The organism is Acinetobacter sp. CIP 102129, from assembly GCF_000368305.1.
Classification (GTDB): Bacteria; Pseudomonadota; Gammaproteobacteria; order Pseudomonadales; family Moraxellaceae; genus Acinetobacter; species Acinetobacter parvus.
On sequence record NZ_KB849340.1, the window covers coordinates 295,146 to 468,579 of the forward strand.

Below are 173,434 nucleotides of genomic sequence, written 5' to 3' on the forward strand. Positions count from 1 at the left end.
AGCCCCCTGTCTTTATTCCTACACGTGAGTTGCTTACTTTATGCCCTTGGTTCATTTCCCTATATGAGCATACCTATGTTGAATTTGAAGAAACATGGCGAGATACCTGTTCATTACTAAATGCGCCTACGGTTAAAGGAGCAAGAGAAAAACGCATTGCTGAGTTATTAAAGCCACTTGAAGAGGCCATGGGTGGCAAGGTATTTGTAGACAGTAAAAGCGGACGATTCTATCTAAGTATTGTGGGTGAGGGAAATTTGGAAATGCCCTTAATTGCAGAAGGACTACGTAAACTGGCAATGTTAGCACGTCTCATCAGTACAGGCACTTTACTTGAACAGGGCTATTTATTTTGGGATGAACCTGAAACCAATTTAAACCCCAAATTAATTAAATTGATTGCCAAGGTTTTACTACATTTATGTCAAAACGGCATTCAGATATTTATGGCAACTCATTCTTTATTTTTATTAAGGGAAATTGAAATTTTGAGCATAGAAAAGCAATTTGCCCCGATTCCTAAAAAATATTTTGCTTTACGTCCCACTGATCAAGGTGTTTATCTTGAACAAGGTGAAAGCATAGATGCCTTGCAAACACTGACATTATTAGATGAGGAACTCACTCAATCTGATCGTTTTATGCAAGTAGGCTAGTCGATGAAAAATAAAATTATAGAGGGGCAGCTCACCTTTTCTTTTACTGAACCGAATGCGACCAAGTATGATGAATGGTCATTTTATCGCAATCAGTTCAATGCGGTATGTGGTGGTACAAAAGCGGTTGATTTGCTGTATTTAGAACAGCAAAACTTTTGGTTGATTGAAATCAAGGACTATCGGCAACATACACGTACTAAAACGATTGATTTAGCCGATGAGATTGCTTTAAAAGTCCGAGATACATTGGCAGGGTTGGTTGCTGCTCAAGTCAATGCCAATGAGCAAATTGAACGGGATTTTGCGAAAAAGGCACTTAAAAAGAAAAGAATTCGAGTTGTATTGCATTTAGAGCAGCCTATACATACTTCGAGACTGTTTCCCCGAGCAATCAATCCTGCTGATGTCAAACTTAAATTGAGACAAAAAGTCAGGGCAATAGATACTCATCCATTGGTGGTTGATCAGAAAAATAAGATGCTATGGTCAGTAACTTAACTGATCGTTTTTAATGTTAGTATAGGTTAACCCTTGTTATTTGGGCATGTATGAGATTTTACATTCTCTATTCCGATAAACGGCTAATAAAAATTTTGGACTTTTTTAAGCTTTTTTATGTGATTTGTTTCGCTCATTTTTACAACAATTCGAAAATAATCAAGATTAGCATTCTTAAGCTTGAAAGATAAAAAGCGAAAGATGACATTTTTTGTCAATTTATTTCCTTGTGTGTCATTATTGCTTTATATGTGAGCAATCAAAAAATTGTTTAAGTCTCTGTTTTTTTGAGTTAAAATTGGCTAAGCTAAGGATTGGCATAGAACATGCTAAATACAAAGTAGCTCGAAAGGCTTATAAAAATTTATACATTGGAGAAATGTTATGAAATCAATGCAAAAGGGTTTTACACTCATCGAACTCATGATCGTTGTAGCGATCATTGGTATTTTGGCTGCAATTGCGATTCCTGCATATCAGGATTATATTGCAAAATCACAAGCTGCTGCTGGTTTAGCTGAAATTTCTCCGGGTAAAACACAATTTGAAGTGTTAATGAATGAAGGGAAACAAGCTACTATCGGTACAAGTGCAGCTGCAATCGGTTTGGCTTCAAGTGATCGTTGTACAGTTTCGGTTGCTTCAAATGCCGACGGTTCAGGTAGTATTACATGTGCCCTTAAGGGTTCTCCGAAAGTGAATACATCTAATATTGTTTTAAATCGTTCTACTGAAGGTGTATGGTCTTGTTCAAGTACATTAGCTGCTAAATATAAACCAGGTTCTTGCTCATAATAGCTGAGTTTAGTACTAAAAAACGCATCTTTCATAGATGCGTTTTTTATTTATATTTTTCAAATAGAAGATAAAATCAAGAACAGCCATTTGGTCGGTATTTAGCAGCAATACCTGTCGTACCACAGTTATAAACTCCATCACTAGAGCGGCTGATATAAATCTCCGCCCCTGTACTGAGTCCGACCGTATTCTTTAAAGTACATACAATGGCTTTGGCTGCCGTACCTGTATTGTCAGGATTATTTGCACTTATAGAGCAAATCGATGTTTCATTGTTTAAGCTAATGTCCGCAGGAGAGAGGATAGTTGAATATTGATGATTGACAAAAATCTCATAAGAAGATTTTCCCGAAGAAATTTCATGAAAAGCTGCCGTAATACGACTTTTTAAAACATAATCTTGATAAGCAGGAAGTGCAATCGCAGCCAAAATACCGATGATTGCTACAACAATCATCAATTCAATAAGGGTAAAACCTTTTTGCATGGCAAACTCCATACTATTTTGTCATAATAAATGTTTAAGCAAAATTTATGCCAAATATAATTTATTATTAAACATATACTTATGGCTGTAGTGGGATTTTTTCCTGCAAAAAAAGATAAAAAATGACAAAAAATGCCAATCCTATCACAATATTGTCTTAGTATTCTGTAGGTGCTTTGCCCATTTTCTCGATGTCATAAGGAATAAGGTGCGAGGCGCGCCCAGCATCCCAAAAGCGAGGTGCGCCATGCCAGTCTGCACTCATACAGTCCTTACAGAACAAATCTTTATAGTGCACACTGAGCAAGGCAATACTGATGACAACAATAAGTATTTTAATCGATGGGCTGATTGTTTTATAGTGATAAGTCGTTTGTGCTGTAGGTAGCTGTGCCATCGCCCAAGCCAAAGGGAATAATGCCAAAATTTGACTTACAGGATAAACCAAAACACCTGAAAACAGAGCATTAACCGCAAGCGCAACGACCGCCGCCAAAATAAATGGCGATATATTGCATCTATATTTAAATACAGTATAAACCAGAGGACAAAGTAATAGAAAAACTAAAACACCTGCTAGTCCCCATTCGCTGAACCATTGAATCAAGATATTATGTGGATGTGCGGAGATATAATCTGGTGGATAAAGGGAGAAATGATTACCACCAATCCCCCAAATGGGTTGTTCTGACCAAAGCTTGATAGCTTTTTCCCATAATTCTGTCCGCCCAGATGTTCCAGAGCGTATCAACTTTGAGCCGCTTGCTATTTGATATTTTTTAAACAAGAAAAAAATGGTACTAGCAGCGATTATTGTGCCAAATGGTAAAATCAATTTTTTCCATGAAACACAGCGAAATATTATAATAAAAGCAAGCCCAATACTTAAAGCAAATAATGCAGCCCTTGCGCCATGAAATAGAAAAGACAATAAATAAATCGTTGAAACAATAAAAACAAGACTATGGATAGTCCAAGATTTCCACTTATTTTGTTCTGGACAAACAGCTAACCATGCCGGGCGTGCCCACAGTAATAACAAACATGGTAATAGAGCATCGTCTAACATACGGATATTAGTAAAAGACTGTGTCCATGTGCCAGGGCGACCATGCCATATATCAAATAAAGCAATAGGCAAAAAAATCAAGCTCAGCATAGGAAGTACAGCTAACCATGCCGCGATTTGTGCTGCCCAATCAGGATGCTTTTTTAATATAATTGCTTGAGCATATACAGTCACGGCTAATAAAAAATAAAATGTAGTATCTGCAAGTGCCCGCTGTGAATATTGAGCAAAATAACAACTCACTGCTATAAGTATAACAATAATAAATAAAGTATTTTTTAGCCAAAAACTGGTCTTGCTGTTAAACAAGTCAAGGACATTATTTTTAGAAAAAATTAAAAATGCACTAAAGCTAAGTAAGATAAAAATCTCATAGATTCGCCAAGCATCATAAGGTGCCTGTACCCAATAAGCACTTAAGCTTGAAAAAGCAATAAATGAAAAAATAGGTAAACTTACTAGTAAAAAGAGCTCAATATAGTCTGTTGCTGTTAGTTTATTTTGCATTGTAGAGGCTAAAAATGTAAAACTGACAAGATAACAGAAATTTAACTTTTCTTATAGATAAGAGTAATTGGAAGTGAATTTGTAAAAATAAGTTTGTGTTATGATCGCGACTAAATAGTGTATTTTAGAGATAAAGTATGTCCAAACGCCTCAAATTTTTTCTTAGTCATTTCGCTATCTCTTGCATTATTGCATTAGCTGTAATGCTGCTTGTCTTTTTTGTCTGGTATCCCTCACCGCTAGCCACTGCCGTCGGGGTGACGCATATTTTTTTAATGTTACTAGCGATTGATGTCATTATTGGACCTGTGCTTGGATTTATTGTCTATAAAGAAGGCAAAAAGACCTTAAAAATGGATTTGAGTATTATTATCACCTTGCAGCTGTGCGCATTAGTTTATGGCATATACAGTATTGAACAGGGGAGACCAGTATGGATTGCTTATTATGTAAATGGATTTGAATTGATTCGCAAAAATGAAATGCTTGAGGATGGTATTCAAAAAGCATTACCCCCATATCAGCATCCTTCATGGTTTCAACCTCAGTATGTAGGGGTGGAGTTTGCTAAAGATTCTAAAACTCGTAATGATGATATGTTTACAGAGGTGATGAGTGGGATTTCGTTAGCACAAAAACCAGAACGTTATGTACCGTTGGATAAAGTAAAAAAACAGATTCAACAACATGCACAAAATTTGGATGCGTTAAACCAGTTTAACGATAAAGCTTCGGTGGAAAAGACATTATCTAAGTATCCCCAAGCAACTGCGTTTATTCCTTTAAAAGCCAATGCCGTTGACATGACCGTTCTCATAAACAAAGAAAAAGGTGAAGTTGTAAAGATTGTTGATTTGAGACCTTGGAATTAACAGAAACACCAAGCTATAAAACCAGTTTTATTGAGCTTCAATGTATAATGCAGTGAAGCTCTTTTTTATATTTAACTATGCAAATTTTGTGTCTATTACTTGCAGCGCTGCTGCTTAGTTTTGCCTGGCTATCGCCATTTCACACCTATCCCTGGGTGACATTTTCCAGCGAGTTGGCGACTTTCGCTGCTGTACTAGCATTACTTACACTCTTTCTCAATCGAAATATTCAAATTCCCAAGCTGCAACTTTATATATTGCCAGTTGTTATTGTTCCATTATTGCAGTGGAGCTTTGGTTTAGTATTTGATTTTAGTATTGCCTTATTGAGTACAGTATATCTACTGGGTTTCTGGTTCATGGTAGTGATGGGGTATAACCTATCATTACAAACAGATGCTCGTGAACAGTTGATGCAAAGGACCTGTTGGCTATTACTTATTATCGCGAGTGTTACCAGTCTGATGGCGATGGTGCAATGGTTGGGGCTTGAATCAAGTTTATATGGCATTATGCAGCTTAAAGGCAATCGTCCCTATGCCAATTTTGGTCAGCCTAACAATATGGCGACTTTTTTAGTGATGGGGTTAATGGGCGCTTTATATTTATATGAAAAACATAAAGCTTCTGTATGGTTGCTTGCTTCTGCAAGTTTAGTCATCCTGTTTGCTATCGCATTGAGCCAGTCTAGAACTTCATGGGTAGTGTGTTTATTTATTTTCATCTATTGGATTTACAAACAGTTTAAGCAAACTCCACGTTTGAATATTTTAAAATTATCGTTATGGTGTTGCACTTTTTTCGTCATTGCAGCGTGGGGGGTGCCTGCCTTTACCCATGCAATTGAAAGTTCTACAGGAACGGCGGTCATTGAGGCTGATAGCATTGTAGAGCGAGCAAGTTCGGGCTATCTGCGTTTCGAAATCTGGACTCAAATGCTTTTGGCATTAAAAGAACAGCCGTGGTTTGGTTATGGCTGGAATCAAACCAGTGTTGCGCAGATGACGGTTTTCCCCCTGCATCCGTCACATGAATGGGTCACCAGTGGGCACAATGTGTTACTGGATATTCTCGTCTGGAATGGCATTCCTTTAGGATTTTTGATTATTGTGTATATGGCTGTATGGTTGTTGTGGCTCAATAAAAATACCAAAGACACCACTTCAATTATCGCGATGCTGATGGTGAGTGCTATCCTGATCCATGCAATGCTTGAATTTCCACAGCGTTATGCCTATTTCCTATTACCCATGGGCTTTCTGTTGGGATTGATTCAGGCCCAAACGCCTAACCTAAAAGGGATCACGCTTCATAAAAATGTGATTCGTGGTTGCTGGGTGATTTCGCTGGTTTTGCTATTCATGATCTGGAGGGACTATAAAGTTTATCAGGAAAACAGCCAATTGCTATTCAAGGGACAGCAACCTAGAGCAGAAATTATGGGGAGTTCACGTATTTTATTACTTAGCCAATTCCAGCAACGTCTGGTTTGGATTGCACTAAAACCAACCGTGTCTATGTCAGATCAGGATTTAATGCAGTGGAGTGATATGGTTAAGAACAAGGCAACACCTTATAACCTGAAAAAATATGCCCAGTTATTGGTTTACAACCAGAAAATGGCTGAAGCAGAGCAGCAACTTTTTATATTGCAACAATTGTATGGAGAGAATATAAGGTTGGCTGATATTGTTGAATTAAATCATAGTTTAAAATAACAGCCTCTACCTAAGTTTAGTTTTAGGCTGAAAGCAAAGATTATTTCGGCTTCAGCCTGAAACTGACTGTTTAAATCTGGCTTTGGATATAGTTTTCAATACCGACATTTTTAATGAGGTCGAGTTGGGTATCGAGCCAATCCCAATATTCTTCTTCTTTTTCTAATATTTCCTGTACCAAGTCACGGGTCACATAGTCCTGTTGAGCTTCTGCAAGTTCAACCGCCTGTTTAATTGCGGCTATATTTTCCTTAACCTTGCGAATGTCACAATTCAGAACTTCTTCTGTGTGCTGTCCGATATAAAGTTTGCCTAAGTGTTGCAGATTAGGTAAACCTTCAAGAAACAAGATGCGTTCAATAATCTTGTCCGCATGCTTCATTTGGCGAATGGACTCTTTATATTCGGCTGAACCCAATTGCGAGATTCCCCAATCATTAAACATGCGGGAATGTAAAAAATACTGGTTGATTGCAGTTAAATGGTGATAAAGCACCTGATTCAGTTGATTAATGACTTCACGATTGCCTTTCATTGCCCTTGCTCCAAAAACACCCATGCCTTTATTGAGGCAATTTATATGATTTTAATCAACAAATAATGATCTGGCGAGTGCTTTATAGAACAGCAAATGAAAATCACAATCAAAAACGTCCTGATATTATTATGATTTTTATCCGAATAGCCGTAAAACCTCGGGGTTTAGCCCGAGGATATAAGGCTGCAATCCGCTAGTCCCCCTTGTGGGGATTGGCTAGGATTGCTAAAAACATTTGAATCTAGTAATCCATGTGCTATGATAATTACGTTGTATATTTTTAGTCAGCAGACTGATACAACACGAAAAAAAACAGTTTTCCCCATTGTAATCCGTGCACTCTTTGCAATCCGAAAGGTAGGACTACATTGGAATAAGAAGCAGAGAACTATAGTATCTGTTTCGTGGCAGGACATTGCCATCTAGCAGTAGGAATCCCCGTCCTTTAGGTCGGGGAGGATGTCAAGCAGCAACAGAAATACGTGCGGCAATTTCAGCAAGCTCATCACTGATGATGTTGCGAGCTTCTGGAGCACAGCGACCACAGCAGGTGCCTAAGTCGAGTAAATCACGAATTTCACGATAGCTTTCAGCGCCATTTGCAACGGCATCCTTGATATCTTGGTCTGTGATTCCACGGCATAAACAGACATACATGGGAGTGATCCACAAATATTAATGCGATAATTGATATTATTGATAATTGTTATCGTTTGTCAATGAATTTCATTCTGGAAGTGGGATTATTATCATTGGGAATTTGAATAAAAAAATACCACCTGATCGGTAGTATTCTTTCTTTATTTTATCTATTTGATAAATATCGCATTTAATTCTGTGTTGGAATAATAACAATACCATCCATTTCGACTAATGCACCTTTAGGTAGGCTTGCCACACCAAGTGCAGCACGTGCTGGATAGGGTTGAGCAAAGTATTCACCCATGATCTGGTTTACAAGTTGAAAGTGGGAAAGATCTGTCAGGAAAATATTCAGTTTGGCAATGTCTGCCAGACTTCCGCCCGCAGCAGCGCAGACCGCTTTAAGGTTGTCAAATACTCGGCGAATCTGGGCTTCAATCCCTTCTACAAGTTCCATACTGTACGGGTCTAAACCAATCTGTCCTGAAAGGTAGAGCGTATTGCCAACCAGAATTGCCTGAGAATATGTTCCAATAGCAGCAGGGGCGTGTTCAGTATGAATAACTTGACGTAGCATTAAGCTCTCCTATGTCATTTTTTCTATCTTGTAACCCTGTGACTTTAACACAAAAGTATAGGTGCGAAACTGCTGAATACTGTGTAGTCGTTATTGTTTTTAAATTTTTATTTTGGCAAATCAGCTTCAATATTTCTCTAGTATATGTTTGCCTGGAAATACTTTAGCCGACTTTGGCAACATCAGCCTGAACAATAGGCATATTTAGGCGTTCAATACGTGGAAAGCCAAAATGCATGCGTAGATCACGAATGATTTGGGCAATCTGTTTACGGTTGCTGACCACAATATTTACGTAGGTTTTTTGATCATGGGAATCGACTGTTTCCACCCCGATTTTGGCTTTACGACATTGGTAGATCAACTCTGAAATCTGTTCATCATTCATGATCATATGGATGCAGAGATAGGCACTGAAACGTACATCATCCACCTCTTCAGACTGCCAATGCAGCGGCATGATATTTTCTGGATGCAGTTGTTGTTCATGCAGTAAATTACGACAGCGCGAGCGATGTACAATCAAGCCACGTCGAGATAAATGTCCCTGAATCGGGTCACCCAACACGGGATTGCAACAGTGTGCATATTTTACGTCAACCCCTTCGGTACCCAGAATCAGGCGGTCAGAGGCCTCATGGTGCTGTGAATGGTAATCCTGTGCAAACAGATGGTTTGCAACCAACTGTGGCAATAGATCGCCCACCGCAATCTGTTCAAACAAGGTGTCTTTATTACCCAAATGCCGCCATTCCAAAATATTAATCCAGTCAGTTTGGGAAAGGTCGTCAATTGAGCGATGGAATAGTTTTAACGCACGATTGAGTGCCTGTTGACCAACCAGACGCTGTTCGTCAATATCCTGTTCCCTCAGCATGTTTTGCAAGGCACGCCGTGCTTTCTGGGTATTAATGAAGCTCAGCCAGTCAGGGTTTGGGGTTGCCAGTACATCGGTAATGATTTCGATGACCTGACCACTATGCAGGGGAGTGGAGAGGGGGCGAATTTCACCATCAACCTTAGCACCTACCGCATGGTTACCCAGAAACAGGCTAGCAGAATAGGCAAAGTCCACCACAGTCGCACCTTGAGGCAGTTCATGCAATTGCCCATGTGGCGTGTATACCCAGATTTTTTCCTGATGCAGATAATCCAGCAAATCGCTAAATGTGGTTTTGGCACAGTCACTATCAATCAGGGTATTCAGATTCTGCATGGAGGCCTGAATGGCTGAACGACAAGCCTGAGGCGCATTTTCCCCCAGTACCACGCCAAAGCGGGCAGCCTTACGCATCAGTTCCGTCTGGATGGTCAATGAAAGGATGGTTTTTTCACCTTTCAGTTTGATCATTAAGGACTGGTTGCCACCAGGTAAAGGGCGGCGAATATGGTCTTCATATTGTAGAACTTGAAAGTTGTCTTTAAGCGCATCTACCAGACGGTCACAGTCTGCAATGCTTTGTAAAATAATTTCAAAGGCGTGGCTATGACTAAGTTCGTTTAGGTCAATCTCATTTTTTACAAAGTGGCGTAACAGTTCAATATTGTTGTTTTTCTTTTTAATACGACCTTTGATGTCATGGTTTTTTAACAAATTAGTTAATTTCTGTTCCCATACCGCCTGATATTCACAGCGTTTAGGCTTGGTTTCCAGCAATGCGGTTTGCACATCATTAAACATGTCCAGATCAAGATTTTGATAACACAGATGTTCCAGGTTGTCCGCCATTTCATTCATACCGACAAGGCGGGCCATAGGTACAAAAATATCAAAGGTTTCCTGTGCAATGCGTGCGCGCTTATCTGGGCGCAACGCACCCAATGTGGTCATATTATGATAACGGTCGGCGAGTTTAATAATAATGACACGTGGGTCCTGTAAGGTGGCCTGCAGAATTTTTCGAAAAGAGGCTGCCTTGTTATATTCCTTGTCACTGGAATGGCTGAGCTTGGTCACACCATCAACTAGTTCCGCAACCACAGTCCCAAACTTCTGGCCAATTTCTTCTTTGGAGAATTCCGTGTCTTCAATCACATCATGTAACAAGGCTGCCATGAGCGTATCCGCATCAAGACGCATATGTGCCAGAATACAGCTGACAGCAATCGGATGCAGAACGTAGGGTTCTCCACTTTTACGGGTGATGCCACTATGCGCTAAATCGGCAAAATCACAGGCAGCAAGCACGTGTTGAACATCACTATCCTTAAGATAGGCATCAATAATCACTTTAAGTTGTTGCTTGGCTTGGCTGACCTCTTCGCCTGGCATAAAACACCTTTTTTGATATGAATTAGAATAAAATGACACTAGTCTCTAATGAAAAGCATATTACTAAACTTGTCAATTTGTTCATTATAAAAACTCGTAAATTTTTCCAATGAAGCATATTGCTTTTATCAATATATAAAGCAGTTTTTTTCCAAAACAAAAAAGCCCAGTGTATTCACAGTGGGCTTTATGCAAAGCAAATTCGCTTTAGAAAGTGAAGCCTTCTAAATTTAATGAATTTGTAGACAATACCATATCAAGGTTTGAAGTCTGATAGTCCTGGTCGCGTTGTTTTAGAATCTCTTTAGTGACATGACCTACTGCAATTTCACGTAATGCAACCACGGTTGGTTTGTCATTATCCCATTCTACAGTTGGTTCAATACCTTGACGTGCCAATTGACGTGCACGTTTACTCGCCACCAGTACCAACTCGAAGCGGTTATCTACATGGTCTAAACAATCTTCAACGGTTACACGTGCCATAAGTTGTCTCGTCTGAACATCACAATTTAAAAGACTGAGTAGTATAAAAGGCTTTTATGCAAGACTCAAGCCATTCCCGATTAAAGTCAGTCGCGATTAAGCGTAATCAAGTTTGCGATGAGTTGTTGGTGGCGAGCGCTTTGCTGTGTGGTGACCAAGCGGTTGGCTGTGATGATCGCCTCCAAATCATGAACGGCCTTGTTAAAATCGTCATTAATAATCACGTAATCAAAATTGGCAAAATGACGCATATCTTCCACTGCACAGCTTAGACGATGTTCAATCACATCCACTGAGTCTGTACCACGGTTGGAAAGACGTTGTCTTAAATCGTACTGGGTTGGAGGGAGGATAAAAATTTGTTTTGATTCAGGAAAAAGCCGACGTACCTGTTCAGCACCCTGCCAGTCAATTTCCAGTAAAACATCGTGGCCTTGTTGTAATTGTTCTTTTACCTTAGCCTGAGACGTACCATAATAATTTCCGAATACTTCGGCGAACTCAATAAAACCGCCCTGTTCAACTTGGGCCAAAAATGTTTCAGTATCAGTAAAATGATAGTGAACACCGTCAAGCTCACCAGGACGTTGACTTCGTGTGGTGTGTGAGACAGAAACATGCAAGTTGCTGACACGATCGAGTAGGGCTTTAACCAAGGAGGTTTTGCCTGTTCCTGAGGCCGCAGAAACGACAAACAATAGACCCGACATGATATTTTTCCTGATATGATAAAATATCTTGGCTATTGTAGTGTAGCGTGCCATGAAACGAAATAGTTTGGCGTAAATATTCAGATGATGAGAGGGGATGTTATGGAAATTGTACTCGCCAATCCACGAGGTTTTTGTGCTGGTGTTGACCGTGCGATTGCCATCGTCAATCGTGCATTGGAATGTTTTAATCCACCCATTTATGTACGCCATGAAGTGGTGCACAACAAGTTTGTGGTGGATGACCTACGTCAGCGTGGTGCTGTTTTTGTAGATGAGCTTGATCAAGTTCCTGATGATTCAATTGTCATCTTTAGTGCACATGGTGTTTCCAAGGCTGTACAGCAGGAGGCGGATCGCCGTGGCTTAAAAGTGTTTGATGCAACCTGCCCACTTGTCACCAAGGTTCATATTGAAGTAACCAAGTACGCGCGTGAGGGCACCGAAGCCATTCTGATCGGGCATGAGGGGCACCCTGAAGTTGAAGGGACTATGGGGCAATATGATAAATCTGGTGGTGGAAAGATTTATCTGGTTGAAGATGAACAGGATGTTGAGGCCTTAATGGTGAGACATCCTGAAAAAGTGGCATTTGTGACCCAAACCACCCTGTCGATTGATGATACAGCCAAAGTAATTGATGCCCTAAGAACCAAGTTTCCAAAGATTCAGGGACCACGTAAAGATGATATCTGTTATGCAACACAGAATCGTCAGGATGCGGTACGTGACCTGGCGGAGAAATGTGATGTCGTATTGGTCGTGGGTTCGCCAAACTCATCCAATTCAAATCGTTTGCGTGAACTGGCTGAACGTATGGGTAAATCAGCTTATTTGGTCGATAATGCAGATGAACTTGAAAAAGATTGGTTTAAGCCAGACAGTAAAATTGGTGTGACAGCTGGTGCATCCGCACCTGAAATTCTCATCAAGCAGGTTATTCAGCGGTTACAGGATTGGGGTGCGACCCCTCCACAAGAGCTTCAAGGGCGAGAGGAAAATATTACGTTTAGTCTACCTAAAGAGTTACGGATACAAGTGACTCAGGCCTAATTTGTATAGAAAAATGTGAACTCAAAACGGATGGACGACACTCCATCCGTTTTTTTATGATGCTTATCTGCTTTGTATTGGTTCTGTAAAAAATAAATTTAATATAGAGTAAGGAATTTTAAAAGAGTTGGGTGCAGGGCGATGGGAACAAGTCGGGGATTCACCTTAATTGAATTGTTGGTGACGATTGCTGTATTGGCAATTATTGCAACCATGGCTGCGCCGTCGTTCGGAAATCTAATTTCTGAGCAAAAGTTAAATAGTTCGGCGCGAGAATTGGTGATGTCAATCAATCAGGCAAAATCACAAGCAGCGTTAAAGAAAACAACGGTAGCTTTATGTCTAAATAGAACAAATACAGACAATGATTTTACTAAAGGTGAGTGCGCGACGGCAATGATACCTGAGTATACAGCAACCAATCCAGGTCCTCCTGTGGTGTCTGCCTTAACAGCGGCTCAGAAGCAGGAAGTATTAAAAAGTCGTGTGATTTCAGTGCAAATTGACCCTGCGGTTGTGGTTGAGTCAACCAGTGCAACAGCGGTTTTGTTTAGTGATATTGGTAGTGCAGATTCTGCGTCAACTTTTGGTTTTTGCAAGTCAGGAAAGCAAAGAGCTGTTTCGGTCACAAGATTAGGAATTATCAGCCAAACTTCGGGGACATGCTAATGAAATTTAATCAATATCAACAAGGTGTGGGCTTGGTGGAGGTGTTGGTGGCACTTTTACTATTGGCTGTTGGTGTTTTGGGTTATAGCATCTTGCAAATTCGTGCTGTGGATGCCTCTAGTGAGGCCTTGTCGCGTTCGCAAGGGATGTTAATTGCACGCACGTTGGCTGAGAATATGCGGGCCAATCCAGCGGCGCAAACAAACTACCCAGCCGCAGTCCGTGGTTATACTAATATTACTGCTGCACCTACAGCACCCTCTCCATCATGTTCAAACAATTTATGTACACCAGCTCAAATGGCGCAGTTCGATGCATTTATGGCTGCTCGAGCTGCTTTTGATATTGGAATGAATATTACGATGACGAGTTGTCCGGGTGTTGGTTCGGCGCCGATTCAGCGGCAATGTATATATGCTGCTTGGGGAAATACGACTTTGAGTGCGACGAGTACAACAGCTGATGTAAGTAATTGCATGAATACATCGGGTGTTTATATTAATGGATCGAATTGTTTAATGATGGAGGCATATTAATGAAAACTCCATTTAAAAAGCATAAGGTTGGTTTTGGCTCGCAAGCGGGCTTTACGCTCATTGAATTAATGGTGGCTTTGGCACTGGGTTTATTGATTAGTGCTGCAGCAATACAACTTTTTCTTGGTGGGTTGTTAACATCTCGAATGCAGCAAGCAAATGCAGAGCTGCAAAATAGTGGTGTATTTGGTTTGGATTATGTGGCGCGAGATTTGCGCTTAGCCAATTATATTAATACTGATTTTCCCATATTAAACGAACAAACACCTTGGGGTGGCGTGGTGCTTACGGCAAGAACTGCAACAGTGACCAATGCAAATATTCCAATTCCTACTGGTGCACCTTTTATTGCGCCGGGCTTGTTGAGTCATAGTGTTGGTACAGGGGAGTCGGTGAGTTCAACTGCAAATGAATGGCAAGGTCTGTCGAATGTGAGTGTGGCAAGTGATCAGCTCACTATACAATTCGTTGCACCAAATGCAATGGTGAACTGTGAAGGTGCGAATGTTCAAGCGGGCGATTATGTGATTCAGCGCTATTTCGTACGCCGTGCTGTAGCAACTGCAACCACTGGTACAGATTACGGTTTAGCGTGCGATGCTAACACCCCAAATGCCACAGCTGTAGCAGAACCGACAACAATTGCTGGGTTTGGTGGAGCGGGTGAGTTGATTATGCCTCGGGTTGATCATTTTACCGTGCAATTGGGTGTGAGAAATGAAGCAGGTAATATGGCTTATTACACGATTAATCAATACCGCACAGCTGCCGCTGCTGCTCGTGCGGCGCTACCTCCTGCCGATCCTCCGCGTATTGTTTCGGTAAAAATGGCAGTGTTAGTGCGTTCTACCGACAACACACGCAATAACGATATAGATTTAACCCGAAGTATTAATATTCTGAATCAAAATGTCACATTAACAGACACGACTAATCGATTTGCACGACGTGTGTATAGCACGGCAGTGACGTTTAGAAATGGTTTGGGAGAAATGTAATGAGAGTTCAATCTACACTCCAACGCCAACAACGCGGTGCGACGCTTATTGTTGTTTTAATTATGTTATTGGTGATTACCATTGTTGGTGTTTTGGCTATTCGAGTGGCAATGACATCGCTAAATATTGCAACCAATAGTCAAATTGGCCAGTTGTTACTTCAAACTGGAGATACACCTACTAATATTTTGCTAAATCATAGCAGTTATAAAAACTTAACTTCGGTGATGAGTGTGGTGGGTAAGGCAATTAGTGATCAAAAAGACCCACTTGCTCAAGGCCGAGAATATGTTTTTTGTTATAAACCAACTGCTGCTTTGCAAGTGAACAGTGTTTTAGATATGACCGTACTTATTCCGCCAACAGCTATAGCTGCAGATGACACGAAAGCTACTGTGGACACTACTGAAACTAACCGTAGTGGCTTTTGTGATTTGGAACAAGACTTTGGTAGTGCGCGCGAAGCTGTAGTCACTCAAGTGGCTATTAAGTATATTGTAGGGCCAAATACGGATGCCGCACCAGGTTCGGACTTAGACCGTGGTACAGATGCGAGCGGCGGTTCCAATGTGCAACAAGGTAAGGTAGATGGTCGTGTGCGGGTAACCGCTACTGCGATTTTACCAAATTATTCGAGTGCCGATTTGGCAGATGTGCAACGTGAGTGTATTGGCAATGGAAGTGCGGCGGGATATATCAATGACAACGCTGATGCTGGGTTGCGCACTAAAAAAACTATGGCAGATTGTTTGACAGAATATGGCATACCTGTGAATACGCAAATTCAAGAAATTGATTTGAAAACGCGTTTTGTTCAGGTTAGTGCACCAACATAATTGGGGAGAATTAGGATGAAAAACCAAAGACCACAAAGTCCCAAAATAAATACTCACCAATATAAGTATGGTGCGTCATTTGCTTGGGCATTTACAGGAACATTGCTAGTTGCATCATCTGTCGCACAAGCGAGCGATATGCAGATTTATGCAGTGCCTACAGCGGGTAAAAAAACCATTGTGATGATGTTGGATACATCGGGTTCGATGGGGGGTACAGATACTGGGCAAACGGGTACTCGTTTAACTCGTTTAAAAGCGGGTATGAATGCTTTTTTAGATAGTAACGATGCTACTTTGTCGAATGTTAGTGTTGGTTTGGGGCATTACTCTTTGGGAGATAGGCGAGGGAAAATTTTAGTCCCTGCTGCACCATTGGGGGTTGTCGGCTCCGCACAACGTAGCACTTTAAGAACTGCGGTCGATGGGCTGACTGCAAGTGGTTATACTCCAACAGCACATGCTTATGCCGAAGCTGCGGCGTATTTAATGGGGACAACTACACGAAGTGAGGCGATAATAAAAAAAGATTTATATAAAAGAGTAACAACACAAGAGTTTGTGCGTTATGAATGTCAAAATAGTACACGACCTCATTTAAATCCAGACAATAATACTTGTTATCAGTACAATACGGGTTTTGGAGGAGGAAATCAAAGTGCCTCGGATGCTTATAGTTGTCCACCTGTGGGTGCCCCTGCATTCAGAAATATAGGCACGAGTTCTGGTACGAATAGGAAAAGATGCTATATAGATGGTCAAGTTAATGACAATAACCCATCGAGTAATTATCGTGCAGCAAATGTCTCTAAAGTTTGTACAAATAGTTCTTATCCGTATTTAAATGCATCGAACGATCTATGTTATCAATATCAGGGCTTTTCAGGAAATACAGCAACGCCTACGACAATCACGCAACCTATTGATACTTATTATCAATGTGTGAGTTGGCGAACTACAGATTTTCCTAATGGCGTTCAATATTGTGGGTCTGGAACTAATAGCCAACGTACCAGTACAAATGCAACTTACTGGACGAATTTAGGCTCGGTAGAGCCATCTGATTTTGCGGGCGACGGTACGGATACACAATCTGGCGTTATTTATTCTTATAGAAATGAAATTCAATTAGGTGCGAATGCCGATAGTGGTTTTGCTGATTCGGTTGCAAGTTCTAAGTCAGGTACAAACTATATTTCGCCATTGCCAGCAGCTGCGGATCGTGTAAGTTGCGATGGACAGGGTGTTTATATTTTGTCGGATGGTGAAGCAAATAGATCTTCTACCGCTCGTTCTACAGCTATTATGTCTGCTGCGCTTGGTAGCTCTGGCTCTGGCTTTAGTTGTCCTTCATCAGGGGGGCTAACTAATCTTGCGCCCGATGGGGAGTCTGCATGGCACTGTATGGGGGAGTTTGCTAAGAAACTATTTGATAGAACCACCAACCCTGCAGGAGTATCGATTCAAACCGCCTTTGTCGGTTTTGGTAATGACTTTAATGCTATGGCGCAGCCGCATGTACAACAAGCTTGTAAACTAAGCTCGCGTACCCAAGCGGACCGTAACGGTAATGACACTTGTTCACCTGGGCAACCAACTACGCATGCTCTAGCCAGTCCTGGTTATGGTAATGGTGGCTTCTTTACTACCCAAAGTGCACAAGGTGTAACAGCCAGTGTTATTGCTTTTATTAACAACTTAGGTGCAGCACCACTTGCGCCTTTAACGACAGGTGCAATTTCTGTACCTTCAGATGCCTTGAGCCCATCAGGTTTTCAGCCTTATGGTTATTTACGTGCTTTAGAGCCAGACCCACAAGGTGGTAAGTTGGTTTGGGCAGGTAACTTAAAACGCTATAAAGTATTGACCTCTGGTGCAAATGCTGGTGCATTTGGTGCAGCGGATGGCAGTACCCTAGTTTATAATACCGATGGTTCATTTAGAGCAGGTACCAAAGACCTGTGGAATAGTATCGCGGTGTATAACAATAGAAGTTATAACGACGGCGGTATTATTGGTTTAGGTGGTGCGTATTCTCGCTTACCAATGCCAATTAGCGGTCAGACCGAAAATTTAACTGTTAATCCTCCGCAATATGAGTTTGCAGCAGCGCCAGATGCACTGCGTAAACTCTATACAGATGTATCAGCAACTGGTGGTGCAACTTTAGCGGGTGCAAGCAATGGTGCAAACTTGTTGCGTATACCTGAAGGTCCTTTACCAACTACAGGTGTGCCAGCTTATGTGCTAGGTAAGTTTGGTAACCAAACCACTTTGCAAGACATGCCATTGTTGGCTAAGCAGAAATTATTGAACTATTTGGGTTATAGCGTACCTTTAAATTCAGCAGCAACAGCATTACCATCAACACTTGCGCTTTCGCCAGCACCACACGTGGCAATGGGTGGTAGTATTCATTCTTTCCCAGTGCAGTTGACTTATTCGGGTACTTTAGATGCTTCGGGTAATTTAACCAGCACCCGTAGTCAATCTATTTTATACGGTACGATGGAAGGCGGCTTGCATATTGTCGACAGCGAAACTGGTAAAGAGCAAATGGTGTTTGTACCAGCTGAATTGCTTCGTAATAGTGTTGCATCTAAAGCCTTAGTAAAAGGTGAGGCTGATATTAACGCGCCTCAAGCAGGTTTAGATGGTGCATGGGTTGCTGACTCTCTATATATTGCGCAAAAATCAAGTTCACCAAGCACCGACAGTGTGGTTAAAGCACGAAAAATGAATGTATATGGTGGCTTGCGTATGGGTGGCGAGAGCTATTATGGTTTAGATGTGCTTGACCCAGATACACCTAAATTCTTGTTTAGAGTGGGTCGAGATCAATCGGACTTTAGTCGTATGGGACAGTCTTGGTCTAAACCTGTGCTTGCCAACATTCGTTATAACAATGTTATTAAACGTGTGATGATTGTGGGCGGTGGCTATGACCAATGCTATGAAAACCCTCGTTTCAGCTTGGGTGCTACAGTTGCAAATACCGATTTCCCAGATGCGACCTGTAACAATAAATCCGAAGCGCAAGGTAATGCAGTATATGTAGTCGATGCTGATACCGGGGCGCGTTTGTGGTGGGCAAGTAGTACAGGAGCAAGCACAAATAACGCCAACATGACTCACAGTATTGTAAGTCGAATCAGTACGATTGACCGTGATGGTGATGGTTTGGTCGATCATCTGTACTTTGGTGATTTAGGCGGTCAAGTATTCCGTGCAGATTTAAACAACATTAGTGGTACAACCGCGGCGAACTTTGGTAAACGTGTTGTTCGCTTAGCAAATTTGGCAACAGATACTAATGGAACAGAACTTACGGATGGTAAAAACCCACGTTTTTATGAAGCCCCGACAGTGACAATCCATGATCAAGGTGCTACTACCTTTATGTTGATTGGTTTGGCATCGGGTAACCGTAGTACGCCATTAGATGTTACTCCTACAATAGGTCGTGATGGTATGTTGCCAAAGACCGCATTGAATGATCGTCTAGTCAATAATGTATATGGTGTGATTGATCGCGATTTCATTCGACGTGACTTGATTACGGGTACGCCAACCTTATCGACTCAAAACGTGGATTTGCAAACCATGCAAATAAATCCACAACTCTTAGCTGGTAACGTTCCTGATGTCTTTATTGGCACATCTCCCACCAAAAATGGTTGGTATCGTTCACTGTCTAGTAATAGTCTGGGAGTAGAGCGTACAGCAAATGGTTTCCGTGTTGCGGGTGGTATGAAAGCGTTCGAGGAACCGATTGCTTTAACAGGTAACTTGATTGTTCCGGTTTATGACCCACAAGGTACGGGTATTGCGCCACAAAACCCATGTTTGCCACGTGTAGTCGGGGAAACCAACCGTCAGCGTTATTGCCTACCATTTGGGGCATGTCTAACCACAACAGGTACTGTCAATACCACAGCAGATGCTGATACTGGTTTCCAAACTAAAACTATAGGCTGTCCAGATGGTGTGACCGAATGTAATGATAAAACACTAGGTAGCGGGATTGTAGGTATTACACCGGCACCAATCGAAGATTCTACCGCTGGATCATGTCCTGACTTTACTATCGCTGGGAATGAGAAAGGGGCTGGAAAATGGAAATGTGTTCCGACCATTAATCCAACTCGATGGTACGAAAGATGGAAAAAATAATTAAGCACTATACGTGCACAGTTTCTCCAACGGCTTGTAAAAGTCGTTTGGGGAAACCCCAGCTAGGTTTTACCTTAATTGAGCTGATGGTTGTGGTTGCGATTATTGCAATTATTGCGGCAATTGCATTTCCGAGTTATCAAGCATATACAAGGCGGTCGAGCGAGTCTTTGGCACAGCAAGAAATGCAAAAAATTGCTGAGCAATTAGAACGTCATAAAGCCAAAAATTTCACCTATAGAGATTTTGATCCGAACTTTATATATGACGTATCTGGTGCGATGACATCAGTGACGTTACCGAGAGGAGCTACTGGTTCTGCAATTAAATATACACTGACTATTCGGGATGCGGAAGATTCAACAAAGCTACTTACCGATACTGGAATACGAGCGCGTGGTTGGGCAATGAGAGCAACAGCTGCAGATGCAAGAAGCTATAATTTATTAATGACGAGTACGGGGTTACGTTGTAAAAATAAAACATCAGCTAACATTCAATTTAATACAACAACGAAAATGTGGGAATGTGGAGTGGGAGGCGAAAATTGGTAATATTAAATCAACGAGGCCTTACGCTTATAGAATTAATGATTGTCGTTGCGATTATCGGTATCTTAGCTGCTATTGCTTATCCAGCCTATGGGCAATATAAAGTCAGAGTTAATCGTGCAGATGCTCAAAAAGAAATGATGACTATTGCTCACCATTTAACAACTTATAAAATGGCGAATCAAACATTTGCTGGCCGTACTGCCATGAATATCTATGGTGCAACAACCATTCCTAGAACGAATCCTTTGTATGATATCGTACTAACCGATGTGGATGGTACAGCGTTAACTGGTACAGGTGCAAAAGTACGCACATGGTTGTTGGTGGCGACGCCAAGAGCTAGCACTGCACAAGCGGGAAATGGCGTTATTTGCCTAAATGATCAAGGTCAAAAATTTTGGGCAAAGGGTGCTACGGCGTGTACCTTGAATGCGACATCCAAATGGGACGATTGATAATTTAACTATTGAAAACAAAACCAAAGAGCATCATTAGATGCTCTTTTTACTTTTAGGTCTTATAAATTCAAAACTGCGGATAAATCAAAAAATAGACTTTCCATCAAAACAAAAATAACGTAGAATATCGCCCTCTATGAAAGGGGTTTGAAGTGTTGCCGATGGTCGGTGCAGGGATAATCCGTAAAAATTATAAGGTTGTTCTCATGGTTGTTATTCGTTTAGCGCGCGGTGGTGCAAAAAAACGTCCATTCTATCAAATCGTTGTGACTGATAGCCGCAATGCCCGTGATGGTCGTTTCATCGAACGTATTGGTTTCTTTAACCCAACTGCACAAGGTCAGGCGGAAAAAGTTCGTTTAGATGCTGACCGTTTTGCACACTGGATTTCACAAGGTGCTCAACCTTCTGAGCGTGTTGCTTCTTTAGCTGCTCAAGCTAAAAAAGCTGCGACTACTGCATAAGTATTGTAGTAGGTAGCCCATGACACCAACACAGAATGTACCCGAAGATCGTATTCAGATTGGACAGTTACGTTCAGCTTATGGACTAAATGGGTGGCTCTGGGTTTACTCCAATACTGAACCCATGAGCAATATATTTGACTACCTCCCTTGGTACATTGAGACCAAGGCAGGTTGGCAAACCATAGATGTAAAACGTTGGAAACCACATGGCAAAGGTCTGGTTGTTTCGCTAAAGGGTGTGAGTGATCGTACTGGTGCGGAAAACCTGGTAGGCGCCAATATCTGGATTGCCAAATCACAGCTTCCAAAAGCAGATGTAGACGAGTACTACTGGTCTGATCTTAAAGGCTTAACCGTGTTAGGTCTTGATGATGATGAACAAGAAGTGAATCTCGGTCAAATCTTTGAGCTTTTTGAAACCGGTGCCAACGATGTCATGGTAGTCAAAGCAACTGCTGACAGTGTTGATGCTGAAGAACGAATGATTCCGTGGCATAAAGATGTGGTACAGCGTGTTGATCTTGAAGCTGGTCGCATTTACGTCAATTGGGGCGTAGATTACTAACTCTTTAGAGGATGGTAGCGCAGCAGGAAAATAAAGGAGTCTGCGGTGTTTTTTGCAGTCATCACATTGTTTCCTGAAATGTTTGAAGCGATTACGGCATATGGCATTAGCGGAAGAGCTACAAAAAAAGATATTGTGCAAGTCACTTGCATAAATCCAAGAGATTTTGCAGAGGGTAACTACAAACGGGTGGACGAACGTCCTTTCGGTGGTGGTCCTGGTATGGTGATGATGGCAGAGCCGTTGGCAAAAGCAATTATCCATGCTAAACAACTTGCAACACAAGCAGGCTGTGTTCATGCCCCAGTGGTGTATATGTCACCGCAAGGTAAAACTTTAAATGAACAGGCAGTACAACAATTCGTTGATTATGATGGTTTGATTGTATTGTGTGGGCGTTATGAAGGGGTCGATGAACGTTTAATCCAGCATTATGTTGATCAAGAATGGTCAATTGGGGATTACGTTTTATCGGGTGGTGAACTTCCTGCCATGGTATTGCTGGACAGCATTATTCGTCGATTGCCAAATGTCATGTCTGACGAGCAATCTGCGATCCAAGATTCTTTTGTAGATGGTCTGCTTGATTGTCCACAATATACCAAGCCAGACCATTTCGAGGGGTTAGATGTGCCTGAGGTACTTAAATCAGGACATCATGCCAATATCGAAAAATGGCGTTTTTTGCAGCGTTATCAGCGTACTTTGGACCGTCGACCAGAGTTGGTGGAAAAATTCGAGTTGAGCAAGCAGCAAAAAAAATGGCTACAAAATTCGCAGGATTAAACCTATATCGGTTGATTCTTGCACCAGACGAGAAGCTTCGCTTCGAGTTCTACTTAAACCTGGTTTAAGTTAAAAATAGGCTCTTTAAGGCAATTTTGTCTTAAAGGGAAAGTTAAACGGGAGATATGCGCCTTAGCCTCTATTCCCAGCGGTGTAAGAGACCTCTTCTCTCCCGCACATATTGGAGATTCCACAATGAGTGGTAAACATCCTTTAGTTCAAGCTGTTGAAAATGCACAGTTAAAAACTGATATCCCTGCTTTTGCTCCTGGTGACACTGTTATCGTTCAAGTAAAAGTAAAAGAGGGTGACCGTGAGCGTCTTCAGGCGTTTGAAGGTGTTGTAATCGCGAAGAAAAATCGTGGTTTGAACTCTGCTTTCACAGTTCGTAAAATTTCTAGCGGTGTTGGTGTTGAGCGTGTTTTCCAAACTCACTCTCCAATCGTTGCTAAAATCGAAGTGAAACGTCGTGGTGACGTTCGTCGTGCTAAACTTTACTACCTACGCGAGTTGTCTGGTAAAGCTGCACGTATTCGTGAAAAGTTACCAGCTCGTAAACAAGGTTAATTTTAACTTTGTTGTAAAGCAAAAAAATGCGCCTTTGGCGCATTTTTTTATGTCTGCTCTATAGTCCTTGTAATTTTAGTCGATTGGCATGTTGACGATAAATATCAATTGGATCAGGTGCAAACAGTGATTTCAAACCTAAAACCTGATTGACTTCATCAGCATGGTTCCAAGGCAGGTTGTCCCGCACCGTCTTACCAAACTTGGCACTGCAACGGCTGACCATACCATCATTGTCACCCTTGATGTCAACAATCAGGCTCGTTCCTGTAAACAATGGATCAAGTGGATCAAGGATGTTGGTCAGTGCCTGTGTGCCAGAGAATGAATACATATAAATGCCTTTATCCTGATAAGTGCCCTCACCACAGGCTGTGGTTGGTACACCCATTGGGAATCGAGTGTTAAATGCCGTTGAGCCCTCAACCGAGATGCTGCGTCCTGCCGCCATCGCGTTATGTGGATAGCTTTTAGCATCAAGTCCTTGTGCCCAGGTGATTGCACCAGAGAAAAAGTTGACAATAGCCGCGCCAGCAGTACCTAATCCCGTGCCATCTACTTTCATGATCAGGCTGGCGACAGGCGAGCCTTTATGGGTACCACTGACACTGGTGAGTGACGCCACTTTACTCGGCATGACGCCTGCAACATAGCGAATGGTTGGGCCGCCCTGACTGTGACCAATCAGGTTGACCTTTTGCTGTCCTGTAATGGCAAGGATTTCCTCAACCTGCTGTACTAGCTGTTCACCACGAATTTCATTTGAGTTAAAAGGTGAAAGTCGTGTTGCCCAGACATTTGCACCATTACGAGCAAGATCAGGTAGGATTTGATGCCAATAATCAACGCCTAAAGGATCACTTCCAACGCGTGAGAAACCTGCCACCCCATGTACAAAAACAATGGGATACTTGGTTTTGGCATAGCTGGAGAGCACAAATCTTTCCTTGACTTGGGTGGCGTTGGAAGCGTAGCTGGCTGATGCACTGATTGCCATAATGGATACGGCAAGATAGCGAATAAGTTTTTGCATGATATTACTCTCAATTTTTGTTTTTCATATGGGTCTTCATGTTCTTGCGAACTGACATTGCATCCGTGCTAAATCGCATTATTTCAATGTCTTGTATTGGGTGTTGCTAGTTGCTAAAGGGTAAGGGGCCTCCTTGGTCATAAACCGTTTCAAATGTTTGTAGACGTTGCTGTTCCTGTGCGGACTGGAACTGTTGCTGTTTGAGCTGTTGAATGGCCTGATCTTTGGCCGATGCACTCATATTGCTGTCCACAATGGTCTTGCGCTCATCCAGATAGGACTGTACGCGTTGTTTCCAGTCTGAGCGTTGCTGGTCCAGTTGTTCCAGACGTTGGGTGGCAGCCTCGCCAACCAGGTTGACCCGCATATCCCGCAATTCCTGTGCTGAACCATTTCTGGCCTTGATCTGTTCAGTTAAGGAACGTAAATCTTCCAGTTTGGACAAATCCTTGAGGTTTTCCTGCCAATCTTGGGGAAGTTGGTCAAAGCGCTGTTGTAGCTGCTTGGCCTTGTTGACAGCATCCAGGTTTTTATTTTCTAAAATGCGCATACGGTCAAGCGTGTATTGCTGGTAGATGTCCTCTGTACCAAACAGGCCCTCAATTTCAACTTGAGAAAAGAAGCGCTGCTTTAGGTCATGCATTGCATCGAAGATTGCCTGAAAATAGCCATAACTTTCCTGAGCAGGCTGATTCATCTGCAATTTGCTCAGTTGTTCCCGATAGCTCAAATAACGTGACCATAATTCCTGAATCTGCTGCTGCTCCGATGCCTGAAAACCTTTGGCAACATAGCGCTGAAAACTCTGGCGGATTTCATCAATATTTCGTTCGCCATATTGGGAAATGAAATATTCAAAGCAGTCTCGGGTCAGCGCATTCACAACTAATTTTTGCGATGCATTAAACTGTAGTTTGCAGTTGATTTCAGTATCCATTTGGCTTGTGCTGTTAAAAGCTGCGTCACTTGCATGTGCTTGGCCTGAATTATCTGAATGGTCTGCTGAATTAAAGGTGTTGCTGGATTGACCAGTTGATTCGAGCTGTGGCTGCTGATCTTGAGGGTATAACCAGTACACAACACTCAGCATTGAAACTGAAATGATCAAGAAGCTACATAATAAGAATATTTTTTTTCTAATTTTATTCATTCAGCATAATCCATTTGCTTTAAATTTCAAAAACGAAAATAAATTTATCATATTTGTTGCTTTTTTAAGCACGTAATTTTTAAAAATCCGATGAATAGTTTTGATAAGATACCGCTTTATAGTTTGACCTTTCATTTATGAAAAAAAGTTCTTATCGCCATCTGAGTGGTGTTTTCTTATTAAATAAGCCCTTAGGTTTAAGTTCCAATTCCGCACTTCAAAAAGTCCGCCGTCTTTTTAATGCGCAAAAGGCAGGACATACAGGAGCCCTGGACCCGCTTGCAACAGGCCTGTTACCGATCTGTTTGGGTGAGGCGACCAAGTTTTCACATTATTTGCTGGATTCAACCAAGCGTTATCAAACCACGGTGAAGCTGGGGCAAACCACCACCACAGGCGATGCTGAGGGTGAGATTCTCCAGCAGAGAGAGACGCCTGCATTAACGGCGGAAAGAATTGAACAGGTATTGGCACAATTTCGTGGTGACATTCAGCAAGTGCCACCGATGTATTCAGCCCTGAAACGTGATGGTCGCCCTTTGTATGAGTTAGCGCGTCAGGGGATTGAAATTGAACGTGAAGCGCGTCCAGTCACGATTTATGAATTAACCCTGATCGATTTTACTGAAGACAGTTTGACTCTGGACGTGACCTGTTCCAAGGGAACCTATATCCGTGTTTTGGGGGAGGATATTGGTGAAGCTTTGGGCTGCGGTGGACATTTAACAAAATTACATCGTACTCAAACAGGGCATTTTGAGATTAATCCAGACTATAGCATTGAATATCTGGAAAGCCTGACTCTGGAACAGCGTGATGCATTATTACTACCTGTTTATGCACCTGTTGAGCATTTTCCCAAAGTACAGTTACCCGAGGGCCGTGAAAAGTATTTTTGCAACGGTCAGGAAAGCAATATTGAGCATGAGGCGGCGGCTGAGGTGCTGGTATTTGATGGCGAACGCTGTCTGGGTCTGGCGGAAATCACCGATAAAAAACGCCTTGTACCAAAACGCCTGTTGAATTTATCCATTGGATCGTAAAACCTCGGGGTTTAGCCCGAGGATATAAGCGACTGGCGTAAGCCATACGACATGAAATGTCGTTTTAAATACTTTTGCTATAATCACTATTAAGAAAAATACGGTTAAAATAATTGTATGAAGACACTCAAATTACGCATAAAAGACAAACATTGCAAGGTGCTAAATCAAATGGCATCTGAGGTGAATTTTGTTTGGAATTACGTGAATGATTTGTGTTTTAAGCATCTACAACGAAAACAACAATTCTTTTCAGCATACGACATTGCCAAATACACAAAAGGCACATCGAAAGAATGTAACTTGCACAGCCAAACGATTCAGGCAGTCACAGAAGAATTAGTGACAAGACGCAAGCAATTCAAAAAAGCAAAACTGAAATGGCGAGTCAGCAATAAAAAATCAGCTAGGCGTTCATTGGGCTGGATACCGTTCAAGAAAGTAGCAATCAAATATGCTGATGGATATGTTCAATACGGCAAGCATCAATTCAAACTATGGGACAGCTACGGACTAAGCAAATACAATGTTAAAACAGGCTCGTTTGTAGAGGATAGTCGTGGGCGTTGGTATGTCTGTCTTGTAGTTGATTCAATTAAAACAGAGAAAACCAGCGCTAAAACCTCAATTGGTATAGATTTGGGATTAAAAGACTTAGCTACTTGTTCAGATGGTATAAAGCTCAAAGCTTCTAAAATCTATCGACAATACGAACAAAAACTTGGCATAGCTCAACGTGCGAGAAATAAAAAGCGCGTCAAAGCGATTCACGCCAAGATTAAAAATATACGTCAAAACATGTTGCATCAATTCAGTCATAAACTGGTGAATGACCATGCAGCAATCTTCATTGGCAATGTGAATGCCAAAGCACTAGCACGGACTAAATTAGCTAAGTCTGTATTAGATGCCAGTTGGACAACACTAAGAACCATGCTCAAGTATAAATGCGAGAACGCAGGGGTATGTTATGAAGAAGTCAATGAATCGTATACCACCCAAACGTGTTCGTGCTGTGGCTCACGCTGTAGTAGTCCGAAAGGTAGGACAGGTCTTGGAATAAGAGAATGGCAGTGCATGGAGTGCGGTACGCTCCATGATCGGGATGTAAATTCCGCACTGAATATTCTTGCGCTCGGACATGAGCGTCTAGCAGTAGGAATCCCCGTCCTTTAGGTCGGGGAGGATGTCAAATATCCCCTTAATGTTTAATGATGTGGGGCTGGACATTACACGGCATGCACTGGCTGAGCACCATGAAATGGATGAACTGGTGGAGAAACTTGAGGAAACCGACATGAGTAATCCAGGCTGGCTTGCCATCGCCAAACAGCTCAGTGAAAAAGTCCATCATCATTTAAAAGAGGAAGAACACAAGTTTTTCCAGCAGGCGGGAAAAATCCTGGAAGATGCCGAAAAAGAAATTTTGGCCAAAAAATATCTTGCTGAATACCACAAATACAAAACCGTAGAAGCTTAATATTTCAATGAGGGAGAGAGAACAGCGTCATCATGCTGATGCTGCTGTTTTCTCCCCACGTAAGGTGACGCCAATAGAGGCAATCATAATACAGCTCAATGCCACCCATTGAATCAGGCTAATCTGTTCATGCAGTAAAAACAGTCCTGCCAATGCTGCCAGTGCGGGTGCAAGACTGGACAAGGTGCCATAACTGAGTTTGCTCAATTGTTTCAGTGCCATCAAATCCAGCGCATAGGGAATGGCGGTTGCCAATAATGCAATGAGCAGTGCCTTGCCCCAGTATTGGGTATCCAGCAAAGCGGGTGCATTATTCCACAAACCAAAAGGCAGTAAAGTGAGGGCGGATAGGCCAATGGCAATGGTCAGCGCATGCATGCCAATATTTTGCTGAACCACACGGTGCCCGAAATAGATGTACAGGGCCCAAAAGAAACCAGCCCCGAGTGCGCATGCCGCGCCGAGATAGGAAAAGTTTTGGGCATTGGCATCATGCCACGGCACCATCAGGGCAATCCCTAAAATCGCAAAAGCCACCCAGATATAATCGCTACGCTGTTTAATGGAAAGCAGGGCCAGACCCAAGGGTCCAATAAATTCCAGCCCCACAGCAATTCCCTGTGGCAATTTTCCTAAAGAACTGTAGAACAGGATGTTCATACAGCCTAAAGACGCACTGTAAAGTAACAAGTCTCGCCATTTGAGCTGTTTAAGTCTGGATAAAATCCTCCATGAACGGAACATGACCGCAACCAGAACCGTGGCGAAACAGAGCCTTAAAATCGTGACGGTCAATGGATCAAGGGTTGCAATCAACTGTTTGGCAAATGAGGCACTGATCTGGTAGGCCACCATGGATAAAACCATGTACAGCACGGCAAGCAATTGGAGATTTTTCATAGGGCCTCTTTTTGCTGACGGGCATGCTGGGTGGTCACGGTGCAGCCAATGGATGCAATGATAATGGTCATCAAGGCCAGCCATTGATTCCACAGTAATGTTTCACCCAGAAAAATAAATCCAGACAAGGCTGCCACAGCAGGTTCCAGACTCATTAGGGTTCCAAAGCTGAGAGGTGTTAAATTGCGCAGCGCGATCATCTCTAATGAAAATGGTAGGGCACTGGCTAAAATTGCCAGTCCAATAAAATAATATAAATTTGGCAGTTCAAACACATGCCCGATTGCACCAGAGAAAGCCGCGAAAGGCAGCAAGCATAACATGCCAATACTCATCCCCAAACAAACGGTATGATTGCCAGAAATGCCAGAGGGCTTTTGCCCTGCAATGATATAAAATGCCCAGCATGCACCTGCACAGACCGCAAACAATACACCGATTAAATCTAGATGTTGTTGTGCTTGTTGTAGAGGAAATAGCAATATCAAGCCTAGAATGGCACAGCCCACCCAGAGAAAATCATAGCGCTGTCGTGCATGAAATAGTGCAACACTTAAAGGGCCGATAAACTCAAAGGCAACCGCTAAGCCCAAAGGTAAACGCTCTAGTGATAAATAAAACAAGGCATTCATTCCAGCAAGGGCCATGCCGTAGCTGAGGATTGCTTTCCAGCGTACATTGCTGAAATTGATCTTCCAGATTTTAAAGATGACAGCCAAAATCATTGCGCCCATAAAAAAGCCACAGCTTAAACTGTGGCCTTTCCTGAATTGTCCTGATTAGAACAATACACGTACGCGGATCGTACCTTCAACTTGGCTTAAGGTATCAAGTGCTTCCTGAGACGCAGATGCATCTACATCCATCACGAGGTAACCAATGTCACCTTTGGTCATTAAAGACTGACCTGAGATGTTGATGCCTTGTTCAGCAAACAGGGTGTTGATTTTGGACAATACACCTGGAATGTTCTTGTGAATGTGCAGTAAACGATGTTGGCCTTCAGTCAATGGCAATGCGATTTCTGGGAAGTTCACCGCTGATAGGGTCATACCCTTATCTGAGTAGGCAACGAATTTCTCAGCAACTTCTAAACCGATGTTGGCCTGCGCTTCCATGGTCGAACCACCTACGTGAGGGGTTAAAATCACATTGTCCAAGCCACGAAGTGGTGAAACAAATTCTTCGCCGTTTGCTTTAGGCTCTTTCGGGAACACGTCAACCGCCGCACCCGCAATGTGGCCTGATTTAATCGCATCAGCCAAATCTTCGATGATGACACAGGTGCCACGTGCCGCATTGATGAAGATCGAACCCTCTTTCATCTGTGCAAACTGTTCTTTCTTGAAGAAGTTACGTGTAGATGGCACATCTGGAACGTGTAGGGAAACCACATCAGCAGTTGCCAAAAGCTCATCTAAAGAACCCACTTGACGTGCATTACCCAACGGTAACTTGGTCACGGCATCAAAATAGATGACTTTCATACCCAGACTTTCTGCCAATACAGAAAGTTGTGAACCAATTGAACCGTAACCAACGATACCTAAAGTCTTACCGCGTGTTTCAAACGAACCGACCGCAGACTTGTTCCAGCCACCTGCATGTGTATCTTTTGATTTTTCAGGTACACGGCGAAGTAATAAAATGGCTTCAGCAAGAACCAGTTCCGCTACTGAACGCGTGTTTGAATACGGTGCGTTGAACACAGGAATACCACGCGACATTGCCGCTTTTAAGTCAACCTGATTGGTCCCAATACAGAAACAACCCACCGCAATCAATTTATTTGCTGCTTCAAAGATTTCTTCAGTCAATTGAGTACGCGAACGAATACCAATAAAGTGAGCGTCCTTGACCGCTTCTTTCAAAGCTTCGCCTTCAAGTGCAGTTTTGTGGTAGTCGATGTTGGTATAACCCGCTGCATTTAAGGTATCGATGGCATTTTGATGCACACCTTCCAATAAAAGAAAACGGATTTTGTCTTTAGGTAGAGAAAGATGTTGGCTCATTACGGCTCCGCTACAAAGGCCAAAATTTAGTTGCCGTATCATAGCATAGAGCGTGCAGTTATAGATATTTGCTTTAAAATTACCACAGCAGAATTGCTGATAATTTTTCAGCTTTACAGGAATTTTATGGCTGATACACATTTTGTTGTGATGGTATCGTGATCCTGAGCTTTATCCCTTGCCTGCTTCAATGTAAAATGCAGTAATTGATGGTCAAACCTCAACAAGACAGGGGTTGTGCCGTCCTGTGGCGTTTCTATATTCTGGATGTTGCTGTAATCTTGTGAATGTTTTTAAAAACATGAGGTTACTACCCAGAAATCCGATATTTATTTCTTGCTAGGCCCGTAAACGATGAATGCTTCAGTTGATTTAACACCTGAGTTATTGACCCAAATAACGGCAATTGTGGGTGAAAACCGTATTAAAACCGATGCCGATAGTCTGCAAAACTGGGGGCGGGACCATACTAAACATTTTGATCCGAACCCATCAGTCATCGTTTTTCCGTCAAGCACGGAGCAGGTTCAGGCCATTGTGAAACTTGCCAACCAGTTCAATGTAGCAATTACACCATCAGGTGGCCGTACAGGACTTTCAGCAGGTGCGGTGGCAACCAATGGCGAGATCGTGATCAGCTTTGACAAGATGAATCAAATCTTGGAATTTTTGCCAGCAGATCGTATGGTTCGGGTTCAAGCGGGTGTTGTGACTGAACAATTGCAAAACTATGCCGAACAACAAGGCATGTATTACCCAGTTGATTTTGCATCTACAGGTTCCAGTCAAATTGGTGGAAATATCGGAACTAATGCAGGCGGTATTAAAGTCATCAAATACGGTATGACACGTAACTGGGTGCTTGGCTTAACGGTTGTGACGGGTAAAGGCGATATTTTACGTTTAAACAAAGGCATGATTAAAAATGCGACGGGTTATGCGTTGCAGCATTTGTTTATCGGTGGTGAAGGCACATTAGGTTTGGTGACTGAGGCTGAGATTAAACTTGAGCGTAAGCCACAAAACTTACAAGTCATGGTATTGGGTACGCCTGACTTTGAAGCGGTAATGCCTGTATTACATGCTTTCCAAAAAGAAATCGACTTAACTGCATTCGAGTTTTTTGGTGAAGTGGCAATGCAAAAAGTGTTGGATCGTGGTCATGTACAACGTCCATTTGAAACAACTTGCCCATTCTATGTATTACTCGAATTTGAAGCGCCGTATGAGCCGATTATGGACAAAGCAATGCAGATTTTTGAGCATTGTATGGAACAAGGTTGGGTGATTGATGGCGTAATGAGCCAAAGCTTAGAACAAGCTCAAAGCTTATGGCGTTTACGTGAAGATATTTCGGAATCGATTGCGCCGTATATTCCTTATAAGAATGATATTTCAGTGTTGATTACGCATGTGCCCGCGTTTATCTCAGAAATTGATGCGATCGTTGCGGATAATTATCCAGACTTTGAAATCTGCTGGTTTGGTCATATTGGTGACGGTAACCTGCACTTAAATATTTTAAAACCTGAAAATCTGACCAAAGATGAATTCTTTGCCAAGTGTCAGGTGGTGAATAAATATGTATTTGAGACCGTGAAAAAATATGATGGTTCTATTTCTGCCGAACATGGTGTCGGAATGACCAAGAAACCATATTTAGAATATTCACGTTCACCTGAAGAAATTGAATATATGAAAGCATTGAAATTGGCATTTGACCCGAATGGGATTATGAATCCTGGGAAATTATTTGATCTTTAATGCTTGATTAGATAAAAGAATTTCTGCTAAAAGCGTATCGAAAGATGCGCTTTTTTGTTATACCTAGAACTTAATAAGTAACCGAACTTTAATATTACAACGACTTTTAATGAAAATATCTCATATAGTCAAATCATTATAGAACTAATACAACTCAATCGATGAATTATTTCGATTTTTTTTCGAATCCTGTATGGATAATAAAGTAGTTTGACTATATTTTATTATTTTCTATTTTAAATATTCTTGCTATTAAGAATAGCCATGCTTTAACTGAAAGTCAGGAAAAAGTACAAGCTCATTATTATCAGTAGAGGGGTAATACCCCCATTTTTAATTGAATTAATGGGTAGAAAATCTAAAGCCCTTGTTATTGTTTAAAAATAGGTGGACAACCATTTACTGACATATGAGGTCGTTCATGATTATAAAAGTACTGCCAGTCAGTTGTATAGTCCTGCACCTCGCTCAGATCTCGAAATAAATATTGATTTAGACATTCATAACGTACTGTACGATTAAATCGCTCAACATATGCATTTTGCTGTGGATGGCCTGGTTGGGTAAATACATGCTCAATACCATGCTGATCACACCACTTTTCCACCAGCCTGGCATTTGGTAAATCACCACATCCGCCCATAAATATTTTTTAATTTCGGCCTGAATGTCATATTCGCTGTCGGTACGGGTGACCTGTACGGTATGGCCCAGCGTTGTTAAATGGCTTTCAGAAAACTGGGTGAGGGTGTCATTCAATTCGCCATTGGAATGTTCAAATTGTTTGGCACCGTTAATAATTAGAATATTGCTCATGGGATACTCAAAAATAGATTGCTAAAACTTGAATGCATTTTAGGGAATCTATTCATGAGTGAAAATGCGTAAATTAGCAAAATACTATTGATCAAAAATCAATAATTAGCTGCTGTGCTTTCTTGCCTTATACACTTTACGAATCATCCAAATGGCAAATATGAGCAGATAAAATGCCCAGAATTGAATCAGCCAGAGTAGGGTTTCTTTAAAATAAGCTAAACCGACTTTGAATGATTCTGCAATTCGTGTCATTAATGGATCACTGTCCAATGTAGCGATGCGATGGATATTTAAATCATGGCGTTTACGGACTTTCGGCTGTTGATAGAACTCAAGCCGAATGGTGCTATAAGCCAGGCGGTCTTTGACTTCCAAATCGGTCAATTGTTGCAGTTGGTTGTTGACCGCATTGGATGGGCTGTTACTTTGGTTTGCGGTATTGAGCTTTTCTTCGAGTCGCTTTAATTCATAGCGTTTTGCTTCATAGCTTTGGCTGTTAAAGTTCAGCATAAGCGGCAGAAGAGTATTCAGAAAAGTTGTGACTTGGTCATTGGGGAGGCGTACGGTGAGCTGTACGGTTGGCGTGATCTTTTCATAAATGTCGACAGTGCCATCAATACGGTTACGCTGGGAACTGTCACTGACCTGATAATTGACCTGTTTTTCTTCGATGTAGCCATTGTATTGCAATAACTGTTGTTCCAGGGTTGATGTGGTTTTTAACACATCTTGCACTTCAAATTGCAGTTGGGCACTTTTGACCAGTTGACGGCTTTGCTCTAGGGCGCTTTGCTGGGTACTGACCAGTTGTTCTGGGTTTTTGGCGGCGTTGGTGTGAATTGCTTTGCTATCTAAGGCTGCGCTTTCTGTGGCAACCGCGGCATCGCTTGCCGCACTTTCTTCTTTTTTGGAGCAGCCAGCCAAAGTGCTGCCCACGAGTAAAATAATCGTTAAATTTCTGGCTAAATCTGCCATATCATGACGCCCAATCTATTGTGATATTGATGTTATAAAATCAGTTTTTTTAATACTTTATGCCATTATCAATTATCTAATCATGACAACAAATCTTTTGCAAGCCATAACATTTTATTGCTTGGCAAATAAGTTTTGCATAGTAGCATAAATGAATCGGGAAAATTGGAATGATACAAAATGCATAAAATCTGGTTGATAATGGGATGCAGCCTGTTTCTAGCGGCATGTAATCCACCTATTGCGCAATCGCAGCAACAGGCGGCGGTGCAAAAAAGTACCGCAATGCATGTGGTTTTATTGGATCAGCCAAACCTGTTTCATGATGAAACCAACTTGAAAATAGACCAGCAGTTTAACAGTGCAGAGAATCCAACCGATGCACAGGTGACGGTTGAACAGGTCCAGCAGGATGATTCAGTGATTGCGGTACGAACTGAATACCAGTTGAAACGTGATCAGGCGGTCTGGAAGATCGTGAACAAGAAACAAAGTTATCAATGTGCCAGGGGAGACAATGCCGATAAATTCCAGTTTGCGCTTTGTCCATGATTGATCTGTGAGCTGTGGTGTAGCCTAAAAGATAGACAAAACTGTGGATAACTTTTCGGTTATTCACATATCTAAACAATCATTGGGATTGTACAAATTGCGGTCATTTTGAAAAAATGCTAAAGTTGCGTCTGGCAATTTGGCCAAAAGGTAAAAAAATTTACCAGCCTCACGTAAATAAATCATTTTTCTTATATACGCCCAGTGAATACGCTGTTTTCACATTTATCACATGCTTTCTCACAGCATGAGATCAAAATTTAAATTTCAACCATAAAGTCTTGTGGTGATGATTCCATTTCCATTTATGGGAAATGGAGCGAACCCGAGTTGGTTATTTTTGTGAATAGAACATGACAACAAATCATCAGAACATGACGTTAAACCGTATAATCGCGGGCAACATTATCCTGATCAAGGTCATTGACCGCTTTCCCTTGGGTAAAACCATCTTGATGGGTTTGCTAATTATGCTGCTAGGAACACTGTTTCTGGTGGTTGATTGGCATCTGGTTTACCCAGCCACGGGCGGTACTGAAACAGATTATGCTAGAACGTCAAGCTGAGGGAATTCATTAATAAAAAAAGCTGGGAAATTATTCCAGCTTTTAAATTTCTGTTTAAAACATCAACACAACTGTGGATATCTTTTAGGATACCCACAGTATTTAAATATCCTTACTTAATTACACCACAGGCAACCCGATCTCCGCCACCGCCCAAAGGCTTAGGTGAATCTGAATAGTTGTCTCCACCCGCATGAATCATGATCGCACGACCCTGAATATCGGCAAGTTTCAGGCGTGGCGCAAGCACAGGCGTTGTTGCAAAACCCTTGTCATTCACGGTTAGGGCAGGTAGGTCACCTAGATGTCCATCCAGCGGTGTACCATGATGGGCAACTTTCTCTGGATTGAGATGTCCACCCGCAGCGAGGGCGGCTCCCATTTTACCGTCTTTCTTAACAGCTTCGCATGAGGCATTTTCATGGATATGGAAACCATGCTCACCTGGGGAAAGCTTTCCAAGTGCAGGGGTGATGAGCAGGCCTTTCGGTGTTTGCTGGAAAGACACGGTGCCAATGGAGGCACCCACACCATTGGCATCCACTTGATGAACCGTGATCAGCTGTTTTTGGTCTGATGATGTAGGCTGTGTCTGGATTTTATCTGCGTTGTTATCCAGATTAACCGATGAACAGGCGGCGATACTTAGGCCGAGGCAACCCAGGAGGGAAAACTTTTGAATTATTGAAGTCATTGCGAGGCATCCTTAATTGATTATCTTTATCAATTAAATTCAAGCAAAGTTTGAGGGAACTCGCAAGCTTCTTTAATTATTTGATAACAAAAAGGTTAAATCAACTTACTTGGTTTCAGATGGAGTCTCAAGTGTGGCAACGGGTTCTTCCACATTCTCATGCAGCCATTCACGCCAAATCGCCAACAGGATTGCCAGAATGACTGGACCGATAAACAGGCCAACCAGACCAAAGCTTGCGATTCCACCCAGTACACCGAACATGATCAACAGGAATGGAATCTGGGTTGCGCCTGAAATCACCAGTGGGCGAATCACGTTGTCAGAACTGCTGACGATCAGCAAACCCCATACAATCACACCAATCGCTTCAACAGTCTGTCCCTGCGCAAATAGCCACAGTCCCACACCCAGATATGAAACAGGGGTGCCAAATGGAATCAGGGCTAAAATAAAGGTGACCATCGTCAGCAGCATTGGGTTCGGTATACCCGCAACAAAATAACTGAGACCTGCCAAAAGGGCCTGTGCAACCGCAGTAAGGCCTACGCCATATACCACTGCACGGGTTGTTTCTGAAATGGTGTCAAGATAGTGGTGTACGCGTGGGCCAATCACCATTTCCATGGCACGGCTGACCTGTGCCAGAATCATCTGCCCATCCCGATAGAAGAAGAATAGGGTCATGATGGCAAACGTCAATTTGACCAGGTTGCGGCTAATCTCACTGAGAACAAAACGCCCATAACTCAAATGACCCTGAATCCATTCCGCAATATTCTTGGTAATGCTGTTTGGGTCATTACTCAGTTCGTTCACGGTACGGCTAATATCCTTGCCCACCACAGGCAAGTTTTTAATGAAGTCAGGAATCTGGATATGTCCTGAAAACAGTTGTCTCTGTAAATTAAAATAGAGGTTACGCCCTTCCAGTTGCAGCATGAAGATGGCGCAAATAAACGGAACCCCAATCACCAGAATGACCAGACTGATCATGATGGTGGCATTGAGGGTGGGGCGATTTTCCCCAAAGAAACGGCGCTGTACCCATAAATACACAGGCCAGGTCATGTAGGCAATAATTGCTGCCCAAAGTACAGGCACAATAAAATATTTGAGAATACTGAATCCCAAATAGATTAAGACAAAAAACAGTCCAAACAATAAAACACGTTGTAATGTGGGAGCGTATTGTTGCACAAGCGTCCGTCTCTAAAGATAAAAGTTGGATAAAATCATATTAACTGAAAAATGGGTCCAGTAAAATTTTCATTCGGTAATTTCACGTTTAAATATCTGGATGAAATGAGGAGGATAAAGTTGATGGTATGTTTCAGCCAGACGAGTATTTTCAATGGAGTGGTTCATGATCGGCAATATATATCTCAGTATTTACCAAAGTTTTAAGGCTGCAATACAGCAACTTACCATAGCAACATTTACTATCGATTTTAATACAGGAGTTGGTAAAGACTTACAAAGCGTATTGTTATATTGAATTCATCATACATGCATAAAGTGAATTTAAGGAGCAGTTCGATGACACATTCAAATAATCAGGACAATACCTCTCCAAAAACAGGTCAGGACCATCATTCACAACAGAATAGCAGTAATGGTACACAAGCCGAAAGTGCAGTGGCTGCTCTTTTGAACGGTGATAAGCTCAGTTATCAGCAAGTGGAAGGTCTGACGGACAGTGATCAATTACAGCAGGCTATAGAAAAGCAAGATATTTCTAAAAATTCTGAAAATGCACTACAGCAGCAAGGTGCGGAACGTGAACAGGCAATCCAGTCAGATGATGGCAGTCACGGTAACGAGACCATCCGCAAAGCTGTGGAAAACCTGGATTGTGATGAAATGAGGCATAACCTGAAAGATAAGGGTGATGACACAGATCAACCTAGTCCAAATCCCGCACCTTTTATTGAACCTAAATAAAGATAGGTTTTAGTCGGTGCAGTTGCATAAATGGTTTATACCTTGTTCCATCCTGGCGTGATGGAACAAGGTGGTTTAAAACCATTGACTTGGATCATCCACCAACTGATTTAAAACAGGCTGCCACTGACTCTGGATAGTGACAAAGTTCTTCTGTGGCTTATCAAAAATACTGAGTCCCTGCATCGCCAACGTCCCATAGGCACTCCGTTCGGAAATCCATGCCACAGGCTGTTGCTCAATCTTGCTGAAGAACTCCTGAATATCCTTGGAGCTGGCGCTGTTTGGCTTGACCCGATTGGCAATCAGCAGAATCTGAACTTTGCCCTTACGAATCCGTTTAATGTCTTGTAAATGCTTAAGGAAGCGACGGGTACTGTCAATGTCGAAAAACGACGGCTGTAATGGCGTGACAATCGCATGTGCCTCACTAACCAGTTGTTCCGCATGTTCCCCTGAAAGGGCACCAGGCGCATCAATAATCAGGTAGTCCAGATTCTTGGGTGCCTCACCAATCGATTTCTCATGTCGCCAGTCCAGACTCTGAATTTCGGTCGCCGTTTTAGGACGCTGCTTGAGCCATTGTAAGGTGGATTTCTGGTTATCCGCATCGGCTAGCGCAACTTTATAGCCTTTTTGTGATAATGCGGCAGCAAGGGTAATCGCCGTCATGGTCTTGCCACAACCGCCTTTCTGATTTGCAATTAATATGGTTTTCATGAAATTTGCGTTTTAACGAGCCTCTTATATTCCATTCTACCTTAGCATCTTTTTCAGCGTGGTAGGTTACAATTTAGGCTCAGAACAGAGGGAAATTTTATGTCGGTTTGGTTGGCAATGCTGATAGGCGGATGTATTGGTGTGGTGATCACCACCATTATATTATCCAGCACACGCAATGGACGTATTCAGGCGGAATATGAACAATATATTGCTGAACTTGAATTGGCACATAAACAGGCACTGGTTGACGCGCAGAAGCGCAGTGTCAACACCAGCCGCGCGGTATTAAAGGGTAAAATGGCCGAGCAGTTTGCCCCCATTTTGCCTGAGTTCCAGTATCTTCCCAGTGATGCCAAGTTTCTGGGTGACCCCGTGGATTATGTGGTGTTTGATGGCTATACAGACTTCCGTGATGGCGATGGTGATGCCGAAGACATTGAAGTGATCCTGCTGGATATTAAAAGTGGCAGTGCGCGCCTGAGCAAGGGACAGCAGGCTATTGCCCAAGCGATACGTGAGGGACGGGTGCGCTTTGAAACCCTGCGTATTGATTTTAATGATTAATCCGCAATCTCAAAATTGAGCTTTTGTACCCGTGCCATCAGCATCCTTTGTGCAAGGCTTGGAATGCCCTCGGCATCAAAATATTGCTTTTCAATAAACTTGAATTTTGCTTGTTGCAGGCTGCGTTCAATGTCCCGATTCAGGTGGCAGCCATCGCCAATACGTTTTTGAATTGGAGTAAGCAAGGTCTGTAAAGACTGGATCTTGACCGAGTTGGGATGCTTGATGTGCTCAACCAGATGCAAAGTTCCTGTTGGTTTCAGCACCCGATAAATTTCTGCCAGTGCCTGATCCAGTCGGGCAATACTGCACAATGTCCAGGTGGAAACCACATGATCCAAAGACTGGTCAGCAAAAGGCAATTTCTCTGCATGAGCCTGTACATGCCTGACATGGAATGGGGCATGCTGAACCCGTTCAACCGCCAGATGGTAAATGTCTGGATTCGGTTCAAGCGCATACAGTACATCGACATTGCCATAAAATGGAATGTTTAAACCTGTTCCAAAACCAATCTCAAGCACTTCGCCCTCAATCGGCAGCAGCAGTTCACGGCGTTTATCCATCAGGCTGGCGGTTTGCATGACCTGATTGAGCAGGTGCGGGAAAACCCGACGTTGATAAAATTGATAAATCATAGAGTTCCATTCATTGATTTAAAAAAAGGGAGTGGAGTCGTCACAAAAATATGACCAGAGTGCGTTTGACTGTTACCAAAAAAAGCACTTTCTTGCATGGTCTAAGCATACTATGAACAGAAGTGATTTTCTAAGTTTTAAGCGTTATTTTTGAGGATGCTCAGCATGAACAAAAGCCTATGGATCAGTTTATGCATGGTGGCTGCAATTGGACAGGCACATGCATCCACCCGTGGTGCGGAATATAATATTGCCAATGGTTTATCGCCTATTTTAAAAGACCAGTCCATCTCTGTGTTGCAGCCTTTTTATGGTAATTTTCGTATCCTCGGTTCAAAGCTTTATCAGGATGATGAACAGGCAAAATTCTCGCCAATTGACTATGCGGTGAGTTGGGGTTTGTTTGCCAAGCCCGAGATCGCACGTAAAATCTCAGTAAATCAATATGACCGCTATTTGAATTGGAAAATAGATAAGCTACCTGTTCCTGCAAATCAAGCCATGCAAATGGTTTCCAATATGCATATTATTCCCGCCACTCCCAAGATTGCCCAGCAGATTAAACAGGTAAAGCGCGGTGATTTGGTGCAGCTCAAAGGTGAGCTGGTTGAGGTGCGTGACAAGGAGCTGGTGTGGAAGTCGTCATTGACCCCCACAGATACAGGGGATGGCGCCTGCGAGCTATTCCGTGTGAATTCCATCCAGTGGATTGAGAAGCAGAAGATTTAAATTGGATCTTTCTTAAGATGTAGAGGGGCTAAATGCTCCTCTACATCTTTATAGCTTTTATTCAGTTTGCATTTTTGAGTCAGCAGTTTGAGTGCTTTTCCAGTGATGCAACTGACTTTGTGCATGCAGGTACTGGTTTAACTGATCCACCTGTTTGCCTGTGTCGGGTGTGGCTGAACCAGATAAAGTGCTTTGTTCCAGAGCTTTGGCCTGATTCTGCCAGTAATCCGACAACAAACCCTGAATATAACGGCCTTGCTCGGTTTTTAATTCCAGCTCTTTCAGCATCGTCAATGCAGAGTGGATATTATCTTTCTGGCGCTGCTGTTCAAATTCTGGTGTCAGTGTATTGGCCTCTTTCATTTTCGCCAACTCGATTTCCATACTGTCACTCATTGCGGTAAAACGCTGGTCATAATCTTCCAGAATGGCAATGTCATGTCCATCATCAGGCGTGGCAGGGAATTGCTTGATGGGTGTCTGGTTCAGTTCGCCAATTGAATTGTTGACTGAACTGCCTTGCTTTTCATTATTTGGGGCAGGTGGTTGGTCCTTGTTACAGGCACTGAGCAGTAGGGCGGTGCTGAGTACACAGCTTATTGCAAATATTGTTTTGATGTTTGGCATGGTCAACTCGATCTATAATGAATTTGATGTTTTCTGAAAATGATATGCAAAAGTGGTGTAAGGAAAATCTATCTGATCTTGTGTGCTTAGGCCTGTAAAATCAAATACAATTTGTTCAAACCTTGCTTTCAGCTGTTGTTGATGCTCTGCTGACATTGCTGCAATAAAACTGGTGGACAGCAGGCGTTTGCTGACCACCTGCTCAACTGTTCCCCGATGCAGCAACTGAAATGTGTCTAGCCCAATAAACCTAAATAATTCCTGATTTTCAAACACCTGTTTCCATTTTTCACTATGGTAACGTGGGGTGTCCGCCTCAAATGGGGCAATTTCATCCGCCAATGCCCTGACCCAATCTACCTGAATATCGCGTTGATTCCAGACCAGTCCTAGATGTCCTGATGGTTTTAATACACGATGCATTTCAGTCAGTGTTTCAATGTTTGAGAACCAATGGAAAGACTGGGCACAAACCATGGCATCAACCGATTCATTTTGCAAAGGCAGTTGGTCACTGAAAGCCCCTGTACACATTCAACTGTTCGATGGGCCTGTTGAAGCTGTTGAAGCATTTCTGCCACGGGCTCCACCGCGATCACTTTTGCCTGAGTTTGAATGAGGTAAGGTAAGAATTTGCCAGTCCCAGAACCGAGGTCAATAACAGTGGAACTTTCACCTATCTGGAGGCGATCTTGTAGCCAAATCGCTATTTCTTGCGGGTAACTGGGACGGACCTGCTGATACAGTTCAGCACCTGAACCGAAGCCTTTTGTCGCAGATGGATGGAGGGAATGTGTCATTTTTTGCGCTTTTTAATCTGTCTTATCTCTATAAAATAAGATACTCCGCAATAATGAATTGGCAAAGTCCTCATTTGATGCGTTTTTGATACCCGCCTAGGATCAACTTTTTAGTGTGAGCATGGATAAGCAAATAGTATTTGAAGATGAACATATTCGCGTTATTTTTTTAACAGGTTCAAGTGACACTTTGGTGATTTCTTTTGGTGATCTGATTAGCCGTGCCAAAGGCATGTCGATTAATGCTGAAAAATCATTATTCAAATATCAATACAATGTGATTGGCATTATGCCAAAACAGAAATCTTGGTTTCCTAAAAGCAGCATGCTTGAGATGCAGCGACAGATTCAGCCGATCTTAGTTCAGTTTAAGCAGATTGTGGGTTACGGTGGTTCAATGGGAGGCTATGCTGCGATTAAATATTCTAATTTATTGAATATGCATAAAATCGTTGCTTTTGTACCACAATATTCTATAGACCCTGATGTGGTTCATGATCGCCGTTATGCAGAATTTTTTGATGCCGCATTGCATCAGGATATGCAGATTCAGGCGGATGAAGTGGATTCATCTCGTGAATACATCATTGTCTATGATCCATACTATGCAGAAGATAAAGAACATTTCTTAAAAATACAGTCCTTATTACCTAAAATGCATGTGATTCATCTGCCATTTACAGGCCATGAAGCACTCTCGGTTTTGGCAAGTTCGCAATTACTCAATGATTTTGTTGAGCAACCTTTTGAGATTACTTATTTTTATAAGCGCGTTCGAGAGGTTAAAAAGCAAAGCAAGTTCTACTATCGCTATGTACTAGATGCATTATTGACCAAACATCATCAGGCTTTATTGCGAATCTTGCAAAATAACGATTTTGAATTAGATGAGCGTTATTTTGATGCCATGTTAAAACAAAAACTGGTGCAGCAATTATTTCGTTTAAAACAGGGCACTGAACAGAACCTGCATAAATTGGGAATCCCCATCCATTTTGTGCAGCATGTTCAGGCACAGGCTGCCAATGTAAAAACAACTCAGGATACTGCTCTGGTTTTTAATTTGGTGAGTTTAAAGCTTGAGAGTTATACGGCTGAGATCATTGAGGCTAACTCACAATACCTGCTGCCCTTAAAGGCACAAGCCAATACTTTGGTTTCCCTTGAACTCAATCATGAACTTTATTTATTGACCATGAATGACCGTGGGATTCATAAGCTAATCAAACAAGGTGAAGCTTTGCCCCTTGACCAGTCACCATTGGTTTTTAAGCGGTATACGGATTTTTGCAGCATCAGTTATAAACAACTGAGCTTGAGTTGTGATGCACAGGGGTTAAGTCAGTTTGTTGAAAATAATGTAGAAGAGCAAACTCACCTACATCTTGCTGAATCGTAAGTAAAAAAGCCCTCTACAATCGCAGAGAGCTTTTTAGATTGAATTGAAAAGACTAGTTTGCACCCACTTTGGCATTGGTACCGACATTGGCATTTACCCCGACGTTTTGTGCAAAAATAGAGGCAGAAGCGAGAATACTTGTTGTCAAGATAGCTGTTTTGATCATTTTCTTCATTGCGATTTCCTTAAGCGATGTACCGTTTGGGGGGTACTTCATCAACGCAACTGCATCATAGCGGGCAAAAAAGCCGAAATGTATGGATTTCAGCAAAAATTTACAAGCACATTACAGCTTAAAAACACTCTGGAGAGAAATTATGGAGATGGCAAACTTAGCCACACTGTTCTAAAGCAGTTTGGTTAAAGTGGCTTTTTAACTTCTCAAAGTTCTGTTTTACCTCAGGTTTCTGAATATCAAACACTGTGGTTTTTCGCGTTTTCTGATCTAATACAGGTTTTTCAGTGGTCGCATTGAATAAACGATTCGGCACATATTGATATGTTTCAGAAAAAGCCCGACTCAACTGATTGCCTTTAAATTCCCACGATTCCGTGCTCTGACCACCATCAAAATAACCTGTAAACTGGATCGTGCAATGATCCTTATATTTATTTAAGGATGCGGCATTGGTCTTGGTATCGGGTAGGGCATCAATGTTCTGAACCTGTTGCAGTTGTTGCAAAGGTGGCTTGGTTTGGGTGGATAATGTAGAACATGCAGTGAAACCAATACTACTGATTAAAGAAAGCAAAATGGTTTTAAAAGGCGTAATAGTCATTGTTTCATTCATTCCTGTAAATCTTGTTAAATCGTATTAATTTGATGAAGGTTGGCTCAGTTCAGCACGCTCAATAGGCACATTGCCATCATTGGTTCCAACCACGGCATCTTTGGTGTCCTGCCATTTTTTAGCAGTATATTGTTTGGCTTTTTCGGTTTGTTCCTGAACAATGACTGATTGCTCAGCAGTGTATTCCTTGGTACTTTTCCACTTTTCACTCATTTTCTGAGAGGTGTTTTCAGATGCACCCTGAATTGAGTCACCTAGATTTTGCAAGCCTTTACCTGTTTTATACAGTAATACACGGCCTAAGCTTGGGTTATCTCCATAAGGTAGGCTTGGAGATGATGCTGTACTTGATGCGTTTGTGGTGGTGGAAGTTGTATCGTTTGCCCAGAGAGAAGACGATGCAAGCAGTACGGTGCTTAAACAGAGTGTTTGTAGTTGAGTCATCATCTTTTGTCCTTTAGCAATTTTGAGCAGTCAGAGTTTTATAGCTTATCGCCAAGTTTAAGAAAAGAATGTAGGTGATGTGAAATTGATACAGCGCTTAAACCGTTGTGCTTTGGTGTCCTTTGTATGAATCAGTCGCAAGGATGATGATTTGCCTACTTTTAATATCGCTAAATGTAGGCAAATGTCCTATGCCTTATTTATTCCAATTTTCTTGATAGGTGCGACCTGTCTGAAAGTAATTTGCGACTAAATCAATAAAATGTTTAAAGTCGCTATTTTCTTTCAAAATTCGATTTATCGTTTGCCAGTCGGGTTCTTGTTTGCGTTTGGCAGGAAGTAAAATTTCACTTTCAGTCGGATTTTCTGGAGTGAGTAAAATAACGCCAATACCATGCAAAGCCGAAAGCATTCGCAGCTCCTCTTCAACTTCATTTGTTGATATAGATGTTGCTACGAGGTAGCCCTCATTTGCCCAACTGGAATTACTGACTGCTTGGAAAAAGCTGCTGCGAATATTGGAACTGTTGAGTTCTCTTTTTACTTCAAATGACCACAAACGCACATTTTGACCAGAGCCATGTTTAACACAGCTTTTAACGAGTTCATGCCAGTGTTTATCTAAAGGTTGCATGGCAACAATGTCGGGGTGTAACCATTGATTGCCGTTTTGCCCACGAGAGTTTTTAGAGCGTTTTTCATCAATTCTAAGACAATATAAACCGAGTTCTAATTTTAAAAATTCGATAAGAATAGGGTATAAATCATGTTCAGATAGATTCCCTGATTTAATTAGTGGAGTGGTGATTTCAGCATCTTCAATATTTTCTGTTGAAGTTAATTCTTCATTGGCAAAAGATTCAGAGTGTTCGGCTTGATGATTTGGGTCGTACCAATACACACGAGGTCGAGGTTTATCTTGTACATGAATAAACGGTGATAATTTGATAATGCTATTTTTAATAGCACCAATTTCTGTAAATACTTGGCGAATGAGGTCTTCATCAGTATTGAAGCGTGGATTTTGTCGTTTTTCTACATAATCTTCAGGAAATAAAGTAACAATTCCTTCGGCAATTTCTCGAGCTTTAAATTTTTTTAACGGTGATTGTTTTAAAAGCTCAAATACACGCTGTGGTTGAGAAAGTTTGCTCATTATTGCCTCTAAAAATAAACCCCACTAATTTATAGCAGGGTCTATCATATTCATCAATGACTTAACATTAACCCTGCAATACACTTACATCTGCAATCGCTGTGAATAAATCACGCAACTGAGCCAATAAACGTAAACGGTTGGCTTTTAACTCTGCATCATCTGCCATAACCATTACGCCTTCAAAGAAAGCATCAATTGGCGCGCGAAGAGCAGCAAGCTTAGACAACGCTTCTGTATAGTTACGTGCAGCAAGTAAAGGCTGAACCACTGGTGTTAAAGCTGATAATTCTGCATAAAGTGCTTTTTCAGCAGTTTCAACCAAGTTCGCTTCAACGACTGCACCTTCAGGCGTTGCTTCTTTGGCAAGAATATTGGCAACACGTTTATTCGCCGCAGCCAATGCAGCCGCTTCTGGCAATGTACGGAAATGATTAACCGCAGTCACACGCTTGTCAAAATCAAGTGGAGATTTTGGAGCAAGTGCTTGAACCGCTTGAATCACATCAACCGCTACGCCTTGGTCTTCATATTTCGCACGGTAACGACCTTCAAGGAACGTAACGGCATCCGCACGGGTTTTATCGTGATCTTTAATGATGTCGCCATAACCTTGCAAGGCAAAGTTCACCAATTCTTCGATGGTCACATCAAGTTCATTTTCAATGATTAAACGTAAGATACCGATTGCAGAACGGCGTAATGCAAATGGGTCCTTAGAACCTGTTGGCGCTTGACCAATACCGAAAATACCAACCAGTGTATCTAAACGATCTGCAAGGGCAATGGTTGTACCTGTCTTGGTTTGCGGTAAGACATCACCCGCAAATTTAGGTAAGTATTGCTCACCTAAAGCTTCAGCAACTTCGTTATTTTCACCCTCAAGGCGGGCATAGTAAGTGCCTGCAATCCCTTGAAGTTCTGGGAATTCACCCACCAATTCAGAGGTTAAGTCACATTTCGCAAGTAACGCAGCTTTCTCAGCATCGGCTGCATTTGCACCTGTAATTGGTGATAGTGCAACGGCTAATTTAGCAATACGTTCTGATTTGTTCCAAAGCGTACCCAATTGCGCTTGGAATACCATATTCGCGAGTTTTTCTTTACGAGATGCAAGCGGTTGCTTTTGGTCTTGTAAGAAGAAGAATTCTGCATCAGACAAACGAGGACGTACAACTTTCTCATTGCCTTCAATAATTTGAATCGGATCTTTTGACTCAATATTTGAAATGGTAATGAAGTAAGGCTGTAATTTACTTTCAGCATTGATCAAACAGAAATACTTTTGGTTGTCCTGCATCGTGGTAATCAAGGCTTCTTGTGGAACAGCTAAATAACGCTCTTCAAAAGTCGCACGTAAAGCAACTGGCCATTCAACCAGACTTGTCACTTCATCAAGTAAGTCTGCTGGGACAATTGCAATGGCATTGACTTCGTCAGCTAACTTTTTCACTTGATCTTGAATCGTTGATTGACGCTTTTCAAAGTTGGCAACAACATGCGCATTTTCTAATGTTGTTAAGTAGTCGTTTGCATGTGCCAAAACTACAGCTTCAGGCGCATGGAAACGATGACCATAAGTCACATTCCCTGCTTTGTGATCTTGAATGGTTGCGTCAATCACTTGATCATCTTTGAGTAATACCACCCATTTTACTGGACGTACGAATTCAGTACGGCTTGCCGCTGAACGCATACGTTTTGCGATTGGTAAGTTATCCAATGCAGTTTGTAAAATTTGTGGCAGTAAAACATCAAGACTTTGACCTTTGACATCTTTCAAGAAACATACTTTTTCAACTTTACCTGCTTGGAACGTCGAAAGTTGATCAACCGTGATACCTTGACCGCGCATAAAGCCTTCAAGTGCTTTGGTCGGTTTGCCTTCAGCATCATAAGCCGCTTGTACAGCAGGGCCGTCAAAACGTTTTTGTGTATCTGCTTGAGCCGCATCGATATCAACAATTTTGAGCGCTAAACGACGTGGTGCAGCATAAGCTTCGATAGCAGCGAAGTTTAAGCCTGCATCTTTTAAGCCTTTTTCAGTTTCTGCTTTGAGTGCGTCACGTAAGGTTTTTAAGCTTTTCGGTGGAAGTTCTTCACAACCTAATTCAAATAATACGGTATGTTTCATTCTGTTATCCTTAAAATTAATTGAATGCGTTTAGTTAATTAACCTAAGTTTGCATTCTGAATACCAGGAATACCCATTGAATTGGCTTTAGAAGCTTCAACAGATTCGGCTTGCGCTTTGAGTTGAGCCAATACTTCATCACGCAAATGCGGTTCTGCCATTGGGAAACCAAGTTTCGCGCGCGCAGCCACATAACTTTGTGCAATTGAACGCGCCAAAGTACGTACACGTAAAATATAACGTTGACGTTCAGTTACCGAAATCGCACCACGCGCATCAAGTAAGTTAAAGCTATGCGATGCTTTAATGACTTGTTCATAAGCAGGGAGTGGCAGTTCAGCTTCCATTAAGCGAGTTGCTTCCGCTTCATAGAAATCGAATAATTCAAACATTTTTTCAACGTTGGCATATTCAAAGTTATAAGTCGATTGCTCAACTTCATTTTGATGGAATACGTCACCGTAAGTCACAGTGCCAAATTGGCCTTTAGTCCACACCAGATCGTAAACCGAGTCAACACCTTGCAGGTACATCGCAAGACGTTCTAAACCGTATGTGATTTCACCTGTTACTGGGTAACATTCAACACCGCCGACTTGTTGGAAGTAAGTGAATTGAGTCACTTCCATACCATTGAGCCAAACTTCCCAACCTAAGCCCCAAGCGCCAAGTGTTGGAGATTCCCAGTTATCTTCGACGAAACGGATGTCGTGCGTCAGCGTATCAATGCCGATTGCTTTTAATGAATCAAGATAAAGCTGTTGGATATTGTCTGGGTTTGGTTTAAGTACTACTTGGAACTGATAATAGTGTTGTAAGCGGTTTGGGTTCTCACCATAACGACCATCTTTCGGACGGCGTGAAGGTTGAACATAAGCCGCGTTCCAAGTTTCTGGACCTAATGCGCGTAAGAAAGTTGCAGTGTGGAATGTCCCTGCACCCATTTCCATATCATATGGTTGTAATACGACGCAGCCTTGCTCCGCCCAATAGTTTTGTAGGGCAAGAATTAAGCCCTGAAATGTATCAATATGCGATATAGCACGACTCATGGTGCATCCACTGGAATCAAACAAAAATTGTGCTTAAGTATAAGGATTTTCGGGTGCAGTGCAAAGGATTCAAGCGTTTCAGCGACAAGTTCTGATAATAAATTATTTAAACGCTTTTGTTTAATTTTCGAGTTAATTCAAAACGTACCCAATAGCCGACATATTTTCCCAGTTGGCAAAGTCCTGAATGGGAGATCATTCACATAAACGTCACCTCATGACGCATAACATCTTTACCAATCTTAATTTTCAAATCATGAAATGTTAGCTTTGAAATGATGTTGTCACTGAGGTGTTTGCTATGTCTGATCGCATTCGTGAAAAATTACAAATTCTTGCCGATGCAGCTAAATATGATGTGTCCTGTTCCTCTAGTGGTAGTGACCGTAAGAATAAAGACAAAGGTTTAGGCGATGCCAGTCGGGCAGGGATTTGCCATAGTTATACCGAAGATGGACGCTGTGTTTCTTTACTGAAAATCTTGTTCAGTAATGTCTGTATTTTTGATTGTGCTTATTGTGTGTCGCGCCGTTCTAATGATGTGAAACGTGCTGCATTTACCGTACAAGAGGTGGTTGATCTGACCATTAATTTTTATCGTCGTAATTATATAGAGGGATTATTCCTTAGCTCAGGTATTTTTAAATCCGCCGACTATACGATGGAACGGATGCTTCAAGTGGTGAAAAAGCTACGTCTCGAAGAAAATTTTAATGGCTATATTCATCTCAAAACTATTCCTGGAGCATCGCCTGAGCTGATTCATGAAGCAGGACTTTATGCTGACCGTATGAGCATCAATCTGGAAATGCCAACTGAGGTCGGATTAAAAGCGTTTGCGCCTGAAAAATCACATCAAGAAGTACAAAAAGACTTGGGGCTAGTGCGAGATCGACTGATTCAACTCAAAGATGAACGCCAGATTATCAAGCATGTGCCAAAATATGTACCCGCAGGGCAGACCACGCAAATGGTGGTCGGCGCACATCAGGAAACTGATCAAGACGTACTTGTGATGGCAGATCGACATTACAAGGAATTTAAACTGAAACGGGTATATTTCTCAGGTTATATTCCAATCAACACAGAAAATAACTATTTACCAGCGGTCGGTTCGGCGCCGCCTTTATTAAGGGAAAATCGGCTTTATCAAAGTGATTGGTTGATGCGTTTTTATGGTTTTGAAGTCAATGAAATCGTCAATGAAAAACACCCACATTTAGATTTGGATGTAGACCCCAAACTGAGTTGGGCGTTGCGTCATCCCGAGCAGTTTCCAGTGTATTTAAATCGTGCTGACTATCGCATGATCCTTCGTGTACCAGGCATCGGCGTAAAGTCAGCCAAGAAAATCGTGCAAGCGCGTCGTTTTGGCAAGATACATACTGATTTATTGAAGCAACTCGGTGTGGCGTATTCACGTGCCCAGTTTTTTATTCGTTGTGAAGACAGTCCACGTTTTCAAAAAGAGCTTTCTACGGCTGATATTCGCCAACAAATATTAACGCAGGGTTCATCTAAATATGTTAAACAACTGTCACCGCAATTGAGTTTAGGATTTTAAACATGCTCAATGATGCTGTGGTTTATTACTACTTTGATGGCTCTATGGTCGGTTTACTCAACTGCGTATTTCGTGCTTTTCAATTTAAAGAATTCCATATTCAACTGTGTTTAAACCAAGGTGCACAGCATGGCTTATTTGCTACTGTAGTTGAAATTCCAAATCACGAGCAACATGCAGCACGTGTTTGGTCAGCTTTACAGCAGAAACTTTCGCATTCATCTCTGAGACAATTTTATTTTGCTTATTTGTCGGAATCGTTGGATGCCTATCAGCATTTATTTAATTACTGTATCTATGTTTTTCGGCATCAACATTCAGTCGAAAAAAATTACTCTCATCCCAGTGTTTTAGCGATTTCGCAATGGACGAAAAAGGTCGGGCGCGAAAAGCATCGTATGGAAGCTTTTGTGCGGTTTAAGAAAACCAATGATGGTTTATTTTTAAGTTTAGTTCGACCTGATTTTAATGTATTGCCTTTGATACAGCCGCATTTTAAGCGTCGTTATCAAGATCAACGTTGGCTCATTTATGACGAACAACGCAAATATGGACTGTATTATGACTTACACGAGATTCATGAGGTGTCTTTAGATGCTCATCAGATTGACCGTAATATTGAAAATGGCTCGAGTCAAAACTTCCAATTAGAATTAGATGAACAAGAAGAATTATATGATCAGCTTTGGAAAGATTATTTCAATAGTATCAACATTAAAGAACGTCAGAATGTGAAATTGCATGTGCAATATTTACCTAAACGCTATTGGCGTTATCTCAATGAAAAATATGTTTAAGGCATTTTTTTGATTATTATTTTAAAAATACCAACATAACAAAAGAGCACATTCATGACTAAATTAGTCTTAAAAACAGCGGTACTGATCATGGCTTGTTTGAATACTTCGGTATTTGCCAAAACGCAAGATAAAGCGATAGATCCTTATAGCCAATGTATCGATGACACCATTCAACAGCTAAAACTGGGGAATATTAATAATGCTGTGGTGGAGATCTGTAGCACCAGAACCAAAACTGTATATGCAAAGCAGATTGTGCAGTTATTGGATCAAATAAAAAAACAGAGTCAGGAATACAAGCAGCCTGAACGCTATCAGGACATTATGAAATCACAACAGCTCTGGAAAAATTTTGTCGATCAAGAGTGCCGTAATGCTGGTGCTTATATCGGTTCGCCGATGTATGAGTTTTGCCCCATGCAAAAATATGCAGAGCGATTGGAGCAATTGGAGGAGTATTTAAATTGACCTTGATCAGTTTTCGTTGTTATTTAAAACTGTAATTTAAATACATCTTCAGTCTGAGTGGGCGTATACTGCTGCAACCAATGAAACAACACTATTCCAGCAAGGTGCATTGTGAGCTTAACCCAATCAGACTGGCTAAATTTCTTAAAACCGAATTACAAAGTATTACCTTTGAAAGAACGTTTACTTTCAGGATTTGGTGCGCTTTGCGGTTTGGCAATATCCTCTTTAATTAGTTGGTATGTATTGGGCGGTATGAATGCATGGTATATCGCACCGATGGGTGCATCGTCAGTGCTTCTATTCGCGGTTCCCAGCAGTCCACTGGCACAACCCTGGAATGTGGTTGTTGGAAATACGCTGGCAGGGATTATTGGGGTGGCCTGCACACAATATTTGCCTGATCTGACCAGCGCATTTAGCGTGGCGGTTGGGTTTGCTATTTTTATGATGATGACTACAGACTCCTTGCATCCACCGAGTGGGGCAGTGGCGATTACCGCAGTTTTGGGTGGTGAGGCAGTCCATCGTCTAGGATTTCATTTTGTACTGTATCCCGTGCTATTGAACTCGATTTTACTGTTGCTATTTGCGGTATTTTTTAACCGTTTAATTGGGCGGCATTATCCCATTACTGCGCATGTCAATGAGCGTTCCAAAGACCCGACCCCAACACAGAAAGTCTCGATTCAACCCAAGGATATTGAATATGCCCTGGAGCAATACACCGAGTTGCTCGACATCAGCCAATATGATCTGGAAAAAATCATTCTGGAAGCACAGGAACACGCAAGCGAACGCCTGAATAGTTACTTTGTCTGTGAGGATATTATGAGTCGGGATGTCATCAAGCTACATGAAGATGATGATATTCATCAGGCCTTAGAGAAGTTCAAGGAAGTCAACCTCATGAGTCTGCCTGTCGTCAATGCGGAGGAAAAACTGGTTGGAACACTGGCCTTATATGAGGTGGTGGAATGGTTTAAGGGTGCCGCTGATCCAAGAAATTCATGGCAGCATTATGTAAGGCAGATTATGAGTCGGCGTGTCGTGACTGTGGAACCATCACAGCCAATTCAGGATTTAGTACCCTATTTTGTGGAGAAATCCTTTAACTATATTCCTGTGGTAGAGAACCAGCGTCTCATTGGAATTGTGAGCCGTGCCGACATGATTGCGGCCTTGCATCAGCAAATCAAACAACAATCTTCAGTATTTTGAGCAAAAAAAAGCTACGGTTGTATAGGGGTAAATCCAACCGTAGCGACCAAACTAAAAAATAAGATTAACGTTTGATTCCTTGATCTTCATACACTGTTTTAACAGGTTGGTTGTAACCTTGTACATGCTCAACCCGATTCGCCTGTCTTTTTGGAATGACTAACCACATGATTAAATACACCAAAATACCTGGGAAAGCGGCGCTCATAATTGAAATAATCACAAAGATTAAACGTAGTAAATTCGCATTCCAACCAAAACGTTCCGCAATACCGCCCATTACACCAGCGATCATGCTTTGTTGGTTTGAGCGATATAAACCAGAATTGGCCATTTAATTTTTCTCCTAAAATATTTGATACAGCAACGGAATGAGACTTCATTCATGATAAATCGCTGTTAATAATGAGATAGGGATGAACTGGTTTTTTTAAAGTTTAAACAGATGGGAGAATCGTTACGGTGTGTAAAAGGCTGATGGAAAAAACGACAGTATCGCCTAAAATGCACCGACTTAAAGCATATGGCTTGGGTTAATCGAAATTTCGCTCTTATCAAAATACTCCACGAATGGACTTTTGGAGGCATATAACAAAACGGTTCAATCGTTTTGATCTTTCCAAAAAGTTTATTTATTGGAATGGTGAGGTGAAATGGTCACGATATCGATGTTAGAGATTTATGGATATGCAGTTCAGGTTATTCTTATCGTGGTTTAGCGTAGGTGCTCTCTTGAGCTTTGGGTTGAGCGCCTGTGATAGCCATCACCCTGAATCCGCTAAACAACAGGCCCAGACGCAACCGAGTCATGAAATCATGGAATCAGACCCGCAGCAGGGGATGTCATTAACCCAGGTTGCTGGACAGGCCACCCTGCCTCGTCCTGTGACACACAAGCATACACCGACTAAACTGTCTGAAACTGAACTGGCCTATGTGGGGCGTTATCATGCGCGTATTCCATGTACCGATGCTTTCGCGGGTTGTGTCAATAAAGAGAAAGAAGCGGAATATATTATGAACTTGCTGGAGGATGGCTCTGTCTACTGGACCAATACCAGTTTCGGTCGCCTGGGTTCAGATTTATCGCGTAATGTTGCCAAAATTGAGCAAACCTGTAAGCAGGTGCAGTGGCATGTTGACCCAGTGGAAAAAGAGATTGTGGTGCGCTGTGCTGCCGCTGACGTGAATTTATATTACCAGATCAATCAGGATCAGAGTCTTGTGATGGATCTGGATAAAATCTGGAATGGGGATCAGGGGCGCAACCGCAAGTTTTTTAAAGAATATCCATTTCCCAAGAAAGCCTATGTTTTTGAAAAGGCGGAATAAAAAATTGAGAATAAAAAAAGAGCGCATCAAGCGCTCTTTTTTGTCAGTCCCGATTAGTAATCAAAGCTGAAGTGTTCTGGTGCAAGTGAAGTCAAGGTACGTGAAGTCGAAACCATTGATTCTGCATGACCTTGCGCACGTGGCAACAAACGGTCAAAGTAGAATTCAGCAACCTTGATTTTTGCTTTATAGAATTCAGGAGTTTCAGCACCGTTGCCTGCTTCCAGTTTTTCAGAAGCAACCACTGCCTGTTGAGCCCAGAAATAAGCCATCATCACATAACCAGAGAACATCAAGAAATCATTAGAAGCAGAAGATACGATGTCACGGTCTTTACGAGCTGCAAGCATGATGCGAACAGTTAATGTGTTCCATTGAGCGCAAAGCTTGGTTAAGTCCCAAGCGAAACGACGTAAATGCTTGTTACGCGCATGCGTAGCACAGAATTTCAAGATTTCAGCAGTATAGTCACGAACGACTTTACCTTTTGAACTTAAAAGAACTTTACGACCTAATAAGTCAAGTGCTTGGACACCCGTTGTACCTTCATATAATGTTGAGATACGTGCATCACGTGCGATTTGTTCCATACCCCATTCTTTGATGAAACCATGACCACCATATACTTGGATCCCATGGTTTGCAGCTTCCAAACCTAGTTCAGTCAAGAAACCTTTAAGAATCGGGGTATAGAAACCTAGTTTGTCATCAGCAGCTTCATAAGCAGCTTGGTCGCCATTTACAAGAGCATCAGTCATTTTGTCTGCAAGTTTTGCAGCGTGATAAATCATTGCACGACCGCCTTCAGCTACTGCTTTTTGAGTTAAAAGCATGCGGCGAACATCTGCGTGGTGAATAATTGCATCAGCTACACGCTCAGGCTCTTTCTTACCAGAAAGGGCACGCATAGACATACGATCTTTCGCATAAGGTAACGCACCTTGGAAAGAAAGTTCAGCATGTGCAATACCTTGAATCGCTGTACCAATACGAGCAGTGTTCATGAACGTAAACATCGCATGTAAACCTTTGTTTACTTCACCGATGAGGTAACCTGTTGCATTGTCAAAGTTCAATACCGCAGTTGCTGAAGCACGGATACCCATTTTGTGTTCGATCGAACCACAAGAAACGGTATTGCGCTCACCTACACCGCCGTCAGCAGTCGGGATGAATTTCGGTACGATGAATAAAGAAATACCACGAGTACCTGCAGGTGCATCTGGAAGACGCGCAAGTACGATATGAATGATATTGTCTGTTAAATCGTGTTCACCTGCAGAGATGAAGATTTTAGTACCAGAGATTTTATAAGTACCATCAGCAGCAGCTTCTGCCTTGGTTTTCACCTGCCCCAAGTCTGTACCACATTGAGGTTCAGTTAAGCACATTGTGCCAGACCAAGTACCTTCAACCAGTTTAGGCATATAGGTATTTTTTTGCTCATCAGTACCGAATTGCATGATGGTGTTCATACAACCTGTACTTAAACCTGGGTACATGGTGAATGACCAGTTTGCAGTACCCATCATTTCAGACTTGACGAGGTTTAAAGACATTGGCAGGCCTTGACCACCAAACTCTTCAGGGTAGGAAAGACCTTGCCAGCCACCCATGACGAATTGGTCGTATGCTTCTTTGAAGCCTTTAGGAGTAGTTACTTCGCCGTTGTTAAAAGTACAACCTTCTTCATCGCCAGACTGATTGATTGGAGAAAGTACGTTTTCGCAGTAATCTGCCGCACCTTCAAGAATCATATCAACGGTTTCAGCATCAGCATTTTGACCGCTTGCCAAAGTTTGGTAGTGTGCAGGATAATCAAACACTTCATTCATTAAGAAGCGAACATCACGGAGCGGGGCTTTATAAGCTGGCATAATCTTAATCCTGTATTTGAATCGTTGTGGATTATCTGTATCAGTACTTTGATTATTCACAATGGTGATAAAAATACATTGATAAACACTATGGAAAAGACTGTCAGAAAAGCGAATTGATCAGATGAGAGAGGCGTGCAAAAGTCATCTTCCCACTGGTGTTTGAAACTCATTTTAAATATGAAAATGATTAAATTTACAGTTGTAAATATAATGATATAAGGGTGTTTGGTAAAACTATGCGTTTAAAATATTTAACTTTATGTGTATTGGGGTTTAGTCTTTCTGCATGTTCCCAGCATGTCATTAAAACCAATTCTGCTACTGCAAACCTTGAACAGAAAGCCATTAACAGCATCAATGCGATGTATGAATATCCCAGCTATGACTACCGTGGAAAATTTAATGTCCATGTTGATCTGGACCAAAATAAAAGCGTAGGCAAAGATGACAAGGCCGTTCTGGATGCCAATGTAAAGCAAAAGGTCGATCAATATCTGCGCGAACAGAAAGTCAACCTGAACACTGCACAGAAGCAGGCTTTATATGAAACCCTTGCCCAACAGCCAAAACAGTTTGGCGGCAGCAAGGCGGACAAGTTTACCCGTGTCATGGCCAATGTTCTGAATGACATGCAATTTGAATATGATGGTTCAGTGCATTATCGCCAGAAAATGGGATCATTCAACCTTACCGCGCGTTATGAAAAACCGACTTTGCTGGTACAGGCGAAAGTGCCTATGGTGCTTGACCTGAATGATTATAAATTCTATATCAACTACTTCGCCCTGATGCCCTATCTGGTGAATAAGGAAAACCAGAACAATCTGGCCTATCTGGATTTTTCAAAATACCAGCATTGGTTCAAGCAGGTGGATATCAAGAAATTTGCTGAGTATGTCAAGGCGTCTAGTGCGGTGTATTACCGTCTGGCAAATCCAAATGACATACAGGCGCTTGCAGTTTCTTCAAATGACCATGCCGCAGGGGTTATGGAAAAGATTCGCCTTAAAACTTCGGTTGAGGAGCTCATTCTTCAGGCAAACCTGTATAACAAGGTCAATGAAAAATATCTGGTACAGCAGGTCCTGAATTTCAAGGAAAAGAGTTTAGAGAAACTGGTTGCAGATGAGGCGGATGCCGCGGTTCAGTCACAGGCTAAATCAGCGGATTCCTCTGTGCTGGTTTCAAAAAACTCGGCCGATGATGCCAGTGTGGTCAGTCAACAGCTTTATCGTCTGGTCAATCAACATCTGGGTGTTGATGATGCAGATGAGTCCTATGGTTCTGCTTCTGAAGATGCGGCGCAGGCCGCTGGACAGGCACAAGACACAGTGGATTCACTGGAGAACACCGATGAGGCTGCTGCAGATGAGCAGGGATTGACTGCTGAACAGTGTCTGGCACTGCAAAATACCACTAAAACCACTTATGGTGATGTGCAGTATTGCCAAACTGTTTACGACGTGGACATATTTGGTCAGGAAACCACGCCACGTCTGGGAGCTTATCTGGAAAAACTGCAAGCCTTGGAAAAGATATTTGCAGCGTATGACCAAAACCAGTTTATTGATGATCAGGCATTTAAGGCACTCTGGATCAAGCATCAGGCAGACATAGATGCAGCCTTGCCACCTGTGAGTCAACGCAACCCATTTGTGATGGATGTGGGACTGGATGTAAAGGGACGTGCAATTAAGCTGGATTATGACCTAAATTATGCCTTACCAGAATTTAAGTCACGCTTTAACCTAAAAGCGGATATGCAGATTTCAAACTACGGCAAGGCCACCCCGATTGATCAGGCACAGTTGAAACGTGCAAAAACATGGGCGGAAGCAAGCAAGGGTTCCATGCTGGAACAAGCGATTGGCAGCTTCTCGGAAAAACTAGGCCAGTCTGGCATTCAGGAGCGCGCTGCACAGCCTTATACTTTGTCTCTGGATGATCAACTGAAAGTCATTGCGGAACAGCGTTATGATGTAACCCATTCCTATGAACAAACCTATAAAGCAGTATTTATTGCCAAGTTGATTGAAAGCCAGCCACAGGTTGTGCAGCGTTATTCCACTCAGGAGTTGCAGGAAATTGCCAGTGTCTATGCCTACTGGTACTCAGATGAGGAAGTGTATAACCCAGAGGGCAAGGCACTGAAAGCGATTGAGGGTTTACAAGGCAAGCACCACCTTGAACAGGAAGACCAGTTTGATGACAAGCTGGGTCGGGCGGTGGACCGTATTGTGAACGATGCCATGCGTGGTGATCAGGATCGTCAGGCCCTGAAAAAGTTAAAGGCACAATATAAACAGCCACAGCAGATTTTTGCCAAACAGTATCAAATCCAGTTTGAACGTGAAAATGGCACATATCCTGAGGAAAAAAACGTTCTGGAACAAACAGCCAATATTCTGGGACAGGTTTATGTGGATGCACGCAAAAACCAGCTGTCTGAGAAGTCAATCAAGAACTTAAAGGCTGAGCATAATGAGTTTATTGATTATGAAGTCTTTAAGGATGTTTATCAGAAAATGCTGAGCAGCAAATAATTTAATCCCCAAAAAAAGAACCTGCGCAATAGGCAGGTTCTTTTTGCCGAATTTTACTGAACACTTATAAAAAATCTTTAAGTTCAGGTTTTACTCCATTCCAGATTGAAAAGGCCTCAATTGCCTGTCCAACCAGCATACCAAAGCCATCGGTGGATGGAACCTGACGTGCCTGAGCCTGATCCAGAAAACTGGAGGATTTGCCATACGCCATTTCATAGGCATGATGGAAAAGTAGGGTTTCTGGCAGTTGTAACGTATCACCTGTTAAGCTGGCTGACGTTGCATTAATCACAACATCAAACTCACCAGAAAGTTGATCCAGCCCTATCGCCTGTAATTTTGCCCGTGGTACAGCCTCTTTTAAATCTTCAACCAGTTGTTGTGCACGGGCTAAAGTACGGTTGGCAATGACAATCTGTTTTGCACCTGCCTGCATCAGTGGATAGATCACACCACGGGTCGCACCGCCAGCCCCTAAAATCAGAATGCGACTGTTGGCAAGATTCCAGCCCAAAGCCTGAATGGCTGCAACTAAACCCTGACCATCGGTATTATCGCCAAAAAGTTTGCCATCCTGCATCCATAAGGTATTCACGGCTTTGGCAATTCTGGCGCGTTCGGTCAGTTGATCACATAAGGCAAATGCCTGTTCTTTAAAGGGAACAGTCACATTCATTCCAGCACCGCCTTGCTCAAAAAAATCCTTTGCCGTATTTTCAAAGCCATCCAGCGGTGCAAGAATTTTTTTATAATTTAAATCAACACCTGTTTTGGCTGCAAAAGCATGATGTAATTCTGGTGAGCGGGATTGTTCAATTGGATTTCCAATTACAGCAAATTGTTTGGTCATGATAAATGTTTAGATGAGATAGCTATTGAACGAGTGTATAAATATGTGGATGTTGCTGCAAGATTATTGCATATGATGAATTAAAAACTGCTCTGCGGTCATTACAGGAATGGACGCAAGTTTAAAATCATTAAGATTTCGGGTAATAATCATTTCACATTGTGCCTGTTTTGCTGCCTGATATAAGACCGCATCTTCAAAGTCACTAAAATTGGATAGAACAGCTTGTTCAATCACTATTTGATTCACTGCTGCAATTTGAAAGAGTTGTAAAATGAGTTTTAGGTAATGTTGAGCTGCATTTTTATCCAATGATTTTGCCAAAAGATAAAATACTGTAGTAATTGTTGTTGCAGATAAATATCCCTCTATCTCCTGTTGTTCAACTTTGCTCATCAGTTGGCTAGCCGATGTATAAAAAGGTTCACGCTTTAATAGGACATCCAAAACAATATTGGTATCAAATAGTACTTTCATTGATATTTTTTCTCTAAAGCATCGTAATATTCTGTTTTTACATCTGTTACATCATGCTCTTTCAAAATTCCACTGAGTTGTTGAGTAATGCTAGGCAGTGGTGAATGTTCAACTTGCTGTTGTATTTTTTGAAGTTGTAAAAAATATTCTGCGACTAACTGAGAAACAGAAGTGTGATGAAGTTTGGCATACTGCTTGGCATGTTTTATCAATTCATCATTGAGTCTTAAAGTCAACTTTGTATTCATTATTTGCCCTATTGACGTACTTATTTTTAATAATTGTACGTCATTTTGGTTGAAATGCAAATTATGCTACAAAAAAATCCCCGACTTTATGTCAGGGATGATCTATTTTACTTTTGCAAACCCAACCAGTCTCTTGGTTTTAAATAATAATCAGTGAGACGTTTTTCAGGTGAGTTTTCATCCCATTCAGGACGATACGACCAGCCTGCAAGATTAGGTAAACTGACCAAGATCGATTCAATTCGTCCACCTGTTTGTAAACCAAACAAGGTGCCACGATCATAAACCAGATTGTATTCAACATAACGACCACGACGATACAACTGGAACTCGCGCTGAGCTTCGGTATATGGCTGCTCACGATGCTTTTCAAAAATTGGCAGGATTGCTGCTAAATAACCATTACCAACAGCCTGCATATATTGAAAACAGGTTTCAAAATCCCATTGATTGAGATCATCAAAGAACAAACCACCCACGCCACGCTGTTCATCACGGTGTTTTAAATAGAAATAATCATCACACCATTGTTTATGCTCGGCATAAACATTTTCACCAAATGGCTGACATAAGTCATAGGCAGTTTGATGCCAGTCTAAAATATCCTGATCATCTGGATAGAACGGGGTTAAGTCAAAACCACCGCCAAACCACCACACTGGGTCCTGTCCCTCAGGTTCAGCCACAAATAAACGGACATTGGCATGGGAGGTTGGAATATTTGGATTTTTTGGATGAATGACCAGCGACACACCCAAAGCCTGAGCCTTTGCGCCCGCAATCTGCGGATGGCGTTCAGTTGCGGAAGCAGGCAGCTTGCTGATATTGATGTGGGAAAACATGACCCCACCTTTTTCAATCACTTCACCATTTTGCAGAACACGGGAACGACCACCACCGCCTTCGGTTCGTTGCCAATCATCAATGATAAACTCAGCGGTTCCACCGCCTGCACGTTCCTGTTGTTCTAATCCTGCACAAATCCGTGCCTGTAGGTCGAGTAAAAACTCACGAACACGGTGAATATCAGCTGAAGTTGGATGCTGCATGATGATCCTCTTAAAGTGATCTAGGAATTGCTTATATCAAAACATAAAATCCATAGAAAAAGTAAGGGATTTTTGCCTTTTACCATAAAAATCGCTTAATTGCCTTATTTTTAAACATTTTGCAAAAAATGAATCAGAAGTCATCTTTTTTATATAGGTGATCCATGCGTTCACTTTTAGTTTTTAAATAATGTTCATTGAATGGATTACGGCCCACTGTAAGTGGAACACGCTCCACTACATTAATGCCAAGATCAGTCAATGCCTTTAATTTTAAAGGATTGTTGGTGATCAACTTCACTTCTTTGACTTGCAGATGATCCAGCATAATGCTGCACATATCGTAACGGCGGGCATCGGCAGGCAAATTTAACAACAGGTTGGCATCGACTGTATCATGCCCCTGATCCTGTAGGGCATAGGCACGAATTTTATTGGTCAAGCCAATCCCACGACCTTCCTGACGCAAATATAAAATCACACCCTGACCCGCTTCATTGATCATTCGTTGTGTGGCTTGTAACTGAGGTCCACAGTCGCACTTCAATGAGGCAAAGGCATCACCAGTCAAACATTCAGAATGGATACGCACGAGTACGGGCTGATTTGGTGCAGTTTCTAGTCCTTTGGAAAGCGCCACATGCTCTTCGCCCGTTGCTGGGTCTTGAAACACGGAAATATTGAAGTCACCAAAAGCGGTTGGTAGCCTTGATGTTGCAACAAATTCAATTGGCACAGAACGCTCACTATGATAATAAAAACAGTCAAAGTATAGCTGAATGTGTGAAGATTGCGTGAATTGGAATTTCTGATTTTTCACATAAGTTTTTCTTTTTCATACAAAGCACACAATAATGGTTGATAAACAGTGACATAATTCAGGATAATCTGCCAGCCAGTCCCTAAGACTGGCATGAGAATGTTTAGCACGACATCATTCGCCCATGTGGCTGATTGAAGGTAGATCATATTTAATTGTATGATTGCCCCCATTTAACCCAGCTTCGGATTTGCCAGGCTTAAAAAGGCTTCGCCACATTATGTTGTATACCGAAATTCCAACTCAACGTCCTGTTACGCCATTGTTAGATCGAATTGATCATCCACAACAATTACGTCAGCTCGAACAAGGCCTGCTCCCACAAGTGGCGGATGAGTTGCGTCAATATATTCTGTATGCGGCGGGACAAAGCGGTGGTCACTTTGGCGCAAATTTAGGTGTGATTGAACTGACAGTTGCGTTGCATTATTGTTTTAATACACCTCAGGACCGTCTGGTTTGGGATGTGGGTCATCAGGCTTATCCACACAAGGTGTTGACAGGTCGCCGTGACAGAATTACCACGATCCGTGCCAAAGATGGTTTGGCTGCATTTCCTGCCCGTGAAGAATCCGAGTTTGATACTTTTGGGGTAGGCCATTCATCAACAGCAATTTCTGCTGGTCTTGGTATGGCGTTGGCACGTCGCTACCAAAAAGACCCATGCGATGTGGTTGCCATTGTCGGTGATGGTGCAATGACCGCAGGTATGGCCTTTGAAGCCATGAATGATGCGGTTGCCCATGATGCCGACCTGATTGTGGTGCTGAATGACAATGATATGTCGATCTCCTGCAGTACAGGCGGCTTTGCCAAGCATTTGGCAGCGATTTGGGAAACAGGTCAGTTCATCAATGTCAATGAACAGGGTGAAGCCTATGTTCAGCCACATCCGAAGTGGACTTATAACTCACGGTTACACCAGTCGGCAACAGATGCAGCAGATAACTTATTTAAAGCGATTGGTTTTGATTATTTTGGGCCATTTGATGGGCATGATGTTGAACAACTCACACAAGTTTTTCATGCGCTTAAAAAACGTAAAGGCCCTCGTTTAGTGCATATTTATACCAAAAAGGGTAAAGGATTTTCGCCTGCTGAAGCAGACCCGATTACCTATCATGCGATTACTAAAATTGCACCTACAATATCTGCTCCTGCAAAAAAATCACCGCCTAAATACTCAGACGTGTTTGGACAATGGTTATGTGATGAAGCAGCGCAAGATGATCGTTTACTCGCAATCACCCCAGCCATGTGTGAAGGTTCAGGCATGGTGCAATTCGCACAGCAATATCCTGAACGCTTCTTTGATGTGGCGATTGCTGAACAACATGCAGTGACTTTAGCCGCGGGTATGGCGTGTGAAGGTTTAAAACCTGTTGTAGCAATCTATTCGACCTTTTTACAGCGTGGCTATGACCAGTTGATCCATGATGTTGCGTTACAGAATCTGGATGTCACTTTTGGAATTGATCGTGCTGGTTTAGTCGGTGAAGATGGTCCGACCCATGCAGGTGCATATGATTATGCCTATATGCGTACTGTACCTAACATGGTGATCATGGCGCCAAAAGACGAAAATGAATGTCGTCAAATGCTACACACTGCATATCATTATAAAGGTCCAACAGCAGTTCGTTACCCACGTGGTGTCGGTACAGGTGTAGAAATTCAACAACAAATGACTGCTTTAGAAATTGGTAAAGCTGAAATCGTTGCAGAATTTAATTTGGATGCAGATCAGCAGATTGGTATTTTGGCTTTCGGTAGTCGAGTGGCAGCTTCAGTCGAAGCAGCGCAACAATTTGCGAATAAACATGCAATTGGTGTGCGTGTGGTAAATATGCGTTTTGTGAAGCCACTGGATGAACAAATGATACGCAAACTTGCTGAACGAACTCAGCTTTTCGTAACTGTTGAAGAACATGCCGTGATGGCAGGTGCGGGAAGTGCAGTAAATGAATTCCTCGCACAAGCAAAAATCGTAAAGCCAATCCTTAATTTGGGTTTGCCAGATGAGTTTTTACATCAAGCTACACATCAACAAATGCTTGCCGATTGTGGTTTGGATGCGCATGGAATTTTAGCTTCAATTGAACGTGCTTGGTTTTAGATAAAAAACAGAAATAATTTTTCGTAAACATTTTTTACCTAAAAGCCCTTATATTTGATAGAATATAGGGGCTTTTATGCATTATTCTTTGTCAAAATCTTCAAATTTGTAGTGGGTGTTCAATGGAACCTATGGTGGTTATGGCTGCGCGTGCGGCTCAAACAGTTGGTCAAGAGCTTTTAAAGGCACATCAAAATCGTCATAAACTCGATTTACAAGTTGAAGAAAAAGGCATTGATGGTCCAGTAACGCGTGTTGACCGTTATATCGAACAACTTACAATTGATACGCTTCGTAAAAGTTATAAAAACCATAGCTTCCTTGGTGAAGAGTTTGGCATGCAAGAAGGTAAAGGTCACGATGCAGATTGGTGCTGGGTGATTGATCCTTTAGATGGTACTCAAAACTTTATCAACGGTTTTCCTCATTTCTCTATTTCTATCGCTGTACAACATAAAGGCGTAACTCAGCACGGTGTGATCTACGATCCAGTGCGTGATGAATTATTCTCTGCAAGCCGTGGCCGTGGTGCAGTCATGAACCAGCGCCGTATTCGTGTCAATCTAAAAGATTCCTTGGAAAATACTTTCCTTGCGGTTGGGCATCCTTACCGCGCAAAGCGTAATGGTGAAATCGTTTCTTATGCAGAACAGCATTTCGCTTCTTTGTTGGCTGTAACTAAATCAGGCGCGCAAATCCGTCGTGATGGCTCTGCTGCTTTAGATTTAGCTTATGTCGCTGCAGGTCGTTTTGATGGTTTCTTTGAGCTTGGTTTAAAACCGTGGGATATTGCCGCGGGTGAGTTGATTGTAAAGGAAGCGGGCGGTGCAGTCGTTGATGCACGTGGTGGTAATGATTCATTTGACAATGGTCAGGTGATTGCCTGTTCACTCAAGATGTTAAAACCGTTGATGCAGGCGGTTGTTCCAGCTTGGGGCGAAGCTGCAAAATAATTTATAGATTACTAAAAAGACCCTCAATATTTGAGGGTTTTTTATGAGGACTTGAGAATAATTAAAGAGCTATCTTGGTCATGATTTCTTTAGTAATCGCTCAGATACAAATAATAAAGGTGATTCAATAGAAAAACCTATTAAAAAAGGTGACTTTTAAAATTATTCTGCTATAATCCGCCCACGCACTTAAATTCCAGTTCATTACCTGAACATTCAGTTCTATTCATATTATGCGCTCGCTGTCCATAGAGAGGACCACATCTTGCGCCCAAATCGCTTAGCGATTCTTCAGGTTGAGGCAGTAATCAAGCGTGCGTTTAGTCCACATCGTCGTTATTCGGATTGCCACTGAATTGTATTTATATTCAGCTTGAGTCGCTTTGCCGCTTGTTGCCGATGTCTATTTTTTGTATTTATTAAAATGGAGCACCCATTAGGGTGAAACTCTCTATGAGCAAAACTTTTGCCGAATTTTCTTTACACGAAACCTTACAACAAGCGCTTGAAGGTTTAGGTTTTACCACACCAACTCCTGTGCAAGAACAAGCGATTCCAGCTGCTTTAGCAGGTAAAGATTTATTAGTTTCAAGCCAGACTGGTTCTGGTAAAACAGCTGCATTCTTACTCCCTACATTGAATGCTTTAGCTGGCGAAGAAGCTTTTGTTTCTTTTAAAGACCGTATGAAAGCCGTAACACAACCCACTATTTTGGTTATTTCTCCTACACGTGAATTGGCTCAACAAGTTAGCCAAGATGCGATTGCATTTGTACGTCACATGAAAGGTGTTCGTATTGCTGCAATTATGGGTGGTATGCCTTTTGGTAAGCAAATTCAACAGCTTAAAGGCGCTCAGGTTGTTGTCGCGACTCCAGGTCGTTTACTTGACCTTGTAAACCGTCGTCAAATTAAACTTGATAAAGTTGAATCATTAATTGTTGATGAAGCTGACCGTATGCTTGATCTAGGTTTCTCTGAAGACTTAGAAGCAATTGGTGAATTAGCTGCAAACCGTAAACAAACATTGATGTTCTCTGCAACATTTGCAGATCGTATTATTCGTCTTGCTGAGCGCATGATGAATGATCCACAACGTATTGCAATCGAAACTGGTCACAGCACCAATACTGATGTAACGCAAACATTACATTGGACTGATGGTTTCGAACACAAGAAAAAATTACTTACGCATTGGTTATCTGACGAATCAGTAGATCAAGCTGTTGTATTCGCAAGCACGCAAGAAGATACAGATATGCTTGCTGAAGAATTAGCTGAAGCGGGTCACTCGGTTGTTGCGCTACATGGTGCAATGCCTCAAACCGTTCGTAACCGTCGTTTACGTAGTATTCGTGAAGGCCGTGCAAAAATCCTGGTGGCGACTGACGTTGCAGCGCGTGGTTTAGACGTACCAACAATTTCACACGTAATCAACTTCGGTTTACCGATGAAAAATGAAGACTATGTACACCGTATTGGTCGTACAGGTCGTGCGGGTCGTACAGGTCAAGCTGTTACTTTGGCAACTTACCGTGAGCGTGGCAAAATCCGTGCTTTAGAAGATTATTTAGATGCACGTTTAAATGTATCTGAAATCGAAGGTTTAGAGCCATCTCCACCTCCTGCACGTTCAGGTCGTGATGGTGGTGGTGGCCGTGGTCGCGGTGGTAATGGCGGTGGCCGTGATGGTGGCGGTCGTGGTCGTGGTGGTTTCGGTGGTGGTCGCCGTTTTGAAGGTGAAGGTAACTTCAAGCGCCGTGAAGGCGGTGATGATCGTCCACGCCGTAGCTTTGATGATAAACCTCGTGGTGAGCGTCCAGCGTTTGGTGCTGAAGAGCGTCCACGCCGCGAGTTTAATTCTGATCGCCCACGCCGTGAAGGCGGTTTTGAAGACCGTCCAAAGCGTAGCTTTGGTGGTGAAGAGCGTCCACGCCGCGAGTTCAATTCTGACCGTCCACGCCGTGAGGGTGGTTTTAACGATAAACCACGTTTTGACGCGAATGATGACAACCGTGGCAACCGCGTAGACTATAAACCACGCCGTGAGGGTGGTTTTAGCGACCGTCCAAAACGTGATTTTGGTGATCGTCCACAACGTGAGGGTGGTTTCGGCGACCGTCCAAAGCGCGATTTTGGTGATCGTCCACAACGCGAGGGTGGTTTCAGTGACCGTCCAAAACGTAGTTTCGGTGGTGAAGATCGCCCAAAACGTAGTTTCGGTGGTGAAGACCGTCCAAAGCGTAGTTTCGGTGGTGAAGACCGTCCAAAGCGTGATTTTGGTGATCGTCCAGCACGTGAAGGTGGCTTCGGTGGTGACCGTCGTCGCAAAAATGACTTTTAATCGATAGAAACCGATGAAAAGAAGAAGCCAGTTGTAAAACTGGCTTTTTTGTTTGGGATTAGTCAGGTAAATTTGTTAAAATGTGTGCTAATTCAAATTTTGCATAAGAAATAAAAAAGGCTTAATCAAAACAAAAGTCTTTTGAGTCAAATGTGGTTTTTCATATGAAATGATGGACTGCCATGCCTTTTTGATGCTGTGTAATGGCCTGTTTTTCGCCTATGCACTTTTTGGTGCCAATCACGCCGATTCCGTAGATGTCAATTCCAGCCAAACCACCAGTCAGGTCGTCTCAAAAAATAACTATATAAATTAGGGTCTGTTGACATTTCACAGATGCTTGCGACAGAGGATATTTTTTAGACGATACAAGGCATGGCTTATGAAATTTAGCTATTCTAAATGAATAAGGCATAACGCTGTAGCGGCAAAAAATGTCCCTGTCCCGCAGGGTTATGGCTAAAACTTCCCTAAACCGCGTTATGAAACTTGACAAGGGGGTCGCCATTGCCTACGTTTCATGCCTTGTTTATGTCGTTTTAGCCGATAACGCAAGACATGGCTGAAATGTCAACAGACCCTAACAATCTTCATACGTCGCTCATCAAAATAAAAACAACGATTTAGTCTTTCAGTGTATAGTATGCGTGCATAAAAAGTGCAGGAATGAATGCCATTATGAATAACAAATCTCCTCTCGATAGCGAAGCCCTAATTGAACTTAAAAACCTGAGCTTTAATCGAGGAGAACGCGTCATTTATGACGATATCAGCCTTAAAATTCGGCGTGGTCAAATTACTGCCATTATGGGACCGTCAGGTACAGGTAAAACCACTTTATTGCGTTTGATTGGTGGACAACTGAGTCCCGATCAGGGTGAAGTTCTACTGGATGGTAAAAATATTGCATCCATGTCACGCAATGAGTTGTTTGCTGCGCGTGCCCGTATGGGTATGTTATTCCAGAGTGGTGCGCTGTTTACCGATATGTCAGTGTATGAAAATGTGGCATTCCCGATTCGTGCACATACCAGATTGCCAGAACACCTCATCGCAGAACTGGTGGCATTAAAACTTGAATCCGTCGGTTTACGTGGGGCTGAGCAGTTGATGCCAACTGAGCTTTCGGGTGGTATGAACCGCCGTGTAGCTTTGGCACGTGCTATTGCGCTTGATCCTGAACTGATCATGTATGACGAACCCTTTGCAGGACAGGACCCGATAGTGATGGGGGTGCTTACCCGTTTAATCCGTTCCCTGCGTGAAGCGTTGGATTTAACGACCATTGTTGTCTCACATGATGTCTCAGAGACACTGTCGATTGCTGACTATATTTATGTGGTGGCGGAAGGTAAAATTCAGGGTGAAGGTTCACCTGAACAATTAAAAAATCACGCATCACCATTTGTGCGCCAGTTTTTAACAGGTTCGGTTGAGGGACCTGTCGAATATCAATTTACTCACCAAGCATATTTAGATAACGAGGTTCGTCCATGAATGCGATTGCCTGGCTAGGTAGACTCGTTATTGAGCGAATAAAGGGAATTGGTGCTGCGGCACTGATGCTGCTGCAAGTTTTATTTTCCATGCCATCTAAAGGTGGCTTTCAGCGTTTTGTGTACCAGATGTATCGTGTTGGGGTGATGTCCCTGCTGATTATCGCAGTTTCAGGCTTGTTTATTGGTGCTGTTCTTGGCTTGCAGATGTATAGCATTCTGGTCACCTTTGGCAGTGAGGCGATGCTGGGTACAGCAATCTCACTGACACTATTACGTGAACTGGCATCTGTGGTGGCTGCCTTGCTGTTCGCAGGCCGTGCAGGTTCAGCATTGACCGCTGAAATTGGTTCCATGAAGCAGAGTGAACAGCTTGCCAGTATGGAAATGATCGGGGTTGATCCACTTCGTCAAATTGTTTCCCCACGTTTATGGGCAGGGATTGTCAGTCTGCCAATGCTCACCGTGATTTTTGCAACCATTGGCATTATTGGCGGCAAGATGGTGGGGGTTGATTTCTTGGGCGCTGATGAAGGTTCATTCTGGAGTGGTATGCAAAGCAGCGTGCAGTTCTGGCATGACATTTTCAATGGCACCATTATTAAAAGTATTGTATTTGCCCTGATTTGTACATGGGTAGCGGTCTATCAGGGCTATGCCTGTGACCCGACACCTGAAGGTATCGCGACTGCAATGACCAGAACGGTCGTATATTCTTCACTTTGTGTATTAGGTTTTGATTTCGTGTTGACTGCGGTCATGTTCGGAGGGATTTAATGAAATCACGTACTAGTGAGCTGGCCGTAGGTATTTTTGTCATTATCTTCGGTATTGCTCTATTTTTTCTTGCGATGAAGGTCAGTGGCTTGGTTGGTACCAATTTACGTGACAGCTACAGCATGACAGCGCAGTTTGATAATGTGAATGGTTTAAAACCACGTGCCAAGGTAACCATGAGTGGTGTCACCATTGGCCGTGTAGAATCCATTACCCTTGATCCAGTGTCACGTCTGGCAACAGTCAAGTTTGACCTTGATGGTAACTTGACCAGCTTTAGTCCAGAGCAACTCAAGGAAGTGCAAAAGAACGCACTTGAAGAGTTGCGCTACAGTGCTGATTATGAGCAGGCCGATGCTGCGAAACAAAAAGAAATGGAACAGCAACTCATCCGCAACATGACCTCCATCACCAGCCTGGATGAGGATGCTTATATTATGGTTGCAACCAATGGTCTTCTGGGTGAGAAATATTTGAAAGTGGTGCCAGGTGGTGGTGTGAGCTACCTTAAACGTGGTGATGTGGTTTCAAATACCCAGGGTACAATGGATTTAGAAGATTTAATTAGCAAATTTATTACAGGTGGTGCTGGTAAAGCCACAACTGGCTCAACCGCAACAGAGGGTTCAACTTCGCAGCCAGCCGCTGCTGAAGCAGAACCATCTTTCGCTGAGTAATTTAGGTTAGGAGATTGTCCGTGAACACATTATTGAAACAAACGCTAACAGCAAGCGTATTATCGGCTATGCTTGCAACCACAGCATTTGCAGCACCAACAGAAACTCCACCTGATTTTGTCAAGCGTGTCGCTGATGGGCTGATTACCCGTTTAAAGGCAGATAATGCGAAATTACAGAATAACCCAGCTTTGGTAAGAACGATTATTCGTCAAAATCTCGACCCCTATGTAGACTCACAGGCGTTTACACGTATTGTGTTGGGTACTTATGCCAATAACCAATATACCAATGCTGCACAGCGCGCCCAGTTTGAGAAAAACTTCCGTGAAGTGATCATCGAAAACTATGGTGGTGCTTTTGCGAAATACACCAACGAAAGCTATACCATGCGCCCTTATAAAGCGTCAAACAGTAAAAACCCTGTGGTAACTTTAGACTTCCTGCACAATGGTGAAAAGATTCCTGTGTCGTTCCAGTTAACGGACAAGGGCGATCAGTGGAAAGTACGTAATATCAATGTATCTGGCATTGACCTTGGTTTACAGTTCCGTAACCAATTTGCGGCAACGGTTCAGCGTAATGGTGGTGATATCAATAAAGCGATTGCAACCTTTAAACCAGATGCAAATGCTGCCGTAAGCAAAAAATAAGGTGGTGACGGGTGATTGAGTATATTGACCAGCAGTTAGTCGTTTGCAAGACGATTAACTTTGAAAATGCGGAACAGGTTTATCAGGCTGGATTAAAGCATATTCAACAGCACAAGGCTTTCCCCTTGGTTGTTGATTTGGCTCAGCTTGAAAATGGTAATACCTTGTCTTTGGCGGTGTTGGTACAATGGTTGCGCCAAACACCTGAGAACAAGGGGCTGCATTTTAAAAATGTTTCTGAGAAGATGCTGAAAATCATCCAGGCCAGCCATTTACAAGATGACTTGAAGCTAATTTGATCAAAATCTTGTCGAAATAAAAAAGCACCATCAGGTGCTTTTTTATTAAATCCATTTTTTCCAGCGGAAATACACCATCGGCAACACCAAAAATGCCATTAAAATGCCACTGACAATCCAAAAGCTGAGGTTGCCATGGGCAAAGGGCAGTACATCCGTGTTCATGCCATAAATACTGGCGATCAGCATCGGAGGGGCAAGCATGCTTGGCAAGATCGAGAATCGACGAATCGTGTCGTTCTGTTCTGTGTTAATGAATCCAGAGGTGGTATCGAGCAAGAATCGTACTTTCTGGAACAGGAACGCATCATGTTCCACCAGCGAGCGAACATCCTCACTTAACTCGCGAATATCGGCATCATAAATATGGCTGCCTAAAGCGCGTGGACGAGACAAAAAGGTCAGTACCCGACGTAGGTCAATCAAACACAGCTGGGCTTTTCCGAGCATGTCTTCCTGCTGTGCCAGACGCGTAATCATGTCATCCAGATCCAGCACCTTTTCACGGTGATGGTTATTCAACACTTCGGTTGAGTATCTTTCCAGATCCTTGTGGATATCTTCGAGGATATCGGCAAGTTCATCCAGCTTTGCCTCAAGCAGGCCCAATAAAATCCAGGTTGGATCTTTATAGTCCATGTCATAATCATTGCGCCGCGCACGCGCACGGAACGCACGGAACGCCACCAGCTTTTCACCGCGCAGGGTAAACAGGCGGTCTTTATGCAGAATGAACGCAACTGTTTGCACCATTGCCAGCATGTGGGATGATTCTTCCGCATCCCCATCCACCTGATAGTTTTTATTCTTTGTTAAAAAATAGGTGCTGATATGTAAAATACCATCGTCATCACGGTAAAATCGCGCCGATGAGGAAATGTCTTCAAGTGACTTTAAGGTGGGCAGGTTACGGTCATAGGCATCCAGCACCCATTGTTGTTCTTCCTGCGAGGGGGCGATGAGGTCAATCCACACCAGTTCAGGGTGCATATCAAAGCTGCCGTTGATGGTTGCATCTTCTAGACTACCGCGCTCTGTGGCATAAAAGGCTTCAAGCATGTCTTTTTTCCTCGCGCAGCCAATGTTAGATTTTCAGCATTGTACCGAAAACCAGCGTGTATTTTAGACAAGGATGAAACGAAAAACACTTGCCTAAACGTTATTTTGTTAAAAATCTTGTTACATAGTCTACTTTAGCAGCATGACAGTTATATAAAACGGTTTTAATTGTATGAATTCTATTTGGATGATCAGTCCACAATATTGGCACCACTGACTAAAGAGGTGGTGATTCCATGGTGTCAGCAAAACCTTGTAAGCTAGACTCACGATGTTGTGCGGCCGCCAAACACACACTATAGATTTGTTGGCAGCCGATTTGTTCCAATGCCTGTGACAAGGCGGTAATGGAACTTCCCGTGGTCACCACATCATCCACAATCAGCACTTTTCGATAGCGGATTTTTCCTGATGGATTGCTAATAAATTGCTGCTCAATGTCTTCCAGCCTCTCCAGACGCGAAAAGCCTTTTTGCGAGTGTTGTGCCAGACGTTGTACAGGCTGCCAGACAGGAATATTCAGGTTATGTGCCAGTGCTTTGGCCAGTAACAGGGTTTGGTTAAAACCGCGCTCTACCAAACGATCTGTGGAAATTGGCATTGGCACAATGGCCTGAACTCTGGGAAGCTTGAGCTGTAGCAACAGGCCATTCAATAAACGTTGATGATGCAGTTTTTGTTCATATTTAAACTGTTGAATAATGCGGTCAATCGGATATTGATAATGACAGGCAACAAATACCTGTTGCTGGTTACGGGTAATGTGCTGTTTCAACCACGGCAGTTGTTGCCAGCAATTGTGACAAACACCAAAATGCTGTTTGATCCCAATGTCACACAGGCTACATGGCGTGCAATAATCAAAAACCTGTTGGGCGGATGTGCCAAGTAATTTAAACATAAGCGTATCTTGGTGCTTGAGGCAACCAGCGTTTGAGCAGGCCGTCAGCATGTTGTGGATAATCCTTGAGGATTTGTGCCGCCACATAATGTGCCTGGCTGAGTAAATGGTCATCACGTTCCAGACGCGCCACGCGAAAGCCCATATCCCCTGTCTGTTTGGTGCCCAGCAACTCACCTGGACCGCGAATTTCAAGATCCTTTTCAGCAATCACAAAGCCGTCATTGCTTTCCCGTAAAATGGAAAGGCGTTCTTGTCCATTCTGTGACAATGGAGTTTTATAGAGCAGGGCGCAGAAACTTGCGGTTGCGCCCCGACCCACCCGCCCACGGAGCTGATGCAGTTGCGACAGCCCCAGCCGTTCTGCATTTTCAATCACCATGATGGATGCATTGGGTACATCCACGCCGACCTCAATCACCGTGGTGGCAATCAGTAATTGTAATTGATTGTCCTTAAAGGCCTGCATAACCGACTGTTTTTCATCTGCTTTCATTTTACCATGCACCAGCCCAATGTTGATGTCTGAAAAACGCTCTTTAATTTCCTGATAGGTGGCCTCGGCCGCCTGTGCATCCAGCGTTTCAGACTGTTCAACCAGCGTACAGACCCAATAGGCCTGCTTGCCCTCCCGACAATTGCTTGCGATGCGTTGCAGAACCTGCTCGCGCCGATCCAGTGGAATAGTCACTGTTTGAATGGGGGTACGTCCTGGTGGCAGTTCATCAATGATGGAGGTGTCCAGATCACCATAGGCACTCATCGCCAGCGTGCGAGGAATGGGGGTTGCGGTCATCACCAGCTGATGCGGCGTGAACTGGTCTGCACCTTTGTTGCGTAGAGCAAGCCGTTGATCAACCCCAAAACGGTGCTGTTCATCAATAATCACTAAACCGAGTCTGGAAAACTCGACATTGTCCTGAAACAGTGCATGGGTGCCCACAATCAGCTGCGCATGACCTTGCTTGATCTGTTGTTCGGCCTGAGCACGTGCCTTACCTTTCTGTTTGCCTGACAGCCATGCCACCTCAATGCCCAACGGTTCAAACCAGCGTTTAAAGTTTAAGTAGTGCTGCTCGGCAAGAATCTCCGTCGGTGCCATCAAGGCCACCTGCCAGTCCGCTTCCAGCGCATGACAGGCAGCGACTGCAGCAACTAGGGTTTTACCTGCCCCGACATCACCCTGTACCAGACGCAACATTGGCTGATCCTGTTTGAGGTCGTGCAATATTTCTTTGGAAACCCGTTTCTGAGCGTTGGTCATCTGGAATGGCAGACCATCCAGTAAGTGCTTTGCCAAAACCTTGCTGCTGTTAAAACGCGGGGCGGCAATCTGGCGGATATAGGCACGGCGCGTCAACAAACTGACCTGATGGGCAACCAGCTCCTCAAAAATCAGGCGTTGCTGTGCAGGATGAGAACCCTGATTGAGCTGCAACATATTGGCATCGGTTGGCGGCTCATGGATGTAATGCAGAGCCTCTTTCAACTCATAGCCGTTACTGTATTTTTTAGGCAGTAGTTCAGCCAGCTCATCACTATGGTACTGTAAAGCCTGACGTACATATTCCCGTAGTTTGGGCTGGGTTAGGCCCTCGGTACTTGGGTAGATTGCGGTAAGCTGGGTTTTGGGTAAGGCAGTATGTTGCTGGATCACCTGAATTTCAGGGTGATACAGCTCCAGACCACGTGCACCGACCCGAACCTCGCCAAAAATCCGCAGGCGTTGCCCAATCTTGATACGGTCGGTCAGGCCCTTGTAAATATGATAAAAACGTAAAGTGACCTTGCCAGAATCATCCTGTAGCAATGCTGCAAGCGACTTCTTTTTGCCAGGTGGAAAATCAACAGACCTGACTTCACCCTCAAGCAGGTAACTGCGCCCAACCACCAACTGATTCATTGGAATAATGGTGCTACGATCTTCATAGTCACGAGGAAGATGAAATAACAAATCATCCGTGCTAAAAATATGAAGCTTTTCGAGCAGGGTTGCTGCGGCGGCACCAACACCTTGTAATTGCTGGACTGAGGTCATCTTTGGTCAGGGATATGTATGCATATTTTATTTATTGGTTATGGTAAAACATCTCAACGTGTTGCTAAACACTTATTTGAGCAGGGTCACCACATTAGCACAATTAGTCGCAGTGCAAAAACAGATTGTTACGCGACACATGCGATACAGGATATTCACCAGCTCGACCTGACCGCATTTGCTCCGATTGATGTGGTCTATGTGTTGCTTGCTCCGTCACAAGGGGGAATCGAGGCCTACCAGCACACCTACGTGGACAGTGTTAAACCGATTATGCAGGCATTAGCAGCTCATCCTGTTCAGCGCATCATCATTGTTTCTTCGACACGAGTCTATGGTGAAAATGCAGGGGAGAGGATTGATGATGAGTCATTGATCCAGCCTGCCGATGAGCAGGGCAAGCTGTTACGGAAAATGGAGTTGTTGTGGCAGATGCATTATCCACAGCAGAGCATCATCGTTCGTCCAACAGGGATTTATGGAACATCAGTGGCCCGTCTGCAACGAATGGCTGAGCAAACATCAACCTACCCAGCCATTCATTTGAGTAACCGTATCCATATTGATGATTTGGCAAGGTTTTTGGCTCAACTTATGGATGTGGAGAATGCACAGCCCAGCTATATCGTCACCAATAACATGCCTTTACCCATGCATGAAATCCTGCTCTGGTTCCAGCAACAGCTTGATTTGCCTGCGTTGAGGTTGCTCTCTGAACAGCAGACAGGGAAACGCATTTATGCCACCAGACTGATGGAAATGGATTTTAAATTTGACCATTTGATTTGCTTTAATGACTATGCGGCGGCCTTGTCGGCACATGGCAATCCAGAATAATTCGATCAAACTGCAAGTGTTGTGATGCGGAATATGGCCTTTATTACCATTGGATGTCAGTGTATCTTCAAGATGGCTTGAATGATGCACAGAGTTTGCAGCAAAGTGGGCAAAGGTCAGCGATGAAAAAAATAATATATACAGTGCTTCTCGGATGGATTGCGACAAACAGTTGGGCGAGTGAACAGGTCTGCTGTGTATTTGACCCTGTGGGGACTCAGGGCGATATTAGCCGCAGGTTTCAGGATATTCGCCTGTATGCACAGCAAAGTCGGGTCCAGTTGAAATTTAAAACCTTTCAAATCAGCAAGGTTTCCCCGTTAAACAACAAGAGAATCGGGATTCTTGAAAACAATCCGCCACAACAGGCATTGGTGCAGAGGGCTATGAGGCATTGGTAGCAAAAATCCGTAACCGCTATGTCGATTCAGGTTACTACGATGCCTATTTTATTGACCTGATCAGATGACTACGTTGTCTGGATGATCCGCAATATCTGGAGTGTCGGAAATAAAAATACCTCAAAGCGAAGTTGCTTTGAGGTATTAATTGCAATATTAAGCTTTTTTACGTTTCAAGCGGCGTTTGGCCTGTTGCGAAGCCATTGCCTCCAGCGCTGTCGCCAGTTCCTCATCACTGAATGTGGTGATGTGCTGCAACATCTGCAAGGTCGCTTCGTCAAGCACCAACTGGGCACCTGCTGCCATTTCACTAAAGTTGTCATCATATTCAATCAAGCCCTGTTCATTGTTGCGAATATAATTCTGCTGCGTCAGCACTTTAATAAAGCTTTGGAACAGTGCCTTGTCAAAGAACTCTGGTGAGTTGAACTCGTACAGTACAGACAAACGTTGACCCAATAAATGGCTCAGCTCCTCAACCTGTTTGGTGGAGATATTGCCAGAACCACGCTGGGTAATCAGCGCAAGCGTCATGTAGTAACGTTCCAGGCTCTGTTTCACAGGCAATCCCAAGGTCACAAGTTTCTGGTGTTCTTCGCTATTTGGTGTTGGGCTGAACAGGTTGCCATCATGGTCCTGAAAGATCAGGCCAATCTGTACCAGCGCATTGATGTAGCTATCAATATGCTGTTGCAGTTCAGCTGGCTGCCATTTCATGAACAGTTCAGCTTTCAGGAATGGATACAGGGTACGGATGACGTTGCTTAAATCGGTCTTGTTAATTTTACCGTTGTGCTCAACCAGTGACGCAACCAGTGATGGTAGTACGAAAGCATGCAGGATATTGTTGCGGAAATAGGTGAGCAAGACCGCCTGATTGTCCTCAATTGCAATAATATCGCCCAACACATGCTGTACGCGCTTGATCAGTTTGAGCTTCATGCCATAGGCAATGATTTCCTTGCCCGATAATGAGGTGACTTGAGTGCGCTCATCATAAGGTTGCTGGGTGGCCAGATCACGGTAAATGTCGAGCTGTTTTGCACAAATCTCCTCATCCAGCGTATGTTTTGGCGTTGCCAACAAGATCAGCGAAAGCAGGGAAACAGGGTTGATCACCACCGCACGGTTGATGTTTTCCAGAATCAGGTTGGCTGAGCTTGACACCACACTGGAAATTTCTGCTGGAATTGGCGCATCATTTTTTTCGATCTGAATTTTATCTGCATTATGCTGCTTTAAAATATCATCAAGGAAAACAGGTTCACCAAAATTGACGTGTACCTTGCCAAAAATTCTTTCAATTTTACGTAAAGTTTTGACGATGCCAAAAATTGATTCTGCTTCTTTTGGCTTACCCTGCATCTCACCGACATAAGTTGAACCTTCCATCAGGCGTTCGTAGCCGATATATGTTGGAACAAAAACAATTGGCTTGGCGCGACCGCGTAAATGACCATGAATGGTCATTGCAAGCATGCCTGTCTTCGGTGGTAGCAAGCGACCGGTACGTGAACGACCACCTTCAATGAAGTACTCGATAGGCGTATTGCGTGATAGAATGCTGTATAAATATTCTTTGAGTACAGATGTATATAGTGCATTTCCGCGGAAAGATCGGCGTATGAAAAATGCACCACCTCCACGTAATAACTGACCTACAAAAGGTAGGTTTAGGTTATCACCCGCAGCAATATATGGAATCATCAAGCCACGTTTATAAATCACATAGGACAATAATAAATAGTCAATATGGCTACGGTGGCATGGTGTGTAAATAATTTCATAATCTTTCGCAAGTTCGCGAACCGTACTGAAATTATGAACTTCAACGCCGTCATACAGTTGTGTCCATAATCGTGTTAAAGCCATATCTGCGAAGCGTACTGCTGACGCTGAATAATCAGAAACGATTTCATTGACATAGCCAATTGCGCGGCGTTCTGCCTCAAGCATGCTGATTTTATGCTGAATGCTTTCACGACGGATGGCATCCTGTACATCGGGTGCCTTAATGATAGACTGCATCACGTTGCGGCGGTCTGACAAGTCAGGCCCAAGTACGACTTCGCGTTGCTGGTCTAGGTAGCGATCTAGTGAACTTGCGATATACGTGGCAGGAGAGATGTTTGGATGATGTCTCTTGGCATAATCTACCAGTTCACGCAAGGATTGCGGTGCATGGAACTCTAAATAAGACTCACGACCATGTAGACCAATATTGACCAGTTGTTTGACTGTCCCAGGCGTTGCCCAAGTATCGGAGAACAACAGTTTAAACCATGAATCCTCTTTATCTGGTGAACGTCCCCAAAGTACTGTAACGGGAACTAATTGAACATCTACTTCTTGATTTTGTTCTAATGCTTCGATCAACTGTAGAAGGCGTGGGGGATATGTTTGAGTATTAAAAAAGTTATTTTCATTTTGATGTAAAAATAGAATCGAGTTTTTTTCATGATAAGTTCCAAAACTCATGGCATCTAAAGCTGGCTTTAGATGAAGGCGACGCGTTTCACCATCAACTACCAAAGCATTACTACGTGAATAATTTTGTAGTACATAGCAAATCACTTTATTTGAATCTGGTGTGCTTTGCTCAGTTGTTGTTGATTCTGTAGGAACTTCACCAAGAACATGTGGGGTGACCACAAGGTCAAGTAACTTACTCGAAAGTTGGCGATACATTTGACCAAATCCAGTCTTGGACATTACAGACTCCTAAATCATAATCCTGACAGTAAGCCATGATGAGCACGACATTCTGCGTTATTCTGACATAAAACGATATGTTATTTTCTGACAAAATATAGCGTATTTGGTAGATTTTATCGTTAAAAATCGTATTTTTAGCGGTTATAAATAAGAATAACGTGACGGACAAATCATTTTATCCTGAGTATATTTATGGGAATTTATGGCACAATCAAGTCAGGCTGCTCATGACGGTTGATCTGAATTGTCCTGACTTTGCCCTGTGCATGAGCTAGAAACAGTGTTTTATTGTGGCACTATAACTGTCCTTATGCCTGGGTTGATTTCTCCTCATTGGTGTTGGAAGGTGGTTACATGAATGCTTTGACTCAAGAACTCGTTGAATTATTGACGCTGGAACGGATTGAAGAACATATCTTTCGGGGCAACAGCCGCAATCTGGTCGGTAAACGGGTATTTGGTGGGCAGGTGCTAGGGCAGGCGTTAAGGGCCGCATCCTATACTACAGATCGTCCAGCACATTCGTTGCATGCTTATTTTTTATATGGTGGTGATGTCGATGCACCGATCATTTATGAAGTTGATCCATTGCGGGATGGTAAAAGTTTTGCAAGTCGACAAGTGCGTGCGATCCAACATGGACGTACAATTTTTTCGGCGATGGTATCTTTTGCCAATCAAGAAGAAGGCTTAAATTATCAACATAAAGAACCAGAGTATCCGAGTCCTGAAGAGCTGAAGTCTGAGAAAGAATTAAAAGAAAGTATGCTCAATTTCGTTCCAGAAAATGCACGTACCAGTTTTATGCGCGAACGTCATGTGGAAATCAGACCAACTCGACCAGTTAATCCTTTTCAGCCGCAGCCTGAAGCACCATATTATGCGCACTACATTCGTACCCATGATCGTATTGCAGAAAATGTTGATGACGTGTCATTACATCAAGCCATCGTTGCATTTTATTCAGACTTTACTTTGATGACCACAGCATTGCGTCCACACGGGTTATCTTGGATTTCGCCAAATTTACAATGCGCAAGCATTGATCATACCATTTACTTCCATCGCCCGTTACGTGCTGATGATTGGATGCTTTACGATATGGAAGCAACGATTAGTGCTAGTTCACGTGGTCTTAATTTTGGACGCATGTGGCAGAATGGTCAGCTGGTATGTAGCACTGTACAAGAGGGGTTAATTCGATTGAGAGAAATTGAAACCCAGTAAATTAGAGCTGAAAAACTCAAATTAAAGCCATCGTTTAGATGGCTTTTTTGTCATAAGGTTGTGAGAAAAAATTGCTCGATTCTTCAATATGAGCGTGCCATAGTATCTACAAGTTAAAATATTTTATTAATCAGCATGAATTTAAATACACAAATTCTAATCGCAGCCGTACTGGGTGTTATATATGGGTTCTTCTTAACTTTGTATCCGCAGACTAGTTTTGCTGAACATAGTTTGTATGGGCTAGGGATTTTAAGCAGTATTTTTATTGGTTTACTAAAAATGTTGCTTATCCCACTTATTTTTAGTTCGATCGTTGTGGGTGTTTCAAATTTACAGGCTGGTGGACAATTTGGACGAGTTTGGAAAATTACAGCATTGAGCTGTCTCACGACAACAACCTTAGCTTTGATTTTAGGAATCAGTTGCGCACATCTATTTGAAGTAGGCAAAGGCGTAGATATTCAAATCTTCCAAGAAGCCATGCAAAACCATCAGACACCAGATACGCTGACGCCTTCAAGTTTTCTGACCAGTTTTATCCAAAATACCTTGATTAATCCTTTTAAAGCATTGAGTGAGGGTAATGTACTTGCAGTTGTGGTTTTTGCGTTATTCCTTGGAGTCGCATTAGTCAAAGGGGGTGAAAGCTTTAGCTTGGTTCGCAATACCTGCCAACAATTCTTTGTTATGATGATGATGCTTGTGGGTTGGGTGATGAAGCTAGCGCCAATCGGTATTTTTGCGCTGCTTGCTAAATTGATCGCGACCGAAGATCTTTCCGTGTTAAGTCGTTTAGTGGAATTCGCAGCGGTTGTCACAGGAACAACGATTTTCCACGGTGCTGTTGTTTTGCCGGCATTACTTTGGATTTTTGGCAAAATGAATCCAATCACTTTCTTTAAAGGTGCACGTACTGCTTTGGTCACTGCATTTGCGACCAGTTCAAGTTCTGCGACGATGCCACTCAGTATGAAATGTGCACAAGAAAATTTAGGTGTACGACCACAGACGGCAGGATTTGTGATTCCTTTAGGAACACAATTAAATATGGATGGTACTGCACTTTATGAGGCAGCCGCCGCTTTATTTATTGCAAATTTGATGGGCTTGGACTTGAGCCTAACACAGCAAATTATTGTATGTTTAACTGCCATGATTGCTTCATTGGGAGCACCAGGTATTCCCAGCGCAGGTATGGTGACCATGATTATGGTTTTACAATCGGTTGGTTTGCCTGCGGAAGCAATTGCGATTTTATTACCGATTGATCGAGTATTAGATACTGTACGAACAGTAGTGAATGTACAGGGGGATATGATGATCAGCGTTGTTGTTGATCGTTATGCTAAGCAAGCAGAAATTGAATCAAGTTGATGCGATTTAAGAAATAAAAAAGCAGGGAAGACTCCTGCTTTTTTATTGCAATGCTTATGCAGCTTGTTGTAAAGCGCGCTTTGCTGCTGTTGAATTATTTAAATAATTCACCGCATCTTGAGTATTAGCTTCTTTCACAGGATTATACCAAGGCATGAGATAGTCGATTTGTCGAGCGACCAACCAAATTGGATTTGGTAAAACCTCATTATCTTGACGACCAATTTTGTACCATTCCATCCAAACCCATGGTCTAAATAAGCTCGGTTTTTTGTCGGCAAAACGAGGATCTTGCCCCATGATATGTGCCGCGCCATCAACCCATAAACCAAGTACACCCACGATTACAGCGACGCTCATGTAATAACGTGCAATATAACCACCACCTAAATGACGATATAGATCAAAGGCAACGGTACGATGTTCGATTTCTTCAGAACCATGCCATTTAATCAGATCAATCATTTCTGGATCGGCACCGAGCTCTTGCCAGCCTTTGTTGTACAGTGCGTATTTACCCAATACACAAGTCATGTGTTCAACGGTTGCAATCACACCTAGACGGAACAAGTCCCATTGATGGTCAAGTATTTTAGGAACTTCTTTACCAAAAGGCTGATCCGCTAAAGCTTTGTTAAATAAGAAATCCATAATATCGAGGTTACGCTGAATATCAATATTACGTTGACTCAAATATTCTTTGTTCGCCGAATTATGTGCAACGGCGTGCATGGCTTCCTGACGAATAAAGGCTTGTACATCTTGCTTTAATTTTTCATCAGTAATTTGTGGCAGCACTTTATTGTATAGGCGGCAAAACCAAAACTCACCAGCAGGTAGAATGTTATTAATCTCATTAATAAAATAACTGGCAAAAGGCTGGTTGGGAATCCAGTCTACGGGTGTGTTTTCCCAGTCAAATTTTACCTTGCGTGGGAGAATTTTATAGTTAATCGAAGAACCAAGGACTTTGTTCTTCACAAATGATAATAATTTCATCGTTTAGTCCTAATCGATAGTGCAATGAACCAACACTAAGCAGTATATGAAAACTACCTAGTGCTTGTGTTTAGCAATACAGGACAATTAAAAATCATTTTATGCATCAAGTTGCATAAAATGCATTATTTATTCTTCTACGTCTATTTCTGAAGCTTCTGGGATCTTATCAAGGTCAAATTCTGCTGGTTGATCAAGTGTGAAATTTAAACGACCACCCATGACGCTTGCCAATTCTTCTAAACCAATTCGATTGAGTGAAGAGAATAATTGAATTGAGAAATCAAGTTTCATTTTCTTCAACTGCTGCTTAATTTCTAATAGTACTTTATTGGCAGGGCCACGGTTTAATTTATCTGCTTTAGTAAGCAGGATATGCACAAACAAATGACGTGAATGTGCCCATTCCAGCATCATTAAGTCAAAGTGTTGTAATGGATGTCGGATGTCCATCAAAAGTACCAAGCCTTGTAAGCTTTTACGATGGATTAGATAGTTCTCAAGTTCTTTCTGCCATACGATTTTCATGGCTTCAGGGACGGCTGCATAACCATAACCTGGTAAATCGACCAAACGTTGATCTGGATTACCTAAGCTAAAAAAGTTGATCATTTGCGTGCGGCCTGGTCTTTTTGAAGCGCGTGCGAGTTGCTTTTGATTAGTTAAAGCATTAATTGCACTCGATTTTCCTGCATTGGAACGACCTGCAAATGCGATTTCATAACCTGTATCTTCTACGCACAAATCCAGTTTAGGCGCACTCATCAAAAATTCAGCTTGGCGTAACCAAGTCAAAGACTGTACTGCATATGCGGTTACAGCAGGATCAGTCTTTTTTTCATAACTGATTTTTTGTTTAGGTGCGAGTTTGGCTTTGGTGTCTTTCGATTTTTCACTACGACGCATAGAAGCTTACTTTTTGAATTGAAATAGCAACAAGTATTATAAAGGATGTGAGAGATTCGTGCGAATCTTGATGTTTAGGCTTTTTGAACGAGTTGTAAAAAATCAATATTTGAATTTGTAGAAGAGGGAAGAATGCCATATTGCACCACTTCTCCAAGTGTATATTGATCTAGGCTTTGATAAAAACATTCTAAAGCTTGATCCAAAATACTTTTAAGTCCGCAATGAGAGCGTAAAACACAAGGTGGCGTATTACATTCTACGATTTGATGATTGCCTTGTAAGATACGAACAATTTCACCTAGTTTTAGACTTTTGGCTTCTGGATTTAAACGAAGTCCACCACCTTTACCACGAATCGTCACAATCCAGTGTTGTTTTCCCATGAAGTGAACGATTTTCACTAAATGGTTTTGGGATACATGCAAGTCCCGTGCAATATCTGCAATCGTATACGGTACATCACTCGGACGAGCGACATACATTAAAATTCTGAGTGCATAATCAGTAAACTTATTGAGTTGCATGGGTTTTCACTCAATTTATTGCTTTAAACAGAAAAGGCTAGTCTAACATAGACTAGCCCTATGCAAAACGCAGCAACGATTAGCTGAGTTTTACGCCACCCGTACCGAATGCTTCGCTATGGATATTTTCAGCAGGGATGCCACGAGCAACTAAAGCTTTATGTTGCTCTGCCATAAATGGCATTGGACCACACAGATAATAGTCTGCATTGGCTGGTAATAATCCAGCATCCATTGACACTAAATCTAAGCGACCAGCCGCATCATAATCTTCGCCTAACACGTCACCTTGATGAGGAAACTCATAAGCAGTGAATGTGCTCAGACGTGGATATTTTGCCTTTAACTCATGAATATGCTGTTTCATGGCATGCACCTGACTGCTACGGCAGGCATGAATAAAGCTGACAGGCTGAGGCATATCTTCTGTCACTAATTGATTCAGCATAGCAATCATTGGAGTTAAGCCAACACCACCACTAATAAATACATTACGTTTGCTGCTATCAATTAAATAGAAGTTACCTGTTGGTGCAGAAACTTCAATTTCTGAACCCTCAGCCAAACCATGCAACGTACTAGATACCCAGCCACCTGCTAACTCACCCTTTTCATCTTCACGTTTAACTGAAATACGTAAGTAATCTGCTTGAGGGCTGGTTGAAAGCGTATATTGACGTGGTTGTCTTAAATTGAGTTCAGGCACAAACACGCGAACCGAAATATATTGACCTGCTTCATATTTTGGTAATTCACCACCATCTACAGGTGCTAGATAGAATGAAGTAATTTCATCGCTTTCAACTACTTTTTTGGCAATTTTGAAATTACGCCAGCCTAACCAACTGCCTTTGGTTTGTTGATGTTGATCATAAATGGCTTTTTCAGTGCTAATAAATAAGTCAGCTAATTGACCATAAGCGGCAGCCCATGCATCAATCAATGGATCTTCCATCGAGATATTCAGTACTTCACTGATAGAGTGCAGTAGATTCTCACCCACAATACTGTAATCAGGTGATTGAATATTCAGGCTGACATGCTTATGGGCAATGAGTTCAACCACAGGCAACAGCACAGATGGGTCCTCAATATTTTCCGCATAAGCTAGTACAGCACCCGCAAGTGCTTGTGCTTGTGCACCACTACGTTGATGCCCCATATTGAAGGTTTCTTTTAATTCAGGGTTATTACCTAACATACGGTTGTAAAAGTAACCAGTGAGTGCCACACCATTTTCACGGAGTACAGGTACAGTTGCTTTTACAAGGTCAATTTGCTGCGGAGTCATGGGTGATCTCTCTTGGCTATCATTTATAATATGTATTTAAAATATACCTTATAGAATTTATTTGCAAGACCTGTTTTGACTAAAACCATAAAAAAATAGGGGATAAATGATTATCCTCTGATTTTTCAAATAATAAAGATTTTTATTTGCCAAATAACGAACCCAGTAAACCGCGAACGATCTTTTGACCTGTAGAGCCGCCTAAACTTCGTGCTGCACTTTTGGCAAAAGTTCCCACAATATCTTGGGTGAGTTTTTCGCGATCTCGTTGTGCTTTCTCTGCGGCTTTTTGTTGCTCTTTTGCAAAACGCTCTTGTTCTTTCGCCTGTTGTTTGGCTAAAGCATCTTGTTCTTTGATTTGCTGCTTTTCTAACTCATCTGCCTGTTTCTGTTGAGACTGTTGTAGCACTTTCTTTTGCAACATTTCATAGGCGCTGTCTCGATCCACTGCCTGATCATAAACCCCTGCGACAATACTTTGCCCAATAATCACTTGGCGTTCTTCTGGCGTGATTGGCGTAAATGAAGAGTAAGGTGGCATGACCCAACCGCGCTCTACAATTTGCGGTGTCCCTTGTTCATCTAAACAACTAATTAATGCTTCACCTACAGCAAGTTCGGTAATCGCTTGATCAACTTTAAATTCGGGATTGGCTCGAAAGGTATCCGCTGCGGTTTTGACCGCCTTTTGATCTTTTGGGGTAAAGGCGCGTAAGGCATGTTGTACTCGGTTGCCTAGTTGCCCTAACACGCTTTCAGGCAAATCCAGTGGGTTTTGGGTAATAAAATAAATCCCCACGCCTTTCGAGCGAATGAGACGTACAACTTGCTCAATCTTTTGTTGTAAGGCTGGGCTGGCATTATCAAACAATAAATGCGCTTCATCAAAGAAGAACACCAGTTTAGGCTTGTCCATATCACCCACTTCAGGGAGCTGTTCAAACAGTTCAGAGAGCATCCATAACAGGAATGTGGCGTATAATTTGGGGGTATTCATCAATTTATCCGCAGCGAGGATATTGATATAGCCCTGACCATTGCTGTCTGTCTGGATGAAATCCAGAATATTCAGGCTGGGTTCACCAAAAAATTGTTCTCCACCTTGATCACCTAACGCCAATAAATTACGTTGAATCGCCCCAAGACTAGCAGGAGAAAGATTGCCATATTCGGCTTTTAATTCGGCTGCATTTTCGCTGACATAGGTCAGCATTGCTTTAAGGTCTTTAAAATCAATCAGCAATAAGCCCTGATCATCGGCAATGCGGAAAACTGCCGAGAGCACACCCTCCTGGGTGTCATTCAGATTCAGCATCTGCGCCAACAATAACGGACCAATTTCTGAAATGGTGGTGCGAATTGGATGACCCTGCTGACCAAACAAATCCCAGAACATTACGGGTGATGCAGCAAAAGGCACCGATTCAATGTTTAGTGTTTTGAGACGTTCACCAAACTTGGGACTGCTTACACCTGCCTTGGCTAAACTGGAAACATCTCCTTTTGCATCAGCCAAAAACACAGGCACCCCGAGACGGGAGAAACTTTCAGCAAGCACCTTGAGCGTCACGGTTTTACCTGTGCCTGTCGCTCCTGCAATCAAACCGTGGCGGTTTGCAAATTGAGAATGTAAAACAATATCTTGTGTTGTATCTGTGGTTTTTTTAGCAATAACGATTGGTGTACCCATGCTTCACCTATTCTTGATCTCATTCGAGCTGTTTTAGTGCGTTTTGAATATCTTGGATTAAATCTTGTGGATGTTCTAGTCCTATACAGAAGCGAACCAATAAACCTTGTTGTAAATGTGTATTTTCAAGCGTACGCATCTGTTCTAAATCATAAAGCATAACCAGGCTGACAGGGCCACCCCAACTAAATCCAAGTTTAAACAGCTTGAGGCTGTCGCAAAATTTACGGATCGCAGTAATATCAAATTCAGGTTTAAAAATAACACTGACCAAGCCTGCACTTTTGCCTGTGGCGCAAACCTCTGTCCAGAATGAATGACCTGCGGAATCTGGATAGGCTGGATGCAGTACCTGAGTGAATTGGGGTTGGTGTTTTAACCAGTCTAATAAGGCCAAGGCACTTTTTGACTGCTGTTCATAACGCAGTGACATATGCGCCAGACTACGCTGGATTTGTGCGGTATCATCACCTGAAACGGAGATACCTTGAGTGGCATGCATGCGATAGAGCTTGTGATGTAACTGTTGATCACAGGTCACGACTGAACCCATGAGAATATCGCCGCCGCCACTTGGGTATTTGGTGAGTGCATGCACGGTGATATCGACCGCTAAATGTTCATCAGAAAAATCAAAGGCATTAAAAGCCAGTCCTGCACCCCATGTGTTATCCAAAACAGTCAAAACATTGGCTTGTTGCGCTTTTCTAACCAGATTTTTTAAATCGGGAAATTCCAGCGTGACTGAACCTGCTGCTTCAAGCCAGATCAGTTTACTTTTTTCTGTTGGCTGAAAGCTATTCGCATCAATTGGGTTGTAAATCTTGACCTGAATGCCATAGCGGTCTTGCAGATTCTTTAAGTGTTCCAGATTCGGGCCATAAATATTATCTGCAACCCAAATTTCATCACCTGAGCTTAAAAAAGCACTGTTTACCAAATTAATTGCAGATAATCCGCTTGGAGCAAGTAGGCAATATTTTCCACCCTCAATCTGGGCAATATTGTCGGCTAAGGTGAAAGTGGTTGGAGTACCATGTGTGCCATAACTATAGTCGTAGGGATCGGTCCAGTGACGGTCAAAAAGGTGCGCCGTGGTTTTAAAAATAATCGTTGATGCACGAAATAGGGGAGGCTGGATGGTTTCTATGTATTGGGGAGCTTGGCGTGGTGCATGGATAAGATCGGTCTGAGCATGATTATGTGTCGTCATGGGGCAAAATCTAGGCAATATAATGGTTTAGGTTAAGAGAAAATATACAATCCTGCCAGTGGTTTGCATATTTTGTACAGAATCGGTACAGAGTGGGGAGTTAGCACAAAACTGGCTTTATTTTTGCTAAGACTAATTATCATTCTAACGATAACAGGTTTTGGCGCATGAAGTCGCATTTAAGAGTGCATTATTTTCAGCACATTGCAGGTGAGGGTTTTGGAAGTTGCTATAGCTTCCTGAAAGCACATAAAGCAAAAATTACCGCTACAGAATTCTTTGCTTTGCCCGTCGATTTACCCCTTGAGTTGGAGGCATTGCCCCGTGTAGATGAGGTTGACCTGTTGATGATTATGGGTGGAACCATGAGTGTCAACGACGAGGCAAACTATCCGTGGCTCAGGCTGGAGAAACGATGGTTGCGTCGCTATCTGGCCGCAGGCAAGCCTGCGATAGGGTTGTGTCTGGGTGGGCAGCTCATTGCCAATGCACTGGGCGCGGCGGTGAGTCGTAATCCTCAGCAGGAACTGGGCTGGATGGATGTAGGGAGGGCATCTTCCGTTCCAGAACATTGCTTCCAAATTCCCGAGAAGATTAACATTATGCAATGGCATAGTGAAACCTTTGAAATTCCTAAAGGTGGTGTGCGTCTAGCGGAAAACAGGGTGTGTCGTAACCAGCTTTATCAAATAGGACGGAATGTTCTGGGTTTCCAGTTCCACCCAGAAATGACACCACATGCATTACAGCTATTGATTGAAAATGAGGAGGATATGGCAGTATTTAAGGGGGAGTATGTGCAATCCATTGCAGAGTTGAAAAAATCCAATCAAAGCAAATTTGAACAGGGCAATACCCTGCTGAATCAGGCGATTGACTATGTGGTGAGCGCTTAGTCTGGCTTGAAAACCAAAAAAAGAAAAGAAGAATTGCATAAGACTTAAACAGTCGCTATAATGGGCGACCCTCAAATGGAGGGCGTTTTCTACGAAGAAAGTAGTCAACGCATTACAGTCGTGGCATCGATCACGACCTTAGTGAATTTCACTGCCCTTGACACTTGCCGAAAGGTGAGGTGCGTCATGGGTGATTCTTTATATATTTGGCTTGGAGTTTACTGGTATGTCTAACCAGAGAATTCGTATCCGTTTGAAGTCTTTTGATCATCGCCTGATTGATCAATCTGCTCAAGAGATCGTAGAAACCGCTAAGCGTACTGGCGCACAGGTGTGTGGTCCAATCCCGATGCCTACTCGCATCGAACGCTTCAACGTTCTTACTTCACCACACGTCAACAAAGACGCTCGTGATCAGTATGAAATCCGCACTTATAAACGCTTGATCGATATCGTTCAACCAACAGATAAAACTGTTGATGCATTGATGAAGTTGGATCTTGCTGCTGGTGTTGATGTTCAGATCGCTTTGGGTTAAGGCTTTCGGTTAATTAACTCTAAGTTAATTAGGCCGCTTTTTTAGAGGTTTATGCACATGGCTATTGGTTTAGTCGGTCGCAAATGTGGTATGACTCGCATCTTTACTGAAGCAGGTGTTTCTGTTCCAGTAACAGTGATCGAAGTCGATCCAAACCGCATTACGCAAATCAAAACACTTGAAACTGATGGTTATCAAGCAATTCAAGTAACTACTGGTGAACGTCGCGAATCGCGCGTAACTAACGCTCAGAAAGGTCACTTCGCGAAAGCGGGTGTTGCTGCTGGTCGTCTGGTTAAAGAGTTTCGTGTTACTGAAGCTGAGCTTGAAGGCCGTGAAGTTGGTGGTTCTATCGGTGTTGACTTGTTTACAGTGGGTCAAATTGTTGACGTAACTGGTCAATCAAAAGGTAAAGGCTTCCAGGGTGGTGTTAAGCGTTGGAACTTCCGTACGCAAGATGCTACACATGGTAACTCTGTATCTCACCGTGTATTAGGTTCTACAGGTCAAAACCAGACACCTGGTCGCGTGTTCAAAGGCAAGAAAATGGCTGGTCACCTAGGTGATGAACGCGTAACGGTTCAAGGTCTTGAAATCGTATCTATTGACGCTGAACGTTCTGTTTTAGTTGTTAAAGGTGCTGTTCCTGGTGCAACGAATGGTGACGTGATTGTACGTCCTACCATCAAAGCGTAAGGTGAAATAGAATGAATTTAAAAACTGTTTCTGGCGCTGCGGTTGAATTATCAGAAGTTGCTTTTGGTCGTGAATTTAACGAAGCTCTTGTACATCAGGTTGTTACAGCTTACCTAGCTGGTGGTCGTCAAGGTACTCGTGCTCACAAATCACGTGCAGATGTTTCTGGTGGTGGTAAAAAGCCATTTCGTCAAAAAGGTACTGGTCGCGCTCGTGCGGGTTCTATTCGTAGCCCAATCTGGGTTGGTGGTGGTAAGACTTTTGCTGCTCGCCCACAGGATTGGTCTCAAAAAGTAAACCGTAAGATGTATCGCGGTGCAATGCAATGTATTTTGGCTGAACTTGTTCGCCAGGATCGTCTTGTATTGGTTGAAGAGTTTGCTGTTGCTGCTCCTAAAACTAAAGACTTGCTTGCTAAATTGAACGACTTGAATGCAACTCGTGCATTGATCGTTACAGATGCTGTAGATGAGAACTTATATCTTGCAGCGCGCAACCTTCCACACGTTGATGTGGTAGATGCAACTGCAATTGATCCTGTTAGCTTGATCGCATTCGATAAAGTTGTCATGTCTGTAGCTGCTGCTAAGAAAATTGAGGTAGAACTCGGATGAACAACGAACGTCTATATCAAGTCCTACAAGGACCAGTATTCTCAGAAAAAGCACAAGTTTTAGGTGATACTGCTGGTGTTCAGGTGTTTAAGGTTGCATTAAATGCAAACAAGCTTGAAATCAAGAAAGCAGTTGAACAACTCTTTGGTGTTGAAGTTGTTAAAGTAAACACAACAATCACCAAGGGTAAAGCAAAACGCTTTGGTAAGACATTGGGACGCCGTTCTGATGTTAAAAAAGCATACGTCACCCTGAAAGCTGGCCAAGATGTTGAAATGGCTGACTTGGGCGATACCGCTGACAACGCAGCGGAATAAGGACGAAAATTATGCCAATTCAAAAATGTAAGCCAACGTCTCCAGGACGTCGCTTTGTAGAGAAAGTGGTTCATGACCATCTTCACAAAGGCGCGCCTTATGCACCGTTGGTAGAAGCTAAAAAACGTACTGGTGGTCGTAATAACAATGGTCACATCACTACACGTCACGTGGGTGGTGGTCATAAACAAAACTACCGTATTGTTGACTTTAAACGTAACAAAGATGGTATTCCAGCGACTGTAGAGCGCATCGAATACGATCCTAACCGTACAGCGCATATTGCTTTGTTGAAATATGCTGACGGTGAACGTCGTTACATCATTGCACCTAAAGGCCTGCGTGCTGGTGATAAAGTTCAATCTGGTAACGATGCTCCAATTCGTCCAGGTAACTGCTTACCACTTCGTAACATGCCAATCGGTTCTACCCTTCACAACCTTGAACTTAAAATCGGTAAAGGTGCTCAGTTAGCACGTTCTGCTGGTACTTCAGTTCAATTGTTGGGTCGTGATGGTTCTTACGCTATCGTTCGTTTACGTTCTGGTGAAATGCGTAAAATCCATGTTGAATGTCGCGCTGTCATTGGTGAAGTTTCTAACCAGGAAAGCAACCTACGTTCATTGGGTAAAGCTGGTGCTTCACGCTGGCGTGGTGTTCGTCCTACCGTACGTGGTATGGCAATGAACCCAGTTGACCACCCGCACGGTGGTGGTGAAGGGCGTAGCAAGGGTATTCAACCTGTAAGCCCATGGGGTCAAAAAGCGAAGGGGTACAAGACACGTACCAACAAGCGTACGACTAAGATGATTATTCGCGACCGTCGCGTCAAGTAAAGGAATCTGACTAATGCCTCGTTCATTAAAAAAAGGTCCATTCGTCGACGCGCACCTGTTCGCTAAAGTTGAAGCGGCAATTGCTGCAAACAACCGTAAGCCGATCAAAACTTGGTCGCGTCGTTCAATGATCCTGCCAGACTTTGTTGGTTTAACAATTTCTGTTCACAATGGCCGTAACCACGTTCCAGTGATTATCACTGAACACATGGTTGGTCATAAACTAGGTGAATTCGCGCCAACTCGTACCTATCGTGGTCACGGTGTTGATAAGAAGTCTAAACGTTAATAGGTGCTATGATGGAAGTAACTGCAAAATTACGCGGTGCCGCTATCTCGGCACAGAAAGCACGTTTAGTTGCTGATTTGATCCGTGGTAAATCGGTTGCGCGCGCGCTAGATATTTTAAACTTCAGCAACAAGAAAGCGGCTGTCCTTGTGAAAAAGGCACTTGAGTCTGCAATCGCCAATGCTGAACACAACAACAGCTTAGATGTTGATGACCTTAAAGTAACTACGATCTACGTTGATGAAGGCATGAGCCTTAAACGTATCCTGCCACGTGCCAAAGGCCGTGCAGACCGTATTACTAAGCGTACTTGTCACATCACCGTTAAGGTAGGGGTTTGATATGGGTCAGAAGGTTCATCCAATCGGTATCCGCCTAGGTGTTGTGAAACGTCATAACGCTAACTGGTATGCGAGTCCGAAACAATACGCTGAATACTTGCTTAAAGATCTTCAGGTTCGTGAGTTTTTAACTAAAAAACTTAAGAACGCGATGATCAGCAATATTCTTATCGAACGCCCTACAGGCGCTGCTAAAGTAACAATTAGCACTGCTCGTCCAGGTATCGTAATCGGTAAAAAAGGCGAAGATATTGAGAAATTACAGCGCGAACTCACCAATATTATGGGTGTTCCAGCTCAAGTTAGCATCAATGAAATTGATCGCCCAGACTTGGACGCACGTCTAGTTGCTGAAGCAATCGCTTCTCAATTGGAAAAGCGTGTAATGTTCCGTCGTGCTATGAAACGTGCGGTTCAAAACACCATGCGTGCTGGCGCAAAAGGTATCAAAGTTGAAGTTTCTGGCCGTTTAGGTGGTGCAGAGATCGCTCGTACCGAATGGTATCGTGAAGGTCGTGTACCTTTGCATACGCTTCGTGCGGACATCGACTATGCAACTATGCGTGCAGAAACAACTTACGGTACGATCGGCGTTAAAGTATGGATTTTCCGTGGTGAGATCCTGGGTGGCATGAAACAAGTCATGAACCCTGCTCCTGCTGAAGAACGTCCAGCTAAACGTGGTCGTGGTCGTGGTGAAGGTCAGGAACAACGTCGTGGACGTCGTAATGACCGTGCTGCTGACAAGGGAGAATAATCCATGTTGCAACCTAAACGTACCAAATTCCGTAAAATGCACAAAGGCCGTAACACTGGTCTAGCGCATCGTGGTAGTACAGTATCATTTGGTTCGATTGCAATTAAAGCAACTGAACGTGGTCGCATGACTGCGCGTCAGATTGAAGCTTGCCGTCGTACCATTAGCCGTCGTATTAAGCGTGGTGGTAAAATCTTCATCCGCGTATTCCCAGACAAACCAATTACCGAAAAGCCATTAGAAGTTCGTATGGGTAAAGGTAAGGGTAGCGTGGAATACTGGGTGTGTCAGATTCAGCCAGGTAAGATCCTGTACGAAATTGAAGGTGTGAGCGACGAGTTGGCGCGTGAAGCTTTTGAATTGGCTGCCGCTAAACTCCCGTTTAAAACCACTATCGTGACTCGGACGGTGATGTAATGAAAACTAAAGATCTACGTGAAAAGTCGGTAGAAGAGTTGAAAGCGTTGCTTGATGAGCAACAGCTTAACCAATTCCGTCTTCGTATGGCGAAAGCAACTGGTCAACTAGGCAAATCGCACGAAGTGCAAATTGCTCGTAAAACAATTGCTCGTATTAAGACACTCCTTACCGAAAAACAGGGGAACGGACAATGAGTGAAAAAACAGTCCGCACGTTAACAGGCCGTGTTGTAAGCGACAAAATGGACAAGTCTATTGTTGTGCTTATTGAACGCCGTGTTCAACACCCGTTGTATGGCAAATCAATCCGCCGTTCAACTAAACTACACGCTCATGATGAGAACAATGTTGCTAAAACTGGCGACTTGGTAACCATCAAAGAAAGCCGCCCAATTTCTAAAACTAAAGCTTGGACTTTAGTGGAAGTCGTTGAAGCAGCTGCTGAGTAATTAGACGTTCTTGTTGCATCATCGGACAATTTCGAGTACTCTTTGAGCCTTTCGAAATTGCGACCGGTGATGCTCGGTTTTGGAGTAGGGCAATGATTCAAACCGAAAGTATGCTCGACGTAGCAGACAACAGTGGTGCACGCCGCGTACAATGTATCAAAGTACTAGGTGGTTCACATCGTCGTTATGCTTCTGTTGGCGACATTATTAAAGTTACTGTAAAAGAAGCAATTCCACGCGCACGTGTTAAAAAAGGTGACGTGATGAATGCTGTAGTTGTTCGTACAAAATTTGGCATCCGTCGTCCAGACGGTTCAGTGATTCGTTTCGACGATAACGCTGCTGTTATTTTGAACAACAACAAAGCTCCGATTGCGACTCGTATCTTCGGACCAGTGACTCGTGAACTTCGTACTGAACAGTTCATGAAAATCATTTCATTGGCTCCTGAAGTTCTATAAGAGGCAATCATGGCTAAGATTAAAAAAGGCGATCAAGTAATTGTGATCGCAGGTAAAGAAAAAGGCAAACAGGGTACTGTTTTGTCTGTTTCTGAAGACCGAGTTAAGGTTGAAGGCCTTAACTTAGTGAAGAAGCATCAAAAACCAAACCGTGCTACTGGCGCTGAAGGCGGCATCGTAACACAAGAGGCGACGCTTCATATTTCAAACGTGGCAATTTTTAATGCTACAACCCAAAAGGCTGACCGTGTTGGTTACCAAACGATTGATGGCGTGAAAACTCGCGTTTATAAATCAAATGGTGAATCAGTGGCGGCAGCGAAGTAATAGGTTGAAAAGGCAATGGCCAGACTTAAAGCACGTTACAATGACGAACTTAAAGCGAAGTTAAAAGAAGAACTTGGCATTAAGAATGTGATGGAGATTCCTCGCATCACTAAAATCACCCTGAACATGGGTGTAGGCGCAGCTGCAACTGATAAGAAATTATTGGAAGGTGCTGTAGCTGATATGCAACTCATTGCTGGTCAAAAGCCAGTTGTGACCCTTGCACGTAAATCAATCGCTGGTTTCAAAATCCGTGATGGTTGGCCAATTGGTTGTAAAGTTACTTTACGTGGCGACCAGATGTACGAATTCCTGGATCGTTTGATCTCGATCGCAATCCCTCGTATCCGTGACTTCCGTGGTTTCTCTTCGAAATCATTTGATGGTCGTGGTAACTACTCTATGGGTTTAAAAGAGCAGATCGTTTTCCCTGAAATCGATTTTGACAAAATTGATCGTATCCGTGGTTTAGACATCACGATTACGACCACTGCTCGTAGCGATGACGAAGGCCGTGCGCTTATGCGTGCATTCGGCTTCCCGTTCAAATAAGAGGTCGATATGGCTAAGAAAGGTATGATTAATCGCGAATTGAAACGCGAAAAGACAGTTGCTAAATACGCTGCAAAACGTGCTGAATTAAAAGCAACGATTGCAAACGTAAACGCAAGTGACGAAGAACGTTTCGAAGCGATGATGAAGTTACAGGCATTACCACGTAATGCATCTCCAGTACGTCTTCGTAACCGCTGTGGTTTAACTGGTCGTCCTCATGGTTACTTCCGTAAGTTCGGTTTAAGCCGTAACAAATTACGCGATACAGTAATGCAGGGTGATGTACCAGGCGTTGTTAAAGCAAGCTGGTAAGGAGCGACTAAATGAGTATGCAAGATACCGTTGCCGACATGCTAACCCGTGTTCGTAACGCACAAATGGCAAAGAAACAAACTGTTTCTATGCCTTCTTCTAAGTTGAAAGTTGCTATTGCAAACGTACTTCAACAAGAAGGTTATATTTCAAACGTAGAAGTGGCTCAAGAAGAGACAAAATCTACTTTGACTATTACGTTAAAATATTTCGAAGGCAAACCAGTTATCGAAGTGGTTAAGCGCGTAAGCCGTCCAGGTCTTCGCCAATACCGTGGTAAAGATAAACTTCCAAGCGTTAAGCAAGGTTTAGGTATTGCAATTGTTTCTACAAGCAAAGGCATCATGACTGATCGCGCTGCACGTGCTGCGGGCATTGGTGGTGAAGTTATTGCTTTTGTTTCTTAATAGGTGATTCCTCATGTCTCGTGTGGCTAAAGCCCCAGTAACTGTACCTAATAGTGTAACAGTTACTCAGAACGGCCGGCAGGTCGAAGTGAAAGGCAGCAAAGGTACATTGTCTTTCAACCTGCATGCGCTGGTCGAGCTTAAACAGGAAGAAGGTAAACTTCAACTTGCTCCAGTGAAAGAGTCGAAAGATGCCTGGATGCAGGCTGGTACTGCTCGCGCTGTATTGAATAACCTTGTAAAAGGTGTTAGCGAAGGCTTCGAACGTAAGTTACAGCTCGTTGGTGTTGGTTATAAAGCTGCGGTGAAAGGTGACGTTGTTAACCTGGCACTCGGTTACTCACACCCAATTGACTATGCTTTACCTGAAGGGGTAACAGCGGAAACTCCAACTGCGACTGAAATCATCCTGAAATCAGCAAACAAGCAGTTGTTAGGTCAAGTGGCAGCGGAAATCCGTGCGTACCGTTCTCCTGAACCATATAAAGGTAAAGGTGTTCGTTATTCGGATGAAGTTATTCTTCGTAAAGAAGCTAAGAAGAAATAAGGCGCGAGGTTCTTATGAACGAAAAGAAACAATCCCGTTTGCGTCGTGCGAAAAGCACACGCTTGCACATTCGTGCATTGGGTGCGACTCGTTTGTGTGTCAACCGCACGCCGCGTCACATCTATGCACAAGTTATCTCAGCAGATGGTGGCAAAGTTTTAGCGCAAGCTTCAACTTTGGATGCATCATTGCGTAGCGGTGCGACTGGTAACATCGATGCAGCAACAAAAGTTGGTGCTTTAATCGCAGAACGTGCGAAAGCAGCAGGTGTAACGAAAGTTGCATTTGATCGTTCTGGTTTTAAATATCATGGTCGTATCAAAGCCTTGGCTGATGCTGCTCGTGAAAACGGCTTGGAGTTCTAATCATGGCTAAAGTTGAACAAAACGAAGGTCTTGTTGAAAAGCTGGTTGCCGTTGATCGTGTAGCCAAAGTTGTTAAGGGTGGTCGTATCTTCTCTTTCACAGCATTAACTGTTGTGGGTGATGGTAATGGTCGCGTCGGTTTTGGTCGTGGTAAAGCGCGTGAAGTTCCAGCTGCTATTGCTAAAGCACTTGAAGCTGCGCGTCGTAACATGATTACTGTTGATCTTGTTAACGGTACTGTACAACACCCTATTAATGCTCGTCACGGTGCAAGCCGCGTTTACATGCAGCCTGCTTCTGAAGGTACTGGTGTAATTGCTGGCGGTGCTATGCGTGCAGTTCTAGAAGCTGTTGGCGTACATAACGTATTGACAAAATGCTATGGTTCTACAAACGCTGCCAACGTAGTAAACGCAACTTTCAAAGGTTTGCGTGATATGACTTCTCCTGAGAAAGTCGCTGCGAAACGTGGTAAGTCAGTAGAAGAAATTCAAGGGTAATCAATCATGAAAACGATTAAAGTTACCCAGACTAAATCTTCTTCGCATCGTTTAAAAAATCATAAACTTTGCCTACAAGGTCTAGGTCTGCGTCGTATTGGTCATACTGTGGAAGTGCAAGATACGCCTTCTAACCGTGGTATGATCAACAAAGTCTACTATATGGTTAGTGTAGAGGAATAAGCCATGACTCTGCGTTTAAATGAACTTGCACCTGCAGAAGGTGCTAAGCGTGAACACCGTCGTCTGGGCCGTGGTATCGGTTCTGGCGTTGGTAAGACTGGTGGTCGTGGTATCAAGGGTCAAAACTCACGTAAAAGTGGTGGTACTCGTCCAGGTTTTGAAGGCGGTCAAACAGCGTTATATCGTCGTTTACCAAAATTCGGTTTCACTAGCCAAATCGCTTTGAAAACTGCTGAAGTACGCTTGTCTGAGTTGAATAAGGTTGAAGGTGATGTTGTTAGCCTTGAAACTTTAAAAGCTGCGAATGTTGTTCGTCGTGACCAAATTCGTGCTCGCATCGTGCTTTCTGGTGAAATCACTCGCGCATTCACTGTACAAGGTGTTGTGTTGACTAAAGGCGCTAAAGCTGCTGTTGAAGCTGCTGGCGGTAAAGTCGAGGAGTAATCTCGAGTGTCTATGACTCCTAGTTCTACTGGTCATGTAAACATGATGAAAGGCCAACCATTTCATGTGAAATACCGTGAAATTATTCGTCGATTAATGTTTTTGATTGGCGCGTTATTGGTCTTTCGACTAGGAGCGCATATTCCGTTGCCAGGTATTGATAACGTAGCGCTAGCACAGTTTTTTAAAGCTAATGAAGGTACTTTCTTAGGTTTATTTAACATGTTCTCTGGCGGTGCGTTGGAACGCATGTCAATTCTGGCGTTGGGAATCATGCCTTATATCTCTGCATCGATTATCGTGCAGTTGATGTCAACGGTGGTTCCTTCGCTGGAAGCTTTGAAAAAAGAAGGCGAACAGGGCAAGCGTAAGATCAATCAATATACGCGTTACGGCACCCTGCTGCTTGCACTTGTGCAAGGGGTGGGTATGTGTGCAGGTCTGATTAGTCAGGGAATTACCCTGACCTCAGGCCTAGCATTCTATGTTCCAGCAGTCACTTCGCTGGTTGCGGGAACAATGTTTTTGATGTGGCTGGGAGAACAAATTACCGAACGTGGTATTGGTAATGGCATCTCCATGATCATTTTTGCGGGTATTGTGGCAGGTTTGCCAAATCTCGTGATTCAGTCGTTTTCGTCTGTTCAGAATGGTCAGGGTAGTTTAATTGGTTTAGCTGTATTCGGTTTATTATCGTTGGCAGTCCTCGCTGCGATTGTGTTTATTGAAAAGGCACAGCGTCGTATTCCAGTAAACTATGCTCAAAAACAACAGGGTCGTCGTGTATTTACTGCACAGCAAACACATTTACCATTAAAAATTAACATGGCAGGTGTAATTCCAGCAATTTTTGCAAGCTCATTGTTACTATTTCCAGCGAGCTTGGGACAGTGGTTGGGAAGTGCTGATCCAAATGCAGGGATTGTAAAACGTAGTCTGCAAGATCTGGCATTGGTGTTATCGCCTGGACAGCCGTTGTATTTAATGCTCTTTGGCGCGTTAATTATTTTCTTCTGTTATTTCTATACTGCGCTGGTGTTCAGCCCGAAAGAAGTTTCAGAAAACTTAAAGCGTAGCGGAGCATATGTGCCTGGTATCCGCCCAGGTGAGCAAACGGCTCGTTATTTAGATCATATTCTTAACCGTTTGACATTTATTGGTGCAATTTACATTACAGTCGTATGCTTGATGCCGATGGTGCTGCAAAGTTCATTTGGTATTCCATTCCATTTAGGTGGAACATCGTTGCTGATTGTGGTGGTCGTGGTAATGGACTTTATGGCGCAACTTCAGGCGCACCTTACTTCGCATCAATATGATGACCAAACGTTAATGAGAAAAACGACTGCTCATCCTAAGGGATAAGCGCACTTAGAGGTTTCATCATGAAAGTACAAGCTTCTGTAAAGAAAATTTGTGGTAGCTGCAAAGTTATCCGTCGTAATGGGGTTATTCGCGTGATTTGTAGCGCAGAACCTCGTCATAAGCAGCGTCAAGGTTAATTTAATTAAGACCTGTTGATTTCAGTAGGCTAATTAGGTTATTATCCGCCCCTCAAGATTTTTGTGGGGCGGTTGATTATCTTGACTGCCTTTTTGGAGAAAATTGAATGGCTCGTATTGCCGGTGTAAACATTCCGGATAACAAGCATGCTGTTATCTCTCTCACGTATATTTTTGGTATCGGTCGCCACACTGCTAAAAACATTTTAGCTGCTGCAGGCATTTCTACTACTACTAAAATTCGTGAATTAGATGATGCTCAGCTTGATGCGATTCGTGCAGAAGTTGCCAAGGTTTCGACCGAAGGTGATTTACGTCGCGAAATTTCCATGAACATCAAACGTTTAATGGATTTAGGCTGCTACCGCGGTCTTCGTCATCGTCGCAGCTTGCCTGTTCGCGGACAACGCACCAAAACTAACGCACGTACCCGTAAAGGTCCGCGCAAACCGATTAAAAAGTAAGATTTCTGGAAGCTAAAAGATGGCTAAAGATACTCGCACACGCAAGAAGGTCACTCGTACCGTCTCTGAAGGTGTTGCACACATTCACGCGTCTTTTAATAACACCATTGTAACGATTACCGATCGTCAAGGTAATGCATTGGCTTGGGCCACCTCAGGTGGACAAGGCTTCCGTGGTTCACGTAAATCAACTCCGTTCGCTGCCCAGGTAGCTGCTGAAGTTGCTGGTAAAGCAGCTTTGGATTACGGTTTGAAAAATCTGGATGTCCTTGTGAAAGGTCCTGGTCCAGGTCGTGAGTCTGCGGTTCGTGCATTAGGCGCAGTGGGTTATAAGATTAACAGCATTACCGATGTGACACCAATTCCTCACAACGGTTGCCGTCCACCTAAAAAACGTCGCGTGTAAGGAGAAACATTCATGGCTCGTTATATTGGTCCAAAATGCAAACTCTCTCGTCGCGAAGGGACAGACCTGCAACTTAAATCAGGCGTTAAACCGTTTGATGTAAAAACTAAAAAAGCGAACAAAGCACCTGGTCAACATGGTGCGGCTCGTGGTGGTAAACAATCTGAGTATTCACTACAATTACGTGAAAAACAAAAAGTACGTCGTATGTACGGTGTGTTAGAGCGTCAATTTAGTAACTACTATAAAGAAGCAGCTCGTGTTAAAGGTGCAACAGGTGAAAACTTGTTGAAATTGCTTGAAAGCCGTCTGGACAACGTTGTTTATCGCATGGGTTTTGGTTCTACACGTGCAGAAGCTCGTCAGTTAGTTAGTCACCGTTCTATTACTTTAAATGGCCGTCGTGTAAACATTGCGTCTATTCAAGTAAAAGCGGGTGATGTAATTGCTGTTCATGAGGGTGCTAAACAACAATTGCGTATCAAAAATGCAATTGAATTAGCTGCTCAACGTGGTCTCCCTGCTTGGATGGAAGTTGATCATTCTAAGTTAGAAGGTACGTTCAAAGCTGCACCTGATCGTTCTGATCTACCTGCTGAAATCAACGAAAGCTTGATTGTAGAATTGTATTCTAAATAATCCTTGAGGTAGCAATAAATGACGCGTACTGCAAACGAGTTTCTAACTCCGCAAGCGATCAAGGTCGAAGCGGTGAGCGGGACCTCGGCAAAAGTGATTCTGGAACCTTTGGAGCGTGGCTTTGGTCATACTCTAGGTAATGCTTTACGTCGCATTCTATTGTCTTCTTTGCCTGGCGCTGCTGTGGTTGAAGTAGAAATAGAAGGCGTCGAGCACGAGTACAGTACTTTAGAAGGCTTGCAGCAGGACATCGTCGAGCTCTTGCTGAACCTAAAAGGATTGTCTATTAAGCTGTTCGATCAAAACGAAGCATATTTAACATTGGAAAAGCAGGGTGCAGGTGACATAACAGCAGCTGACCTCCGTTTGCCTCACAATGTTGAAGTGGTTAACCCTGATCATTTAATCGGTACTTTGAGTTCTTCTGGTTCATTGAAAATGCGCCTTAAAGTGGCTCAAGGTCGTGGTTATGAGACATCTGACTCTCGTTTCCCAGAAGGTGAAACACGTCCTGTAGGTCGTTTACAGTTAGATGCTTCTTATAGCCCAATCAAGCGTGTTTCTTATACAGTAGAAAATGCGCGTGTAGAACAACGTACCGATCTTGATAAGTTAGTGATCGATCTTGAGACTAACGGAACGGTTGATCCTGAGGAAGCGATCCGCAAAGCGGCAACAATCTTGCAACAACAAATTGCAATTTTTGTTGATCTTCAGAAAGATCAAACCCCTGTTGCTCAAGAGCCTCGCGAAGAAGTTGACCCAATTTTGCTTCGTCCAGTAGATGATCTCGAGCTTACTGTTCGTTCTGCTAACTGTTTGAAGGCAGAAAATATTTACTACATTGGTGATCTTGTTCAACGTACTGAAGTTGAGTTGTTAAAAACTCCTAACTTAGGTAAAAAATCGTTAACAGAGATCAAAGATGTTTTGGCATCGAAAGGTTTACAACTCGGCATGCGTTTAGAGAACTGGCCACCAGCTAGTCTCCGTATGGATGACCGATTTGCCTATCGTAGCCGTTAATTAAGTAGGACTATCACCATGCGTCATCGTAATAGTGGTGTGAAATTAGGCCGTACAAGCAGCCACCGTAAGGCGTTGTTTCAAAACTTAACAAATGCTTTAGTAGAGCATGAGTTAATTAAGACAACTTTGCCTAAGGCGAAAGAACTTCGTCGTGTTGCTGAGCCTTTAATCACTTTAGCTAAAAACGATACTGTTGCAAACCGTCGTTTAGCGTTTGCTCGTACTCGTTCAGCAGCAACTGTTGGTAAATTATTTACCGTTCTTGGCCCTCGTTACAAAGAACGTAACGGCGGTTATCTTCGAGTTCTTAAAGCGGGCTTCCGTGCAGGTGATGCTGCACCGATGGCTTACGTTGAACTTGTAGACCGTGAAGTAAAATAATACTTCTACGTGTAGAACAGTCAGTTGTTCCAAAAAAGGTCGGTTTATTCCGACCTTTTTTATTATCTATCTTAAATGGGATTAAGCCATATTTTCTGGTTTATATAACGATTAGATCAGATTGAATGAACCATTTTTCTGTGATCGGACCGTATATTAAGTTAATTTTAGCTAAAAATGTTTCATTAGGCAGAGCTATGGTCATCTGTCCTCAATATTATTTTATGATTAAAAGAATGGGATGATAATGAAGCCTAGAAAGCAGATTCATTTTTAACCCTATAAACATTACCAAAAGCTAAATCCAAGCAAAAATCTCAGGATTTTTTTACCACTTTTTTTCTCAAAATGTCCCGAACTGATATAAAAAAACCGATGAATGATCAAACTTGACATTGTGTATTGTCAAATTTATGCTTTAATAAAGACATGATTTACACAGGGTATAAAAAAAATGGAAAAGCAAGTTGATATATTAATTATTGGTGCAGGTATCTCTGGGATTGGATTAGCTGTGCATCTCTCTAAGAACTGTCCACAGCGTAAATTCGAAATCTTAGAACGTCGTGATAGTTTTGGCGGAACATGGGATCTCTTTCGGTACCCTGGTATTCGTTCTGATTCGGATATGTCAACTTTTGGTTTTAACTTCAAGCCATGGGCAAAAGATAAAGTATTAGCTAGCGGCGCTGAGATCAAAGGTTATTTAAGTGATGTCATTAGTGAAAATCAGTTAAAAGATAAAATTCACTTTGGCCATCGTGTTCTTTCAGCAAACTATGATTCTACAAAGAAAAAATGGTTAGTTGAGATCGAAGATAATAACAAGAAAAAACAAATTTGGTCAGCCAACTTTGTCATGGGTTGTACAGGTTACTATAACTATGATCAAGGTTATGCACCTAAATTCCCTAAACAAGAAGATTTCAAAGGTCAGTTTATTCATCCGCAACACTGGCCAGAAAATTTAGATTACACGGGTAAGAAAGTTGTGATCATCGGCAGTGGTGCAACTGCAATTACCCTTGTACCTTCAATGGTCAAGGGTGGGGCGGGACACGTGACGATGTTACAACGTTCACCAACCTATATTGCAACAGTTCCTTCAATTGACTTTATTTATGAAAAAACACGTAAATTTATGTCTGAAGAAATGGCTTATAAATTTACGCGTGCACGTAATATTGGTATGCAGCGTGGTATTTACGCATTGGCACAGAAATATCCGAAAACTGTGCGTCGTTTATTGTTGAAAGGTATTGAATTGCAGCTCAAGGGTAAAGTGGATATGAAACACTTTACACCAAGCTATAATCCGTGGGATCAACGTTTATGTGTTGTACCTGATGGTGATTTATTCAAATCTTTACGTGAAGGCAAAGCAAGTGTTGAAACAGATCAAATTGAAAAATTCACTGCAAATGGTATCCAATTAAAATCTGGAAAACATTTAGAAGCGGATATTGTGATCTCGGCAACTGGTTTAGAAATTCAGATTCTAGGTGGGGTGCAAGGTTCAGTTGATGGTAAGCCAATGAATACATCTCAACATATGCTGTATCAAGGCATGATGGTGAGTGATGTCCCTAACATGGCGATGATCATTGGTTATATCAATGCTTCATGGACATTAAAGGTTGATATTGCAGCTGATTATATCTGCCGCTTAATCAATCATATGGATAAAAATGGTTTTGATGAAGTGATTGCACACGCTGATCCTTTACAGCGTGAAAATGATACGATCATGGGTAAAATGTCTTCTGGTTATATCGCACGTGCAGCTGATGTAATGCCTAAACAAGGTAAACAAGCACCGTGGAAGATCACCAATAATTACCTAGTTGATCGCAAAGAACTGAAAGATGCTAAGTTTGATGATGGAGTTTTAGAGTTCCATAAGCGTGGTGAACAGGCAGATCGTAAGCCGAAGCTAGTGTCATAATCTGACATAGGTGAAATTGAGAACCTCATGTAAATACATGGGGTTTTTTATTGATATGACTTTGGATATTCTTTCAATCAGAAAAATATCGCGTATATTTGATGACATTAAAAAAACTGAGAATCAGGGAAAGAGTAATGAAGCAATGGGTGGTTTTAGGGGCATTATTGTTCAGTCCCGCTGTTTTGGCAGATGATATAAAACAAAAGGAAGTGATTGCACAGAAACTTGTTGAGGTAGATGGAACGGAGCAGGGGTTGGAAGCGACAGACAAGTTGATCCTGAATCAAATTAAAATGCGCTTACCTAAAGATATTCCAGCAGAGTTTTATGCAGACTTGACCAAGAATCTCAATTCTGAACAAAGAAAGCAGTTTATTGTGCAACGTTATGTAGAGACGTTTAGCCAGAAAGAGTTACAGGCTGCACTCTCATTCTATCAATCTACAGAAGGGAAAGCCTGGGCCAAGAAAGCCAGTGAAATTGGCAGTGAAGTGGCGCATTACACCACTCAAAATGCGCGTATCGCACTCAACACCACCATGCAGCAGCATGTGGAAAACCCAACAGTTAAACAGTTGATGACCCGCATGAATCCAGCACCTGTTCAGCAACCTGAAAAAACTGAACAGAAATAAATAAAAAAAGGGAATAGTGAATCAACACTATTCCCCTTTTGAATGTTTAAGCTTATAAGGTACGGGAAATCAACTCTTTCATGATTTCGTTGGTACCTGCATAAATACGGTTGGCACGGTTATCGATGTAGGCACGTGCGATTGGATATTCCAACATATAACCATAGCCACCATGTAACTGTAAGCAATCATCCACAACTTTTGAGAACATATCTGAAATTTTGTATTTGGCTGCCGCTGCGGCATCTACACCTAAGCTTTCTTCGAGTTGTAATTCCATACAACGATCTAAATAAGTACGACAGAAATCAATTTCAGTACGTAATTCAGCTAATTTAAACCGCGTATTTTGGAATGTACTAATTGCTTTGCCAAATGCTTTACGATCTTTGGTGTATTGAACAGTATGCGCAAATGCTGCTTCTGCACCTGCCTGGCAAATAATCGCAACCAACATGCGTTCCCATGCCAGTTCTTTCATCAACATGATGAAGCCCATACCTTGCATACCAAGTAGGTTTTCCTTAGGTACGCGTACATTGTCAAAGAACAATTCGCAAGTATCTTGCCCTTTCATTCCGATTTTATTCAAAGGTTTACCTTTACTAAAACCAGCGCGATCAGCTTCAACGATGATTAATGATAAATTTGCTGAGCCTTTTTCATTGTTGCCTGTCTTGCACACCACAATCGCCATATCGCAGAGATAGCCATTGGTGATGAAGATTTTAGAACCATTAATCACATATTCATCACCATCCAGTGCCGCAGTGGTGCGTACAGCCTGTAAATCTGAGCCTGTACCTGGTTCAGTCATTGCAATAGCGGTGACCGTTTCACCTGTCGCCATTTTAGGCAGCCATTTTTGTTTTTGCTCCTCATTGCCAAAGTTGTTGATATAGTTGGCAACGATGTCTGAATGTAAGGAAAATCCTGTGCTTGAGTCCATAGCATAGGCCTGCTCTTCAATCAGGATCATGCTGTATAGACGATCCACACCTGAACCACCATATTGTTCTGGCATGGTGGTGCAGAGTAGGCCCAGTTCACCCGCCTTGTTCCATAAATCACGGTCAACATGCTGTTGTTTCTCATATTTCTCAATATTAGGAACAACTTCTTTCTCATAAAATTTACGGACTGTTTCGCGGAATGCTTCATGCTCAGAAGTAAATAGCTTACGCGGTAACATATTTGGAATTGGACGAATTGCACCTGATTGCATTTGTTATTTTTTCCTTGAGTATTGGATTTAAACATTCATTGCCACGATACAAGAAATTGAAAATAGTGGACAATGTGATCAATGCTCAATTTGATTGATGTATTTGGTCACTTGAGAAAAATCCCAGCGAAATTCTTGAGGGGATCGGGTAAACTAGGCCCAAATAGTTGCATAGGGGAATAAATGATGTCCGATGAAATGACACTTGAAGAACGTAAGGTGATTTATCGTTCACGGCGTGGTTTAAAAGAAATTGATGTGTATTTTGATCCCTACGTCAAAAACTATTATCTCAGTGCAGATCCTACAGAAAAGGCTTTGTTTGCGGAACTGGTTGATCAGGAAGACCCTGACCTGCTGGACTGGTTCATGGAAGTGGGTGAAGCACCAAGAACTGAAATCAAGGAATTGATTGTAAAGTTAAAACAGTATGTCCATGGCTAATCGTGTTTTTGAGTTGCAATCCAGTCGATTTATGATTGTTTTGCAACTTTTAATTTTTATCTTCCTGGCAGTTTTACTTTATCACGTACTGCCTTTGGGGATTTGGTTGCTGTGTCTGGGAATCATGGCCATTGTCTGGTTCAGGTTTCTTCAGCAACCTCAGGTCAGGCGTTTTGAACATCTGCATGGTCAGGATTGGTCATTTGAGTTTGTCAATTCGGATTTGCCTGTACAGCGTTGGCAAATTGTGAAAATGATCGACCATCATTGCTATATTGTCCTGTATTTTTCTTCGTCCCAGAACAAAAAATGCATCATTTGGTGGGATCAATTGCCCGTTACACAGTGGAAAAACCTTAAACTACTGATAAAAATGCTCTAATTGTTCGACAATTATACGACTGTATAAAATTAGTAAAAATAAATATATCAATTATTTAATATACTTTTGAATAAAATTTACTGAAATTGTTAGATTAAATACGCTAAAGATTCATGAAAATTATGATTGTCAGACAATTTAGCCCTGAACTTGTATTCCTTTTCGTTAAAGTACAAACACCAACGTAAAGTATGGTGGAGGTCCAAAATGATGGAAATTCCAACATGGTCGTTTCTCGTGATTGCAGTGGTTTTCGCAATCATTATAGGAAGAGCAGGAACTTTACTCAGGGAACTTCTTGAATCACATCAACGTAAAATTGTAGTGACCAAGAGAAAGAGATTGAAAGTGTCATCAATATACACACTCCCAGTGAATAATGATGATGAACGCCAATCTAGTGTCCACCAAAAGTGGATACGCAAAGTGTAGGAGGTCTCTATGGAGATTTCAATGTGGATGTTTCTGGTAATTGCAGTCGTTATGTCGATTGTTGTAGGAAGAGCTGGAACATTACTCAAGGATTATGTTCAATAAAACTAGAATATAAAGAGTTTTAGGTTTTTACCAGTTAATAAGTAGCATGTGCTGAACCGTCGCAATGCTACTTTTTTTTGCCTAAAATTTTTGTATTACCAATCATCTGTCAATTTTTTTATTTGTGAAATGTGTCAAAATGTCCACGTTAAAATTAGAGCAACTACTCTTTAATTCGGGTATTGCATCTGATAAGGTACACCTAAAAGGAAAAAACAAATTAATTAGAGGACAGGAAGATGTCTAAACTCCATAAAATTGGACAGGGCGTGGCGGTTGCGTTACTTACAACTTCAATATTATCAGGGTGTTCACAAATCATTAAAACAGGGGCTAACGTTGCATTAAGTTTTAGTGAAAATCATATTGTTCCACCAATTTTGGCGATGGATGATGCTGAAATGGTGTGTAATTCTGGAAATGCCTTGACACCAGCGATCATGTCAACCAAAGACATGGGGGCTGATCCAACCCGTATGGCGGTATTGTTATATTCTGCGGCAGGAATGTGTGCCGAGAATGCGGCACTGGAAGCAGAATTACGTTATTTGCGTGCATCTAAGGCGGGGCAGGTTGCTGAGGCTCAGGATGCGCGTATTGAGCAAAAGCGTTGGGCGGGTATTGCCGCTGAACGCCAGTATGCGGGTTACCAGCTGTTTGCAAACCGCTGGGAAGCAAAATACAAGTATAAGTTAGGTGACTCTTGTCCAACCATGCGCAATGACCTTGACCAGACTGTTTACCTATTGGGTATGGTCAGTGGTGTGCAGGCCATGACCAATGACATTAACTCTGGTGGTGCAATCAACGTACCTAAAGATATTGCAGGTATTGCGGAACGTGGTATGGCGTGTCTGGACAATGAAAAATTCTGGGGTGCGCCAATGGCAACCCGTGCCGTGATCTGGACATTGTTGCCAGGCGCGGGTGACGGCAAGCCTGAACCTTATGCAACCATGAAAGAATCCATGCAGATTGGTGAGAAGAAAGGTGTACGTCTGGCTCATGCCCTGTATGCGGTTGCGGCACAGGCAAGTGGTGATGACGCCAAACTCCGTGATGCGTTCCGTTCTTATGCGGCGGCATCCACTGAAGATAAACCTGCAAATCCCCAGTTCCGTCTGATTGATAAAATGGCGGGTTTGATGGTACGTGGTATTGCAGACCGTTACTGGACTGAAAATACAGGTGTAAGGGCAGGTGACGATGGTTTAACCACGTTCTGGGATGACAAACAGGAAGACTCATCTTTAGATGACTTATTTGATGGCGGTAGCGGAGCGGAAGCTCCAGCAGAAAACCAGCCTGCTGAGTAACCTGAATTAAAAGACCTTTTATATGGGAAACATCTAAGCTTATAAAAGGTCAGTTTTTTCATGAGGTAGATATAAATGAAAGATCAAAGATGGATAGGGAAAGTCATTTTGATCGCTGTATGTATTTCAGTGTCAGCGTGTCTGCAAGTCTTTGCTGATCATTTCATTTATTGGAAACCAGGTTTGCTGGCAGAGTTCTGGCGTCTATGGACGGCGCACTGGGTGCATGTTGGATGGATGCACTTCTTTCTGAATATGTTGGCGTTTTCTTTCCTTCCCTTTATCTTTCCCCATGCCCGCAACTGGCATTTAGGTGCATTGCTGTTGGTGTTACCTCCATTTATTAGTCTAATCTTTTATTTTTACCTGCCTTATATAGAGGCCTATGCTGGTCTTTCTGGCGTGTTGCATGGTTTATACACCGCAGTCAGTCTGGTGTATTTGCAGTATCCACATGAACGTAAGTTTGCAATATTGGTGCTGGTGCTGATTGCGGCCAAAATTATTTGGGAAAACACTTTTGGCCAGACAGGAACAGCCCAACTGATCGGCAGTCCTGTACTGACCGAAGCGCATTTAATTGGTGCCATTGGTGGTCTGTTATGTGGTTTAGGTTATTTATTGGTAAAAAGGAAATATAGAGAACACACAAATTGATAAAAACAACCAACAAAAAAGTGATTGTAGTCATTCTTTTTTGAAAAAGTTTGCTGCAAATTTAGGCGGTTTAAAAAGGGATTGGTTAAGACGAGGGTAAATTCATTTATCTATCAACCATGGACATCGCATGATTCAACATCTTTGGATGGATGTTGAGAACAATAAAGTGGAATAGACATGCAACATGATCAAGAAAAAAAATCTGGATTAGGTCTGCTCAGCCATATATGGACAGAGTGGATTTCGACCTTTGTCATACTTTTCTTGCTGCTAATGACATTGGTTATTGGAACGGGTGAGATGATTCATGGTCAGCTTTTACGTATGGGAGAGCGCCTTTATGGTGATCCTGACACAGGAATGCAATATTCATTTCTACGTGCTGAACCAGAGAAACCAACCTGTGACAGAAATCCAAATATAGATGCACAAGTTCAAGAGCAAATGAAAATCAATGCTGCTGATGAGTTTGCGAGTATGTTTGGTGTAGCTTCTGAGTCAGATGTTCGAGCTTCGCTGATAGCGGCTCAGCAACAATGTGATGAGAAATACCAATTCTATGATAAGGCAATGAAGCATATCGAAGCCAATCCTAGTGTTCGTACTTATCGTAAAATTGAAACTAGTTTCTTTGGTATCTTTAAATTAGGTACAGAGAACCGCGCGTTATTCCTCGTTATTATGGTTGTATTTGCTGCAATCAGTGCAACATTGAAAGCGCATCACATTGGTTTACGTAGTCCTGCTACTAAAACTGATTTCCGTGTTTATGGTATTGCGATGTTGTTGGGTAATGCATTACTCACATCATCTGTGATTAGCCAATATAAATCGGTCATGAATTCAGGTGTTCCGATCACACCAGAAATGAACGTGATTTATTGCTTGTGGATGATATTGTTTGGTGTGCTGACACTCATCAGTTTATTCCAAATGATCAAACCACCAGTTGTAACTCGTGAAGGTGGTAATGTCGGTTTAGCCCTCCTCAGTATTCCTTTATATGCCTATATGGCGATTATCACTGGGGTTGCATTTACTTTCTTCATGGACTATCCAATGGGGCAAGGTATTTATCTGGGGCAGTTGGTTGAATTGTCGAATATTTTCTTGAATCTAGCCTTGTTTATTTGGGCGGGTATGTTGCTCAAGCAAACACGTATTGTTGATTTATTCCTCAATATCTTACGTCCTTGGAATCTGGCTCCAGAGACTTTAACTTGGTTGATCCTTATTGCAGCGGCATTACCAACAGCCTATACAGGTGCATCAGGTATTTTCGTTATCGCTGCGGGTGCGATTATTTATAAAGAAGTGTGGAATGCGGGTGGACGCCGTCAGTTTGCATTAGCTGCAACAGCATTGTCTGGCTCACTTGGTGTAGTTTTACGTCCATGCTTATTGATCGTAGTAGTCGCTTCACTAAACAAAGAAGTAACGACTGATTTGCTTTATAAATACGGGATGTACACATTCCTGTTAACCTCAACGTTATTCTTGGTGATTGCATTATTCTTTGCAGAACAAAAATTCCGTATTGCACCATTTAAAGTTGCATTGCCTAATTCATTACGTGCATTCGTACCTGTATCACCATATATCGTGATCTTTGTTTTGATTTGGTTATTCTACAAACATGCATTAGCAACTGATCTCAATGAATTTACTGCACCTGTAATGATGCCTGTGATTCTATTGATGATGGTATTGTTTGATAAGTTACGTAAAGAACCTGCACCGTTGGCACCTGTTGGTCATTGGGACAGTACTTTAAATAGCTACACATTGCCTGCGGACGGTAGTCAACCTGCACCAAAAATTAATCCAGAAGATGACCCACGCAAACCAGAGCGTAACATCTCATTTGCTAAAGCATTACATGCTTCTTCAAGTGAAACAGTAGGCCATATTGGTGCACTTGTGATTCTGATGGCGCTTTCAGTGAGTGTCGGTGGTTTCCTTGAGCAAATTCATATCATGGAAGCATTCCCACAAGATATTAATAATATTGTTGTCGTGATTACGTTGATTGTATTATTGATGATCTTCGTAGGTATGATCATGGATCCATTTGGTGCGGTGATTCTGATCACGGCTACAGTCGCACCTGTTGCATATCAATATGGTATTGATCCTGTTCATTTCTGGATGATTGCGCTTATTGGTTTTGAGTTGGGTTATGTCACACCTCCAGTTGCATTAAACCATCTCTTAGCTCGACAATCGATTGGTGATGCAGAAGTGGCTGAAGCAGATGCAGAAGTTCGTCACTTGTCTTTCTACTATCGATATGAACGTTGGATATTGCCTTTATTGGTCATGGTACCTGCAATCTTAATTATTGCTTACGTTCCGTATTTCTTTAAATTGTTTGGTTGGTATAACTAAACTAACAATAAAAAAAGCACCTTCGGGTGCTTTTTTTATTTCTAAGCTTTAAAATGCTTTAGACATTATCAATGTTGATCAGTTATTTTTAAAGATCAAATATTTTAGCGTTGAATCATTTTCCTTTGACGTTGAGTCAATGGACTACATAATAAAATTGCCAGCAAAATAATACAAAATCCAATCACACTGTATAAATCGGGTACTTCATTCCAAAGTAAGAAGCCCCATACACCTGCAAAAATAATTGCCATATAATTCACAGGTGCAATTTGTCCTGCTGGCGCAAGTCGATAAGCATGAGACATAAAAATTTGGCTGACATTAGCAAGTATCCCTGCGCCAATTAAAAACAATAATTCTTGTAAATGATAAGGTCGCCATACCCAAAACATTGGAATCACAGAAAGTGCTGATCCTATCAAGCAGAAATAAAATACGATGCGTTCAGGTGGTTCACTTTGAGTTAATGCCCGAACAGTTACAAAAGCCATTGATGCAAGTAAGCTTGATGCAATACCAATCACCGAAATCCAGTTCAATAAACCCTGATCAGGCTTTGCCACACAAAACACCCCTATAAAGCCCAAGGCTGCGGCACAGAGCATTGCTGTGGTAATCCGTTCCTTTAAAAATAGCCATGCAATAACTGGAATAAAAATTGGGGAAGAGTAGGTAAATACCATTGCATTGGATAGTTTTAGGTGGGCAATCGCATAGAAAAATCCATACATTGCAGCAAGCCCAACCACGCTACGCCAAGTATGCATCCATAGTTTTTCTGTTTTTACAAAGCCAATGCCTTGCTTAAAAATAAAAGGCAGAAATAGGATGAGTCCAACCACATTACGGAAAAACACAATTGTATAGTTATCAACCGTATGTGATGCATATCGGATACAAATGCCCATCACTGAAAAGAGCAGTGCAGAAATGGTGAGACAACCAATCGCCAGAAACAGGTTGCGATCAGCTTGGTGAGAGTTCATATCGAATGCTGGCTGGGAGAAACTGAACCTATTGTATGCTTCTCTGCAAGAGAAAGAAATGAGCTGTGGATTTCATTAAAGGCGGTCTAACATTGCTGGGAATCCTGATGGCCCACACCTTTCAAAAACCGATTCAATAATAAAAAGCCTTAACTGAGGTTAAAGCTTTTTGACCTTTTATTTCATGGGATTTATTTCTGCGCCGCGATTTGCGCTTCCAGTAGTTTGACCTGTTCCTCTTTAAGCTTAAGCAGTGCATCGACATCATCATGCTGCTGCTTGAGTTCCTGCTGCTGATCCTTAAGCTGCTGATGAATATCATCCAGTTTGGCAATTTCCTCTTTCGCTAAACTGTCATTTTCTGGAAGCGGCTCTTTAATAATTGATTCCTCAACCAACTGGATTGTTTCGGTAACTTCGCTGCTGGCTGCTGTTGATTCAGATGTAACAGCGGCTTGCTGTTTTACCGTCGCAACTGGTTTTGCTGTACCAGGTTGAGTTGGTGTGCTGGTTGACTGCTGTTCCTTTTGTGCCAAAAACCATTGCACAGCAAGAAATAGCACCACCACAACACTAATTCCACCAATTATCATCCATAATAATCTGGAATTTTGAGTTTGGTATGTGGACATCATTTTTAACCTTCTAGTCAAAATGACGAGGTTTGAATTGTATCACTCCAATTTCATCTGGCTCAGCGGGTTGTTGCTCTTCCACGTGGGTCGGGCGTTTTTCACTATAAGCACATTCGATACATTCAATCCACTCGTCATCCACAGTGATGATCTTAACTACACGATCTAACGCGCCACATTTAGGGCATTTTGCACCCGCGATGAACTGTCTTTTCATGTCAGTTAATACCATCCTGTGAACAATAATGACGTAGTTTAAGCGGTTTTATCGGTGTTCGTCCAACCTTGATGGCGCAATAATGCATCTATTTTTGGTTCTCTTTTTCTGAAATTGCGAAATGCATCAAGTGCAGTATCTTTTCCGCCAACTGCTAGAATAAACTTTCTAAACTCTTTTCCAGTTTCGGTATTAAAAATACCTTCGCTTTCAAAGCGGTCAAAGGCATCACTGGCTAAGACCTCAGCCCATTTATAGGAATAATAGCCCGCAGCATAGCCACCCGCGAAAATATGGCTAAAACTATGCTGGAAACGGTTATAGGGAACCGTTGGCACCACTGCAAATTTGGCTCGAATATCGTTCAGCGTTTCCTGAATCTGCTGGCTGTTTAAAGCAGGTGTTTGGCGGTGAATTGTTAAATCAAACAGGGCAAATTCAATCTGACGTAGCGTTTGCATACCAGACTGGAAGAAACGTGCATTGAGCAGGGCAGATAGCAATTCTTGTGGCAATGTTTGCTTGGTTTCGGTATGTTCACTGAGCACATCAAGGCTTTCATTGTCCCATGCCCAAAATTCCATAAACTGACTTGGTAACTCCACTGCATCCCACGCCACACCATGCGTCCCTGCCACTGAGATGTTATCCACTTCGGTCAGCATGTGATGTAAACCATGACCAAACTCATGGAACAAGGTAATGACTTCATCATGGGTCAGCAAGGCAGGTTGATTACCAATTGGTGGGGTAAAGTTACACACCATATAGCAAACTGGTTTTTGTAGACCACTAGCAGTTTGTACACGGGAACGGAAACCACTCATCCATGCACCACCGCGTTTGCCGTTACGGGCATATAAGTCAAAATAGAAACCGCCGACCACTTGACCTTGATCTTCAATTTCGAAATAACGTACATCATCCTGCCAAACAGGCGCCTGGCGTTCAATGATCTGGATACCGTAAAGGCGCTGTACGATCTGGAATAAACCTTGAACCACTTTAGGTGCAGGGAAATACGGTTTAAGCGCTTCCTGAGAAAGATTGAACTGTTGTTGTTTCAACTTCTCAGAATAATAGGTTGCATCCCAAGGTTTGAGTTCTTCAATTCCATCTTGTTGTGCAATACTTTTTAGTTCAGCAATTTCAGCAAGTGCAGGCGTACGCGCATGCTCTGCCAAATCTACTAAGAATTGATGAACAGTTTCAACATCAGGTGCCATTTTGCTGGCAAGGGAATATTCAGCAAAGTTGTTAAAGCCAAGTAGTTGTGCCATTTCCTGACGTAAGCTCAGGATTTCTTCCATCACAGGCGTGTTATCAAACTCGGTTTTATCCGATTGATCTGATGCACGGGTGACATATGCTTTGTACAGCTCTTCTCGCAACTCACGATCATCAGCATAAGTCATGATCGCAAAATATGCAGGAAAGTCCAATGTCGCAACCGCTTGCTCAAGCTCACGTTGTTGTCCGTATTGTTTTAACAGTTCAACACTGCTTTGAGGTAAACCTTTAAGTTGTGCTTCAGTTAAAGGCTTGAAATAGGCTTGGGTTGCATCGAGCACATGGTTAGAGAAGTCTGAAGACAGCTGTGATAAACGTGCCGAGATTTCTGCATAACGCTTTTTAGCTTCGCCTTGGAGTGCAACACCAGACAGTTTGAAATCACGTAGCGCGAGTTTAATGGCGCTTTGCTGTGCTTCACTGAGGGTTTGAAAAACAGGGGTATCATGAATCTGTTGATAGGTTTGATACAGCGCCGTGTGTTGTCCAAGCTGCGTATAGTATTCACTTAAACTTGGTAACAGGGCTTGGTACACTTCACGGGTTTCGGCATTGTTCATCACGGCATTGAGGTGCGACAAAATGCCCCATGACTCACTCATGTTATTTTCAAGCTGATCAACTTCGGTCAAGGTTGCCAATTGTGCCTCGCTGTTTTGTGGCACTTCCTTGAGTTGATTTAAGAAGTTTTGACCGTTTTGAATGGTTTGTTCAATTTGTTGTTTTAGGTCAGCAAGTTGAATTTGATCAAATTGAGGAACGGGAAGTGTCGCTTGTTGGAGTGTCATTGTATTTTTGCCATATCATCTTTAAACATAGGTATAGATGTAGGGCTTAGTGGGTGAGAAATCAAGGTTGATGAGATTGTTTTATGATTTCTTTTAGTTTTTCGGTAGAAAGGGCTGGTGTTGTACGATGTATCATTGCATGACAATTTGCACAAAGCGGAATTAAATCTTTAATTGGATCAACTTGATAATTTTTTCTAATTTTTGCAAGCGGGATAATGTGATGAACATGAATGTAGTTTTGACCAATTTCACCATAGGTTCTATAGAAATCAAAACCACAGCATAAACATGACGTTCCATAATATTCTAAACATTGTTTTCGAGCAATTGGGTTGCGTTCAAAAGCATTAACTACAATCGTTTTAAGATTACCCTCTATCAATTTTGTAGTGTTCACAGAGGAAATATTTTCTTCTAATGAAAATGAATAAATATTTTTGTAAACAGTAACTTCTCTTTTTCCTACTTTTTCTCGTTCTTGTTTATACTTGTTTTGCCAATCTTTAGAAATAGAACTTTTTTTAGTTAATTCAGCGGAAAACCAATCCACTAAATTTCCAGAAACATATGTTAAATTTTGATTTTTATAGCCTGTTGCAATATTTTGTATGAGGTCAGGATATTTCTCAATAAGTCGAGCTGCAATTTGGTCTCGATGGATAGAATCTTGAGTTAATAAGGTATCATCAATGATTTGACCAATAAGAATGAAAACTTCGGCTTTTTTAAATGCAGACATATTTGACCTTTGAAAATAAAAAAGCCGCTCAAAAGATTAAGAACGGCTTTAAATGACTTAATCAGACTTTGCTTTCGCATTGGACTTTTTCTTTTTTACTTTCTTCTTGGCTTTTTCTTTGCTTTCAGGCTTGGTTGAAGCTTTTTTAGCAGGCTTTTTGGTATAAGAACTTGGTTTGCTCTTATCCTTTTTCTTGCGTACAGGCTTCTCACCATCTTCACTGACTTGAGAAGTTGCGGATGGTTTACTAAAAACCTCTTCAGTAGCCAGAGCTTTGGTAGATGTGGTGCGAGGTGCTTTCTGACGAATCACACGCCCCAAATGCGTCAACTGTTGAACCAATTTGAAGTCAATTTTACGTTCTTCCAGATTGACGCCTGCAACCTGAATCTTGACTTCATCGCCGAGACTAAAGGATTGACCGCGATTCTGACCAATCAGGCTTTGGCTGGCTTGATCATACAAGAAATAATCTTCACCGAGCTGGCTGACATGAATCATACCATCCACATATAAATCTTTGAGTGTAACGAATAGACCAAACTCAGTCACCGCACTAATAATACCAACAAACTCATCGCCTAAATGCTGTTGCATATAGTGGCATTTCAACCATGTAGTGACGCTACGTGAAGCTTCATCGGCACGACGTTCAGTTTGTGAAAAATGCTCGCCAGCTTCATCTAAAGCGGCACCAGACAATGGATAAACTTTCTTATCAAGATAAGCCTTAATCGCACGGTGCAACAATAAGTCTGGATAACGACGAATTGGTGAGGTGAAATGCGTATAAGCTTCATAAGCAAGACCATAATGTCCTGCATTATTCGCACCATAATAGGCTTGCATCATTGAGCGTAACAACACCGCATGAATACTTGGTGCATCTAAACGATCTTTGGTTGCTTCAATGACTCGTTGATAATCGGCTTGTGTTGGTTGCTCTGGGAATGGCAAACCGAGTAATTTGACGAAATCACGGACTTTTTGAATACGTGAGAATTCTGGCGCTTCATGTACACGATACAACATCGGAATATCATGTTCTAATGAGTATTCAGCTGCGGCAACGTTCGCCAATAACATGCATTCTTCAATCAGTTTATGCGCATCATTACGAGTACGTGGCAAGATTTCCTTGATTCCGCCTAACTCATCAAAGGTCATATAGGTTTCAATGGTTTCAAATTCCATCGCATGACGTTTGGCACGTAGTTCTTTTAGTGTCTGATAAAGCTGGAATAGGGTATTTAACGATTTATGAACGTTTTTATCTTGCGGAATGGCATCGGTTGCGCCATCAAAATAAGCAGCCACCTGATTATAGGTCAAACGTGCTTTGGAATGCATCACCGCAGGGTAGAACTCATAACCTGTGACTTTACCTGCACGTGACAGTTTTAAATCGCAGACCATACACAGACGGTCAACATGCGGATTGAGAGAACACAATCCATTTGACAATGCTTCTGGCAACATTGGCAAAACAAAGTGTGGGAAATAAACCGATGTACCACGTTCTTCAGCTTCTTCATTTAAAGGCGAGTCTAAACGGACATAATGGCTCACGTCTGCAATTGCCACTACAACACGGTAACCACCACCTGGACGTTTTTCTGCATAGACTGCATCATCAAAGTCACGTGCATCTTCACCATCAATGGTGACTAATGGCAAATCGCGTAAATCAACACGACCTTTGCGATCCTGTTCAGACGGTTCTTTAAAACTTTCAGCTTCTTTAATGACTGCTTCTGGAAATTCATAAGGCAAACCAAATTCTAAAATGGTTTGTGGAATAATAATTTCAGTGTCAGCTTTGTCCGCCATAGACTGTACAACATGACCTGTCGCTAATTCTTCACGAGTCGGGTAATCATCAATCGCAACACGTAGCATATCGCCAACTTTGGCATTGGCATGTTCAATCAATTCTTTTTCTAAGGTAATTGGTTGGTGCTGATTTGGATTGCTTGGCTGAATAAAGTATTCACCATCATGTTCAGCGACTTTACCAATAATTTGTTTGACACGACGTTGTACGACTTCGGTAATAAACCCCCAAGCTTTACCTTTACGGTCAACAGAAGTTTGGCGTACTTTAACGCGATCACCATTAAAGACCAAACGTAATTCACGTTCAGGTAACAGGACATCATCCTGACCTGCGATATTGGCCGTACCCAAGCCTTTACTGTTGATATAAACTGTTGCTTCATGGCTTGGCAAATCGGTTGCAGGCTGGTATTTAAAACCATCTTTCATTAACTGACCGTCACGAACCATGGCACTTAAGCGATGATTCAAGGCATCAATACTTTTTTGATCTGGGATATTAAAGTGGTCAACCAGCTCTGCATGAGACTGTGCAGTTTTTAATTGTTCTAATGTACTTAGAATAAGAGTTCGGCTAGGAATAGGATTATCGTAACGTTGCGCTTCTGCTTTTGCTTCGGGATCGGCCCAATTTTTAGTCATATCGTTTCATTTCACATCTGGCAGATCGGTTTAGCATAAGTCATTCAAACTCTAACTGCACGTCAAAGATTGGAAGATTCTGTTTATTGTGCCGATCTAAATAAAGGAGAGAACACTATATTAACAAGCGTAGCGCTAAAAATGACGAAAAAATATAAGAATTGGTTAAAAAACATTTGATTGATTTAAAAAAAGAGAAAAAAACAGGAACATCCCTTGTGTAATACGGTTTTAGTTTGTATTATTGCGCTCGTGTTACGGTGAGATGGGTGAGTGGCTGAAACCACATCCCTGCTAAGGATGCATACGGGTAACTGTATCGAGGGTTCGAATCCCTCTCTCACCGCCACTTTACTTAAAGCGCTCATAGCTCAGCTGGATAGAGCACTTGGCTACGAACTAAGGGGTCGGGAGTTCGAATCTCTCTGAGCGCACCAAGTAAAGATTAATGTAACACACGCCTGAATAGGCACATAAGTAATGCGCTCATAGCTCAGCTGGATAGAGCACTTGGCTACGAACTAAGGGGTCGGGAGTTCGAATCTCTCTGAGCGCACCAACTTAAATAAATTAACCGCTTAATTGCGGTTTTTTTTGTGCCTTATGCCTTTGCCTTAATTTTCTGTACAAACACTGCATTACCGCCAACTGCTGGCAATACGTCATGATATGGCAGGCTTCGCATTGCCCTGAGTAAAAAAGGTGCTTTTTCATCAATTTTCATGCTGGTGGTCATTTTCAATAAAGCACCCTGATTAAGCTCGGTAAATCCCATCTGACCTTTAATAAAACGCAGGTCACCGCCATTGGCATAAAAATTATTTTCGCTGGCATTGGGATAATTAAAATGCAGTTTAAAGGCAAATGGAATATTAATGACTCCCAAACCAACATTGACCTGAATATCCGCATCCTGTCCCTGATTCTGAATAGGGGTGGTCACCACCTTTTTGATTTGCCGAGGGAATAAATCCTTATAGGCCAATGGGGTGAGCCATTTCTGTAGTTGTTGTGGTGTTTGTTTATAAAAGTGATAGGTGGTGGAAAATCGCATGGCTTCACGTCCATGCGTGTACATGATGCTGGTCGGGGCATGCAGAAAGCTAACGGGTTGCTGTGATGTCTGGCTGAGCTGGGCGATTTTTGTGAGCTGGGTTGCATTGAGTTGAGGGCTTGGCATTTGCCTGCCATCAAGTGGGGCAGTGTTTTTTTCAATAAAACGGGTTCTTAAAGCCTCTAGAACAAAGGCGTTCCCAGTACTGGGAACGCCAAGCTTGACCTCAGGAATTGCGTTTAAAATTTTCTTTAAAATAAATCCTTTCGGTTGGTTGAGGTCCCCCCACTGGGTGAGTGTCACCAGGGTCCGATGCTCATCCAGTGCAAACCATTCCAGTTTTCCGACCCCATAGGGAATGGGAGCGTCAATGACCAGACTGGCGATGCTGTTCGGCTTGATCTGGTGTTGCAGCGTGACGTCCTCATTGAAATTGAGTACAGGAATTGGTGTTGGAATTGAGACCTTGTATTTCACCTGTACGATATTGCCCGACTGTTCAATGGTCTTGGCCGATTTTAGGGTTGGAAACAGTCCCACATAATGACTAAAGTCTGTCAGCGTTTTCGCCACCTGTTGTGTATTGGCAGGGACGATGATGGCAGCGGAAGTAAAGCTGACACTAGGTTGAGGATTGCTTTTCAGGGTGGGTACTGAGGTTTTTACCGCAGGCTGACCATAAATAAAAATAGTGTCCTGGGTATAACTGGCCAAGAGCTGTGGATTGTTCTGAAAAGGCTGCAAGGCACTTGGGATATTGTCTGTCCATGTAATAATTTGAGTAGAACCAATTTGACTTATCCCGAATAAAATACCTGTACATAGCAGGCGGGTAAAATAAGACATAACATTCCTTTGATTTTTTATACGTGACTGAGCTGGAAATTCAGCATTTCAATCTTGATCAATGCCAGTAAATTGGAAAATAGTTATAAATTTTTTTGTGTGTAAAGAATAGCCATATTGTGTAAAACAACGTCTTAGCCACTAAACTGGTGTAATATTTACGCCCATCCATGATGAAACAAATTGAAGTCGAGCATGTCTGAACAACGTCCAGCGCTATCCCTGCGTTATTACCTGAATTTAGAAGAGTCCCAGGATGGTTTTGCTTTAGTGACCTTTGGTAAAAAGACCTTTACCCGTTTTTTAACCCCACTGATTAGTATCGCCATTATTGTATGGGGTATTTATCTTGGTTTTTCGGGTGTGGGGCGTTACTACGTTGCATTGGGGGCCTTTTTCCTGATCATGCAGGGGCTGATGCGCTATTGGTTGCTGCCGATGTTGTTTAAACGACAGTTTGTCCGTTATCAGTTTGGCAAGAGTGAACAGGGCATTGACCTGTATCAGGATCATTTTGAGCTTTATGCCACAGGTAAAAAGCAAAGTGCGCAGTATGCCGAGGTGCAGTCTTTCGCCATTGGTAAACTGACTTATATGCTGGAACTGAAAAACCATACCGTGGTGATTGTGCCAAAACGGGCGTTTACGGATTCAGCAGCGCAAAGTAAATTTGAAAATAGCTTTAAAAAATAAATAATCTTGCTAATAAATAAGGAAATGCCATGAGCACCTCTCCATCAAAAATTGTGTGTGTCGGTCGGAACTATGCTGAGCATGCAAAAGAGCTTGGCAATGTGATTCCAGATCGCCCGATTTTATTTATGAAACCTGCAAGTAGTTTGACGACTCTAGCGCAAGGCATTACATGGAACAAGGCCTTGGGTGAATGTCACTATGAATGTGAAATCTGCCTGCAAATTGCACATCCCCTGTCTGGCGAAACAGATCGGGAAAAAGTACTGGAGGCTGTGGGAGCACTGACACTGGGACTGGATTTAACCCTGCGTGATTTACAGGGTGAGCTGAAAGCCAAGGGGCATCCGTGGGAACGTGCCAAAGCATTCGATGGCGCATGTATTCTGGGTGAGTGGATTGAAACCGATGAGATTGGTGACCTACAGGAACTTGAACTGATCTTGACCATCAATGGTGCCGAACGCCAGCATGGTTTCACCAAAGATATGATATTTGATATTGCCGATTTACTGATTGATATTAATCAGGCATTTAGCCTACAGACAGGTGATGTGATCATGACGGGAACACCAGCGGGTGTAGGTGCTTTACAGCCAAATGATCAACTCACCCTAAAACTGATTACCCAGTCTGGGAAATACGACTGGAATACTTTTGTCCGACCATAATCATGCATTTACAACATGCTGTGGGTTAAGTCTGAAAGTAGCCAATGACTCACCTGTTAAAGTCATTGGCTATGCAGATTTATTTCGGTTCTGTCGACATCTCAAAGATGGTTGAAAGAGGAATAGACAGTTTAGCCGCCAAATAGTCGTTGCTTTCAATCAGGGCTGGGCCAAGTCGCTCCATCCATTCATCATTCTGATGCACATTGAATACATCAGGGCGTAGAGGTAAAGGATAAGGAAGAGCGGTAAAGAAACTCCAGAAATCAACCTGCGCCAAATTCCGTACCAATACATATTCATCCTTATCTGTGCGCTTGATGAGATTTTGATTTTCAAGTTGCAGGATATAGGCAGGTAAACGCCCCAATTCACCACGACCAATAATATCCAGTAGTTCCGTTTCACTAACACTTTCACCGATTTGCTGTTTTTTATAAAACAGCTCCAGCATGTCGAGTAACATCAAAATTGGATGGCGCTTTTGCTCCTTGCCTAAATTAAATGCAGTGAGGGCATAGCTGACTTCCACACCCAGTAAAATGATGTTCCAGGACAAATAGATCCAGAGCAGGAAAATGGGAACGGCAGCGAATGCACCATAGACAATTTCATAGCTAGTGAAGTTGCTCATGATCCAGCCAAATAAACGTTTCAGGGTTTCGAAAACCGTTGCACTGAAACAGGCGGCAATCACTGCTGAAAAGATCGGGACAGTGCGGTTTGGAATGGTCCAATATAAAATGAAGAAGCCAGCAATCGTAAGTAGAAATGAAATCAACCATAAGATTAATGAACCATTGAGTTGATAGCCTGCAAAGTTGTTGCTGAGAATGTTCATTGAGGCGACAGTTGAGGAAAGTACAAACGCACTGCCTAAAATGATCGGGCCCAGTGAAATAATGGTCCAGTAACGCATAAAGCCAATCAGGCCTGTACGGGTTTCCTTGACTCGCCAGATACGATTGAAAACGGTTTCAATCGAAGACAGCATCAGTACGGTGGTGACAAAAAGAAATAACACCCCAATCACGGTGAGGTTACTGGATTTTTCGGTAAATGCGTTCAGTGCCTTGTCAAAGGCAATGGTGCTTTTAGGCAAAAAGTTGCTGTAGATCAGTTGTTGCAGTTGTTGTCGGGCAGGTTCCAGTGCCTTGATGGAGGAAATGATAACCAGAAAAACGGTCAGCATCGGGACAACGGCAAACAGGGTGGTATAGGTGAGGGAACCCGCCTGGTCCTGACAGCGATCGGCCTTGAAACGCCGTAACACAAATACAATAAATTGAAACCATGTTTTTTCTAAAAAAGGCAGTTTGTTTCGATATCGTTCGAAGATCATGGGTTCATCCTATTGTTTTAATCAAAATCCTATGCGTTTCACAGGATTTATTACCGCTAAAAATATAAAAAATATCGTATAGTGTTCTTTTTAACAAAATTATTGAAAGTGATGCAACCTTACGTTCTTGTTCTCTATTACAGTAAATATGGTTCAACCAGACAGATGGCACACCTGATTGCAGATGGAATTGAGGCTGCGGGTGTCACTGCCCGTATTCGTACCGTTCCAAATCTGGCCACTGTGGTGACTGAGGCTGAGCCGAGTATTCCTGCTGAGGGAGACATTTACTGTGCCCTGGATGATCTCACCCATTGTTCAGGTTTGGCGCTTGGTTCACCAACACGTTTTGGCAACATGGCCAGTGAAATGAAATATTTCTGGGATCAAACCACCAGTTTGTGGCTGAATGGCGCATTGCACAATAAACCTGCCTGTGTGTTTACCTCTTCAGGTTCAATGCATGGTGGGCAGGAAAGCACCTTGTTGACCATGTTACCGCCATTATTCCATCATGGCATGATGATACTGGGCTTACCCAATTCAATCCCTGCATTATCCAATACCAAAACAGGTGGCACGCCCTATGGTGCAAGCCATGTCAGCGGTCCACGCCACGATCAAGGTTTAAGCCAAGATGAAAAAACATTATGTGAGGCGCAAGGTAAGCGTTTAGGCGAAGTGGTCAAGGCGTTGGCTGCAAAGTGATAAAATAAAAGCCATAGCAGAATAGTTTTCCGCTATGGCTTTGGTTTTTATATCTCTACTAATACGGTGTCTATTTCTTGCATGATCCGATTTGTTTCGGTCAACGCAACAATGATTTTTTGATAATGCAAAATATCTTCAAAATCTAAAGCCCGATCTTTACGGTCTTTGAGCCATTTTTGGGCAGGTTGATAGCCGCCGATATAAAAATGCCAAGCAATTTCGGGGACATGATTAAAATATTGTGTGTCATTAATCCAGACTTGACCATCTTTATATATTGGTTTAGTCACGATATTATCGCCATCTATTGGATATTGGGTAATATACTGTTCAACTTTTGGGCTTTCTAATAAATGCAGTTTACGCAATTCCGCCCCTAGTTTGCCTAGTTCAAGAAAAGTTTTGGCATCTTTGGGATAGGGGACACGAGGAAAATCAATTTTTAGAAATTCCTTATAGCTTTCTCGATACTTTGGCGAGTGTAAAACCGCATAGATATAGTCCAGTAGGTCTATTGGCGCAAATGTACCGTGAATGTCTTCTTTTTCATCGGTGAAAGTTAAAGCAATGTTTTTAGATATTTTTTCAATAATTTCAGTATTTAAGTTTGGTATTCGATACGCAAATGTGTTTAGGCTCGACTTGTCGACTTGTCGACTTGTCGACTTGTCGACTTGTAACTGTTGAGTTGGATAGAGGTAAAGAGGGAATAAATTTACGCCGCCACGTCTAAACATATTTGCATCCACAGGATTTTTTGCAACTGTCGTTAAACACCATTCAATGTCGCCAACTGCAAGCCCTTGTCGGCCGATACCAATTAAAAGATTTTCTTTGTTTAAAAAATTTTGAATAAGTTCTTTTCTTGGATAGTCCATTGCGACAGAACTAAAATAACAAGGTCTATCGTCAAAAGGTCTGTAACCACAATTGATAATTTTATCTTCCCAATTATGATCTGTTTGAATTTCTTTTCGTGCTTTGTCTAACTTCCAATCACGATTATCCTTTATAGAATATTTGCTATAAATTTCATCGTTTGAAATACTTTTATCTCTTAAATTCAATGCACGATTTTTTATGTTTTGTTTTTCAAAGTCAATTGAAAAATCATCTCTGTGAGTTTGAAAACCCATTACATTGATTTTAAATAGTTTTGTTGGGTTTATTCCTTCGTTGTATTTTTCATATGCTGATTTGTCAATATTCTTAAAGACATAACTATTGGCAAATGGAATAATAGAGTTAAATTGAATAGATTTTAAAGTATTATCCAGCAAAAAATCATACTTGTTATCGCGTTTGCCGTGCAGGTCGTAGTGAAAAACTTTGCCGAGTTCATCTTTTCCCTTTTTGCCTGTTTTTACAAAGAAATTTATTGAAACGCCTTGTTCTATATCAAAAACATTTACATCGACACCTCCGTCAGGCGCAGTCTCCTTTTTCTTTGCATTTCCGTGTAAATCAATGGTGTATATTTTGTCGTAAGTTTTCAACAAATTCCAGCGCATCCCTCTAAAAGTTGGATTATCCAAAAAACCATGTGGGTTAATAAATGCTAAAACACCCGTACCATTTTTTTCAATAAAATGCTGTCCATAACGTAAGAATTTCACATAATCATCATTGATGAATTTCGAGTTTTGTTCTTTTAGTTTTTCTTTGCCACCTGGCTCTTTTTTATAATCGTCCATCAATGACATAATCCAGTCGCCTTTATTGGCACTTTCGCCGCTATACGGCGGATTCCCAATAATACACATGACAGGGGTATCACGTTTTATATGGTTGGCTTCATTGGCTTCGCTACTTAACCAGTTGGCAAATAGTGTGCCTGTATCGGGGTGACTTTCTTCTAAACTGTTGGTTAAATACACCCGTAAGCGTTGCGCTTGCTTGGGTTTATAACCTGTATCGGTTAGCAACAAATCAAGTTGCAAATGCGCCATTGCATAACTTGCCATGAGCAGCTCAAAACCATTTAAACGTGGTAATAAATGGCTTTCGACATAGTTACTCCAAATGCCTTGCTGCCCTGCAAATTTTTGATGAATATGTTTCACCACTTCGGCAAGAAACGTCCCTGTACCTGTGGCAGGGTCAAGAATTTGCACTTTATGCACTTCTTTGGTTTCGGTAATACGCTTGCCTTTGGCTTTACCTTTGGTAATGGCTGTACCTGTTGCTTCTACTTCAATCGTGGTTTTACTGGTATCGGCTAAACCTTGCGCTAAACCAAATTCGGTTTTTAAAATATCATCTACGGCACGCACTATAAAATTGACCACTGGGGCAGGGGTGTACCAAACGCCACGAGCTTTACGCAATTTGGGGTCATATTCACTCAAGAAAGTTTCGTAAAAGTGAATAATCGGGTCTTCCATTTTGGTGGAACGCCCATAATTTTTAAGGATTTCATGTACATTACAATGTAGAAAAACATCAACCAAGCTATCGACAATCCATTTAATACGGTCATCAATATCAGGGCCCGCAATATAGCCAAATAGTTTGCGTAAAAATGGATTGGTTTTAGGAATCAGTTCCGCCGCTTCCTGTCGGCTAAAAGTCGGTAAGGTCGGGTCATGTAAACGTGCGGCAAACATACCGTAAGCAATAGTTTGAGCATATACATCAGCAAAACCTTTCGGGGTAATGTCATGTATCAGGATTTGTTTAAAGGCTTGTTTTTGGTCTTTTAATGTACTGTCCTCAAAGCTATCTTCATCACTGGTTAAGGCTTTTTCAATCACATCAGAAAGTAGACGCGCTTTTGCTGCCATCATTTCTGCAAGTTTTTTAGGACTTTTAATGGTTTGTCCAATATGGGTACAAAAATTCTTGATGAGATTTTCAAAGACAGTAAAGTTCTCAGGAAGCGCTCGGATATGATTGCCAGTCACCTCAGCAATGGCGATTTTAGTGATAAATACGCCATCCTGATAAATATGAAAATTGAGATAGTCCGTAAAAATAAGATTGTTTAATGATGCTTTGTAACGATCAAATTGTTCTTTATTTCCTGTCTTTTTCAATCCGTCTAAGTCTTTATCACCGATATCTTTTGCTTCAATAAAGCCAATGGGAATATTTTTCTTTGTCAAAATATAGTCAGGTGCGCCACAAGATTGCCTTTTAGGTTCATTGGTCGCAGTAATATCTGGGACTATCGATTCAATCAGTTGGGCAAGATCGCCACGAAAGGTATGTTCTGTCGCATTGCCAAGTCGATAACGATGATTAATACGGTCTATATAGGTTGAAATAAAGTGACTCATATTGTTGTCTCATATTTGTTTAAGCTAACAATATAATTTATATAATAAAAAATCCATAAAAATGGGAGCATCAGCTCCCATCATTTTTATTTTGTTATTTGCCAGTCATAGGTTTTTCTACGGTAGGCATACCACATCATCCATAGTCCAATAATAATCATTGGGAAGCTGAGAATTTGCCCTTTGGTCATCCAGCCAAACAGGATAAAGCCCTGATCTGCATCGGGCTGGCGGAAGAATTCCATAAAGAAACGTGCCACACCATAGCCCATCAGGAATAAAGCTGAAACTGCCATACGTGGACGGGGCTTTGAGCTAAACCACCACAACACCATAAACAGGATAAGGCCCTCACACAGTGCCTGATAAATCTGTGACGGGTGACGAACCAAGCCCAGTGGGTCTGTTGGGAAAATCATGCCAAAAGGATAATCAGGATTGGTTACCTGACGGCCATATAGCTCACCACCAATAAAGTTGCCGATACGACCAAACATCAGGCCTGTGGGTACACAGGGGGCAATAAAGTCCAGTGTTTGAAACCATGTTTTTTGGTATTTCCGACACCAGAACAGCATGGCGATCATCACACCGAGGAAGCCACCGTGGAAGCTCATGCCCCCAGTCCAGACCTGAAATAGCCACAGTGGATTTTCTAGAAACTTGCCGAACTCGTAAAACAGGACATAGCCCACCCGACCACCCAGCACCACACCCAAAGCGCCGTAGAACACCAGGTCGGACACCATGTCGGCTGTCCAGCCATCGCGCTGTTTGGCTCGGTAAGATGCCAAGCCCCATGCACATAAAAATGCCAAGAGATACATCAATCCGTACCAGTGTACCTTGACTGGCCCTAAACTCAGTGCCACTGGATCAATATTTGGATAGGTCAGCATCGCTGTTCCTCAATTTAGAATTTGAAATTAAGTTTTGAGCAGATTGTAGCGGAATGATGTGAAAAATGTTGTACATTCAATGTGAAAGTCAACAGACGCTAAATGAGTGAAAACAGGATTAATGTGTATTGTCGCTTTTGCATGGCATGTTCTTGATGATATGCCGTTGTGTTTAATTTCAAACCGTGATGAGTTTTACCATCGTCCCAGTGCTCCCCTGCATCAGTGGGAAAACCGCCCGATTGTGGCAGGGCAGGATTTGCAGTCGGGTGGAACATGGATGGGTGTGACCGCAGCAGGTCGCTGGGCGATTGTGACCAACTTCCGCAATGGTCGGGACAAGAACCAGTACAGCACTTCACGCGGACACCTGATTCAGGACTTTCTGGAAAGTGATTTAGCTCCCATACGCTTTGCGCAAATGCTGGAACAGAATCAGCAGGACTATGCGGGCTTTAACCTGTTTGTGGGTGATCGTGAACAGGCGGTGTATATGAGCAATCGTGGAGAAGCGCCACAGGTTCTAGCCAATGGCGTCTATGTGGTATCCAATGGATTAATGTCTGAAGACTGGCATAAAACCAGACATTTGCGTAAACGCTTTACTCAGGAGTTTTTACCCATACTACAGCAGCCTCAAGTCGCAGAATTGGATTTGGAGTCTGCGGTTTGGGACATTCTGGAGGATGAACGGAAAATCATCCCAAAGCTATTGCCAGATACAGGCATTAGTCAGGAAATGGAAGCGTTGCTGTCCTCGACTTTTATCCAAAGTCCGATTTATGGCACACGATGTTCTAATTTTTTAAGAATGACGACTGATCAATGGCAATGGATTGAAAAAACACAACAAGGTGAACAGCAAGGAAATTTCATCGAATTAACTATTTCATTAGTAAAATAAAAAAGAGCCTATCATGGTCGATAGGCTCTTTTGGTGTGATTTTAGGGTTTAGCCTGCAATCACACCACCATCTTTACGAGTGATCACAACCGTCGCTGAACGTGGACGTGCAGTTTTGTTGCTTGGGTTCGTTTGAGTTGCTGGCCAGTTACTTGAAGGAGATGCATAGTCTGCAGAGTCTTCACCTGGATGCTGAACATTAATAAAGATTGCTTTGTAATCAGGTGTCATTGTTACACCTGTAATTTCACACTCTTTAGGTCCTACAAGGAAGCGACGCAGGGTTTCATCTGTTACTTTCTTACCAACTAAGGTTTCAGTACCATTTGAAGTCGTTGCTTTTGCTCCATCTCCAACTTGACCTGGAAGTGCAGCAAGCATCATACAGTTCGTTACATCAGTATACGCGCCGTCATCTGTTTGAATCCAAAGTACACCACGTGGGTCAAACCACATACCATCAGGGCTTGAAAGATCATTATTATCTGTCAAACCTGAAAGGTTGATGTTTGCAGCTCCAGATGCCTCAGCACCAAATAGATAGATATCCCAGTTGAAGCTTTCAGCAGTTGTTTTATCAGCTGTTTCACGCAAGCGAATAATATGACCGTTTACATTACCTTTATTGGTTTTTGTACCAGCATATTTGTCTTCATAATTACGTGGATTTGCTGCATCAGTTGGATAGCTAGTACCGCGGTTCGAGTTGTTGGTTAATGTAACGTAGACTTCACCATTTTCTGGGTTAACCGCACACCACTCTGGACGATCCATTTTTGTTGCGCCAACTGCATCAGCTGCTAAACGAGCAAAAGTGACAACATCAGCTTGTGAGCTAAATGGATAGACTGAATTGCTTTGGTTCAAACCATTTTTACCAAAGGCTAACTCAATCCATTGACCCGTACCGTCATTATTGAATTTGGCAACATAAAGTTTACCTGCATTCATGTATTTATCACCAGCAGCATAGCCACCATTGATATCTTTTGGATCCCATTTTGCATCAGATACAAACTTGTAGATATATTCTCCACGAGAGTCGTCACCCATATAAAAAGCAAGATTTTCCCCTGCAATGACACGACTAGTACGACAATCTTCATGTGCAAAACGACCTAAAGATGTACGTTTAACAGGATTTTGACGACCATCGAATGGATCAATTTCTACCATCCAACCAAATGTATTTGGTGCATTACGATAATCTTCAGCTGCTGTAGTAGCTTTTACATCCGCATTCCAGCGATCATAAAGATCTTGTGAAAGTACACCAGCCTTTACTGTTTCCCAGCCATAACGAGAGCTTGAACCTGCTTTTAAACCATAGCGTTTAAGCGCAATGATTTCTTCTGGGCGACGTAAAGTATCGTCAGTTGTGCTACGTGCGAAATAACCAATGAAGTTTTCTTCAGTCGTCAGGTAGGTTCCCCAAGGTGTATAACCATTACCGCAGTTATTATGTGTACCACGAGTTTGACGAGCTGCTGGAGAGTAGGTAGTAGCTAGAAGGGGTGAACCCGCAGCAGCACCAGCAAAATCCATCACGGTAGAACCTGTAATACGGCGGTTAAATACAGAGTTTTTAACCACTTCTACTTTATTTGTCGTTTTATCTTTTTTGATTTCGATCACAGAAACACCGTGAGCATTCACTTCACGAATGACTTCATCTTCAGGTCGACGACCATCAACTTTCGTTGGTCCCTTAGGGTGAAGGAAGGTTGGATTGATATATTCATGGTTCATAACTAATAAACCACGTTCAGATACATTTGCATCGAAACGTTGAGTTGAGCTATTTAAACCAAAAAATGTCATACCATCATGGCAGTCACCAGAACGATATTCAAAACTTAAACCTGAAGGAATATTGTTATCATCCCACGCACCGTAAGCAGGATTGATTGAATCACCTAAAGCATAAAGTACAGTTGCTTCATAACCTTCAGGCACTGTTACGATGTCATTTAGATTTTTAGCAACAGGAGAGAAGTTTAATTTTTCTGGTTTTTTATTTGGATCAACAGGTGTTGGCGGTGTTCCACCGTTATTGCTCGAATTATTATCGTCGTCGTTACAGCCAGTTAATGTCGATGCTAAAGTTAATGCAACAGCACCACTCGCAGTTTTAGTGATGAGACTACGGCGGCTAATGTGCTGTTCTAAAATGTCACGGAAATGAATATTATCCGATGTGTTGTTATCCAACTCTTGATCTTCATGATATGGCGATAGCTCGGTCATGGAATTTTTCCTAAAAAATATAACAGTTGTTCTAAAAGTTTTCCCCCAATAAACTTAATGTTTAAATGTGACGAAGCCTTGACACTTGTGTGACAGCTTTGTGAAAAATCAATTAAAAATTAAAGTAATAAAATTAAAAAAACAGGCGAGAAGCCTGTTTGTAGTTATACGAACTAAGTAATCAAGTTGTTTTTCTTTTTTCGATAATCTTGCCAAAAAATAATCCAATCTCAAACAATAACCACATCGGAACGGCTAACATGATCATAGAAATAGCATCAGGCGGTGTAACAAACATTGCTACGAAAAAACAGCCAACAATGATAAATCTTCGTTTCTCAATCAGACTTTGTGTACTCACGACTCCGATCAGAATCAAAAGTAGTGTAATCACTGGAATCTCAAAGGTTAAACCAAATACGAGAAATAGTTTTAAACAGAACGCTAGATAGCTATTGATATCTGTCATTGGCGCTACAGTTTCAGGTGAAACACTGATGAAAAAATGTAAAATCGAAGGTAATGCAACAAAATATGCAAAGGCAATTCCTGCATAAAATAGAAAAATACTGCTTAGTAATAACGGAAGAGCAAGTGTTTTTTCGCGTTCATATAATGCAGGTTTAGCAAATGCCCAAATCTGATAAATAATAAAAGGCATTGCTAACATCAGTGCAACAAAAAAGTTCAGCTTAAAGGGTGCCATGAATGTTGCAGTCACATCTGTTGCGATCATTGATGAGCTAACAGGAAGCTGAGCTCGCAAAGGTTCAGAAAGTAACTGATAGGTACGATTTGCAAATGGTAATAAACAAAAGAATAAGAGTAATAAAATTCCAACGATCTTGAATAAATGCTGACGCAAGATCATTAAATGCTTGGTAATCGGCATTTCTTCAAGTTCAATCTTTTGTTTTGATTCTTCAATCGATTGAGCAGGTAACTGAGAATGAGAGGATGTACTCATACGGCCACCTTAAATTCAGGTTGATGATCTGGTGCAGGAAAAATAGTGGTCTGAGCCTTTTGAATATTTTTTTCCACATATACAAATGAAGAATGCTCTTTCACATAGTGATAAGTAGGATAACTAATGTTATCTGTTGTTTGTTCTTGTTTACTTGGTTGAACAAACATTTCTCGTTTTTGTTGTTCGAGCTCAGACATTTGAGCTTGCATTTTTTGTTCTAGTTCAGCAATACGTTGCATTTCTTGTTGCATCTGCTCGCGTAATTCAGATAGGCGTAATTCACGATCAATATCGTTTTGCACATTACTGACAAGGCGCTTCACTTTGCCATACCATTTCCCGACAAAGCGAGCTGCTTGAGGTAATTTATCTGGTCCAAGCACAAGTAAAGCAATAATGCCGAACACCAAAAGTTCGGACATTCCAACATCTAACATATTGTTGCTCGCTTAACTTTTGATTGAGCTTTCAGTATTTTTTACTTGTGCATCAATTGTACGGGGTTCATTTAGAGATGCTGCCGCTTCGTCATCTTTCATTGATTTTTTGAAATCTTTAACGGCACCACCGACATCTTTACCTAAGTTTTTAAGCTTTGATGTACCGAAAAGTAAAATAACCACGATTGCAAAAATGAGTACGTGCCAAATTGATAAACCAGCCATAATTTTATTCCTATCAAACTTTGTATATATCTCAACAGCTTGGCATGACAAATATGTGACACTTATATTGCAATTTTGCGACAGAGGGATAAGTAGCTTTAAATAGTTGAATAGATAATTTTACTTTTTGGTTTGTAATCAAGGTTTAATACAAGGTTTTTGTTATTCTAAATTCAGCGTGTTTGATTTTTATTTTATCTAAAAGAGCTCTAGTTTTTATTAACTAGAGCACGCAGTTGGATTTATATTAAGCTAACTTTGAAGAGCTGCATCGCTTTACCACGATGACTAATTTTACTTTTTTCTTCTTTGCTGAGTTCAGCACTCGAACAGTTACGTTCAGCTACCCAAAAGAGGGGATCATAACCAAATCCATTTTCTCCGCGAGCAGCTTCTAAAATTTCACCTTTCCAAATACCTTCAAAGATTTGTGGTAGTGGATCCTCGGCATGGGTGACCAATGCAAGTACGCAAACAAACATGCCTTCAATCACTTCGCCATCTTTGCGGAATGGTACAAGGTCAGCCAAAAGCTTCTGGTTATTGGCAGCATCATTGCCATGTTCGCCTGCATAACGTGCGGAGTAAATGCCAGGTGCACCACCCAGAATTGGTACACAAAGTCCTGAGTCATCTGCGATCGCAGGTTTACCCGAAATTTTGGAAGCATGACGTGCCTTGATAATGGCATTTTCCACAAAGCTCAAACCATCTTCGATGGCATCTTCAATTTTGAGTTTTCCTTGGGGAATGATTTCAACAGGCAGATTGAGTTGCTGAAAAAGATGTTCAAATTCCGCAACTTTACCTTTGTTATTACTGGCGAGGACAAGGCTGCCTTGATTGAACCAGTGAGGAATGGGCATAGTAAATTCTCAGTTTTTCAGAAATATGATAACTATTTTAACGGATTATTTATGATAGATTTGATTCATCGAAACAAATACACATTTAAGCTAAAATGATTCCATAGGTTTTAAGTGATCTAAGAATTTACATGAATAATTTTGATCAAACTGATGTAATTGATGCACATAAATTTTCAAACTATCATCGGCATATTTTAAGAGATAGTCCATTTTGTGGCTGTTTTTATTGCCTGGATATTTTTGATTATAAAAATATCCAAGATTGGTGTGATGATGGAAATACGGCTTTATGTCCAAATTGTAGTATTGATGCCATCATTAGCTTAAAGTCTGATGACTTAATAACACAAGAATTTTTAAAAGCGATGCAAAAGTATTGGTTTTAATCCAATTATGGAATGTATTCTAAAAAACAAAAACCGACTCTTACAAGTCGGTTTTTATATCATTCAATAGATCTAAAAAGATTATTGCGCTTGAATCCATTTATCTGCACGATCACGTGCAGTACGAATCTGATCTTGAGTTAAGTTTGCAGCCAACGCTGTTTTCTTGCCTTCAGAAAGACTGATGACTTTAGTATCCAGCATACCGTCACGGGTTGAAAGCTCATACCATTGGTAAGCACCAACATAGTTTTTCTTTTGCTCTTCCATCATCGCGAGATTAAAGCTGGCACGGTTATCGCCATTACTCGCAGCTTTCTCGAAATATTTACGCGCCAAAGCTTCATCTTTCTTCGTACCGATGCCATCTGCATACATACGGCCAACATTCAATTGCGCCGCAGATAAACCTTGATCTGCTGCTGCCTTGAATAAAGTGAAAGCTTGTTTTTCATCTTTAGCCACTTCTTTACCAAACTGGTAACGTGTTGCTAGATAAAATTGTGCCCCAGCTTGACCAGATTTTGCTGCGCTTTGTAATTCACTGATACCCATCACTGAATATCGCGCTGCCTGTGTTGCAACTGATTGTGGTTGAGCAACATAGTCAGCGTGCGCTTGCATACTGATCAGACCAAATAAAAATGTGCTGATAAATGTCTTTTTCATAGAGCGCTCACTCGATAAATTGCGACTTCACCAAATAGGTTCGGCATATGCTTACTGAGCATACTACCTTGTTGGTCACCATTGACGGCAAGTCGATTAATAATTTTAATCCGATTCTCAGCACATAGGGCTTCAAAGTCACGGAAAGTACATAAATGAATATTCGGAGTGTTATACCACATATAGGGTAAAGCTTCCGAGACAGGCATTTTCCCTTTCAATGCAAGAAAAGAACGAGTCTTCCAATACGCAAAGTTTGGAAAAGTAATAATTGCCTGTTTTCCGACACGCACCATATCACGAAGTAATACATCGGGCGCATCTACAGCTTGCAAAGCTTGTGCCATAACCACAGAGTCAAACGACTGGTCGGCAAAACGGCTTAAACCCAAGTTTAAATCCTGTTGGATAATATTTAACCCTCGACTGATGGCAATTGCAATCTTTTCTTGATCGATTTCTAAGCCATAAGCACGAATATTGTGCTGTTTGCTCATATGAGCCAATAATTCACCATCACCACAGCCTAAGTCTAATACGCTAGAGTTCGGACTGATCCATTTTTCAGCGAGTCGTTGGTCTATTCGCATTAGTGCTGCTCCTGCGGTGTAGCGTGCAACTGTTGTTCTCCACCTAAAAAGGCTCTTAATGTTTTCACATAGAGTGGGATAGGGAACAAGAACGAATCATGACCTTGTTCTGCATCAATATCTAAGTAACTGACGGGCTTATGATTATCAATTAAAGCATAAACTAATTCTTGTGAACGACTTGGGCTGAAACGCCAGTCAGTCGTAAATGAAATCACCAAGAATTTGCATTTAGGCTTGCTCATTGCTTTAGTCAAGGAATGTTCATACTCACGAGATGGATCAAAATAATCCAAGGCCTTGGTCATAATCAAGTAAGTATTTGCATCGAAATTACGGCTAAATTGTTCGCCTTGGTAACGTAAATAACTTTCAACTTGGAATTCGACATCAAAACCATACATAAATTTGCCAGATTTCAAATCACGACCAAATTTCTGTTTCATGGCTTCTTCAGACAAATACGTAATATGACCGACCATACGTGCCAATATTAACCCACGTTTTGGATAACTGTCATGTTCCAAGTAACGCCCATGATGGAAATCTGGATCAGAGAGAATCGATTGGCGAGCAACTTCATTAAAGGCAATATTTTGTGCCGATAATTTTGGTGCACTGGCAATAATGACACATTTTTTTAAACGATCAGCATAGTCCAATGACCATTGTAGTGCTTGCATGCCACCTAACGAACCACCAATCACGGCAAACCAAACATCAATTCCGAGGCGATCAGATAGCATGGCTTGGGTCTTTACCCAGTCACGCACAGTGACTAATGGAAAATCTGGACCATAAGGACGATTTTCATTTTCAGGGTTTGGCGATGTTGGGCCTGTTGAACCATTACAACCACCAATATTATTTAAAGAAACAATAAAAAAATGATTGGTATCAATCGCTTTTCCGGGACCAATACAGCTATCCCACCAACCTGCTTTTTTATCATCTGGATGATGATAACCCGCAGCATGATGATGCCCAGATAATGCATGGCAAATTAAGATTGCATTGGATTTATCTGCATTAAGTGTTCCATAGGTTTCAACCATCAAATCAAAACGTGGCAGGATACGCCCACATTCAAGCTCTAATGGTTGCTCAAATTGAAATTTTTGTGGTGTGACTAAACCCACTGAATCCGATGGAAAAGACACTGGAATGATTCGCCTTGTATAAATCTTTGATCAATAATAAAAGGATACCAATTCAGGTATCCTTTCAAAAGTCATTTTTTCTGATATTACAACTCAGCTTTGCTTAAACTGCCGCAGCAGCAACTTGCTCAGTTGTAAGTACGCCTTGTTCAATTAAACGATTGGTACATGCAATAATCGCTTCAATGGACGAGGTAACGATATTGTCATGTACACCTGCACCAAATGCGCTCTTACCTGTGCCTTTGACCTGAAGTTCAATCAAGGCAAGTGCTTTAGCATTTGCACCTGAACCGATGCTGCGTTCTTCATAATTTACAACATCAATTGGCAATTGTAATGCATCGAGCATCGCCGAAATTGGACCGTTACCTTCACCGCGTAAACGTTGTACTTCACCATCAATTTCAATATCTAATTCAATGATTTGTGTACCATTGATGTCAGACAATTGATAATGCTTGGTTTGGTAATGACGATTTTTCACATCCACATAAGTGTTCTGGAATAAGGTCCAAATTTCATGTGCACTGATTTCTGTACCGTTTTCATCAGTATGTTGCTGTACGATTTGGCTGAACTCGATTTGTACTCGGCGTGGTAAAGCAACGTTGTAGTTTGACTCTAACAAATAGGCAATACCACCTTTACCAGATTGGCTATTGACACGAATCACCGCATCATAGTCACGACCTAAATCTTTAGGATCGATTGGCAAGTATGGCATATCCCAGATCTCTTCATTTTTCTGGAATTCGAAGCCTTTTTTAATCGCATCCTGATGTGAACCAGAGAATGCGGTAAAGACTAAATCACCTGCATATGGATGACGTGGGTGCACAGGTAAACCTGTACATTCTTCAACTGTTGCAATGATTTCATTGATATTGGAGAAATCCAAGTTTGGTGCGACACCTTGGGTATACATGTTCAAGGCAATCGCAGCAACATCGACGTTACCTGTACGTTCACCATTACCAAACACGCAACCTTCAACACGATCAGCACCCGCCATAATCGCCAATTCAGAAGCAGCGATACCACAACCACGGTCATTGTGACAGTGAACTGAGATAATCACGCCATCACGACGCGCCAAGTTACGGTGCATCCATTCGATTTGATCGGCATAGACATTTGGTGTTGAAACTTCAACCGTTGCAGGCAAGTTTAAGATCACCTTATTGGTTGGAGACGCTTCCCAAATTTCCGTGACCGCATCACAGACATCTTTGGCAACTTCCAATTCTGTTGCAGAAAAACACTCTGGACTATATTGGAAAATCCATTCAGTTGCAGGATATTGCGCCGCATATTCCTTGACTTTGTTGGCTGCATTGATGGCAAGCTGTTTTGCACCGTTTGCATCTACATTCAATACTTTCTTACGGAAAGTCGGAGAGTTTGAGTTGTAGATATGCACAATCGCACGTTTTGCACCGACCAAAGACTCAAAGGTACGTTCGATCAAATGGTCACGGGCCTGTACCAACACTTCAATATACACATCATCAGGAATCAAATTTTCCTGAATTAATTTTTGAGTAAAATCAAAATCAATTTGTGAAGCCGATGGAAAACCAATTTCAATATGTTTAAAACCAATTTTGACCAACATATGGAACATTTTTAATTTTTGATCCATGTTCATCGGTTCAAAAATAGCCTGGTTACCATCACGAAGATCGGTACTCATCCAGATTGGCGCCTGATTGATTTCATTGTTCGGCCATTGACGATCTGGTAAATCCACGCGTTGATACATACGGCGGTATTTTTTGCTTGGGTCAGCCAACATCATGAGATAACTCCTTGTTGTAGCATGGTTGCTGCTTCAAAATAAATGCAACGTGCTACGAATATATATATGGTGTCTATAACAATTAATTTAAAGAGAATATGTTTTAAGTACCTGAAACCAGGCAGAAAAATTTATACGCGCGCGAGGCGCAGCATCAGCAGGGCAGCGAGGTTTTTTATATAAGACGGATGGATAAAGTCATCACTTGTTTTCATCATCTACCATTCAAAATTATGATTCGGTTTTGCAGCTATATTAATCATCTAATAAAAATCAGTCTAGGTTAAAATAAGCTAGCTGCAAAGGTCTATAACAGCATTCTAGCTCTTAATTGTGGAAAATGTTTTCCTGTTTTTTGCAAGAATTGATAGTTGAGTGGGATATTTTTTCTAAATGAGTCTATTTTTTAATAAAAAATTACAGAATTTATTCAGCATGGTGAAAAATGAAGTGGTCAGAGTTCTGACCACATACGAATGAGATTATGATAAATATTGGTGAGTTTCATTACTTCTGGATATGCATCACCATGATCTATGCGAAGTTGACGAATACTTTCATCCAAATTAAAGAGCATATGACGCTTTTGATCATCTCTAATCAAACTTTGTACCCAAAAAAATGAAGCAAATCGGGTACCACGCGTAATACTACTGACTTCATGCAAGCTTGTTGAAGGGTAGAGTACGACATCACCTGCTGGTAATTTCACTTCATGGTAGCCATAAGTATCTTCAATAACGAGATCACCACCATCATATTCTTCAGGTTCACTCAAAAATAAAGTACACGATAAATCTGTGCGAAGTTGTTGATGAGTCCCTCTCACTAAACGAATTGAATTATCGACATGAAAACCAAAACTTTCGTGTTCATCGTAGCGATTAAACAAAGGTGGAATCATTTGCTTGGGGAGTGCAGCTGCTTGGAAAGTTGGATTTTTCCAAATTGCATCCATCACAAGTGCACTAAGTTGGTGGGTTAAAGGGTCACTCTCTGAAAGTTGTTGATTACGTTTTACGGAAGCTGAGAGTGTGCCAGCTGTAATTTTTCCACCGACCCAATCTGCTGCTTCCATTAATTTACGGAATTCGGCGACTTGTTCTTTTGTCAAAACATTCGGAATGTGATGGATCACTGAGCATATCCCTTTCAATTGATTATTATAAAAAATAGCCTCATAGAGAGGCTATTTTAAATGAGTTTAAGTAAATACCCTAATTTTTTTAAGGGATTTAGTACTTAAAGTTGATCGCAAGAACTGCGTTGCGGCCATCACCTTCGTTTGCATAGTGTGAAGCATGAGCACTTGTAAAATAACGCTTATCTGAAATGTTATTTACATTCAACTGTAAGTTTACATTCTTGTTTACATCATACTTTGCCATCGCATTATAGATAGTAAACGTTGGTAAAATTTTCGTTGAAGTGGTGGCTGTGTTTGGATTGGTATTCGCAAAAACTTGATCGCGATATTGAACGCCTGCACCGAGTGTTAATTTTGGAAGTACTTGGTATGTACTCCACAAGTTAGCACTCTGTTTAGCAACGAATGGAAGAGGGCGACCTTCTTGAGCAACTAAGTTATAAGCTGCTTTGGTTAATTCGCTATCTAAGTAGCTATAGCCAAGTGCCATTTCCCATTTATCAGTAATGTGACCTGTCAAAGCAAGTTCAAAACCATCAACTTTACTTTCACCAGCATTAGTTACTGTATTCGCATCTATATTAATACGTGTATTTTGCTTCTCAGTACGGAAGATTGCAGCTGTCGCATTGGCACGGTTGTTCCAAAGGCTCCATTTCGTTCCGATCTCAAATGTACGAGCTTTTTCTGGTTCTAAGTCTTTATTTGAAGCACTAAGTGAATCAAGATCAGGATCGATACCTACAGGGTTGGCAGCAGTTGCGAAACTTGCATAGATACTACCATGCTCTGTTGGGCGGAATACTACACCTGCTTGATAAGAGAAGTAGTCTGTATCATTTGAATACACAGTACCTGCTGGCGTTGTCACACCACGAGCTGTTACATCTTTGTTATATTTTAATTCTGTATCAAATTGATCCCAACGTACGCCAAGATTTAATAACCAATATTTATTGAATTCAATACTGTCTAATGCATATACAGATACTGTTTCATTGGTCATTGTAGTCTGTTTAGTATTTGGTGTTAGTGTGCCTAACCATGGATCATTCGGACTTGGATTATTGAGATCCGTGCACCAGCCATTGTTATCATTACATTTATCATTGAAACCAGCAGTCGTTGTACCTGTATATCCAGGATAACTAATATTATAGTTACCGCGATTGGTTTCTTCGCGATTATATTCAGCACCAACATTGAAGCTATGTGCTATTGCTCCAGTTTTGAATTTCCCAGCTAAAGAAAGTTGATCGGTAAATGCATCGGTGTCACGAATGGTCTGTGTTGCACGACGGTAGACTTTACCTTTGTAGATATTGCTTTTTGAATCATCTGGATTTGTATACATATAGCTTGCTTTAGAATGGCTATATGTTGCAGTGTTTGAAACTGTTAAGTCATCATTAAAATCATGTTCAAGCTTCAATGAGCCAATGTGGTTTTCACGCTTATCAAAATCACGATCCTTCCAGCCATAGTAAGAACCTTGTTTTACATTTGCTGGGCGACCATCAGCTTTGATCGAGCCTGGAGGTGGATTGTTAGGGTTGTTAAATGGAATGCCTGAATCTGGCTCATCATTACTTTTGATAAAGTAGTAACTTAAGGTCGCACGGTTTTCAGTTCCTAAACCGAAAGCTAGACTAGGCGCAATACCAACACGAGCGTATTCTGCACCATTGTGCTGTCCTGGTTTCTCATTTTCATGCCCCATCGCAATAACACGACCTGCGATTCCATTACCAAAGTCTTTGTTTGCGTCAAGTACGATATGCTTATAGTTATCTGTGCCGCCTGCAACACTTCCTTGATATTCATCACCTTCATGCGCAACTTTTGGAATCATGTTGATACTGCCACCAACACCACTTCCGCCAGTTAAAGCAGAGCTTGAGCCTTTAGTTACTTCGACTTGTTCAATCGCAAACATATCACGTGTTTGAGTTGTTGAGTTGCGCACACCATCTACATAGATCGCGCTTTGTCCGTTATAACCACGAATATAAGGAATATCTGTATACGGAATGCCGCCTTCACCAGCACCTAGTGTGATACCAGGCTCATTACGAAGTGCTTCTAATAAAGTATTTGAATTTGTTTCTTTCAATAACTTTTGAGATAAGACAGACACTGTCTTTGGTGTGTCTTTTAATGGCGCAACATATTTCTTGTTTGCAGATACATCAACTTTTAATTGTTCAGCAGTTGCTTCTGCATGAATAGTTGGGAGTTGAACCACATTTTCTTTATCTTGCGCGATTGCTGCAGTTGCAATCATAGAAAGAGATGATGCAATCGCAGATGAAACAAACTTCTTACGTGTTCTGATAAAAGAAGACATATCGTATCCATGTAAACCTTAAAATTCATGCAAATAATAATTATTCTTATTCTTATATGCAATTTTTCTCGATTGGATTTAACGATGCTCAGATCATATAAATTTGGAAAAAGAAATAGAGTAGTAGTGAAATGTAAGGTTATGTTGTAATTGATTGGGTGAAAATTAAGCATATATTGATCTAATAGAATTCTTCACGAAATTACCCAAGAACAACCGAGTTTATTCATAAACTATGAAAAATAATAAATCGTGGATGACTTGCTGATATGTTCAGATCAACTTTTACTGCTAGAATGCTTGTCGAATTTTGTATATCTGCAAAGTTGTCATATAATGTGGCACTTTTAAAAACTGTTACTACTTAACTAAATATCGAGGAAGCCATGCAAGTAACGACTGAAGCGGTTTCGGGCGTTGCCCGTCGTTTAAATGTTTCTGTACCGACGAGCCGTGTTAACGAGCAATTTGAAGCTCGCTTAAAACGCACTGCCAAAACTGTGAAGATCAACGGCTTCCGTCCAGGTAAGGTGCCTTTAAACGTTGTTCGCCGTGAATATGGTGCGGGCATTTATCAGGAAGTGGTGAATGAAATCATTCGCGACACTGTGTTCGAAGCAATTCAACAAGAAAAAATCAATGCGGTAGGTATGCCGAACATTGAGAAAGTTGAAAACAAAGATGGCGCTTTAGTGTATGAAGCAATTGTTGAAGTTTATCCAGAAGTGGAAGTGAAGACTTTTGCCGATTTGGAAGTTGAACGCAAGGCTTCAGAAATCAACGACAAAGATGTTGATACCATGATTGAGAACCTGCAAAAGCAACGCGCTTCTTGGACTGAAACCAAGGGTATGGCGAAGAAAGACATGCAGGTGACTTTCGACTTCGAAGGTACTGTTGATGGTGAGAAGTTTGAGGGCGGTTCTGCTGAAGACTTTAAACTGGTTCTTGGTTCAGGTCGTATGATTCCTGGCTTTGAAGACGGTATCGTTGGCATGAAGAAAGGCGAAGAGAAAGTGATTGATGTGACTTTCCCTGAAGACTATCAGGCTGAAAATCTGGCGGGTAAAGCTGCCCAGTTCAAGATCACGGTGAAGCTTGTTGAAAAACAGAAACTTCCAGAAATTGATGCTGAATTCCTAAAAATCTTTGGCTTGACTGAAGAAGAAGGCTTGGATAAGTTAAAAGCTGACGTTCGTAAGAACATGGAACGTGAAGTTCGCAACGGTCTGCGTAACCAGGTTAAACAAGCTGCGTTTGATGCCCTTGTTGCTGCAAACGAAATCGAAGTTCCAGCTTCTATGGTTGCCCAGGAAATTGACCGTCAACGTCAACAAATGATCCAGCAGTTCACTCAACAATTTGGTGGTCAGGGTGCAGGCGCATTTGACAGCAGCATGCTTCCAGATGAGTTGTTCAAGGAGCAAGCTGAAAAATCAGTGAAACTTGGTGTGTTGGTGAGCAAAGTATTGGCTGATGCTAAACTTGAAGTTGATCAGGCACGTGTTGATGCTTATATCGACGATATGGCTTCTTCTTATGAAGACCCAACAGAAGTGGTTGAATACTTCAAAAATGACAAGCAGCAACGCGCTCAAATTGAAGCTGTTGTGCTGGAAGATCAGGTTGTTGACCACATCCTGGCTTCTGCTAAAGTAAGTGATGTAAATATAAGTTATGAAGACTTGTTAAAAGAGCAACAGGCACGCCGTGGCTAATCTTTTAAAAGTTTAGAAGAAAGGCGCTTGATGCGCCTTTTTTTATGCATGTTATGAAAGTGTTAATTTGTCGAAAAATGACTCGGTTTTGCCATAAATAATCGAATATTTCAGGTTGAACCTTTTGCAATTTCATTGATTATCCCTCATATTGTTGGCATAGATCGAGTCAGAATAATTTAGGACTAAATAAACCTATGTATGTTCCAACAATTGAAAGTGCTTTAGTTCCTGTCGTCGTTGAACAGTCATCCCGTGGCGAGCGTTCTTTTGATATTTTTTCACGCCTGTTACGTGAGCGTGTGATTTTTTTAACAGGTGAAGTTGAAGACAACATGGCCAACTTAATCGTGGCGCAGATGTTGTTTCTGGAAGCTGAGAATCCAGAGAAAGATATTCATCTTTATATTAACTCACCAGGCGGTTCCGTAACTGCGGGTATGGCAATTTATGACACCATGCAGTTCATCAAGCCAGATGTTGTTACATATTGCATGGGACAAGCGGCATCGATGGGTGCATTCCTGTTGAATGCGGGTGCCAAGGGCAAGCGTTATTGTCTTGAAAATGCCCGTGTCATGATTCACCAGCCGTTGGGTGGTTTCCGTGGTCAGGCTTCTGACATTGAAATTCACGCACGTGAGATTCTCTTTATCAAAGAGCGTTTAAACCGTTTGATGGCCGAGCATAGTGGTCAGAACTATGAAACTGTCGCACGCGACACAGACCGTGACAACTTTATGACTGCACAGGCGGCAAAAGAATATGGTTTGGTTGATCAGGTCCTGAGCAAGCGTCCTTGATTTTTGAAAACTAGGTTTAAGATTTAAGTTGTGGAGTAAATATGTCCGAACATCCTCAAGGACAAAAACATTGTTCATTTTGTGGTAAGACGCAATCGGAAGTTGGAAAATTGATTGCAGGTGAGGACGCATATATTTGTAATGAGTGTGTGGATGTCTGCTTGGATCTGGTACAAACCAGCCAACAGGTTGAAGCGGGGGATTGGGCAAGCAAGGCATTGCCTAAGCCACATGAAATACGTGCTGCCCTTGACCAATATGTCATTGGACAGGATATTGCGAAAAAAACCCTGTCTGTTGCAGTGTACAACCACTATAAGCGTTTGAAAGTAGGACAGTCGCATCACGCACCGCAAGATGTTGAAATTGCAAAAAGTAATATTTTACTGATTGGACCAACAGGTTCAGGTAAAACTTTGCTGGCGCAAACACTTGCCCGCTTGCTGGATGTTCCATTTGCCATGGCAGATGCGACTACACTCACGGAAGCAGGTTATGTGGGTGAAGATGTTGAAAACATCGTGCAGAAGCTATTGCAGAAAGCAGACTATGATGTAGAGAAAGCCCAGAAAGGCATTATCTATATTGATGAGATCGATAAGATCACCCGTAAGTCTGAAAATCCATCCATTACCCGTGATGTTTCGGGTGAGGGTGTACAGCAGGCACTGTTGAAAATGATTGAGGGTACTGTTGCCTCAATTCCACCTCAAGGTGGACGTAAGCATCCTCAACAGGAATTTATCCAGATTGATACCTCAAATATCCTGTTTATTTGTGGTGGCGCATTCTCTGGTCTGGAAAAAATTGTCCAGCAGCGTCAGGAAAAGGGCGGGATCGGCTTTACCGCTGATGTGAAGAACAAGGATGATCGTAAGAAAATCTCTGAATTGTTCCGTCAGGTCGAGGCAACTGATCTGGTCAAGTTTGGCTTGATTCCTGAATTCATTGGCCGTTTGCCTGTGATTGCCACTTTGGAGGAGCTGGATGAAGAAGCGCTGATGCAGATTCTGACAGAACCGAAGAATGCATTGACACGCCAATATCAATACCTGTTCACAATGGAAGATGTGGATCTGGTGTTTGATGAGTCTGCATTGCGTGCGGTGGCGAAGAAAGCGCTGGAACGCAATACGGGTGCACGTGGTCTACGTTCAATTCTGGAAAATGTTTTGCTTGAAACCATGTACGATTTACCAAGCCGTACAGATGTTGGTACAGTGATTGTGGATGAAGCCGTGATCAATGGCACCGCAAAACCAACCTATAAGGCTGAGCGTTTGCCGCAGGTGACCACGCCTGAACTGGTGGAAAAAAAAGACCTGAAAGTGATTGATTCCAAATCGGCCTAACTGCAACGGTTTATCACTCATCTAAAAAAGCATGAAAGGTTTAGCTTTTCATGCTTTTTTTATTTGCAATTGGTCAGTGAGGTGTTAATCTTAAAAATTGGAAAATCCGCATAGTTTTGCGCTGTTAACAATAAATTCAAGAAAACGCCTTGAGGGATGTCATGCGTTATTTAATATTGTCATTATGTTGTGCTGGGGTATTGGCTGGCTGTCAAAGCCACAAAGCCGTTGAGGAAAAACCAGCAGCACTAACTGCAACGCTACCACCAGTGGATACTGAAAAAAAACCAGGCCTGTTTGATCAATACCATGTGGGTGGCTTCACTGTAGGCGGTTGGGTCAATCAAAAGTTGGGTCAATACTTCATACCAGTTAAACCACAAAATGAACAGGCGGCTGTTGTGTATCTGTATCGACCAGATTCGCGCTGGAACCGTCAGGAAATTGCGGCGGTCAACCTGTTTATCAATGGTCATCGTATTCCAAGCCTGTTACATAATCATTATTACTGGGTTGAACTCCCTGCGGGAACTTATCGTTTAAGTGCAAGCCGTCCTTTGGCAGGATTACATTTCCAGAAACCAAAATATCTGGACCTGACGGTGGATGCCGCGCAGACCTATTTCATCAAATATGATGAGGAAAACAAGATTTCTCGCAGTGAACATACGGGTCCGTGGATGGTGATGCCTGACAAGGTCGCCCGTCAGGAAATCGCGTTTACCCGTTTAAAATCTTCGAGCTATAACTTCGTTGCACAGGATGAATCGGGAGAGGTTCGTGCCAAGCCTCAGGAGCTCAAGCCCGTTAAATATGATGAAAAGTCTGAAGTGCTTTTGGTCAAGCCATTTAAAATCTGGAATCCCTTAACCTGGTAAACTGACACAGAACAGGGACTATTCAGGTTGAACCAGTGGTTTGATGATGGTTAGGAACTGTTCCTTTAGTTGTGAGCTTTGCTCTGGATCATTCAGGCTTTGCTGGCTCAAATGACTCATATACTGAAAAACATTGGTGCTGATTTTCAATGTTTTTTGATTAATGGATCTACCCTCAGGCGTTTTTAGGAATTTTAAATAAGCCTGTACTTCTTCCTCACTTAATGTCTCGGCATAAATTTTTTCTATGGCCTGTAAGGTTTCGGGTCGGGCAAACACTTTTGAACTGGTGTCTTTCAACAATTGGCTGAGTTCGAGTACAGCCAGCTGTTCCTGTGTGGTGGTTAATTTATCCTTGTTTAATACCCTTAGCAGGATGTTTTCAGCATCTGAATCCAATGTCGGCTGCATTTCATCCAAAGAGGTATATAGGATATTTTCAAACTCACTCAGTTTGATGAGCTCTTTTACAGACTGGGTTCGTGCTGGTGTGGCAAAGACACTTTGCATGGTGCTGATCAGGCATAAACCAACCAGCACGCTCGATATATTTCTATTCATGTCTTTGTCCTTATTGTTGTTTTGTTTTTTATAATCTAACAGAAGCACTGGGCAAAAAAATAGCCGAATACGATGATTCGGCTAAGATTATTGTATAAGTATTATTGAGCGGCAGCGTCTACAACAGGGATTTTCCCAATTTTTGCTTGCCAGATTTTTGGTGCAATGGCATGGATTGACGTACCATTGACATCAACGGCAACAGAAACAGGCATATCTTCAACCACAAACTTGTAGATTGCTTCCATACCTAAGTCTGCAAAAGCAACGACTTCAGCCTCACGAACTGCTTTAGACACGAGGTAAGCTGCACCACCAACGGCCATTAAGTAAGTTGCTTGATTATCTTTGATCGCTTCGATTGCAGCAGGGCCACGGTCTGCTTTACCAATCATACCGAATAAACCAGTCGCTTCTAGAACTTGGCGAGTGAATTTATCCATACGCGTTGCAGTTGTAGGACCAGCAGGACCAACGACTTCATCACGAACAGGATCAACAGGACCAACGTAGTAAATGAATTTACCTTTTAAGTCGACTGGAAGTTCTTCACCATTATTTAACATGTCGACCATGCGCTTATGTGCAGCATCACGACCTGTATAAATTGTACCGTTAAGAAGTAATGTATCGCCTGGTTTCCAAGAGTTCATTTCTTCTTGTGTAATGGTATCAAGATTCACACGTTTTGATTGAGATGAATCCCAAGTTACAGCAGGGTAGTCTTCAAGTTTAGGTGCCTGAATATGCGCAACACCTGTACCATCTAACTGGAAATGTGCGTGACGAGTCGCAGCACAGTTCGGAATCATACCCACTGGTTTACCCGCAGCGTGGCATGGGTAATCCTTGATTTTAATATCAAGCACTGTGGTTAAACCACCAAGACCTTGTGCACCAATACCCAGCGCATTCACTTTCTCGAAGATCTCGATACGGAGTTCTTCCATTTTGCTTTGTGGGCCACGACGAAGTAATTCGTCCATGTTGATTTCTTCCATGAGTGCTTCTTTTGCAAGCATCATGGCTTTTTCAGCAGTACCACCGATACCAATACCGAGCATACCTGGTGGACACCAGCCTGCACCCATGGTTGGAACAGTTTTAAGTACCCAATCTACGATTGAATCAGATGGGTTGAGCATCGCAAGTTTAGATTTATTTTCAGAACCGCCACCTTTCGCTGCAACGGTAATATCAACTTTATTTCCTGGCACGAGCTTGTAGTGAATCACGGCAGGGGTGTTGTCTTTAGTATTCTTACGACCAAAAGCAGGATCGGCCAACACAGAAGCACGGAGTACGTTTGAGTTCTCTAGGTAACCTTGGCGTACACCTTCATTGACCGCATCATCCAGGCTCATGCTTAAATCAAATTTAACATCTAGGCCAACTTCAAGGAAAACGTTGACAATCCCTGTATCCTGACAGATTGGTCGATGACCTTCAGCACACATACGTGAGTTGATCAGGATTTGGGCAATTGCATCTTTTGCAGCCTTGTTTTCTTCACGGTCATAGGCACGGCTCATCGCTTGGATGAAGTCCTGTGGGTGATAGTAGGAAATAAACTGCAGGGCATCCTTGATTGATGTAATCAAGTCATCTTGTTTGATGATCGTTGTCATATCAAATTTCTCTTGAGCGGGCGATTAGCTGGCGGGCTAAATTATATGACAAAAAGCTATCATTGTGGGAGTTTTAGCGCACATTTGGCCAAAGGTCTAAACTAGCAATAGAGGCGTTGAGGTTTCTAGTTTTTTCGCATCTGGGAGGGGGAGTAGCCAAAATGCTTTTTAAAGCGATGGCTAAAATGGCTGCTTGAACTGAAACCGTAATTTGTAGCAATTTCGGTCAAATTTGCTGTGGTCAACTCTAGTGCCTGATGAGACAGCTCAAGTCGGCGTTGCATCACATATTGATGCGGTGGCATGTGCATGGATTGCTTGAAAAGAGGTGGTCCCGCTTGTTTGGTATACAAGAGGTCTCGATTCTTCTTATTTTACTTCATGAGCATTTGCTCTCGTGATAGGTGGCATGGATGCCACCTTGTTAGACTGTGGTTTACAGGGATGTGCCATCAGTCTAACAGGGGGGTTTTGTTACTTTTGCCCAGTCAAAAGTAAGGCAAATGTCTATACAAAAAACTTATGATGACTCATGGTGCTATGAGTACTTTATTCAAAACAAAAAGATTTGATTCAACGGGTAAAACTTATCTGCTTAAACATTTTTATGTAAAGCAGATAGTTATCGCAAGTTGTTTAATCTTGCTGTTTTGCCTGAATTGCCGTCAATGCAATGGTAAACACAATATCATCGACCAAAGCACCGCGAGACAAGTCGTTCACTGGCTTGTTCAAGCCTTGCAGCATTGGGCCAACACTAACGACATTGGCCGCACGCTGCACTGCTTTATAGGTGGTGTTCCCTGTATTTAGGTCAGGGAAAATAAACACATTGGCACGACCTGCAACTTGCGAGTCAGGTGCTTTTTGGCGACCAACACTTTCAACCGAAGCTGCATCGTATTGCAACGGGCCATCAATCAATAAATCTGGACGGCGTTGTTGTGCAATTTTGGTAGCTTCAGCGACTTTCTCAACATCTGCACCTGTACCAGATGTCCCTGTTGAATAACTGATCATGGCGATGCGTGGGTCAAGACCAAAGGCTTTGGCTGAGTCTGCGGATTGAATCGCAATTTCGGCAAGCTGTTCCGCATTTGGATCAGGGTTGATCGCACAGTCACCATAGACACACACTTCATCAGGCAATAGCATAAAGAAAATCGATGATACCAGTGAGTAATTCGGTGCGGTCTTAATGAGTTGAAATGCAGGTCGCACCGTATTGGCTGTGGTATGAATCGCTCCCGAAACCAGACCATCCACCTGATCCAAGGCCAACATCATGGTGCCAAGTACAACAGTATCTTGCAATTGTGCTTTGGCTTGCAACGCATCCAGCTTGCCTCTGCGTAACTCAACCATTGGCTCGATATATTGATCACGGATAGTGTCTGGGTCAATAATCTGTAGATCAGCAGGGAGCTGAATCCCACGTGCCTTGGCAACCTCGGCAACAGACTCTGGTTTTGCCAAAAGGATACATTGGGCAATGCCACGTGTCTGGCAAATCACGGCAGCCTGTACAGTACGTGGTTCATCACCCTCTGGGAGTACAATACGTTTTTTCGCTGCAATCGCTTTCTGTACCAGCTCATAACGGAAAGCTGATGGAGAGAGGCGAGGATGTAGGTTGTTCTGGGTATGTTGATCCAGCCAGTTATTGTCAATATGACTTGAAACAAAACGGGTAACCTGCTCAGCGCGTTCAATATCATCAATTGGAATTTCATTGCCAAAACGATTTAAGCGTTGTGCTGTTTCAAGTGTATCAAGTGAAGTATGCAGAATTGGCAAACCTTGCTTAATTGCACTTTGGCAAAACTCTAAAACATTGTCTGAGGGTGGCGCCTGTTCAGTTAAAACCAATCCTGCCAATGGTGTACCATTGCTACTGGCGAGACTGGCTGCAAGCAGGGTGTCGGTACGCTGTGAGGCACTGATGATCAGCTCACCCGCAATAAACTTGTGCAGTTCAGATTCAATATTTGAGGCAATCAGGCTGGTATGTAAAATACGGCGCTGTTTTGCTTCGCCCTGATGCAGCCATGTCCCCTCAACAATTGCTGCAATATCCAAACTACGTGGCACACTCAGGATATTGCTGAATGGAACCAGACCGATAATTGGCAATTCATCTGTTCCCATAAAGCGGTTATAGCGTTGCAGCTCTAATGAAAATTCGGCAATTTGCTGGTCCAGACGTAGGCTTGGGTCAAGTGTGACAGGAATTTCAGCCGTGCCGTCTGGAAGCCCCTTGGTTCGCATGAACAGAACCCCTGTAGTGCGGGGTGAGGCTGCGCCGCCAAACTGACGTAGATGGGCATCGACTTTTTCTGCTGTCTTGCGTGGATCAGCAAGATCGGCGGTACTGACCAAAACTACCTGGGCATCCAGCGCCTGCGCAAGCGCAGCATTGATTTCACTGGCAAAATGGTCTTGTCCATTGGGAACAAGGCCCTCGACAATAATTACATCATGATCAACCGCAATCTGGCGATGCAATGCAACCGCCTCTTCAAGCAGTTCATCTGTCTCACCTAATGCAATCAGTTGAGTCAATCTTTCATAAGTAATCGGTTCAACCGAACGACGATGGAATAGATGACGATATAGGGTGGTAGTGCGGTCAACCGTCGTATCTGCAATTTGTGAAAATGGCTTGAGGAACCCCGCATTAATTCCTTTACAGTCCAGTGCGTAAATCATGCCTAAACAGGCAGAGGTTAAACCAACACCCTCACCTGTAGGAATCAGTAAAATTGTATTCATAATGACCTTGGTATTATCTAAATATGATTGTTTAAGCTATTTGTGCAAGCACCTGACGGGTCTCTTTGGCGATACGACCTTCTTCATCAGTTGGAATCACCCAGATTTGTGGACCAGTTCCTCCATCAATGCGTCCCTCTGTGCCACGAGTCAAAGTATCATTATTTTCCTTGCTGAATTGCAGGCCAAAATGAGGCAGGTAAGCGAGCGTTTTTTCACGCACATAGGCAGAATTTTCACCAATGCCGCCAGTGAACACCAATCCATCTAAATGAGGCAGGCCACAACTTAAGGCAGATAATGATTTTGCCAGACGATAACAGAATACTTCGATGGCAAGGGTGGCACCCTCATGACCTTTTTCAGAGGCTTCCACCAGTGTGCGCATATCATTGGATAAACCTGACAGACCGAGTAGACCACTTTCCTTGTTGAGCATGTTGTCGATTTTTTGAATGTCCCAACCCAGATTGTTTGCTAGGAATAAATGCAGGCTTGGATCAACATCACCGCTACGCGTACCCATGACCACACCTTCAAGTGGGGTCATCCCCATCGACGTATCTAAACTTTCACCATTCCAAACAGCACAGGTTGAACTGCCATTACCCAAATGAGCACTGAGCCAACCACCTTGATTTTTTGCTCCTGCCAATTCGCTCGCACGTTCAGTCACATAAGCATGACTTGTGCCGTGGAAACCATAACGACGAACTTGATGTTCTGTATATAAGTTTTGCGGTAGGGCATAGCGGTATGCACGTTCAGGCATCGTTTGATGGAACGCTGTATCGAAAACTGCAACTTGAGGTAATTCAGGAAATAAGCGCATGGTTGCTTCAATCCCAATTAAATGAGCAGGATTATGCAATGGCGCAAGCGGTGTCGCTGCTTCAATACGTTTTACAATCTCTGGTGTTAAAAGTTCAGCTTTGGTTAAGTTTCCACCGTGTACTACTCGATGACCAATCGCCTGAGGATTGTAATTTGCTAAACGAGCTAAAAGGGTTTCGAGCGCTTTAGCATGATCTGCATGAGGGATTGAAAGTTCCAATGGTTCGCCACCCACTGTTATCCCTTTAATACGTGCATCAGCAGAACCTAAATTTTCTGCCAAACCATAGATACGATCTTCACGGCGTTCCGAGATCAGTGCATATTTGATGGATGATGAACCACAGTTAATTACAAGTACAGACATAGCCACGTTTGAACACCTAACAGGTTTTAATTTTATAAACGAATACTTTTGATTTTGCTGCAATGCATGGAGCAGTAGAATCAAGCGCAATGTTTTAACATGGGAAGCCGTATTGACGAAAATAGACTTTAGCCTATACGACTGATTTATAAGTGAAACAAATTTATATTTCAGTATAGTGTGTAAATAAAAGATTATTTTGGGTGATCTGTTTGTTTTGCTACAGTTTTTTGTATGAAAATATGTAAAAACACGATAAAGATCAAATAAATGAGCTTTATCGTGCCAAAAAGCAAACCAATAGAACCAGTTACTGGCGAATTTGACCATCACCGAAAACAATCCATTTCTGTGAGGTCAGGCCTTCCAGACCGACTGGACCGCGGGCATGGATTTTATCGGTCGAAATCCCGATTTCTGCACCGAGGCCATATTCAAAGCCATCGGCAAAACGGGTTGAGGCATTGATCATCACCGAGCTGGAGTCAACACGTGCCAGAAACTCACGTGCCAGACTAAAGTTTTCGGTAATAATCGCATCGGTATGGTGTGAGCCATATTGGTTGATATGGTCAATCGCCTCATCCATACCACTCACCACCTTAACTGCAAGGATCGGCCCCAGATACTCTGTATACCAGTCTTCCTCGGTCGCAGTTTTGACAGATTCACCCAGAATGCGCTGGGTTTCTGGACAGCCACGAAGCTCAACCTGTTTTTCCGCATAAAGTTCAGCAATGCGGGGCAGGAATTCTTCAGCAATCGCTTCATCAACCAAGAGGCTTTCCATGGCATTACACACTCCATAACGGTGTGTTTTTGCATTCAATGCGATTGGCAAGGCTTTTTGCAGGTCAGCCTGTGCCTCAACAAAGATATGGCAATTGCCATCCAGATGCTTGATCACAGGAATACGCGCTTCATTGCTGATGCGTTCAATCAGGCTTTTTCCACCACGCGGCACAATCACGTCAACATATTCAGTCATGGTGATCAGATGTCCAACAGCAGCACGGTCAGGTGTGTCAATCACCTGCACGGCATGTTCAGGCAGGCCTGAAACCTGTAGACCATGTTGAATGGCGGCTGCAATTGCCTTGTTCGATTCCAGCGCCTCAGAACCACCACGCAGGATAATCGCGTTACCCGATTTCAACGCCAGCGATGCCGCCTCAAGTGTCACATTGGGACGTGACTCATAAATCATTCCAATCACGCCAAGCGGCACGCGCATTTTACCCAACTGGATACCAGACGGACGGTAGGTCATATCAGTGATTTCGCCAATCGGGTCAACCAATGCGATGACATCTTTCAAGCCCTGTAGCATGCCCTTGAAACGGGCAGGGGTCAGTTCCAGACGGTCAAGCAGGGCACTGTCCAGTTGGCGTTGACGGCCATTTTCCATATCAATTTGATTGGCTGCTAAAATGTGTGCCTGATTATTTTCCAGGGCAGTATAAATTGCAGACAAGGCATGATTTTTCAAATGTGTCGATGCACTGACTAAAACACGAGACGCTTTACGCGCCTGTATCCCGACCTGTTGCATATAAGTTTGAATAGAGTCTTGCATAGCATTTTGATGATTGCATGTATTTATAAAGATAGTAACAGTCAAATGCGGAACAATGAATAGCCTGAACTGACTAATTCACAAATTGTAAACTGTTATGTTGCGTGGGTGTTTTTGCTGAAATGCAATGAATCTGTTGAATTTAAAGACATGACTACATATTTTGCAAAAGATTGTTGAACTAAACAAGATAAATGGTTAAGGAAATCGTTGCGTATAAAACATGCATTTGTATAGAATGAAAATGTATAGGACAAATGTAATACAAATTTTGTAAATTTGTTAACTTGCAAGTTGAAATCGTAAAAAATGAGACTCTTGCATCAAAAAATAAACAAGGATGGAGGAAGGATATGAATTCCATTATCCAAATGGACTCGGATTTAAACCACACCTACACTGGGTTTGGTTTTTTCGACATTTACAATAAAAACAGTTTTAAACAACCAGCGCGTACTACATGGATAGATGGTTGGAAAATTGAATATATGGCAATTGCTGATCCCAAAACGATCTACAACACGCCAATTGTAATTGTCGGAGGCGCATTTCAGAACTTTAACTCTTATAAGTATTGTGTTGAGCAACTCTTTGAGAGTGGTCCTGTCATTTTGATTGATTTACCTTCAATGGGCGCAAATCAACAGATTCGCAATGTGGATACTGGTGAATCCGCAGCAGTGCTGGAATTGCCTGATTTATCAAAAATGCTGGGTCAATGGCTTGATATTGTTGGAATCGACAAGGTTTCAGTGATGGGAATGTCATTGGGTTCAGTGGTCGCTTCTTCATTTGCATATCAACGTCCAGAACTGGTGGACCGTATGGTGCTGATGGGTGTGATGCAAAAGACCCGTAAAAGCTGGCGCATGCTGCTTGAGGAGTCACTACACCTGATGCGTGAAGACCGCATGGAGGAGTTTGGGCAGGCGGTTATTTTGTATCTGGTCAACCACGCCAAGCTGGACAAGACACGTATGTCACCCACAGCCAAGCGTCTGTTCTTTAGACAGATGGCTGATTTCACCACAACTGAGCGTGAGCGCTATGAAATCAATTGCAACCGTTTACTGCGCCTAAGTGATGTACCTGTCGCACAGTGTAAGACATTGGTTGCTGCTGGGCAGTATGACAGTTTCACCCTGCCGCATGAAAACGCCGACTTTGCCTTGCAGTGTGAAGACATGCAGTTTGCCTTGATCGCCAATGCCGATCATGTGCCACAGCTGCAGCGCCGTAAAGAAACCATGAATCTGTTTACGACATTCCTGAAAGGTGAATCCATCGATAACCTTGATGGCATCATTAGCATGACGCGCGAGCAAATGAAGCAGATCGAACGCCGTGGTGAAGAGCGTATTCCTGTTTTACAGCCAGAAAGCAAGCTTAGCCACCGTCATCTGGATGGCGAAGTGTCAGTCACGATTGTTGATATCACGTTCTTTGGAGTGTACCTGAAACTTCACCAACTTGAGCAGCTTGATTTTGTTAGCCAGCATCCACGTGATTTAGCCTTGCATTTGGTTGATGAAGAGGGCGAATTTAAAATTGAATGTTTAATCTTTGATGCCACCGAGCAAGGTCTACGTATCTTGTTTAAACATGGTAGTTTTGAGATTGCTGACCGTTTAACCCGTTTTATTGAGCGTCAGAAACTGGCTAATTAATTCGTAAAAACGTGTAGGAAAGTTAAAAAAGAGAAGTGGTGTATGACCACCTCTCTTTTTTTGTAGGGATTATTTATTGCTTGCCTGGATTGTCCAGACCAGATCACCCAAGTGCTGATGCCTGTTTTGCAGGGAAATTTGATCGAAAAACTGTTTGGGCTGTAGAACCTCTACCTGTTTAAAGCCAGCTTCATGAAAAAACTGTTCGACTTCAACAGGAGTCTGAAAGTGGAAACTAAAGGCACTACGCGACATCCACTTCAATAAACGGCTGCTGTTCCAGATGATGGTGGCGAGTTTATTTTGGGTCGGTTCTGGATAAAGGTCAGTTAAATAATGCAGTTCTTTAAAGTCTTTACCATAGGTAGCAATGGCTTTAATCAGTTGTTGCAATAATGGTTTCTCAAAATAGTTAATCAAGCCTTCGCTAATCACCACCAATGGACGTTGAGGATCAAATACCTCAAAGGCAGAAGCAAAAGCGTCCGTGAATAAATCGACTGAAAGCACCTCATCAGTTTCGCTTTCAATTTGTTGTAGTGCCGCCTGTTTGGTCGCAGCCATGTCAGGTAAGTCAAGTTCACGGTAAGTGATGTCTGGATAATGCTGTCTAAACCACCATCCACGCGGGGAGAGTCCACAGGCAATCTCAAGCACCTGTAAATCAGGATGCTGTTGAATTAATGTCTGTAAGTGAGTGTCAAGCATAGTGTGGCGCTGTTTTAGCGTGGTGCGCATACTGCCACCCACATATTTTTCTGCCCAGCTTTCAATTGGATGAACCAGGGTGGCAAGCGTTTTCCCTTTTGCTGTCGCCAACGCTGGATGAGAAATTCCCATTTGATACCAGATATAGCCTGTGTAATGTGCAGTAAATGAAATATGGCGATGTTTTGAAAGTTGTTGTGTCATCTGTCCTAGACTCTGTTTTTATCTTATTTTTAGGGAAATGAAATAAATCTTTTTTTAAATTGAAGATTCCTTTCATTCAAATAAGACTTTAAGTTTGTTATTTACTCTCATGAAGCGACATGGATGCCCTCGTTGACCAGTCTGAACTGTTTTAAAAACAACACAAAGCTGATCAAAAAAGGATTTTCGTTACTTTTCATCCCTGAAAAGCAAGGCATTACCTATAATAAAAAGTATCTGATGAGATATAGCTTCTAAGGCAGCGCCAACTTATTCGTAGATACAACTTAAAACGAATTCTTAAAGTCTTCAATGACTTTTCTGACGTTTTGCCAAGTTTCGTCCAAAGTGAGGGTAGTGCCGATCTGAATCTCTGGAATTTTACCGCGCATACGCTCCAATCGTTGCTGGTTTGGCAAGGCAAGGTTCTGAATGCCATCCAGCGCGATGCATGCTGCCGCACGGTCGTTGCAGACCAAACCCATATCACATCCCGCGTTTAATGCAGCCTGAATCCTCGCATCCGCACCGCCTGCCACACATGCAGCCTGCATACTCAGGTCATCCGAAAACAAAACCCCATCAAACCTGAGCTGCTGGCGCAAGACATTTTGCAGCCAGAAAGGAGAGAAGCCTGCTGGGTTGGGATCAACCTGATCATAGATCACATGGGCTGGCATCAGTGCATCCAACTGAGGCATCAACTGGATAAAGCTTTGCATATCCTTATCATAAATTTCCTGATAGCGACGGCTGTCAATTGCCGCCGCCACATGCGAGTCTGCCTTGACTGAACCATGACCTGGAAAATGCTTGCCAGTGGTTGCCATGCCTGCTTTTTTCATGCCCTGCATAAATGCACCTGCCAGTGGTACGATGTCCTGCATATTTTTGGCAAAACCACGGTCACCAATCACATCGCTAATATCATTCAAGTCCAAAACAGGCGCAAAGCTAAAATCAATCCCCACCGCAAGTACTTCAGTTGCCATTAACCAGCCACATTGTTCAGCCAGTTCAATTGCCTGCTGCGGGCTGTGCAGATAATGCTCTCCAAGTCGTCCCATCGCTGGAAGCAAGGTAAAACCCTGTCTTAAACGCTGTACACGACCACCTTCCTGATCAACAGCAATCAGGATGTCAGGGCGCACCTGCCGCATATGGTCTGTCAATGCACGGACCTGTTGAGGGGATTCAATATTGCGGGCAAATAAAATCATGCCGCCGACTTGCGGAGCCTGTAATAGTTCAATATCTTCTTGAGTAAGTTCTGTGCCAGCAATATCCAGCATCAATGCGCCGATCATAGTGATTCCGTTTGAATTTTGATAAAAAATTTGATGAAAAGAAACGATAGATAAATTGTGCAATGATTTGCTACATTTTGTCAGTACAGAATATGATAAAACGACATGATATTGATGAATAAGTTATACGGGTTGCCAAGATGCTGAATGCATGGCATTCATATTGACATTGTGCCTGTATAATAATTGCCATATCCAAGGAAGCACCAAAATTTTATGAAACTTCAAACGATAGCGTGTGCGGTTGCGATTGCGACTGGTGGTTTATTTTTCTCTCATACCATAAATGAGGCATTTGCGGCGACAGAAGCGCCAGTCGTTTCAACAGCGATCAAGCCATCACAGGAACAGGCGCTGGTCTCGCGTCAACTGGCAACATTGGTTGACCGTCAGCATTACCTAAACATGCGTCTGGATGCGGCCACCTCAAACCGTATTCTGGATATGTATCTGGATAGCCTTGATCCAGACCATTCGCTGTTTCTTAGTAGTGAGGTTGAAGAATATAAGAATAAGTACGGCTCAACTTTTGGCAGCTCATTGAAAGCGGGCAACTTAACTGGGCCTTTTGCCATTCATGCGCAATATCGTGAGCGTTTGAAACAGTTTTACGAATACATGCTAGCTGAACTCAAGAAACCACAGAATCTGCATCAGAAAGATGTGTATCTTGATATTGACCGCGAAAAGGCACCTTATTTCAAAACGACTGCCGAGCAACGGCGTCATTGGCAGAACATGCTAGTGTCACAGTTGATTAATCTAACCATCAGCAAGGAAGAGGAGCAGGCCAAGCAAAAGGCGTTAAAGGCCAATCCATCGCTTGCCAATGGACAGGACCTGACAGGGCCTGAAGATTTAACCCCTGTTCAGACACTGACCAAGCGTTATACACGTCAGCTAGAGCGTATTGGTCGGGTAAAAAGTGATGATGTGCTGGATAAAACATTGAATGCAATGTTGGCAACCTATGATCCACACAGTAATTATTATCCACCAATTGATGCGATGGAGCTGAACCGTCAGACCACCTTGCAGCTTGAAGGGATTGGCGTTTCAATTCGTCCTGAACGTGGCAATGAGGACTACACCAAGATCGAAACCATCGTTGAGGGTGGTCCAGCCAGTAAGTCTGGTCAAGTAAAGTCGGGAGATCGCATTATTGGAGTTGCCCAGGATGGCGATAAAATGGTGGATGTCATCGGCTGGCCTAGTTCTGAGATTGTGGGGCTGATTCGTGGTAAACGTGGTACCAAAGTCACGGTACGCTTGCTGGGTGCTGGCGCAGCCATGAGTCAGGCGCGTAATGTCACACTGACACGCGATGTGATTCAGGAAGAGGATGCGGGTGTTCGTTCACGTACCGTTGAAATCACGCGTGATGGCAAGAAGCATGTCTTCGGTGTGATTGAGATTCCATCATTCTACTTTGATTATCGTTCACGCCGTGCTGGTACTGAGTACCGTTCAGTGTCTGAAGACACTGCAAAAGCATTTGAAGAACTGAAAGCCAAGAAAGTCGAAGGCATTATGGTTGATTTGCGTAATAACCCAGGTGGCTCTCTGGAAGAGGTTGCCCGTATGCTGGGGCAGGTGATTAAGTCAGGCCCAGTGGTTCAGATCCGTGATGGCAATGGTAATGTCAATGTGTTTGAAGACACCGATGGCGGTGAACAGATTTATGCTGGGCCAATAGCGGTATTGGTGAACCTGGCTTCTGCTTCGGCAAGTGAAATCTATTCTGCCGCAATTCAGGATTATGAACGCGGCATCATCATTGGTAGTACCACCACAGGCAAGGGAACCGCTCAGGTTCAACTGGATTCTTTGGCACATGGTCAGGCAACGCTGACCCAGCGTAAGTTCTATCGTGTTACAGGCGGCAGTACCCAGAATAAAGGCGTAATTCCCGACATTAGACTGGTGGATATCTACAATGAGGAGTTTGGTGAGCGTAAGGCTAAAAATGCATTGAAGTGGGACACCATTCCAACAGCGCCATTCAAACGTGAAGGTTCAGTACAGCCTTATCTGGCTAAACTGAACCAGACCTCTGAACAGCGTGTTGCGACAGACCCGCAGTTTAAGTATTTGGAGACACGCAAAACACTTGCCAAGAAAAGCGCTGATGAGAAAAAGGTGGTACTGGATATCGACCAGCGTCGTGCTGAACTGATTGATCTGGAAAAGCAAACGCTGGATGCTGAAAATCAACGCCGAGCTGCAACAGGCCAGCCGCCTTATGCAAACTGGGAAAGCTACCAGGCTTCTATTGACGCTCTAGTTGAGTCACGTGCCAAGATGAAAGCTCATCTGCGTCCACCTTTACCAGAGGAAGAGGCATTTATTACCGAAGCGGCAAATGTGCTACTGGACTATGCAGCATTGCAAGGCCGTTAAATTTTAGATTTTGCCGTTAAAAAAAATAGCCCTGTCATGCAGGGCTATTTTTTATTGTCCAAGTCTTTATTGTTCAAGGTTTAATTGACTCGAATCCAGATCTGGCTGCGTCCCAATACAGAAACCCCGACATAGCCCCGTAGATGTAGGCGTTGTCCATTTGAGCTGAGTTTTGCTGCCAGACTATATACACGGCCAGTATTGGGGTCGAGAATTCGTCCACCTGTATAGGTGAGGTCTCTCTTGTGCTTAAGCTTGGTAATTACATTTAAACCGACAATCGGTTTGTTGGTATAAGGGGCAGGGCAGCCCGTACAGAACTCTTTCGGTGTGTAACCTGTACGTGGGGTGATTTTGGTTATTTTGCCTGTATAGGTGCCATCCGCTTCCTGGGTAATTTCGACCTGGCCTTTAGGTGCACCTGTGACGTCATCAATACTTTGCCAAATACCCGTAATATCTTGAGCAAAGGTCAGTTGGCCAAGACCAAATAACACAAAAAAGGTAATGAGTTTTGAGTACATGCTTAAGCCTCCTTGCTGCCTATCATTGTTTTTCTATTATTTCGGATTTCTAATAATAGATTCAATCATTATTTTACAATTGTTTGCTTTTTTTTAATAATTGAAATTTCAATGAATTTTTGAGGATTTAAGAAAAAACCACTTCGCTTTGAATGACAACGAAGCGGCTTTTTTTGATGAAACCGTGATCAAAAATGATCAAATATAAGATGGTGGGTGCATTACAGCATTATTGCTTATTCAGCGCGAATCCAGATCTGGTTACGGCCTAATGCAGATATACCCAGATAGCCGCGCAAGTGCAGGCGTTTACCATTTGAGCTTAACTTGGCTTTCATGCTGTAGAGCTTGCCTGTATTTGGATCAAGAATACGGCCACTAGTATAGTTAAGGCCATCTGTGGACTTTAGGCCTGTCAGCACATCCATGCCAATAATAGGTTTGTTGGTATAAGGTGGTGGACAGTCTACACAGGTTTCCTTTGGAGTATAGCCCGCACGAGGGGTGACTTTGACGATTTTACCCACATAGGTGTCATTTTCTTTACGAATCTCAACGAGTCCTTTAGGTGCACCTGTTTTGTCATCAATCGTCTGCCAAAGACCCGTAATGTCTTCCGCAAAAGAAAAGCTACTGACTGCTGATAAGAGGAATGCACCTATAAATTGTTTGCCTTTCATCATTAAAAAATCCTTTTAACGTTTGATACTCTATTATGTAGGATATTTGACAACTAGTTCAATCTTTATGTGATATTTGCTGCAAATTTTAAGACAAAGATAAAATAAAAGTGGGTAGCCAGATGGCTGTGAACACCCCATTTACCGCCATGCCAAATGCGGCATAACGACCCGTGACAGGACCACGCTGCCATGCCTGTGCCGTGCCAATGGCATGGGCCGCCAGACCCAGCGCCAGGCCAGAGGCACGTTCATCATGGATATGTTTTAAGATCCACGGTGAAAAGGCCGCTCCAATCACACCTGATAAGATCACAATTAGAGAAACCATCATCAACGGGGCATGTAGCAGTGTGGCAATGTTAAGTGCAATCGGTGTGGTCACCGCACGTGTGGCAAAGGCCATGATGGTCGGTTCAGACATGTGCAGTAAATAAGCAAGTCCCATTGGCAGGGCAACCGCACTGATGCTGGCAAAACATAAAATCCCGATCATGGACTTGATGGGCAAGTCATCGTAGCGCATGGCAGCTAAAGGAATGGCTAGGGCAACCGTAACATAACCAAGCAAGTGATTAAACACATTATTGACGTTGTTCATGTAGTGTTCATAGGGAATGCCGAGGATTGCCAGTAATCCAATCACGATAAACATGGCAAACACAATGAGGGGAATTTGTGGAACCCTTTTATTTAGTGGTTTTGCAAGCAGATAGCTGATCAGGGTGAGCACCAAGCCATAAATAACCATCAACATAAATAAAGGCCTCTATAACCAGCGTTTTGCCATTTTGGCGTAAATCCATAAGGGCAATAAGGTACTTAGGGTGAGCACAAACAGAAACACAGGAATTTCCTTGCCCAGATGAACCAGCATGATCAGCGAGCCTGCACAAATCGGCAGAAACGCAAATGCGCTTTCTTTCATGATTTTATTGTTGGTATCAATCAGGCGGTTGGAGATTTTTTTAAACCGCCTCCAGATCAGCAGGGTGGTGAGTAGCGCAATCAACCCCACCAGATTACCCAGTTCAGGGTGATGAAAGGCTTTGGTGATCAGGACGGCACCCTCACGAAATACGACAATCAATAAAATCGTGCAAAACCAGGCTGACCAATCAATATCTTTCATGTGCTTTTTTACTCTCGTCTATCTGAACGATGTGTAATCATCATTATAGTGATGAATTGTCATTCCGTTCGAATTCTTCCAAAGCCCGCTCGAATAAGGAAGCTTTTTTTCCAAGAATTTCGTCTAATGGTAAATGTGCCTGTTTAATGAGTTGCTCCAGTTTATGAGGGGCGATACAGACCGACAGGTGCAGGTCACCATGATCATCATGGTGTTCAGACTGAATCACGTTTAGGGTATAGAGCTGAGTACGCAGTTTACCGTAGGCTGGTTTCAGCACTAAATCAAAGTGTTGTAACTGGCCCATCAGGCATTGTTGTACCGCCTGACTGAGCAGTTCCAGACCCTGCCCAGAATGTGCCGAAACATAGACACGGTCAGGCTGGTCAGGTGTCTTATAAATGATTTTTGCGGCATCACCGCTCAGGTCGATTTTATTATAGACATGCAAAACTGGGGCATCTGCACCAATTTCCTTAAGTACCGAATCCACCGCTTCAATCTGCTCAGTCATGTTGGGACTGCTGCTGTCAATCACATGCAGCAGCAAGGTTGCTTCCAGCGTTTCTTCCAAAGTGGCCTTGAATGACTCGACTAGATCGTGCTGCAAGTTTCGAACGAATCCAACCGTATCCGCCAGCACAACTGTACCTATGCCATCCCAGTCCAAACGCCGTAAGGTGGGGTCTAGGGTTGCGAACAGTTGGTCGGCAGCATAAACGTCACTTTTTGCCAAGATGTTAAATAAGGTTGATTTTCCCGCATTGGTATATCCCACCAGTGAAATGGTTGGAATCGCCGCTTTTTGACGCGCGGCGCGGCCTTGCAGACGGGTTTGTTGAACCTTAACCAGTTTTTCCTTGAGTTGGGTAATGCGTACCCGAATCAGTCGGCGGTCTGTTTCCAGTTGTGATTCACCTGGCCCACGTAGACCAATGCCCCCTTTTTGCTGTTCCAGATTACCCGTAAAGCCACGAATCAGACGGGTGGACAAATGTTTAAGCTGTGCCAGTTCGACCTGTAGCTTCCCCTCATGGGTGCGGGCACGTAAGGCGAAAATATCCAGAATCAAACCTGTACGGTCAATCACCCGACATTTCAGTACTTTCTCCAGGTTGCGTTCCTGGGCAGGGGAGAGTGAGTGGTCAAAAATCACCAGTTCCGCTTCAAGGTCTTTGACCTGTTCGGCAATTTCATCAACCTTGCCTGAGCCAATAAAGAACTTTGGATCAGGCTTGTTGCGTTGCACCGAAATATGTTCAAGGATTTCAGCACCAGCGGATTGAGCGAGCAATCGGAACTCTTCAGCATCCAGGTCATCAAGCAGTTGTACAGCCACACTGACTAAAATTGCCCGTTCACCACCTTGATGCTGCTCAAAATTTTCCACGCGATCTCATATCTTCGTTGTTGAAGCCTTATTCTAGAATAAACTTAAAGCAAAGGGCAAAGACTAAGTGTCGCTATATGACATTTCGGCGTAAAAGTTCAATAAAACCAATCAATGTTGCCATATACAGGATTGACCAGCCTAAAAACATTCTGAGCGCATAGCCATAAGGAATAGTGGTCTGTGATTCTGATGTGTTGGTATGTGGATTCATCTCATCACCTATAAATCTGTAAATTCGATTTATTTATGGTAATTGATCTGATAAATCATTTAAAATTGAAAAAATTTATCCCCACATTCGTTTTTTATTATGGTCACAACATTTATAAGTGGATATGGGCATGATATAACTTTGCTAATTTAATGCATACATGCATACGGTTTTGATGATTTATGACACAAGAAACACCAGCGCTAAACAACCCGCCATTTAGTTTATTCTCTAAGTTCAGTCTATATAGCAAGAAATTGGCCGCAGGCCTTAAAACGATTGGCGAAGGCTTTTATCTCATCTATCGTCATGGCCTGTATAAAGATCCCAATAATCCTGTAAATACCCGTTATGTGCAGTATTTTTGCCGTCGTTTATGTGAAGTCTTCAATATTGAGGTACAGGTTCATGGTGCCATTCCCCGTGAACCTGCACTTTGGGTCAGCAATCATATTTCATGGCTGGATGTGGCGGTACTGGGTTCAGGTGCCCGTATTTTCTTTCTGGCGAAAGCCGAAGTGGAAAAATGGCCCATTTTGGGAAATCTGGCAAAGGGCGGTGGAACCCTGTTCATTAAACGTGGTTCAGGTGACTCCATTCGGATTCGTGAGCAAATTACCGAGTTTTTAAAACAGGATATTCCCGTGCTGTTTTTCCCTGAGGCTACCACCACAGATGGCACAAAGGTTAAAAAAGTACATGGCAGATTGCTTGGAGCCGCTATTGAGGCCCAGCGACCCGTCCAGATCTGCGTGATTTGCTATGTCAACCAGAATGGTGAGCTGGACATGGTGGCCCCATTTATTGGTGAAATGACTTTTGCGGAGCATGTGCAGCGCGTTCTGGAAATGCCCAAAGTCACGGCCCACCTACTGACATTGCCTGCAGTTCCTGTAACAGGGCATACCGTGGAGACCTTGACCAGGGAAGTTGAGCAGCAAATGCGTGCAGGTTTGCTGGAGTTGCAGCGTAAGGTACTTAAGGTGATGCCAGATGGCACAGAGGCTACATAAATCCCTCGATTGGTAGCCATGAAAGCATCTTGATGCCAGCCCTTTGCCACCATTTCATGCGTGGTTCTTTGGTATAAATAACAGGGCCTTGAGGTGTCTGACGCTGCCAGGTAATTTTCTTGTTGGCATCCAGCACCAGTTTATAGGCATATTTGCTGAGGTTCTCATCCATTGTGGTGTGAACCGCCTGGGCAAGTGGTGGGCTGTTGAGCAGTACACCAATCTCAGTATTGAGATAGGCCGAGCGTGGGTCAAAATTAAACGAACCAATAAAAACCTGTTTTTCATCCAGTGCCATCAATTTGGCATGCAGGCTTGAACGGCTTAAGCCCTTTATGCTGACCTTGGCCTTTTTCGCCAAATCCTCGGTGTTTTTGTCCAGATCATTTTTATTCAGCGCAGGTAAAAATTCATAGAGCTGTACACCATGTTCCAATAAGTTCTGCCGATACTTGCCATAAAACGCATGGACCACCGCGACATCATTGGCCTTGAACGAGTTGGTCAGAACCCGTACCTTAACGCCATCCTTTGCCAAATCGGTCAGCATTTTTGCCCCTTTTTTTTCAGGAACAAAATAGGCTGAAATCAGGTCAACGTTTTTTTCAGGTTGTTCGAGATGCTGAATAAGCTGGAAATTGAGGTGTTCTTTCTTTTTTGCCTTAGACTTGATCTTGTCGGGTGAATCCTTGACCACTTCCGCCTTGACCCAATCCAATTGAATATCCCGACTCATCAGTGAGTCAATGGCCTGAGAGTTGCTGGTTAAATCCAGATAGTTTTGTACGGTAACTCGCTCGTAGTGCTCATCAAGCTGCCGTTTTAAACTTTCATAGCTGAGATGATGGGCACTTTGATTGACCACTTCCTGCACTTTGTAGGCATATTCATGGCTCCAGTATTCATCAAAGGAATGTGAAATATCTTTCACCGCCGTGCCGACCAGCATCACATCAACATCAGAGAACTGGTAGTTGTCACTGACATTGTAATATTGATTGGTCATGTTGCGCCCGCCAATCAGGGCAACCTGATGGTCTGCGATGAAGCTCTTGTTGTGCATGCGTCGGTTGATGCGTTTCAGGTCCAGAATCATGTCGAGCGCACGATATTTCCGAAAGCGATAGGGGTTAAACAGCTTGACTTCAATATTAGGATGCTGTGCCAATGCCAGAAAAATTCCCTCGGTTGATTTGGCATTGTTATCATCAATCAGCAGGCGAATCTTGACGCCACGGTCTGCGGCACGAATCAGCGCATGCAGGGCCAGTGAGCCAACCTTGTCGTTATCCCAGATGTAATACTGTAAATCCAGCCTTTTCTCCGCCTTGTCAATCAGGCTTAGGCGGGTCGCCAGGGCCTCCAGCGGCTCAAACAACACCAGATAACCCGTAAGGTCAGGATGCTGTTCCTGTAGGGGTTGAATGATTTGCGCCAGTGTGGTCTGGGTGGTGTCCACCTGCAAGGTAGTTTCAGGAATGGATTCTATTGTATGTTTGGGTAAGGTGCTGCAACCCGTTACCGTGATCGCAATACTGCAATAAATCGCAAGCATACTTTTATTGTAAGTAGTTGTACTTATTTTTGTATGTTTGTTATTTATACGGGCAGATTGCGTCATAATTATTACTGATTAAAAGTTCGGCTTGAGTATAGCATTTCATCGAAAAATATAAATATGAGATGTGATAATGGCCCTGAGGTGAGGTGAATGAGCTCTGCGCTGTTAAATTCAGATCCAGTTATTTTAGTTTTCTATCTTCTGTTTGTGGTGCTGGCACTGTGGGCACTGATTCAGGCCTGGGTGCATCAGGCGCGCACCGAAACCATCCATCCGTTTAAGGCATTCGTGCATTTGCTGGCTTTTTACCTGTCTTATCTGCTGGTGCCACTTTGGTTTTTTAGCCTCTATGCAGGTTGGTCAGATTACTACACCCCCCACCAAACCATTTTTGTGTTTCTGTTAAGCAGTGTGTTGATCTATGCGCGTTTCATTGAGCCACATCAGGTTCATGTGAAATACCATCAATACCGTTTAAATCCACAGCGTGAATTTACCAAACCTGTGAAAGTGGCATTGGTTGCGGACATGCATGTAGGGTTATTTTCAGGACATGAACGCCAACTCAAAACCATTGTCAAAAAATTAAATCAGGAACAGCCCGATTTTGTTGTGGTGGCTGGAGACTGGACCTATGAACCTGAAAATCGTTTGGTGCAGGAACTGGCAGTATTAAGGGAAATACAAATGCCTGTTTATTCTGTGTCAGGTAACCATGATGAACAGTATCCAGGGCCACCAATCCAGAAACTATTGGCAAAAGCGCTGTCTGAAAACAATGTGATGGATATTGAGGGCAAGATTGTTGAATTTGATGAGTTCCGTCTGGTTGGCATCGGGGATTTATGGGCAGGAAAAGCCAATATGCGTTTTTTACCTGAGTTGCCACAGGATAAGCCGTGGCTGATTTTATCCCATAATCCTGATACGGTGGATATGGTGCCAGAATTGCCAAGCCATCCTCTGATGCTATCTGGACATACACATGGCGGACAAATTGAACTGCCGTGGGTCACCAGCTACATTATGAAACGGGTTTCGATTTTGGGGCACAAAAAAGGCTTTTACTCACATGAACATGCAGATGTATTTGTGACGGTGGGGACGGGGATGGTGGGTGTTCCATTTCGGTTTCGTGTGCCACCCACCATTGATATTATTGAGTTGATATAAATGAAAAAGCTGACTTGAATGAAGTCAGCTTTTTTATGGATTAGACCCTATTATGGAATGATAATAACCGCAACCCTGCGATTGTTGGCACGGTTTTCATCAGACGTATTGGGTACAAATGGCTGGCTTGAACCACGTCCGATCACAGTCAGGTCGTTTGGTTTAAAACCTTGCTGTACAAAAATTGAGGCAACACTTTGGGCACGTTCCTCAGATAGTTTCTGGTTATATTCTGGATGACCAATATCATCGGTATGACCCACAATTTTTAATTTATGCAAATCGTATTTATTTAGTTGTTTTGCCAGTCGGTTAATTTTCTGACCATGTTCAGGCTTAATGTCCGCCTTATTAAAGTCAAACAGCAAACGCTCAGGTAAACCCAGGTTCCAGCCCTCATCGGTAAGGATGAAACCCTCTTTTTTCAACATTTTGACCTGACGATATTTCAGGGGACCAAAACTTAAACAGCCAGCCAATGTTAGGCAAAGTAATGCTATAAATGAAATTCTAATGGTGCGGGTGTACATAGCATGTCCTAAATTTCTGGTTTATAAAGAAACCAATGCGGGTTTAAATTTTTAGCTTTATACATCGCCTGATCGGCCTGCATAATCAGGTCTTCTGGATTTTCTGCAAAATGGGAGAATGCGATACCCAGACTAAAACCAAAATGAATCAATTGACCGTTAAAATCCAAAGGTTCCCTGCAACTTCCCAGCAAGGCTTCGGCAATTGCCTGCAAGTGGTCGGCATGGTGAATGGTATGCAAAATAATTGCAAACTCATCACCACCCAAACGCGCAATAAAGTCCTCATGCCGAAGGACTGTCCTAAACGTTTTGCTATTTCCTTTAAAACCACATCACCTGCGAGATGGCCATACTCATCATTAATGGCCTTAAACTTATTATTGTCGATGAACAATAAGGCCGAGTTGTGGCGGTATTGCGGATTTTCAAAAATAATGACGATTGGGCATACCTGTCAACTGGTCGTGATGAACCTGAAATGAAAGCTGGTGATTTTCTTTTTGAAGATGGGTATGCCAAACCTGAATCTCTTCCAGTAATTCATTAAATACGGTATTTAAGTTTTGAAACTCTTTAATATGGTTATTGGGGAACCGTAAATTATATGCCTTTTGGTCACTTACCAGTTGGGCGATATGTGTTAATGGCTTGATTGCCTGCATAATCTGGCGATAGGTTAGGTTCACTGACCATAACAACGCAATCACAATGAAGACCATTGAAATGGCCAGACCAATAATGATGGTGATGAGAAAATGCAGAATATTCTCAGAGCTACCATAGAGTACCAATTCGCCCACTTTTTTCTTGTGATGCACAACCCTCAATCGAACAGGGTCATGCAAAAACCATTTGTCTAATAAGCCTTGCAGCAAAGTGGTACGGGCAATTTTCTTGGTACTTTCTGCCAGTAGCTGGTCTTGTGGATCATAGACGTGGATGCTGCGGATTGCATGCTCAGTCGTGTAATCATCCAGTATTTGGTCAATTGCCCTTTATCGCGGAAAACCACAGCAGGTTGAATCCGTTAAAGCACAGTCTGGCTAAGTAACTGTAGATTCTGCTTCGCGTAAGTTTCCATGGTAAACATGGAGATGGTGGCAAAGGTAAATGAACAGATCACAAAGGTAATCGCAAAAATCGTAAACTGTGATTTACGGAACAGCACATGTAATGAAGTGGACTGATATAAATTCGAAATCACGTTAACTACTCCGCATTCTTTGCCAGGATCAAGACGCGAGGGTCGATGTGAACTTTGGAATAACTTAAAGCATCCAAATTAACCTTAAAGGTAGAAAAAGTTTTTTTATGATATAAACAGAAAATACTGCCGACTTCACAGTCAGGGTTATTGGTACTCAATGACAGCAAAGATCGGGATGGATAGGCTTGAATCAAGCTTTGCTGCTGCTGAGGTATTGTTGTAGAAAAATAAGCAACATGGCACTCTGCCTTGGCAAAGTCTTTGGCTGTTACAGCCTGTACCTGATAATCATAGCTGAGCTCTTTAATACTGGTCTGGAATTGTACGGCTGCATCAGGGTTGTCAATGACACAAATGGTGGGTCGGGTTGTATTCGACCATTTACTATAACTTAATATTGTTGGGGCAAGTTCATAAAAGTTATGGTTTGAAATGGCGTAGCAAATCTGGCTCACAGTAATAGATACCGCAAACAACATAAATCGTGCTTTTGTCATTACAAACCGTATTTTCAATCAAAAGTGCCAAAAAGTGTGAAGCAAGAATACATATACTACTGGACTTGATTGTTTAAAAAAAGTTCTTAATCCAAAAGAAAAAACCACAAAAACCAATCGAGATGTTTAAAAATCACTCACTTAAATAAAATAACTGAAAAAAGCCCTTGCACCTGCCCTGAAATGCTGTAGAATGCCACTCATCGGCGGTGATGCAGATAAAAACTTGTTGAGAAACAAGGGTTTGGCTAAAGTGGTTAGATTCTTGGGTTGATTGATAAGTTTTAAAAATATCGAAATTGCCTGTTGACTTTAAAGAGATTTAGGGTAACATAGCCGACCTAGCTTGATGATGACGAATCATTGAGAAGATCATTAAGAGAATAGAAGAACAACTTGTGTGGATTTTTACTGATTGATTGATCGATATATTATCATTGATTGAATGGTAGAAATTACTCGAAGTTTATTTGAGCGAATTTTTAGTCAGAAAATTGATGAGCCAGATTTGGTGCTTAGAATAAAGCACAAATGATATTAAACTGAAGAGTTTGATCATGGCTCAGATTGAACGCTGGCGGCAGGCTTAACACATGCAAGTCGAGCGGGGATTGGGTGCTTGCACCTAATCTTAGCGGCGGACGGGTGAGTAATGCTTAGGAATCTGCCATTTAGTGGGGGACAACATTCCGAAAGGGATGCTAATACCGCATACGCCCTACGGGGGAAAGCAGGGGATCTTCGGACCTTGCGCTAAATGATGAGCCTAAGTCGGATTAGCTAGTTGGTGGGGTAAAGGCCTACCAAGGCGACGATCTGTAGCGGGTCTGAGAGGATGATCCGCCACACTGGGACTGAGACACGGCCCAGACTCCTACGGGAGGCAGCAGTGGGGAATATTGGA

At 42.4% G+C, this 173,434-nt stretch carries 170 protein-coding genes, 3 tRNA genes and 10 pseudogenes (1 of these 183 running past the window's edge); 98 read left to right on the forward strand and 85 right to left on the reverse strand.

What is annotated here, in order from left to right; genetic code table 11:
* From F973_RS05520 to F973_RS05530, 3 genes are all read left to right on the forward strand, one after another.
* On the forward strand, positions 1 to 656 hold the 3' portion of the coding sequence (locus F973_RS05520; protein WP_004678766.1) for an AAA family ATPase. It extends 394 nt beyond the left edge of the window; only the last 656 of its 1,050 coding nucleotides appear in the window; its start codon lies off the left edge, out of view; its stop codon occupies positions 654 to 656.
* A gap of 3 nt (positions 657 to 659) precedes the next feature.
* A complete protein-coding gene (locus F973_RS05525) occupies positions 660 to 1,157 on the forward strand; it encodes a hypothetical protein (RefSeq protein ID WP_004760533.1) in 498 nt (165 codons plus the stop codon).
* A gap of 393 nt (positions 1,158 to 1,550) precedes the next feature.
* Positions 1,551 to 1,952: a pilin gene (locus F973_RS05530; protein ID WP_416201894.1), complete on the forward strand. Its 402-nt coding sequence runs from the start codon at positions 1,551 to 1,553 to the stop codon at positions 1,950 to 1,952.
* 76 nt (positions 1,953 to 2,028) lie between these two features.
* Here the strand turns inward: F973_RS05530 and F973_RS05535 are convergent, their stop codons facing one another.
* Positions 2,029 to 2,442, reverse strand: coding sequence for a pilin (locus tag F973_RS05535; RefSeq protein ID WP_004760535.1), 414 nt, complete (start codon positions 2,440 to 2,442; stop codon positions 2,029 to 2,031).
* Positions 2,443 to 2,599: 157 nt separating this feature from the next.
* Positions 2,600 to 4,018, reverse strand: a complete 1,419-nt coding sequence (locus F973_RS05540) for an O-antigen ligase family protein (protein WP_004760536.1) — start codon at positions 4,016 to 4,018, stop codon at positions 2,600 to 2,602.
* A gap of 137 nt (positions 4,019 to 4,155) precedes the next feature.
* Here F973_RS05540 and tfpZ point away from each other — a divergent pair, with 137 nt between their 5' ends.
* Together tfpZ and F973_RS05550 are read left to right on the forward strand one after the other, a co-directional pair.
* A complete protein-coding gene (tfpZ, locus tag F973_RS05545; RefSeq protein ID WP_004760538.1) occupies positions 4,156 to 4,890 on the forward strand; it encodes a TfpX/TfpZ family type IV pilin accessory protein in 735 nt (244 codons plus the stop codon).
* 77 nt (positions 4,891 to 4,967) lie between these two features.
* Positions 4,968 to 6,608, forward strand: coding sequence for a PglL family O-oligosaccharyltransferase (locus F973_RS05550; protein ID WP_004760540.1), 1,641 nt, complete (start codon positions 4,968 to 4,970; stop codon positions 6,606 to 6,608).
* A gap of 70 nt (positions 6,609 to 6,678) precedes the next feature.
* On the opposite strand, the gene bfr is transcribed toward F973_RS05550, so the two are convergent.
* From bfr to gmk, 6 genes are all read right to left on the reverse strand, one after another.
* Positions 6,679 to 7,143 carry a heteropolymeric bacterioferritin subunit Bfr gene (bfr, locus tag F973_RS05555; protein ID WP_004678753.1) on the reverse strand — a complete coding sequence of 155 codons (465 nt, stop codon included), beginning with the start codon at positions 7,141 to 7,143 and terminating at the stop codon, positions 6,679 to 6,681.
* 465 nt (positions 7,144 to 7,608) lie between these two features.
* A complete protein-coding gene (locus F973_RS05560) occupies positions 7,609 to 7,803 on the reverse strand; it encodes a bacterioferritin-associated ferredoxin (protein ID WP_004683388.1) in 195 nt (64 codons plus the stop codon).
* 172 nt (positions 7,804 to 7,975) lie between these two features.
* Positions 7,976 to 8,365, reverse strand: coding sequence for a RidA family protein (locus F973_RS05565; protein ID WP_004760542.1), 390 nt, complete (start codon positions 8,363 to 8,365; stop codon positions 7,976 to 7,978).
* Between the two features lie 163 nt (positions 8,366 to 8,528).
* A complete protein-coding gene (locus F973_RS05570) occupies positions 8,529 to 10,637 on the reverse strand; it encodes a RelA/SpoT family protein (protein WP_004760543.1) in 2,109 nt (702 codons plus the stop codon).
* A 207-nt stretch (positions 10,638 to 10,844) separates the two neighbouring features.
* Positions 10,845 to 11,123, reverse strand: a complete 279-nt coding sequence (gene rpoZ, locus F973_RS05575) for a DNA-directed RNA polymerase subunit omega (RefSeq protein ID WP_004678747.1) — start codon at positions 11,121 to 11,123, stop codon at positions 10,845 to 10,847.
* Positions 11,124 to 11,209: 86 nt separating this feature from the next.
* Entirely contained in the window at positions 11,210 to 11,833 is a 624-nt protein-coding gene (gene gmk / locus F973_RS05580; protein WP_004760545.1) for a guanylate kinase, read from the reverse strand.
* Positions 11,834 to 11,935: 102 nt separating this feature from the next.
* On the opposite strand from gmk, the gene ispH reads away from it, so the two are divergent.
* From ispH to rplS, 12 genes are all read left to right on the forward strand, one after another.
* Complete coding sequence (ispH, locus tag F973_RS05585) at positions 11,936 to 12,886, forward strand: 4-hydroxy-3-methylbut-2-enyl diphosphate reductase (protein ID WP_004760546.1); 951 nt, start codon at positions 11,936 to 11,938, stop codon at positions 12,884 to 12,886.
* A gap of 141 nt (positions 12,887 to 13,027) precedes the next feature.
* Positions 13,028 to 13,555: a pilus assembly FimT family protein gene (locus F973_RS05590; protein WP_004760547.1), complete on the forward strand. Its 528-nt coding sequence runs from the start codon at positions 13,028 to 13,030 to the stop codon at positions 13,553 to 13,555.
* Positions 13,555 to 14,091 (forward strand): type IV pilus modification protein PilV, encoded by a 537-nt coding sequence (gene pilV / locus F973_RS05595; RefSeq protein WP_004760549.1) that lies wholly within the window; start codon positions 13,555 to 13,557, stop codon positions 14,089 to 14,091. The genes F973_RS05590 and pilV overlap by 1 nt, the downstream gene beginning before the upstream one ends.
* The gene (locus tag F973_RS05600) at positions 14,091 to 15,089 is read left to right on the forward strand and encodes a PilW family protein (RefSeq protein WP_004760551.1); all 999 of its coding nucleotides are present in this window, start codon (positions 14,091 to 14,093) and stop codon (positions 15,087 to 15,089) included. The genes pilV and F973_RS05600 overlap by 1 nt, the downstream gene beginning before the upstream one ends.
* Positions 15,089 to 15,925, forward strand: a complete 837-nt coding sequence (locus tag F973_RS05605) for a pilus assembly PilX family protein (RefSeq protein WP_004760553.1) — start codon at positions 15,089 to 15,091, stop codon at positions 15,923 to 15,925. The genes F973_RS05600 and F973_RS05605 overlap by 1 nt, the downstream gene beginning before the upstream one ends.
* A gap of 15 nt (positions 15,926 to 15,940) precedes the next feature.
* Positions 15,941 to 20,098, forward strand: coding sequence for a PilC/PilY family type IV pilus protein (locus tag F973_RS05610; RefSeq protein ID WP_004760555.1), 4,158 nt, complete (start codon positions 15,941 to 15,943; stop codon positions 20,096 to 20,098).
* Positions 20,086 to 20,652, forward strand: coding sequence for a type IV pilin protein (locus F973_RS05615; protein WP_004760556.1), 567 nt, complete (start codon positions 20,086 to 20,088; stop codon positions 20,650 to 20,652). Before F973_RS05610 ends, F973_RS05615 begins: the two co-directional genes overlap by 13 nt.
* Positions 20,625 to 21,107, forward strand: a complete 483-nt coding sequence (locus F973_RS05620; protein ID WP_051062108.1) for a type IV pilin protein — start codon at positions 20,625 to 20,627, stop codon at positions 21,105 to 21,107. The genes F973_RS05615 and F973_RS05620 overlap by 28 nt, the downstream gene beginning before the upstream one ends.
* Before the next feature lie 209 nt (positions 21,108 to 21,316).
* Positions 21,317 to 21,574: a 30S ribosomal protein S16 gene (gene rpsP, locus F973_RS05625; protein ID WP_004678724.1), complete on the forward strand. Its 258-nt coding sequence runs from the start codon at positions 21,317 to 21,319 to the stop codon at positions 21,572 to 21,574.
* A gap of 19 nt (positions 21,575 to 21,593) precedes the next feature.
* Positions 21,594 to 22,142: a ribosome maturation factor RimM gene (gene rimM / locus F973_RS05630; RefSeq protein ID WP_004760559.1), complete on the forward strand. Its 549-nt coding sequence runs from the start codon at positions 21,594 to 21,596 to the stop codon at positions 22,140 to 22,142.
* 45 nt (positions 22,143 to 22,187) lie between these two features.
* Entirely contained in the window at positions 22,188 to 22,928 is a 741-nt protein-coding gene (gene trmD / locus F973_RS05635; RefSeq protein ID WP_004760560.1) for a tRNA (guanosine(37)-N1)-methyltransferase TrmD, read from the forward strand.
* A gap of 195 nt (positions 22,929 to 23,123) precedes the next feature.
* On the forward strand, positions 23,124 to 23,495 hold the full coding sequence (rplS, locus tag F973_RS05640) for a 50S ribosomal protein L19 (RefSeq protein ID WP_004660214.1): 372 nt from the start codon (positions 23,124 to 23,126) through the stop codon (positions 23,493 to 23,495).
* A 58-nt stretch (positions 23,496 to 23,553) separates the two neighbouring features.
* On the opposite strand, the gene F973_RS05645 is transcribed toward rplS, so the two are convergent.
* Positions 23,554 to 24,528, reverse strand: coding sequence for a lipase family alpha/beta hydrolase (locus tag F973_RS05645; protein ID WP_004760561.1), 975 nt, complete (start codon positions 24,526 to 24,528; stop codon positions 23,554 to 23,556).
* Between the two features lie 106 nt (positions 24,529 to 24,634).
* The gene (locus tag F973_RS05650; protein ID WP_004760562.1) at positions 24,635 to 25,678 is read right to left on the reverse strand and encodes a lipase secretion chaperone; all 1,044 of its coding nucleotides are present in this window, start codon (positions 25,676 to 25,678) and stop codon (positions 24,635 to 24,637) included.
* Positions 25,679 to 25,815: 137 nt separating this feature from the next.
* Here F973_RS05650 and truB point away from each other — a divergent pair, with 137 nt between their 5' ends.
* The 3 genes and pseudogenes from truB to F973_RS05665 all read left to right on the forward strand — a co-directional run.
* Positions 25,816 to 26,721 (forward strand): tRNA pseudouridine(55) synthase TruB, encoded by a 906-nt coding sequence (truB, locus tag F973_RS05655; RefSeq protein ID WP_004760563.1) that lies wholly within the window; start codon positions 25,816 to 25,818, stop codon positions 26,719 to 26,721.
* Between the two features lie 117 nt (positions 26,722 to 26,838).
* Positions 26,839 to 27,897, forward strand: a complete 1,059-nt coding sequence (locus F973_RS05660; protein WP_034432355.1) for an RNA-guided endonuclease InsQ/TnpB family protein — start codon at positions 26,839 to 26,841, stop codon at positions 27,895 to 27,897.
* 13 nt (positions 27,898 to 27,910) lie between these two features.
* A pseudogene (locus F973_RS05665) lies at positions 27,911 to 28,201 on the forward strand (hemerythrin domain-containing protein); the annotation flags it as partial.
* Between the two features lie 30 nt (positions 28,202 to 28,231).
* On the opposite strand, the gene F973_RS05670 reads toward F973_RS05665, so the two are convergent.
* The 3 genes and pseudogenes from F973_RS05670 to serA all read right to left on the reverse strand — a co-directional run bounded on the left by F973_RS05670 (position 28,232) and on the right by serA (position 31,113).
* A complete protein-coding gene (locus F973_RS05670) occupies positions 28,232 to 29,101 on the reverse strand; it encodes an EamA family transporter (RefSeq protein ID WP_004760566.1) in 870 nt (289 codons plus the stop codon).
* A pseudogene (locus F973_RS05675) lies at positions 29,098 to 29,835 on the reverse strand (EamA family transporter); the annotation flags it as partial. The pseudogene F973_RS05675 and the gene F973_RS05670, both read right to left, overlap by 4 nt.
* Positions 29,836 to 29,880: 45 nt before the next feature.
* Positions 29,881 to 31,113 (reverse strand): phosphoglycerate dehydrogenase, encoded by a 1,233-nt coding sequence (gene serA, locus F973_RS05680; RefSeq protein WP_004683364.1) that lies wholly within the window; start codon positions 31,111 to 31,113, stop codon positions 29,881 to 29,883.
* Between the two features lie 354 nt (positions 31,114 to 31,467).
* Between serA and F973_RS05685 the strand changes: the two genes are divergently transcribed.
* Entirely contained in the window at positions 31,468 to 32,877 is a 1,410-nt protein-coding gene (locus tag F973_RS05685) for an FAD-binding oxidoreductase (protein WP_004760568.1), read from the forward strand.
* A gap of 370 nt (positions 32,878 to 33,247) precedes the next feature.
* On the opposite strand, the pseudogene F973_RS14550 reads toward F973_RS05685, so the two are convergent.
* The 3 genes and pseudogenes from F973_RS14550 to F973_RS05695 all read right to left on the reverse strand — a co-directional run.
* Positions 33,248 to 33,493 (reverse strand): annotated as a pseudogene (locus F973_RS14550) (integrase core domain-containing protein); the annotation flags it as partial.
* Positions 33,481 to 33,693 (reverse strand): annotated as a pseudogene (locus F973_RS05690) (NAD(P)H-dependent oxidoreductase); the annotation flags it as partial. The pseudogenes F973_RS14550 and F973_RS05690, both read right to left, overlap by 13 nt.
* 105 nt (positions 33,694 to 33,798) lie before the next feature.
* Entirely contained in the window at positions 33,799 to 34,671 is an 873-nt protein-coding gene (locus F973_RS05695) for a DUF4349 domain-containing protein (RefSeq protein WP_004760571.1), read from the reverse strand.
* Between the two features lie 180 nt (positions 34,672 to 34,851).
* On the opposite strand from F973_RS05695, the gene F973_RS05700 reads away from it, so the two are divergent.
* On the forward strand, positions 34,852 to 35,223 hold the full coding sequence (locus tag F973_RS05700; protein ID WP_004760572.1) for a hypothetical protein: 372 nt from the start codon (positions 34,852 to 34,854) through the stop codon (positions 35,221 to 35,223).
* A gap of 389 nt (positions 35,224 to 35,612) precedes the next feature.
* Positions 35,613 to 35,723 (forward strand): annotated as a pseudogene (locus F973_RS15665) (multidrug transporter); the annotation flags it as partial.
* 178 nt (positions 35,724 to 35,901) lie between these two features.
* Here the strand turns inward: F973_RS15665 and sodC are convergent.
* On the reverse strand, positions 35,902 to 36,483 hold the full coding sequence (gene sodC / locus F973_RS05710) for a superoxide dismutase family protein (RefSeq protein WP_004683354.1): 582 nt from the start codon (positions 36,481 to 36,483) through the stop codon (positions 35,902 to 35,904).
* Positions 36,484 to 36,588: 105 nt separating this feature from the next.
* The gene (locus F973_RS05715) at positions 36,589 to 37,683 is read right to left on the reverse strand and encodes an AI-2E family transporter (RefSeq protein WP_004683352.1); all 1,095 of its coding nucleotides are present in this window, start codon (positions 37,681 to 37,683) and stop codon (positions 36,589 to 36,591) included.
* Positions 37,684 to 38,022: 339 nt separating this feature from the next.
* Here F973_RS05715 and F973_RS05725 point away from each other — a divergent pair, with 339 nt between their 5' ends.
* Positions 38,023 to 38,427 (forward strand): hypothetical protein, encoded by a 405-nt coding sequence (locus tag F973_RS05725; protein ID WP_004760576.1) that lies wholly within the window; start codon positions 38,023 to 38,025, stop codon positions 38,425 to 38,427.
* A 75-nt stretch (positions 38,428 to 38,502) separates the two neighbouring features.
* On the opposite strand, the gene F973_RS05730 is transcribed toward F973_RS05725, so the two are convergent.
* Complete coding sequence (locus F973_RS05730) at positions 38,503 to 39,147, reverse strand: ParA family protein (protein WP_004760579.1); 645 nt, start codon at positions 39,145 to 39,147, stop codon at positions 38,503 to 38,505.
* 99 nt (positions 39,148 to 39,246) lie between these two features.
* Between F973_RS05730 and F973_RS05735 the strand changes: the two genes are divergently transcribed.
* A complete protein-coding gene (locus F973_RS05735) occupies positions 39,247 to 39,714 on the forward strand; it encodes a Holliday junction resolvase-like protein (RefSeq protein ID WP_004678687.1) in 468 nt (155 codons plus the stop codon).
* On the opposite strand, the gene F973_RS05740 is transcribed toward F973_RS05735, so the two are convergent.
* On the reverse strand, positions 39,711 to 40,352 hold the full coding sequence (locus F973_RS05740; RefSeq protein WP_004760580.1) for a class I SAM-dependent methyltransferase: 642 nt from the start codon (positions 40,350 to 40,352) through the stop codon (positions 39,711 to 39,713). The genes F973_RS05735 and F973_RS05740 overlap by 4 nt on opposite strands.
* Before the next feature lie 195 nt (positions 40,353 to 40,547).
* On the opposite strand from F973_RS05740, the gene F973_RS05745 reads away from it, so the two are divergent.
* On the forward strand, positions 40,548 to 41,081 hold the full coding sequence (locus tag F973_RS05745) for a hypothetical protein (RefSeq protein WP_378251352.1): 534 nt from the start codon (positions 40,548 to 40,550) through the stop codon (positions 41,079 to 41,081).
* 57 nt (positions 41,082 to 41,138) lie between these two features.
* Here F973_RS05745 and F973_RS05750 read toward each other — a convergent pair whose 3' ends face one another.
* Together F973_RS05750 and F973_RS05755 are read right to left on the reverse strand one after the other, a co-directional pair.
* The gene (locus F973_RS05750) at positions 41,139 to 41,708 is read right to left on the reverse strand and encodes a hypothetical protein (RefSeq protein WP_004683343.1); all 570 of its coding nucleotides are present in this window, start codon (positions 41,706 to 41,708) and stop codon (positions 41,139 to 41,141) included.
* Positions 41,709 to 41,720: 12 nt separating this feature from the next.
* Positions 41,721 to 42,508 (reverse strand): annotated as a pseudogene (locus tag F973_RS05755) (methyltransferase domain-containing protein).
* A 121-nt stretch (positions 42,509 to 42,629) separates the two neighbouring features.
* Between F973_RS05755 and F973_RS05760 the strand changes: the two are divergent.
* Complete coding sequence (locus tag F973_RS05760; RefSeq protein ID WP_004760585.1) at positions 42,630 to 43,907, forward strand: hypothetical protein; 1,278 nt, start codon at positions 42,630 to 42,632, stop codon at positions 43,905 to 43,907.
* 52 nt (positions 43,908 to 43,959) lie between these two features.
* Here the strand turns inward: F973_RS05760 and F973_RS15025 are convergent, their stop codons facing one another.
* The 6 genes from F973_RS15025 to glyQ all read right to left on the reverse strand — a co-directional run bounded on the left by F973_RS15025 (position 43,960) and on the right by glyQ (position 49,484).
* The gene (locus F973_RS15025) at positions 43,960 to 44,124 is read right to left on the reverse strand and encodes a hypothetical protein (protein ID WP_155756460.1); all 165 of its coding nucleotides are present in this window, start codon (positions 44,122 to 44,124) and stop codon (positions 43,960 to 43,962) included.
* 115 nt (positions 44,125 to 44,239) lie between these two features.
* Positions 44,240 to 44,686 (reverse strand): hypothetical protein, encoded by a 447-nt coding sequence (locus F973_RS05765; RefSeq protein WP_004760588.1) that lies wholly within the window; start codon positions 44,684 to 44,686, stop codon positions 44,240 to 44,242.
* 36 nt (positions 44,687 to 44,722) lie between these two features.
* Positions 44,723 to 45,145, reverse strand: coding sequence for a hypothetical protein (locus F973_RS05770; RefSeq protein ID WP_004760590.1), 423 nt, complete (start codon positions 45,143 to 45,145; stop codon positions 44,723 to 44,725).
* Between the two features lie 193 nt (positions 45,146 to 45,338).
* Positions 45,339 to 46,298: a COG2958 family protein gene (locus F973_RS05775; RefSeq protein ID WP_004760591.1), complete on the reverse strand. Its 960-nt coding sequence runs from the start codon at positions 46,296 to 46,298 to the stop codon at positions 45,339 to 45,341.
* A gap of 67 nt (positions 46,299 to 46,365) precedes the next feature.
* Positions 46,366 to 48,432 (reverse strand): glycine--tRNA ligase subunit beta, encoded by a 2,067-nt coding sequence (glyS, locus tag F973_RS05780; protein WP_004760593.1) that lies wholly within the window; start codon positions 48,430 to 48,432, stop codon positions 46,366 to 46,368.
* Between the two features lie 38 nt (positions 48,433 to 48,470).
* Positions 48,471 to 49,484 (reverse strand): glycine--tRNA ligase subunit alpha, encoded by a 1,014-nt coding sequence (gene glyQ / locus F973_RS05785; RefSeq protein WP_004760595.1) that lies wholly within the window; start codon positions 49,482 to 49,484, stop codon positions 48,471 to 48,473.
* A 301-nt stretch (positions 49,485 to 49,785) separates the two neighbouring features.
* Here glyQ and F973_RS05790 point away from each other — a divergent pair, with 301 nt between their 5' ends.
* The 4 genes from F973_RS05790 (at position 49,786) to F973_RS05805 (ending at position 53,537) form a co-directional block, all read left to right on the forward strand.
* The gene (locus F973_RS05790; RefSeq protein WP_004760597.1) at positions 49,786 to 51,048 is read left to right on the forward strand and encodes a putative DNA modification/repair radical SAM protein; all 1,263 of its coding nucleotides are present in this window, start codon (positions 49,786 to 49,788) and stop codon (positions 51,046 to 51,048) included.
* Positions 51,049 to 51,050: 2 nt separating this feature from the next.
* A complete protein-coding gene (locus tag F973_RS05795; RefSeq protein ID WP_004760598.1) occupies positions 51,051 to 51,845 on the forward strand; it encodes a TIGR03915 family putative DNA repair protein in 795 nt (264 codons plus the stop codon).
* Between the two features lie 54 nt (positions 51,846 to 51,899).
* A complete protein-coding gene (locus F973_RS05800) occupies positions 51,900 to 52,316 on the forward strand; it encodes a lysozyme inhibitor LprI family protein (RefSeq protein WP_004760599.1) in 417 nt (138 codons plus the stop codon).
* Between the two features lie 111 nt (positions 52,317 to 52,427).
* Positions 52,428 to 53,537 carry an HPP family protein gene (locus F973_RS05805; RefSeq protein WP_004760600.1) on the forward strand — a complete coding sequence of 370 codons (1,110 nt, stop codon included), beginning with the start codon at positions 52,428 to 52,430 and terminating at the stop codon, positions 53,535 to 53,537.
* Between the two features lie 64 nt (positions 53,538 to 53,601).
* Here F973_RS05805 and F973_RS05810 read toward each other — a convergent pair whose 3' ends face one another.
* Positions 53,602 to 53,871 (reverse strand): PspC domain-containing protein, encoded by a 270-nt coding sequence (locus F973_RS05810; protein ID WP_004760601.1) that lies wholly within the window; start codon positions 53,869 to 53,871, stop codon positions 53,602 to 53,604.
* A gap of 353 nt (positions 53,872 to 54,224) precedes the next feature.
* Between F973_RS05810 and F973_RS05815 the strand changes: the two genes are divergently transcribed.
* The gene (locus tag F973_RS05815) at positions 54,225 to 54,869 is read left to right on the forward strand and encodes a hypothetical protein (RefSeq protein WP_004760602.1); all 645 of its coding nucleotides are present in this window, start codon (positions 54,225 to 54,227) and stop codon (positions 54,867 to 54,869) included.
* 53 nt (positions 54,870 to 54,922) lie between these two features.
* Here the strand turns inward: F973_RS05815 and F973_RS05820 are convergent, their stop codons facing one another.
* On the reverse strand, positions 54,923 to 56,746 hold the full coding sequence (locus F973_RS05820) for an acyl-CoA dehydrogenase C-terminal domain-containing protein (RefSeq protein WP_004760603.1): 1,824 nt from the start codon (positions 56,744 to 56,746) through the stop codon (positions 54,923 to 54,925).
* A 239-nt stretch (positions 56,747 to 56,985) separates the two neighbouring features.
* Here F973_RS05820 and F973_RS05825 point away from each other — a divergent pair, with 239 nt between their 5' ends.
* The gene (locus F973_RS05825; protein ID WP_004760604.1) at positions 56,986 to 59,292 is read left to right on the forward strand and encodes a hypothetical protein; all 2,307 of its coding nucleotides are present in this window, start codon (positions 56,986 to 56,988) and stop codon (positions 59,290 to 59,292) included.
* A 64-nt stretch (positions 59,293 to 59,356) separates the two neighbouring features.
* Here F973_RS05825 and aroE read toward each other — a convergent pair whose 3' ends face one another.
* The 5 genes from aroE to ribA all read right to left on the reverse strand — a co-directional run bounded on the left by aroE (position 59,357) and on the right by ribA (position 62,655).
* On the reverse strand, positions 59,357 to 60,145 hold the full coding sequence (aroE, locus tag F973_RS05830; RefSeq protein ID WP_004760605.1) for a shikimate dehydrogenase: 789 nt from the start codon (positions 60,143 to 60,145) through the stop codon (positions 59,357 to 59,359).
* Positions 60,146 to 60,208: 63 nt separating this feature from the next.
* Positions 60,209 to 60,622, reverse strand: a complete 414-nt coding sequence (locus tag F973_RS05835) for a PIN domain-containing protein (protein WP_004760606.1) — start codon at positions 60,620 to 60,622, stop codon at positions 60,209 to 60,211.
* Positions 60,619 to 60,870 carry a DUF6364 family protein gene (locus F973_RS05840; protein WP_004760608.1) on the reverse strand — a complete coding sequence of 84 codons (252 nt, stop codon included), beginning with the start codon at positions 60,868 to 60,870 and terminating at the stop codon, positions 60,619 to 60,621. The genes F973_RS05835 and F973_RS05840 overlap by 4 nt, the downstream gene beginning before the upstream one ends.
* A 107-nt stretch (positions 60,871 to 60,977) precedes the next feature.
* Positions 60,978 to 61,919, reverse strand: coding sequence for an oxygen-dependent coproporphyrinogen oxidase (gene hemF, locus F973_RS05845; protein WP_004760610.1), 942 nt, complete (start codon positions 61,917 to 61,919; stop codon positions 60,978 to 60,980).
* 133 nt (positions 61,920 to 62,052) lie between these two features.
* Complete coding sequence (gene ribA, locus F973_RS05850) at positions 62,053 to 62,655, reverse strand: GTP cyclohydrolase II (RefSeq protein ID WP_004760611.1); 603 nt, start codon at positions 62,653 to 62,655, stop codon at positions 62,053 to 62,055.
* Between the two features lie 304 nt (positions 62,656 to 62,959).
* On the opposite strand from ribA, the gene dxs reads away from it, so the two are divergent.
* From dxs to F973_RS05890, 8 genes are all read left to right on the forward strand, one after another.
* Positions 62,960 to 64,855, forward strand: coding sequence for a 1-deoxy-D-xylulose-5-phosphate synthase (gene dxs / locus F973_RS05855; protein ID WP_004760614.1), 1,896 nt, complete (start codon positions 62,960 to 62,962; stop codon positions 64,853 to 64,855).
* Positions 64,856 to 64,977: 122 nt separating this feature from the next.
* Complete coding sequence (locus F973_RS05860; protein WP_004760615.1) at positions 64,978 to 65,808, forward strand: inositol monophosphatase family protein; 831 nt, start codon at positions 64,978 to 64,980, stop codon at positions 65,806 to 65,808.
* Positions 65,809 to 66,261: 453 nt separating this feature from the next.
* Positions 66,262 to 68,151, forward strand: a complete 1,890-nt coding sequence (locus tag F973_RS05865; protein ID WP_004760617.1) for a DEAD/DEAH box helicase — start codon at positions 66,262 to 66,264, stop codon at positions 68,149 to 68,151.
* 678 nt (positions 68,152 to 68,829) lie between these two features.
* Positions 68,830 to 69,648 carry an ABC transporter ATP-binding protein gene (locus F973_RS05870; protein WP_004760619.1) on the forward strand — a complete coding sequence of 273 codons (819 nt, stop codon included), beginning with the start codon at positions 68,830 to 68,832 and terminating at the stop codon, positions 69,646 to 69,648.
* Positions 69,645 to 70,424, forward strand: coding sequence for a lipid asymmetry maintenance ABC transporter permease subunit MlaE (gene mlaE / locus F973_RS05875; RefSeq protein WP_004678635.1), 780 nt, complete (start codon positions 69,645 to 69,647; stop codon positions 70,422 to 70,424). The genes F973_RS05870 and mlaE overlap by 4 nt, the downstream gene beginning before the upstream one ends.
* Positions 70,424 to 71,101, forward strand: a complete 678-nt coding sequence (locus F973_RS05880; protein WP_004760621.1) for an outer membrane lipid asymmetry maintenance protein MlaD — start codon at positions 70,424 to 70,426, stop codon at positions 71,099 to 71,101. Before mlaE ends, F973_RS05880 begins: the two co-directional genes overlap by 1 nt.
* Positions 71,102 to 71,121: 20 nt before the next feature.
* On the forward strand, positions 71,122 to 71,754 hold the full coding sequence (locus tag F973_RS05885; RefSeq protein WP_004760622.1) for an MlaC/ttg2D family ABC transporter substrate-binding protein: 633 nt from the start codon (positions 71,122 to 71,124) through the stop codon (positions 71,752 to 71,754).
* A gap of 11 nt (positions 71,755 to 71,765) precedes the next feature.
* Positions 71,766 to 72,053: an STAS domain-containing protein gene (locus F973_RS05890; protein ID WP_004760625.1), complete on the forward strand. Its 288-nt coding sequence runs from the start codon at positions 71,766 to 71,768 to the stop codon at positions 72,051 to 72,053.
* 45 nt (positions 72,054 to 72,098) lie between these two features.
* Here F973_RS05890 and F973_RS05895 read toward each other — a convergent pair whose 3' ends face one another.
* From F973_RS05895 to recG, 3 genes are all read right to left on the reverse strand, one after another.
* Positions 72,099 to 73,112, reverse strand: coding sequence for a CorA family divalent cation transporter (locus F973_RS05895; RefSeq protein WP_004760626.1), 1,014 nt, complete (start codon positions 73,110 to 73,112; stop codon positions 72,099 to 72,101).
* 217 nt (positions 73,113 to 73,329) lie between these two features.
* The gene (locus F973_RS05900) at positions 73,330 to 74,013 is read right to left on the reverse strand and encodes a ComF family protein (RefSeq protein ID WP_212749542.1); all 684 of its coding nucleotides are present in this window, start codon (positions 74,011 to 74,013) and stop codon (positions 73,330 to 73,332) included.
* Positions 74,006 to 76,051 carry an ATP-dependent DNA helicase RecG gene (gene recG, locus F973_RS05905; protein ID WP_004760630.1) on the reverse strand — a complete coding sequence of 682 codons (2,046 nt, stop codon included), beginning with the start codon at positions 76,049 to 76,051 and terminating at the stop codon, positions 74,006 to 74,008. The genes F973_RS05900 and recG overlap by 8 nt, the downstream gene beginning before the upstream one ends.
* An 18-nt stretch (positions 76,052 to 76,069) precedes the next feature.
* Here recG and F973_RS05910 point away from each other — a divergent pair, with 18 nt between their 5' ends.
* Together F973_RS05910 and F973_RS05915 are read left to right on the forward strand one after the other, a co-directional pair.
* The gene (locus tag F973_RS05910; protein WP_004760632.1) at positions 76,070 to 76,888 is read left to right on the forward strand and encodes an NAD(P)H-binding protein; all 819 of its coding nucleotides are present in this window, start codon (positions 76,070 to 76,072) and stop codon (positions 76,886 to 76,888) included.
* Positions 76,889 to 77,010: 122 nt separating this feature from the next.
* Positions 77,011 to 77,357 (forward strand): annotated as a pseudogene (locus F973_RS05915) (hypothetical protein).
* Positions 77,358 to 77,445: 88 nt separating this feature from the next.
* On the opposite strand, the gene plsB reads toward F973_RS05915, so the two are convergent.
* Complete coding sequence (gene plsB / locus F973_RS05920; RefSeq protein ID WP_004683289.1) at positions 77,446 to 80,001, reverse strand: glycerol-3-phosphate 1-O-acyltransferase PlsB; 2,556 nt, start codon at positions 79,999 to 80,001, stop codon at positions 77,446 to 77,448.
* A 357-nt stretch (positions 80,002 to 80,358) separates the two neighbouring features.
* On the opposite strand from plsB, the gene F973_RS05925 reads away from it, so the two are divergent.
* Both F973_RS05925 and F973_RS05930 read left to right on the forward strand, forming a co-directional pair.
* Entirely contained in the window at positions 80,359 to 81,231 is an 873-nt protein-coding gene (locus tag F973_RS05925; protein ID WP_004760635.1) for an acyl-CoA thioesterase, read from the forward strand.
* A 135-nt stretch (positions 81,232 to 81,366) separates the two neighbouring features.
* Positions 81,367 to 82,608 (forward strand): dicarboxylate/amino acid:cation symporter, encoded by a 1,242-nt coding sequence (locus F973_RS05930; RefSeq protein ID WP_004760637.1) that lies wholly within the window; start codon positions 81,367 to 81,369, stop codon positions 82,606 to 82,608.
* Between the two features lie 54 nt (positions 82,609 to 82,662).
* Here the strand turns inward: F973_RS05930 and F973_RS05935 are convergent, their stop codons facing one another.
* From F973_RS05935 to F973_RS05960, 6 genes are all read right to left on the reverse strand, one after another.
* Positions 82,663 to 83,607, reverse strand: coding sequence for a metal-dependent hydrolase (locus F973_RS05935; protein WP_004760638.1), 945 nt, complete (start codon positions 83,605 to 83,607; stop codon positions 82,663 to 82,665).
* Positions 83,608 to 83,736: 129 nt separating this feature from the next.
* A complete protein-coding gene (yihA, locus tag F973_RS05940) occupies positions 83,737 to 84,513 on the reverse strand; it encodes a ribosome biogenesis GTP-binding protein YihA/YsxC (RefSeq protein WP_004760640.1) in 777 nt (258 codons plus the stop codon).
* A gap of 74 nt (positions 84,514 to 84,587) precedes the next feature.
* A complete protein-coding gene (locus F973_RS05945; RefSeq protein WP_004660334.1) occupies positions 84,588 to 85,040 on the reverse strand; it encodes an RrF2 family transcriptional regulator in 453 nt (150 codons plus the stop codon).
* Between the two features lie 79 nt (positions 85,041 to 85,119).
* Entirely contained in the window at positions 85,120 to 86,331 is a 1,212-nt protein-coding gene (gene hmpA / locus F973_RS05950; RefSeq protein ID WP_004760642.1) for an NO-inducible flavohemoprotein, read from the reverse strand.
* 142 nt (positions 86,332 to 86,473) lie between these two features.
* Positions 86,474 to 88,021, reverse strand: a complete 1,548-nt coding sequence (locus tag F973_RS05955; RefSeq protein ID WP_004760643.1) for a helicase HerA-like domain-containing protein — start codon at positions 88,019 to 88,021, stop codon at positions 86,474 to 86,476.
* Between the two features lie 19 nt (positions 88,022 to 88,040).
* Positions 88,041 to 89,234 carry a PLP-dependent transferase gene (locus tag F973_RS05960; RefSeq protein WP_004760645.1) on the reverse strand — a complete coding sequence of 398 codons (1,194 nt, stop codon included), beginning with the start codon at positions 89,232 to 89,234 and terminating at the stop codon, positions 88,041 to 88,043.
* Positions 89,235 to 89,401: 167 nt separating this feature from the next.
* Here F973_RS05960 and F973_RS05965 point away from each other — a divergent pair, with 167 nt between their 5' ends.
* The 31 genes and pseudogenes from F973_RS05965 to F973_RS06110 all read left to right on the forward strand — a co-directional run bounded on the left by F973_RS05965 (position 89,402) and on the right by F973_RS06110 (position 106,491).
* Complete coding sequence (locus tag F973_RS05965; protein WP_004760646.1) at positions 89,402 to 90,130, forward strand: type 1 glutamine amidotransferase; 729 nt, start codon at positions 89,402 to 89,404, stop codon at positions 90,128 to 90,130.
* 226 nt (positions 90,131 to 90,356) lie between these two features.
* On the forward strand, positions 90,357 to 90,668 hold the full coding sequence (gene rpsJ / locus F973_RS05970; protein WP_000070912.1) for a 30S ribosomal protein S10: 312 nt from the start codon (positions 90,357 to 90,359) through the stop codon (positions 90,666 to 90,668).
* A gap of 57 nt (positions 90,669 to 90,725) precedes the next feature.
* Positions 90,726 to 91,364: a 50S ribosomal protein L3 gene (gene rplC, locus F973_RS05975; protein ID WP_004683276.1), complete on the forward strand. Its 639-nt coding sequence runs from the start codon at positions 90,726 to 90,728 to the stop codon at positions 91,362 to 91,364.
* Positions 91,365 to 91,375: 11 nt separating this feature from the next.
* The gene (rplD, locus tag F973_RS05980) at positions 91,376 to 91,978 is read left to right on the forward strand and encodes a 50S ribosomal protein L4 (RefSeq protein ID WP_004683274.1); all 603 of its coding nucleotides are present in this window, start codon (positions 91,376 to 91,378) and stop codon (positions 91,976 to 91,978) included.
* Complete coding sequence (gene rplW, locus F973_RS05985; protein ID WP_004678592.1) at positions 91,975 to 92,295, forward strand: 50S ribosomal protein L23; 321 nt, start codon at positions 91,975 to 91,977, stop codon at positions 92,293 to 92,295. The genes rplD and rplW overlap by 4 nt, the downstream gene beginning before the upstream one ends.
* Before the next feature lie 11 nt (positions 92,296 to 92,306).
* Positions 92,307 to 93,131, forward strand: a complete 825-nt coding sequence (gene rplB, locus F973_RS05990) for a 50S ribosomal protein L2 (protein ID WP_004678591.1) — start codon at positions 92,307 to 92,309, stop codon at positions 93,129 to 93,131.
* A gap of 13 nt (positions 93,132 to 93,144) precedes the next feature.
* Positions 93,145 to 93,420, forward strand: coding sequence for a 30S ribosomal protein S19 (rpsS, locus tag F973_RS05995; RefSeq protein WP_004678590.1), 276 nt, complete (start codon positions 93,145 to 93,147; stop codon positions 93,418 to 93,420).
* Between the two features lie 11 nt (positions 93,421 to 93,431).
* Entirely contained in the window at positions 93,432 to 93,761 is a 330-nt protein-coding gene (rplV, locus tag F973_RS06000) for a 50S ribosomal protein L22 (protein WP_004683272.1), read from the forward strand.
* A 1-nt stretch (position 93,762) separates the two neighbouring features.
* A pseudogene (gene rpsC, locus F973_RS06005) lies at positions 93,763 to 94,582 on the forward strand (30S ribosomal protein S3).
* A complete protein-coding gene (gene rplP, locus F973_RS06010; RefSeq protein ID WP_004683271.1) occupies positions 94,522 to 94,935 on the forward strand; it encodes a 50S ribosomal protein L16 in 414 nt (137 codons plus the stop codon). The pseudogene rpsC and the gene rplP overlap by 61 nt, the downstream one beginning before the upstream one ends.
* On the forward strand, positions 94,935 to 95,132 hold the full coding sequence (gene rpmC / locus F973_RS06015) for a 50S ribosomal protein L29 (RefSeq protein ID WP_000849927.1): 198 nt from the start codon (positions 94,935 to 94,937) through the stop codon (positions 95,130 to 95,132). The genes rplP and rpmC overlap by 1 nt, the downstream gene beginning before the upstream one ends.
* The gene (gene rpsQ, locus F973_RS06020; RefSeq protein ID WP_004760649.1) at positions 95,129 to 95,386 is read left to right on the forward strand and encodes a 30S ribosomal protein S17; all 258 of its coding nucleotides are present in this window, start codon (positions 95,129 to 95,131) and stop codon (positions 95,384 to 95,386) included. The genes rpmC and rpsQ overlap by 4 nt, the downstream gene beginning before the upstream one ends.
* Positions 95,387 to 95,478: 92 nt before the next feature.
* Positions 95,479 to 95,847: a 50S ribosomal protein L14 gene (rplN, locus tag F973_RS06025; protein WP_004657680.1), complete on the forward strand. Its 369-nt coding sequence runs from the start codon at positions 95,479 to 95,481 to the stop codon at positions 95,845 to 95,847.
* A 9-nt stretch (positions 95,848 to 95,856) separates the two neighbouring features.
* The gene (rplX, locus tag F973_RS06030; protein ID WP_004760650.1) at positions 95,857 to 96,174 is read left to right on the forward strand and encodes a 50S ribosomal protein L24; all 318 of its coding nucleotides are present in this window, start codon (positions 95,857 to 95,859) and stop codon (positions 96,172 to 96,174) included.
* 15 nt (positions 96,175 to 96,189) lie between these two features.
* On the forward strand, positions 96,190 to 96,726 hold the full coding sequence (rplE, locus tag F973_RS06035) for a 50S ribosomal protein L5 (protein WP_004678582.1): 537 nt from the start codon (positions 96,190 to 96,192) through the stop codon (positions 96,724 to 96,726).
* A gap of 9 nt (positions 96,727 to 96,735) precedes the next feature.
* Entirely contained in the window at positions 96,736 to 97,041 is a 306-nt protein-coding gene (rpsN, locus tag F973_RS06040) for a 30S ribosomal protein S14 (protein ID WP_004660360.1), read from the forward strand.
* A gap of 11 nt (positions 97,042 to 97,052) precedes the next feature.
* Positions 97,053 to 97,448: a 30S ribosomal protein S8 gene (gene rpsH, locus F973_RS06045; protein WP_004678580.1), complete on the forward strand. Its 396-nt coding sequence runs from the start codon at positions 97,053 to 97,055 to the stop codon at positions 97,446 to 97,448.
* Between the two features lie 13 nt (positions 97,449 to 97,461).
* Positions 97,462 to 97,995 carry a 50S ribosomal protein L6 gene (gene rplF, locus F973_RS06050; protein WP_004678579.1) on the forward strand — a complete coding sequence of 178 codons (534 nt, stop codon included), beginning with the start codon at positions 97,462 to 97,464 and terminating at the stop codon, positions 97,993 to 97,995.
* Between the two features lie 14 nt (positions 97,996 to 98,009).
* Entirely contained in the window at positions 98,010 to 98,360 is a 351-nt protein-coding gene (gene rplR / locus F973_RS06055; protein ID WP_004683268.1) for a 50S ribosomal protein L18, read from the forward strand.
* A gap of 2 nt (positions 98,361 to 98,362) precedes the next feature.
* Complete coding sequence (gene rpsE / locus F973_RS06060) at positions 98,363 to 98,860, forward strand: 30S ribosomal protein S5 (protein WP_004760653.1); 498 nt, start codon at positions 98,363 to 98,365, stop codon at positions 98,858 to 98,860.
* A gap of 6 nt (positions 98,861 to 98,866) precedes the next feature.
* The gene (gene rpmD, locus F973_RS06065; RefSeq protein WP_000849088.1) at positions 98,867 to 99,043 is read left to right on the forward strand and encodes a 50S ribosomal protein L30; all 177 of its coding nucleotides are present in this window, start codon (positions 98,867 to 98,869) and stop codon (positions 99,041 to 99,043) included.
* Positions 99,044 to 99,046: 3 nt separating this feature from the next.
* Positions 99,047 to 99,487: a 50S ribosomal protein L15 gene (gene rplO, locus F973_RS06070; RefSeq protein ID WP_004760654.1), complete on the forward strand. Its 441-nt coding sequence runs from the start codon at positions 99,047 to 99,049 to the stop codon at positions 99,485 to 99,487.
* Between the two features lie 45 nt (positions 99,488 to 99,532).
* Positions 99,533 to 100,852 carry a preprotein translocase subunit SecY gene (gene secY / locus F973_RS06075; protein WP_171062321.1) on the forward strand — a complete coding sequence of 440 codons (1,320 nt, stop codon included), beginning with the start codon at positions 99,533 to 99,535 and terminating at the stop codon, positions 100,850 to 100,852.
* Between the two features lie 20 nt (positions 100,853 to 100,872).
* On the forward strand, positions 100,873 to 100,989 hold the full coding sequence (gene rpmJ, locus F973_RS14555) for a 50S ribosomal protein L36 (protein ID WP_000867907.1): 117 nt from the start codon (positions 100,873 to 100,875) through the stop codon (positions 100,987 to 100,989).
* Between the two features lie 107 nt (positions 100,990 to 101,096).
* Positions 101,097 to 101,453, forward strand: a complete 357-nt coding sequence (gene rpsM / locus F973_RS06080) for a 30S ribosomal protein S13 (protein WP_004760656.1) — start codon at positions 101,097 to 101,099, stop codon at positions 101,451 to 101,453.
* 19 nt (positions 101,454 to 101,472) lie between these two features.
* Positions 101,473 to 101,859, forward strand: a complete 387-nt coding sequence (gene rpsK / locus F973_RS06085; protein WP_001040166.1) for a 30S ribosomal protein S11 — start codon at positions 101,473 to 101,475, stop codon at positions 101,857 to 101,859.
* A 12-nt stretch (positions 101,860 to 101,871) separates the two neighbouring features.
* Entirely contained in the window at positions 101,872 to 102,498 is a 627-nt protein-coding gene (gene rpsD, locus F973_RS06090; RefSeq protein WP_004678568.1) for a 30S ribosomal protein S4, read from the forward strand.
* 18 nt (positions 102,499 to 102,516) lie between these two features.
* Positions 102,517 to 103,524: a DNA-directed RNA polymerase subunit alpha gene (locus F973_RS06095; protein ID WP_004683263.1), complete on the forward strand. Its 1,008-nt coding sequence runs from the start codon at positions 102,517 to 102,519 to the stop codon at positions 103,522 to 103,524.
* An 18-nt stretch (positions 103,525 to 103,542) separates the two neighbouring features.
* A complete protein-coding gene (rplQ, locus tag F973_RS06100; RefSeq protein ID WP_004641032.1) occupies positions 103,543 to 103,908 on the forward strand; it encodes a 50S ribosomal protein L17 in 366 nt (121 codons plus the stop codon).
* Positions 103,909 to 104,362: 454 nt separating this feature from the next.
* Positions 104,363 to 105,853: a flavin-containing monooxygenase gene (locus F973_RS06105; RefSeq protein ID WP_004760657.1), complete on the forward strand. Its 1,491-nt coding sequence runs from the start codon at positions 104,363 to 104,365 to the stop codon at positions 105,851 to 105,853.
* Between the two features lie 137 nt (positions 105,854 to 105,990).
* Positions 105,991 to 106,491, forward strand: coding sequence for a DUF2059 domain-containing protein (locus F973_RS06110; protein ID WP_004760658.1), 501 nt, complete (start codon positions 105,991 to 105,993; stop codon positions 106,489 to 106,491).
* 52 nt (positions 106,492 to 106,543) lie between these two features.
* Here F973_RS06110 and F973_RS06115 read toward each other — a convergent pair whose 3' ends face one another.
* A complete protein-coding gene (locus tag F973_RS06115; RefSeq protein ID WP_004683259.1) occupies positions 106,544 to 107,716 on the reverse strand; it encodes an acyl-CoA dehydrogenase family protein in 1,173 nt (390 codons plus the stop codon).
* 186 nt (positions 107,717 to 107,902) lie between these two features.
* Here F973_RS06115 and F973_RS06120 point away from each other — a divergent pair, with 186 nt between their 5' ends.
* The 6 genes from F973_RS06120 to F973_RS06145 all read left to right on the forward strand — a co-directional run bounded on the left by F973_RS06120 (position 107,903) and on the right by F973_RS06145 (position 113,443).
* Positions 107,903 to 108,160, forward strand: coding sequence for an FAD assembly factor SdhE (locus F973_RS06120; RefSeq protein WP_010589142.1), 258 nt, complete (start codon positions 107,903 to 107,905; stop codon positions 108,158 to 108,160).
* Complete coding sequence (locus tag F973_RS06125; RefSeq protein ID WP_004760660.1) at positions 108,147 to 108,542, forward strand: protein YgfX; 396 nt, start codon at positions 108,147 to 108,149, stop codon at positions 108,540 to 108,542. The genes F973_RS06120 and F973_RS06125 overlap by 14 nt, the downstream gene beginning before the upstream one ends.
* Before the next feature lie 207 nt (positions 108,543 to 108,749).
* Positions 108,750 to 108,974: a hypothetical protein gene (locus F973_RS06130; RefSeq protein WP_004678560.1), complete on the forward strand. Its 225-nt coding sequence runs from the start codon at positions 108,750 to 108,752 to the stop codon at positions 108,972 to 108,974.
* A 344-nt stretch (positions 108,975 to 109,318) separates the two neighbouring features.
* Positions 109,319 to 110,395, forward strand: a complete 1,077-nt coding sequence (locus F973_RS06135; protein WP_004760662.1) for a hypothetical protein — start codon at positions 109,319 to 109,321, stop codon at positions 110,393 to 110,395.
* A 75-nt stretch (positions 110,396 to 110,470) separates the two neighbouring features.
* Complete coding sequence (gene rrtA, locus F973_RS06140) at positions 110,471 to 111,052, forward strand: rhombosortase (RefSeq protein WP_004760663.1); 582 nt, start codon at positions 110,471 to 110,473, stop codon at positions 111,050 to 111,052.
* A 180-nt stretch (positions 111,053 to 111,232) separates the two neighbouring features.
* Complete coding sequence (locus F973_RS06145; protein ID WP_004760664.1) at positions 111,233 to 113,443, forward strand: TRAP transporter large permease subunit; 2,211 nt, start codon at positions 111,233 to 111,235, stop codon at positions 113,441 to 113,443.
* 104 nt (positions 113,444 to 113,547) lie between these two features.
* On the opposite strand, the gene F973_RS06150 is transcribed toward F973_RS06145, so the two are convergent.
* The 6 genes from F973_RS06150 to rnr form a co-directional block, all read right to left on the reverse strand.
* Complete coding sequence (locus tag F973_RS06150; protein ID WP_004760666.1) at positions 113,548 to 114,432, reverse strand: DMT family transporter; 885 nt, start codon at positions 114,430 to 114,432, stop codon at positions 113,548 to 113,550.
* 191 nt (positions 114,433 to 114,623) lie between these two features.
* The gene (locus tag F973_RS06155) at positions 114,624 to 115,067 is read right to left on the reverse strand and encodes a hypothetical protein (RefSeq protein WP_004760667.1); all 444 of its coding nucleotides are present in this window, start codon (positions 115,065 to 115,067) and stop codon (positions 114,624 to 114,626) included.
* Positions 115,068 to 115,077: 10 nt separating this feature from the next.
* Positions 115,078 to 115,284, reverse strand: a complete 207-nt coding sequence (locus F973_RS06160) for a YheV family putative metal-binding protein (protein WP_004660391.1) — start codon at positions 115,282 to 115,284, stop codon at positions 115,078 to 115,080.
* A 38-nt stretch (positions 115,285 to 115,322) separates the two neighbouring features.
* Positions 115,323 to 117,362, reverse strand: coding sequence for a M3 family metallopeptidase (locus F973_RS06165; protein WP_004760669.1), 2,040 nt, complete (start codon positions 117,360 to 117,362; stop codon positions 115,323 to 115,325).
* A 61-nt stretch (positions 117,363 to 117,423) separates the two neighbouring features.
* Positions 117,424 to 118,104: an HNH endonuclease gene (locus tag F973_RS14560; RefSeq protein ID WP_004760671.1), complete on the reverse strand. Its 681-nt coding sequence runs from the start codon at positions 118,102 to 118,104 to the stop codon at positions 117,424 to 117,426.
* 57 nt (positions 118,105 to 118,161) lie between these two features.
* Positions 118,162 to 120,582 (reverse strand): ribonuclease R, encoded by a 2,421-nt coding sequence (gene rnr / locus F973_RS06175; RefSeq protein WP_004760672.1) that lies wholly within the window; start codon positions 120,580 to 120,582, stop codon positions 118,162 to 118,164.
* Positions 120,583 to 120,841: 259 nt separating this feature from the next.
* Here rnr and F973_RS06180 point away from each other — a divergent pair.
* The 3 genes from F973_RS06180 to F973_RS06190 all read left to right on the forward strand — a co-directional run bounded on the left by F973_RS06180 (position 120,842) and on the right by F973_RS06190 (position 121,141).
* A tRNA-Ser gene (locus F973_RS06180) sits at positions 120,842 to 120,931 on the forward strand.
* An 11-nt stretch (positions 120,932 to 120,942) separates the two neighbouring features.
* A tRNA-Arg gene (locus F973_RS06185) sits at positions 120,943 to 121,019 on the forward strand.
* A 45-nt stretch (positions 121,020 to 121,064) separates the two neighbouring features.
* A tRNA-Arg gene (locus tag F973_RS06190) sits at positions 121,065 to 121,141 on the forward strand.
* Positions 121,142 to 121,183: 42 nt separating this feature from the next.
* On the opposite strand, the gene F973_RS06195 is transcribed toward F973_RS06190, so the two are convergent.
* Complete coding sequence (locus F973_RS06195; protein WP_004760674.1) at positions 121,184 to 122,482, reverse strand: SRPBCC family protein; 1,299 nt, start codon at positions 122,480 to 122,482, stop codon at positions 121,184 to 121,186.
* 195 nt (positions 122,483 to 122,677) lie between these two features.
* Here F973_RS06195 and F973_RS06200 point away from each other — a divergent pair, with 195 nt between their 5' ends.
* Complete coding sequence (locus F973_RS06200) at positions 122,678 to 123,175, forward strand: YcxB family protein (RefSeq protein WP_004678548.1); 498 nt, start codon at positions 122,678 to 122,680, stop codon at positions 123,173 to 123,175.
* Between the two features lie 29 nt (positions 123,176 to 123,204).
* Positions 123,205 to 123,846 carry a fumarylacetoacetate hydrolase family protein gene (locus F973_RS06205; RefSeq protein WP_004760675.1) on the forward strand — a complete coding sequence of 214 codons (642 nt, stop codon included), beginning with the start codon at positions 123,205 to 123,207 and terminating at the stop codon, positions 123,844 to 123,846.
* Between the two features lie 79 nt (positions 123,847 to 123,925).
* On the opposite strand, the gene F973_RS06210 is transcribed toward F973_RS06205, so the two are convergent.
* Positions 123,926 to 125,188: a YihY family inner membrane protein gene (locus tag F973_RS06210; protein ID WP_004678543.1), complete on the reverse strand. Its 1,263-nt coding sequence runs from the start codon at positions 125,186 to 125,188 to the stop codon at positions 123,926 to 123,928.
* A gap of 111 nt (positions 125,189 to 125,299) precedes the next feature.
* On the opposite strand from F973_RS06210, the gene wrbA reads away from it, so the two are divergent.
* Positions 125,300 to 125,896, forward strand: a complete 597-nt coding sequence (wrbA, locus tag F973_RS06215) for an NAD(P)H:quinone oxidoreductase (RefSeq protein ID WP_004760677.1) — start codon at positions 125,300 to 125,302, stop codon at positions 125,894 to 125,896.
* Positions 125,897 to 125,943: 47 nt separating this feature from the next.
* Here the strand turns inward: wrbA and F973_RS06220 are convergent, their stop codons facing one another.
* Both F973_RS06220 and lgt read right to left on the reverse strand, forming a co-directional pair.
* Positions 125,944 to 129,177, reverse strand: coding sequence for a type ISP restriction/modification enzyme (locus F973_RS06220; protein WP_004760679.1), 3,234 nt, complete (start codon positions 129,175 to 129,177; stop codon positions 125,944 to 125,946).
* An 86-nt stretch (positions 129,178 to 129,263) separates the two neighbouring features.
* Positions 129,264 to 130,076 carry a prolipoprotein diacylglyceryl transferase gene (gene lgt, locus F973_RS06225; RefSeq protein WP_004760680.1) on the reverse strand — a complete coding sequence of 271 codons (813 nt, stop codon included), beginning with the start codon at positions 130,074 to 130,076 and terminating at the stop codon, positions 129,264 to 129,266.
* Positions 130,077 to 130,197: 121 nt separating this feature from the next.
* Between lgt and F973_RS06230 the strand changes: the two genes are divergently transcribed.
* Positions 130,198 to 130,980 carry an NRDE family protein gene (locus F973_RS06230; protein WP_004760681.1) on the forward strand — a complete coding sequence of 261 codons (783 nt, stop codon included), beginning with the start codon at positions 130,198 to 130,200 and terminating at the stop codon, positions 130,978 to 130,980.
* Between the two features lie 48 nt (positions 130,981 to 131,028).
* Here the strand turns inward: F973_RS06230 and F973_RS06235 are convergent, their stop codons facing one another.
* From F973_RS06235 to rdgB, 5 genes are all read right to left on the reverse strand, one after another.
* Entirely contained in the window at positions 131,029 to 133,227 is a 2,199-nt protein-coding gene (locus tag F973_RS06235; protein WP_004760683.1) for a PhoX family protein, read from the reverse strand.
* Between the two features lie 181 nt (positions 133,228 to 133,408).
* Positions 133,409 to 134,119, reverse strand: coding sequence for a twin-arginine translocase subunit TatC (gene tatC, locus F973_RS06240; protein WP_373868756.1), 711 nt, complete (start codon positions 134,117 to 134,119; stop codon positions 133,409 to 133,411).
* A gap of 71 nt (positions 134,120 to 134,190) precedes the next feature.
* The gene (gene tatB / locus F973_RS06245) at positions 134,191 to 134,634 is read right to left on the reverse strand and encodes a Sec-independent protein translocase protein TatB (RefSeq protein WP_004760685.1); all 444 of its coding nucleotides are present in this window, start codon (positions 134,632 to 134,634) and stop codon (positions 134,191 to 134,193) included.
* 12 nt (positions 134,635 to 134,646) lie between these two features.
* Complete coding sequence (gene tatA / locus F973_RS06250) at positions 134,647 to 134,862, reverse strand: Sec-independent protein translocase subunit TatA (RefSeq protein ID WP_004760687.1); 216 nt, start codon at positions 134,860 to 134,862, stop codon at positions 134,647 to 134,649.
* Positions 134,863 to 135,104: 242 nt separating this feature from the next.
* Complete coding sequence (gene rdgB / locus F973_RS06255) at positions 135,105 to 135,728, reverse strand: RdgB/HAM1 family non-canonical purine NTP pyrophosphatase (RefSeq protein ID WP_004760689.1); 624 nt, start codon at positions 135,726 to 135,728, stop codon at positions 135,105 to 135,107.
* A gap of 131 nt (positions 135,729 to 135,859) precedes the next feature.
* Here rdgB and F973_RS06260 point away from each other — a divergent pair, with 131 nt between their 5' ends.
* The gene (locus F973_RS06260) at positions 135,860 to 136,117 is read left to right on the forward strand and encodes a hypothetical protein (RefSeq protein WP_004760691.1); all 258 of its coding nucleotides are present in this window, start codon (positions 135,860 to 135,862) and stop codon (positions 136,115 to 136,117) included.
* A gap of 81 nt (positions 136,118 to 136,198) precedes the next feature.
* On the opposite strand, the gene F973_RS06265 is transcribed toward F973_RS06260, so the two are convergent.
* From F973_RS06265 to F973_RS06290, 6 genes are all read right to left on the reverse strand, one after another.
* On the reverse strand, positions 136,199 to 136,786 hold the full coding sequence (locus tag F973_RS06265; RefSeq protein ID WP_004760692.1) for a tetratricopeptide repeat protein: 588 nt from the start codon (positions 136,784 to 136,786) through the stop codon (positions 136,199 to 136,201).
* Positions 136,783 to 137,376, reverse strand: coding sequence for a methionine biosynthesis protein MetW (gene metW / locus F973_RS06270; protein WP_004660432.1), 594 nt, complete (start codon positions 137,374 to 137,376; stop codon positions 136,783 to 136,785). Before metW ends, F973_RS06265 begins: the two co-directional genes overlap by 4 nt.
* Positions 137,376 to 138,536, reverse strand: coding sequence for a homoserine O-succinyltransferase MetX (gene metX, locus F973_RS06275; protein WP_004760693.1), 1,161 nt, complete (start codon positions 138,534 to 138,536; stop codon positions 137,376 to 137,378). Before metX ends, metW begins: the two co-directional genes overlap by 1 nt.
* A gap of 103 nt (positions 138,537 to 138,639) precedes the next feature.
* Complete coding sequence (leuA, locus tag F973_RS06280; protein ID WP_004760694.1) at positions 138,640 to 140,337, reverse strand: 2-isopropylmalate synthase; 1,698 nt, start codon at positions 140,335 to 140,337, stop codon at positions 138,640 to 138,642.
* 454 nt (positions 140,338 to 140,791) lie between these two features.
* Positions 140,792 to 141,475, reverse strand: a complete 684-nt coding sequence (locus tag F973_RS06285; RefSeq protein ID WP_004678505.1) for a Fe2+-dependent dioxygenase — start codon at positions 141,473 to 141,475, stop codon at positions 140,792 to 140,794.
* A 97-nt stretch (positions 141,476 to 141,572) separates the two neighbouring features.
* Complete coding sequence (locus tag F973_RS06290) at positions 141,573 to 143,831, reverse strand: TonB-dependent receptor (RefSeq protein WP_004760696.1); 2,259 nt, start codon at positions 143,829 to 143,831, stop codon at positions 141,573 to 141,575.
* A 386-nt stretch (positions 143,832 to 144,217) separates the two neighbouring features.
* On the opposite strand from F973_RS06290, the gene tig reads away from it, so the two are divergent.
* The 4 genes from tig to F973_RS06310 all read left to right on the forward strand — a co-directional run bounded on the left by tig (position 144,218) and on the right by F973_RS06310 (position 148,582).
* A complete protein-coding gene (gene tig, locus F973_RS06295; protein WP_004760697.1) occupies positions 144,218 to 145,549 on the forward strand; it encodes a trigger factor in 1,332 nt (443 codons plus the stop codon).
* Between the two features lie 197 nt (positions 145,550 to 145,746).
* Positions 145,747 to 146,352, forward strand: a complete 606-nt coding sequence (clpP, locus tag F973_RS06300; RefSeq protein ID WP_004760698.1) for an ATP-dependent Clp endopeptidase proteolytic subunit ClpP — start codon at positions 145,747 to 145,749, stop codon at positions 146,350 to 146,352.
* A 41-nt stretch (positions 146,353 to 146,393) separates the two neighbouring features.
* Positions 146,394 to 147,704, forward strand: a complete 1,311-nt coding sequence (gene clpX / locus F973_RS06305; protein ID WP_004757133.1) for an ATP-dependent Clp protease ATP-binding subunit ClpX — start codon at positions 146,394 to 146,396, stop codon at positions 147,702 to 147,704.
* Between the two features lie 161 nt (positions 147,705 to 147,865).
* Positions 147,866 to 148,582 carry a DUF2846 domain-containing protein gene (locus F973_RS06310; RefSeq protein WP_004760700.1) on the forward strand — a complete coding sequence of 239 codons (717 nt, stop codon included), beginning with the start codon at positions 147,866 to 147,868 and terminating at the stop codon, positions 148,580 to 148,582.
* Positions 148,583 to 148,600: 18 nt separating this feature from the next.
* Here F973_RS06310 and F973_RS06315 read toward each other — a convergent pair whose 3' ends face one another.
* The 6 genes and pseudogenes from F973_RS06315 to F973_RS06335 form a co-directional block, all read right to left on the reverse strand.
* Positions 148,601 to 149,143: a DUF2059 domain-containing protein gene (locus tag F973_RS06315; RefSeq protein ID WP_004760701.1), complete on the reverse strand. Its 543-nt coding sequence runs from the start codon at positions 149,141 to 149,143 to the stop codon at positions 148,601 to 148,603.
* Positions 149,144 to 149,244: 101 nt separating this feature from the next.
* Entirely contained in the window at positions 149,245 to 150,771 is a 1,527-nt protein-coding gene (locus F973_RS06320) for a fumarate hydratase (protein ID WP_004760703.1), read from the reverse strand.
* A gap of 125 nt (positions 150,772 to 150,896) precedes the next feature.
* A pseudogene (locus F973_RS14565) lies at positions 150,897 to 151,097 on the reverse strand (helix-turn-helix domain-containing protein); the annotation flags it as partial.
* A gap of 310 nt (positions 151,098 to 151,407) precedes the next feature.
* Positions 151,408 to 153,543 (reverse strand): phosphate acetyltransferase, encoded by a 2,136-nt coding sequence (gene pta, locus F973_RS06325; RefSeq protein ID WP_004678491.1) that lies wholly within the window; start codon positions 153,541 to 153,543, stop codon positions 151,408 to 151,410.
* 31 nt (positions 153,544 to 153,574) lie between these two features.
* On the reverse strand, positions 153,575 to 154,750 hold the full coding sequence (locus F973_RS06330) for an acetate/propionate family kinase (protein ID WP_034432364.1): 1,176 nt from the start codon (positions 154,748 to 154,750) through the stop codon (positions 153,575 to 153,577).
* Between the two features lie 304 nt (positions 154,751 to 155,054).
* Entirely contained in the window at positions 155,055 to 156,320 is a 1,266-nt protein-coding gene (locus tag F973_RS06335; RefSeq protein WP_004760706.1) for a glutamate-5-semialdehyde dehydrogenase, read from the reverse strand.
* Positions 156,321 to 156,673: 353 nt separating this feature from the next.
* On the opposite strand from F973_RS06335, the gene F973_RS06340 reads away from it, so the two are divergent.
* Positions 156,674 to 157,987: an alpha/beta fold hydrolase gene (locus F973_RS06340; protein WP_004683212.1), complete on the forward strand. Its 1,314-nt coding sequence runs from the start codon at positions 156,674 to 156,676 to the stop codon at positions 157,985 to 157,987.
* 69 nt (positions 157,988 to 158,056) lie between these two features.
* On the opposite strand, the gene F973_RS06345 is transcribed toward F973_RS06340, so the two are convergent.
* Both F973_RS06345 and nagZ read right to left on the reverse strand, forming a co-directional pair.
* Positions 158,057 to 158,899, reverse strand: a complete 843-nt coding sequence (locus F973_RS06345) for a class I SAM-dependent methyltransferase (protein WP_004760707.1) — start codon at positions 158,897 to 158,899, stop codon at positions 158,057 to 158,059.
* Positions 158,900 to 159,186: 287 nt separating this feature from the next.
* Positions 159,187 to 160,206, reverse strand: a complete 1,020-nt coding sequence (nagZ, locus tag F973_RS06350) for a beta-N-acetylhexosaminidase (protein ID WP_004760709.1) — start codon at positions 160,204 to 160,206, stop codon at positions 159,187 to 159,189.
* Between the two features lie 216 nt (positions 160,207 to 160,422).
* Here nagZ and F973_RS06355 point away from each other — a divergent pair, with 216 nt between their 5' ends.
* Complete coding sequence (locus tag F973_RS06355) at positions 160,423 to 162,606, forward strand: carboxy terminal-processing peptidase (RefSeq protein WP_004760710.1); 2,184 nt, start codon at positions 160,423 to 160,425, stop codon at positions 162,604 to 162,606.
* A gap of 80 nt (positions 162,607 to 162,686) precedes the next feature.
* On the opposite strand, the gene F973_RS06360 is transcribed toward F973_RS06355, so the two are convergent.
* The 6 genes from F973_RS06360 to F973_RS15215 form a co-directional block, all read right to left on the reverse strand.
* Positions 162,687 to 163,130 (reverse strand): DUF2147 domain-containing protein, encoded by a 444-nt coding sequence (locus tag F973_RS06360; protein ID WP_004760711.1) that lies wholly within the window; start codon positions 163,128 to 163,130, stop codon positions 162,687 to 162,689.
* 236 nt (positions 163,131 to 163,366) lie between these two features.
* Entirely contained in the window at positions 163,367 to 163,810 is a 444-nt protein-coding gene (locus tag F973_RS06365; RefSeq protein ID WP_034432452.1) for a DUF2147 domain-containing protein, read from the reverse strand.
* Positions 163,811 to 163,898: 88 nt separating this feature from the next.
* The gene (locus F973_RS06370; RefSeq protein WP_004760714.1) at positions 163,899 to 164,567 is read right to left on the reverse strand and encodes an LrgB family protein; all 669 of its coding nucleotides are present in this window, start codon (positions 164,565 to 164,567) and stop codon (positions 163,899 to 163,901) included.
* Between the two features lie 12 nt (positions 164,568 to 164,579).
* A complete protein-coding gene (locus tag F973_RS06375; protein ID WP_004683205.1) occupies positions 164,580 to 164,942 on the reverse strand; it encodes a hypothetical protein in 363 nt (120 codons plus the stop codon).
* 43 nt (positions 164,943 to 164,985) lie between these two features.
* Positions 164,986 to 166,332, reverse strand: coding sequence for a ribosome rescue GTPase HflX (gene hflX / locus F973_RS06380; RefSeq protein ID WP_004760716.1), 1,347 nt, complete (start codon positions 166,330 to 166,332; stop codon positions 164,986 to 164,988).
* 73 nt (positions 166,333 to 166,405) lie between these two features.
* Positions 166,406 to 166,546: a hypothetical protein gene (locus F973_RS15215; protein WP_004760718.1), complete on the reverse strand. Its 141-nt coding sequence runs from the start codon at positions 166,544 to 166,546 to the stop codon at positions 166,406 to 166,408.
* Positions 166,547 to 166,728: 182 nt separating this feature from the next.
* On the opposite strand from F973_RS15215, the gene F973_RS06385 reads away from it, so the two are divergent.
* Positions 166,729 to 167,559, forward strand: a complete 831-nt coding sequence (locus F973_RS06385; RefSeq protein ID WP_004760720.1) for a lysophospholipid acyltransferase family protein — start codon at positions 166,729 to 166,731, stop codon at positions 167,557 to 167,559.
* Here the strand turns inward: F973_RS06385 and F973_RS06390 are convergent.
* Positions 167,552 to 169,114: a phospholipase D family protein gene (locus tag F973_RS06390; protein ID WP_416201893.1), complete on the reverse strand. Its 1,563-nt coding sequence runs from the start codon at positions 169,112 to 169,114 to the stop codon at positions 167,552 to 167,554. The genes F973_RS06385 and F973_RS06390 overlap by 8 nt on opposite strands.
* 156 nt (positions 169,115 to 169,270) lie before the next feature.
* Here F973_RS06390 and F973_RS06395 point away from each other — a divergent pair, with 156 nt between their 5' ends.
* Positions 169,271 to 170,293, forward strand: a complete 1,023-nt coding sequence (locus F973_RS06395) for a metallophosphoesterase (protein ID WP_004760723.1) — start codon at positions 169,271 to 169,273, stop codon at positions 170,291 to 170,293.
* 50 nt (positions 170,294 to 170,343) lie between these two features.
* Here F973_RS06395 and F973_RS06400 read toward each other — a convergent pair whose 3' ends face one another.
* The 3 genes and pseudogenes from F973_RS06400 to F973_RS06410 form a co-directional block, all read right to left on the reverse strand.
* A complete protein-coding gene (locus F973_RS06400; protein ID WP_004760724.1) occupies positions 170,344 to 170,823 on the reverse strand; it encodes an outer membrane lipoprotein YfiB in 480 nt (159 codons plus the stop codon).
* A gap of 8 nt (positions 170,824 to 170,831) precedes the next feature.
* Positions 170,832 to 172,030: pseudogene (locus F973_RS06405) on the reverse strand (diguanylate cyclase domain-containing protein).
* A gap of 5 nt (positions 172,031 to 172,035) precedes the next feature.
* Complete coding sequence (locus F973_RS06410; protein WP_004760730.1) at positions 172,036 to 172,512, reverse strand: regulatory sequestration protein YfiR; 477 nt, start codon at positions 172,510 to 172,512, stop codon at positions 172,036 to 172,038.
* Positions 172,513 to 173,434 lie beyond the last annotated feature (922 nt).

Bases quoted from the DNA above. Each gene is read 5' to 3' on its own strand.
- F973_RS05525 (WP_004760533.1), top strand. From the start codon at position 660: ATGAAAAATAAAATTATAGAGGGGCAGCTCACCTTTTCTTTTACTGAA.
- F973_RS05530 (WP_416201894.1), top strand. From the start codon at position 1,551: ATGCAAAAGGGTTTTACACTCATCGAACTCATGATCGTTGTAGCGATC.
- F973_RS05535 (WP_004760535.1), bottom strand. From the start codon at position 2,442: ATGCAAAAAGGTTTTACCCTTATTGAATTGATGATTGTTGTAGCAATC.
- F973_RS05540 (WP_004760536.1), bottom strand. From the start codon at position 4,018: ATGCAAAATAAACTAACAGCAACAGACTATATTGAGCTCTTTTTACTA.
- tfpZ (WP_004760538.1), top strand. From the start codon at position 4,156: ATGTCCAAACGCCTCAAATTTTTTCTTAGTCATTTCGCTATCTCTTGC.
- F973_RS05550 (WP_004760540.1), top strand. From the start codon at position 4,968: ATGCAAATTTTGTGTCTATTACTTGCAGCGCTGCTGCTTAGTTTTGCC.
- bfr (WP_004678753.1), bottom strand. From the start codon at position 7,143: ATGAAAGGCAATCGTGAAGTCATTAATCAACTGAATCAGGTGCTTTAT.
- F973_RS05560 (WP_004683388.1), bottom strand. From the start codon at position 7,803: ATGTATGTCTGTTTATGCCGTGGAATCACAGACCAAGATATCAAGGAT.
- F973_RS05565 (WP_004760542.1), bottom strand. From the start codon at position 8,365: ATGCTACGTCAAGTTATTCATACTGAACACGCCCCTGCTGCTATTGGA.
- F973_RS05570 (WP_004760543.1), bottom strand. From the start codon at position 10,637: ATGCCAGGCGAAGAGGTCAGCCAAGCCAAGCAACAACTTAAAGTGATT.
- rpoZ (WP_004678747.1), bottom strand. From the start codon at position 11,123: ATGGCACGTGTAACCGTTGAAGATTGTTTAGACCATGTAGATAACCGC.
- gmk (WP_004760545.1), bottom strand. From the start codon at position 11,833: ATGTCGGGTCTATTGTTTGTCGTTTCTGCGGCCTCAGGAACAGGCAAA.
- ispH (WP_004760546.1), top strand. From the start codon at position 11,936: ATGGAAATTGTACTCGCCAATCCACGAGGTTTTTGTGCTGGTGTTGAC.
- F973_RS05590 (WP_004760547.1), top strand. From the start codon at position 13,028: ATGGGAACAAGTCGGGGATTCACCTTAATTGAATTGTTGGTGACGATT.
- pilV (WP_004760549.1), top strand. From the start codon at position 13,555: ATGAAATTTAATCAATATCAACAAGGTGTGGGCTTGGTGGAGGTGTTG.
- F973_RS05600 (WP_004760551.1), top strand. From the start codon at position 14,091: ATGAAAACTCCATTTAAAAAGCATAAGGTTGGTTTTGGCTCGCAAGCG.
- F973_RS05605 (WP_004760553.1), top strand. From the start codon at position 15,089: ATGAGAGTTCAATCTACACTCCAACGCCAACAACGCGGTGCGACGCTT.
- F973_RS05610 (WP_004760555.1), top strand. From the start codon at position 15,941: ATGAAAAACCAAAGACCACAAAGTCCCAAAATAAATACTCACCAATAT.
- F973_RS05615 (WP_004760556.1), top strand. From the start codon at position 20,086: ATGGAAAAAATAATTAAGCACTATACGTGCACAGTTTCTCCAACGGCT.
- F973_RS05620 (WP_051062108.1), top strand. From the start codon at position 20,625: ATGTGGAGTGGGAGGCGAAAATTGGTAATATTAAATCAACGAGGCCTT.
- rpsP (WP_004678724.1), top strand. From the start codon at position 21,317: ATGGTTGTTATTCGTTTAGCGCGCGGTGGTGCAAAAAAACGTCCATTC.
- rimM (WP_004760559.1), top strand. From the start codon at position 21,594: ATGACACCAACACAGAATGTACCCGAAGATCGTATTCAGATTGGACAG.
- rplS (WP_004660214.1), top strand. From the start codon at position 23,124: ATGAGTGGTAAACATCCTTTAGTTCAAGCTGTTGAAAATGCACAGTTA.
- F973_RS05645 (WP_004760561.1), bottom strand. From the start codon at position 24,528: ATGCAAAAACTTATTCGCTATCTTGCCGTATCCATTATGGCAATCAGT.
- F973_RS05650 (WP_004760562.1), bottom strand. From the start codon at position 25,678: ATGAATAAAATTAGAAAAAAAATATTCTTATTATGTAGCTTCTTGATC.
- truB (WP_004760563.1), top strand. From the start codon at position 25,816: ATGAAAAAAAGTTCTTATCGCCATCTGAGTGGTGTTTTCTTATTAAAT.
- F973_RS05660 (WP_034432355.1), top strand. From the start codon at position 26,839: ATGAAGACACTCAAATTACGCATAAAAGACAAACATTGCAAGGTGCTA.
- F973_RS05670 (WP_004760566.1), bottom strand. From the start codon at position 29,101: ATGAAAAATCTCCAATTGCTTGCCGTGCTGTACATGGTTTTATCCATG.
- serA (WP_004683364.1), bottom strand. From the start codon at position 31,113: ATGAGCCAACATCTTTCTCTACCTAAAGACAAAATCCGTTTTCTTTTA.
- F973_RS05685 (WP_004760568.1), top strand. From the start codon at position 31,468: ATGAATGCTTCAGTTGATTTAACACCTGAGTTATTGACCCAAATAACG.
- F973_RS05695 (WP_004760571.1), bottom strand. From the start codon at position 34,671: ATGGCAGATTTAGCCAGAAATTTAACGATTATTTTACTCGTGGGCAGC.
- F973_RS05700 (WP_004760572.1), top strand. From the start codon at position 34,852: ATGCATAAAATCTGGTTGATAATGGGATGCAGCCTGTTTCTAGCGGCA.
- sodC (WP_004683354.1), bottom strand. From the start codon at position 36,483: ATGACTTCAATAATTCAAAAGTTTTCCCTCCTGGGTTGCCTCGGCCTA.
- F973_RS05725 (WP_004760576.1), top strand. From the start codon at position 38,023: ATGACACATTCAAATAATCAGGACAATACCTCTCCAAAAACAGGTCAG.
- F973_RS05730 (WP_004760579.1), bottom strand. From the start codon at position 39,147: ATGAAAACCATATTAATTGCAAATCAGAAAGGCGGTTGTGGCAAGACC.
- F973_RS05735 (WP_004678687.1), top strand. From the start codon at position 39,247: ATGTCGGTTTGGTTGGCAATGCTGATAGGCGGATGTATTGGTGTGGTG.
- F973_RS05740 (WP_004760580.1), bottom strand. From the start codon at position 40,352: ATGATTTATCAATTTTATCAACGTCGGGTTTTCCCGCACCTGCTCAAT.
- F973_RS05745 (WP_378251352.1), top strand. From the start codon at position 40,548: ATGGTGGCTGCAATTGGACAGGCACATGCATCCACCCGTGGTGCGGAA.
- F973_RS05750 (WP_004683343.1), bottom strand. From the start codon at position 41,708: ATGCCAAACATCAAAACAATATTTGCAATAAGCTGTGTACTCAGCACC.
- F973_RS05760 (WP_004760585.1), top strand. From the start codon at position 42,630: ATGGATAAGCAAATAGTATTTGAAGATGAACATATTCGCGTTATTTTT.
- F973_RS15025 (WP_155756460.1), bottom strand. From the start codon at position 44,124: ATGAAGTACCCCCCAAACGGTACATCGCTTAAGGAAATCGCAATGAAG.
- F973_RS05765 (WP_004760588.1), bottom strand. From the start codon at position 44,686: ATGACTATTACGCCTTTTAAAACCATTTTGCTTTCTTTAATCAGTAGT.
- F973_RS05770 (WP_004760590.1), bottom strand. From the start codon at position 45,145: ATGATGACTCAACTACAAACACTCTGTTTAAGCACCGTACTGCTTGCA.
- F973_RS05775 (WP_004760591.1), bottom strand. From the start codon at position 46,298: ATGAGCAAACTTTCTCAACCACAGCGTGTATTTGAGCTTTTAAAACAA.
- glyS (WP_004760593.1), bottom strand. From the start codon at position 48,432: ATGAAACATACCGTATTATTTGAATTAGGTTGTGAAGAACTTCCACCG.
- glyQ (WP_004760595.1), bottom strand. From the start codon at position 49,484: ATGAGTCGTGCTATATCGCATATTGATACATTTCAGGGCTTAATTCTT.
- F973_RS05790 (WP_004760597.1), top strand. From the start codon at position 49,786: ATGTCTGATCGCATTCGTGAAAAATTACAAATTCTTGCCGATGCAGCT.
- F973_RS05795 (WP_004760598.1), top strand. From the start codon at position 51,051: ATGCTCAATGATGCTGTGGTTTATTACTACTTTGATGGCTCTATGGTC.
- F973_RS05800 (WP_004760599.1), top strand. From the start codon at position 51,900: ATGACTAAATTAGTCTTAAAAACAGCGGTACTGATCATGGCTTGTTTG.
- F973_RS05810 (WP_004760601.1), bottom strand. From the start codon at position 53,871: ATGGCCAATTCTGGTTTATATCGCTCAAACCAACAAAGCATGATCGCT.
- F973_RS05815 (WP_004760602.1), top strand. From the start codon at position 54,225: ATGCAGTTCAGGTTATTCTTATCGTGGTTTAGCGTAGGTGCTCTCTTG.
- F973_RS05820 (WP_004760603.1), bottom strand. From the start codon at position 56,746: ATGCCAGCTTATAAAGCCCCGCTCCGTGATGTTCGCTTCTTAATGAAT.
- F973_RS05825 (WP_004760604.1), top strand. From the start codon at position 56,986: ATGCGTTTAAAATATTTAACTTTATGTGTATTGGGGTTTAGTCTTTCT.
- aroE (WP_004760605.1), bottom strand. From the start codon at position 60,145: ATGACCAAACAATTTGCTGTAATTGGAAATCCAATTGAACAATCCCGC.
- F973_RS05835 (WP_004760606.1), bottom strand. From the start codon at position 60,622: ATGAAAGTACTATTTGATACCAATATTGTTTTGGATGTCCTATTAAAG.
- F973_RS05840 (WP_004760608.1), bottom strand. From the start codon at position 60,870: ATGAATACAAAGTTGACTTTAAGACTCAATGATGAATTGATAAAACAT.
- hemF (WP_004760610.1), bottom strand. From the start codon at position 61,919: ATGCAGCATCCAACTTCAGCTGATATTCACCGTGTTCGTGAGTTTTTA.
- dxs (WP_004760614.1), top strand. From the start codon at position 62,960: ATGTTGTATACCGAAATTCCAACTCAACGTCCTGTTACGCCATTGTTA.
- F973_RS05860 (WP_004760615.1), top strand. From the start codon at position 64,978: ATGGAACCTATGGTGGTTATGGCTGCGCGTGCGGCTCAAACAGTTGGT.
- F973_RS05865 (WP_004760617.1), top strand. From the start codon at position 66,262: ATGAGCAAAACTTTTGCCGAATTTTCTTTACACGAAACCTTACAACAA.
- F973_RS05870 (WP_004760619.1), top strand. From the start codon at position 68,830: ATGAATAACAAATCTCCTCTCGATAGCGAAGCCCTAATTGAACTTAAA.
- mlaE (WP_004678635.1), top strand. From the start codon at position 69,645: ATGAATGCGATTGCCTGGCTAGGTAGACTCGTTATTGAGCGAATAAAG.
- F973_RS05880 (WP_004760621.1), top strand. From the start codon at position 70,424: ATGAAATCACGTACTAGTGAGCTGGCCGTAGGTATTTTTGTCATTATC.
- F973_RS05895 (WP_004760626.1), bottom strand. From the start codon at position 73,112: ATGCTTGAAGCCTTTTATGCCACAGAGCGCGGTAGTCTAGAAGATGCA.
- F973_RS05900 (WP_212749542.1), bottom strand. From the start codon at position 74,013: ATGTTTAAATTACTTGGCACATCCGCCCAACAGGTTTTTGATTATTGC.
- recG (WP_004760630.1), bottom strand. From the start codon at position 76,051: ATGACCTCAGTCCAGCAATTACAAGGTGTTGGTGCCGCCGCAGCAACC.
- F973_RS05910 (WP_004760632.1), top strand. From the start codon at position 76,070: ATGCATATTTTATTTATTGGTTATGGTAAAACATCTCAACGTGTTGCT.
- plsB (WP_004683289.1), bottom strand. From the start codon at position 80,001: ATGTCCAAGACTGGATTTGGTCAAATGTATCGCCAACTTTCGAGTAAG.
- F973_RS05925 (WP_004760635.1), top strand. From the start codon at position 80,359: ATGAATGCTTTGACTCAAGAACTCGTTGAATTATTGACGCTGGAACGG.
- F973_RS05930 (WP_004760637.1), top strand. From the start codon at position 81,367: ATGAATTTAAATACACAAATTCTAATCGCAGCCGTACTGGGTGTTATA.
- F973_RS05935 (WP_004760638.1), bottom strand. From the start codon at position 83,607: ATGAAATTATTATCATTTGTGAAGAACAAAGTCCTTGGTTCTTCGATT.
- yihA (WP_004760640.1), bottom strand. From the start codon at position 84,513: ATGCGTCGTAGTGAAAAATCGAAAGACACCAAAGCCAAACTCGCACCT.
- F973_RS05945 (WP_004660334.1), bottom strand. From the start codon at position 85,040: ATGCAACTCAATAAGTTTACTGATTATGCACTCAGAATTTTAATGTAT.
- hmpA (WP_004760642.1), bottom strand. From the start codon at position 86,331: ATGACTCCGCAGCAAATTGACCTTGTAAAAGCAACTGTACCTGTACTC.
- F973_RS05955 (WP_004760643.1), bottom strand. From the start codon at position 88,021: ATGGGTACACCAATCGTTATTGCTAAAAAAACCACAGATACAACACAA.
- F973_RS05960 (WP_004760645.1), bottom strand. From the start codon at position 89,234: ATGACGACACATAATCATGCTCAGACCGATCTTATCCATGCACCACGC.
- F973_RS05965 (WP_004760646.1), top strand. From the start codon at position 89,402: ATGAAGTCGCATTTAAGAGTGCATTATTTTCAGCACATTGCAGGTGAG.
- rpsJ (WP_000070912.1), top strand. From the start codon at position 90,357: ATGTCTAACCAGAGAATTCGTATCCGTTTGAAGTCTTTTGATCATCGC.
- rplC (WP_004683276.1), top strand. From the start codon at position 90,726: ATGGCTATTGGTTTAGTCGGTCGCAAATGTGGTATGACTCGCATCTTT.
- rplD (WP_004683274.1), top strand. From the start codon at position 91,376: ATGAATTTAAAAACTGTTTCTGGCGCTGCGGTTGAATTATCAGAAGTT.
- rplW (WP_004678592.1), top strand. From the start codon at position 91,975: ATGAACAACGAACGTCTATATCAAGTCCTACAAGGACCAGTATTCTCA.
- rplB (WP_004678591.1), top strand. From the start codon at position 92,307: ATGCCAATTCAAAAATGTAAGCCAACGTCTCCAGGACGTCGCTTTGTA.
- rpsS (WP_004678590.1), top strand. From the start codon at position 93,145: ATGCCTCGTTCATTAAAAAAAGGTCCATTCGTCGACGCGCACCTGTTC.
- rplV (WP_004683272.1), top strand. From the start codon at position 93,432: ATGGAAGTAACTGCAAAATTACGCGGTGCCGCTATCTCGGCACAGAAA.
- rplP (WP_004683271.1), top strand. From the start codon at position 94,522: ATGTTGCAACCTAAACGTACCAAATTCCGTAAAATGCACAAAGGCCGT.
- rpmC (WP_000849927.1), top strand. From the start codon at position 94,935: ATGAAAACTAAAGATCTACGTGAAAAGTCGGTAGAAGAGTTGAAAGCG.
- rpsQ (WP_004760649.1), top strand. From the start codon at position 95,129: ATGAGTGAAAAAACAGTCCGCACGTTAACAGGCCGTGTTGTAAGCGAC.
- rplN (WP_004657680.1), top strand. From the start codon at position 95,479: ATGATTCAAACCGAAAGTATGCTCGACGTAGCAGACAACAGTGGTGCA.
- rplX (WP_004760650.1), top strand. From the start codon at position 95,857: ATGGCTAAGATTAAAAAAGGCGATCAAGTAATTGTGATCGCAGGTAAA.
- rplE (WP_004678582.1), top strand. From the start codon at position 96,190: ATGGCCAGACTTAAAGCACGTTACAATGACGAACTTAAAGCGAAGTTA.
- rpsN (WP_004660360.1), top strand. From the start codon at position 96,736: ATGGCTAAGAAAGGTATGATTAATCGCGAATTGAAACGCGAAAAGACA.
- rpsH (WP_004678580.1), top strand. From the start codon at position 97,053: ATGAGTATGCAAGATACCGTTGCCGACATGCTAACCCGTGTTCGTAAC.
- rplF (WP_004678579.1), top strand. From the start codon at position 97,462: ATGTCTCGTGTGGCTAAAGCCCCAGTAACTGTACCTAATAGTGTAACA.
- rplR (WP_004683268.1), top strand. From the start codon at position 98,010: ATGAACGAAAAGAAACAATCCCGTTTGCGTCGTGCGAAAAGCACACGC.
- rpsE (WP_004760653.1), top strand. From the start codon at position 98,363: ATGGCTAAAGTTGAACAAAACGAAGGTCTTGTTGAAAAGCTGGTTGCC.
- rpmD (WP_000849088.1), top strand. From the start codon at position 98,867: ATGAAAACGATTAAAGTTACCCAGACTAAATCTTCTTCGCATCGTTTA.
- rplO (WP_004760654.1), top strand. From the start codon at position 99,047: ATGACTCTGCGTTTAAATGAACTTGCACCTGCAGAAGGTGCTAAGCGT.
- secY (WP_171062321.1), top strand. From the start codon at position 99,533: ATGAAAGGCCAACCATTTCATGTGAAATACCGTGAAATTATTCGTCGA.
- rpmJ (WP_000867907.1), top strand. From the start codon at position 100,873: ATGAAAGTACAAGCTTCTGTAAAGAAAATTTGTGGTAGCTGCAAAGTT.
- rpsM (WP_004760656.1), top strand. From the start codon at position 101,097: ATGGCTCGTATTGCCGGTGTAAACATTCCGGATAACAAGCATGCTGTT.
- rpsK (WP_001040166.1), top strand. From the start codon at position 101,473: ATGGCTAAAGATACTCGCACACGCAAGAAGGTCACTCGTACCGTCTCT.
- rpsD (WP_004678568.1), top strand. From the start codon at position 101,872: ATGGCTCGTTATATTGGTCCAAAATGCAAACTCTCTCGTCGCGAAGGG.
- F973_RS06095 (WP_004683263.1), top strand. From the start codon at position 102,517: ATGACGCGTACTGCAAACGAGTTTCTAACTCCGCAAGCGATCAAGGTC.
- rplQ (WP_004641032.1), top strand. From the start codon at position 103,543: ATGCGTCATCGTAATAGTGGTGTGAAATTAGGCCGTACAAGCAGCCAC.
- F973_RS06105 (WP_004760657.1), top strand. From the start codon at position 104,363: ATGGAAAAGCAAGTTGATATATTAATTATTGGTGCAGGTATCTCTGGG.
- F973_RS06110 (WP_004760658.1), top strand. From the start codon at position 105,991: ATGAAGCAATGGGTGGTTTTAGGGGCATTATTGTTCAGTCCCGCTGTT.
- F973_RS06115 (WP_004683259.1), bottom strand. From the start codon at position 107,716: ATGCAATCAGGTGCAATTCGTCCAATTCCAAATATGTTACCGCGTAAG.
- F973_RS06120 (WP_010589142.1), top strand. From the start codon at position 107,903: ATGTCCGATGAAATGACACTTGAAGAACGTAAGGTGATTTATCGTTCA.
- F973_RS06125 (WP_004760660.1), top strand. From the start codon at position 108,147: ATGTCCATGGCTAATCGTGTTTTTGAGTTGCAATCCAGTCGATTTATG.
- F973_RS06130 (WP_004678560.1), top strand. From the start codon at position 108,750: ATGATGGAAATTCCAACATGGTCGTTTCTCGTGATTGCAGTGGTTTTC.
- F973_RS06135 (WP_004760662.1), top strand. From the start codon at position 109,319: ATGTCTAAACTCCATAAAATTGGACAGGGCGTGGCGGTTGCGTTACTT.
- rrtA (WP_004760663.1), top strand. From the start codon at position 110,471: ATGAAAGATCAAAGATGGATAGGGAAAGTCATTTTGATCGCTGTATGT.
- F973_RS06145 (WP_004760664.1), top strand. From the start codon at position 111,233: ATGCAACATGATCAAGAAAAAAAATCTGGATTAGGTCTGCTCAGCCAT.
- F973_RS06150 (WP_004760666.1), bottom strand. From the start codon at position 114,432: ATGAACTCTCACCAAGCTGATCGCAACCTGTTTCTGGCGATTGGTTGT.
- F973_RS06155 (WP_004760667.1), bottom strand. From the start codon at position 115,067: ATGATGTCCACATACCAAACTCAAAATTCCAGATTATTATGGATGATA.
- F973_RS06160 (WP_004660391.1), bottom strand. From the start codon at position 115,284: ATGAAAAGACAGTTCATCGCGGGTGCAAAATGCCCTAAATGTGGCGCG.
- F973_RS06165 (WP_004760669.1), bottom strand. From the start codon at position 117,362: ATGACACTCCAACAAGCGACACTTCCCGTTCCTCAATTTGATCAAATT.
- F973_RS14560 (WP_004760671.1), bottom strand. From the start codon at position 118,104: ATGTCTGCATTTAAAAAAGCCGAAGTTTTCATTCTTATTGGTCAAATC.
- rnr (WP_004760672.1), bottom strand. From the start codon at position 120,582: ATGACTAAAAATTGGGCCGATCCCGAAGCAAAAGCAGAAGCGCAACGT.
- F973_RS06195 (WP_004760674.1), bottom strand. From the start codon at position 122,482: ATGTCTTATTTTACCCGCCTGCTATGTACAGGTATTTTATTCGGGATA.
- F973_RS06200 (WP_004678548.1), top strand. From the start codon at position 122,678: ATGTCTGAACAACGTCCAGCGCTATCCCTGCGTTATTACCTGAATTTA.
- F973_RS06205 (WP_004760675.1), top strand. From the start codon at position 123,205: ATGAGCACCTCTCCATCAAAAATTGTGTGTGTCGGTCGGAACTATGCT.
- F973_RS06210 (WP_004678543.1), bottom strand. From the start codon at position 125,188: ATGATCTTCGAACGATATCGAAACAAACTGCCTTTTTTAGAAAAAACA.
- wrbA (WP_004760677.1), top strand. From the start codon at position 125,300: ATGCAACCTTACGTTCTTGTTCTCTATTACAGTAAATATGGTTCAACC.
- F973_RS06220 (WP_004760679.1), bottom strand. From the start codon at position 129,177: ATGAGTCACTTTATTTCAACCTATATAGACCGTATTAATCATCGTTAT.
- lgt (WP_004760680.1), bottom strand. From the start codon at position 130,076: ATGCTGACCTATCCAAATATTGATCCAGTGGCACTGAGTTTAGGGCCA.
- F973_RS06230 (WP_004760681.1), top strand. From the start codon at position 130,198: ATGTGTATTGTCGCTTTTGCATGGCATGTTCTTGATGATATGCCGTTG.
- F973_RS06235 (WP_004760683.1), bottom strand. From the start codon at position 133,227: ATGACCGAGCTATCGCCATATCATGAAGATCAAGAGTTGGATAACAAC.
- tatC (WP_373868756.1), bottom strand. From the start codon at position 134,119: ATGCCGATTACCAAGCATTTAATGATCTTGCGTCAGCATTTATTCAAG.
- tatB (WP_004760685.1), bottom strand. From the start codon at position 134,634: ATGTTAGATGTTGGAATGTCCGAACTTTTGGTGTTCGGCATTATTGCT.
- tatA (WP_004760687.1), bottom strand. From the start codon at position 134,862: ATGGCTGGTTTATCAATTTGGCACGTACTCATTTTTGCAATCGTGGTT.
- rdgB (WP_004760689.1), bottom strand. From the start codon at position 135,728: ATGCCCATTCCTCACTGGTTCAATCAAGGCAGCCTTGTCCTCGCCAGT.
- F973_RS06260 (WP_004760691.1), top strand. From the start codon at position 135,860: ATGAATAATTTTGATCAAACTGATGTAATTGATGCACATAAATTTTCA.
- F973_RS06265 (WP_004760692.1), bottom strand. From the start codon at position 136,786: ATGAAAAAGACATTTATCAGCACATTTTTATTTGGTCTGATCAGTATG.
- metW (WP_004660432.1), bottom strand. From the start codon at position 137,376: ATGCGAATAGACCAACGACTCGCTGAAAAATGGATCAGTCCGAACTCT.
- leuA (WP_004760694.1), bottom strand. From the start codon at position 140,337: ATGATGTTGGCTGACCCAAGCAAAAAATACCGCCGTATGTATCAACGC.
- F973_RS06290 (WP_004760696.1), bottom strand. From the start codon at position 143,831: ATGTCTTCTTTTATCAGAACACGTAAGAAGTTTGTTTCATCTGCGATT.
- tig (WP_004760697.1), top strand. From the start codon at position 144,218: ATGCAAGTAACGACTGAAGCGGTTTCGGGCGTTGCCCGTCGTTTAAAT.
- clpP (WP_004760698.1), top strand. From the start codon at position 145,747: ATGTATGTTCCAACAATTGAAAGTGCTTTAGTTCCTGTCGTCGTTGAA.
- clpX (WP_004757133.1), top strand. From the start codon at position 146,394: ATGTCCGAACATCCTCAAGGACAAAAACATTGTTCATTTTGTGGTAAG.
- F973_RS06310 (WP_004760700.1), top strand. From the start codon at position 147,866: ATGCGTTATTTAATATTGTCATTATGTTGTGCTGGGGTATTGGCTGGC.
- F973_RS06315 (WP_004760701.1), bottom strand. From the start codon at position 149,143: ATGAATAGAAATATATCGAGCGTGCTGGTTGGTTTATGCCTGATCAGC.
- F973_RS06320 (WP_004760703.1), bottom strand. From the start codon at position 150,771: ATGACAACGATCATCAAACAAGATGACTTGATTACATCAATCAAGGAT.
- pta (WP_004678491.1), bottom strand. From the start codon at position 153,543: ATGAATACAATTTTACTGATTCCTACAGGTGAGGGTGTTGGTTTAACC.
- F973_RS06335 (WP_004760706.1), bottom strand. From the start codon at position 156,320: ATGCAAGACTCTATTCAAACTTATATGCAACAGGTCGGGATACAGGCG.
- F973_RS06340 (WP_004683212.1), top strand. From the start codon at position 156,674: ATGAATTCCATTATCCAAATGGACTCGGATTTAAACCACACCTACACT.
- F973_RS06345 (WP_004760707.1), bottom strand. From the start codon at position 158,899: ATGACACAACAACTTTCAAAACATCGCCATATTTCATTTACTGCACAT.
- nagZ (WP_004760709.1), bottom strand. From the start codon at position 160,206: ATGATCGGCGCATTGATGCTGGATATTGCTGGCACAGAACTTACTCAA.
- F973_RS06355 (WP_004760710.1), top strand. From the start codon at position 160,423: ATGAAACTTCAAACGATAGCGTGTGCGGTTGCGATTGCGACTGGTGGT.
- F973_RS06360 (WP_004760711.1), bottom strand. From the start codon at position 163,130: ATGTACTCAAAACTCATTACCTTTTTTGTGTTATTTGGTCTTGGCCAA.
- F973_RS06365 (WP_034432452.1), bottom strand. From the start codon at position 163,810: ATGAAAGGCAAACAATTTATAGGTGCATTCCTCTTATCAGCAGTCAGT.
- F973_RS06370 (WP_004760714.1), bottom strand. From the start codon at position 164,567: ATGTTGATGGTTATTTATGGCTTGGTGCTCACCCTGATCAGCTATCTG.
- F973_RS06375 (WP_004683205.1), bottom strand. From the start codon at position 164,942: ATGAAAGATATTGATTGGTCAGCCTGGTTTTGCACGATTTTATTGATT.
- F973_RS15215 (WP_004760718.1), bottom strand. From the start codon at position 166,546: ATGAATCCACATACCAACACATCAGAATCACAGACCACTATTCCTTAT.
- F973_RS06385 (WP_004760720.1), top strand. From the start codon at position 166,729: ATGACACAAGAAACACCAGCGCTAAACAACCCGCCATTTAGTTTATTC.
- F973_RS06390 (WP_416201893.1), bottom strand. From the start codon at position 169,114: ATGCTTGCGATTTATTGCAGTATTGCGATCACGGTAACGGGTTGCAGC.
- F973_RS06395 (WP_004760723.1), top strand. From the start codon at position 169,271: ATGAGCTCTGCGCTGTTAAATTCAGATCCAGTTATTTTAGTTTTCTAT.
- F973_RS06400 (WP_004760724.1), bottom strand. From the start codon at position 170,823: ATGTACACCCGCACCATTAGAATTTCATTTATAGCATTACTTTGCCTA.
- F973_RS06410 (WP_004760730.1), bottom strand. From the start codon at position 172,512: ATGTTGTTTGCGGTATCTATTACTGTGAGCCAGATTTGCTACGCCATT.